The 207,848-nt window shown below is 65.6% G+C and carries 190 protein-coding genes, 1 tRNA gene, 2 rRNA genes and 2 pseudogenes (1 of these 195 only partly in view); 71 read left to right on the forward strand and 124 right to left on the reverse strand.

The annotated features are described in order from the left end of the window. From RIA72_RS13785 to RIA72_RS13860, 16 genes are all read right to left on the reverse strand, one after another. Positions 1-1,637, reverse strand: the 5' portion of a protein-coding gene (locus tag RIA72_RS13785) for an FdhF/YdeP family oxidoreductase (RefSeq protein ID WP_350032630.1). Its footprint begins 634 nt before the window's first position; 1,637 of the gene's 2,271 nt are visible here — the first part of the coding sequence; its start codon is at positions 1,635-1,637; its stop codon lies off the left edge, out of view. 190 nt (positions 1,638-1,827) lie between these two features. After that, positions 1,828-3,870, reverse strand: a complete 2,043-nt coding sequence (locus tag RIA72_RS13790) for a glycoside hydrolase family 97 protein (RefSeq protein WP_350032631.1) — start codon at positions 3,868-3,870, stop codon at positions 1,828-1,830. Positions 3,871-3,872: 2 nt separating this feature from the next. Further along, positions 3,873-5,519, reverse strand: coding sequence for an alpha-amylase family glycosyl hydrolase (locus RIA72_RS13795; RefSeq protein ID WP_350032632.1), 1,647 nt, complete (start codon positions 5,517-5,519; stop codon positions 3,873-3,875). 11 nt (positions 5,520-5,530) lie between these two features. Then, positions 5,531-7,336 (reverse strand): alpha-amylase family glycosyl hydrolase, encoded by a 1,806-nt coding sequence (locus tag RIA72_RS13800; protein ID WP_350032633.1) that lies wholly within the window; start codon positions 7,334-7,336, stop codon positions 5,531-5,533. Then, on the reverse strand, positions 7,333-8,841 hold the full coding sequence (locus RIA72_RS13805; RefSeq protein WP_350032634.1) for a tryptophan halogenase family protein: 1,509 nt from the start codon (positions 8,839-8,841) through the stop codon (positions 7,333-7,335). Before RIA72_RS13805 ends, RIA72_RS13800 begins: the two co-directional genes overlap by 4 nt. A gap of 103 nt (positions 8,842-8,944) precedes the next feature. Then, positions 8,945-11,686, reverse strand: a complete 2,742-nt coding sequence (locus RIA72_RS13810; protein ID WP_350032635.1) for a TonB-dependent receptor — start codon at positions 11,684-11,686, stop codon at positions 8,945-8,947. A gap of 198 nt (positions 11,687-11,884) precedes the next feature. Next, a complete protein-coding gene (locus tag RIA72_RS13815) occupies positions 11,885-13,255 on the reverse strand; it encodes a DUF389 domain-containing protein (protein WP_350032636.1) in 1,371 nt (456 codons plus the stop codon). An 11-nt stretch (positions 13,256-13,266) separates the two neighbouring features. Beyond that, the gene (locus tag RIA72_RS13820; RefSeq protein WP_350032637.1) at positions 13,267-14,196 is read right to left on the reverse strand and encodes an electron transfer flavoprotein subunit alpha/FixB family protein; all 930 of its coding nucleotides are present in this window, start codon (positions 14,194-14,196) and stop codon (positions 13,267-13,269) included. A gap of 116 nt (positions 14,197-14,312) precedes the next feature. Then, positions 14,313-15,062: an electron transfer flavoprotein subunit beta/FixA family protein gene (locus RIA72_RS13825; RefSeq protein WP_350032638.1), complete on the reverse strand. Its 750-nt coding sequence runs from the start codon at positions 15,060-15,062 to the stop codon at positions 14,313-14,315. A 232-nt stretch (positions 15,063-15,294) separates the two neighbouring features. After that, entirely contained in the window at positions 15,295-16,503 is a 1,209-nt protein-coding gene (sucC, locus tag RIA72_RS13830; RefSeq protein WP_350032639.1) for an ADP-forming succinate--CoA ligase subunit beta, read from the reverse strand. A 216-nt stretch (positions 16,504-16,719) separates the two neighbouring features. After that, on the reverse strand, positions 16,720-17,031 hold the full coding sequence (locus RIA72_RS13835) for a hypothetical protein (protein WP_350032640.1): 312 nt from the start codon (positions 17,029-17,031) through the stop codon (positions 16,720-16,722). Positions 17,032-17,038: 7 nt separating this feature from the next. After that, positions 17,039-18,211, reverse strand: coding sequence for a class A beta-lactamase (gene bla / locus RIA72_RS13840; RefSeq protein WP_350032641.1), 1,173 nt, complete (start codon positions 18,209-18,211; stop codon positions 17,039-17,041). 143 nt (positions 18,212-18,354) lie between these two features. Further along, complete coding sequence (gene msrA, locus RIA72_RS13845; RefSeq protein ID WP_350032642.1) at positions 18,355-19,041, reverse strand: peptide-methionine (S)-S-oxide reductase MsrA; 687 nt, start codon at positions 19,039-19,041, stop codon at positions 18,355-18,357. 434 nt (positions 19,042-19,475) lie between these two features. Further along, positions 19,476-20,687 carry a pyridoxal phosphate-dependent aminotransferase gene (locus RIA72_RS13850; protein WP_350032643.1) on the reverse strand — a complete coding sequence of 404 codons (1,212 nt, stop codon included), beginning with the start codon at positions 20,685-20,687 and terminating at the stop codon, positions 19,476-19,478. Positions 20,688-20,801: 114 nt separating this feature from the next. Then, on the reverse strand, positions 20,802-22,640 hold the full coding sequence (gene pabB / locus RIA72_RS13855; protein ID WP_350032644.1) for an aminodeoxychorismate synthase component I: 1,839 nt from the start codon (positions 22,638-22,640) through the stop codon (positions 20,802-20,804). Between the two features lie 26 nt (positions 22,641-22,666). Further along, on the reverse strand, positions 22,667-23,197 hold the full coding sequence (locus RIA72_RS13860) for a hypothetical protein (protein WP_350032645.1): 531 nt from the start codon (positions 23,195-23,197) through the stop codon (positions 22,667-22,669). 398 nt (positions 23,198-23,595) lie between these two features. Here RIA72_RS13860 and RIA72_RS13865 point away from each other — a divergent pair, with 398 nt between their 5' ends. After that, complete coding sequence (locus RIA72_RS13865) at positions 23,596-25,260, forward strand: AMP-binding protein (protein ID WP_350032646.1); 1,665 nt, start codon at positions 23,596-23,598, stop codon at positions 25,258-25,260. 157 nt (positions 25,261-25,417) lie between these two features. Here the strand turns inward: RIA72_RS13865 and clpA are convergent, their stop codons facing one another. From clpA to RIA72_RS13880, 3 genes are all read right to left on the reverse strand, one after another. Further along, complete coding sequence (gene clpA / locus RIA72_RS13870; RefSeq protein ID WP_350032647.1) at positions 25,418-27,754, reverse strand: ATP-dependent Clp protease ATP-binding subunit ClpA; 2,337 nt, start codon at positions 27,752-27,754, stop codon at positions 25,418-25,420. A gap of 165 nt (positions 27,755-27,919) precedes the next feature. Further along, positions 27,920-29,401 (reverse strand): AMP nucleosidase, encoded by a 1,482-nt coding sequence (locus tag RIA72_RS13875; protein ID WP_350032648.1) that lies wholly within the window; start codon positions 29,399-29,401, stop codon positions 27,920-27,922. 185 nt (positions 29,402-29,586) lie between these two features. Further along, on the reverse strand, positions 29,587-30,069 hold the full coding sequence (locus RIA72_RS13880; protein WP_350032649.1) for a peroxiredoxin: 483 nt from the start codon (positions 30,067-30,069) through the stop codon (positions 29,587-29,589). Positions 30,070-30,379: 310 nt separating this feature from the next. Here RIA72_RS13880 and RIA72_RS13885 point away from each other — a divergent pair, with 310 nt between their 5' ends. The 4 genes from RIA72_RS13885 to RIA72_RS13900 all read left to right on the forward strand — a co-directional run bounded on the left by RIA72_RS13885 (position 30,380) and on the right by RIA72_RS13900 (position 34,140). Next, positions 30,380-31,534 (forward strand): acyl-CoA dehydrogenase family protein, encoded by a 1,155-nt coding sequence (locus tag RIA72_RS13885; RefSeq protein WP_350032650.1) that lies wholly within the window; start codon positions 30,380-30,382, stop codon positions 31,532-31,534. Between the two features lie 52 nt (positions 31,535-31,586). Beyond that, complete coding sequence (locus tag RIA72_RS13890; RefSeq protein WP_350032651.1) at positions 31,587-32,756, forward strand: acetyl-CoA C-acetyltransferase; 1,170 nt, start codon at positions 31,587-31,589, stop codon at positions 32,754-32,756. 162 nt (positions 32,757-32,918) lie between these two features. Then, on the forward strand, positions 32,919-33,701 hold the full coding sequence (locus RIA72_RS13895; protein ID WP_350032652.1) for an SDR family NAD(P)-dependent oxidoreductase: 783 nt from the start codon (positions 32,919-32,921) through the stop codon (positions 33,699-33,701). Position 33,702: 1 nt separating this feature from the next. Further along, a complete protein-coding gene (locus RIA72_RS13900) occupies positions 33,703-34,140 on the forward strand; it encodes an acyl-CoA thioesterase (protein WP_350032653.1) in 438 nt (145 codons plus the stop codon). 120 nt (positions 34,141-34,260) lie between these two features. Here RIA72_RS13900 and gmk read toward each other — a convergent pair whose 3' ends face one another. After that, the gene (gene gmk, locus RIA72_RS13905) at positions 34,261-34,923 is read right to left on the reverse strand and encodes a guanylate kinase (protein ID WP_350032654.1); all 663 of its coding nucleotides are present in this window, start codon (positions 34,921-34,923) and stop codon (positions 34,261-34,263) included. 44 nt (positions 34,924-34,967) lie between these two features. Here gmk and RIA72_RS13910 point away from each other — a divergent pair, with 44 nt between their 5' ends. Continuing rightward, entirely contained in the window at positions 34,968-35,531 is a 564-nt protein-coding gene (locus tag RIA72_RS13910) for a DUF2585 domain-containing protein (protein WP_350032655.1), read from the forward strand. Positions 35,532-35,657: 126 nt separating this feature from the next. On the opposite strand, the gene RIA72_RS13915 is transcribed toward RIA72_RS13910, so the two are convergent. From RIA72_RS13915 to RIA72_RS13930, 4 genes are read right to left on the reverse strand one after another with little or no spacing between them, the layout of a single operon-like run. Next, a complete protein-coding gene (locus tag RIA72_RS13915) occupies positions 35,658-36,026 on the reverse strand; it encodes a hypothetical protein (protein ID WP_350032656.1) in 369 nt (122 codons plus the stop codon). Between the two features lie 20 nt (positions 36,027-36,046). Then, the gene (gene fumC, locus RIA72_RS13920) at positions 36,047-37,462 is read right to left on the reverse strand and encodes a class II fumarate hydratase (protein WP_350032657.1); all 1,416 of its coding nucleotides are present in this window, start codon (positions 37,460-37,462) and stop codon (positions 36,047-36,049) included. Further along, entirely contained in the window at positions 37,459-37,770 is a 312-nt protein-coding gene (locus RIA72_RS13925) for a hypothetical protein (RefSeq protein ID WP_350032658.1), read from the reverse strand. The genes fumC and RIA72_RS13925 overlap by 4 nt, the downstream gene beginning before the upstream one ends. 4 nt (positions 37,771-37,774) lie before the next feature. Continuing rightward, positions 37,775-38,257: an SspB family protein gene (locus tag RIA72_RS13930; RefSeq protein ID WP_350032659.1), complete on the reverse strand. Its 483-nt coding sequence runs from the start codon at positions 38,255-38,257 to the stop codon at positions 37,775-37,777. Positions 38,258-38,344: 87 nt separating this feature from the next. Here RIA72_RS13930 and hisB point away from each other — a divergent pair, with 87 nt between their 5' ends. The 5 genes from hisB to RIA72_RS13955 all read left to right on the forward strand — a co-directional run bounded on the left by hisB (position 38,345) and on the right by RIA72_RS13955 (position 42,298). Then, entirely contained in the window at positions 38,345-38,932 is a 588-nt protein-coding gene (hisB, locus tag RIA72_RS13935; RefSeq protein WP_350032660.1) for an imidazoleglycerol-phosphate dehydratase HisB, read from the forward strand. Positions 38,933-38,941: 9 nt separating this feature from the next. Further along, complete coding sequence (gene hisH, locus RIA72_RS13940) at positions 38,942-39,550, forward strand: imidazole glycerol phosphate synthase subunit HisH (protein WP_350032661.1); 609 nt, start codon at positions 38,942-38,944, stop codon at positions 39,548-39,550. Beyond that, a complete protein-coding gene (hisA, locus tag RIA72_RS13945; RefSeq protein WP_350032662.1) occupies positions 39,538-40,284 on the forward strand; it encodes a 1-(5-phosphoribosyl)-5-[(5-phosphoribosylamino)methylideneamino]imidazole-4-carboxamide isomerase in 747 nt (248 codons plus the stop codon). The genes hisH and hisA overlap by 13 nt, the downstream gene beginning before the upstream one ends. Positions 40,285-40,399: 115 nt before the next feature. Beyond that, positions 40,400-41,164, forward strand: a complete 765-nt coding sequence (gene hisF, locus RIA72_RS13950) for an imidazole glycerol phosphate synthase subunit HisF (protein WP_350032663.1) — start codon at positions 40,400-40,402, stop codon at positions 41,162-41,164. Positions 41,165-41,188: 24 nt separating this feature from the next. Then, complete coding sequence (locus tag RIA72_RS13955; RefSeq protein ID WP_350032664.1) at positions 41,189-42,298, forward strand: calcium:cation antiporter; 1,110 nt, start codon at positions 41,189-41,191, stop codon at positions 42,296-42,298. Positions 42,299-42,325: 27 nt separating this feature from the next. On the opposite strand, the gene RIA72_RS13960 is transcribed toward RIA72_RS13955, so the two are convergent. Beyond that, positions 42,326-43,462, reverse strand: coding sequence for a beta-ketoacyl-ACP synthase III (locus RIA72_RS13960; protein ID WP_350032665.1), 1,137 nt, complete (start codon positions 43,460-43,462; stop codon positions 42,326-42,328). A gap of 190 nt (positions 43,463-43,652) precedes the next feature. Here RIA72_RS13960 and RIA72_RS13965 point away from each other — a divergent pair, with 190 nt between their 5' ends. Then, positions 43,653-44,204 carry a hypothetical protein gene (locus RIA72_RS13965; protein WP_350032666.1) on the forward strand — a complete coding sequence of 184 codons (552 nt, stop codon included), beginning with the start codon at positions 43,653-43,655 and terminating at the stop codon, positions 44,202-44,204. Positions 44,205-44,245: 41 nt separating this feature from the next. Here the strand turns inward: RIA72_RS13965 and RIA72_RS13970 are convergent, their stop codons facing one another. From RIA72_RS13970 to crtY, 6 genes are read right to left on the reverse strand one after another with little or no spacing between them, the layout of a single operon-like run. After that, the gene (locus RIA72_RS13970) at positions 44,246-44,764 is read right to left on the reverse strand and encodes an AAA family ATPase (RefSeq protein WP_350032667.1); all 519 of its coding nucleotides are present in this window, start codon (positions 44,762-44,764) and stop codon (positions 44,246-44,248) included. Continuing rightward, on the reverse strand, positions 44,761-45,330 hold the full coding sequence (pnuC, locus tag RIA72_RS13975; RefSeq protein ID WP_350032668.1) for a nicotinamide riboside transporter PnuC: 570 nt from the start codon (positions 45,328-45,330) through the stop codon (positions 44,761-44,763). Before pnuC ends, RIA72_RS13970 begins: the two co-directional genes overlap by 4 nt. Then, entirely contained in the window at positions 45,327-46,295 is a 969-nt protein-coding gene (locus RIA72_RS13980; RefSeq protein WP_350032669.1) for a phytoene/squalene synthase family protein, read from the reverse strand. Before RIA72_RS13980 ends, pnuC begins: the two co-directional genes overlap by 4 nt. Then, positions 46,295-46,876, reverse strand: a complete 582-nt coding sequence (locus RIA72_RS13985) for an LOG family protein (protein WP_350032670.1) — start codon at positions 46,874-46,876, stop codon at positions 46,295-46,297. Before RIA72_RS13985 ends, RIA72_RS13980 begins: the two co-directional genes overlap by 1 nt. After that, positions 46,873-48,354 (reverse strand): phytoene desaturase, encoded by a 1,482-nt coding sequence (locus tag RIA72_RS13990; RefSeq protein ID WP_350032671.1) that lies wholly within the window; start codon positions 48,352-48,354, stop codon positions 46,873-46,875. Before RIA72_RS13990 ends, RIA72_RS13985 begins: the two co-directional genes overlap by 4 nt. After that, on the reverse strand, positions 48,351-49,508 hold the full coding sequence (gene crtY, locus RIA72_RS13995) for a lycopene beta-cyclase CrtY (RefSeq protein WP_350032672.1): 1,158 nt from the start codon (positions 49,506-49,508) through the stop codon (positions 48,351-48,353). Before crtY ends, RIA72_RS13990 begins: the two co-directional genes overlap by 4 nt. 74 nt (positions 49,509-49,582) lie before the next feature. Between crtY and RIA72_RS14000 the strand changes: the two genes are divergently transcribed. Next, on the forward strand, positions 49,583-50,344 hold the full coding sequence (locus RIA72_RS14000; protein ID WP_350032673.1) for a sterol desaturase family protein: 762 nt from the start codon (positions 49,583-49,585) through the stop codon (positions 50,342-50,344). Further along, a complete protein-coding gene (locus RIA72_RS14005) occupies positions 50,298-50,699 on the forward strand; it encodes a DUF2141 domain-containing protein (protein ID WP_350032674.1) in 402 nt (133 codons plus the stop codon). Before RIA72_RS14000 ends, RIA72_RS14005 begins: the two co-directional genes overlap by 47 nt. 29 nt (positions 50,700-50,728) lie before the next feature. On the opposite strand, the gene recQ is transcribed toward RIA72_RS14005, so the two are convergent. The 11 genes from recQ to RIA72_RS14060 form a co-directional block, all read right to left on the reverse strand. Further along, a complete protein-coding gene (gene recQ, locus RIA72_RS14010) occupies positions 50,729-52,510 on the reverse strand; it encodes a DNA helicase RecQ (RefSeq protein WP_350032675.1) in 1,782 nt (593 codons plus the stop codon). Positions 52,511-52,558: 48 nt separating this feature from the next. Next, positions 52,559-53,626, reverse strand: coding sequence for an ACR3 family arsenite efflux transporter (gene arsB / locus RIA72_RS14015; protein ID WP_350032676.1), 1,068 nt, complete (start codon positions 53,624-53,626; stop codon positions 52,559-52,561). 25 nt (positions 53,627-53,651) lie between these two features. Next, the gene (locus RIA72_RS14020; protein ID WP_350032677.1) at positions 53,652-54,137 is read right to left on the reverse strand and encodes an arsenate reductase ArsC; all 486 of its coding nucleotides are present in this window, start codon (positions 54,135-54,137) and stop codon (positions 53,652-53,654) included. A gap of 22 nt (positions 54,138-54,159) precedes the next feature. Next, on the reverse strand, positions 54,160-54,648 hold the full coding sequence (locus RIA72_RS14025) for an ArsI/CadI family heavy metal resistance metalloenzyme (RefSeq protein WP_350032678.1): 489 nt from the start codon (positions 54,646-54,648) through the stop codon (positions 54,160-54,162). Further along, on the reverse strand, positions 54,645-54,989 hold the full coding sequence (locus RIA72_RS14030; RefSeq protein WP_350032679.1) for an ArsR/SmtB family transcription factor: 345 nt from the start codon (positions 54,987-54,989) through the stop codon (positions 54,645-54,647). Before RIA72_RS14030 ends, RIA72_RS14025 begins: the two co-directional genes overlap by 4 nt. A 150-nt stretch (positions 54,990-55,139) precedes the next feature. Continuing rightward, positions 55,140-57,176 (reverse strand): putative bifunctional diguanylate cyclase/phosphodiesterase, encoded by a 2,037-nt coding sequence (locus RIA72_RS14035; protein WP_350032680.1) that lies wholly within the window; start codon positions 57,174-57,176, stop codon positions 55,140-55,142. Positions 57,177-57,290: 114 nt separating this feature from the next. Further along, positions 57,291-59,111 (reverse strand): ABCB family ABC transporter ATP-binding protein/permease, encoded by a 1,821-nt coding sequence (locus RIA72_RS14040; protein WP_350032681.1) that lies wholly within the window; start codon positions 59,109-59,111, stop codon positions 57,291-57,293. Between the two features lie 147 nt (positions 59,112-59,258). Next, positions 59,259-59,408, reverse strand: coding sequence for a hypothetical protein (locus RIA72_RS14045; protein ID WP_350032682.1), 150 nt, complete (start codon positions 59,406-59,408; stop codon positions 59,259-59,261). A 106-nt stretch (positions 59,409-59,514) separates the two neighbouring features. Beyond that, positions 59,515-60,090 carry an LptA/OstA family protein gene (locus RIA72_RS14050; protein ID WP_350032683.1) on the reverse strand — a complete coding sequence of 192 codons (576 nt, stop codon included), beginning with the start codon at positions 60,088-60,090 and terminating at the stop codon, positions 59,515-59,517. Next, on the reverse strand, positions 60,087-60,725 hold the full coding sequence (gene lptC / locus RIA72_RS14055) for an LPS export ABC transporter periplasmic protein LptC (RefSeq protein ID WP_350032684.1): 639 nt from the start codon (positions 60,723-60,725) through the stop codon (positions 60,087-60,089). The genes RIA72_RS14050 and lptC overlap by 4 nt, the downstream gene beginning before the upstream one ends. A gap of 25 nt (positions 60,726-60,750) precedes the next feature. Next, a complete protein-coding gene (locus tag RIA72_RS14060) occupies positions 60,751-61,368 on the reverse strand; it encodes a ribonuclease D (protein WP_350032685.1) in 618 nt (205 codons plus the stop codon). A gap of 261 nt (positions 61,369-61,629) precedes the next feature. On the opposite strand from RIA72_RS14060, the gene RIA72_RS14065 reads away from it, so the two are divergent. Further along, on the forward strand, positions 61,630-62,394 hold the full coding sequence (locus tag RIA72_RS14065; protein ID WP_350032686.1) for a cold-shock protein: 765 nt from the start codon (positions 61,630-61,632) through the stop codon (positions 62,392-62,394). A 100-nt stretch (positions 62,395-62,494) separates the two neighbouring features. Here the strand turns inward: RIA72_RS14065 and RIA72_RS14070 are convergent, their stop codons facing one another. Genes RIA72_RS14070 through RIA72_RS14085 form a run of 4 tightly spaced genes read right to left on the reverse strand, consistent with a single transcriptional unit; the run spans position 62,495 to position 64,429 of the window. Continuing rightward, positions 62,495-62,950, reverse strand: a complete 456-nt coding sequence (locus RIA72_RS14070; RefSeq protein ID WP_350032687.1) for a DMT family transporter — start codon at positions 62,948-62,950, stop codon at positions 62,495-62,497. Beyond that, positions 62,947-63,168, reverse strand: coding sequence for a tautomerase family protein (locus RIA72_RS14075; RefSeq protein ID WP_350032688.1), 222 nt, complete (start codon positions 63,166-63,168; stop codon positions 62,947-62,949). Before RIA72_RS14075 ends, RIA72_RS14070 begins: the two co-directional genes overlap by 4 nt. A 32-nt stretch (positions 63,169-63,200) precedes the next feature. Beyond that, positions 63,201-63,800 carry a glutathione S-transferase family protein gene (locus RIA72_RS14080; RefSeq protein ID WP_350032689.1) on the reverse strand — a complete coding sequence of 200 codons (600 nt, stop codon included), beginning with the start codon at positions 63,798-63,800 and terminating at the stop codon, positions 63,201-63,203. Beyond that, positions 63,797-64,429, reverse strand: a complete 633-nt coding sequence (locus RIA72_RS14085) for a pyridoxamine 5'-phosphate oxidase family protein (RefSeq protein WP_350032690.1) — start codon at positions 64,427-64,429, stop codon at positions 63,797-63,799. Before RIA72_RS14085 ends, RIA72_RS14080 begins: the two co-directional genes overlap by 4 nt. A gap of 137 nt (positions 64,430-64,566) precedes the next feature. Here RIA72_RS14085 and RIA72_RS14090 point away from each other — a divergent pair, with 137 nt between their 5' ends. From RIA72_RS14090 to RIA72_RS14125, 8 genes and pseudogenes are all read left to right on the forward strand, one after another. Then, positions 64,567-65,457 carry a LysR family transcriptional regulator gene (locus RIA72_RS14090; RefSeq protein ID WP_350032691.1) on the forward strand — a complete coding sequence of 297 codons (891 nt, stop codon included), beginning with the start codon at positions 64,567-64,569 and terminating at the stop codon, positions 65,455-65,457. 181 nt (positions 65,458-65,638) lie between these two features. Then, complete coding sequence (locus RIA72_RS14095) at positions 65,639-67,126, forward strand: SulP family inorganic anion transporter (RefSeq protein ID WP_350032692.1); 1,488 nt, start codon at positions 65,639-65,641, stop codon at positions 67,124-67,126. A gap of 44 nt (positions 67,127-67,170) precedes the next feature. Next, the gene (locus RIA72_RS14100; protein ID WP_350032693.1) at positions 67,171-67,416 is read left to right on the forward strand and encodes a type II toxin-antitoxin system CcdA family antitoxin; all 246 of its coding nucleotides are present in this window, start codon (positions 67,171-67,173) and stop codon (positions 67,414-67,416) included. Further along, positions 67,416-67,712: a CcdB family protein gene (locus tag RIA72_RS14105; protein WP_350032694.1), complete on the forward strand. Its 297-nt coding sequence runs from the start codon at positions 67,416-67,418 to the stop codon at positions 67,710-67,712. Before RIA72_RS14100 ends, RIA72_RS14105 begins: the two co-directional genes overlap by 1 nt. 2 nt (positions 67,713-67,714) lie before the next feature. Next, positions 67,715-68,977: a bifunctional phosphopantothenoylcysteine decarboxylase/phosphopantothenate--cysteine ligase CoaBC gene (coaBC, locus tag RIA72_RS14110; protein ID WP_350032695.1), complete on the forward strand. Its 1,263-nt coding sequence runs from the start codon at positions 67,715-67,717 to the stop codon at positions 68,975-68,977. After that, positions 68,940-69,401: pseudogene (dut, locus tag RIA72_RS14115) on the forward strand (dUTP diphosphatase); the annotation flags it as partial. The gene coaBC and the pseudogene dut, both read left to right, overlap by 38 nt. A gap of 101 nt (positions 69,402-69,502) precedes the next feature. Continuing rightward, positions 69,503-70,252, forward strand: a complete 750-nt coding sequence (locus tag RIA72_RS14120) for a HesA/MoeB/ThiF family protein (RefSeq protein ID WP_350032696.1) — start codon at positions 69,503-69,505, stop codon at positions 70,250-70,252. After that, positions 70,240-70,605 carry a DsrE family protein gene (locus RIA72_RS14125; protein ID WP_350032828.1) on the forward strand — a complete coding sequence of 122 codons (366 nt, stop codon included), beginning with the start codon at positions 70,240-70,242 and terminating at the stop codon, positions 70,603-70,605. The genes RIA72_RS14120 and RIA72_RS14125 overlap by 13 nt, the downstream gene beginning before the upstream one ends. Before the next feature lie 4 nt (positions 70,606-70,609). Here the strand turns inward: RIA72_RS14125 and RIA72_RS14130 are convergent, their stop codons facing one another. From RIA72_RS14130 to RIA72_RS14155, 6 genes are all read right to left on the reverse strand, one after another. Beyond that, positions 70,610-71,323, reverse strand: a complete 714-nt coding sequence (locus tag RIA72_RS14130; RefSeq protein ID WP_350032697.1) for a class I SAM-dependent methyltransferase — start codon at positions 71,321-71,323, stop codon at positions 70,610-70,612. After that, positions 71,323-72,450 carry a peptide chain release factor 2 gene (gene prfB, locus RIA72_RS14135; protein WP_350032698.1) on the reverse strand — a complete coding sequence of 376 codons (1,128 nt, stop codon included), beginning with the start codon at positions 72,448-72,450 and terminating at the stop codon, positions 71,323-71,325. Before prfB ends, RIA72_RS14130 begins: the two co-directional genes overlap by 1 nt. A gap of 84 nt (positions 72,451-72,534) precedes the next feature. Beyond that, the gene (locus tag RIA72_RS14140) at positions 72,535-75,051 is read right to left on the reverse strand and encodes a penicillin-binding protein 1A (protein ID WP_350032699.1); all 2,517 of its coding nucleotides are present in this window, start codon (positions 75,049-75,051) and stop codon (positions 72,535-72,537) included. Positions 75,052-75,119: 68 nt separating this feature from the next. Then, positions 75,120-76,265, reverse strand: coding sequence for a DSD1 family PLP-dependent enzyme (locus tag RIA72_RS14145; protein WP_350032700.1), 1,146 nt, complete (start codon positions 76,263-76,265; stop codon positions 75,120-75,122). Beyond that, entirely contained in the window at positions 76,262-77,515 is a 1,254-nt protein-coding gene (locus tag RIA72_RS14150; RefSeq protein ID WP_350032701.1) for a D-arabinono-1,4-lactone oxidase, read from the reverse strand. Before RIA72_RS14150 ends, RIA72_RS14145 begins: the two co-directional genes overlap by 4 nt. A gap of 58 nt (positions 77,516-77,573) precedes the next feature. Continuing rightward, entirely contained in the window at positions 77,574-78,071 is a 498-nt protein-coding gene (locus RIA72_RS14155) for a winged helix-turn-helix transcriptional regulator (protein ID WP_350032702.1), read from the reverse strand. A 100-nt stretch (positions 78,072-78,171) separates the two neighbouring features. Here RIA72_RS14155 and RIA72_RS14160 point away from each other — a divergent pair, with 100 nt between their 5' ends. Then, positions 78,172-78,816, forward strand: coding sequence for a dihydrofolate reductase family protein (locus tag RIA72_RS14160; protein WP_350032703.1), 645 nt, complete (start codon positions 78,172-78,174; stop codon positions 78,814-78,816). Between the two features lie 14 nt (positions 78,817-78,830). Here the strand turns inward: RIA72_RS14160 and RIA72_RS14165 are convergent. Continuing rightward, a pseudogene (locus RIA72_RS14165) lies at positions 78,831-79,619 on the reverse strand (N-acetylmuramoyl-L-alanine amidase family protein); the annotation flags it as partial. 769 nt (positions 79,620-80,388) lie between these two features. On the opposite strand from RIA72_RS14165, the gene RIA72_RS14170 reads away from it, so the two are divergent. From RIA72_RS14170 to RIA72_RS14195, 6 genes are all read left to right on the forward strand, one after another. Next, positions 80,389-83,037, forward strand: a complete 2,649-nt coding sequence (locus RIA72_RS14170) for an Rne/Rng family ribonuclease (RefSeq protein ID WP_350032705.1) — start codon at positions 80,389-80,391, stop codon at positions 83,035-83,037. 244 nt (positions 83,038-83,281) lie between these two features. Then, positions 83,282-84,685, forward strand: a complete 1,404-nt coding sequence (locus RIA72_RS14175; protein WP_350032706.1) for a M48 family metalloprotease — start codon at positions 83,282-83,284, stop codon at positions 84,683-84,685. Positions 84,686-84,740: 55 nt separating this feature from the next. Next, a complete protein-coding gene (locus RIA72_RS14180; RefSeq protein ID WP_350032707.1) occupies positions 84,741-86,351 on the forward strand; it encodes a thioredoxin domain-containing protein in 1,611 nt (536 codons plus the stop codon). 9 nt (positions 86,352-86,360) lie between these two features. After that, positions 86,361-88,187 carry a tetratricopeptide repeat-containing sulfotransferase family protein gene (locus RIA72_RS14185; RefSeq protein WP_350032708.1) on the forward strand — a complete coding sequence of 609 codons (1,827 nt, stop codon included), beginning with the start codon at positions 86,361-86,363 and terminating at the stop codon, positions 88,185-88,187. A 126-nt stretch (positions 88,188-88,313) separates the two neighbouring features. After that, on the forward strand, positions 88,314-90,731 hold the full coding sequence (locus RIA72_RS14190; RefSeq protein ID WP_350032709.1) for a TonB-dependent receptor: 2,418 nt from the start codon (positions 88,314-88,316) through the stop codon (positions 90,729-90,731). 4 nt (positions 90,732-90,735) lie between these two features. Then, positions 90,736-92,046, forward strand: a complete 1,311-nt coding sequence (locus RIA72_RS14195; protein ID WP_350032710.1) for an amino acid permease — start codon at positions 90,736-90,738, stop codon at positions 92,044-92,046. On the opposite strand, the gene RIA72_RS14200 is transcribed toward RIA72_RS14195, so the two are convergent. Together RIA72_RS14200 and RIA72_RS14205 are read right to left on the reverse strand one after the other, a co-directional pair. Further along, a complete protein-coding gene (locus RIA72_RS14200; RefSeq protein ID WP_350032711.1) occupies positions 92,008-93,624 on the reverse strand; it encodes a phytoene desaturase family protein in 1,617 nt (538 codons plus the stop codon). The genes RIA72_RS14195 and RIA72_RS14200 overlap by 39 nt on opposite strands. Continuing rightward, positions 93,621-94,787 (reverse strand): aromatic ring-hydroxylating oxygenase subunit alpha, encoded by a 1,167-nt coding sequence (locus RIA72_RS14205; protein ID WP_350032712.1) that lies wholly within the window; start codon positions 94,785-94,787, stop codon positions 93,621-93,623. The genes RIA72_RS14200 and RIA72_RS14205 overlap by 4 nt, the downstream gene beginning before the upstream one ends. Before the next feature lie 33 nt (positions 94,788-94,820). Between RIA72_RS14205 and RIA72_RS14210 the strand changes: the two genes are divergently transcribed. After that, complete coding sequence (locus tag RIA72_RS14210) at positions 94,821-95,423, forward strand: TetR family transcriptional regulator C-terminal domain-containing protein (RefSeq protein ID WP_350032713.1); 603 nt, start codon at positions 94,821-94,823, stop codon at positions 95,421-95,423. Positions 95,424-95,619: 196 nt separating this feature from the next. Here RIA72_RS14210 and RIA72_RS14215 read toward each other — a convergent pair whose 3' ends face one another. The 4 genes from RIA72_RS14215 to RIA72_RS14230 all read right to left on the reverse strand — a co-directional run bounded on the left by RIA72_RS14215 (position 95,620) and on the right by RIA72_RS14230 (position 98,231). Then, positions 95,620-96,045: an ExbD/TolR family protein gene (locus RIA72_RS14215; RefSeq protein ID WP_350032714.1), complete on the reverse strand. Its 426-nt coding sequence runs from the start codon at positions 96,043-96,045 to the stop codon at positions 95,620-95,622. A gap of 32 nt (positions 96,046-96,077) precedes the next feature. Continuing rightward, entirely contained in the window at positions 96,078-96,599 is a 522-nt protein-coding gene (locus RIA72_RS14220) for an ExbD/TolR family protein (protein WP_350032715.1), read from the reverse strand. 102 nt (positions 96,600-96,701) lie between these two features. After that, the gene (locus RIA72_RS14225) at positions 96,702-97,511 is read right to left on the reverse strand and encodes a MotA/TolQ/ExbB proton channel family protein (RefSeq protein ID WP_502957959.1); all 810 of its coding nucleotides are present in this window, start codon (positions 97,509-97,511) and stop codon (positions 96,702-96,704) included. A 66-nt stretch (positions 97,512-97,577) separates the two neighbouring features. Next, positions 97,578-98,231, reverse strand: a complete 654-nt coding sequence (locus RIA72_RS14230) for an energy transducer TonB (protein ID WP_350032716.1) — start codon at positions 98,229-98,231, stop codon at positions 97,578-97,580. 371 nt (positions 98,232-98,602) lie between these two features. Between RIA72_RS14230 and RIA72_RS14235 the strand changes: the two genes are divergently transcribed. After that, positions 98,603-99,391, forward strand: a complete 789-nt coding sequence (locus tag RIA72_RS14235) for a hypothetical protein (RefSeq protein WP_350032717.1) — start codon at positions 98,603-98,605, stop codon at positions 99,389-99,391. Positions 99,392-99,504: 113 nt separating this feature from the next. Continuing rightward, on the forward strand, positions 99,505-100,824 hold the full coding sequence (locus tag RIA72_RS14240) for a homoserine dehydrogenase (RefSeq protein ID WP_350032718.1): 1,320 nt from the start codon (positions 99,505-99,507) through the stop codon (positions 100,822-100,824). 65 nt (positions 100,825-100,889) lie between these two features. Here the strand turns inward: RIA72_RS14240 and RIA72_RS14245 are convergent, their stop codons facing one another. Continuing rightward, positions 100,890-101,282, reverse strand: a complete 393-nt coding sequence (locus tag RIA72_RS14245) for a hypothetical protein (protein ID WP_350032719.1) — start codon at positions 101,280-101,282, stop codon at positions 100,890-100,892. A gap of 129 nt (positions 101,283-101,411) precedes the next feature. Between RIA72_RS14245 and glpX the strand changes: the two genes are divergently transcribed. The 3 genes from glpX to RIA72_RS14260 all read left to right on the forward strand — a co-directional run bounded on the left by glpX (position 101,412) and on the right by RIA72_RS14260 (position 106,529). Further along, positions 101,412-102,383, forward strand: a complete 972-nt coding sequence (gene glpX, locus RIA72_RS14250; RefSeq protein ID WP_350032830.1) for a class II fructose-bisphosphatase — start codon at positions 101,412-101,414, stop codon at positions 102,381-102,383. A gap of 73 nt (positions 102,384-102,456) precedes the next feature. Next, on the forward strand, positions 102,457-104,757 hold the full coding sequence (gene parC / locus RIA72_RS14255) for a DNA topoisomerase IV subunit A (protein ID WP_350032720.1): 2,301 nt from the start codon (positions 102,457-102,459) through the stop codon (positions 104,755-104,757). Between the two features lie 122 nt (positions 104,758-104,879). After that, complete coding sequence (locus tag RIA72_RS14260) at positions 104,880-106,529, forward strand: putative bifunctional diguanylate cyclase/phosphodiesterase (protein ID WP_350032721.1); 1,650 nt, start codon at positions 104,880-104,882, stop codon at positions 106,527-106,529. Here RIA72_RS14260 and RIA72_RS14265 read toward each other — a convergent pair. From RIA72_RS14265 to RIA72_RS14280, 4 genes are read right to left on the reverse strand one after another with little or no spacing between them, the layout of a single operon-like run. Next, on the reverse strand, positions 106,502-107,695 hold the full coding sequence (locus RIA72_RS14265; protein WP_350032722.1) for a CCA tRNA nucleotidyltransferase: 1,194 nt from the start codon (positions 107,693-107,695) through the stop codon (positions 106,502-106,504). The genes RIA72_RS14260 and RIA72_RS14265 overlap by 28 nt on opposite strands. Continuing rightward, the gene (locus RIA72_RS14270; protein WP_350032723.1) at positions 107,695-108,279 is read right to left on the reverse strand and encodes a CoA pyrophosphatase; all 585 of its coding nucleotides are present in this window, start codon (positions 108,277-108,279) and stop codon (positions 107,695-107,697) included. Before RIA72_RS14270 ends, RIA72_RS14265 begins: the two co-directional genes overlap by 1 nt. Beyond that, a complete protein-coding gene (locus RIA72_RS14275) occupies positions 108,279-108,863 on the reverse strand; it encodes a DUF1285 domain-containing protein (protein WP_350032724.1) in 585 nt (194 codons plus the stop codon). Before RIA72_RS14275 ends, RIA72_RS14270 begins: the two co-directional genes overlap by 1 nt. A gap of 45 nt (positions 108,864-108,908) precedes the next feature. Further along, complete coding sequence (locus tag RIA72_RS14280; protein WP_350032725.1) at positions 108,909-109,412, reverse strand: GNAT family N-acetyltransferase; 504 nt, start codon at positions 109,410-109,412, stop codon at positions 108,909-108,911. Between the two features lie 90 nt (positions 109,413-109,502). On the opposite strand from RIA72_RS14280, the gene RIA72_RS14285 reads away from it, so the two are divergent. Together RIA72_RS14285 and RIA72_RS14290 are read left to right on the forward strand one after the other, a co-directional pair. Further along, positions 109,503-109,874 carry a dihydroneopterin aldolase gene (locus RIA72_RS14285; RefSeq protein ID WP_350032726.1) on the forward strand — a complete coding sequence of 124 codons (372 nt, stop codon included), beginning with the start codon at positions 109,503-109,505 and terminating at the stop codon, positions 109,872-109,874. After that, positions 109,871-110,632, forward strand: coding sequence for an SDR family oxidoreductase (locus RIA72_RS14290; protein WP_350032727.1), 762 nt, complete (start codon positions 109,871-109,873; stop codon positions 110,630-110,632). The genes RIA72_RS14285 and RIA72_RS14290 overlap by 4 nt, the downstream gene beginning before the upstream one ends. Positions 110,633-110,830: 198 nt before the next feature. Here RIA72_RS14290 and RIA72_RS14295 read toward each other — a convergent pair whose 3' ends face one another. Beyond that, on the reverse strand, positions 110,831-112,264 hold the full coding sequence (locus RIA72_RS14295; protein WP_350032728.1) for an NAD-dependent succinate-semialdehyde dehydrogenase: 1,434 nt from the start codon (positions 112,262-112,264) through the stop codon (positions 110,831-110,833). 141 nt (positions 112,265-112,405) lie between these two features. Next, on the reverse strand, positions 112,406-113,005 hold the full coding sequence (locus RIA72_RS14300; protein ID WP_350032729.1) for a TIGR02466 family protein: 600 nt from the start codon (positions 113,003-113,005) through the stop codon (positions 112,406-112,408). A 46-nt stretch (positions 113,006-113,051) separates the two neighbouring features. Here RIA72_RS14300 and RIA72_RS14305 point away from each other — a divergent pair, with 46 nt between their 5' ends. Both RIA72_RS14305 and RIA72_RS14310 read left to right on the forward strand, forming a co-directional pair. After that, entirely contained in the window at positions 113,052-113,972 is a 921-nt protein-coding gene (locus RIA72_RS14305; RefSeq protein ID WP_350032730.1) for an SMP-30/gluconolactonase/LRE family protein, read from the forward strand. Positions 113,973-113,982: 10 nt separating this feature from the next. Next, a complete protein-coding gene (locus RIA72_RS14310) occupies positions 113,983-114,672 on the forward strand; it encodes a VIT1/CCC1 transporter family protein (protein ID WP_350032731.1) in 690 nt (229 codons plus the stop codon). Positions 114,673-114,712: 40 nt separating this feature from the next. On the opposite strand, the gene RIA72_RS14315 is transcribed toward RIA72_RS14310, so the two are convergent. Further along, entirely contained in the window at positions 114,713-115,102 is a 390-nt protein-coding gene (locus RIA72_RS14315; RefSeq protein ID WP_350032732.1) for a DUF488 domain-containing protein, read from the reverse strand. 57 nt (positions 115,103-115,159) lie between these two features. Here RIA72_RS14315 and RIA72_RS14320 point away from each other — a divergent pair, with 57 nt between their 5' ends. Next, a complete protein-coding gene (locus RIA72_RS14320; RefSeq protein ID WP_350032733.1) occupies positions 115,160-116,266 on the forward strand; it encodes a DUF2855 family protein in 1,107 nt (368 codons plus the stop codon). Positions 116,267-116,310: 44 nt separating this feature from the next. Further along, the gene (locus tag RIA72_RS14325) at positions 116,311-116,961 is read left to right on the forward strand and encodes an HAD-IA family hydrolase (RefSeq protein WP_350032734.1); all 651 of its coding nucleotides are present in this window, start codon (positions 116,311-116,313) and stop codon (positions 116,959-116,961) included. A gap of 82 nt (positions 116,962-117,043) precedes the next feature. On the opposite strand, the gene RIA72_RS14330 is transcribed toward RIA72_RS14325, so the two are convergent. The 11 genes from RIA72_RS14330 to RIA72_RS14385 form a co-directional block, all read right to left on the reverse strand. Continuing rightward, positions 117,044-117,820 (reverse strand): alpha/beta hydrolase, encoded by a 777-nt coding sequence (locus tag RIA72_RS14330; RefSeq protein WP_350032735.1) that lies wholly within the window; start codon positions 117,818-117,820, stop codon positions 117,044-117,046. Between the two features lie 126 nt (positions 117,821-117,946). Next, a complete protein-coding gene (locus RIA72_RS14335) occupies positions 117,947-118,438 on the reverse strand; it encodes a VOC family protein (protein WP_350032736.1) in 492 nt (163 codons plus the stop codon). A 40-nt stretch (positions 118,439-118,478) separates the two neighbouring features. Then, on the reverse strand, positions 118,479-119,282 hold the full coding sequence (locus RIA72_RS14340) for a VOC family protein (RefSeq protein WP_350032737.1): 804 nt from the start codon (positions 119,280-119,282) through the stop codon (positions 118,479-118,481). A 2-nt stretch (positions 119,283-119,284) separates the two neighbouring features. Then, entirely contained in the window at positions 119,285-119,959 is a 675-nt protein-coding gene (locus tag RIA72_RS14345; RefSeq protein WP_350032738.1) for a glutathione S-transferase family protein, read from the reverse strand. A 162-nt stretch (positions 119,960-120,121) separates the two neighbouring features. Beyond that, complete coding sequence (locus RIA72_RS17490) at positions 120,122-120,844, reverse strand: DUF1428 domain-containing protein (protein ID WP_502957960.1); 723 nt, start codon at positions 120,842-120,844, stop codon at positions 120,122-120,124. A 30-nt stretch (positions 120,845-120,874) separates the two neighbouring features. Next, positions 120,875-121,546, reverse strand: coding sequence for a glutathione S-transferase family protein (locus RIA72_RS14360; RefSeq protein ID WP_350032739.1), 672 nt, complete (start codon positions 121,544-121,546; stop codon positions 120,875-120,877). 32 nt (positions 121,547-121,578) lie between these two features. Further along, entirely contained in the window at positions 121,579-122,538 is a 960-nt protein-coding gene (locus tag RIA72_RS14365) for an alpha/beta fold hydrolase (RefSeq protein WP_350032740.1), read from the reverse strand. A gap of 33 nt (positions 122,539-122,571) precedes the next feature. Then, the gene (locus RIA72_RS14370; RefSeq protein ID WP_350032741.1) at positions 122,572-122,790 is read right to left on the reverse strand and encodes a DUF4287 domain-containing protein; all 219 of its coding nucleotides are present in this window, start codon (positions 122,788-122,790) and stop codon (positions 122,572-122,574) included. Then, positions 122,787-123,200: a DoxX family protein gene (locus tag RIA72_RS14375; RefSeq protein ID WP_350032742.1), complete on the reverse strand. Its 414-nt coding sequence runs from the start codon at positions 123,198-123,200 to the stop codon at positions 122,787-122,789. The genes RIA72_RS14370 and RIA72_RS14375 overlap by 4 nt, the downstream gene beginning before the upstream one ends. 26 nt (positions 123,201-123,226) lie before the next feature. Next, complete coding sequence (locus RIA72_RS14380) at positions 123,227-123,661, reverse strand: VOC family protein (protein WP_350032743.1); 435 nt, start codon at positions 123,659-123,661, stop codon at positions 123,227-123,229. A gap of 63 nt (positions 123,662-123,724) precedes the next feature. Beyond that, positions 123,725-124,426 carry a TetR/AcrR family transcriptional regulator gene (locus RIA72_RS14385; protein ID WP_350032744.1) on the reverse strand — a complete coding sequence of 234 codons (702 nt, stop codon included), beginning with the start codon at positions 124,424-124,426 and terminating at the stop codon, positions 123,725-123,727. Between the two features lie 184 nt (positions 124,427-124,610). Here RIA72_RS14385 and RIA72_RS14390 point away from each other — a divergent pair, with 184 nt between their 5' ends. Both RIA72_RS14390 and RIA72_RS14395 read left to right on the forward strand, forming a co-directional pair. Next, the gene (locus tag RIA72_RS14390) at positions 124,611-126,119 is read left to right on the forward strand and encodes a YifB family Mg chelatase-like AAA ATPase (RefSeq protein ID WP_350032745.1); all 1,509 of its coding nucleotides are present in this window, start codon (positions 124,611-124,613) and stop codon (positions 126,117-126,119) included. A 156-nt stretch (positions 126,120-126,275) separates the two neighbouring features. Continuing rightward, positions 126,276-128,030, forward strand: a complete 1,755-nt coding sequence (locus RIA72_RS14395) for a GGDEF domain-containing protein (RefSeq protein ID WP_350032746.1) — start codon at positions 126,276-126,278, stop codon at positions 128,028-128,030. Between the two features lie 20 nt (positions 128,031-128,050). Here the strand turns inward: RIA72_RS14395 and RIA72_RS14400 are convergent, their stop codons facing one another. Then, positions 128,051-128,518 carry a bactofilin family protein gene (locus RIA72_RS14400; protein ID WP_502957961.1) on the reverse strand — a complete coding sequence of 156 codons (468 nt, stop codon included), beginning with the start codon at positions 128,516-128,518 and terminating at the stop codon, positions 128,051-128,053. Continuing rightward, positions 128,448-129,656: a M23 family metallopeptidase gene (locus RIA72_RS14405; protein ID WP_350032748.1), complete on the reverse strand. Its 1,209-nt coding sequence runs from the start codon at positions 129,654-129,656 to the stop codon at positions 128,448-128,450. Before RIA72_RS14405 ends, RIA72_RS14400 begins: the two co-directional genes overlap by 71 nt. A 230-nt stretch (positions 129,657-129,886) precedes the next feature. Between RIA72_RS14405 and RIA72_RS14410 the strand changes: the two genes are divergently transcribed. After that, on the forward strand, positions 129,887-131,293 hold the full coding sequence (locus RIA72_RS14410) for a methyltransferase family protein (protein ID WP_350032749.1): 1,407 nt from the start codon (positions 129,887-129,889) through the stop codon (positions 131,291-131,293). 12 nt (positions 131,294-131,305) lie between these two features. On the opposite strand, the gene RIA72_RS14415 is transcribed toward RIA72_RS14410, so the two are convergent. The 7 genes from RIA72_RS14415 to mutM all read right to left on the reverse strand — a co-directional run bounded on the left by RIA72_RS14415 (position 131,306) and on the right by mutM (position 141,272). After that, complete coding sequence (locus RIA72_RS14415) at positions 131,306-131,617, reverse strand: hypothetical protein (RefSeq protein WP_350032750.1); 312 nt, start codon at positions 131,615-131,617, stop codon at positions 131,306-131,308. A gap of 107 nt (positions 131,618-131,724) precedes the next feature. Next, positions 131,725-133,995 (reverse strand): TonB-dependent receptor, encoded by a 2,271-nt coding sequence (locus RIA72_RS14420; protein ID WP_350032751.1) that lies wholly within the window; start codon positions 133,993-133,995, stop codon positions 131,725-131,727. Positions 133,996-134,568: 573 nt separating this feature from the next. Continuing rightward, complete coding sequence (locus tag RIA72_RS14425) at positions 134,569-135,942, reverse strand: glutamate--cysteine ligase (protein WP_350032832.1); 1,374 nt, start codon at positions 135,940-135,942, stop codon at positions 134,569-134,571. Positions 135,943-135,991: 49 nt separating this feature from the next. After that, positions 135,992-137,908: a proprotein convertase P-domain-containing protein gene (locus tag RIA72_RS14430; RefSeq protein WP_350032752.1), complete on the reverse strand. Its 1,917-nt coding sequence runs from the start codon at positions 137,906-137,908 to the stop codon at positions 135,992-135,994. Between the two features lie 232 nt (positions 137,909-138,140). Beyond that, positions 138,141-139,508, reverse strand: a complete 1,368-nt coding sequence (gene dnaA / locus RIA72_RS14435; RefSeq protein ID WP_350032753.1) for a chromosomal replication initiator protein DnaA — start codon at positions 139,506-139,508, stop codon at positions 138,141-138,143. A gap of 498 nt (positions 139,509-140,006) precedes the next feature. Continuing rightward, the gene (gene rpsT, locus RIA72_RS14440) at positions 140,007-140,270 is read right to left on the reverse strand and encodes a 30S ribosomal protein S20 (protein WP_350032754.1); all 264 of its coding nucleotides are present in this window, start codon (positions 140,268-140,270) and stop codon (positions 140,007-140,009) included. A gap of 189 nt (positions 140,271-140,459) precedes the next feature. Next, positions 140,460-141,272: a bifunctional DNA-formamidopyrimidine glycosylase/DNA-(apurinic or apyrimidinic site) lyase gene (gene mutM / locus RIA72_RS14445; protein WP_350032833.1), complete on the reverse strand. Its 813-nt coding sequence runs from the start codon at positions 141,270-141,272 to the stop codon at positions 140,460-140,462. Between the two features lie 94 nt (positions 141,273-141,366). Here mutM and RIA72_RS14450 point away from each other — a divergent pair, with 94 nt between their 5' ends. Beyond that, positions 141,367-142,104, forward strand: coding sequence for a class I SAM-dependent methyltransferase (locus tag RIA72_RS14450; protein WP_350032755.1), 738 nt, complete (start codon positions 141,367-141,369; stop codon positions 142,102-142,104). Then, positions 142,101-143,654: a 2-polyprenylphenol 6-hydroxylase gene (gene ubiB / locus RIA72_RS14455; protein WP_350032756.1), complete on the forward strand. Its 1,554-nt coding sequence runs from the start codon at positions 142,101-142,103 to the stop codon at positions 143,652-143,654. Before RIA72_RS14450 ends, ubiB begins: the two co-directional genes overlap by 4 nt. Positions 143,655-143,825: 171 nt before the next feature. Here the strand turns inward: ubiB and RIA72_RS14460 are convergent, their stop codons facing one another. Both RIA72_RS14460 and RIA72_RS14465 read right to left on the reverse strand, forming a co-directional pair. After that, a complete protein-coding gene (locus tag RIA72_RS14460) occupies positions 143,826-144,593 on the reverse strand; it encodes a sulfite exporter TauE/SafE family protein (protein WP_350032757.1) in 768 nt (255 codons plus the stop codon). A gap of 167 nt (positions 144,594-144,760) precedes the next feature. Further along, entirely contained in the window at positions 144,761-145,687 is a 927-nt protein-coding gene (locus tag RIA72_RS14465) for a LysR family transcriptional regulator (protein WP_350032758.1), read from the reverse strand. A gap of 84 nt (positions 145,688-145,771) precedes the next feature. Between RIA72_RS14465 and RIA72_RS14470 the strand changes: the two genes are divergently transcribed. Continuing rightward, the gene (locus RIA72_RS14470; RefSeq protein WP_350032759.1) at positions 145,772-146,107 is read left to right on the forward strand and encodes a hypothetical protein; all 336 of its coding nucleotides are present in this window, start codon (positions 145,772-145,774) and stop codon (positions 146,105-146,107) included. Positions 146,108-146,268: 161 nt separating this feature from the next. Here the strand turns inward: RIA72_RS14470 and trmB are convergent, their stop codons facing one another. From trmB to lnt, 3 genes are read right to left on the reverse strand one after another with little or no spacing between them, the layout of a single operon-like run. Continuing rightward, entirely contained in the window at positions 146,269-147,000 is a 732-nt protein-coding gene (gene trmB, locus RIA72_RS14475; RefSeq protein WP_350032760.1) for a tRNA (guanine(46)-N(7))-methyltransferase TrmB, read from the reverse strand. A gap of 40 nt (positions 147,001-147,040) precedes the next feature. Beyond that, on the reverse strand, positions 147,041-148,261 hold the full coding sequence (metK, locus tag RIA72_RS14480; protein WP_350032761.1) for a methionine adenosyltransferase: 1,221 nt from the start codon (positions 148,259-148,261) through the stop codon (positions 147,041-147,043). A gap of 52 nt (positions 148,262-148,313) precedes the next feature. Next, positions 148,314-149,921, reverse strand: a complete 1,608-nt coding sequence (lnt, locus tag RIA72_RS14485; protein WP_350032762.1) for an apolipoprotein N-acyltransferase — start codon at positions 149,919-149,921, stop codon at positions 148,314-148,316. Positions 149,922-150,094: 173 nt separating this feature from the next. Between lnt and RIA72_RS14490 the strand changes: the two genes are divergently transcribed. The 4 genes from RIA72_RS14490 (at position 150,095) to RIA72_RS14505 (ending at position 153,599) form a co-directional block, all read left to right on the forward strand. Beyond that, positions 150,095-150,529 (forward strand): protein tyrosine phosphatase family protein, encoded by a 435-nt coding sequence (locus tag RIA72_RS14490; RefSeq protein WP_350032763.1) that lies wholly within the window; start codon positions 150,095-150,097, stop codon positions 150,527-150,529. Beyond that, the gene (locus RIA72_RS14495) at positions 150,526-150,930 is read left to right on the forward strand and encodes a hypothetical protein (protein ID WP_350032764.1); all 405 of its coding nucleotides are present in this window, start codon (positions 150,526-150,528) and stop codon (positions 150,928-150,930) included. The genes RIA72_RS14490 and RIA72_RS14495 overlap by 4 nt, the downstream gene beginning before the upstream one ends. After that, positions 150,923-151,837 (forward strand): sterol desaturase family protein, encoded by a 915-nt coding sequence (locus RIA72_RS14500; protein ID WP_350032765.1) that lies wholly within the window; start codon positions 150,923-150,925, stop codon positions 151,835-151,837. The genes RIA72_RS14495 and RIA72_RS14500 overlap by 8 nt, the downstream gene beginning before the upstream one ends. 175 nt (positions 151,838-152,012) lie before the next feature. Continuing rightward, entirely contained in the window at positions 152,013-153,599 is a 1,587-nt protein-coding gene (locus RIA72_RS14505) for a GMC family oxidoreductase (protein WP_350032834.1), read from the forward strand. An 89-nt stretch (positions 153,600-153,688) separates the two neighbouring features. Here RIA72_RS14505 and RIA72_RS14510 read toward each other — a convergent pair whose 3' ends face one another. Further along, entirely contained in the window at positions 153,689-154,228 is a 540-nt protein-coding gene (locus tag RIA72_RS14510) for a winged helix-turn-helix transcriptional regulator (RefSeq protein ID WP_350032766.1), read from the reverse strand. Positions 154,229-154,417: 189 nt separating this feature from the next. On the opposite strand from RIA72_RS14510, the gene RIA72_RS14515 reads away from it, so the two are divergent. Further along, positions 154,418-154,792 carry a VOC family protein gene (locus RIA72_RS14515; protein ID WP_350032767.1) on the forward strand — a complete coding sequence of 125 codons (375 nt, stop codon included), beginning with the start codon at positions 154,418-154,420 and terminating at the stop codon, positions 154,790-154,792. Between the two features lie 377 nt (positions 154,793-155,169). On the opposite strand, the gene RIA72_RS14520 is transcribed toward RIA72_RS14515, so the two are convergent. From RIA72_RS14520 to RIA72_RS14565, 10 genes are all read right to left on the reverse strand, one after another. Next, positions 155,170-157,536, reverse strand: coding sequence for a TonB-dependent receptor (locus RIA72_RS14520; protein WP_350032768.1), 2,367 nt, complete (start codon positions 157,534-157,536; stop codon positions 155,170-155,172). Positions 157,537-157,844: 308 nt separating this feature from the next. Beyond that, complete coding sequence (locus tag RIA72_RS14525) at positions 157,845-159,209, reverse strand: ammonium transporter (RefSeq protein WP_350032769.1); 1,365 nt, start codon at positions 159,207-159,209, stop codon at positions 157,845-157,847. A gap of 18 nt (positions 159,210-159,227) precedes the next feature. Continuing rightward, positions 159,228-159,566 carry a P-II family nitrogen regulator gene (locus RIA72_RS14530; protein ID WP_003043080.1) on the reverse strand — a complete coding sequence of 113 codons (339 nt, stop codon included), beginning with the start codon at positions 159,564-159,566 and terminating at the stop codon, positions 159,228-159,230. A 362-nt stretch (positions 159,567-159,928) separates the two neighbouring features. Further along, a complete protein-coding gene (locus tag RIA72_RS14535; protein WP_350032770.1) occupies positions 159,929-160,624 on the reverse strand; it encodes an endonuclease/exonuclease/phosphatase family protein in 696 nt (231 codons plus the stop codon). 18 nt (positions 160,625-160,642) lie between these two features. Further along, a complete protein-coding gene (locus tag RIA72_RS14540; RefSeq protein ID WP_350032771.1) occupies positions 160,643-160,873 on the reverse strand; it encodes a putative signal transducing protein in 231 nt (76 codons plus the stop codon). After that, on the reverse strand, positions 160,873-161,439 hold the full coding sequence (locus tag RIA72_RS14545) for a pyridoxamine 5'-phosphate oxidase family protein (RefSeq protein ID WP_350032772.1): 567 nt from the start codon (positions 161,437-161,439) through the stop codon (positions 160,873-160,875). Before RIA72_RS14545 ends, RIA72_RS14540 begins: the two co-directional genes overlap by 1 nt. 29 nt (positions 161,440-161,468) lie before the next feature. Next, positions 161,469-162,041, reverse strand: a complete 573-nt coding sequence (locus tag RIA72_RS14550; protein WP_350032773.1) for a DUF924 family protein — start codon at positions 162,039-162,041, stop codon at positions 161,469-161,471. Between the two features lie 123 nt (positions 162,042-162,164). After that, complete coding sequence (locus tag RIA72_RS14555; RefSeq protein WP_350032774.1) at positions 162,165-162,563, reverse strand: hypothetical protein; 399 nt, start codon at positions 162,561-162,563, stop codon at positions 162,165-162,167. 79 nt (positions 162,564-162,642) lie between these two features. Then, the gene (locus RIA72_RS14560; protein ID WP_350032775.1) at positions 162,643-163,878 is read right to left on the reverse strand and encodes a hypothetical protein; all 1,236 of its coding nucleotides are present in this window, start codon (positions 163,876-163,878) and stop codon (positions 162,643-162,645) included. Positions 163,879-164,059: 181 nt separating this feature from the next. Then, positions 164,060-164,989 (reverse strand): glutaminase, encoded by a 930-nt coding sequence (locus RIA72_RS14565; protein ID WP_350032776.1) that lies wholly within the window; start codon positions 164,987-164,989, stop codon positions 164,060-164,062. A gap of 100 nt (positions 164,990-165,089) precedes the next feature. Between RIA72_RS14565 and RIA72_RS14570 the strand changes: the two genes are divergently transcribed. From RIA72_RS14570 to sdhA, 11 genes are all read left to right on the forward strand, one after another. Continuing rightward, a complete protein-coding gene (locus RIA72_RS14570; protein WP_350032777.1) occupies positions 165,090-165,563 on the forward strand; it encodes a VOC family protein in 474 nt (157 codons plus the stop codon). Then, positions 165,560-165,886 carry an ArsR/SmtB family transcription factor gene (locus RIA72_RS14575; RefSeq protein ID WP_350032778.1) on the forward strand — a complete coding sequence of 109 codons (327 nt, stop codon included), beginning with the start codon at positions 165,560-165,562 and terminating at the stop codon, positions 165,884-165,886. The genes RIA72_RS14570 and RIA72_RS14575 overlap by 4 nt, the downstream gene beginning before the upstream one ends. Further along, the gene (locus tag RIA72_RS14580; RefSeq protein ID WP_350032779.1) at positions 165,883-166,353 is read left to right on the forward strand and encodes an SRPBCC domain-containing protein; all 471 of its coding nucleotides are present in this window, start codon (positions 165,883-165,885) and stop codon (positions 166,351-166,353) included. The genes RIA72_RS14575 and RIA72_RS14580 overlap by 4 nt, the downstream gene beginning before the upstream one ends. A 152-nt stretch (positions 166,354-166,505) precedes the next feature. Next, positions 166,506-168,914 carry a ligase-associated DNA damage response DEXH box helicase gene (locus RIA72_RS14585; protein WP_350032780.1) on the forward strand — a complete coding sequence of 803 codons (2,409 nt, stop codon included), beginning with the start codon at positions 166,506-166,508 and terminating at the stop codon, positions 168,912-168,914. Positions 168,915-168,999: 85 nt separating this feature from the next. After that, positions 169,000-170,040, forward strand: coding sequence for a retroviral-like aspartic protease family protein (locus tag RIA72_RS14590; protein ID WP_350032781.1), 1,041 nt, complete (start codon positions 169,000-169,002; stop codon positions 170,038-170,040). 39 nt (positions 170,041-170,079) lie between these two features. Next, positions 170,080-170,796, forward strand: a complete 717-nt coding sequence (gene pdeM, locus RIA72_RS14595; RefSeq protein WP_502957968.1) for a ligase-associated DNA damage response endonuclease PdeM — start codon at positions 170,080-170,082, stop codon at positions 170,794-170,796. A 147-nt stretch (positions 170,797-170,943) separates the two neighbouring features. Next, positions 170,944-173,688, forward strand: coding sequence for a TonB-dependent receptor (locus RIA72_RS14600; protein ID WP_350032783.1), 2,745 nt, complete (start codon positions 170,944-170,946; stop codon positions 173,686-173,688). Positions 173,689-173,923: 235 nt separating this feature from the next. Further along, a complete protein-coding gene (locus tag RIA72_RS14605; protein WP_350032784.1) occupies positions 173,924-176,653 on the forward strand; it encodes a TonB-dependent receptor in 2,730 nt (909 codons plus the stop codon). Positions 176,654-176,926: 273 nt separating this feature from the next. Further along, entirely contained in the window at positions 176,927-177,301 is a 375-nt protein-coding gene (sdhC, locus tag RIA72_RS14610; RefSeq protein ID WP_502957962.1) for a succinate dehydrogenase, cytochrome b556 subunit, read from the forward strand. Then, positions 177,294-177,701, forward strand: a complete 408-nt coding sequence (gene sdhD / locus RIA72_RS14615; RefSeq protein ID WP_350032786.1) for a succinate dehydrogenase, hydrophobic membrane anchor protein — start codon at positions 177,294-177,296, stop codon at positions 177,699-177,701. The genes sdhC and sdhD overlap by 8 nt, the downstream gene beginning before the upstream one ends. 1 nt (position 177,702) lies before the next feature. Further along, positions 177,703-179,517, forward strand: a complete 1,815-nt coding sequence (sdhA, locus tag RIA72_RS14620; protein WP_350032787.1) for a succinate dehydrogenase flavoprotein subunit — start codon at positions 177,703-177,705, stop codon at positions 179,515-179,517. A 24-nt stretch (positions 179,518-179,541) separates the two neighbouring features. On the opposite strand, the gene RIA72_RS14625 is transcribed toward sdhA, so the two are convergent. From RIA72_RS14625 to leuC, 6 genes are all read right to left on the reverse strand, one after another. Next, complete coding sequence (locus RIA72_RS14625) at positions 179,542-179,835, reverse strand: hypothetical protein (RefSeq protein ID WP_350032788.1); 294 nt, start codon at positions 179,833-179,835, stop codon at positions 179,542-179,544. Positions 179,836-179,917: 82 nt separating this feature from the next. After that, the gene (locus RIA72_RS14630; RefSeq protein WP_350032789.1) at positions 179,918-180,127 is read right to left on the reverse strand and encodes a DUF167 domain-containing protein; all 210 of its coding nucleotides are present in this window, start codon (positions 180,125-180,127) and stop codon (positions 179,918-179,920) included. Positions 180,128-180,192: 65 nt separating this feature from the next. Beyond that, positions 180,193-181,188, reverse strand: a complete 996-nt coding sequence (locus RIA72_RS14635; RefSeq protein ID WP_350032790.1) for an NADPH:quinone oxidoreductase family protein — start codon at positions 181,186-181,188, stop codon at positions 180,193-180,195. An 18-nt stretch (positions 181,189-181,206) separates the two neighbouring features. Further along, on the reverse strand, positions 181,207-181,800 hold the full coding sequence (gene leuD, locus RIA72_RS14640) for a 3-isopropylmalate dehydratase small subunit (RefSeq protein WP_350032791.1): 594 nt from the start codon (positions 181,798-181,800) through the stop codon (positions 181,207-181,209). A 1-nt stretch (position 181,801) separates the two neighbouring features. Further along, entirely contained in the window at positions 181,802-182,650 is an 849-nt protein-coding gene (locus tag RIA72_RS14645) for an N-acyl homoserine lactonase family protein (RefSeq protein WP_350032792.1), read from the reverse strand. Positions 182,651-182,675: 25 nt separating this feature from the next. After that, positions 182,676-184,106, reverse strand: coding sequence for a 3-isopropylmalate dehydratase large subunit (leuC, locus tag RIA72_RS14650; protein ID WP_350032793.1), 1,431 nt, complete (start codon positions 184,104-184,106; stop codon positions 182,676-182,678). Positions 184,107-184,280: 174 nt separating this feature from the next. Here leuC and RIA72_RS14655 point away from each other — a divergent pair, with 174 nt between their 5' ends. After that, positions 184,281-184,799, forward strand: coding sequence for a sterol desaturase family protein (locus RIA72_RS14655; RefSeq protein WP_350032794.1), 519 nt, complete (start codon positions 184,281-184,283; stop codon positions 184,797-184,799). Positions 184,800-184,912: 113 nt separating this feature from the next. Here the strand turns inward: RIA72_RS14655 and RIA72_RS14660 are convergent, their stop codons facing one another. The 5 genes from RIA72_RS14660 to RIA72_RS14680 are packed head-to-tail and all read right to left on the reverse strand — an operon-like array spanning position 184,913 to position 188,392. Then, the gene (locus RIA72_RS14660) at positions 184,913-185,593 is read right to left on the reverse strand and encodes a glutathione S-transferase family protein (protein WP_350032795.1); all 681 of its coding nucleotides are present in this window, start codon (positions 185,591-185,593) and stop codon (positions 184,913-184,915) included. Beyond that, the gene (locus tag RIA72_RS14665) at positions 185,581-186,558 is read right to left on the reverse strand and encodes an NAD-dependent epimerase/dehydratase family protein (RefSeq protein WP_350032835.1); all 978 of its coding nucleotides are present in this window, start codon (positions 186,556-186,558) and stop codon (positions 185,581-185,583) included. Before RIA72_RS14665 ends, RIA72_RS14660 begins: the two co-directional genes overlap by 13 nt. A 46-nt stretch (positions 186,559-186,604) precedes the next feature. Beyond that, positions 186,605-187,054 carry a hypothetical protein gene (locus tag RIA72_RS14670; protein ID WP_350032796.1) on the reverse strand — a complete coding sequence of 150 codons (450 nt, stop codon included), beginning with the start codon at positions 187,052-187,054 and terminating at the stop codon, positions 186,605-186,607. Further along, on the reverse strand, positions 187,047-187,682 hold the full coding sequence (locus tag RIA72_RS14675; RefSeq protein ID WP_350032797.1) for a CoA transferase subunit B: 636 nt from the start codon (positions 187,680-187,682) through the stop codon (positions 187,047-187,049). Before RIA72_RS14675 ends, RIA72_RS14670 begins: the two co-directional genes overlap by 8 nt. Continuing rightward, the gene (locus tag RIA72_RS14680) at positions 187,679-188,392 is read right to left on the reverse strand and encodes a CoA transferase subunit A (RefSeq protein ID WP_350032798.1); all 714 of its coding nucleotides are present in this window, start codon (positions 188,390-188,392) and stop codon (positions 187,679-187,681) included. The genes RIA72_RS14675 and RIA72_RS14680 overlap by 4 nt, the downstream gene beginning before the upstream one ends. A gap of 88 nt (positions 188,393-188,480) precedes the next feature. On the opposite strand from RIA72_RS14680, the gene RIA72_RS14685 reads away from it, so the two are divergent. After that, entirely contained in the window at positions 188,481-189,374 is an 894-nt protein-coding gene (locus tag RIA72_RS14685) for a LysR family transcriptional regulator (protein ID WP_350032799.1), read from the forward strand. A 410-nt stretch (positions 189,375-189,784) separates the two neighbouring features. On the opposite strand, the gene RIA72_RS14690 is transcribed toward RIA72_RS14685, so the two are convergent. Then, positions 189,785-192,133, reverse strand: a complete 2,349-nt coding sequence (locus tag RIA72_RS14690; RefSeq protein ID WP_350032800.1) for a TonB-dependent receptor plug domain-containing protein — start codon at positions 192,131-192,133, stop codon at positions 189,785-189,787. Positions 192,134-192,329: 196 nt separating this feature from the next. Between RIA72_RS14690 and RIA72_RS14695 the strand changes: the two genes are divergently transcribed. Beyond that, entirely contained in the window at positions 192,330-193,358 is a 1,029-nt protein-coding gene (locus RIA72_RS14695) for a phytase (protein ID WP_350032801.1), read from the forward strand. 201 nt (positions 193,359-193,559) lie between these two features. Beyond that, positions 193,560-195,152: a bifunctional phosphoribosylaminoimidazolecarboxamide formyltransferase/IMP cyclohydrolase gene (gene purH, locus RIA72_RS14700; protein ID WP_350032802.1), complete on the forward strand. Its 1,593-nt coding sequence runs from the start codon at positions 193,560-193,562 to the stop codon at positions 195,150-195,152. Between the two features lie 102 nt (positions 195,153-195,254). Here the strand turns inward: purH and RIA72_RS14705 are convergent, their stop codons facing one another. From RIA72_RS14705 to RIA72_RS14730, 6 genes are all read right to left on the reverse strand, one after another. After that, positions 195,255-195,800: a VOC family protein gene (locus RIA72_RS14705; RefSeq protein ID WP_350032803.1), complete on the reverse strand. Its 546-nt coding sequence runs from the start codon at positions 195,798-195,800 to the stop codon at positions 195,255-195,257. Beyond that, positions 195,797-196,885 carry a 4-hydroxyphenylpyruvate dioxygenase gene (gene hppD, locus RIA72_RS14710; RefSeq protein WP_350032804.1) on the reverse strand — a complete coding sequence of 363 codons (1,089 nt, stop codon included), beginning with the start codon at positions 196,883-196,885 and terminating at the stop codon, positions 195,797-195,799. The genes RIA72_RS14705 and hppD overlap by 4 nt, the downstream gene beginning before the upstream one ends. A gap of 166 nt (positions 196,886-197,051) precedes the next feature. Then, complete coding sequence (locus tag RIA72_RS14715) at positions 197,052-198,935, reverse strand: ABC-F family ATP-binding cassette domain-containing protein (protein ID WP_350032805.1); 1,884 nt, start codon at positions 198,933-198,935, stop codon at positions 197,052-197,054. Between the two features lie 52 nt (positions 198,936-198,987). After that, positions 198,988-200,538 (reverse strand): DHA2 family efflux MFS transporter permease subunit, encoded by a 1,551-nt coding sequence (locus RIA72_RS14720; protein WP_350032806.1) that lies wholly within the window; start codon positions 200,536-200,538, stop codon positions 198,988-198,990. A 4-nt stretch (positions 200,539-200,542) separates the two neighbouring features. Beyond that, on the reverse strand, positions 200,543-201,691 hold the full coding sequence (locus tag RIA72_RS14725) for an HlyD family secretion protein (protein WP_350032807.1): 1,149 nt from the start codon (positions 201,689-201,691) through the stop codon (positions 200,543-200,545). Then, positions 201,691-203,118, reverse strand: coding sequence for an efflux transporter outer membrane subunit (locus RIA72_RS14730; RefSeq protein ID WP_350032808.1), 1,428 nt, complete (start codon positions 203,116-203,118; stop codon positions 201,691-201,693). Before RIA72_RS14730 ends, RIA72_RS14725 begins: the two co-directional genes overlap by 1 nt. Before the next feature lie 65 nt (positions 203,119-203,183). On the opposite strand from RIA72_RS14730, the gene RIA72_RS14735 reads away from it, so the two are divergent. The 3 genes from RIA72_RS14735 (at position 203,184) to RIA72_RS14745 (ending at position 206,388) form a co-directional block, all read left to right on the forward strand. Further along, positions 203,184-203,828: a TetR/AcrR family transcriptional regulator gene (locus RIA72_RS14735; RefSeq protein WP_350032809.1), complete on the forward strand. Its 645-nt coding sequence runs from the start codon at positions 203,184-203,186 to the stop codon at positions 203,826-203,828. 106 nt (positions 203,829-203,934) lie between these two features. Further along, complete coding sequence (gene rpe / locus RIA72_RS14740) at positions 203,935-204,606, forward strand: ribulose-phosphate 3-epimerase (protein ID WP_350032810.1); 672 nt, start codon at positions 203,935-203,937, stop codon at positions 204,604-204,606. A 3-nt stretch (positions 204,607-204,609) separates the two neighbouring features. Then, on the forward strand, positions 204,610-206,388 hold the full coding sequence (locus RIA72_RS14745; protein WP_350032811.1) for a heparinase II/III family protein: 1,779 nt from the start codon (positions 204,610-204,612) through the stop codon (positions 206,386-206,388). 483 nt (positions 206,389-206,871) lie between these two features. Here RIA72_RS14745 and RIA72_RS14750 read toward each other — a convergent pair. The 3 genes from RIA72_RS14750 to RIA72_RS14760 all read right to left on the reverse strand — a co-directional run. After that, a tRNA-Met gene (locus RIA72_RS14750) sits at positions 206,872-206,948 on the reverse strand. A gap of 107 nt (positions 206,949-207,055) precedes the next feature. Continuing rightward, positions 207,056-207,170, reverse strand: a 5S ribosomal RNA gene (gene rrf, locus RIA72_RS14755). 115 nt (positions 207,171-207,285) lie between these two features. Next, positions 207,286-207,848 (reverse strand): 23S ribosomal RNA (locus RIA72_RS14760); the annotation flags it as partial.

Here is a 207,848-nt window from a genome sequence, read left to right on the forward strand (position 1 = left end):
AGATGTTCGCTCGCGGGGTCGAGCACACCGCGCGAGGCGGTGACGTTCGACATCGAATCCTCGATCGTGACGAATTGTTCGCCCTTCGCGGTTTCGATCCGTTCGGAACGCGCAATCACCGGCAGGATCAGCGCGTCACGGCCGTGGACCAGGTGCCCGCGGTTGAGCTTGGTCGCGATACCGACGGTCAGGTCGAGCCGCCGCATCGCGGCATAGGCGCGGTCCGTATCGGGCACCGCGCGGACAAAATTGCCGCCGAGGCCGATGAAGACCTTGGCCTCGCCCGCGAGCATCGCCTCGACCGCCTCGACGCTGTGGTGGCCATGGCCGCGCGGCGGATCGAAGCCGAAGACGTCGCGGACGCGGTCGAGATAGGCTTGGCTGGGGCGCTCGTCGATGCCGACGGTGCGGTCGCCCTGCACGTTCGAATGGCCGCGGATCGGCGAGATGCCCGCGCCCGGTTTCCCGAAATTGCCGCGAAGGAGGAGCAGGTTCGCAACCTGCTGCACCAGTTCGGACCCGCGCTGGTGCTGGGTCACGCCCATGCCATAGCAGATGATCGTCGCGTTCGAGCGGATATAGATGTCGGCGCAGCGGCGGATCTGTGCCTCGTCGATCCCCGCCGCAGCGGCGATCGCATCCCAGGATTGCGCCTCGACATCGGCGCGCAGCGCCGCGAGCCCGTCGGTATGTTCGGCGATGAAGCCATGGTCGAGAATCGCCTCGCCCGCGGCGTCGCGCTCGAACAGCACCTTCATCATCCCCTTCAGCAGCGCGAGGTCGCCGCCGATGCGAATATGCACAAACTCGCTGCTGATCTCGATCGAGCCGAAGGTCGCCATCTGCACGATGTCCTGCGGCTCGGTGAATTTGATCAGCGCGCGTTCGGGCATCGGGTTGACCGCGACGATCGGTACCCCGCGTTTGCGCGCCTCGACCAGCGGGGTCATCATCCGCGGCGCGTTGGTCCCGGCATTGTGGCCGATCAGGAAAATCGCCTCGGCATGCTCGAAATCCTCGAGGATCACCGTGCCCTTGCCGATGCCGATCGACGGCGGCAGGCCGCGGCTCGTCGGTTCGTGGCACATGTTCGAACAATCGGGAAAATTGTTGGTGCCGAACGCGCGCACGAAGATCGAATAGAGGAAGGCCGCCTCGTTCGGGGTGCGGCCCGAGGTGTAAAATTCGGCGCGATGCGGGCTGTCGAGCGCGCGGAGATGGTCGCCGATCAGCGCAAAGGCGTCATCCCATGCGACCGGCACATAATGGTCGGTCGCGGCGTCGTAGCGCATCGGTTCGGTGAGTCGGCCCTGCATTTCGAGCCAATAATCGGACTGCGCCATCAGCTCGGTCACACTATGCCGCGCGAAAAATTCGCGCGTGACGCGAAACTTCGTCGCTTCATGCGCGAGCGCCTTGGCCCCATTTTCACAGAATTCGAGCTTTTTGGTGCAAGTCGCGTCGGGGAAGGCACAGCTGGGGCATTTGAACCCGCCCGGCTGATTCATCGACAATAGCGCGCGCGACCCCTTGGTAACGACGCTCTGTTCGAGCAGCACCTTTGCGGTCGCCGCCGCAGCACCCCAGCCGCCGGCGGGGCTGTCATAGCGTTTATAGCGGGGGCGGTGGTCGGCCATGGGCGCATTCAAGCAGATCGCGCGGCGGCTGACCACCGCTCTTTGGAAGCAATGAGCCGTCTATCGTGAACCCATGTCGTCATTCCGGCGAAGGCCGGAATCTCGCCCTCTCGCTCCAAGGCAACGGCGGGATTCCGGCCTTCGCCGGAATGACGAGAAAGGGCTTGGTCCGGCCGAGCCCGCGCCGGCCCTACCGGCCGGGCGCGAGCCGCATCGCCGCGCCGCCGCCGGGGGCGAGCCAGAGCGTGTAGGTGTCGCCCTTTTTCACCTTGACCGTGTCATAGGCGATGTTGCGCCGCGCCTCGGTCAGATAGGTCGCGCCCGCGCCATCCTTCCACACCGTTGCGGTATAGGTCTTGCCGGGTTCGAGGAAATCGAACGACAGCGTCAGCGTGCGCTGCGTGCCGTCGTTGACGCCGCCGACATACCAGTCGGCGCTCGCGCGGTCCTTGCGCGCGAAGATCGCATAGTCGCCGACCGCGCCCGCGATCAGGCGGCTTTCGGCCCAGTCGGTCGGCACCTGCTTCACAAAAGCGAGCTCGCGCGGGTGCGCCTCCAGATTCTCGATGAAGTCGGCCGCCATCTGGATCGGCGAATAGATGGCAAGATAAAGGCCGAGCTGCTTGGCGAGCGTCGAGGTCATCGGCACATCCTCTGCCCCCTTCAGGCTGAACACCCCCGGCGTATAGTCCATCGGACCCGACAGCATCCGCGTGTAAACGAGCGTCGGTTCATGGTCGGGATTGTTGGCGAAGGCGCCCCAGGCATTATATTCCATGCCGCGGGCGCCTTCGCGTGCGACCCAGTTGGGGTATGTGCGGCGCAGGCCCGTGTCCTTCACCGGTTCGTGCGGATTGACCGCGACCTTATATTTCGCGGCGGTTTCGACGACTTTTTGATGATGCTGCACCTGGCGCTGGCCGTCGTGCCATTCCATGACCCTGCTGCCCGGCGCCGCGCCCGGCGCGATGATACCGCCCGCGTCGGCGACATAGCCGGTCTTGACCGCCTTGACCCCCAGCTTGCCGTACAGCTTCATCGCCTCTTCAAGCTGCGCTTCATAAACCGCGATGTTGCCGCCGGTTTCGTGGTGGCCGATCAAGGTCACGCCCTTTTTGCGCGCATAATCGGTGACGGCTTTCAAATCGAAGTCGGGATAGGCTTCGGTAAAGCTGTATGCGTCGCCATGGCCGAACCAGTTGCTGTTCCAGCCCTTGTTCCAGCCCTCTACCAGCACGCCGCCGAACCCGTGCTTGGCGGCAAAGTCGATATATTGCTTGGTGCGCTCGGTCGTCGCGCCATGGTTCGGCCCCTCGGCCCAGCTCCACGGGCCGCGGATCATGCCCCACCAGATGCCGATATATTTCATCGGCTTGACCCAGCTGACATCGCCCAGCTTGTTGGGTTCGTTGAGGTTGAGTTCGAGGTCGCTTTCGACCAGCCCCGCCGCATCGTCCGTAATGCGGATCGTGCGCCACGGCGTCGCGAAGGGCAGGTCGCGCACGACGCGCGCGCCGCGCGACGAGGGCGCGAGCGTCGCGCGGAACTTGCGCCCCTCGACGCGCTTCAGCCACATGCCGGCATAGTCGACGAGCGCGGCTTCGTGGAATGCCAGATGGGTGCCGTCCTCCAGCCGCATCGTGATCGGCGTGTGCGCGGTCGACACCGCGCCGATCGGCGTTTGCTGATAGACTTGTTCATAGCGGTTCCACTCGCCGCCCGCGATCCACCAGGCGGTGCCTTCGGGCGCGATGTCGAATTCGGTGATCTCGTCGGTGATGCGCGCGGTCTTCAGCCCCTCCTGTTCGGGCAGCTCGTACCGAAAGCCGATGCCATCGTCGAACAGGCGGAAGCGCACGTTCATCGCATGGCCGCCCCAGCTTTCGTGCTGGCGGAAACGGACGAGCAGCTCGTTATGATGGTCGCGCACAAAGCGGCGCTCGCCCCACGGCTGTTCCCAGCGGCTGTCGGCGCGCGCCATTTCGCTGCCCTCGATCCTGAAACCGCGCTGGAGGCCGACGCGATCGGCCATCAGGAACCCCAGTTTCGACGGCGCGATGAGCAGCTTGCCCTTACGCGAGAGCGACCAGGTCGGGCGCGCGTCATTGTCGGTCGCGACGGTCAGCGTGATGCTGCCGTCGGGCGAGGTCGCGGTGACGGGGGCGGGTGGCTGCTGCGCCGCGGCGGGAGCCGCTGCGGCGGCGAGGAGTGCGAGGGGGGCGAGACGGAACATGTTTATCCTTCCATGATGAGCCAGAGCGCGCCGCACGGCGGCAGCTGCGCGGGGTCGGCGCCGTTCAGCTGCGCGAGCGGCGTGCCGCCGTCCGCGAGCGCCGATAGGTCGATCGTGCCGCCGCCAAGGTTGAAGAGGCAGCGAATGCGCTGCTCCCCGGCGATTCGGTCGAAGGCGAGGAGGTCGCCTTCGGCCACCCAGTTCGCGTCGCGGCCGAGCCGCAGCGCGGGGTGTTCGGCGCGCAGCGCGACGAGGCGGCGTGTCAGGTTGAGCAGCGAGCCGGGGTCGTCCTGTTGCCGGTCGACCGCAAGGTCGCGGTGCGCGGGGCCGAGCGGCAGCCACGGGTCGGCATCCGAAAAGCCGGCGTTCGCCGCCGCCGCCGCCCATGGCAGCGGGGTTCGCGCTCCATCGCGCGCGAGGGTGAGCGGCCAGTTCTTGCGCGCTTCGGGGTCCTTGACCTGGTCGAAGGGAATATCGACCTGGTCGAGCCCCAGCTCCTCGCCATTATAAAGGATGATATTGCCGCGCAGCGCGCAGAGCAGCGCCATCTTCATGCGCGCAAAGGCATCGCGGTCGACGCCTTCGGGCGTCCAGCGCGACACGGCACGCGGCGCGTCGTGATTCTCGAACGCCCAGCTCGGCCAGCCGACGCCGGGCGCGTCGGGCCACGCTTCGGCCGCTTCGCGCACGAGCTGCGGCGTCAGCCGGTCGGCGTAGAGAAAGTCGAAGCCATAGGCGCTGTTGAGCCGCCGGTCGCCCGCGGTGAACAACTTCATTTCGCGCAGCGCATCGTCGCCGCCGACTTCGGCGACGGTGAAGCGGCCGTCGCGTTCGTCGGTGAGCGCGCGGATGCGTTCGAGGAACAGCGCGATGTCGGGGTGCGACTGGTTATAGATTTTCTGCTGGAAATCGAACGGGCGCGTGCGCACCTTGTTTGACGGCGCGGCCGGCGGATTGTCGCGCAATTCGGGATCGTGCATCGAAAAATTGATCGCGTCGATGCGAAAGCCGTCGACGCCGCGATCGAGCCAGAAGCGCACGACATCGAGCAGCGCGTCCTGCACGTCGCGATTGTGGACGTTGAGCTGCGGCTGCGAGCTTAGGAAATTGTGCATATAATATTGGCCGCGCCGCGCGTCCCACGTCCACGCCGGGCCTCCGAACACCGACTGCCAGTTGGTCGGCGGCGATCCGTCAGGCCGCGCGTCGGCCCAGACATACCAGTCGGCGCGCTTGTTATCCCGGCTCGCGCGGCTGGCCGCGAACCAGCCGTGCTGGTCGGATGTGTGGGCAAAGACGAGGTCGGTCGTCACCTTCAGCCCAAGAGCGTGCGCGCGCGCGACGAGTGCGTCAAAGTCGGCGAGCGTGCCGAAGATCGGGTCGACACCGCAATAGTCCGAAATATCGTAGCCGAAATCGTCCATCGGCGAGGGGTAGAAGGGCGACAGCCAGATCGCATCGACGCCGAGGCTGGCGATATGGTCGAGCCGCGCGGTGATGCCGGCAAGGTCGCCGACCCCGTCGCCGTTCGAATCGGCAAAGCTGCGCGGATAGACCTGATAGATCGCCGCGCCCTTCCACCATGGCGTGTCGGCGGCATCGGCGCGCGCCGCTGGCTGATGCTGAACGAGGGGCTGGTTGGATGTCACGCTAGCGTCGCTTATTCGCTGGCCCGGCAGACGAGCGTGCCGAAGGCGGGGATGGAAAGGCGGAGGCTTCCGGGTGCCGCTGCGCGGGCCGGACAATCGCCGTGGAGCGCGGTAAAGCCCGCGCTTTTCATATCGATGGCAATGGTCGCCGACAATGGCGCTGCAGACGTATTATAGGCGAGCACGACCTCGCGCCCCGTGTCGGGGTCGAAACGCGAAACCGCGAGCAGGCCGGGCTTGTCCGAAAAGGCGCGCAGCGTCGTCGCGCCGCGGGTCAGCGCCGGCGTGCTCCGACGGATCGCTGCGAACGCCGCGATATGGCGATAGAGCGGGTGCGCCGGGTCGAAATTGGCGTCGGCGGTGGTCGCGTCGGTGCCGATGAGGTCATTGTCGTTATAGACGGCAACCTTCGAGGCGAACATATCCTCGCGCGCGAGCTGGTCGTGGCCGTCGGAGACGAACCCCTGCTCGTCGCCATAATAGAGGGTCGGCACGCCGCGCAGCGTCAGCAGCATCGCATGGCCGAGCTTGGTCCGCGCGAGCATCTCGTCCGCGCTGGCATCGGGGTTCGCCTGCTTCACGAACATCGCAAAGCGGCCCATGTCGTGATTGCCGAGAAAGGTCGGCAGCTGGAGCGCGGCGTCGGCGCCGCCCTTGTACAGCACATCGCCGTCGAACAGCCGCGCAAAGACATCGGTGCCCCTCGTGCCGCTGACGCTGTCGATCACCGCGCGCGCAAAGCTGAAGTCGAGCACCGATGGCAAGCCCGCGCTGTGCGTATAGGCGGCAAGCGACCCCGGATCGACGCCGTCGATATAGACTTCACCGAAGATGTGGAAATTGGGAATGCCGCGTGCCTTCGCCCGCGCCTGCATCGCGGGGACGAAGGCGCGCCAGAATTCGGGGTTCACATGCTTGGCGGTGTCGATGCGGAAGCCGTCGACGCCGAATTCGTCGATCCAGCGGCCGAAGATGTCGATGAAGCCCTGCACCACGCGCGGATTTTCGGTCGCCAGATCGTCGAGCCCGGCAAAATCGCCATAGAGCGCCGATTCGCCCACCCAGTCGCTGTTGCCGCGATTATGATAATAAATGGGATCGTTGAGCCACGCGGGCACCTTCACCCGTTCCTCGCCCTTCGGTACCACGGGGGTATAGGCGAAGGCGGGATCGGTCAGTTTCGCCCAATTATCGGCACTCGCAACGCCGTCGCCCGCAAAGCCGGGGTTGATCGGCGCACCGTTAACGCCGCCGCGCCGCGAATAAGGATAATCGGCAAGGCTGCGATAGCGGAACCCCTCCGCAGCGCCCTCCTTATAGGTGATGACGTCGGCGGTGTGGTTGGCGATGATGTCCATATAGACTTTCATCCCCCGCGCATGCGCGGCGTCGACGAAAGCCTTGAACTCCGCATTGGTGCCGAAATGCGGGTCGACCTGGGTGAAATCAGTCACCCAATAACCGTGATAACCCGCGCTTTCCTCGCCCTTTGCGCCCTGCACCGGCTTGTTCTTGAAAATCGGAGCGAACCAGATCGCCGTCGCGCCGAGCCCCTGGATATAGTCCAGCCGCTTCGTCAGGCCCGCAAGGTCGCCGCCGTGGAAAAAGCCCTTGGCCGCGGGATCATATCCGGTCGCAAGACGGCCGCCCTTCAAACCGCCGCGATCGTTCGCCGGATCGCCATTTTCGAAGCGGTCGGGGAGGACGAAATAGATGATCTCCTCCTCCGGCGGCCGCTGCCGAAGATCTGCGGCCGGCGCAGTGACGGGCGCGGCGCTCGCGAGACCGAGCGCGAGGAATGATGCGAACAGGCTCATGCGAATACCCCTGCCGCGCAATGCTGCGCGATGAAATCCTGATGTGCGGGAAGCCGGGACGCGGCGCCCGCAACGATCGTTTCGATGTCGCGGAAAAATCCCGCCAGTTCATCGCGCGTCAACGCGTCGGCCATCGGATGATGGCCGTGCGGGACGATATTCTGACCCGTCAGCACCTGAAACCAGCCGATGTCGATGAACAGTTCGTCGCCGTCGCGGAAAAGCTGTCCGTGGCTGCGGAACAGATCGATTTTCCGGGCCAGCGTATCGGGAATCGCCATGTCGCGGCAACGGGCCCAGAAGGGCGAATCGCTGCGCTGATTGGCGTGATAATGGAGGATGACGAAATCGCGGATGCGTTCATAATCGAAGCGGATACGGCGATTATAAGCGTCGATATTGGCGGCATCGAAATCGCGTCCGGGGAAATGCGCGAGCAGCCGCGCGATGCCATTCTGGATCAGGTGGATACTGGTCGATTCGAGCGGTTCGAGAAATCCCGAGGCCAGGCCGAGCGCGACGACATTGCCGGTCCAGCCGCGCTTTCGCATTCCCGTCGTAAAGCGCAGTGTTCGCGGTTCGGCGAGCGCGCGTCCTTCGATATTGGCGAGCAGGATCGCGGCGGCTTCATCCTCGCTCAGATAATCGCTGCAAAAGACATGGCCGTTGCCCGTGCGGTGCTGGAGCGGAATGCGCCACTGCCAGCCGCTGCGATGCGCGATCGCTTGCGTGTAAGGCCGCGCCGGACCCGCATTTTCACTCGGCACCGCGATCGCCCGGTCGCAGGGCAGCCAGTGCGACCAATCCTCGAACCCGGTCTCCAGCGCCTCTTCGATCAGCAAGCCGCGAAAACCCGAGCAATCGATAAAGAGTTCGCCCGATATTTCCTCGCCATTTTCCAGCACGACCGCCGCGACATGCCCGTTCGCGCCGTTCCGCCGGACGCCGACGATCCGCCCTTCGTGCCGTTCGACGCCGCGCCCCTGCGCAATCTTGCGGAGATAGGCGGCATAGAGGGCCGCGTCGAAATGAAAGGCATAGGCCATGCCGTCGAGCCCCGTATCGGCGACGCGGGGCAAGCGGCCAAAGCGGTATCGACGCGCCGCCGTTTCGCCCAGCGAATAATGGCCGAGCGGCGCGGCCACACCCTCCGCCCGGCCGCGAAGCCAATATTGCGAAAAGGGCAACATGCCGAGACTGCGGCCGATCTGGCCAAAGGCGTGCATATAGCTGTCGCCGATCCGGCCCCAGTCGCGAAACTCGATCCCCAGCTTGAATGTGCTCCCCGTTTCGCGGACAAATTCATTCTCGTCGGCGCCGATCATCGCGTTGAACAGGCGGATCGCTGGAATGGTCGCCTCGCCCACGCCGACGGTGCCGATCGCGTCGCTTTCGACCAGCCGGATGGATAGCTCGCCCATCGTGCTGGAAAGCGCCGCCGCGGCCATCCAGCCCGCCGTGCCGCCCCCGACGATCACGACCTTCGTGATGCGACTGTCATCCACCCTGCCTATTTCCTCCCATGCCCAAGCGTGCGGCGACGCCAGGGATCATCGGCACCGTCCGAACGAGGGGCGGACCGGAGGATTCCGGCCCGCCCGCGTCCGGTCAGAATTTATATGTGATGCCCGCCATGAAATTGCGGCCATAATTTTGATAATCGCGAATCTGGCGGGGGTCGTTGTTGTAATAGGTGACGAACGGTTCGTTCGTCAGGTTCGACGCCTGAAGCAGAATGCCCAGCCCTTCGAGCGTTCCGCTCTGGAACGTGTATCCGATCTGGGCATCGACCACCAATTCGCTCTTCGCCATGACGAGGTCGCGCTTCAGGCTGAGACCCGACACTTCGGCAAGGAACTCGGAGCGGTAGCGGCCCGATATGCGGGCCTGGAAGCCGGCCTTCTCGAAATAGGCGGTCCCGTTCACGACCCAGCGCGACAGGCCGGGCATCGAGATCGGCTCGGCGCCGCCTTCGCGGACGCGGCTCTTGGTATAGGAGCCGCTCGCCAGCACGCCGAACCCGTCGAGCGCCTCGGCAAAGGTCGCGAAAGGCAGCGACAGCGATGCTTCGGCACCATAAACATGGCCGCCATTGCCGTTGCGCCACTGGTTGGCCATGCCCTGATAGGTCGCGACCGATCCGCCGTCGGGAACCTCAAAGCCGGAGAAGTCGAACGCGTCGCTCTGCCGGTAGATATAATTTTCGAGATATTTGTAGAAACCGCCGGCCGAAATATAGGCGCCCTGGCCGAAATATTTCTCGAGCGCGATGTCGACCGTATCGGCCATCAGCGGCCGCAGCTTCGCATTGCCGAGTTCGAGCGACCAGGGCGAGGCATTGATGTCGGTATTGTTGCGCTTGGAGGCGTCGAAATTGACCCCGCCGCCCGGCTTCAACTGATCCATACGAGCACGCGCCAACATACGCGCCGCGCCGAAGCGGAGGAAGCTGTTGTCGCCAATTTCGACCGTCAGGTTCAGGCTGGGCAGAATGTCGGTATAGGTCGCGCCGTCGGTAACGGGCGTCGACTGGGTCTGCCCATTCACGACCTGCGCATAAAAGCTCGCTCCCGTCTGGTCCGAATGCACGATCTGGACGCCGACATTGCCGCGCACCGGCGTATCGCCCCGGCCGCCGAAATTGGCTTGCACAAAGCCCGTCAGCACCTTTTCGCGAACGCTATAGTCGTTGAATATGCGCCCCGGGGTCCACGCCGCTTCGTCGGTCAGCGTGTAGTTGCCATCATTGTAATAGCGCCAGCTGTCGAACGCCACCATGCCGGGAACGCCGATAAAATCCAGCGAGACCGGGTCGTAAAGATAATCCGCAGGCACGGCGATATCGGCCGGATAGGCTTTGCTGGTGAGCACGAAGCCGCGATCGTCGAGGCTTTTTTCGCGATCCGAATAATTGACCCCGACGCGCAAGCTGCTGACCGGCCCGTCAAATTCCTGCGTCGCCTGAAGGCGCAGCGATTTGAGCTCGTCCTTGATCTTGGGCGTGTTGACGAAACCGTCCTGGCAATTGGGCACCGCGCCGCCGCAGCTGTTCCAGCCCTGCGGATCAGTGATCACGAACAGATTGGGATCGGCATAGTCGAGCGACGGGTCGAACATGATGCCGCCTTTGCGGCGCATTTCGAAACCGAGTGCCGTCTCGCGGGCTCCAACGCCCTGCCCGCGCCCGGTACCGAGATAGATTTCCAGATTTTCTTCGGTTTTCCGAAGCCGCGAATAGCCGAGGTCGAGTTCGAGCGTCAGCGTTTCATTGGGCTTGAACTGGCTGTTCCAGCCGCCGGCGAAAATGGTCGCGGTGCGGTGGACGACGTCGTTGCGCATCACCGCCTCGGTGCCCGCCCATGTGCCCTGCGTCACCATGCCGTCTTCGATGGTGAAACCAGGGAGCAGGGTCGAATTGCCCCAGGCGAGCGGGAATTCGATGCCGCGCAGGCGCTGATCGTCCTTGAAGCGCGACCAATAGCCGTCGATCGTGGTGTGGAACCGGTCGCTGGGTTCCCATTCGACGACGCCCATCACGCCGTCGCGCTTCAGCTCGTTCGACTTCACATAGGGCTTGGCACCGCCGATGATGAAGGCGGTGTTGGTGCCGTCGGTCGCTTCGGGATAGCCCCAGGCGTTGAAGCGTTCTTCTGCGGTCGGCGACTGCATCCGCGCATAGCCAAAGGCCCAGCCGAGCGTACCGTCGGCATTCTGGTCGATATAGGAGATGTTGGCGCGATAGCCCTTGTCCGAAATATCGGGGTTGAGCTTGCCCAGATCGTTGATCTCGAACCGCGCGCCGGCGGCTATCGCGCGCCGGCCATAGGCGAGCGGGCGCACCGTCCGCATGTCGATCGTGCCGCCCAGCGCCTGGCCGATCAGCGACGCGTCGGGCGTTTTGTAAACAACCGCGCCGTTCAGCAGTTCGGAGGGATATTGATCGAGCTCGACGCCGCGATTGTTGCTCGCCGAAACCTGTTCGCGGCCGTTCAGCAGCGTCGTCGTGAAATCGGGGGCAAGGCCGCGGATCGACACGACATTGGCGCGGCCGTCGAGCCGCTGCGTCGCGAGGCCCGGCAGGCGCGACAGCGATTCGGCGATCGACAGGTCGGGCAGCTTGCCGATATCCTCCGCCGACACCACCTCGACGATCGAGGTGCTGGTCTTTTTGGCCTGCACCGAATTGTTGATGGCGCTGCGGATGCCGGTGACGACGATGGCGTCGTCCGCGCCCGCTTCGGCTGCGGTATCATTATCCTGCGCCATGGCTGCGACGGGCAGGATGGCGGTCAAGGCAAGGCCCATCGCGATGGCGCTGGCGCCGCGACGAAGGCTGGTCGGCATGGTCATAATTGGCTCCCCTGGCGCAGATGGGTCGCAATGACCGCGCATCGGACCGGGGACGCGAATGTCCGTCAGGCTCCTCTCCGATACGTGGGCTTTCCCCATCTGGAGCCTCGCAATTGAAACCAAATGCGCCGCATCGCCATAGGGTATACGTATACGCATGAAATCCTGCGGTGCCGCCGCAGGATTATGCCGGGCGGATTACGGTGTTGCCGCGACGGGTTCCGCGGCGGATTCTGGGGGCTCCTCGGCCGCCGTCAGCGCCCCGTTTTGGATGAGCCAGCGTGGATAGGCGGTCTGCACCGCGGCCATGATCCGGTCGACCGCGGCGGCGACCTGTTCGCCCTCCGCTTCGCGGTCGCGCTGGACGATGACGCGGCGCGCCTGCGCATCGATCAGCACGCGGTCGCGGCGAACAAGCTCGCCGACGGTGATCCCCGCCAGAATCGCGCGCGCATCCTCTTCGCGCTGCTCAAGCGTCGCGAGGCGGCGGTTGAGCTGTTCCTCCACCTGTACCGCGGCGTTCGTCTGCTGCCTCAACTGAACGATGCTGACGCGGGCCTCGCGGTCGAGCGCCTTGCGGATACGCGCCGCAAGTTCGGTGTCGAGCTTGGCAGCGTAGCGGTCGACGAGCACGACGCCGTCGACCGCGACGGCGTCGCGTTCCATGCGGACATTCATGCTGTCGACGCGGTCGGTTTCGCCAAGCAGCCCCCGCAGTTCGGCCTGCACCACCGACCGGGCGCGCACTTCGCCCGCCAGGCTGTTCAGCGTGAGCGCGAGCGGGATCGACAAAATGCCGAGCGTGAAGAGGATTCCCGTCACCTGCATCGCCGTATGCTGCGGCGTGAGCGATGGCCCGAAACGGTTGAACCGCGCGATGATCGTCGCGGCAAAGGCAATCGCGAGCGTATTCGTCAAAAAGAGCAGCGCGGCGCCAATCGCAAAGTCGAAGCGCCCCGTCGCCAGACCGAAGCCGATCGTCGAGAGCGGCGGCACCAGCGCCGTCGCGATCGCGACACCGACCATCACCCCCGACAGCTTGCGCATGATCGCGTAAACGCCAGCGATGCCGCCGACGACCGCAACGCCGAGGTCGAGCAGGGTCGGCTGCGTTCGCGCGCGAACCTCTGGCGTGACGTCGCGGATCGGCGACAGCCAGATGATGAGCACCGCGACAAGGATCGCGACCCCCATCCCCGCCGCCATCGTAACCAGCGAACGTTTGATCAGATTGGTTTCGAGCGTCGCGAGGCCGAAACCGATGCCCATGATCGGACCGAGCAGCGGCGAGACAAGCATCGCGCCGATGACGACGGATGCCGAGCTTTGCAGCAATCCCAGCGTCGCGATCGCCGCCGACAGCGTGATCAGCAGCAGGAATTTCTTGTTGAGCCGCGCGTCGCGCGCCACGCTTGCGAGCACAAGCGCGCGGCCGTGAAAATCCTCGTCGCCGATGCCGTCGTCATCGTCGTCGACCTCGCGCCGGGCGCCGGGGCGCGCCGAGCGGCGGCCACCGGCATTGAACGGTGCATCGCCGAGGCCCGGCACTCCCGGATGATGGCCGGCCATGGCGCGGCGGGTCAGATCTTGCCGGTCAGCTCGGGCACCGCGCTGAACAGGTCAGCGACGAGGCCGAGGTCGGCGACCTGAAAGATCGGCGCGTCCTCATCCTTGTTGATCGCGACGATGGTTTTCGAGTCCTTCATGCCCGCAAGATGCTGAATCGCGCCCGAAATGCCAATGGCAAAATAAACCTCGGGCGCGACGATCTTGCCGGTCTGTCCGACCTGGTAATCGTTGGGGACATAACCCGCATCCACCGCGGCGCGGCTGGCACCGAGCGCCGCACCGAGCTTGTCGGCGAGCGGCGTGATAACCTCTTCATATTTCTCGCTCGAACCGAGCGCCCGGCCGCCCGACACGATGATCTTGGCCGAGGTGAGTTCGGGACGCTCCGACTTTGCGATTTCGGCACCGACAAAGCTCGAGATACCGGCGTCGCTGCCCGCCGAAACGGCTTCGATCGCAGCCGAACCACCCGATGCGGCGGCCTTTTCAAAGGCGGTGCCGCGCACCGTCAGCACCAGCTTCGCATCGCTCGATTCGACGGTGGCAATTGCGTTGCCGGCATAGATCGGGCGGGTGAAGCTCTTTTCGCTTTCGACCGAAAGAATGTCCGAAATCTGCATGACGTCGAGCAGCGCGGCAACGCGCGGCGCGATATTCTTGCCGGTCGTCGTCGCGGGCGCGACGAAGGCATCGTGGCTCGCCATCAGTTCGGCGACGAGCGGTGCGATATTTTCGGGCAAATTGTGCGCGAAAGCCGCGTTGTCGGCGACATGGACCTTTTGAGCGCCGGCGATTTCGGCGGCGGCCTTGGCGACGCCATCGACGCCCTCGCCCGCGACGAGCAGGTGGACTTCGCCGAGCTTCGACGCAGCGGTCACTGCGGCGAGCGTGGCATCCTTGACGGCGCTGCCGTCATGTTCGACCCAAACCAGAGTTTTCATAACTTTGTTCCTTCAACCCTTCCCGTTCGCATCGAGCGTAGTCGAGATGCCCCTCGACGTTGCGCTGTCCCGATGGGTGTCTCGACTTCATTCGACACAAACGGGGGTGGAATATCTCAGCTGTGGACGCCCATCGCCTTCAGCTTGGCGACCAGTTCATCGACGTCGGCGACCTTGATCCCGGCCTGGCGGACCGGCGGTTCGGAAACCTTGATCGTCTTCACGCGCGGGCTCGTATCGACGCCATAATCGGCGGGCGCCTTGGTATCGAGCGGCTTCGACTTCGCTTTCATGATGTTCGGCAGCGACGCATAGCGCGGCTCGTTCAAACGAAGGTCGGTGGTGACGATCGCCGGAAGTTTGAGCTTCACCGTTTCGAGGCCGCCATCGACTTCGCGGGTGACGCTGACATGCTCGCCCTCGACATTCACCGCGCTGGCGAAGGTGCCCTGCGCCCAGCCGGTCAGCGCAGCGAGCATCTGGCCGGTCTGGTTGTTGTCGCCGTCGATCGCCTGCTTGCCCAGGATGACAAGACCGGGCGTTTCAGCATCGGCGATATTTTTGAGGATCTTTGCGACCGCCAGCGGTTCGACGTCATCGTCGGTCTGTACCAGGATCGCGCGGTCGGCGCCCATGGCGAGCGCGGTGCGCAGCGTTTCCTGCGCCTTCGCCGGGCCGATCGAGACCGCGACGATCTCGGTCGCGACGCCCTTTTCCTTGAGGCGGATCGCTTCTTCGACGGCGATTTCGTCGAACGGGTTCATCGACATCTTGACGTTGGCCAGGTCGACGCCCGTGCCGTCGGCCTTCACCCGCGGCTTGACGTTGTAATCGAGCACCCGCTTCACGGGGACGAGGATTTTCATGGGCTCAAAGCTCCTCTCAAGCAAATTGTGCACTGCGCCATAATTGGCGTTTACGTAAACGTCAACCAGCAGTCCCTCATTCCTCTCCCCTTGTAGGAGAGGATAGGAAGACTTGGTCCGAAGGACCTAGTCGGACTTGGTGAGGGTCTGGACGTCGCCGCCCTCACCGCTGCGACTAGGCGGCAAGCCGCCAAATCTCGCTGCCTCTCACCAAGGGGAGAGGCAATTTCTATCACGCCGCCTTCGCAACCTCGGCGACGATCTTCTTCGCCGCATCGCCCAGATCGTTGGCCGCAACGATCGGCAGGCCCGAGTTCGCAAGGATGTCCTTGCCCTGCTGGACGTTCGTGCCTTCCAGGCGGACGACGAGCGGCACCGACAGATTCACTTCCTTTGCCGCCGCGACGATGCCGTCGGCGATGATGTCGCACTTCATGATGCCGCCGAAGATGTTGACGAGGATGCCCTCAACCGCCGGGTCTTTCAGGATGATCTTGAACGCCGCCGTCACCTTTTCCTTCGAGGCGCCGCCGCCGACGTCGAGGAAGTTGGCGGGGAAGGCGCCATTGAGCTTGATGATGTCCATCGTCGCCATCGCGAGGCCCGCGCCATTGACCATGCAGCCGATGTTGCAGTCGAGCTTGATGTAAGCGAGGTCATATTCCGATGCCTCGACCTCGGCCGGGTCTTCTTCGGTCAGGTCGCGCAGCTCGGCGATGTCCTTGTGACGGAACATCGCATTGCCGTCGAAGCCGAGCTTCGCATCGAGCACCAGCAGTTCGTCGCCGTTCGCGCCTTCACAGACGGCAAGCGGGTTGATTTCGATCTGCTCGGCATCGGTCGCGAGGAAGGCGTTATAGAGGCCGGTCAGCACCTTCGCCGCCTGCTTGGCAAGGTCGCCGGTGAGTTCGAGCGCCGCGGCGACGCTGCGGCCATGGTGCGGCTGCAGCCCCGTCGCGGGGTCGATCGTGATCGTGTGGATCTTGTCGGGCGTGTTGTGCGCGACGGTTTCGATGTCCATCCCGCCTTCGGTCGAGGCAACCACCGCGATGCGGCTGGTGGCGCGATCGACGAGCAGCGCGAGATAATATTCCTTTTTGATGTCGGCGCCGTCGGTGACGTACAGGCGGTTGACCTGCTTGCCCGCCTCGCCCGTCTGGATCGTCACCAGCGTGTTGCCCAGCATTTCCCTGGCGTGGCTTTCGACTTCCTCAAGCGTCTTGGCAAGGCGGACGCCGCCCTTGGCGTCGGGGCCCAGTTCCTTGAACTTGCCCTTGCCGCGGCCGCCGGCGTGGATCTGCGACTTCACGACATAAAGCGGCCCGGGAAGCTGCTTCGCCGCCGCGACAGCCTCCTCGACGCTCATCGCCGCAATACCCTTCGGCACGGCGACGCCGAATTTCGCGAGCAGTTCTTTAGCCTGATATTCGTGAATGTTCATGGGATCTGCCGGGCCTTTCGACTCTTCAAGAGGGAGAAGTTTGGCGCCGCATAAGCACAAGTTGCCCGGCAAGGCTACCCCTGCCGCGTCAAGAGATTCTTTCCGGCGAGGCTTGCCAACTTTCCATTCCCTCATCCCGGCGAAGGCCGGGTTCTCACCCTTGGCGAACGGAAGAGAGGTCGAGATTCCGGCCTTCGCCGGGATGACGATAAGGGATCACCGCAGCGCGCAGACCGCCGCCGAGCTTGTCGACACCGCTAAAATCTCCGCATCCTTGAGCGCGCGCACCTTGTGCAGAAACTGCGACATCGACAGGTCGGCGATATGCTTGTCCTTGAGGCTGCCGAGCGACGCCAGGCGGCGGAGCTGGAGCAGCGAAAGGCGGTCGACCATCCGTTCGGCCATGCACGCCGACATCGGCTTGGAAAGGCCGGCATTGTTGAGTCCGGTGCGCAGCCGCGTTTCGGGCGTCGCGCATGCCGACAGGAGCAGCGCCAGCGCGGCGACCGGCAGGAGGACATGCCTCATATTATCGTCATTTCCCGTGAAATTCGGCAACCGCGCCCGACACCGCCTGCATCAAATCCATCCGCGCGGGGACCGGCGCACTGGTATCGCCGAGCAGCACCACAATGGCATAGCGTGTGCCGTCGGGGGCAGTCGCGATCCCGATGTCGTTATAGCCGGCAGTCGACCCCCTGTAATCCTGCCCTGTTCCGGTCTTGTGCAGAAATTTCCAGTCGGCGGGCAGCCCCGCCTTCAATCGCCGGGGCCCGCTCTTGGTCCGGCTCATCACGTCGAGCAGATATTCGGTCGATTCGGGCGAGAGCAGCGCGCCGCGCGCGAGCCGCGTCAGCGCGCTGGCGATCGCCGCGGGGCTGGCACCGTCGGGCGGATTGGCGAGATAGGCGTTGCGCGCCGCAAGCCGCGTCGCGTCGGGCAGCGCCGCGCGCGCCTGTTCGAAATTGCGCCCGACCGAATAGGCCTGCTGCCATTTCAGGCCCGCGGTTCCCGCCTGGAGCAGCCGTTCGCCGGGGCCGAAACGGATCGCCCCCAGATCCTTCTTGTCGATGAAACGCCGCACGGCGTCGGGACCGCCGACGGTGCGCAGCAGGCTGTCATTCGCGGTATTGTCGCTGCGCGTGATCGCGGTTTCGATCAGTTCGCGCACGCTCATCGTCACCGAACCCTCGGCGCGGACGCGCGCGGCGAGCGGCTGATAGAAGAGCGTCAGGTCTTCAGGACCGATGCGGACGCGCTGGTCGAGGGTGAGCCGCCCCTGATCGACAGCATCGAGCACGGTCATCGCGACCCATAGCTTGGAGACGCTCTGCTGCGGAAACAACTCGCCGCCGCGCTGCGAAAGCGCCCATTCGCCGTCGATCCGCTGGACGGCGATCCCCGTCTTGCCGGGGAAAGCGCGCCACAGCGCATAGATGCGGTCCTGCAACCCGCCGGGCGCGCGGCGAAAACCCGGATCGATCGGCCCCGCGGGCCGCGGCATCGCCGACGGGACCGGCTGGCCGATCGGCACCGTCACCGATCCCGATGGCCCGCGAACCGCTTGCGGCTGGGGTTGCGGCTGTTGCTGGGCGGGGGCCTGTGCGCGCGGGTGCGGGATGATGGCGGCGCTGCTGACACAGCCGGCGAGCACCGCGGCGCTCATCGTGATCGCGAGGAGCGGCCGACCGGAAAACTCAAACTTCATTCAAACCCCGCACGTGCGACTTATCTCTTTCCCCGACCCCATCGGTTGCCTCGAATCGTCGCGCAGCCGCCTCTTTCCGGCCAGCGAATTGCGACGAACGATTCTTTCGCCGCGACCAATTGTGGAACCCCGCCGAATTCGGGTCAAGGTGCGGGGGTGGCGCGCACCTTGTCGGGGAAAAGCCGCTTCAACGCCGCGAGCTTCGGCGCGTCCCACCGGACGATATAGGGGTTGCGCGGATTGCGGCGCATGAAGTCCTGGTGGTTTGCTTCGGCGGGGTAGAAGCGCTTGTAGTGCTCGATCGGCACCATGATCGGTTTGGCGAAATATCCGCCGCGCCCGATCTGCGTGAGGTAAGCGGTCGCAACCTGGCGCTGCGTCGCGTCGAGCGGGACGATCGCGGCGCGATATTGCGATCCGACGTCGGGGCCCTGCCGATCCTTCAGCGTCGGATCGGCGATCACCGAAAAAAGGATGCGAAGCAAGGTGCCATAGCTGACCTGCGAGGGGTCATAAACGATACGGACCGCCTCGGCATGGCCCGATGTGCCATCGTGCGTCAGTTCGTATCGCGCGGTCGCCGCGCTGCCGCCGTGATAGCCCGATTCGACCGAAATCACGCCTTTGACATGCGCGAAAACGCCCTCGACGCCCCAGAAGCATCCGCCCGCGAGCACCGCGGTGGCGCGCTTCGCAGGCACCGCGGGGTCGGTGAGCGCCGCAGGGAGCTTGACGACATTTTCGGCCTGCGCGGGCGCGCATTGCGCGAGCAGCGCCGCCGAAGCCAGCGCCGCAAGCGCCCGCAGCGCCGGGCGGCCGCGCCCTTCCACTAAGCGGGGATCGGCAACGCCGGCTGGCTGAGCACGATATAGGTCGCGCCGATCGCAAAGCCGGCAAGCATGGTCAGAAACCAGTCGGAGCGGAGCAGGGAGAGCATAGGGGCCTCGTGTCATTATATCTGTTTCGCGGCCGCGGCCGCCAAGGTTACACCGACGATATGACGCGCCCCGGCCATCCGTTCAGTGATGGCGGTCACTGTATCCGAATTGGCTTACCATCCCGTGAACCGGGCGCTTAACCGTCGTTCAGGTCCAGATAGGGCCTGCCAACCCTATTTCAAGACCGGTCGGTATAAAATTATTGCTCCCCGTCACCCCGGCGAAGGCCGGGGTCTCGCCGCAAGCGGTGCGAAACTGGCAAGGCGAGATCGTGTTTCAGAGTCACCTGCCTCTGAACACCCTTCGCCGGGATGACCAAAAGGGCGTCAGCTAAGCGCGGCGCACGCCTGCTGGATACGCACGCACGCTTCCTTCAGCACCGCTTCGGAGGTCGCATAGGAAACGCGAAACGCCGGCGAAAGGCCGAAGGCCGCGCCATGCACCGCAGCGACGCGCGCCGAATCGAGGAAATAGTCGATCAGCGCCTCGTCGCTGTCGATCAGCTGACCCGATGGCGTTTTTTTGCCGATGCAGCCCGACGCGTCGGGATAGACATAGAAGGCGCCATCGGGAACCGGACAGTTGAGGCCCGGCGCATCGTTGAGCATCGCGACGACCATGTCGCGGCGCTTGCGGAACGCCGCATTGCGGTCGTCGAGGAACTGCTGCGGCCCGCCGAGCGCCGCGGTGGCGGCGGCCTGCGCGATCGAACAGGGGTTCGAGGTGGACTGCGACTGGAGCTTGCCCATCGCCTTGATCAGCCACGCCGGACCACCCGCATAGCCGATGCGCCAGCCCGTCATCGCATAGGCCTTGGAACAGCCGTTCACGGTGAGGATACGGTCGATGAGGTCGGGGCAGCGCTGCGCCAGCGTCGCAAAGGCGAAATCGGCGTACCAGACATGCTCGTACATGTCGTCGGTCATCACCATGACATGCGGGTGGCGGCGGATTACTTCGCCGATCGCGTCGAGTTCCTCCGGCGAATAGGCGGCGCCCGAAGGATTCGAGGGCGAGTTGAAGATTACCCAGCGCGTCTTGGGCGTGATCGCCGCATCGAGCTGCGCCGGCGTGATCTTGTAATGCTGCGCCGCCGACGCCTCGATGACGACCGGCGTGCCGCCTGCAAAAGCGACAATGTCGGGATAGCTCACCCAATAGGGTGCGGGGATGATGACCTCGTCGCCCTTGTCCACCGTCGCGACAAGCGCGTTGAACAAGGTGTGCTTGCCGCCGACGTTGACCGTGATCTGGTCGAGGCCGAAGTCGAGGCCGTTGTCGCGGCGGAATTTGCCGCGGATCGCTTCCTTGAGCGCGACGGTGCCGTCGACGAGCGTATATTTGGTCTGCCCGGCGCGGATCGCCTCGATCGCCGCTTCCTTCACGAAATCGGGCGTGTCGAAATCGGGTTCGCCCGCCGACAGGCCGATGACATCGACGCCCTCGGCCTTCAGCTTGGCGACGCGCGCGGTCATCGCGAGCGTGGCGGAGGGCTGGATGCGCCCGAGGGCGGCAGAGATATGCGGCTTCAGCGACATGGAGAGGTCTTCCTTCGCGAGCGGATTGACAGGAAATTGCGCGCGGCTGCGCCTAAAGCCTCCGTCCGCGAATCGCAAGGCGGCGGCGCGATAATTTCCTATGCGATGCGCAAATCAGTCCGCCGAAACGGCCGTATCATGGGCAAAACGCGCCGGGATCAACCCGCGCAGGCTGTTGCCGATGAAAAAACCGCTGGCCAGATCGGCGAGGCGCAGATGCGATTCGACGGCGCGCCCCTTCTCGATCAATTCGCCGCGCAGCACGCCTGGAAGCAGCCCGAGCGCGAGCGGCGGGGTCAACAATACTCCGTCGCGTTCGACAAAAACATTGCTCCAGCTTCCCTCGGTCACAAAGCCCGGCCCGTCGACGAACACGACCTCGGCGGCGCCGCTTTCGTGCCGCGCCGCATCATAGGCGGCGCGCAGGCTGGTCTTGTGCGCAAGACGGAAATCGCCCGCCGCCATCGGCGCGGGCGAGACGGCGACGGGGACCGGCAGTTCGGCGAGCCGCGGCAGCGGCGACACCTCGACCGCGAGCGCCCCCGACGGCGCGAGGCGCATCCGCACCCGCGCGGCGTGGCGCAGGCGAAAGGTCGCCGATTGCAGGCTGTTGCGCGCGCCGTGCCGGTCGAAAGCGAAACCCAGCGCCGCCGCGCTCGCCTTCATGCGCGCCAGATGACCTTCGAGGCGCTGAAGTCCGTCCACAGGGTCGAAAAACATGGTTTCAATCAGGTCGAAGCTTTCGCCCGCTGCGTCCACAAATTCCCCCTTGGCCAGACATTCGCGCCATTCCTCGTCCGGCGCGCTGTCGGCGACGATTCCCGATCCCAGTCCCAGCGTGGCGCATGACGGCGCGTCCTGCAACCCGCCTTGGTCGGCGGCGCGGGGAAAGACGAGCGTGCGGATCGCGACGTTGAACGCGGCGTCGCCCTTTGCGTCGATAAATCCGATCGACCCCGTGTAAAGCCCGCGCGCATCGCCCTCCAGCGCGTCGATGATCTCCATCGCGCGCACCTTGGGCGCGCCGGTGATCGAGCCGCAGGGAAAGGCCGCGCGCAACAGGTCGGTGGCGCCCGTCCCTGTGGGCAGCGCCGCGGTGACGTCGGAAACGAGCTGGTGGATCGTCGGATAGCTTTCGACCCGGAACAGGTCGGGCACCGCGACCGATCCCGGCACGGCGACGCGCGACAGGTCGTTGCGGATCAGGTCGACGATCATCAGATTTTCGGCGCGCTGCTTGGGGTCTTCGGCCAGCTCGCGCGCCGCTGCCGCGTCGGCTGCGGCATCACCGCGCCGCGCCGCCGTCCCCTTCATCGGCCGCGCCATCACCTCGCGCCCACGCAGCGCAAAGAAGAGTTCGGGCGACAGCGACGCGATCGCTTGCTCGCCCGTCCAGATAAAACCGCCATATCCCGCGCGCGCCGTCTGGCGCAGCCGCGCATAAACCGCGAGCGGATCGCCCGCGACGGGCACATCGGCGCGGAAGGTCAAATTCGCCTGATAAATGTCGCCCGCACGGATGAACGCCAGCACCTTCTCCACCGCGGCGATATAGTTGGCGCGCGCGATCCGCGGCGCGACGCGCCCGATCCAGGCCGACGCCGGGTCGGGCAGCCGCTCGGCGACGCGATCGGGCGCGATCCGCTCGACATCGGCGAACAGGCCGAACCAGCCCAGCGGCACCGTGTTGGCCGCGGCGCCGGCCGCGCCGCGCCACGCCGATGCCAGCCCCTGCCCCGCCTCATAGGCAAGGAAGCCCGCCGCGTGGAGGCCGCGCGCCTTGGCCGCCTGCAACGCGTCGAGCAGCGCCGGAACATCGGCCGCCGCGTGCGCCGTCAGCACCTCGATCGGCCGGGCGAACAACCTCGCCGGCGCAGCCCCGTCGGCGCGCGCGTCGTCGAGCAGCACGAACGGCGGGCTGTCCGGCCCCGACACCGATAGAGGATCCGCCATCTTTTCCGCGACGGTCGCGACCGCGATCAGCGGTCGCGCTTCATGCGGATCGTGCGCCCGCCGTCGATCGTCGCGAAATAGCTGCCCATCGTTGCGGTCTTGATCTTCACCTTCTGTCCCGGTTTGGGCTGGCGCGGCAGCCGCGTGGTGTCGATCTGGCTCCACACCGCGTCATCCTCCATCACCAGCGTATAGTGGCCCGACCGGTCCATGCTGACGGCGCGGATGGTCGTCTCGATCTCCCTGATCTCGTCTTCATCGCCGCCGAAGATGCCGCCGAGCTTTGGGAAAGAAAAACCAAACAGGCCGCGCCGCGCCTTTCTGGCGGTTTCGCGGTCGGTGAAGGTGATTTCGCGCGCCGCGTCGGCCGCCGACAACTCGCCGACCGCCCGGTCGAAGCACGCAAGCCGCGCCGCCGCGTCGGCGATGTCGCGACAAGCGTAAAGCGCGCGGATTTGGGCGGGCGGCAAGGGAGCGTCCTTGTCCTTCGCCGAAGCCGGGACGGCCGCGGCACAGGCGATGATCAAAGTCGGAACGATGAAACGCGATAGCAGCATGGCAAGCCCCTTGGCGACGACGACATATTCTGCCTAGCCGCCCCGGCGGCGCGCCGCAAGCAAGGCCGGTTGCCAATCACGCCTTGCTGACCTTAGGGTCAGGGCCCATTAATTCCGCGATCGAGGTTTGAAGCGATTTTGTTCAGTGCGAGGCGGAAAGGCGAAGGGATATGTCGATATTTCAAGACTTTCCAACGAAGCAATGGACAAAATCGATCAAATCCCGAAGGGACGTCGAAATGGCTTCGATCTCGAACCTTCGCGGCCTTGCGGGTAGCGATGCTACCCGCTGCACCCGCAAAGGCCCGATATCTTCGCCATTTCGACGCCTCGATCGCGGAATTAATGGGTCCTGACCCTGATGTAAGGAAATCATTGCGAGAGGATCCCCGCCCCAAATGCCCAACCATTTTTCCTGGTCGCGCGATTATCATCACCCGACCGAATGGGACCAGTCCTTTGCCCCACTGTCGCTGCCCGACATGTTCGCGGCGAGCGTCGCGCGCAAGGGCGACGCACCGATGCTCGATTTCATGGGGCGGCAGTTCGGATATGCCGAGGTCGCGGGCGGCGTCGCGCGCGTCGCGCGCGGGCTCCAGCAATTGGGGCTGGGCAAGGGCAGCCGCATCGGCCTCTTCCTTCCCAACGTCCCCCATTATGTCGCGGCTTATTATGGAGCGCTCGCCGCGGGGGCAACCGTCGTCAATTTCTCGCCGCTCTACACCGTCGCCGAGCTGGAAGCGCAGGTCGAGGATTCGGGGACCGACACCCTGTTCACGCTGAGCGCCGCGGCCTTGTTTCCGACCGCGCTCAAGGTACTCGACGGATCGAGCCTCAAGCGCCTCGTCGTCGGGTCGGTCGCGGGCGGGCTGCCGACAGCGAAATCCTTTCTCTATCGCCTGTTCAGGCGCCGCGAGGTCGCCTCGCTTCCCGACGATCCGCGCGTCATCCGCTTTTCGGCGCTCACCGACAATGACGGGCGGCCCGACCCGGTCGCGATCGACCCCGAACGCGACGTCGCGCTGATCCAATATACCGGCGGCACGACGGGAACGCCCAAGGGCGCGAAGCTGACGCACCAGAATCTCACCGCCAACGCGCGGCAGGTGAATGCAATCGACCCCGACACGCAAGCGGACGACCGCATCCTCGGTGTCCTCCCCTTCTTTCATGTCTTTGCCAATACCTGCGTCCTCAACCGCACGGTGCTCAACGGCGGATCGATCACCATGCTGCCGCGTTTCGACGCCAAACAGGCGCTGGCGGCGATCGGCCGGACACGGACGACCGCGCTTCCCGGCGTGCCGACCATGTACCAGGCCCTCCTCGACCACCCCGACCTTGCCCGTACCGACTTTTCCTCGCTGCGTGTCTGCATCTCGGGCGGCGCGCCAATGCCGGCGGAGCTGCGCGAAAAATTCGTCGCGGCGACCGGCGCCTCGCTCGTCGAAGGCTATGGCCTCACCGAAAGCTCGGGCGTCGTCGCGACCAACCCCTATGAAGGCCCGGTGCGCCCCGGCACGATCGGCCAGCCGATCCCGGCGACGCACATCCGCCTGCTCGACAAGGAAGACCCGACAAGGGACGCCCCCGATGGCGAACCTGGCGAGCTCGCCGTCAAGGGACCGCAGATCATGCAGGGTTATTGGAACCGCCCCGACGCCGACACGGACAGCTTCACCGCCGACGGCTGGCTGCGCACCGGCGACGTCGCGGTGGTCGAGGAGGGCGGCTATATCCGCATCGTCGACCGGCTGAAGGACATGATCGCGGTCGGCGGCTTCAAAGTCTATCCCAGCGTGATCGAGGCGCATCTTTACGAGCATCCCGCGGTCAGGGAAGCCATCGTGCTCGGCGTGCCCGACGCGTATCGCGGGGAGGTTCCCAAGGCCTTTGTGACGTTGGAAGAGGGCTTCGATGTCGGCGGCGAGGCGCTTGCCGCCTGGCTCAACCCAAAGCTCGGCAAGCATGAGCGCGTGATCGCGGTCGAGGTGCGCGGCGCGCTGCCCAAGACGATGATCGGGAAGCTCGACCGCAAGGCCTTGAGGGCCGAGACGGGATAAGCGCCCTACTCGCGAACATCGCCCGTCGACAATAGCGTGCGCACCCGCGAAGGCGGGTGCCCATCTCCTGCCGGTGCAAGTTTCAACCGGCCGACGATGGGTCCCCGCCTGCGCGGGGACACACGGATTGTTTTCGATCCTCTCGAAAAGGCGCGCGCTATTCGGCGGTCTTTTCAGGCTTCGACTTCGCCTTGCCCTTGGCCCCCTTCGGCGCGGCGGGGGTGATTTCAAAGGCCAGCGGGTTGCCGACATGGGCGTCCTCGCCGGTCTTCATCTTCACCTTGACCTCGCCGCCATGGACCAGCTTGCCGAAGAGCAGTTCCTCGGCGAGCGGCTGCTTGATCTTTTCCTGGATCAACCGGCCCATCGGACGCGCGCCGTAAAGCTTGTCATACCCCTTGCCGGTCAGCCATTCGCGCGCGGCATCGTCGAGCTGGATGTGGACGTTGCGGTCGGCGAGTTGCAGTTCGAGTTCGAGGATGAATTTGTCGACGACGCGCGCGACAACCTCGGGCGGCAGATAGCCGAAGGGCACGATCGCATCGAGTCGATTGCGGAATTCGGGGGTGAACATGCGCTTCACCGCCTCTTCCTGCGCATCCTCGCGCGTCTGCTGGCCAAAGCCGATCGACTCGCGCGCCATGTCGCTCGCGCCCGCATTCGTCGTCATGATCAGGATGACGTTGCGGAAATCGACCGTCTTGCCGTGGTGGTCGGTCAGGCGGCCGTTATCCATCACCTGCAACAAGATGTTGAACAGGTCGGGATGCGCCTTTTCGATCTCGTCGAGCAACAGCACGCAATGCGGGTTCTGGTCGATCGCATCGGTGAGCAGCCCGCCCTGATCATAGCCGACATAGCCCGGCGGCGCCCCGATCAGGCGGCTGACCGAATGCCGCTCCATATATTCGGACATGTCGAAACGCTGGAGCGGGATGCCCATGATCGACGCGAGTTGCTTCGCCACCTCGGTCTTGCCGACCCCCGTAGGCCCGCTGAACAGATAATTGCCGATCGGCTTCTCGGGATCGCGCAGCCCCGCGCGGCTGAGCTTGATCGCCGACGACAGCACCTCGATCGCGGTATTCTGGCCGAATACGACGCGCTTCAGATCGGTCTCGAGGCTGGCGAGCGTCGCCTTGTCGTCGGTCGAGACCGATTTGGGCGGAATACGCGCCATCGTCGCGATCACCGCCTCGATCTCCTTGGCCGTGATCGTCTTCTTGCGCTTCGACGGGGCGACGAGCATCTGCATCGCGCCGACCTCGTCGATCACGTCGATCGCCTTGTCGGGCAATTTGCGGTCGTTGATATAACGCGCCGACAGGTCGACCGCGGCATTGATCGCATCGGGCGTGTAGCGCACCTGGTGGTGCGCCTCGAACGCGCTGCGCAGCCCCGCGAGAATCTTCTTCGTATCCTCGAGGCTCGGCTCGATCACGTCGATCTTCTGGAAGCGGCGGAGCAGCGCACGATCCTTTTCGAAGTGGTTGCGGAACTCCTTGTACGTCGTCGATCCGATGCAGCGGATCACGCCGCCCGACAAAGCGGGCTTCAAAAGGTTCGATGCGTCCATCGCGCCGCCCGACGTCGCACCCGCACCGATGACGGTGTGGATCTCGTCGATGAACAATATCGCGTGCGGCAGCCCTTCGAGCTCGGTCACGACCTGTTTCAGCCGCTCCTCGAAATCGCCGCGATAGCGGGTGCCCGCGAGCAGCGCGCCCATGTCGAGCGAATAGATGACCGCGGGCAACAGCACCTCGGGCACATCGCCCTCGACAATCTTGCGCGCGAGACCCTCGGCGATTGCGGTCTTGCCGACGCCGGGATCGCCGACATAGAGCGGATTGTTCTTGGACCGGCGGCAGAGGATCTGGATCGTGCGGTCAACCTCGGCGACGCGGCCGATCAGCGGATCGACCTTCCCGCCCTTCGCCTTTTCGTTCAAATTGACGGTGAACTGGTCGAGCGCGGTTTCTTTCTTGTTCTTCGCGCTGTCCTTGTCCTTCGTCTCTTCCTTTTCCTCGGGCTCGGCCTGCGCCGCGGGCTTGCCGCCCTTGCCGACGCCGTGGCTCAGATAGGAGACCGCGTCGAGCCGCGTCAGATCCTGTTGCTGAAGGAAATAGACGGCATAGCTTTCGCGCTCGGAGAAAAGCGCAACGAGGACGTTCGCGCCCGTCACCTCGTCCTTCCCCGACGACTGGACGTGCAGGATCGCGCGCTGGACGACGCGCTGGAAACCGCTGGTGGGCGACGGATCGCTGTGCCCCTCGACCTTCAGACTGTCGAGTTCGGTGTCGAGATAATGCACGACCGCCGATTGCAGATCGCCGAGCGCGACGCCGCACGCGCGCATCACTTCGGCGGCATGGTCGTCGTCGATCAGCGCGGAAAGCAGATGTTCGAGCGTCGCATATTCGTGATGGCGCTCCGAAGCGGCCTTCAAAGCATTATGTAGTGTCTTTTCGAGGCTTTCCGAAAAGGACGGCATGGGTCTGTCTCCTTGCGGGGACCAGGCCGGGGAGAGGACGGCCCCCTTAGGATCATAAGGTGGCGATGCCGCCGCCCCACCGCAAGGGAAAAGCGGCGGCACATGTGAAATTACGATGACAGGCTTGTTTTATGGTTAACGAATGGGCGTCTCGGTGCCCCCGGTTCATCTGAACGGCGGCTCGTTGAACGCGCGCAATTTGCGGCTGTGGAGCTTCGCGCCTTCGTCGCGCATCGTCTCGCACGCGCGGATGCCGATCTGGAGATGCGCGGCGATTGCCTCTTCGTAAAAGCGGTTCGCCTGTCCGGGCAGCTTCAGCTCGCCGTGCAACGGCTTGTCGCTGACGCAAAGCAGCGTGCCATAGGGTACGCGGAAACGATAGCCCTGCGCCGCGATGGTGGCGCTTTCCATGTCGATGCCGATCGCGCGCGACTGCGAAAAGCGCAGCGCGCTGTCGGTGTAGCGCAATTCCCAATTGCGGTCATCGGTGGTGACGACGGTGCCCGTGCGCATCCGTTTCTTAAGGTCGGCACCGCTCGTTCCCGACACGCTCTCGGCCGCGCTCGCCAATGCCTGTTGCACTTCGGCGATCGGCGGGATGGGGATTTCCGGGGGCAGCACGCCATCGAGGATATGGTCGTCGCGCAGATAGGCGTGCGCGAGCACATAATCGCCGATCCGCTGGCTGGGGCGAAGACCGCCGCAGTGGCCGATCATCAGCCACGCCTCGGGGCGCAGCACCGCGAGATGGTCGCAGATCGTCTTGGCGTTCGACGGCCCGACGCCGATGTTGACGAGCGTGATGCCGCCCCCGCCCTCTGCGATCAGGTGATAGGCGGGCATCTGGTGCCGCCGCCACGCGCTGTCGGCGACGAGCGCGCTCGCATTCACCCCCGGCTGGTCGACATAGAGCCCCGCAGCGCCGGCGAGCGCGGTATAACGCCCCTGCCCGACTTGCGATCCCGCCCAGGCAACGAATTCGTCGACATAGCGGTGATAGTTGGTGAACAGGATATAGCGCTGAAAATGCTCGGGCGCGGTGCCCGTATAGTGACGCAGGCGCGCGAGGCTGAAATCGGTGCGCAGCGCGTCGAACAGCGCCAGCGGCTGCTCTTCGGACGGATCGAGCCCGAAGAGACCGTCGGCCAGCTCGTCGCCGATGTCGGCGAGTTCGGTGGTCGGAAAATGGCGCGCGAGCTCGAGCGGCGTCACCCCGCCCATGTCCGACCCGTCGCTCGCGTCGAGCACATAGGGAAAGGGGATCTGCTGCCCCGTGCGCGTCACCTCCAGCCCGACGTCGTAATGCCGCGCGAGGAGGAGGAGTTGTTCGCGCAGATAATCGGCGAACAAATCGGGGCGCGTCACGGTGGTGATAAAGGTTCCCGCGCGCTCGAAACGGCCGAACGACAGATTATGCCCCGCCTGCCCCTGGCGCTGTTCGCCCGTGGTGGTGAGGCGGATCGCCGGATAGTCGAACAGGCCGGTTGCGGCGGCATCGGCCGGCGGCAGCGTGCGGTCGCGGACATAGGCGGCGATGGCGGATTTAAGGTTGGAAACCGACGCGCGGAACCTGTCCTGAAGCTCGGCGATAATGGCTTCGACAAGCGCGGCGGGGTCGGTGGTTTCTTGCGATGATCTGGATGTCATCGCGTCGCTGTTGCACGAAATTGTGACAAAAGGGAAGAGGGGGGACGCTGCGGCCCCCAACACTCGTCATCCCGGACTTGATCCGGGATCCATTGGCTCTACGCGGGCTGGAATGGACCCCGGATCAAGTCCGGGGTGATGAGGAAAGGGAAGGCGGCGCGGTGATGCGCGCCCTCCCCCTATCCTTACAGCTGTTCGAGCATATGGTCGGCGCTCGACACCTTGAACTCGCCAGGCGCTTCGACGTTGAGCTGCTCGACGACGCCGTCGTTGACGATCATCGAGAAACGCTGGCCGCGCTTGCCCATGCCAAAGGCGGTACCGTCCATGGTGAGGCCGACCGCTTCGGCAAAGGCGCCATTGCCGTCGGCGAGCATCGTCACGCTGTCGCTCGCGTTCGCGCTCTTGCCCCACGCGCCCATCACAAAAGCGTCGTTGACCGCAGTGCAGGCGATTTCGTCGACGCCCTTGGCCTTGAGCTCGGCGGCCTTGTCGACGAAGCCCGGCAGATGCTTGGCCGAACAGGTCGGGGTAAAGGCGCCGGGAACCGAAAAGAGCGCGACCTTGCGCCCCTTGAAATAATCGGCGGTCGTGACCTGCTCGGGCCCGTTTTCCGTTACCTTCACAAAGGTCGCATCGGGGAGCTTGTCTCCGGTCTGGATCGTCATCGTCGGCATCCTTTTCACTCGAGGGGATTTTGGTGCGCGACACATTGGGTGGGCCGGCGCGCGAGTCAAGGACGGCGGGAGCGGATGCACAGGAATTTGGACGGAATGGCAGATTGCGAGCGAAACCCGCCCCTTACTCATTCGTCATCCCAGCGAAGGCCGGGATGACGAATGAGAAGATGGACGACGGATAAACTTTCATGCCGTAGCGTCTTTCTGCTTGACGTGGACGTAAACGTAAGGTCTTTTGACCTCCAATGATGCGGCCGACTCCCCGGCCCCGTTCGGCCGCAAAAGGGAAAGGAACCAGATGTCGCTCGATAGCCTCTCGCGCACCGCCTATAATGAGGACCATGAAGCGTTCCGCGCGACGGTGCGCCAGTTTCTTGAAAAGGAAGTCGCCCCCAACCAGGCACAATGGGCCGAGGAGGGCATCGTGCCCAAGGGGCTCTGGCCGAAGGCCGGCGAGCTTGGCCTGCTGTGCCCCACGGTCCCGGAAGAATATGGCGGGCTCGGCCTCGACTTCGGCTATAATGCGATCGTCGACGAGGAGAGCGCCTATTACGGCCGCGTCACCACGGGCTTCTCGCTCCAGTCGGACATCGTGACCAATTACATCGTCCGCTATGGCAGCGAGGAGCAGAAGAAGCACTGGCTGCCCAAGATGGTGTCGGGCGAGGTTATCACCGCGATCGCGATGACCGAACCGGGGACGGGCAGCGACCTTCAGGGGATGCGCACAACCGCGAAGAAAGATGGCAATCATTATGTCATCAACGGGTCGAAAACCTATATCACCAACGGCCAGAACGCCGACCTGATCCTGGTGTGCGTCAAGACCGATCCCGATGCGGAGCCCGCATGGAAAGGCGTGTCGATCGTGCTGGTCGAAGCCGATCGCGAAGGCTTTGAGCGCGGCCGCAACCTCGACAAGATCGGGCAGGACGAGGCCGATACGTCGGAGCTGTTCTTCAACGACGTGCGCGTGCCGATCACCAACTGTCTCGGCGAAGAGGGACAGGGTTTCATCTATCTGATGAGCGAATTGCCGCAGGAACGCCTGTCGATCGCGGTCAGCGCGCAGGCGTCGGCGCAGCGCGCGTTCGACGACACGGTCGAATATACGCGCGAGCGCAAGGCGTTCGGCAAGCCGATCCTCGATTTCCAGAACAGCCGCTTCGTGCTCGCCGATTTGAAGGCCAAGCTGCAGGTGGGCTGGGCCCATCTCGACTGGGCGCTCGCGCGCCATCTGAAAAAGGAACTGACCCCCGAAGAGGGCGCGGCGGCGAAGCTGTGGCACACCGACCTGCAATGGGAAGTCATGGACAAATGCCTCCAGCTGTTCGGCGGCGCAGGTTATATGAACGAATATCCGATCGCCCGCGCGTGGCGCGCGGCGCGCGTCACGCGCATTTTCGGCGGCACCAACGAGATTATGAAGGAACTGATCGGACGCAAGCTCTGATAACTAATCCCTCCCCTGAAGGGGAGGGTCTTAGGAAGAAAGGAACTCCCCAATGGCTACTGCTTATATCGTCGATGCCGTGCGCACCGCCGGCGGCCGCCGCGGCGGGCGGCTTGCGGGGGTTCACCCCGTCGACCTCGGCGCCGCGGTCTATGACGCGATCGCCGACCGCAACGATTTCGACCCTTCGGCGATCGACGACGTCATCACCGGCTGCGTCAGCCAGGGCGGCGAACAGACGATGGACCTCGGCCGTAACGCCGTTCTGGCGTCGAAGCTCCCCGATTCGATCCCTGCGGTGACGATCGACCGCCAGTGCGGTTCGTCGCAGCAGGCGATGATGTTCGCCGCGCAGGCGGTGATGTCGGGCACGCAGGATATCGTGCTCGCCAGCGGCATCGAAAGCATGACGCGCGTGCCGATGGGCAGCGTCGCGACGCTGTTCATGAAGGAAGGGCTCGGCAATTACAAATCGCCGCGGCTTGAGGAAAAATATCCCGGCATCATGTTCAGCCAGTTCATGGGCGCCGAGATGATCGTCAAGAAGCACGGCTTCACCAAGGACGACCTCGACGCCTTTGCCCTCGAAAGCCACAGCCGGGCGAAGGCGGCGACCGAAAGCGGCAAGTTCGAGCGCGAGATCGTGCCGGTCGCGATCGAAACCCCCGAAGGCACCGAGATGCACAAGGTCGACGAAGGCATCCGCTTCGACGCGACGCTCGAGGGCATCGCGGGGGTGAAGCTGCTTCAGGAAGGCGGCTCGATCACCGCCGCGTCGAGCTCGCAGATCTGCGATGGCGCCTCGGCGGCGCTGATCGTGTCCGAACAGGCGCTGAAGGATCACGGCCTGACCCCGCGCGCGCGCATCCATCATATTTCGGTGACGGCGGGCGATCCGGTGATCATGCTCGAAGAACCGCTGTTCGCGACCGAAAAGGCGCTCAAAAAGGCGGGAATGACGATCGGCGACATCGACGCCTATGAAGTCAACGAAGCCTTCGCGCCCGTTCCGCTCGCGTGGATGAAATATCTCGGCGCCGACCATGCGCGGCTCAACGTCCACGGCGGCGCGATCGCGCTCGGCCATCCGCTCGGCGCCAGCGGCACCAAGCTGATGGCGACTTTGCTCGGCGTGCTCGACGCGACCGGCGGCAAATATGGCCTGCAAACGATGTGCGAAGGCGGCGGCCAGGCCAACGTCACGATCATCGAGCGGATGTAGGAATCCAGACCCCTCCCCTTCAGGGGAGGGGCAGCGAGACTTGGTTCGGCGTTAGCCGGGCCTTTAGTCGAGCGGGGTGGGGGTCAGCGGCCTTGCACAACGCCGACAGCCCCCACCCCAACCCCTCCCCTGAAGGGGAGGGGCTTTAAGCAGGAGAAACCCATGAAACTCGATTCCACCGTATCCGCGGTCGTCACCGGCGGTGCCTCCGGCCTCGGCGCCGCGACTGCGCGGGCGCTTGCCGCAAAAGGCGTCAAGGTCGCGATCTTCGACCTGCAGGAAGAAAAGGGCAAGGCGATCGCCGAGGAACTCGGCGGCGTTTTCTGCGAATGCAACGTCACCGACGACGCCAGCGTCGACGCCGCCTTTGAAAAGGCACGCGCCGCGATCGGGCAGGAACGCATCCTCGTCAACTGCGCGGGCACCGGCAATGCGATCAAGACCGCGAGCCGGTCGAAGGAAGACGGCAGCATCAAGCATTTCCCGCTCGACGCCTTCAACTGGATCATCCAGATCAACCTCGTCGGCACCTTCCGCTGCATCGCCAAATCGGCGGCCGGGATGCTGACGCTCGATCCGATGGAGGATGGCGAACGCGGCGCGATCGTCAACACCGCGAGCGTGGCCGCCGAGGATGGCCAGATCGGCCAGGCCGCCTATTCGGCGTCGAAGGGCGGCGTCGTTGGCATGACCCTCCCCATCGCGCGCGATCTCGGCAACGAGAATATCCGCGTCAACACGATCCTGCCCGGCATCTTCGACACGCCGCTGCTCGCGGGTGCGCCGCAGAATGTGCGCGACGCTCTGGGCGCCTCGGTGCTCAACCCGAAGCGCCTCGGCAATCCGCAAGAATATGCCAATCTCGCGCTCTGCATGATCGAGAATGGATATTTCAACGGCGAGGACGTCCGCCTCGATGGCGGGATTCGCATGGCGCCGCGCTGACATGCCGAAACCCGAAAGCTGGCGGCTCGATGCCGCCAGCTACCCCGTCTGCATCGAATTGCAGACGCGCTTTCAGGACATGGACATCAACGGCCACCTCAACAATGTGGCCTATGCCGCGCTGTTCGAAAGCGGCCGCGTACTGCTGAACCGCGAAACGCGCCCACTCGACGCGCGCCCGGCGAACGAGCGCACGATGGTCGCGGCGGTCGAGATCAACTATCTGGCCGAAGGCAATTTTCCCGATCCGGTGCAGATCGCGACGGGCATCGGCCGGCTCGGCACGTCGAGCTGGACGATCGTGCAGGCGATGTTTCAGAACGGCCGCTGCATCGCGACCTGCGACACGGTGGTGGTGTGCCGCACCGACGGACAGGCGAAACCGCTGCGCGCGGAGACGGTGGCGGAGCTCGAAGCGAAGCTGGCGCGGGCGGTTTAGCCAATCCTGATTTCGTCATCCCGGACTTGATCCGGGATCCATTATTCCGACGCTGCGTGAATGGATCCCGGATCAAGTCCGGGATGACGATTAGAATAAAAGCCAGGGCGTGCAGGTCTTCTATAATTTCCGTTCCGCATCGGGCACCGACCGGATCAGGTCGCGCGCAAAGCCGATCAGCCCGATCTGCCGCCGCCGCTTCAATCGCTCGGCGCGCAGGATCGCGCGCACTTCGTCGAAACAGCCTTCGACATTGTCGTTGATCAGCACATAGTCATAGCCGTCCCAGTGGCTGATCTCGTTCGCCGCGCGCTCCATCCGCGCCGCGATCACCTCGTCGCTGTCGGTGTTGCGCGACCGCAGCCGTCGCTCCAGCTCCTCCATCGTCGGCGGCAGCACGAACACCCGCACGACGTCGGGGCCGGCCTCCTGATACAGCTGCTGCGCGCCCTGCCAGTCGATGTCGAAGAGCACGTCCTTGCCCGCCGCGAGCAATTGTTCGACCGGCGCGCGCGGCGTGCCGTAGCGGTGGCCGAAGACATGCGCCCATTCGAGGAACTCACCGTCGGCCGCCATCTTCTTGAAGGTTTCGGTATCGACGAAATGATAATGCACCCCGTCGACCTCGCCCGGCCGCGGCGGGCGCGTCGTTGCCGAGATCGAGAGGGCGATGTCGCTGTCCGCCTCCAGCATCATGCGCGAAATGGTGGTCTTGCCCGCGCCCGACGGCGAGGAAAGGACGAACAACACGCCGCGGCGGTTCAGATGGACGCTATCAGCCATGCGCGCTATTCGCCTGACGAGGAGCGGCGGTCAAGGGGGCGCGGATGGCTGGGATTTCACGGACAGGAGGGCTGGTCGCCGCCGCGCTGGTGGCGCTTCTTGCCGCCATATTGATCGGAATGGGCCGCCCGCCGATCTGCCCGTGCGGAACGGTCAGCCTGTGGCACGGCATCGTGCAATCGGACCAGAACAGCCAGCAGATTTCGGACTGGTACAGTTTCAGCCACGTCATCCACGGCTTCCTCTTTTACGGCGTGCTGCGGTGGATCATGCCCGATCGGCCGCTGTGGGTGCCGCTCGCCATCGCGATCGGAGTCGAGGGGGCGTGGGAAATCCTGGAAAATTCGCCGCTGATCATCGACCGCTATCGCGAAGTGACGATGGCGTTCGGCTATTCCGGCGATTCGGTGCTCAATTCGGTAAGCGACACGCTGTTCATGGTCGCGGGGTTTCTTGCCGCGAGCCGGATGCGCTGGTGGGCGACGGCGGCTCTCGCGGTGGCGTTCGAGCTTTTCACGCTGTGGACGATCCGCGACAATCTGACGCTCAACATACTGATGCTCGTCGCGCCGGTCGAGGCGGTGAAGGAATGGCAGGCAGCGGGTTGAAACGCCCACCCCCTGAAAAGCTCATTCCGGCGGAGGCCGAAATCTCTCCGGCGCGTCCGGCTGCGATGGCGAGATCCCGGCGTTCGCCGGGATGACCGAAGAAAAGTCAGACCGCGCTTTCGCCCTTCAATGGATCGCCGGCCGTTTTCCGTTCGCCTCGACCGGGATCGACGGCGGCAGCGCGTCGCCGATTTCCTGGCCGTCGGTTGGCGTTTCCGCGGTGCCGGCATAGCCATCGACCACGCCCGCTTCGACCAGCGCAGGATCGGCGGCATGGGCGGCCTCTGCCGCGCGGCGCGCTTCGGCGCGTTCGGCCCATTTTTTCGTGAGATAGGCGCCCGCGACGGTCGCCGCGAGCACGGCGTAGCGCTGCGGGAAGAGCCGCCGCGCCGCCATGAGCGTCCCCGCGCCGATAATCGTCCCGGCAATGGGGTGGTTGCCATGTTTGCGGCCGATCGACCGGCCTACCATTCCGCCCAAGATCCGACCTATCATCTTATCTCTCCTTCCCCATCCTAATTCCCGGAGGGGCCGCCGGGTTCCGGACCGAGCATCGTGCGCGGATCGACGAGGCGGTCGAAGGTCGCGGCATCGACATAGCCGAGGTCCAGCGCAGCCTCGCGAAGCGTACCGCCCGTGTCATGCGCGTGCTTCGCAATCTTTGCCGCCTTGTCATAGCCGATTGCGGGCGCGAGCGCCGTCACCAGCATCAGCGAACGGTTCATCAATTCGTCGATGCGCGCCCGATTGGGCTCGATCCCGATAACGCAATGCGCGGTGAACCCCGCCATGCCGACGCTGAGCAAGTCGATCGAGCGCAGCACATTGGCGCCGATCAGCGGTTTGAAGACGTTGAGTTCGAGATGGCCCTGCAGGCCCCCTACCGTCACCGCCTGATGGTTGCCGATGACCTGCGCCGCCACCATCGTCAGCATTTCGCACTGGGTCGGATTGACTTTGCCCGGCATGATCGAGCTGCCGGGTTCATTCGCGGGCAGGTCGAGCTCGCCAAGCCCCGCGCGCGGGCCCGATCCCAGAAGGCGGATGTCGTTGGCGATCTTGGTCAGTGCGACCGCGAGCGTGTTCAGCGCGCCGGAAAAGAAGACGAGTCCGTCGTTCGACGCGAGCGCCTCGAACTTGTTTCGCGCCGGCTCGAACGCGATGCCCGTCGCTTTCGACAACTCCGCCGCCATCGCGGCGTCAAACCCCGCGGGGGCATTGAGCCCGGTACCGACCGCGGTGCCGCCCTGCGCCAGCTTGCAGATATTGTGCGCGAGCGCCCCCTCGATCCGCGCGCGGCACGCGATCAGCTGCGCCACATAGCCCGAAAACTCCTGCCCCAGCGTCAGCGGCGTCGCATCCTGAAGGTGGGTGCGCCCGATCTTGACGATGTCGTTCCATGCCGCTGCCTTGGCGGCGAGCGCATCGGTGAGGTCGGCCAGCGAGGGCAGCAGCCGTGCAGTCGTCTCGACCGCGACCGCGACGTGCAGCGCGGTCGGAAAGCTGTCGTTCGACGATTGGCCCATGTTGACATGATCGTTGGGGTGAACCGGCGCCTTGCCGCCGCGCGTCCCCGTCAGCGCCTCATTCGCGATCCCGGCGATCACCTCATTGGCGTTCATGTTCGACTGGGTGCCGCTTCCCGTCTGCCAGATCGCGAGCGGGAACTGGTCGTCATATCGTCCCGCGGCGACGGCGTCGGCGGCCTCGGCGATCGCGTCGGCAAGCCGTCCATCGAGTCCATGGTCGCGGTTGACGCGCGCCGCGGCGCCCTTGATCCGCGCAAGGGCACGGACGATCGGCAAGGGCATCCGTTCGTGCGCGGGGAAAGCGAAATTATGCCGGCTGCGTTCGGTCTGCGCACCCCAATAGGCGTCGGCCGCAACCTCGATATCGCCGATCGAGTCGCTTTCGGTCCGCTTTGCATTCATACCGCCAGCATCCTTGTCACCAGAATCGCACCCGCCCAGATCATCGCGACGAGCCCCAGCAATTGCCAATATCCGCCCTCCCCGATGCGCCGGCGCAGCCATGCAGCAGTCAGCCAGACCAGGACGAGCGCGGGGGTGAGGACGGCGAGGCTGAAACGCAGCAGCCCATCGGCAATCGGTCCGCGCGCCCGATCGCCCGCGAACAAAGCAAGGCCCTCGACACTCCACCAGAAAGCCGCGGTCAGCACGACCATGCCCGCAAGGGCCCAATATTGCCAGAAGCGCGTTGGCGGCCAAAGTTTGGCCACGACGCTATCTCTTCTTGCCGAAATCCACGGTCACGACGTTCGATCCGTCCTCGCTCGTGACTTCGGGGCGGTCATTCTCCGCTTCGTCATGCGGCTCGGGCTGCGCGGCTTCGTCGTCGCTGACCTGGAATTGCAGTCCGAAATCGACCGAGGGATCGACGAAAGCCGTGATCGACGCATAGGGGATCGTCAGCATCGACGGCGTCTGGTTGAACGACAGGCCGACGCAGAAATGATCGTCCTCGACGCGGAGGTCCCAAAAGCGATTTTGCAGAACAATCGTCATTTCGTCGGGGAATTTGGCGACCAGATGCGCGGGAATATCGACGCCCGGCGCCTGCGTCTTGAACGTGATATAGAAATGATGTTCGCCGGGCAGACTATCGCTTCCCTCGACCTGCGACAGCACGCGGCCGACCACCGCGCGCAGTGCATCCTGCACGATTTCGTCATAGGGAATCAGGCTGTCGCGGACGTCGTCATTCATGGCCGAGGGGGATGGACGGGCGGCGTTCGCGGGTCAAGGGGGGAGAGTCGCCTTGCAACGCGAAAAATAGCGTCTAAGGGGCATCTCATGCGAACCGCCACCGTCCAGCGCACGACCAAGGAAACGGATATCGCGATCACCGTCAATCTTGACGGGACGGGCGATTATTCGGTGTCCACCGGCATCGGCTTCCTCGACCATATGGTCGAGCAATTGTCGCGCCATTCGCTGATCGACATTTCGATGGCGGTGAAGGGGGACCTTCACATCGACCAGCATCACACCGTCGAGGATTCGGCGCTCGCGCTCGGCGAAGCGGTGGCAAAGGCGCTCGGCGACAAGCGCGGCATCGCGCGCTATGGCGAAGCGCATGCGCCGATGGACGAAACGCTGACGCGCTGCGTGCTCGACATTTCGGGGCGCCCGCACTGCGTCTATAAATCGACCTTCTCGCAGCCGCGGCTGGGGGAGATGGACACCGAAATGTTCCCGCACTGGTTCCACAGCTTTGCGCAGGCGGCGGGGATCACGCTGCACATCGAAATGCTCTATGGCGAGAACAACCACCATATCGCCGAAAGCATGTACAAGGCGCTCGCGCGCGCGCTGCGCCAGGCGGTCGAGATCGACCCGCGCAAGGGCGACGCCATCCCTTCGACCAAGGGCGTTCTCTAGAGGCCGTCCATGAGCGTCATTGCCCTGATCGACTATGGCGCGGGCAATCTTCGCTCGGTGCATAATGCGCTCGTCGCGGCGGGCGCGGATCATGTCGCCGTCACCGCCGATCCGGGCGTCGTCGCCAAAGCCGACCGCATCGTGCTGCCCGGCGTCGGCGCCTTCGCGGCGTGCATGAACGGCCTGTCGGCGATTCCGGGCCTTGTCGATGCGATGGAGCGGCGTGCGCGCGGCGAAGGCGCGCCCTTCCTCGGCATCTGCGTCGGGATGCAATTGCTCGCCGACGCGGGCGAGGAGCATGGGACGCACAGGGGACTCGGCTGGATCGGCGGGACCGTGCGCGCGTTCGATCCCGCGCCCGGTCTCCGCATCCCGCATATGGGCTGGAACGACGTGGTGCCCACCTTCGCGCATCCGGTGATCGCCGCAGGCGAGGCCTATTATCTCCACGGCTATCATTTCGCCGACGCCGCGCATGTCGCTGCGACGAGCAGCCACGGGGCGACCTTTACCGCCGCCGTGGCGAAGGACAATATCGTCGGCGTCCAGTTCCACCCCGAAAAAAGCCAGGCCTATGGCCTCGCGACGCTTGAAAGATTCCTCGCATGGCATCCGTAGATTCTGGCCTGACCATCTTCCCCGCAATCGACCTCAAGGGCGGGCAGGTGGTGCGGCTTGCCGAGGGCGATATGGCGCGCGCGACCGTCTATGGCGACGATCCGGCGGCGCAGGCACGGCTGTTCGCGGGCGCGGGCGCAACGCATCTGCATGTCGTCGATCTCGACGGCGCCTTTGCGGGGGAAAGCGTCAACGGCGCGGCGGTCGAAAGCATCATCGCGGCCTTTCCCGGCAAGGTACAGGTCGGCGGCGGCATCCGTAATCGGGAAGGCGTCGACCGCTGGCTCGCGCTCGGCGTCGATCGCGTGATCATCGGCACCGCCGCGCTGAAAGACCCCGACTTCGTCAAATCGGCAGCGCGCGATCTTCCCGGCCGCATCGTCGTCGGCGTCGACGCGCGCGATGGCATGGTGGCGACCGAGGGCTGGGCCGATGTGTCCGACGTGCGCGTCGGGGACTTGGCGCGCCGGTTCGAGGATGCGGGCGTCGCCGCCCTGCTCTTCACCGACGTCGGCCGCGACGGGCTGCTCAGGGGCTGCAATGTCGAAGCAACGGTGGCGCTGGCCAAGGGTGTCGCGATTCCGGTGATCGCGAGCGGCGGCGTGGCCGGGATCGAGGACGTCCATGCGCTGCGCCCGCATGTGGCGGATGGGATCGAGGGGGTGATCACCGGCCGCGCGCTCTACGACGGCCGGCTCGATCTGGCCGAAGCAATTGCTGCGGGGCGGGCGTGAACCGACGTCTCAATCCCGTTCGCATCGAGCGAAGTCGAGATGCCCATCGGTATGGCGCCGACCTGAAGGGGGTCTCGACTTCGCTCGACACGAACGGAATTGAGAGATTGGCTCAATGACCGTCCGCGTCCGCGTCATCCCCTGCCTCGACGTTGCCGATGGCCGTGTCGTCAAGGGCGTCAATTTTGTCGATCTGCGCGATGCGGGCGACCCGGTCGAGGCTGCGCGCGCCTATGATGCCGCGGGCGCCGACGAGCTTTGCTTTCTGGACATTAGCGCGAGCCATCAGGGCCGCGGAACCCTGATCGATATGGTCGCGCGCACCGCCGAGGTCTGTTTCATGCCGCTGACCGTCGGCGGCGGGGTGCGCAGCGCCGAGGACGCGCGCGCGTTGCTGCTCGCCGGCGCCGACAAGGTCGCGGTGAACAGCGCGGCGGTCGCGCGGCCCGAACTTGTCGCCGACATCGCCGATCGCTTCGGCAGCCAGTGCGCGGTGGGCAGCATCGATGCGCGGCGGGTCGAAGACGGACGGTGGGAGATTTTCACGCACGGCGGGCGCAATCCGACGGGGATCGACGCGCTCGATCACGCCGTGCGCCTTGCGGATCTGGGCGCGGGCGAACTGCTCGTCACCAGCATGGACCGCGACGGCACCAAGGATGGCTACGACCTCACGCTCACGCGCGCGATCGCCGATGCGGTGTCGGTGCCGGTGATCGCGAGCGGAGGCGTCGGCACCCTCGACCATCTGGTCGCGGGCGTGCTCGAGGGCGGCGCGAGCGCGGTGCTCGCGGCGAGCATCTTTCACTTCGGCGAAGCAACCATTGCCGACGCCCACGCCCGGCTCGCCGCGGCGGGATTGCCCGTGCGTTCGAGCTGACGCATCATTTTTGCATCGCGGGGCATGGCATTTCGCAAAGCGCGCCGCCATAGTCGGACCATGGTGAAAGCCCGCATCCGAACGACCGATATTCTGCCGCTTCTTGGCCTTCTGATCGCGCTGGCCAGCCTGGCCGTCCCGCTTCCCGCGCTGCTGCTGGGGGTCGCGCTGATCGCGTCGGTGTTGGCGGCGGTCCATCATGCAGAGGTCGTCGCGCACCGCGTCGGCGAACCCTTTGGCACGCTGATCCTCGCGCTGGCGGTCACGGTGATCGAGGTCGGACTGATCCTGACGCTGATGCAGGCCGACCCCGAAAAGTCGGTGACGCTTGCGCGCGATACGGTGTTCGCGGCGGTCATGGTGATCCTCAACCTGCTGATGGGGCTGTGCCTGATGGTCGGCGCGATCGAACATCACGAGCAACGGTTTCAGCGCACCGGCATGGGCGCGGCGCTTGCGACGCTCACCGTGCTAACGGTCGTCGCACTGGTGCTGCCCAACTATACATCGAGCGCCCCGGGGCCGCATTATTCGCCCGAACAGCTCGGTTTCGTCGCGGTCGTCTCGCTCTGGCTCTACGCGACCTTCGCGCTGGTCCAGACGGTGCGCCACCGCGGCTATTTCCTTCCCGACGGCGACGACCAGGCCGAGCCCGAGGTTCACGCCGCACCGCCCAGCGGCGCGCGGACCGCGCTGTCGGGCGGGCTGCTGCTCGCCAGCCTGATCGCGGTGGTGCTGCTTGCCAAGCAATTGTCGCCGACGATCGGAACGCTGCTCGCCAGCGCGGGCGCGCCCGCTGCCGTGCTGGGCGTGGTGATCGCGGCGATGGTGCTGGCGCCCGAAAGTCTCGCGGCGATCCGCGCCGCGCGCGCCAATCGGTTGCAGACCAGCCTCAACCTCGCACTGGGCTCCGCGCTCGCGACGATCGGGCTGACGATCCCGGCGGTCGCGCTGCTTTCGGTCATCACCGACATGCCGATCGCGCTCGGGCTCAGCGACAAGTCCGCGGTGCTCTTGTTCCTTTCGCTGATCGTCGCGTCGCAGACGCTGGCGAACGGCCGCACGACGGTGCTCCAAGGTGCGATCCACCTGACGATTTTTGCGGTTTATCTGTTCACAACCTTTGTGCCGTGACGCATCGGCCCTTTTTGGCCGTGCGGTTTATGTCTTGCGAACGAACACCGTCCCCGCGCTATACCCCGCGCCGAACGAACAGATGAGGCCAGTGTCGCCCGCGACCATATCCTCGTGATGCAAATGAAAGGCGATGATCGACCCCGCGCTTGACGTATTGCCATAGGTATCGAGCACGGTCGGGCTTTCATCGTCACTGGCTTCATGGCCCAGTACGCGCTGCGCGATCAGCCGGTTCATGTTGGTGTTCGCCTGATGCAGCCAGAGGCGGCGCATGTCGGTTCCCGCCAGCCCCAGCTTTTCCATCTCCGCGACGATCATGCTTGCAACCATCGGCACGACCTCTTTGAACACCTTGCGCCCTTCCTGAACGAACAATTTGTCGGTCCGGGGCCCCGACTGGTCGATGCCGCCGTGCGCGCGGTTCAAAAACCCGAAATTGTTGCGGATATTGTTCGAAAAGACCGTCTTCAGCCTGGTGCCCAATATGTCCCAATGCCCCGCGGGAGCCATGTCCTTGGCCTCGATCAGGATCGCCGTCGCCACGTCGCCGAAGATGAAATGGCTGTCGCGGTCGCGCCAGTTCAAATGGCCCGAGCAGATTTCGGGGTTTACGACGAGCACGCTTTTCGCATGACCCGCGCGGATATAGTCGGCCGCGGTCTGGATGCCGAAGGTCGCCGACGAGCAGGCGACGTTCATGTCGAAACCAAAGCCGTCGATGCCGAGTGCGTCCTGAATCTCGACCGCCATCGCCGGATAGGGACGCTGCATGTTCGACGCCGCGCACAGCACGGCATCGACGTCCGCCGCATCGCGGCCCGCGCGCGCAAGCGCATCCTTTGCCGCCGCGACGCCGATTTCGGCGAGGATCGACAGTTCATCATTGCTGCGCTGGGGCAGGCGCGGCGCCATGTGGCGGGGATCGAGAATCCCCGCCTTGTCGACGACGAAACGCGACCCGATGCCGCTCGCCTTCTCGATAAACTCGACGCTCGATTCGGTCAGTTCGGGCGCCTCACCCGCCGCAATAGCCCCTGCATTTTCTCTATTGTGCAGCGCAACATACTCGTTAAAACTTGCAACAAGTTCTTCGTTGGAGATGCTTTCGGCGGGGGTAAACAGGCCGGTGGCGGAAAGGACCGGCTGCGGAACATGCGACATGGCGTTTCTCGTGTCTTTTGGTTTCAGGGCATGAGGATTAGGCCCGGTTGCAGCGCCGCGCAACGCCCCAGCAGCGGCTGAACGCTCTCCGACATCATGGTTAACCTGCCGCTAACGATTTTGGTGGCAGACTACAAAGTTGCAGGCCTCCGGGGGGATGGCTCCCCGGGCGCCGAGCGGGAGCATGACCATGGCGACGCGATCCGGACCGGCCGCAGGCGACCTGTCCCTTTCGGAAATCAAGGAATTTGCGGGCTTTCCCGCGGGAACCCAGCGCTATATCCGCCGCTCGCTCGACATCGGGCTCGAACGCGACGATGCGATCGCGCGCTGGTCGCGCGACATGGTGGAGGAAACCGCGATCCGCGTGCAGGCCAAAGTCTATCAGCGGCTCGGGGATATTCGCGCGCACATCCCCGACGACAGCGGGCTCGACGCCCTCGAAGGCTTCATGGCTCCGCTCGTCGCCGTATCGGCGTTCGATCTGGGACAGGACCGTCTGCCGGGTTTTTCAGCCTATCGCTTCCTTTACGAACGCCTGCTCGGCGCTCATGCGCGGCCGTGGCTGCCCGGCGCCTTTTGCGCCGCGGCTTCGCTTCCGCACCTGCATCCCGACAAGCGCAAGACGCTGCTCCAGTCGATCAGCGAAGCCGCCGCGACCGCCCCCGGCTGGTCGGCGCGCGAGCCGAGCTTCTATCCCGAATGGGTCAACAAGATCGACGAGACCCGGCCGGCGAACTGACGGCCGCCGCGTCGCGGAGACAGCGAAGCCTTGCCGCCCCCTCACCCCAGCTTCGCCGCCTCGATCGCGGCGAGGGCATTGTCGATCCGCGCGTCGCCCTCACCCTCGACCCACGCCCATTTGAGCCGTCGCCTTTCCAGTTCGCCGATTGCGACATCCATGAACTGACGCCGCGCCAGATCGCTTCCGAAAAGGCGCGTACCATCCTCGCGCCATGGCAGATCCATGGCGGGGACCAGATAGAGGTCGGCCACATCGGTCCACGCGTCGATTTCGGGCAGGCGCTGTCCCAGCAGCATGATCGCCCACGCCTGCGTCATCAGCGGGTCGGTGTCGGATATCAGCCACTCGGGGCGCTCGGTCAGCCCCGCGGCGGTCGCGGCGCGGTGGCCGTCGAAAATGGCGAGCAAGTCAACCGCGTCGAACTCGGTGCCGTGCGCTTCGGCATAGGTGCGCCCATATTCGGGGATCACCAGCCCGCCGAGCCGCAGCGCCAGCCGCGGGGCAAGCGTCGACTTGCCGGTACTTTCGGCCCCGTGCAGGCAGATGCGCCGCGTCATATCGCGTCGCGCCCCGTCGCCGCGGCGCGGCGCCACTGGATCAGCCCGTCGATCGACAGGCCGAGCAGCACGACATAGACCGCGCTGGTCGCATAAAGCCCGCGCGAGGCAAAGAGCGGGATCGCGATCAGATCGACGACGATCCACAGGAACCAGCTTTCGACGCGGCGCCGCGCCAGCAGCCATTGCGCCGTGACGCTGATCATCGCGATGGCGCCGTCGATCCACGGCGCGGCGGCGTCAGTGTGGCGGTCCATGGCATAGCTCCACCCCGCCCAGGCCGCGAGCGTGCCGAGCCCCCAGCCCCAGCGTGCGCCGCGGCCCATCCAGCCGACGGGTATGCCGCTGTCGTTCCGCGCGCGCGTCCACGCCGCCCAGCCATAAAGGTTGAGCGCAAAGAAAAAGCCCTGGAGCAGCATGTCGCTGTACAGCTTCGCCTCGAAAAAGACGAAGGCGTAGAGCGTCACGGCGACGAGCGCGAAGGGATAGTTCCAGATGCTGCGCAGCGCGACGAGCGCGACATTCGTGAGCACGAAGGCGGCGGCCATCCACTCGATCGGGTTCATGCGCCGGTGCGCTCCTCACCGGGTCGCGGCCGGGTCCACAAACCCTCGCGGCTGATCCGCCGCTGCGGCGGGCGGCGGAGAACCGACCAGCCGGCGCGGGCTACCCAGCCGAGTTTGGCGGCAAGCGAGCTTGCGGCGCGGTGATCCCACGCATGGTCGCCGCGCCGCCGCACCTCGCGCGCAATGTCGCCATAAATGCCCGCCGCGGCGAGCACCGCCCAGCGGCTGCGCGGCGGCAGTTTGCGCGCACCCCAGCGCGCCGACGCTTCATATTCCGCGGCCATTTCGGCGAGCCACTTCGCCATCACCGACAGGCGCGGGCGGAAAGCCGGGTGCATATGCTGCCCCGGCGGAATGTCGAGTTCGACCATCCATTCGACGGGCAGGTAGCAGCGGTCGGCCGCGGCATCCTCCGCGACGTCGCGCGCGATATTGGCGAGCTGGAACGCGATGCCGAGGTCGGCCGCGCGGTCGAGCGTGCGATCATCGTCGGGGTCGATCCCCATCACCAGCGCCATCGCGACGCCGACCGCACCCGCGACATGATAGCAATAGCGGAGCAGGTCCGCCTCGCTGCGCGGCCGCCAGTCCTTTGCATCGAGTTCGAACCCCGCGATGATGTCGTCGATCACTGCGCGCGGAATCGGGGTCTCGGTGAGCAGGAAGCCGAGGGCGTCGAAGGCGGGCTTCCCCGTCGGTTCACCCGCAAAGGCGCTGTCGGTCAGCGCGCGGATCGCGGCAACCGCAGCGGCGGGATCGTGCCCCGGCGCCATCGCGCCGCCATGATCCTGTCCGTCGGTCAAATCATCGGCGGCGCGGCACCAGGCGTAGAGCAGCCAGACGCGCTCGCGCACCGTGCGGTCGAAGAGCTGGCTGGCGAGCGCAAAGCTTTTCGATCCGCGCGCGATGCTGTCGTGCGCGAAACCGTGGAGGGCGTCGGCGTCATAGGCCCCCGCCGCATCCATCAGAGATTTTCGGCCTTCATCGCAAAAATCGGCTGGTGCGGCCGGTAATTCGCCATCTTGTCGAGAAGCTCGTCCAGCCCGGCATCGACGATCATGATCCCCGCGTGCGCAGGCCGGATGAAGCCGACCTCGATCATGCGGCGGTTGAAGGCGATAAGGTCGTTGTAGAAACCCGCGGCATTGAGCAGCCCGACGGGCTTGCTGTGATAACCAAGCTGCGCCCAGCTGATCGCTTCCCACAGCTCGTCCATCGTCCCGACCCCGCCGGGGATGGTCAGAAAGCCATCGGACAGGTCGGTGAACATCTTCTTGCGCTCGTGCATCCCCGACACGACGTGCAGTTCGGTGCAGCCGCGGTGGGCAACCTCGGTGCCGACGAGCGCATCGGGGATCACGCCGATGACCTCGCCCCCCGCCTCCAGCGCGCTGTCGGCGATAGCGCCCATCAGCCCCAGCCGCCCGCCGCCGTAAACGACACCGATGCCACGTTCAGCCAGCGAGCGCCCGACATGGCGTGCGGTTTCGATATAGATCGGATCTTCGGGGGTCGCGGACCCGCAATAGACGGCAAGGCGTTTCATAACTTTTCCAACATCAAACGGGCCGTCGCCTTCGCGCTGCCGACGACACCGGGGATCCCCGCGCCCGGATGCGTCCCCGCGCCGACGAAGTAAAGATTGGAAATCACATCGTCGCGATTGTGCGCGCGAAACCAGGCCGACTGCCACAGCACGGGTTCGAGGCTGAACGCGCTGCCGAGGTGCGCCGACAGGTCGCGGCCGAAATCGGCCGGGGTATAATGAAAGCGCGTGACGATATTGGCGCTGAGATCGGGGGCGACGCGCCGTTCGACCTCCTCGACGATCGCATCGGCGAAGCGCGCGCCGAAATCGCCGTCCCAGTCGGCCGCCGCCTTGCCGAGATGCGCGACGGGGGCGAGCGCATAGAAGGTCGAATGGCCGGGCGGCGCCATGCCGGGATCGGTGATGCTCGGATGGTGAAGGTAGAGCGAGAAATCGTCCGGCACGACGCCGTTCTTGTAGATGTCGTCGAGCAGCCCCTTGTAGCGCGGGCCGAACAAGATGCTGTGATGCGCGACCTCCGGATAGTCGCCCTTCGCGCCGAAATGGACGACGAACAGCGACGGCGACCAGCGCTTGCGCGCGAGGCGACGCGCGACTTTCGGCCCGCGCGGATGCCCGGCGAGCAGATCCTTGTAGCTGTGCATCAGGTCGCCGTTGCACGCGACCATATCGGCCTCGCCCTGCCAGCCGCTCGCGGTGGTGACGCCGGTGGCGCGGTCGCCCGCCGCATGAATCTCCGTCACCGCATCGCCGAGCCGCAGCGTGCCGCCCAGCCGCTCGAACAATCGCACGAGTCCCGCGACCAACTGGTTGGTGCCGCCGCGCGCGAACCAGACGCCGCCATCCTTCTCGATCGTGTGAATCAGCGCATAGATGGCGCTGGTCGTCATCGGATTGCCGCCGACCAGCAAAGTGTGGAACGACAGCGCCTGCCGCAGCCTTTCGTCCTTCACATAGGACGAAACGATCGAATAGACGCTGCGCCACGCCTGATATTTCATCAGCGCGGGCGCGGCCTTGATCATCGCCCGAAAGTCGAGAAAGGCCGTCGCGCCGAGCTTGACATAACCCTGTTCGTAAACGCCCTTCGAATAATCGAGGAAACGCTCATATCCCGCGACGTCGGCGGGGTTCAGCCGCGCGATTTCGGCAAGGAGCGCGGCCTCGTCGTTCGAATAGTCGAAGTTGGTGCCGTCGGGCCAGTTGAGCCGGTAAAAGGGGCGGACGGGCATCAGTTCGACATCGGCGGCCATATCCTGCCCGCTCAGCGCCCAGAGTTCGGCAAGACACGGCGGGTCGGTGATGACGGTTGGCCCGGCGTCGAAGGTGAAACCGTCTCTTTGCCAGTGATAGGCGCGCCCGCCAGGCTTGTCGCGCGCCTCGACGATCACTGTCGCGATCCCCGCCGATTGCAGCCGGATCGCGAGCGCCAGGCCGCCGAACCCCGCGCCGATGACGATTGCGCGGCGGCTCACCGCCAATCGAACCCGGCGAGCGCGGCGAGCGCGCGGCCGACGGGCACCGGCGGCTTGCCCGCGAGCAGGCGGAGCCGGTCCGCCGCGGACGAGCGCCCGGCGTAAAAGCGCGCGATCAGCCGCGGCGAGAGGCGGTAGAAGCGCTCGAAGATGCGATAGCGCGCGTCGGGATCGGCGGCGCGGAACAGCATGGCATCCAGCATCCGGTAGAAGCGCTGGCGCCGCCACGACGCCGCGGCGCGCGCGCGAAGCTGTTCGGGCAGGTCAGCGCGCCCCGCCAGCGCGGGCAATGCCGCGGCGGTGCGCACCGCGTACGGCAGCGAATAGCCCGTCGTCGCGTGAAACATCCCCGCGCGCACGCCAATGCGCGCGGTGCGATCGGACGCCGGCCACAGCCGGTCGAAATCGCCGGCGATCACCACCGGCAGCACGCCGCTCTCCTCGCGGGTGGTCGCCGTTACCGTCCACCCCTGCGCCGCAGCATAGGCGGCGAGCCTATCGCGCACCAACGCTTCGTCGAGTTCGGCGTCGTTGCTGTAATAAGTATCCTCGACGAACAGGGTTTCCGCATCGAAGGGCAGAAGATAGACAAAGCGATAACCGTCCAATTGCTCGACGCTCGCGTCCATCACCACCGGATGTTCGACGCCGTGCCCGCCCGCGATCGTCAGCGCCTGCCCGACAAATTTCTGCCAACCGCAGTCGAGGGTCGGAAACTTCCCCGCGCCGCGCGCGTCGATGACATGCTTGGCCGAGAGGCGGCCGCCGCGCGCGAGCAGCAGATGATCGGGCGCGACATGCTTCGCGCGGTCGGCAATGATGCGCGCTTCGGGCAGCGCCGCCGCGACCGCTTCGGCCAGCGCCTCGCCGGTGATGCTTTTATATCCCATGCGCAGCGTGCGGTCGTGCGCCGGAAAGCGCACATCGTAACGCGGCCAGTGATGGCGCACGAGCGGCGCGACGAGCCAGCGATCCGCCTTCGCGATGTCGCTGTCGAAAAAGGACCAGATATGATTGCCGCCGACCGGCCCCGGTTCGACCAGCCGGACGTCGAGATCGGGGCGCCTGGCGGCAAGCGCGAGCGCCGCGAGTCCGCCGGCGAGCCCGCCGCCGACGATCGCAATGTCGCATCGATCATCAATCTGCCCCGCCATGGTTCCGCCCTAGCCGGGCATCGCGCCCCTTGCAAAGCCATTGCAACGCGTGGCCGAACGGCTAGCCTCCCGCCATGACCGGCTGGGCGATCCTTTTGTCCGCGCTTGCGATGACCGCGATCGTCGGCGTGCGCTATCTCGTGACCAGCGGGGCCTTTGCCTTCGCCACGCGAATCCGGCATCCCGGCCTCTATCGCGGCCTCGAACCACAGATGCGCCGCGAAATCGGCTGGAGTCTCGCGAGCGCCGCCATTTACGGCCTTCCCGCCGGGGTGGTCGCCTGGGGGTGGCAGACGCATGGATGGACGCGCATCTACACCGACGTAAGCGCCTTTCCGCTCTGGTATCTGCCGATGAGTCTGCTGCTCTATCTGCTGCTCCACGACAGCTGGTTCTATTGGACGCACCGCTGGATGCACCGCCCGCGGCTCTTTCGCCTCGCGCACGCGGTCCATCATGCCAGCCGTCCGCCGACCGCGTGGGCGGCGATGAGTTTTCACCCGGTCGAGGCGGTCACCGGCGCGGTCGTCATTCCTGCGCTCGTCTTTCTCATCCCCATCCATGTCGCGGTGCTGGGACTTGTTCTGGCGATCATGACGATCATGGGCGTCGGCAATCATATGGGGTGGGAGATGTTCCCGCGCGCGCTTGTTCATGGACCAGCGGGACGCTGGCTGATAACCGCGACGCATCATCAGGCGCATCACGCCGCCTACCGGGGGAATTATGGACTCTATTTCCGTTTCTGGGATCGCGCGTGCGGCACGGACATCGGGCTTGGCCGCTTTGATGCTGAGCATCCTTCCGGCGAACGCCCTGCCGCCGCCGACGGTTGAGGTCAGCGTTACCGGGCTGCGCAGCGCCAAGGGCCAGTTGCTCGTCTGCCTGACGACCAAGGCCACCGCCTTCCCCGATTGCAGCAAGGACAAGGGGTCGGTACGCATGGCGGTCAAGGCCGCCGACGCAGGCGATTTCGCCATCCACGCGCCCGCAGCGGGCACCTATGCCATCGCGGTGGTCCATGACGAGAATGGCAACAACAAGATGGACAAGGCGATCTTCCTGCCCAAAGAAGGCTTCGGCTTTTCGCGCAACCCCACGATCACCGTCGGCCCGCCGAGCTTCAAATCGGCGAGTTTCGCGGTCGTGGGCGACGTGCGCCAGTCAATCCGTATGAAATATATGCTGTAAGAAGCGGGTCGCCGGACGAATACAGCCGGTCAGAATTGCCGGATTACATTCAGAAAGGCGTCGCCCCACGCCTCCAGCTTTTTCGCCCCGACGCCCGGAATCGCGGCCAGGTCGCTGCGCGTCGCCGGGCGCTCGCTCGCCATCGCGCGCAGCACCGCATCGTGGAAAACGACATAGGGTGGCACCCCCGCTTCGGCGGCGAGGTCGCGCCGAACGCTGCGCAGCGCGTCGAACAGCGGGTCGCCCACCGGATTCGCCGCCGCGCGATCTGCCCGCAAGCCCCGCCGCGTTCGCTTCGTCGGCGGCTCCGCAATCAGTACCGGCGCTTCGCCCTTCATCACGGCGCGACCCGTCGGACCGAACATCAGCCCGCCATGCTCGGTCGCCTGCAAGGCTTCGCGCGCGACGAGCGTGCGCACCAGCGGTTTGATAAGCCGCGCCTCCTCGCCCTCGACAATCCCGAATACCGACAGCTGGTCGTGCCCCCGGCTGGCGATCCGCGCGTCGCTCCGGCCCGTCAGCACCGCTTCGACATGCCCCGCGCCGAAACTCTGCCCGGTGCGATAGACCGCGCTCATCAGCTTCTGCGCAAGCACGGTCGCATCGACCTGCTTCGGGGGGTCGAGGCAGGTGTCGCAATTGCCGCAGCGTTCGGGCGGATCTTCACCGAAATGGCGGAGCAGCAGCGCGCGGCGGCACTCCACCGTCTCGACCAGCGCAGCGAGCGCGTTGAGCCGCGCCCGTTCGCCCGCCACGCGCGCCGCGGACAGTTCGGACAGGCGGACACGCGCGCGCGCAAAATCGTCGGCGCCCCACAGCATCAACGCCTCGGCAGGATCACCGTCGCGCCCCGCGCGGCCGGTTTCCTGATAATAGCTTTCGATCGACTTCGGCAGCCCGGCATGTGCGACAAAGCGCACGTCGGGCTTGTCGATCCCCATGCCGAAGGCGACGGTCGCGGTGACGATCCCGTCCTCCGACGCCACAAAATCATGCTGCACCGCCGCGCGCCGCTCGGGGTCGAGCCCGGCGTGATAGGCCGCGACGCTGCGCCCCGTGGCGCCCGCAAGCCGCGCCGCCATCCGCTCGGTCCCGTCGCGCGTCGGGCAATAGACGATCCCCGGCCCCGGATTGGCGGCGATGAAATCGGCAAGCTGTTTTGCCGGGCTCACCCGCGGGGTCACCCGGTAACGGATGTTCGGCCGGTCAAAGCCCGCGAGCACCAGCCCCTCGGCCGGAATGCCGAGCTGGAGAAGAATATCCTCGCGCGTGTGCTTGTCGGCGGTCGCGGTCAGGGCCAGCCGCGGCACCTCCGGAAAGGCGTCGAGCAGCGGGCGGAGCAGGCGATAGTCGGGGCGGAAATCATGCCCCCATTCGCTGACGCAATGCGCTTCGTCGATCGCGAACAGCGCGGGCGCGCGCGCTTCCATCAGCGACCGGAAACCCTCCCCCGTCGCGCGCTCGGGCGCGATGTAGAGAAGGTCGAGCTGGCCGTCGCGATACGCCTGGCGCGTATCGGCAAAATCGGCGTCGACGCTGGTGAGCGACGCGGCCCTTATCCCCGCCGCGCGCGCGCCGCGCAGCTGATCGTGCATCAGCGCGATCAGCGGCGACACGACGACGACGCAGCCGTCCAGCGCCACCGCGGGCAATTGATAGGTCAGCGACTTGCCCGCCCCCGTCGGCATCACCGCCAGCGTGCGCTCGCCCGCCATCACGCGCGCGACAACCTCGCCCTGCCGGCCCCGGAAATGATCGAAACCGAAGGTGGATTTTAAGAGCGGAAGCAGCGCGTCGGCGGAACAAGACATAGGCCGCCGTAGCAATTGCGACCCTGCGCCGGTAGGGGGTAAGGGGCATCAGCCCGACTGCGCGGATGCCCCAGGCACATTTTCCGGAAACCAGCGCCGACCCAGCCAGAGCGCAAGGTTCACCAGCAGGATCAGAACGGGCACTTCGACCAGCGGCCCAATCACCGCCGCAAAAGCCACCGGAGACCCCAGGCCGAACGCCGCAATGGCCACCGCAATCGCCAGTTCGAAATTATTGCCCGCGGCGGTGAATGCGATCGCCGTCGTGCGCGGATAATCGGCGGCGATCAGCTTGCCCATCGCAAAGCTCAGCACGAACTGGGCGACGAAATAGAGGGTGAGCGGGACCGCGATACGGGCGGCGTCGAACGGCAGCGTCAGGATTTCTCCGCCCTTCAAGCTGAACATGGCAACGATCGTGAACAGCAGCGCAAAAAGCGTGACGGGCGCGATGCGCGGCAGGAAGCGATCTTCATACCATTGTACGCCGCGGGTCCGGGTGAGCCACGTGCGCGTCAGAAAGCCCGCCGCGAACGGCACACCCAGATAGAGCAGCACCGCCTCCGCAATCATCAAGGGGCTGATGTCGACCATCTGCCCCGCGAGCCCGAGCAGCGGCGGAAGAAAAGTGAGAAAAAACCACGCATAGATGCTGAAGAAAAGAATCTGGAACAGCGAGTTGAAGGCAACCAGCGCCGCGACATATTGATTGTCGCCCTTGGCAAGCTGGTTCCAGACGAGCACCATGGCGATGCACCGCGCGAGCCCGATCAGGATAACCCCGGTCATATAGGCGGGCTCGTCGCGAAGGAATACGACCGCCAGCACGAACATGAGTACGGGCCCGATCAGCCAGTTTTGGACGAGCGACAGCAGCAGGACGCGCTTGTCTTCGAATACGCGCGGCAGGGCGCCGTAGCGGACGCGCGCCAGCGGCGGGTACATCATCAGGATCAGTCCGATCGCAATCGGGATGTTGGTACTGCCGACGCTCAGCGCATCGATATGGTCCGGCAATTGCGGAAAGACGCTTCCCAATGCAACGCCCAGCGCCATCGCTAGAAAAATCCACAACGTCAGATACCGGTCGAGAAACCCCAGCCGCTCGCGATCCATCAGCCTTGTCCCTTGTGAAAACCGTTCACGCCGCGCCCGCCATCCTGCCGATGCGTCCCAGCGCCTCGCGCAGCTCGTGGCGCCCCATCTCCTCGATCGGCAGAGCAAGCATCGCCGCCGAGCGCGCTTCGAGCAGGCGCCAGGTTTCGGCGAAGGCGGCGTCCTCAGCCGCTTCGCCGCCGGGTGTGTCGGCCGGGTCGGCAAGGCCCCAGTGCGCTCGCACCGGCGCTCCCGCGAACAGCGGACAGGTCTCGCCCGCCGCATTGCCACAGACGGTGATCGCGATGTCGATGCGCGGCGCGCCGGGAACCGCGAACTCTTCCCAGCTCTTCGAGCGAAACGCCGCGACGTCGAAGCCCTTGGCCGCGAGCAGCCGCAGCGCGGCCGGATGCGGCACACCCCTCGGCTGGCTTCCGGCGCTATAGGCGCGCACGCGCCCTTCGCCCATGCGCGCGATCAGCGCTTCGCCCAAAATGCTGCGCGCCGAATTGCCAGTGCACAGCACCAGCACGCCAAGCTCCCCGGCCACGGTGTCAGCAACAGACGTTGGGGATAGGCGCCGGGCGCACCTCGACCGCGGCGGCGGGGACGCAGCACGCGCCTTCGGCGGCATTTTCCGACGCCAGCGGCGCGAAATCGGGACTCTCGCCGTACACCGTCGCTTCGCCATTGGTCAGGAAGGCCTCCCATACGACGCCGTCAGGATCGGCGATCCAGCTCTTTTCCGATTTGGCGTAGCAACAGGTCGTCGCGCCCTCTTCGAGCACCGGCGCCCCGGCGGCCTTCAACCGGCCATAGACCGCCTTCAGCTCATCGGCATCCTCGACCTGCAACCCGACATGCTCGATGCCGCGATGCGCGCCGTCGCGCACCGAAATCGCGAAATTGATCCGCGGATCGTCGAGCATCCACTTGGCGTAATCGGGCTTGGTCACGCTGGGCGCGGCGCCGAACAGCCCGCTGTAAAAGGCGATCGATTTGTCCAGGTCGGCGACGCCGACGTGCATGTGAAAACGACTCATGCGCTTTTCCTTTCGCGGTTGGTTTCGGTGATGCATTCCGCCGCGGGCGCACATGCCGCCCCGCCGCAGCAATTTGCCATGAGAAAGCCGACCAGCGCGTTCATTGCAGCATAGTCGGCCGAATAGATGAGCGAGCGCCCGTCGCGCCGCTGCACGATCAGCCCGGCGTTGGAGAGCTGCGCGAGGTGGAAGGAGAGCGACGATGCGGGCACGCCCAGCGCCCCGGCGATCGCGCCGGCAGCCAGCCCATCGGGACCGGCCTGGACAAGAAGCCGGAACAGCGCCAGCCGATGATCCTGCGCGAGCGCCGCGAGCGCGCGAACGACATGCTCCGATTCCATCGCCATCTCCATAATTCGATAATCGTGGAAATATGGAAACGGAAGCGGGTCGTCAAGAGATATTTCGATGATGCTCGAAATAACTCCGAAGGCGCGTCAGGCGCGATGATGGATACGGTCTGGATCGGGTCTGCGCCGCGCGATCCCCCGTCAGGCGGCGTGGCCGCGCTGCTTTTCGCGATCGGCATTCGGCACGCTGCAACCCGGCCGTCCGATCAGAAAGCCCTGCACCTCGTCGCAACCTTCGCGGCGCAGCACGTCGAGTTGTTCGGGCGTCTCGATCCCTTCGGCCAGGATCGGGATCGACAGGCTTTTGCCAAGCGCGAGCACGGCGCGCAGGATCGCGGTCGACTGGATATTGCCTTCCAGTTCGGCAGCGAAGAAGCGGTCGAGCTTGATCTTGTCGAAGGGAAAGGCGCGCAGCGTCTCGAGCGACGAATAACCGGTTCCGAAATCGTCCAGCGCCACGCCGACGCCCAGCGCCTTGATCTGGCGCAGCACATGCAGCGCGCGTTCGCGGTCGGCGATGATCGCGGTTTCAGTGAGCTCGATCTCCAGCCGCCGCGGTGGCAGGCCGGTGTCGAGCAGGATCTGGTGGAACAGACGCGGCAGGTCGACGTGCGCGAGTTGGAGCGGCGACACATTGACCGCGACTTTCGATGCGTGCGGCCAGGTCGCGGCGTCGGCGCAGGCGCGCCGCATCACCCATTCGCCCAGCGCAAGGATAAAGCCGTTGGCCTCCGCCAGCGGAATGAAGACCGTGGGCGGAATGGCACCGCGAAGGGGATGGTGCCAGCGCAGCAACGCCTCATAGCCGGTGACTTCGCCCGTCGTAACCGAGGTCTGGACCTGATAGTGGACGTCGAGTTCGTCGCGGTCGATTGCGCCGCGCAGATCGGCGGCCAGTTCGCGCTGGTCGCGGATCGCCTCGTCCAGCTTCCAGTCGTAAAAGCAGGGCGCGGTCGCGGCATCGGCCTTGGCGCGGTACATCGCAAGATCGGCATTGCTCGCCAGAAGGTCGGCGGACGCGGCGTCGTCGGGAAAGATCGCGACGCCGATGCTCGCGCCCAGCCGCGCCTCGAAATCCTCGAACAGCAGTGGCGCCTTGAGTTCGGCCTCGATCCGCGCGGCAAATGCGACCAGTTGGTCGCGTTCAGTAAAGCGCGTCAGCGCAACGAACTCGTCGCCGCCGAGGCGCGCGACAAATTCATTCGGACCCAGCGCGTCGCGCATCCGCTGCGCGATGCGGACCAGCACATCGTCGCCGGCCTTGTGGCCGTGAACATCGTTGATTTCCTTGAATCGGTCGAGGTCGATCGCGCACAGCCCGACACGATTGCCGCTTACCCGCGCCGCGCCGATCAGACGCGAAAGCTCGGCGCGATAGGCCGCGCGATTGGGAAGCCCCGTCAGCGCATCGTTCATCGCCATGCGCGTCAGTTCGCGCAAGGCTTCCGACCGCGTCTGGCGGTCGAGCATCGCGGCAAAAACGCCCGCCGCGATCACGATACCGCCCACCAGCACAGTGGCCAGCGCCAGCGCGTGAAATTCCGCCGGACGCAGCGGCGTCTCGTCGAGCGCCATCGGGGTGATCCGCATCGCGGTCATCGCGAGGAAGTGGAGCGACGCGATCGCCAGCACGATCAGTCCGGTCGCAATCGGCACCTGATAGCGTATCGTCTTGCGGCTGCGCAGCACGGCCAACGCCGCCGCGGCGAACGCCATGCCGCACATCACCGCTGCAGCGACATAGTTCCCGTCCCAGTCGACCAAGCCGTCGACGCGATAGGCGGTCATCCCCGTGAAATGCATCGCGGCGATCGCGCCGCCGAACAACGCGCCGCCCAGCGCGCCGGAAATTTCGCCGCGCCCCCACGCGGCGACCGCAAAACCGATGAAGGAGCCGACCATCGCGACCATCAAGGACGCGATCGTGAGCACGGGATCGAGCGTGACCGGCGCCTTCGCTTCATAGGCAAGCATCGCAACGAAATGGGTGCACCAGATCGTCGCGCTGGCGGCGACCGCGACGAGGAACGCCCAGGCAACCCCCTGCTTGCGTTCGGCGCTGCCTATGCGTTCGAACATCTGAACGATTGCAAAGGCACCGATTCCGCAGATCGCAACCGCCAGCGCGACGAGCCACGGATCGTGCTCGATCGCGATACACATAGCCAGCCTGATCAAAATCCCACCTTTCGCAGCTGGTCCGCCGCGGGCGGACTGGTCCCGCGGCCGCAATGGCCGGGAAGGGCTTACGATTTTGTAAATAGGCAAGAAAGCGACGACCAAAAAAGCCGTTCAGGCGTCGGTCGTCCCCTCTTCGCGTTCGGCCTGCTGCCGCGCCCACATGTCGGCATAAAGCCCGCGCATCGCCAGCAGTTCATCGTGCGTTCCCGTCTCCGCGACACGTCCCTTGTCGAGCACAATGATCCGGTCGGCGTTCGTCACCGTCGACAGGCGGTGTGCGATCACCAGCGTCGTGCGCCGCGCGGCGATGCGGTCGAGCGTTGCCTGAATCGCCGCCTCCGTCCGGCTGTCGAGCGCGCTCGTCGCTTCGTCGAGGATCAGCACCGGCGGATTTTTGAGCAGGGTCCGCGCGATGGCGACGCGCTGTTTCTCGCCGCCCGACAGCTTCAGTCCGCGTTCGCCGACTTCGGTGTCATAGCCTTGCGGCAACAGCGCGATAAAGCCGTCGATCGCCGCGCCCTCGGCCGCCGCGGCAATCTCTGCGGCGCCCGCCCCTTCGCAGCCATAGGCGATGTTATAGCCGATCGAATCGTTGAACAGGACGGTGTCCTGCGGGACGATGCCGATGTTCGCGCGCAGGCTCTGCTGCGTCACGCGCGATATATCCTGCCCGTCGATCAGGATGCGCCCGCGCTGCGGGTCATAGAAGCGAAAGAGCAGCCGCGCGATCGTCGACTTGCCCGCCCCCGACGGTCCGACGATCGCCAGCGTCTCGCCCGCGCCGACGGCAAAGCTGACGCCGTTCAGGATCGTGCGGTCGGCCTCGTAACCGAATGCCACATTCTCGAATGTCACCGCGCCGCCGTTCACGACCAGCGGCCCGGCGTCCGGTGCATCGGAAATTTCGGGCGGCGTGTCGATCAGGCGGAACATCGCCTCCATGTCGATCAGCCCCTGGCGAATGACGCGATACACCATGCCGAGCATGTCGAGCGGGCGGAACAGCTGCGCCAGCAGCGTGTTCACCAGCACGACGTCGCCGACCTTATAGGCGCCGACCGACCAGCCCCAGACCGTATAGGCCATTGCCCCCGCGAGCGCTGCGTTGGTGATCAGGCTCTGCCCGATGTTGAGCCACGCGAGGCTGTTCTCGCTCTTCACCGCCGCGCGCGCATATTGGTCGGCGACGTCGCGGTAGCGCGCCTCCTCGCGCGCCTCGGCGCCGAAATATTTGACCGTCTCGTAATTCAAAAGGCTGTCGACGCTGCGCCCGATCGTCAGCGTGTCGAGGTCGTTCATCCGCGTGCGGAGCGCGTTGCGCCAGTCGGTCACTTTCCGCGTGAAGATGATATAGACGACGACCATCAGCGCGGTCGCGCTGGCGAGGCCAAAGCTGAACTTGGTCCAGAAGATGATGAGCACCGCCGCCAGTTCGATCACCGTCGGCGCGATGTTGAACAGCAGGAAATAGAGCATCGTATCGATACTCTTTGTGCCCCGCTCGATCACCTTGGTGACTTCGCCCGTCCGCCGCGCGAGGTGGAAACGCAGGCTCAGCGCGTGCAAATGGCTGAAGGTCGCGATCGCCAGCTCGCGCGTCGCATCCTGTCCGACCCGCTCGAACACGACGTTGCGCAGATTGTCAAACAGCACACCCGCGAAACGCGCGCCGGCATAGGCGAGGACCAGCCCGATCGCGAGCGCGACGCCTTCCTCCATCCCCGGCGCCATCCGGTCGATCGCAGCGCCATAGAGAAAGCCCATCGACAGCTGCACGCCCTTCGACGCGAGCACGATGAGCCCGGCCAGGACGATGCGCGCCTTCGCCTGCCGCTGCCCCGCGGGCCACAGATAGGGCAGAAAGCGCCGAAGCGTGGCAAGGACGGGCGGCTCGCGGCCGGCATCGGCGGAGGTGGCGGTATCGGGAGGCATGAACGCCCCATGTAGGGGGGCGGAAGCGCGACGCCAAGCGGTTCGGTTACACCGCCCGTCATCCCGGCGAAGGTCGGGATCGCGGCGCTACGCCGGATCGCTGCGGTGAGATCCCGGCCTTCGCCGGGATGACGAACAAGTGGGAGACTACCGCTCCGCGCGTTGCCCCACATGGCGGATGATGCGTTCGATCAGGCGGCGCTCATCGGGCGTCGGCGTCGGCACGGCGGTCTCGATGGGTTGCTGCCGACGGCCGAACAGCGGGCGCCGCGGCGGAACGAGGGGGGAGAAGCGCATGGGGGCTTGCCTTCGATCTTGCGGCGTCGCCCCCCGGCGCCGCTGGTGAATCTGGTCCCGCGCCGAAGGTGAAGGCCCATGGTTGCAGGTTGGTGAAGAAGGCTGGTTACTGCTTTCTTTCCGGCACGGTGAAGGTGCCGGTAACGCGCCCGCCGGTTCCGCCCGCGACCGGATTGCCGTCGGGGCCGCGCGCGGCGCCGCGCCCGTCGACCGTCGCGCGCCCCGAATTGAGGTCGATCACCAGCCGTCCGCCGCGCAGATTGTTGCCGCGCTGGCGCAACTCGACATTGCCCACCATCGTGATCAACCGCCGGTCGAGGTCATAGATGGCAACATTGCCCTTTGCCGTCTCGTCGCCCTTCACCACTGTCACGCCGCCGGTCGCGTCGAGCCTGTTGACGTCGGTGCCCCCGGCGCGCGTATAGGCGACGGTCATTCGCGGCGCCGTGACCGTCAGCCCGGCCTGCGTGACCCGGACGCCGCCTGCCAGCACGACGCGGTCGGCGCGGTCCTGCACCTCGATGCTGCCCGCGGCGAAATCGACCGGGGCGTTGCTGTTGTGATTGGCGAGCGCCTGGGCCGCCGCGGGGTCGCCGCCGCCCGCCGACAGGATCGCCAGGCTGGTCAGCGTGAATCCCGCGCCCGCGAGCAACAGGCTCTTGCGCGTCCAAAGGCGGTTCATTTGATCGCTCCCTGATTGATCCGCAGCCGGGCATTGCCTTCCAGCCGGACGACGCGCCGGTCGAGGTCGGCGGACAGGCTGTTGGCCGAAAATTGCCCAATGTTCAACGCACCGTCGACTCCGCCCGTTCCGACAAGGCTGCGCGTCTTCAGGTCGACTGCGACGTTGCTCGCGTCGAGCCGGTATCCGTTCGCGCTGCGCACCTGTACCTTGCCCGGCACCGCGACCTTTTCGGTTTCCATATTATAGGCGCCGCTCCGCGCCACGATCGTCGCAGGGCCGTCGGCCAGCTTGATCGCGCCTGACAGGTCGGTCATCCGCACAACGGGTTCGGCCGAGCTTTTCTGGACCGCGCTGCCCGCGAGCAGCGCAAAGGGCTGGCCCTTCGCATCCTGTCCGCGATATTCGGCGCGCGTCACTTTCATCCGCTCGCTCGCCATGTCGACCTTGTCCTTGGCGAGCAGGAAACTGATCTCGGCGCGCTGGGTGAAGGGCGAAAAGACGAGCACCGCGGCGACGACGCCGATCACCAGCGGCAGGCCGTAACGCAGGATGCGCACGACCCGATCGTGGCTCGACCCGCTGCGCGCCCACATCTGGCGCATCGTGCGGTCAAGGTCGGCGCGTTCGGACATTCATCGGCCTCGTACGGATGGCGCGTCAGCTATGCGCGAAAATATCGACCTCGGGCCAGCCCGCAAGGTCGAGTGCCGCGCGCGTCGGAAGGAAATCGAAACAGGCCTGCGCCAGTTCGGTTCGCCCCTCGCGCGCCAGTCGCGCGTCCAGAATTTCCTTCATCGCGTGCAGGAAACGCACGTCGCTCGCGGCATAGTCGCGCTGCGCGTCGGTCAGTTCGGCAGCGCCCCAGTCGCTCGACTGCTGCTGCTTCGACACTTCCTGGCCCAGCAGCTCGCGCACCAGCTCTTTAAGGCCATGGCGGTCGGTATAGGTGCGCACCAGTTTCGAGGCGATCTTGGTGCAATAGACGGGCGTGGTGACAACGCCGAGCGCCTGTTGCAACGCGGCGATGTCGAAACGCGCGAAATGAAAAAGTTTCAGCCGCCCCGGATCGGCCAGAATCGCTTTCAGCACCGGCGCGTCATAGCGGCTGCCGGGCTTGAAGCGGACAAGATGCTCGTCGCCCGTGCCATCGCTGATCTGGACGAGGCACAGCCGGTCGCGCAGCGGGTTGAGCCCCATCGTTTCGGTATCGACGGCGACCGCACCGGGGCCGAGTGCGCCTTCGGGCAGATCTTCTTCGTGGAAATATACGCTCATCCCGCCGCCTTAGGCGAAGCGGCCGCGCTGCTCAATGACTGGTTTCCCTTGTCGGGCCGCACGGCGGAAACACCGCGGCAATTCGGGCGATCTTCGACAATGCGTGCCCGAAATTTTCTGTTCGCAGCCTGTGGATAATTAGGCTATATCTTTCATTCTTGGTGGCATGGGGCGAGTCTGTGCCCGTGGTGAACTGCGTCCCCGTCCGGCGCAAGGAGCCGGTTGAATGGGGTATGGACGACCGAAAGCGACTACTAAGCAATGAGTTTCAACAAGGATCGCCGTGGCCATCGGGGACGCGGCAAGCGCGATGATTTCGGCAATTTCGACAGCTTCGAACCGGCACCCTATGGCGGCGATTCCTATGGCGGCGGGCGCGGCGGCTTTGGCGATCGGGACCGCGGCGGTTTCGGCGGCGGCGACCGCGGCGGCTATGGTGATCGCGGCGGTTTCGGCGGCGGCGACCGGGGCGGCGGCTTCGGCGGCGGGCGCGGCGGCGGGATGCCGGCGCAGGTCGTCGGAGAAGGCCAGGGCACGGTCAAATTCTTCAACCCGTCCAAGGGTTTCGGCTTCATCGCCCGCGATGACGGCGGCGAGGATGTGTTCGTTCACATCAGCGCGGTCGAACAGGCGGGGCTCCAGGGCCTCGCATCGGGCCAGCCGCTCGGCTTCACGCTCGTCGAGCGGAACGGCAAGGTGTCGGCCATCGACCTCAAGATCGATGGCGAACCGATGCCGGTCGAGGAATTTGCCCCGCGCCAGCGTGAGGAGCGTCCGGGCGGCGCGCGCGGGCGGCGTCAGCTGACCGGTGAGCGTACCTCGGGCACAGTGAAATTCTTCAACACGACCAAGGGCTTCGGCTTCATCGCCCGCGATGACGGACAGGCCGACGCCTTTGTCCATATCAGTGCGGTACAGCGCGCGGGCATGGCCGGGCTCGAGGAAGGCGACCGTGTCGCCTTCGACATCGAAGTCGACGACCGCGGCAAGTTCGCCGCCGTGAACCTGCAGCCGCATCAGGACTGACCGGCGGCACGACCAAAAATGAAAAGGGCGGCCCAGGGCCGCCCTTTTTTTGCTGACGATAGGCCGGTGCGCGAACGACCGGGAGCATCCCATGCGGCGCTCAGCCCGTGCGGCGCGCCAGATATACGCCCGCGATCATCAGCGTGATTCCCGCGGCGCGCTTTACATCGAACGCCGACCGCAGCGATCCGAAAAGGCCGAAATGGTCGATCGTCGCCGCGCTGATGAGCTGGCCCACAAGCACGAAAAAGATCGCATTGCCCACGCCGAACCGCGGCGCGATGAAGGTCACGGCAATCACATAGAAAGCGACGAACACCCCGCCGAAATAGAAATGCGCGGGAATGTCGCCGGTAAAGCGCACCGCGCCGAGCGATCCGGTCATCAGCGCGCCCGCGGTCGCGATCAGAAAGGCAAGGCCGAACAAGATCATCGACGCCGCCATCGGGCTGCCCAGCCGCGCCCCCAGCCCACCGTTGAGCGCGGCGAGAATGGGGATGCCGATCCCGGTGAGCAACATGATGATCGCAAAGGCCACGGCGTTGTTGGCGGTCATCGCGGCGGCGCCTTTGCGGCTTGCGCTGCGCGATAATCGGCAACCGGCAGGCCGCCGATGCCCCAATTGGCCATGTCGACCTCGTCGATCGTCACGACGGTGGTGGCGGGATTCTTTCCGAGGACGCGCTGAAGCAATTCGGTGACGCCGCCGATCAGTTCGGCCTTTTGTTCGGCGGTCGCCCCTTCGCGGGTTATTTTGATATTCACATAGGGCATCGGTACATTCCCCTGCTTGGCGTTGATTCTGCCTATGAACCGGGCCAGCCGGGCATCGCCGGAAAGCCGGGCAGCGCAGCGATCCGCCGGGTCCATTCGCCGATTGCCGGCCAGTCGGCAAGGTCGATGTCGGCTTCGCCCGCAAGCGCGAGATAGGGGCTTGCCGCAAGGTCGGCGATCGTCATCCGGTCGCCGACCAGCCAGCGATGCTGCGCGAGATGCGCCTCGATGACGGGAAGGAAGCGCGCGGTGACGGCTTGCGCCTGATCCTCCGCGATCGCCGCGCCAAACCGCCGCGCAAGGCGGAGCGCGGCAGGGCCGTTGGCGATTTCGTTCGCCGCGTGCGACAGCCAGAGCGCGATGGCGCCGCGTTCCTCGGCGCCCTCTCCGTCCCATTCGCCGGGACGGTGCCGCGCGGCAAGATAGGCAAGGATCGCCTGGCTGTCGCGCAGGCACAGTGCGCCTTCGGCGTAAACCGGGATCTGGCGCATCGGATTGATCGCCGCAAAGGCATCGCTGCCGCGTGCCGCGGCGTCGGTCGGCTGTTCGGTCCACGGCAGCCCCAGGAGGGCGAGCGCCATGCGGACCTTGTGCGCGTTGCCCGACAGCGGGGTGGCGTAAAGCAGGATCATCGGCTGTCTCCGGATATTTGGGCATGAAGAGCGGCATTTTCGGCGCGCAGCTGGTTGAGTTCGGCCGCCATCGGCCGGATCGCAGCGGAAATTTCGGCTTCGGTGAAGCGCGGGGTGATGTGCTGCGAGCAGTTCCACTCCCACCCGATGACGTCGATCAGAAAGGCGCGTTCGGGAACGGCGCGATAGCCCTCGGGCATCAGCGACGCGACGAGCGCGGGATCGTCGGCCAGCTCGACACCGATCGCGTGACCCACAAGCTTCAGCCGGTCCCTGTTCGGATAATCCATCAGGAACAGCGAGACGCGGTCGTTACCCGCCAGATTCGCGGTGCTGATATATTGCCGGTTGCCGCGATAATCGGCGAAACCGATACGGTTTCCCGCGATATGGCTCAGGAAACCGGCGGGACCGCCGCGGTGCTGCATATAGGGCCAGCCATCGGCCGTGACGCTGGCGATGTAAAAGCTGTCGCGAAGCGCGATATAATCCAGTTCCTTCGCGGTCAGCGCGTCGGGCGTGCCATCGGCGCCGGCGTCCATCTTCAGATAGGGGGCGCGCGACCCGTGGCGTTCCTGCATCGCCTTGATCGCATCATCGAACAGCGTATGCCGGTAATTTCGTGCCATCAGCCGGGCCTCCGTCAAGGGGGCGAACAAAGGCAGAGGGGACATGCCTTTACTCGCCCGCCGCGATGTAGGTTGTTGCGTATGATGTGATAATAGCCGAAGATTGCACGACACTGTTCCAGAAAACGGAATAATCGATGGACCGGTTGCTGACGATGGAAATGTTTGTCGCGGTCGCGAGCGAGGGGGGTTTTGCCGCCGCGGCGCGCAAACTCGGCAGCTCGCCGCCCGCGGTGACGCGCGGGATCGCGGCGCTCGAGGCGCGGCTCGGAACGCTGCTCTTTCATCGATCGACGCGCGCGGTCGCGCTGACCGACGCGGGCGCGGCGTTTCTGGAACAGGCGCAGCGCATATTGGCCGATCTGGCGGGGGCGGAGCGCGAGATACGGGGCGCGGCGGCCGAACCGCGCGGGCAGCTCTATGTCACCGCGCCGGTGATGTTCGGGCGCCTCCATGTGCTGCCGGTCGTGGCGGGCCTGATGACCGAACATCGCGACCTTGCGGTGCGGATGATGCTGATCGACCGCAATGTGCGGATCGTCGAGGAAGGGATCGACGTCGCGGTGCGGATCGGCGCGCTGGCCGATTCGGGGCTGAAAGCGGTGCGGATCGGCGAAGTCCGGCAGATGCTCGTCGCCAGCCCCGCCTATCTGGCGCGCCGCGGAGCTCCGCGGTCAATCGGCGACCTCGCCGGACACGAGCTGATCGGGACGACGGGACCGCGCACCGTGGGGGAGTGGCAACTGGCGAGCGGCCGCTGGCGGCTCGATCCGCGCCCGCGCCTTGTACTCAACACGGTCGACAGCGCGCTCGCCGCCGCCGAGGCGGGATTGGGAATCGCCAACCTGCTGAGCTACCAGATCGCCGACGCACTTGCCGCGGGCCGCGTGATCGCGCTGCTCGCCGACGAACAGCCGCCCGCGCTGCCGGTGCACCTCCTGTTCGAACCCTCCCGCGCGGGATTGCCCGCCGTACGCGCGTTCATCGCTGCGATGAAAACGCGGATGCGAAGGGCGGTGCTGGGGTGAAGGAGGACGGCGGTTTTGGGGTGGGGAGCGGACATCTTCAGTTCCGTCATCCCGGCGAAGGCCGCCTCCTCGGCCAACGCTGGATTTCGGGGCCGTCAGCCCCTAAAGGCCGCGCATTCCCGATTCCCAGCGCAGGTCAGCGGCCCCATGCCCCTCTGCGCGCATCCGTACCGGAGCAAACATGCCCCTCAAAAACGACTTTCGGCGCGACTGGCTGACGAACCCGCGCGCCGAATTTCTGTCCGGCCTGGTCGTTGCGCTAGCGCTGATCCCCGAGGCGATCGGCTTTTCGATCATCGCGGGTGTCGATCCGCGCGTCGGTCTGTATGCCAGCTTCTCGATCGCCGTGATCATCGCGGTGGTCGGCGGGCGGCCGGGGATGATCAGCGCGGCGACCGCGGCGGTGGCGGTGCTGGTGGTGCCGCTGGTGCGCGATCACGGGGTCGAGTATCTGTTCGCGGCGACGATATTGATGGGGGTTTTTCAGGGCATTGCGGCGCTGCTGCGGCTCGACCTGCTTATGCGCTTCGTGTCGCGCTCGGTCATCACGGGCTTTGTCAACGCGCTCGCGATCCTGATCTTCATGGCGCAATTGCCGCAACTGACCGGCGAGGCGATGACGCTGACCACCTATGCGATGGTCGCGGCGGGGTTGCTCATCATCTATGGCCTGCCGCGCCTGACCACCGCCATTCCTTCGCCGCTGGTCGCAATCGTCCTCCTGGCCGCGGTGTCGATCTATTTCCGCGCCGACGTCTTTACCGTCGGCGACATGGGCAAGCTGCCCGACAGCGTGCCATGGTTTCATTTGCCGCAAGTGCCGCTGACGTGGGAGACGCTGCGGATCATCGCACCCTATTCGCTCGCGATGGCGGCGGTCGGCCTGCTCGAAAGCCTGCTCACCGCCTCGATCGTCGACGACATGACCGAAACGCGCAGCGACAAGCGCCGCGAAACCTGGGGCCAGGGCCTTGCCAATTTCGTCACCGGTTTCATCGGCGGCATGGGCGGCTGTGCGATGATCGGTCAGTCGGTGATCAACATCAAATCGGGCGGGCGGCGGCGCCTCTCTACCTTTGTCGCCGGCGTGATGCTGCTTATCCTGATCGTTGCGCTGGGGCCGTGGGTCGCGCAAATCCCGATGCCTGCGCTGGTCGCGGTGATGATCTTTGTCTCCATCTCGACCTTTCGCTGGAAAAGCTTTGCCGAAACATTGCACCATCCCTGGCCATCCAATGTCGTGATGATCGCGACCGTGGTGATGGTCGTTGCCACCCACGATCTGTCGATCGGCGTGCTGACCGGCGTACTTTTGTCGGGCATCTTCTTTGCGTGGAAGGTGCGCCAGCTGCTGACGATCGACACGAGCGTCGAGGGCGGCACGCGGCGCTATATCGTCGGCGGCCAGATTTTCTTCGCCTCGGTCGACATGCTCTATGACGCGATGGAGTTTAACGAGGCGACGGTGGACACGGTGGTCATCGACGTTCACGAGGCGCATTTCTGGGACATTTCGGCGACGGGGATGCTCGACAAGATCGTCCTTCGCCTGCGCGGCGAAGGCAAGACGGTCGAGGTCATCGGCCTCAACGAAGCGAGCGCCACGATGGTCGACAAATATGGCGAGCATCAAAAGCCCTTCGCCAGCCTGGGGATGGTCGGCCATTGATCCTGGCCCCGTATGCGCATATCTTATGCGCAAGGAGAATGGCGATGAACCGTCCGGCGCGATTCGAGGGGCCCAAAAAGGCGACCAATGTGTCCTTGAGTGCCGAGCTTGTTGATGAGGCCCGGGCCTTTGGCATCAATGTCAGCGAAGCCTGCCAGAGCGGCCTTGCGACCGAGGTGAAGAAGGCGCGCTGGGCGAAGTGGAAGGAAGAAAATCGCGCGGCGATCGATGCGTCGAACGATTATGTCCGCAAACATGGCCTGCCGCTCGCCAAATATCGGTTGTTCTGATGGCGCAATTCGACGTGTGGCGCACGCCCGACGGCGATCTGGTCGTCGACTGCCAGTCGGACCTGCTCGACCATCTTGAGACGCGCTTCGTCGTGCCCTTGCTGCCCGCCAACCAGTTCGAGGTCGTCGCACGGCGCCTTAATCCGCTTTTCACGATCGAATACATCGAGCATGTCATGTACACGCAGTTCGCGACGGCCGTTCCGGCGTATCAGCTGGACGACTTCGTCGTGAGCCTTGGCGATCACGGCTTTGTCATTATCGACGCGCTCGACGTACTGCTGACAGGGGTTTGACGATGGCTGCCAAACGCATCCTGCTCATCATCGGCGGCGGCATCGCCGCGTACAAGAGCATCGAGCTCGTCCGGCTGCTGCGCAAGGCGGGCATGACAGTGCGCTGCGTGCTGACGCGCGCGGGCGAGCAGTTTGTGACGCCGCTGACGCTCGCGGCGCTTTCGGAGAACAAGGTTTACACCAGCCTTTTCGACCTGAAGGACGAGGTCGAGATGGGGCATATCCAGCTGAGCCGCGAGGCCGATCTGGTCGTCGTCGCGCCCGCGACCGCCGACCTGATGGCGAAGATGACGGCGGGGCTCGCCGACGATCTGGCGACGACCTTGCTGCTCGCGACCGACAAGCCGGTGCTCGCAGCGCCCGCGATGAATGTGCGCATGTGGCTGCACGCCGCGACGCAGCGCAATGTCGCGACCTTGCGCAGCGACGGCGTGACGGTGATGACGCCCGACGAGGGCGAGATGGCGTGCGGCGAATTTGGGCCGGGGCGCCTGCCAGAACCCGACGCGATCTTTGCCGCGATCGAGGGTGCGCTCGCGAACGCGCCCGCACCGTCGATTCTGTCGGGACAGCCCGATTTTGCGCCTGCGAACCACCGCCCGCTCCACGGACGCCGCATCCTGATCACCGCGGGGCCGACGCACGAACCGATCGACCCGGTGCGCTATATCGCCAACCGGTCGAGCGGGAAGCAGGGCTTTGCGATCGCCGCCGCCGCCGCCGAAGCGGGCGCCGAAGTGTTGCTGATCGCCGGTCCCGTGCCGCTGCCGACCCCGCCGGGCGTGATCCGTGTCGATGTCGAAACCGCGCGCGAAATGGCGGCCGAGGTTGCGGCGGGCCTGCCCGTCGATGCCGCGATCATGGTCGCGGCGGTCGCCGACTGGCGCGCCGCCGATACCGCGGCGCAAAAGATCAAGAAGGACGGCAGCGGGCAGGTTCCGCCGCTCGCGCTCGCCGAAAATCCCGACATTCTTGCGAGCGTTGCCAAAAGCCCCGACCGACCGCCGCTGCTCGTCGGCTTTGCTGCCGAAACCAACGATGTCATCGCCCATGCCGAGGCGAAGCTGATGCGCAAGGGATGCGACTGGATCGTCGCCAATGATGTTTCCGCCGACCCGATGGGCGGCGAAAGCAACCGCGTGCATATCGTGACGCCCGCTGGCGTCGACAGTTGGGACCGGCTGCCCAAGGAAGCCGTCGCCCGCCACTTGATGGAAAAGATCGCCGATGAACTCGACCGACGCGCACCCTTTGAATCCGATTGAGATCGCCATTCGGCGCCTGCCCAATGGCGGCGGCCTGCCCCTGCCCGCCTATGCGTCCGATGGCGCGGCGGGGATGGATGTCGTCGCGGCCGAAAGCCTGACGATCCGCCCCGGTACGCGCCACGCGGTCGCGACGGGCTTCGCTATGGCGATCCCGCCGGGATATGAGGTACAGGTGCGCCCGCGATCGGGACTGGCGCTGAAGCATGGCATCACCTGCCTCAACACCCCCGGCACGATCGACAGCGATTATCGCGGCGAAGTGAAGGTGATCCTCGCCAATCTGGGCGACGAAAGTTTCGAGGTGAGGCGCGGCGACCGCATCGCGCAGCTGGTTCCCGCACCGGTCCAGCGCGCGACCTTTGCCGAGGTCGCGGCGCTCGGCGATACCACGCGCGGCGCGGGCGGGTTCGGGTCGACCGGCGTGGCAAGCGGCGGGGCCGAGGATGAGGAAGAAGAGGCTGCGGCGCCCGCGGGGCTCGCCTCGCTCTCCGCGCTCAAGATGCGGCGGCCGGGCGAATAGGCTTGCTGTCGGACGCCGAACTCGACCGTTATGCGCGCCAGATCATCCTGCCGCAGTTCGGGGGCGCAGGACAGGCGAAGCTGAAGGCGGCGCATGTCGCGATCGTCGGCGCGGGCGGGATCGGCTGCCCCGCGATCACCTATCTGGCGGCGGCGGGGGTCGGGCGACTGACGATCATCGACCATGATTATGTCGAGCTGAGCAACCTCCAGCGCCAGCCGCTGTTCACCGATGCCGACATTGGCGCCCCCAAGGCCGAGATCGCGGCGGCGGCGGCGCGGCGGATCAACTCCCATGTGATCGCCGAAGCGCGTGTCGCGCGGATCGACGCGGGCAATGCCGAAGCGATGCTGGCGGGGGCGAGCCTGATCCTCGACGGATGCGATAATTTTGCGACGCGGCTGGCGGTCAACCGCGCCGCCGTGGCGCTGCACATCCCGCTGTTGTCGGCGGCGATCGGCGCGTTCGAGGGGCAGGTCGCACTTTATGAGGGATGGCGCGCCGACAGTCCCTGCTATGCCTGCCTGGTCGGCGACGATCCCGACCGGCCGGGGATCAATTGCGCCGAAGCGGGCGTGATGGGCGCGCTTGCCGGGATGATCGGCACCACGGCGGCGTTGGAGGCGGTGCGCGCGCTGACCGGGTGGGGCGCTCCCCTGGCGGGGCGCCTCGCAATCATCGACATGTTCGAGCGGCGCTGGCGCGAAGTGGCGGTCGCCAAGGAACCGGAGTGCCCGATATGCCGGGGCTGAACATCATCGTTGCCGCGGCGGAGGGGCGGCGTTTCTGCGCGGCGCTGGAGACCGCCATTGCGGCGGTGGCGCTGGGGCAATCGGCGCGCTTGTTCGTGCAGGGCGATGCCGCAGCGATGCTGCGTGCACCCGCGGGCTTTGCCGGCGACGGCGCGCGCCGCGCCGTGGGGCTGCCGGGCCTTGGCGAATTGATCGACGAGGCGCTGGCGAGCGGGGTCGAGATCATCGTGTGCCAATCGGGGCTGGCGCTCGCCGATCTGATCGCGGACCGCATCGTCGGCGGTATCAAGGCGGGCGGGGTCGTCAGCTTTCTTGCCGCGGTCGCGGCAGAGGACCGGCTGATCGTTTATTGATCGCTCACGGGTTGTCGCACACCTTGATCGCAGCGGGCGCGGGGCGGCCGCCTTCGGGGACGAAGCGCGCGAGATACCCTCCGGCGTGCTGCTTGTCGTTATAGGACAGCAGCTTGTACCCCACCGCCTCGAACTCGCAGACGAGCAGGCGAAAGGGCGTGCCATGCTGTGCGATCGGGCGATCGCCGTCGACAACGATGACCTGCCCGCCCTCACTCAACGCCGGCCGCAGACGCCAGAGGAAGGCATAGGGTTCACCGATCTCGTGATACATATGCACCATGAACACGCGGTCGAAGCTGGCGGCGGGCAGGCGCGGGTCGTCGACCGCGCCAAGTTTCAGCGAGACATTGTCGAGCCGTTCGCGCGCCACGCGGTCGGCAAGCCGTTCGATCACCTCGGGCATGATATCCTGCGCGAGCACGCGCCCGCCCGCGCCGACACGCTGGGCGAGGCGCACTGTATAATAGCCGTCGCCCGCACCGATGTCGGCGACCGTCATGCCGGGGCGGACGTCGGCCGAATCCATGACGTCCTCGGCCTCGTTGACCCGGTCGCGCGCCTCTTCGGTCGACCATTTGGTCGAAACGGTCGGCGCGACCGGCCGGTCGGCGGGCGGAAATTCGCGCGCGGTTTCGATGCGGTCGCCATCCTCGCTCCACGGACCGTCGCAGCCGCCAAGCAGCAGCGCCAGCGCAGCGAGGGCGCCGCGCCCCATCAGTCGATGTCCTCCACCTCGACCTTTTCGCCCGTCACCTTCTGCGACAGCGCCGCCGCCATGAAGGGATCGAGCGCGCCGTCGAGCACGTCGCCCGGCGCGGTCGATGTCACGCCGGTACGCAAATCCTTGACCAACTGATAGGGCTGGAGAACATAGGAGCGAATCTGGTGCCCCCAGCCGATTTCGGTCTTCGCCTGATATTCGCCCGACGCCGCGGCCTCGCGCTTTTGCAGCTCGGCCTCGTACATCCGCGCTTTCAGCATCCCCATCGCGGTCGCGCGGTTCTTGTGCTGCGACCGGTCGTTCTGGCTGGCGACGACGATGCCCGTCGGGATGTGCGTGATGCGCACTGCCGAATCGGTCGTGTTGACGTGCTGCCCGCCCGCGCCCGAAGCGCGATAAGTGTCGATCTTCAGGTCGCTTTCGTTGATCTCGATCTCGATATTGTCGTCGATCACCGGATAGACCCAGACGCTTGAAAAGCTGGTGTGACGCCGCGCAGAGCTGTCATAGGGCGAGATGCGGACCAGCCGGTGAACCCCGCTTTCGGTCTTGGCATAGCCATAGGCATTTTCGCCCTTCACCAGCATCGTCGCCGATTTGATGCCCGCCTGCTCGCCTGCCTGATATTCGATCAGTTCGACCTTCAGCCCGCGTTTTTCGGCCCAGCGCATATACATGCGCTGGAGCATTTCAGCCCAGTCCTGGCTTTCGGTGCCGCCGGCGCCGGCGTGCACCTCGATATAGCAATCATTGCCGTCGGCCTCGCCCGCCAGCAACGCCTTTACCTTATCCTCTTCGGCGCGCACGGCGAGTGCGGCGAGGCTGGCGACAGCTTCGTCGACCATCGCCTCGTCGCCTTCCATCTCAGCGAGCTCGATCAGTTCGGCGGTGTCGGCCGATTCCTGCTCGATCGCGCGCGTCGCGGTGATCGCTTCGTCGAGCCGGCGGCGTTCGCGCATCACCTCCTGCGCGGCCTTGGGATTGTCCCAGAGCGTCGGGTCCTCGACCTTGGCATTGAGTTCGTCGAGGCGGCGCACCGCGCGATCCCAGTCAAGAAAGCGGCGCAGCAGCGCGGTGGCAGCGGCGATCTTGTCGATATGATCCTGCGCTTCGGCGCGCATGTCGTTGCTCCTGAAAAATGTTGACCCCGCCCTTAGGCCTTCGCGGCGCGCAAGGAAAGGCAGGGCGAAAGACGGGGTGCGACGTCAGATGATGCCGCCGCGGTCCTCCAGAAACTCGCTGTCACTCCGCCGTCCGGGGGTTTGCTGCACGGGTGCGTCCTGTCGCTGCGGCGTTTTCGCCGGCTTGATTTCGTCTTCGCGGATCGTCCGCCTGGGTTCGCTCTCGGGCTTGAACGCTTCCCAGATGATCCCCGCGAGCGGGTCGGTCCCCGGCCAGCTGCCGTAAACGCGGCGTCCCGAACGGCGGTCGATGCGCACCATTCGCACACCCTTGGGCGCGATGAAGGGAATCGGCTGGCGATCGGCAAGCGCCTCGAGCGCAAAATCCTTGAAGATCGGCGCTGCATAGCTGCCGCCCTGCGCATAGCCGCCCATGCTGCGCGGCTGATCGAATCCGATATACATGCCCGCGACGACGTCGGGTGTGCCGCCGACGAACCAGACGTCGTTCGGGCCGGTGGTCGTACCCGTCTTGCCGAACAGCGGCACGCCGAGGTCGCGCAGCCGCACCGCCGTGCCGCGCTGGACGACGCCCTCAAGCATATGGACGACCTGATAGGCGGTGATCGGGTCCATCAGCTGCTTGCCCGACCGGGCAAAGCGCGGCATCGGCCGGCCGTCCCAATCCTTCATGTTGCAGCCTTCGCACGGTTTCCAGTTCTTGGGAAAGATCACCTTGCCGCGGCGGTCCTGCGCATAATCGATCACGCGCGGCTTCAGCGCGCGGCCGTGGTTGACAAGCATGGCAAAGGCATTGGTCATCTTCTCGACCGTCGTGGATCCGGCGCCGAGCGCGGTCGACAGATAGGGTTCGTGCTTGCCGATTCCCATGGTGGCGATCGTTTCGACCACCGGCTCCATGCCGACCTGGCTCGCGGCGCGCACCGTCATCAGGTTCCGTGACTGTTCGAGGCCCCAGCGCATCGTATGTTCGCCCGACCCGCCCGCGCCGCCGAAGTTGCGGAAGCATTTGTTGCCGAGACGCGCGCCCTGATAGACGCAGAAAGGCCCGTCGACGATCATCGTCGCCGGAGTCATGCCATTGTCGAGCGCGGCGGCATAAACGAACGGCTTGATCGTCGAGCCCGGCTGGCGTTCGGCCTGCGTCGCCCGATTGAAGGGCGAAAGGCGGACGTCAAAGCCGCCCTGCATCGCATAGATGCGGCCCGAGTGCGGGCTTTCGACAACCATGCCGCCCGACACTTCGGGGATGTTGCGCAGCGCATAATTGCTGCCGCCCGTCGACTTGACGACGATGAGGTCGCCGGGGCGCATCGCCGCAAAGGCACTGCCGCCCGTCCTGCGATAACCCATCGTCGCGGCGCTGGCGGGAAGCGTTCCCGTTTCGCCATTGGCAAAACCGATTTGTGCGCCACCCCCGGTCTTCGACAGCACGGCGGCAACGCGCCAATTGTCATAGTCGATGCCGATGAAGCTCGACGCGAGCCGACTTTGCCACTGGTCGTCGGCCTCGATCGTCGCGATCGGCCCCGACCAGCCCTTGCCGGCGTCATAGCGCTGAAGCCCCTTGCGGAGCGCGCGCGTTGCCGCCACCTGCATCTTGCCGTCATAGGGCGTACGCACCCACAGGCCGCCGGCATAGACGCTGAGCGGACCGTCCTCCGCGGTTTCGCCGAACTCGGCGATCAGCTGGCGCCGCACCTCTTCCATATAATAACCGCCGACCTGCGCGACCGCACGGTTGCCGCTGGACGTCAGGCCGAGCGGCATGGCACGCGCGGCGTCGCGCTGTGCGGGGGTGATCCAGCCATTGTCCTGCATCGCGCCGAGCACGAAATTGCGCCGCGCGATCGCATCGCTTTCAAAGCGGGCGCGACCATAGCGTTCGGGCGCCTTGGGCAGGATGGCGAGGAAGGCCATTTCGTGCAGCGCCAGTTCGTCGACATCCTTGTCGAAATATGCGCGGCTCGCCGCCTGAACGCCGAAGCTGCGCCGACCAAGCGGAATTTCGTTCAGATAAAGCTCGAGAATCTGTTCCTTGGTCAGCGCATTTTCGATCCGCATCGCAAGGATCGCCTCGCGAATCTTGCGGCGATAGCTGAGCTCGTTGGTGAGCAGCAGATTTTTCGCGACCTGCTGGGTGATCGTCGAGGCACCGACCGGGCGGCCGCTGTTGGTCAGGTTGGTGATGATCGCCGACGCGATGCCCGGATAGTCGATCCCGCCATGGCTGAAAAAGGTCTTGTCCTCCGCGGCGAGGAAGGACCGCACGAGGAGCGGCGGATATTCGCTGTATTCCAGCTGGACGCGGCGCTCGCGCGCATAGCTGTGCACGGGCCTGCCCTCGGCATCGCGCACCATCGTCGGCAGCGGCGGTTCATAGGTGCGCAGCTGGTCGACCGACGGCAGGTCGCGCGCAAAAATCGCCCAGATGAGCGCGATGGCCAGGAGGCCCGCGGCGGCGAGATAGCCGAGCCAGCGGAACCAGCGCCGCGTCCACATCTGGCGAACCCAGGCGATGACGGCGTTGCTGTCGCGGCGCAGGCGCAGGCGGAAATCGGTCGGACTGTCGGCGGCCATAGGCACCCGCCTCTAAAGCGTGGAACGCCGAAAGGGAAGCGTGGTTGCGGCGGAGCGCGCGCCCGCCGTCATCGCGAGCGGCCGCGCGCGCTGACCGGCCAGATATCGACCAGCGTGTCGCCCGCGACGACATGGTAATGATCGTAGAGATTCACCGTCGGATCGCAGTGTGGCACGATCAGGCTGACCGGGTCGCCGGGGGACAGATCGTCGCCGATGCCGGGGGCGACCAGCGCGGCATGTTCGTCCCCCATGAAGGCGAAAACCGCCGATTCGGGGGCTCCCCGCTGGACGACCGCGACGCCGCCGTCGGTCGACAGCGCCTTGAAGCCGGCGTCGATCGTCACCAGGCCGCTGTGATTCGCGCTGACGACGCGCGCGTCGACCGCCAGCGTAGCCTCGAACGGCGGCGGTTCGCCGCCAGCAAGGTCGCAGTCGAGATATTGCTTGTCCATGAAAACATAGCTGCCCGCCTGCAATTCGGTGAAAACACCAAGCTCGATGTCGATTCGGTGGGTGCCGGTGCCCGACCCCGTGACGATGCGGGGGGCAAAACCCGCTTCGGCGAGCGCCGCGATCACCTCGCGCAAATAGTCGGTGCGCTCGATGATCGCGGCGCGGCGTTCGACGTAATTTTCGATATGCTGCTGCGACCCGCAATAATATTGCACGCCGCAGTAGGCGAGGTGCGGCAGGGCGTCGATCGTTCGGGCCAGCGCAACCGCCGACCCGGCCGATGCAACGCCGGTGCGCGCGATACCGGGGTCGATGTCGATGATCATATCGAGCCGCGCGTCCTCGGCGGCGAGCGCCGCGTTCAGGCGCTCGGCCACCGCGGGATGATCGACGACCGCCATCACCCCCTCGGCGCGCGCGGCCAGTTTTGCGAGGCGCGCGACCGCCGCCGGCGCAGCGACGGGCGAGGTAATGAGGATGCCGGCGATGCCGCCATCCGCGAGCACCTCCGCCTCGCCGATCTTGGCGCAGCAGACGCCAACCGCACCGGCTTCGAGTTGGCGGCGCGCGATATCGACGCTCTTGTGTGTCTTGGCGTGCGGGCGGAGCGCGACCCCGGCAGCAGTGGCGCACGCTGCCATCGTCGCGATATTGCGGTCCAGCGCATCGCGGTCGATCACCAGTACCGGCGTGTTGAGATCGGCGCGGCTTCCCTGCCGGCCGATCAGCGCGTCGTGCAGAATGCGGTCGCTCGTCATGCAAAGAGGCTTTCCAGATGGGGGTTGAGGAACTTGCCCGCGGGGTCCGCGGCGCGGCGCACGGCGATGTAGCGCGCCGTCATCGGATAAAGGGCGGCGACGTCGGCGCGGGTCAGGCTGTGGCGCTTCGCCCAATGCGGGCGGCCACCCGCGCCGCGAAAGATCGTTTCCGCCTCCTCGAACAGCGTTTGCCAGGGCATATTTGCATATTGGTGCATCGAGATCGCGGCGACCGGCCCGGCGTTCATCGGGCTCATCCAGATGTCATCGGCAGCGACCACCCGATATTCGAAGGGAAAGGCGACCGGAAGGCGCCGTTTGCGGATCCAGCCGACGACCTCCTCCAGCGTTTCCAGCCCGGCGGCGCGCGGCATTTCATATTCCATCTCCTCGAACCGGATCGTCCGGTCCGATGGAAAGATGCTGTGCGCGGGGCCGCGGCGTCGGCCCGAAATGCCGCTTTTCATCATCAGGCGCTGGAGCAGCGGCGTAAGGAAAGGCAGGCGCGCCGAGAGGTCGAGGATCCGGCGAAAGCGCGCCTCGTCCATGTCGGTCGTGCTCGGCGGCGGATCGCAGGGATCGCACGGATCGAGCGTCTTCAAAATCACATCGTCGCTGTGCGGAAAGAACCAGAATTCGACATGGCGGTGCTGCTGTGTCAGCGCGTCATAGCTTTCGCGGATTTCGACCCAACGGCGCTTTTCGATACGTTCGGCAAGATGAAAGGCGGGGACCACCGCGACCTCGATTTCGGTCGCCACGCCGAACAGGCCGAGCGACAGGCGCTGCGCCTGGTACAGGTCGGGATGCGTATCGGCGTCGCACCAATGCGCCTCGCCATCGGCATCGATAAAACGGAACCCGCGCGCAAAAGTCGCGAGCGAGCCAAGGTCCGCGCCGGTACCATGCGTGCCCGTCGCCATCGCGCCTGCCAGCGACTGCGGATTGACATCGCCTTGATTGGCGAGCGCAAGGCCGTGATCGCAAAGCACCGAGGTCAGCTTGCGGATGCTCCAGCCCGCGGGCACGCGCACGGTCCGGCGGTCGGATGCGACGCTGATTTCGCCCGGCATGTCATCCAGGCTGACGATCAATTCGTCCGATTCGCACAGCGGCATAAAGCTGTGCCCCGCCCCGGTGACTCGCAGCCGATGTGCATCGCGGACCAGCGCGGCGAGTTCGTCCTCGCTCTGCGGGCGGGCAAGCGCGGCGCGCGCACTGACGCTGCCCGACCAGTTGTTCCACACCATCTCATCCTCCTCGCCCGCCGCGAACAGGCTGGCGTCTAGCGAGCGCCAGTCAAGATTATTATCCGGGGGATCCGCCCTCGACGGCGCGGCGATAGGCTTCGTTCAGCCGCTCGAGTACGCTGTTACCGCCGCACGAGGGCGCGCCCAGATGCAGGGCGCGCAACTCGTCCATAAATGCGTCCCAGAGTGGCGGCCCGCCTTCTTCGAGCAATTGCTGGCGCACCACCATTTCGCGTGTGGCCGAACGGTGCCGCCGACCCCACGCGCCCATGTGGACGAGCAACGGCACCAGCTCGATCGCGCTTGCCGTGAGGCTGTAAACGGCCTTCTGCCGATGGCTCGGATCGTCGGCCTTCGTCAGCAATCCGGCTTCCACCAGCCGCTTCAGCCGGTCGGCGAGAATGTTCGACGCGATTCCTTCGTCCGAGCGCGTCAGCAATTCGCGAAAATGGCGGCGGTTGCCGAACATGATGTCGCGGATGACGATCAGGCTCCAGCGGTCGCCGAGCGTTTCGAGCGTCAGGTTGATCGGGCATCCGGAACGGTGGTCGGTCACACGGCTTTTATAGGCGCGACCAAAACTGCTTGCAACATGCAATCAAGTAAACTAGCAAATCGCAACCGGTTGTTAATTGCAATTACTTAGGAGAAGGCCGATGTCCAAGGTTCGTGTCGCCGCATACAGCGTTTCGCTCGATGGCTATGGGGCCGGCCCCGCGCAAAGCCTGGAGGCTCCGCTCGGCTGGAATGGTGAGCGGCTGCATGACTGGTTCGCCGAGACGCGCTCGTTCCGGGACATGCTCGGCGTCGACAATGGCACCACGGGTGTCGACGATCGTTTCGGCGAACGGAGCATGGCGAATCTGGGCGCGTGGATCATGGGGCGCAACATGTTCGGCCCGGTGCGCGGCGACTGGCCGGACCATGAATGGACGGGCTGGTGGGGCGACAATCCGCCCTATCATGTGCCGGTGTTCGTCCTGACCCATCATCCGCGGCCGCCGGTCACGATGGCGGGCGGAACGGTCTTTCATTTCGTCACCGACGGGATTGCGGCGGCGCTCCACCTCGCGCGCGAAGCCGCGGGCGAGAAGGACATCCGCATCGGCGGCGGCGCGTCGACGGTCCGGCAATATCTGGAGGCCGGCGCGATCGACGAAATGCACCTTGCGGTCGTACCCGTCCTGCTCGGCAGCGGCGAAAGCCTGCTCGCGGGCCTCGACCTGCCCGCCCTCGGCTACCACGTGACCGGCTATACCGCGGGCGAAGGCGCGGCGCACATGATCGTCAACCGGGCCTGAGGTTCGCGCTGCCTCTAACGCCCCGGCGCAGCGATGCGCCGCGCAAAGTGGATCTGCACCGCCTCGCGTACGCCGCGCGCGACCTTTTTCCGGCCCGCGGCCGAGGCGAGGAAGGCCGCGTCGCCCTTGTTGGAAAGGAAACCCGTTTCGAACAGCACCGAAGGCGTGTCGGGCGCCTTGAGCACGACGAAGGAGGCAAAGCGGTGCCCGGTGGTACGAAATTTCACCTCGTCCGACGCTTCGCGCTGGAGCAGGCGGGCAAATTCGGCCGAAGCATTCATCGTTTCGCGCTGCGTGAGGTCGATCAGGATCGACGAAATATCGTCGCCATGCGCGCCCAGATCCACGCCGTTGATGATATTCGCCTTGTTCTCGCGCGCCGCGAGCCGCGCCGCTTCGCGGTCGGAGGCGACTTCGGACAAGGTATAGACCGACGCGCCGCCGGCCTCTTGATTTTCCGCCGCGTCGGCATGGATCGAAATGAACAGGTCGGCCTTCAGCCGCCGCGCGATGCCAAAGCGTTCCTCGAGCACAAGGAAGCGGTCGTCGGCGCGCGTCAGCGCGACGCGAACGCGGCGCGAGGCGACCAGTTCGTCGCGGATCGCGCGCGCGATCGCGAGCGTCACATCCTTTTCGCGGCGTCCATTGTGCGGAGAGATCGCGCCCGGATCATGCCCGCCGTGCCCCGCATCGAGGACCACCAGCGGCAGGCGATCATCGGCCGGCCCCTCGATGCGCGGCAACGGCACCGCAGGCTTCGGCTTACCGATCGGGACGGTGACGCTATAGCGCTTCGTCGGCCGCTGCGCACGAAAGGCAAGCGCAGTCCGCGGCGCGGCCCACAGGCTATCGGCCGCCGCCCCGGTCGCGGGCGGCATTGCCATCAGGCCAAGCAGGACGAGCAGGCTCATGGCGCGTCTATGCCGCCCGCCCCGCCCCGTGGTCCAGCGCTTATTCTAAAAAAACGGACAGGCTTTCGGCACCGGACGAGGATGAATCGCCCGTTAGCAACCGCATGCCCGCCGCACCCGGAGCCGGCCCTCTGCGCGCCGAGGTCGACCCGAACCCTCCATGACATTCTTGCAACAGTTGGCTGCGATCCCCATTTTGACAGCGGTTGTGGTTGCCGTTGGCTCGCGCCGATGCTAGCACCCTTTCACTGACGGCGTTCTTTCCGGTGCCGTCCGGCCTTTTGAGGGGAAGGCCTGGTCCGCGAGATTCGCGGAACATGGCCGCCTTGGCGCCGGACATGCGGGGAAGGGCACGCCTGCCGTCAATCCATCCGGTTGACCGGACAGTCGGGGCGATCGCGAGACGCCCGCCCTGCCCGCCCGCTCACCCGCTAACCAGGTTGATGCCGCATGAGGCTTGCCATGCCCTCTTCTTATCCCGACACGGGCGCGTTTGCCCCGGTCACGGGACGGGAAGACCGCATGCGCGTCCACGACCGGACGCAGGCCGCCTTCGGCAATAACGATTTCTTTCATTTCACCCTTATCCGCCGCGGCCTTCCTTCGGGCAGGTCAGCGGGATTTTTTGATGGCGCGCCGCGGCGCGCTTGGAGTGTTACCAATGACCACGCGCATGTTGATCGACGCGCGGCACCGGGAAGAAACCCGGGTCGCCGTCACCAAGGGAAACCGCATCGAGGAGTTTGATTTCGAGTCCGCCGAGCACAAGCAGCTCAAGGGCAATATCTATCTGGCCAAGGTCACTCGCGTCGAACCGTCGTTGCAGGCGGCGTTCGTCGAATATGGCGGCAATCGCCACGGCTTCCTGGCATTCAGCGAAATCCACCCCGATTATTACCAGATTCCGAAGGAAGACCGCGAAGCGCTGCTCCGCGAGGAGGCCGAGCACGCCGCCGCCGCGGCGCAGCGCGCCGAGGACGACCTCGACGAGCTGGAAGGCGATGTCGCCGATGTCGACGAGCATGACGACGAAAATGGCGACGCCCCCGCACCCGAAACCATCGGCGAAGAAAGCGACGGCGACGAGGATGGCGAAGCCGAGAACGGCGACGACAGCGAAGCCGAAGAGGGCGCAGAGGAAGGCAAGGACAATCGCGGCGACCGCAAGCGCCGTGGCCGCGACGGCCGCAAGGGCCGCGGGCGCGGGCGCGGGCGCCGGGGCGACGACGAGGATGGCGAAAGCCGCATGTCGCTCCGCCGCCGCTACAAGATTCAGGACGTCATCCGCCGCCGCCAGGTGATGCTGGTCCAGGTCGTCAAGGAAGAGCGCGGCAACAAGGGCGCGGCGCTGACCACCTATTTGTCGCTCGCCGGCCGTTATTGCGTGCTGATGCCGAACACGATGCACGGCGGTGGGATCAGCCGCAAGATTTCGAACGGCGCCGATCGCCGCAAGCTGAAGGCGATGATCGACGAGATGAACCTGCCGCCGACGATGGGATGCATCGTCCGCACCGCGGGGATGAGCCGCACCAAGGTCGAGATCAAGCGCGACTTCGACTATCTCGCGCGGCTGTGGGACGAAATCCGCGAAAAGACGCTGGGATCGAGCGCCCCCGCACTGATCCATTCGGACAGCGACCTCGTCAAGCGCGCGATCCGCGACATCTATCACAAAGACATCGAGGAAGTACTCGTCGAGGGCGACGATGGCTATAAGGCCGCCAAGCAGTTTATGAAGCTGCTGATGCCCAGCCACGCGCGGCGCGTGAAACAATATGCCGATCCCGTCTCGCTCTATCAGCGCTACGGTGTCGAGGACCAGCTCGCGGGGATGCTCAATCCCGTCGTCCAGCTGAAATCGGGCGGCTATCTGGTCATCAATCCGACCGAGGCGCTGGTCTCGATCGACATCAACTCGGGCCGGTCGACGCGCGAACATAATATCGAGCAGACCGCGCTCAGCACCAACCTGGAGGCCGCGCACGAAATCGCGCGCCAGCTGCGGCTGCGCGACATGGCCGGGCTGATCGTGATCGACTTTATCGACATGGATCATGGCTCGAACGTCCGCAAGGTCGAGCGCGCGATGAAGGAAGCGCTGAAGAACGATCGCGCGCGCATCCAGGTCGGCCGCATTTCGGGCTTTGGCCTGATGGAAATGAGCCGCCAGCGGCTGCGCACCGGCGTACTCGAAGCCTCGACGCGCCCCTGCCCGCATTGCGAAGGAACCGGCCTTGTCCGAACCGCGAGCTCGGCGGGGCTCAGCGCACTGCGCCTGATCGAAGAGGAGGCCGCCCGCGGCAAAGGCAGCAAGATCACGCTGCGCGCGAGCCAGGAAGCGACTTTCTACCTGCTCAACGAAAAGCGCCGCGAACTCCACGACATCGAGGAACTCTACGGCGTCAGCGTGGAAATCCTGCCCGACGGCGAGACCGAGGGCGCGCGCATGGCGATCGAGGTCGGCGGCCCGCCGCCCACCCAGCGCCGCAGCTTTGCCCCGATCGAACCCATTGAGGACGAGGACGACGACATCCCCGAAGAGGCGGATGAAGACGAAGAGGAAGCGGCCGAAGAGCGTCCGCGTTCGCGCGATCGCGAAGAAAGCGAAGGCGATGGCGAAGGCCGCAAGCGCCGCCGCCGCCGTCGGCGTGGCCGTCGCGGCCGCCGTGACGAGGAAGGCGCCGAGGTCGGTGACAGCGACGCCGCGGAGGATGGCGAGACCGGCGCGGTTGCCGACGCCGGTACCGCCGAAGACGCCGCACCGGCCGAAGCCGAAGCGCCCGCTCCGGCAGAGGATGACGCCGAAGCCCCCGTCAAGAAGCCGCGCCGCCGCGGCGGGCGCGGGCGCAAAAAGGCCGACGAGGCAGACGGCGGAACCGAGGCCGAAGCACCGGCAACCGAACCGGCACCCGAACCCGCGTCGGTCGAGGAAGCCGAGGCACCCGTGGCCGAGGAAAAGCCGAAGCGCAAACGCGCGCCGCGCAAGACCAAGGCTACGCTGGCGGCTGAAGCCGAGACCGCTGCTGCGGCCGAAGCCCCGGCCACCGATGCTCCCGTCGCTGATGCACCGGCCGAAGCCCCTGCACCCGATGCTCCCGCCGCCGATGCACCGGCCGAAGCCGAAACGCCCAAGCCCGCACCGAAAAAGCGCGCGAGCCGCGCAAAGAAGGCCGTGGCTGCCGAAGCGAGTAGCGCCCCGGCAACCGAGAGCGAGGCACAGCCCGTGGCTGCCGACGCGGGCGACGGCAGCGAAGGCGCGGACAGCGAACCGCGCCGCGGCTGGTGGCAGCGTACTTTCGGCAATTGATGCGCCGCACCGGGTAAAATTCCGTGTGTCCCCGCGAAGGCGGGGACACATTTCCGATGGTTTGATTTTGGACCCGCCGGGGATGGCCCCCCGCCTGCACGGGGGTACACGGCGTACGGCAACAGCCAGGCACGGCGGCCCATCGCGGAAATCGCACGCCGACCTTGCGCCGCCGCGCGCGCAGTCCCAATAAGCCTCTATGGCTTCACTCGGGGTTCAGACGCACGGCGCAAGATGGGCGGCGATGACCGTATCTCCGCCGCGACCCGCATCGGGGACGCAAAAGCTGCGTCCCTTTTTCCGTATCCTGCTGACCCTGTTCGCGATGATGCTGGTCGCGGTGCGGCCGGCGGCGGCGCAGTCGATCCTGCGCGATGCCGAGACCGAGGCACTGTTCCAGGACATGATGGACCCGCTCACCGTCGCGGCGGGGCTTCAGCCGGGGCAGGTGCGCGTGCACCTGCTCGGCGACCGCAGCATCAACGCCTTTGTCGCGGGGAGCCAGGATATTTACGTGTTCAGCGGGCTGATCGAGGCCGCCGACAGCGCCGAAGAGGTCCAGGGCGTGCTCGCGCACGAACTGGGGCATGTGATGGGCGGCCACGCCATCCGCATCAACGACGGCGCGAGCGCTGCATCGAGCATTTCGCTGCTCAGCCTGCTGCTTGGCGCCGCAGCGATTGCGGCGGGCGGCGGCGAGGCCGGCATGGGCATTATGATGGCGGGGCAGCAGGCGGCGCTCGGAAAATTCCTGGCGTTCAGCCGTGTGCAGGAATCGACCGCCGACGCGGCTGGCGCGCAATATCTGTCGACGGCGGGAATCAGCGGGCGGGGCAGTCTCGCCTTTTTCAAGAAGCTCCAGAATCTGGAGTTCCGCTACGGGATCAAGCAGGACGACGATCAAGCCTATGGCCGCACGCACCCGATGTCGGGCGACCGCATTCAGACATTGCGCGAAGTCTATGTCGTCGATCCCGCGTGGGACAAGCCCGCCGACCCGGCGATCGAAAAGCGGTTTCAGCGCATCAAGGCGAAATTATCGGGCTATATGGCCGAACCCGAGCGGACGCTGCGCAAATTTCCCGAAAGCGATCGCAGCATCCCGGCGCGCTATGCCCGCGCCTATGCCTGGCACAAGAGCGCCTATCCGCAAAAAGCATTGGCAGAGGTCGAAGGCCTGCTCGCGGCCGATCCCGACGATCCCTATTTCCTTGAGCTCGAAGGACAGATCCTGCTCGAATCGGGGCGCCCCGGCGAAGCCATTCCGGCGCTGCGCAAGGCGGTCGCCCAATCGCGCTCGCAACCGCTGATCGCTGCCACGCTGGGCCATGCGCTGATCGCAACCGAGGATCCGGCCAATTATGCCGAGGCCGAAAAGGTTCTGAAAACCGCGGTCGCGCTCGACAACCGAAATCCCTTTGCCTGGTACCAGCTCGGCATCGTCTACGCGAACAAGGGCGATCAGGCACGCGCCGCGCTCGCTTCGGCCGAGCGCTATAATCTCGAGGGTAGACAGCCGGCGCTGGCACTGCGTAATGCCGAAATGGCGATGCAGGGCCTGCCCCAGGGATCGCCCGACTGGATCCGTGCACAGGATATTTCGCTCGTGGCCCGTGCCGAGGTGGAACGGACACGCAAACGGCGCTAGATTCAAGGCAACAAGGCGGGACCGCATCGCCAATACCGATGCGCAAGGGCAACAAGTGACAGAGAATAAAGACGAATATTATCAGCCGTGGTTGCGCGACCCGACGCCGACGCCCGGTATGGGCAGCCCGCAGCCGGGCGAAGGATTGGCGAAGCCCGCGGAAGAACCGCCGGTCGGTATCGACCTGACACGATACAGCCGCCCCGAAAAGCCGCGCGGCGAACCGCTGATGAAGCCCGAAGCGATCCGGGCGGGCGCGGCGCGGCTATGGGACGGCGCTAGAAGCGCCGCGGAAGCCTTTGCCGACTGGACGATCCGCGTCGGCGAACGCGCCGACATCCCCGCGCGGGTCGAGGCGATGGAAATCCCGCGCCGTTTGCGCGAAGCGACTGCGCGCGCGGGCGCCGCGACCGCAAGCGCCGGGCGCGCGGCGGGGCGTGGATCGGCGCGCGCGGGTCGCGCCGCCGCACAGGCCGGCTCGGCCGCCTGGGCGAAGCTGGCGCTCGCCGACAAGGCACGAAAGCTTTCGAATGACGCGGGGCGCGGGCTTGGTGCGGTCGCCGGAAAGACCAGGGCGGGGGTTGCCGACATCGCCAAGGCGGGCAGCGACAGCCTGCGCGAACAATTGGGCGAAGCCGCAACGAAGCTGCGCCCGGCGCCGCGCGAGGAATTGGTGCCGCCGCCATCGGGACTCGATCAATTGCTGGCGCGCGAGAAAGCCGAAGTCGAAGCGAGGGCGCCGGCCGCGCCCGACCTGCCGCTGTTTGCCGCCGAAGCCGCCTTGCCTCCGGTTGCAGAACCGGAGCCCAAAGCCGCCGATCGCGCGGCGGCGGGCATAATGGACGGGGATGACCGTTCGCCATTGCCGGGAAAACCAGCGACACGTAACAAAGCCACGACGACGGGTCGGCTACCCGAATGGAAGGGGACAGACATGGGGGGTGGCTCGATGCGTCTCTGGGCGTTCGTGGGGGGCGGCGTCCTGCTGCTCGCGCTGGCCTTCTGGCTCGGCGGGCGCCTGGGCGGCGGGCTGAGCAAGAGCGAGGTCGAAACCGTCGTCGCCGATTATATCAAGGCAAATCCGCAGATCATTCCCGAAGCCTTGGAAGCGCAGCGCGGCCGCGAAATTGCGAGAGCCATCGACGCCGTGCGCCCTGCGCTCGAAAAACCCTATGCCGGCGCGTGGGCGGGCAACGCCGACGGCGACGTCACGATGGTGGTGTTCACCGACTATGCCTGCGGTTTCTGCCGCGCGAGCGTGCCCGACGTCGACCGGCTGCTGCGCGAGGACAAGCGGCTGAAGGTCGTGTTCCGCGAATTGCCGATCATCGCGCCGCAAAGCCGCGACGCCGCGATCATGGCGCTCGCCGCCGCGCGGCAGGGCAAATATGACGCCTTCCACCACGCGATGTTCGCCGCCAGCTCGCTCGGCCCCGACGCGATTGCCGCCGCGGCCGCGCGCGCCGGCGTCGTCACCGACGGCAGCGCCGACGCGACCGCGAACGAGGCATTGTTCCAACGCGAGATCGACAGCAATATGGCGATCGCGACCCAGCTCCAGCTCAACGCCACGCCGACCTGGATCGTCGGCGATCAGTTGCTGCAAGGGCAGGTCGGCTATGACGTTTTGCGGCAGGCCGTCGCCAAAGCCCGAAGCGCGAGCTGAGGCACGGCATTGGCGACGGTCACGCATGACGCGGCACTCGCCAACGCCCGCCGGCTGCTGAATGGCGAGCCCGCTGCCGCGCTCGAACAGGCGCGCGCGATCGTCGCCGCGGTGCCGACATCGGCGGCGGCGCACCGGATCGCGGCCGAAGCGCTGCGGCGGCTCGGCCGCAAAGGCGAAGCCGCCGACGCCGCGCTCGCCGCGGTCGGCGCCGCCGTCCATGACGAAGCGATGATCGATGCAGCGCTGGCGCTCGCCGAAAACCGCCTGCCCGATGCCGAAGCGGCGCTGCGCGCGCGGCTGAGGGACGATCCGACCGACATCGCGGCGATCCGTATGCTCGCCGAAGTCGCGGGGCGGATCGGCCGCTATGGCGATGCCGAAAAGCTGCTGTCACGGGCGCTGGACCTCGCACCGGGTTTCGGCGCGGCGCGCGCCAATCTGGCGACCGCGCTGTATAAGCAGAATCGTTATGCCGAAGCGGTCGAAGCGCTCGACGCGGTAATGGCGGGCGATCCCGACAACCCGGCGCACGCGAACCTCAAGGCCGCCGCGCTCGGGCGGATCGGCGGTTATGACGAAGCGATCGCGCTCTATGCCGCGCTCGTCGAGCGCTTTCCCGGCCATGCAAAGCTCTGGATGAGCTACGGCCATATGCTGAAAACCGTCGGGCGACAGGACGACAGCATCGCCGCCTATCGCCGCGGGCTTGATGCCGAGCCGGGCTTGGGCGAAATCTGGTGGAGCCTCGCCAATCTCAAGACGGTTCGTTTCGCGGAAGCGGACCGGCAGGCAATGGAGGCGGCGCTCACCGCGGCCGACCCAGCCGATGCCGCGCGCGAGGACGACCGGCTGCACCTGCATTTCGCGCTCGGCAAGGCCTATGACGATGCGCGCGACCATGGGGCGGCGTTTCGCCATTATGAAGCGGGCAACGCGATCCGCGCGGGCCAACTTGGCTATGATACCGCCGACACACGCGCGGTGGTGGATGCCGCAATCGCGACCTGCACCGCCGGTTTTTTTGCCGAACGCGCAGGACAGGGCGACCCCAGCCCCGATCCCGTGTTCATCCTGGGTATGCCGCGCGCGGGATCGACGCTGATCGAACAGATCTTGGCGAGCCATTCGGCGATCGAGGGGACGATGGAGCTGCCCGACATCCCCGCGATCGCGCTCGGCCTTGGCCGCGAGGCGAAAGGCGAAGGCCGTCATTGGGTCGCCGCGCTCGCCGAAGCGCCCCCCGACGCGCTCGCCGAAATGGGCGCCGCCTTTCTGCGCCGCACCGCGGTGCAGCGCAAAACCGCCAAGCCCTTCTATATCGACAAGCTGCCGAACAACTGGCTGTACGTGCCGTTGATCCGGCTGATCCTGCCCAACGCGAAAATCATCGACGCCCGGCGCCACCCGCTCGATTGCTGCTGGTCGAACTTTCGGCAGCATTTCGCCAAGGGACAGGCGTTCAGCTATCGCCTGTCCGACATGGGCGCCTATTACCGCGACTATGTGCGGTTGATGGCGCATCTCGATGACGTGCAGCCGGGGCGCGTGCACCGCGTGATTCACGAGGCGCTGCTGGACGATCCCGAAGCCGAAGTGCGCGCGATGCTCGCTTTCCTCGGCCAGCCGTTCGAGGAGGAGTGCATGGCGTTCCACGCCAATGCGCGCGCGGTGCGCACCGCGTCGAGCGAGCAGGTCCGCCGCCCGATCAACCGCGACGGCGTCGGCCAATGGCAACCCTATGCCGAATGGCTGGGGCCGCTTGAGGACGCGCTGGGCCCGGTTCTGAGCGCCTATCCGGCAATTCCCGACGCGTATCGCGGCATCGCAAGCTGAATTCGTTGCCTTTGGGCAACATCTCGCGACATTTTCGACCAGCGGGCAAGCGCACCGACGAACTGGACTTGCGCTGGGACGGCGCGGCGTCATTCTCCGTCATATAAATGTCAATAGGGGGCCATTATGCGGAACATGAAAGCATTGCTGACGCGGAACGGCGCCATGCTGCTCGGCACCACCATGATTTGTACGTCGGGAACGGCGCTGGCACAGCAGGCCGTCAATACCGGCGGCGACAGCGATATTGTCGTCACGGCATCGAAGCGCGCGGAAAATCTGCAGGACGTCCCGCTGGCGATCACCGCGATCGGCAACGAACGGCTGGGCGAATTGCAGGTCAAGGAATTTCAGGACGTCGTCAAATTCCTGCCGTCGGTGACGATCCAGACGCTCGCGCCGGGGTTCAGTCAGATCTATTTCCGCGGCGTTGCGTCGGGGGAGAATGCCAACCATTCGGCATCGCTGCCGACGGTCGGCACTTATTTGGACGAAATGCCGATCACGACGATTCAGGGCGCGCTCGACATCCACGCCTATGACCTTGCGCGCGTCGAGGCGCTCGCGGGGCCGCAGGGCACGCTCTATGGCGCGAGCTCGATGGCGGGCACGATCAAGCTCGTCACCAACCAGCCCGACACCAGCGGCACCTATGGCTCGCTGGGGCTCGAACTCAACAGTGTGACGCGCGGCGGCATCGGCGGCGTCGCCGAAGGTTTCGTCAACGCCCCGCTCGGCGAGCGCGCCGCGCTGCGCCTCGTCGGCTGGTATCGCCACGATGCGGGTTATATCGACAATATCGCGGGCAGCCGCACCTATCCGTCGAGCGGGATCACGCAGGACAATGCCGCATTCGTCGAAAAGGATTATAACGACGTCGACACCTATGGCGCGCGCCTTGCGCTCGGCATCGACCTCGACGACGACTGGACGGTGCGCCCGACACTGATGGGACAGGTGCAGAAGGCGAATGGCAGCTTTGCACAGGAGCGCTCGACCGCGGTGACGCGCAAGTTGCAGACGGTGCAATATAACCCGGAACGCAGCGACGACAAATGGATCCAGGCGGCGCTGACGATCGAGGGCAAGATCGGCAGCTGGGATCTGACCGCGACCGGCGGGCATCTGCGGCGCAAGACAACGACCGAGAGCGACTATTCGGACTATGCCTATTTCTATGACGCACTCTATGGCTATGGCGCCTATTTTTATGACAACAACGGCGACCTGGTAAATCCGAACCAATATATCCAGGGTGTCGACCGCTATAAGCGCAGCTTTGCCGAACTGCGCATCGCCTCCCCCGCCGACGCGCGCATCCGCTTTATCGGCGGGCTGTTCTGGCAGCGTCAGTCGCACAATATCGAACAGAATTACATTATCGACGATATTGCCGATTCGATCACCGTTACCGGGACCGACAGCAATATCTGGCTGACCAAGCAGCTGCGCATCGACCGCGACTATGCGGCGTTCGGCGAAATCAGTTTCGACATCACCGACAAGCTGACGCTGACGGGCGGCGGGCGCGTGTACAAATTCGACAACAGCCTGGTCGGATTTTTCGGCTATTCGGCGGGCTTTTCGAGCCGCACGGGCGAGGCGGCCTGTTTTGCGGGGCCGGTCGTTTCGGGATCGCCGTGCACCAACCTCGACAAGAGCACGAGCGACACCGATTTCATCCACAAGCTGAACCTGACCTACAAGATCACCGACGATGTCATGGTCTATGGCACCTGGTCGCGCGGCTTCCGCCCCGGCGGCATCAACCGACGCGGTAACTTGCCGCCCTATGGTCCCGACACGCTCGACAATTATGAATTCGGCTGGAAAACCAGCTTTGGTCCGGTGCGCTTCAACGGCGCCATTTATCAGGAGGATTGGAACAATATCCAGCTGTCCTTCCTCGGCGCGAACGGGCTGACCGAAATCCGCAACGCGGGCATCGCGCGCATTCGCGGGATCGAGGCGGACCTGAGCTACCGTCAGGGCGGCTTCACGCTCAGCCTCGGCGGCAGCTACAATGATGCAACGATCCGCCGCGATTTCTGCCGCATCGCCAACGCCGATTTTGACTGCTCGATCGACGTCGATTTCGACGACAGCGGCGCGATCGATCAGCCGAACGAGATGAACGACACACTCGCGCCGCGCGGATCGCGCCTGCCCGTCACCGCGAAGTTCAAGGGCAATGCCGTCGCACGCTACGAATGGCCGATGGGCGACATGAACGCGCACGTCCAGTTCGCGGTGAACCATGTCGGCAAGCGGCGGTCCGACCTCAGGCCGTTCGAGAACGGCATCGTCGGCAATTTCAAGGCCTATACCACCGCCGACCTCAGCATCGGGGTCAAGGGCGAGGGATGGAGCGCCGAGGCCTTTGCGACCAACTTGTTCAACAGCAACGGCGTCATCAACAGCGCGGTCCAGTGCGGCGAATCGATCTGCGGCGACCCCGACGGGATCAGCAACACGGGCGGCGTCTTTTACGACAATGTCATCCGCCCGCGACTGATCGGGATCAAGGTAGCCAAGGACTTCTGACCGGGTGACTGCGCCCGCCAATCGCGACGAAGGGCCGCGCCGCAAGCTCGGCCTTTCGATGGCGATCGCGCTCGTCATGGGCAATATGATCGGATCGGGGGTCTTCCTGCTCCCGGCCAGCCTCGCGCCCTTCGGCTGGAACGGCGTCGCCGGCTGGGCGATCACGATCGGGGGCGCGCTCGCGCTCGCCTTCGTTCTCGCGCGGCTGACCGTCGCCCACCCCGACGCGGGCGGGCCGACCGGGTTCGTCGAGCGCGCCTTTGGCCGCATCCCCAGCTTTATGATCGGTTGGGCCTATTGGGTGTCGGTGTGGACTGCGAACGTCACGCTGGCGGTCGCGGCGGTGAGCTTCCTCAGCCTGTTCGTCCCCGTGCTGGGACAGCATATGGCGCTGTCGACGATCGCGCTGATCTGGATCGTGACCGCGATCAACTGGCGCGGCGCGCGCGCGGCGGGGCAGTTCCAGATCGCGACGATGCTGATCAAGCTGATCCCGCTCGTCACCGTCATCGTCCTGATCCCCGTCGCCTTCGGCCGCAGCGAGCCGGTCGCGCTCACCCCCTTTCCCGCCGAAGGGCTGTCGCTCGCGGCGGTGAGCGGGTCGGCGATCCTGACCCTGTGGGCGCTGCTCGGCTTTGAATCGGCGAGTGTCGCCGCCGACAAGGTCGACAATCCGGCGGTCACTATCCCGCGCGCGACGATCATCGGCACGCTCGCGACGGGCATATTATATCTCATCGTCTGTTCGGCGATCGCGCTGATGCTGCCCGCGGCCGAGGTTGCCCGGTCACAGGCGCCCTTCTCGCTGTTTGTCGAAACCTGGTGGGCGCGCGAGCCGGCACTGTTCATCGCCGCCTTTGCCGCGGTGAGCGCGCTCGGTACGCTGAACGGCTGGACGCTGATCCAGGCCGAACTGCCCGCGACGCTGGCGCGGCAGGGTCTGCTGCCCGCCTGGTGGGCGCGCCAGAATCGTCACGGCACACCCGCCGCGGCGCTGCTGCTGTCGAGCGCGATCGCCACCGGCTGCGTGATCCTCAACAACAATAAGTCGACGAGCGAGATGTTCACCTTCATGGCGGTGCTCTCGACCTCGGTGACGCTCTGGCTCTACCTCGCTTGCGCCGCCGCCGCGCTCCGGCTGCGCGTCGCGGTCCCGGTGGCGCTGGTCGGCCTTGCCTATGCGCTGTGGACGCTGTGGGGTGCAGGGCTGGGCGTGAGCGCGCTCAGTATCGTGCTGATGGCGGCGGGGTTGCCGCTTTACGTCTGGACCCGCCTGTCAGCGCCAGCGCGGCGCGAAGAGCCCCCGGTCGCGTAGAATCACCTGCGCAGCATTATGCCCCGGCGCGCCGGTGACGCCGCCGCCGGGATGCGTGCCTGCGCCGCACATATAAAGCCCCTTCACCGGCCCGCGGTAGCCGCCGTTGCCGAGCACGGGGCGCGCGGCCCACAGCTGGTCGAGGCTCATATTGCCGTGCATGATGTCGCCGCCGACGAGGCCGAATTTGCGTTCGAGCCCTTTGGGCGACAGGCGCGTCTGGGCGATGATGCTCGCGCGGAAACCCGGCGCATATTTTTCAACCGTGTCGATGATGCAGTCGGCCGCCGCTTCTTCTTCATCGTCCCAGTCGCGTCCGTCGGGGAGTTCGGGGGCGAATTGCTGGCAGAAGAGGCTGGCGACGTGGGCGCCCGCGGGCGCCAGGCTGTCGTCGACGGTCGAGGGGATCAGCATCTCGACGATCGGTGCCTTCGACCAGCCGTGCGCCTTTGCGTCGAGGAAGGCGCGGTCCATATAATCGAGCGTCGGCGCGAGGATGATCCCCGACTGGTGATGCTCGCCGGGTTCCGGAAGGCAGCTGAATTTTGGCAGTTCGCTCAGCGCGACATTCATGCGGAAAGTGCCGCTTCCTGCCTTGAAGCCCTTGATCCGGCGTACGAAGTCGGCGGGCAGATCGCTCGCATCCATCAAGCGTTCGTAAAGCAGCTTGGGGCCGACATTGGCGATCACGCGCGCCGCGGCGATCTCTTCTCCGCCGGCGAGCTTGACGCCGACCGCCTTGCCGCCGTCGACGAGCACTTTCGCCACCGGGCTCTCAAGACGGATATCGACGCCATGATCGCGGCAGACTTTCGCCATGATCTCGGTGATCCGGCCCATGCCGCCGACGCTGTGGCCCCACGCGCCCTTCTTGCCGTTTACCTCGCCAAAGACATGGTGGAGGAGGACATAGGCGCTGCCCGGCGTGTCGGGGCTCGCATAATTGCCGACGACCGCATCGAAACCGAAGGCCGCCTTGACCGCCTCGCTTTCGAACCAGCTATCCAGCATCGTGCGCGCCGATTTGGTGAACAGGTCGAGGACGTCGCGCTGCTGTTCGAGGCTGAGACCCGCGAAGCGCCGCCCCTGCCGCGCGCCATCCACAAGCGTGCGCAGCCCCTCGCCGACATTGGGCGGGACACGCAGCGCCAGGTCGCGGAGAAGTTCGGCGACATTTTCGAGCGCGTCATAATAGCCGGGCAGCGTCTCGGCATCGCGCGCGCTGAATTTGCGGAATTCGGCCTGCGTGCGATCGAGCCCGCCGCCGAGCTTCAGATAACCTGCCCCAGAATCGTTGGCGTCCTGCGGCAGGAAATTGCTGATCGGCCGCTCGATCACGCGATAGCCATGGCCGGCGAGCTTCATGTCCGCGATCACCTTCGGCTGGAGCAGGCTGACGGTGTAGCTCGCGACCGAATTGCGGAAGCCCGGCGCGAACTCCTCGGTCACGGCGGCGCCGCCGACGACGTCGCGCGCCTCGACGATGCAGACCTTCAGTCCCGCTTTCGCAAGATAGAAGGCGCAGACGAGGCCGTTGTGGCCGGCGCCGATAATCAGCGCATCATATGCTTTGGTCATACTTTGCTCCAACCGGCGGCGGGCGCATGTTCCAGCCGGGCTTCGGGGATGATCTCGCGCATCCGCGCGCAGAAATGCTTGAGGCAGACTTCCTTGTCGCTGAGCGGGCCCGTCGAAAAGCTCTTCGACGCCATGCCCTGCTGCACGCGGGTGATCAGCGCGGTGTCCTCGGCATTGACCTGGCGATTGATGCGCCAGTTGAGATAGCGCGCGGCGCGCATCTCCCGCCGGTCGTCGGGGAGGACATAGCTGATTTCGCGGATCAGACAGCTTGTCGGACCCATCGGCAGCCACTGCATGAAATCGACCTGATCGGGATAGATGTCGAAGGCGACATTGGGCCACAGCTTGAAATAGAGCCAGTGTCGCTGCCGGTTGGCGGGAAGGTGCGGGACGGGTGGCAACAACCGCTGATACAGACGCTCGGACCAGTTCGCCGACGGACGATCGACCAGGTCGCCCCACATGCGATCGACACGGTCCTCCGCCTCGACACCATAGCTTTTGCCGAACAGGCGGGTGAGGCCGGGGTGGGCTACGGGGATATGCAGCCCGTCCGAATAATTGTCGCCGACATTCTTCCAGTTGACCTCGCGCGGGCGGAGCGTGACACGGCCGAGCGCGCCGAGTTCGTCGAAGCGATAGGGTTCGACCATCGCTTCATAGGGGGCCATCATATGCGCGACCGACGGGCCGTCGTCGTCGTCGAGGCGGACGAACCAGAAGCCGCGCCATTGCTCGGCCTCGACCGCCACCAGCCCCGCCCGGCTCTTGTCGAGCGTCGGATAGCTCGCCGAATCGGGCACCCCCGTCAACCGGCCATCGAGTTCGTACGTCCAGGCATGATAGGGGCAGACAAGCTTCTTCGCGCACCCCGCCGCGCCGTCGACCAGGCGCGAGCCGCGGTGGCGGCAGACGTTGGTAAAGGCACGAACGGCGCGGTCGGTTCCGCGCACCAGGATGACGCTTTCACCACAATAATCGATGCTGTGCCAGTCACCGGCGTTCGCAATGTCGCTGTCGTGGCAGACGACCTGCCAGCTGGGGCGAAAGATGCGCGCCATTTCGGCCGCATAAAAATCCGGGTCGCTATAGGTCCATGCCGGGAGCGACCAGCCGTCGAGCGGGTCGATGTTGTCGAAGGTGTCGCGCAGCGTTGCCATGAGCCCATCCTTGTTGTACATTTGTATAACAATATGACTGCCGTTCGCCAAGCCTTTACGCGCGAGAGCGCCGATGCCCGCCGCGCGGCCCTGATCGATGCGACCGCGGCGTGTCTGGCCCAAACGGGGCTCGCCGGGACCAATGTTCGCGCGATCTGCAAAAAGGCGGGGGTCTCGCCTGGGCTGCTGCGCCATTATTTCGACGGCATCGACGATCTGGTCGCCGCGACCTATCAGGCAACGAGCGACCGGATGGACAGGGTTTTCGCGGACGCGGTGGCAGCGGCGGGCCGCGATCCCCGCACACGGCTGTCGGCATATCTGACCGCAAGCTTTCGACCGCCGGTGACGGACCCCGAACTGCTCGGTGCATGGACGGCCTTCTGGGCGCTGGCGCGGAGCGACGCGCGCATGGCCGACATTCACGCGAACAGTTATGCCGGTTATCGCGCGCGGCTGACCGATCTGCTGACCGCGTGCGACGCGGCCGACGCGGGGCGGCTGGCGATCCTGCTCACCGCGATGGTCGACGGGCTGTGGCTCGAACTGTCGCTCGATGCGACGAGTTTCGGTGCCGATGCGGCAGCCGAGATGATCGAGCGCGCATTGACGGCGCTGCTGCCACCGCAAAGATGAGCGAGTGTCGCCCGCGCCGTCGGCGCAAGAGGCCCCTCCACAACCGCTCGCGGCGGCGGCCCCCGTCCCCATGCCTGCGGCACGGGAAGGCGCATCGCCGCAATCGGAGGGTTTCAGACCTTGTTCCGAGCCAAAGCAAAGGGGCCGCGAATTGCTTCGCGGCCCCCTGTCTTGCCTGACGGCTTCCGATCAGCGATCAGAAGACGCGGGCATATTGTTCGTTGCCGACGAAGCCGAGCTTGCCGACGCCGCTGCGCTTGATCACCGCCATGACATTGTCGACGACGATGTAGCGTGCGAAGGGATCGGGTTGGACCTGCAGTTCGGGTTCGACCGGCAGCGCCTTGGTCTGTTCCAGATATTGCGCAAGCTGCGCAAGGTCGACCGGCGTTCCGTTCCAGGTGATCGTCCCGGCGGGATCGATCATCACCTTGTTCTTTTCCGGGTCGACGTTGCTCGCGTCGTTGTTCGGAATCGGAAGGTCGATCTTCACCGCGTGGGTCTGGACCGGGATGGTGATGATGAACATGATGAGAAGCACGAGCATGACGTCGATGAGCGGCGTCGTGTTCATGTCCATCATCGGTTCATTATCGTCCCGATCTCCAACAGCCATGGACATAGGCTTATTCCTTCATATCTGGGCGAGCCGCCTTAGAGGCGGCCCACCGTAGCCGAGCCAGCAGCCGGTTCCGAAATGAACCCGATCTTCTGGAAGCCGGCATATTGCATCGTATAGATCACGCCGCCGATGCACTGGTACGGCGTGTTGACGTCGCCGCGGATATGCACTTCGGGGAAGTTTTCTTCGGTGATGTTCTGGGGACCGCCGATATCTTCGAGCAGCTTTTCCAGCTTCGCCTGACCGCGTTCGAGCAGTTGCCGCGAATCAACCGGGGTCTGGCCCCAATAGACTTCGCACGCCGCGCTGTCGGCGTTGGGCTTTCCATCACCGTCGGTGTCGGCCGAACGGATCGACAGCAGGACATTTTCCGGCTTCGTCGTCGTCGGCTCAAAGACCACGTCGGGCAGCTCGAGGTCCACCGTCTCCAACACCACGGGAACCGTGATGAGGAAGATGATGAGCAACACAAGCATGATGTCCACGAGCGGGGTCGTGTTGATTTCGGACATCGGGGCGTCTTCGCCGCCCTTGTCGCCTACACTCATCGCCATAGGATTAGCATCCTGTCACAAAATTATCTGTCATGGACGGCGAATAGAGGCCGTCCAGCGGACCCCGCCCACCGCGCGGCGGGCGGGGGTCCGAAAGCCGGATCAGGCCTTCTTCGGAGCCGCGGCCGGAGCAGCAGCCTTCACCACGGTCGTCGACGCCGGCTTCACCTGGCCGTTCGACATGATCGAGCCGAGAACGTCGTTCGAGAAGATCGACAGACGGCGGGCGATCATCTTGTTGCGGCTCTGGAGCCAGTTGAACGCGAGCACCGCGGGAACCGCGACGATCAGACCGATGGCGGTCATGATGAGCGCTTCACCAACCGGACCGGCAACGGTGTCGATCGACGCCTGGCCCGATGCACCGATCTTCACCAGCGCGCGGAGAATACCGATAACCGTACCGAACAGACCGATGAACGGCGCGGTCGACCCCACGGTCGCGAGGAAGGCGAGGCCCGAGTTGAGCTTCGAGTTGATGTGGTTCTGCGAGCGTTCGAGCGTGCCGTGCATCCAGTCGTGCGCTTCGACGGGGTCGGTCAGCTTGTTATGCTCTTCGTTGGCGCGCAGACCGTCTTCGACGACCTGGCGATAGGCGCTGTTCTTTTCAAGCTTTGCAGCACCATCGGCGAGCGTGGGCGCGCGCCAGAAATTGGCATCGACGGTCTTGCCCTGGCTGATCACCTTGTTCTGCTCAAAGAGCTTGGTGAACAGGATATAGAGCGTGCCGACGAACATGATCAGCAGCACAAGGAAGGTAAGCTGCGAGACGATGCCGCCTTCGCACAGCGCCGGAATCATGCCGTAGGGGTTTGTGCCTTCTTCCTTGACGCACATCGACGCGGGCATCAGCGACATGCCGACATCGTGGCTTTCCGCCGCTGCAGCGGCACTTGCGATCAGATTAAACATGCTGGTTATTCCCTCTCAAGATACTCATAAATCAGGTTAAACTGGGTCGTTGGCTCCAAGCGCCGATCAGCGCGGAATCTGCCAACGGATACGGTTGCTGTAGGTGCCGCCTGTCGGGTTGCCCGCGCGATCCTTGCCCGGGTTGAACCGCGCGCGGCGCGTAATCAGCTTGCAGGTTTCGGCATCGAGATCCGAATGCCCGCTCGACGAGGTGACGTCGCATGAGGTGACGCGGCCATCGGCGCCATAGGTCACGCGGAAACCCGTCGTTCCTTCGCGTTCCTCACGCATCGCGCGTGCCGGATAATCGTCGTTCGTCGCCCAGCGACCGGGGTTGCCACGCGGCGAACCGTCCTGGCTGAGGTCGGGGGCCGGCGGCGCAGGAGGCGCAGGCGGCGTAAAGACGGGCGGCGGCGGCGTCGGCGGTGCCTTCGGAACCGACTGGACCGTGTTGGTCGTCACCGGCGGCGGAATCGGCGACGGCGGTGTCACCACCGGCGGCGGCGGCGGCAGCTTGTTGTCCGGCGGCGGCGGCGGCGGCGGCTCCTCCGGCGGCGGCGGCTCTTCCACGTCCACCACGTCCAATTTTTCGGCGATCTTCTTGACGATACTGATATTCAGGCCGTTCACCAGGCCGTAACCCAGAACTGCCGTAAACAGACCAACCAAGACAATCGCCACTACCCTGTTTTTAGGGTCGACACTATCACCATAAGCCATTCAGGGACGACGCTCCTTGCTAGATCATCCTGACACCAATTCCCAACCGTCGGTACGGTTGCTAAATGCCCGGATGATTTCCGATGCGCATCCACAGACCCGACAGCCCTGCATCCGGCATATTATGTTCTGGCCGGACACTTCGCGCCCGTCCTATCGCGGTGGCGGCACATTCGCAAACCCTTTATCAGCGGTTAATCTGCCCTGCCCCATGATGGGGTTTCCGGCGCCGACAACGGTGCCATCATTGATGGAAAATCACGGAAAGAGGATCGATCATGCGCCTCCCCCACTTGGCCCTCGTTGCCGGCGCCTTGACTTTAACCTTTGGAATTTCAACCGTTTCTGCGATGCAGGCGCCACAGGACGCCGTGGCCGCCACCCCCTATAGCTACGCCGACATCGCCGACCTCGCCACCGCGGCCCCGATGGTGCTGCACGCACGCGTCCACCGCGCGACGCCGCTGAAAGCCGAACGCGCGCCCGGAGTCGCGCCGGCCCACACCCGACTCTATGTCGAAGCCGACGTCGTCAGCCTGATTCGCGGGGCCGGGCCGCTCGCCGCGCGAATCTCCTATCTGGTCGACCTCCCCGACGATGCGCGCGGCAAGGCGGCGAAGCTCAAAAGGAAGCAGCCGGTCCTGCTCTTTGCCCGCCCCGTCGCGAGCGCGGCGGCCGGAACGAACAGCACGGGCAGCGTCCAGCTGATCGCGCCCGACGCACAGCTGCCCTGGGACGCCGCGACCGAAGCCCAGTTGCGCGGCATCCTGACCGAACTGGTCAAGCCCGGCGCCCCGCCCGCGATCACGGGCATCGCCAATGGATTTCACGTCCCCGGCACGCTGCCCGGCGAGGGCGAGACGCAATTGTTCCTGAACACCGCCACGGGAGAGCCCGTGTCGCTGACCGTCCTCACCGCCCGCGACGGGTCGCGCCGCTGGGCCGCCGCGTTCGGCGAGATCGTCGACGGATCGGCAGCGGTGCCGGCGCGCGATACGCTGGCGTGGTACCGCCTTGCCTGCGGCCTGCCGCGCCAGTTGCCGCTGGGCAAGCTGGCCGGCACCGCGCCCGCCGACCGGCGCAAGGCCGCGGCCGACTATGCGGTGATCCTGGGCGCGCTCGGCGAATGCACACGGACCCGCAAGCCTCCGGCAGAATAAAGATCAGCTTCGCCAGGGATAAGACGCAGCGGGCTTGTATCGGACGCAAAAGCCGATAGGGCGGCCGCAACCGCGCGGGATGCGTCCCGCCGCTTTTTTTGTGGAGTCCCATCATGTCGCCTTATTCCGCCCCGACCGCCCCCCGCCCGCCGCTGCGCGTCGCGCTCGCGGGGATCGGCGTGGTCGGGGGCGGGGTCGTGCGGCTGCTCGAGGCGAACCGCGAGCTGATCGCGCGGCGTGCCGGACGGCCGATCGACATCGTCGCGGTGTCGGCACGCGACCGGCACAAGGACCGCGGGGTCGACCTGTCGCCCTATCGCTGGGAAGACGATATGGAAGCGCTGGTCTCAGCGGATGACATCGATGTCGTCGTCGAGATGATCGGCGGTGCCGACGGTTCGGCGCTGACGCTTGCCCGGCGCGCGCTCGGCGCGGGCAAGGCGCTCGTTACCGCAAACAAGGCGATGATCGCGCATCACGGCCTGGCGCTTGCCGCGATCGCCGAAGAGAAAGATACGCCGCTGAAATATGAAGCCGCGGTCGCGGGGGGCATCCCCGTGATCAAGGCGATCCGCGAAGGCGCGTCGGCGAATGAAATCGCGCGCGTCTATGGGATTCTCAACGGCACCTGCAATTATATCCTGACGCAAATGGAGCGGAACGGCGCGAGCTTTGCCGACGCGCTCAGCGCCGCGCAGGCCGAGGGTTATGCCGAAGCCGACCCGACCTTCGACGTCGACGGGATCGACGCCGCGCATAAATTGTCGATTCTCGCCGCGCTTTGCTTCGGGACGCGACTCGACATCGGCGCAGTGACCGCCGACGGGATTCGCGGCCTGATCGCCGCCGATATCCGCGAGGCCGAAGCGCTGGGCCACCGCGTCCGCCTGATCGGCATGGCCGAGCGCGACGAAAACGGCCTGTACCAGCATGTGCAGCCGTGCCTGGTCCCCGCCGACCATCCGCTCGCTTATGTCCCCGGCGCCCTGAACGCCGTCGTCGCCGAGGGCAATTTTGTCGGCCGCCTCTTTTTCGAGGGCGCCGGCGCGGGCGCGGGGCCGACCGCCTCCGCGATCGTCGCCGACATCATCGACATCGCGCGCGACGAATATGGTCCCGCCTTTGCCATGCCCGTCGACGCGCTCGACGCTGCGCCCGCCGCCGATGTCGGCGCGCGCGTCGGCAAACATTATGTCCGCCTGATCGTCGAGGACCGGATCGGCGTGCTCGCCGAGATCACGGCGGCGATGCGCGATGCCGGTGTATCGATCGAAAGCTTTATCCAGCGCGGCGACGACGAAGGCAGCGACGTCGTCATCGCGCTCGTCACCCACGAAAGCCCCGCCAGCGCCATTCATGCCGCGCTCGCGGTGCTCGGTGCCTCGGACCATGTCGTCGGCGCGCCGATGCACATGCCGATATTGGCGCTCTGACCCGCACTCTCTTACCGTCATCCCGGCGACGACCGGGAGCGGTGAGATGAGTTGGGGTCAGGCCCCTAAGGCTGGGGCGCGTCCGGCGCCGGGGGTTCACCTGTTTCGGGGTCGGTGCGCTCCTTCGCCATTTCATAAAGCGCATTATATTCGGGGCCGGGTTTCGTGCCGCCGCCGATCGACCCCCAATTATAGGGCAGCTTGTCGAGGCTCATCGCCCGCGCCTCGGCGCGCGGCAGCTTGGGCGGCGCCTCGCGGCCCTCGCGCGCGATCGCGCGCAGTTCGGGCGACAGGCGGTGGCGTTCGGTGTCGCTGCCGCAGACGGTGATCGTCCCGTCCTCGGCAGGCTTGCAGCGCCGGATGGGGTCGACAAGTTCCCTGGCATTCGCGGCCGCGCCTTCGGCATCGCGCGGCGGCGGCGGCGCGGGCGGCCCCTGCGGCTGTGCACTCGCCGTCATGGGAATGACGCACAGGGACGCGAAAGCCGCGGCGAATCGTACGAAGCATTCTCGACAAGCGGAGCGGCGGGCCATATGGCGCCCACCATGCCCGCTGGGCGCAGCAAGTAAAGACGGAGAATGGCGGACATGACGAACGGCAGCAGCAACCTCGACCGGGTGCTCGTGCTCGAAATGGTGCGCGTCACCGAAGCCGCGGCGATCGCCGCCGCCAGGCTGATCGGCCGCGGCGACGAAAAAGCCGCCGACGCCGCCGCCGTCGAAGCGATGCGCGACGCCTTCAACACGCTGTACATGGACGGCACGATCGTCATCGGCGAAGGCGAGCGCGACGAAGCCCCGATGCTCTATATCGGCGAAAAGGTCGGCAATGCGCCGGACAAGGGCCCGAAGATCGACATCGCGGTCGACCCGCTGGAAGGCACGACGATCACCGCCAAGGCCGGCCCCAACGCGCTCGCGGTGCTCGCGATCGCCGAAGAGGGCTGCCTGCTCAACGCGCCCGACGTCTATATGGACAAGCTGGCGGTCGGCCCCGGCTATTCGCCCGACGTCATCGGATTCGACAAGAGCGTGCGCGAAAATGTCGAGGCGGTCGCCCGCGAAAAGGGCGTGGCGCCCGAAGAGATCATCGTGTGCGTGCTCGACCGTCCGCGCCACGAAGCGACCATCGCCGAGCTGCGCGCGATCGGCTGCGGCGTCGCGCTGATCCCCGACGGCGATGTCGCGGGGGTGATTGCGACGACCAATCCCGAAACCAATATCGACATCTATATGGGATCGGGCGGCGCCCCCGAAGGCGTGCTCGCCGCGGCGGCGCTCCGCTGCGTCGGCGGCCAGTTCAAGGGCCGGCTGCTGTTCCGCAACGACGACGAGCGGCTGCGCGCGAAAAAATGGGGGATCGAGGACCTCGACCGCGTTTACGACCTCAACGATCTGGCGAAGGGTGACGTCATCTTTGCCGCCACCGGGGTGACGGACGGGTCGCTGCTGCGCGGCGTCAAGCATCGCCGCGGCGGCGTGCTGACGACCGAAAGCGTCGTGATGCGCGCGTCGTCGGGGACGGTGCGCTGGGTGCGCGGCGAGCATCGCGCAGGCTGATCCGCGTCGGGCATGAGCGGCGGCGACGCAAGGCTTTGCCTTGGCGCCCCAGCCTTGCTATCGGCGGCGGATAATGGCGAGCACAACCGACGACCTTCCTCCATCCGACCCCGGTAACAGCATTGATACCCCGTTCGACAGCGCACTGTCCGAACGCTATCTGGTCTATGCGCTGTCGACGATCACCGCGCGTTCGCTGCCCGACCTTCGCGACGGGTTGAAGCCCGTCCACCGCCGCCTGCTGTGGGCGATGCGCGCGATGCGGCTCGACCCCAGCCAAGGCTACAAGAAGTCGGCGCGCGTCGTCGGCGACGTGATCGGCAAATTCCACCCGCACGGCGACACCGCCGTGTATGACGCGATGGTCCGGCTCGCGCAGGATTTCTCGCTCCGCTACCCGCTCGTCGACGGCCAGGGCAATTTCGGCAATATCGACGGCGATAATGCCGCCGCCTATCGCTATACCGAGGCGCGGCTGACGCGCGTGGCGATCGACCTGATGGCAGGGCTCGACGAAGGCACGGTCGATTTTCGCCCCACCTATAATGGCGAGGATGAAGAGCCCGAGATCATGCCGGGGCTTTTCCCGAACCTGCTCGCCAATGGCGCGAGCGGGATCGCAGTGGGCATGGCGACGAATATCCCGCCGCATAACGCCGCCGAGGTGATCGGCGCCGCGCTGCTGCTGATCGAGAATCCGCACGCCGAGCTTGCCGAGCTGCTCGACCATGTGAAGGGGCCCGATTTTCCGACCGGCGGCATCCTCGCCGACAGCGCCGAAACGATCGCGCAGGCCTATGAAACCGGGCGCGGGAGCTTTCGCATCCGCGCGCGCTTTTCGACCGGCAGGGACACGGGCGGCCAATGGGAAGCCGATGGCATCGAAAAATTGTCGGGCGGCACCTGGCAGCTCGTCATCAGCGAAATCCCCTATGGCGTCGCCAAGGGCAAGCTGATCGAACAGGTCGCGCAGCTGATCGCCGACAAGAAACTGCCGATCCTGGACGACATCCGCGACGAAAGCGCCGAGGATCTGCGCATCGTGCTGGTTCCCAAGAGCCGCAACGTCGACCCCGACGTCCTGAAGGAAAGCCTCTACCGGCTGACCGACCTCGAAAGCCGCTTCGCGCTTAACCTCAACGTGCTCGACGCGACGCGCACGCCCAAGGTGATGGGGCTGAAACAGCTGCTCGCCGAGTGGCTTCAGCACCAGATCATCGTCCTCGTCCGCCGCGCGCAGCATCGCATCGCAAAGATCGACGACCGGCTCGAGCTGGTCGCCGGCTATATCATCGCCTTTCTGAACCTCGACCGGATCATCGAGATTATCCGTACCGAGGACGAACCCAAGCCGGTGATGATCGCCGAATTTACGCTGACCGACCGGCAGGCCGAAGCGATCCTCAACATGCGGCTCCGCAGCCTGCGCAAGCTTGAAGAAATGGAGCTGAAGCGCGAACAGGCCGATCTGACCGCCGAGCGCGAAGAGCTGGCGAAGCTGGTCGAAAGCCCCGCGCGCCAGCGCACGCGGCTGCGCAAGGATCTGGAGAAGCTGCGCGATGTTTACGGGCTCGACACGCCGCTCGGCGCGCGGCGCATGACGATCGCCGAGGCTGCGCCCGCGCGCGACATCCCGCTCGATGCGATGATCGAGAAGGAGCCGGTAACGGTGATCCTGTCCAAGCGCGGCTGGATTCGTGCGCAGCGCGGGCATGTTGCCGCCGACCAGTGGGGCGAGTTCAAGTTCAAGGAAGGCGACGAGCTGCTGTTCGCCGCGCACGCACAGACGACCGACAAGCTGCTGATCGCCGCGAGCGACGGACGCTTTTTCACCGTCGGCGCCGACAAATTGCCCGGCGGGCGCGGTTTTGGCGAGCCGCTGCGGTTGATGGTCGACATCGACCCCGAAGCCCATATCGTCGCGCTGACTCCCGCGAACGCCGAGGGCCGGCTGTTGCTTGCCTCGACCAGCGGCCACGGCTTTGTCGTGCAGATAGGCGACGTGATCGCCGAGACGCGCAAGGGCCGCAACGTCGTCAATCTGAAACCCAAGGCGGCGCTGGCGGTGGTGCGCGCACTCGCGCCCGATGACGACAGCGTCGCGGTGATCGGCGAGAACCGCAAGCTCGTCGTCTTCCCCCTCGCCGAAGTGCCCGTGATGGCGCGCGGTCAGGGCGTGATGCTGCAACGTTATCGCGACGGCGGCTTGTCCGACGCGGTAAGCTTTGTCTTTGCCGAAGGCTTGAGCTGGGCGATGGGCGGCGACAGCGGCCGCACGCGCACCGAGAGCGATCTTGCGCCCTGGCGGGTAGCGCGCGGCGCGGCGGGGCGAATGCCGCCCACCGGTTTTCCGCGCAACAATCGGTTCGGCTGACCCAAAAAGCGCGTAGCCGTAAATCCCTTCTTTACCCCCCGGGCCCTAGGCAGTGGGCAATGGGGAAAGGTCGCACGAAACCCGCTGTTATGCCTATTGATAGAACCGGCGAAGACCGGCCCTTGCTGTTTGTCGGTTGGATCGACGCCCTTCCTGTGCCGGCGGCGCTGGTCAGGCCGATGGAGCGCGGCAATTTCCGCCTCCATGCCAGTAACGCCGCGTTCGACCGGCTGGCCCTGTCCCCCGTCGGCGCCGACGCCCCGATCGAACTGATGCGCGCGATCGAGCGCGCATCGCAGCACCCCGACGACGCGCAGGAATTTTCGTGCCAGCTGGGCGAGGGGCCTGCGGCGCGCGACCTGCGCGGCTATATCGGGCCGCTCCCGACCGAATCGGACGATGACGGGCTGTTCCTGCTGACCCTGATCGACCGGACGCAGGAAATGATGACCGAGCGCAACCTGCGCCGCGAGCTGGTCTCCGACAGCCTGACCGGCCTGCCCAACCGCGCGGGGTTCGAGGAGCTGGTCGAACAGCGCGCGCATGGCGAAGCGCCGAGCGCCGATCACGCCGTGCTCTTGCTCGACCTCGCACGCTTTTCGCGCATCAACGAACATATCGGCCCGATGGCGGGCGACGAGTTGATCATCACCGTCGCGCGGCGGTTGAAATCGAGCTTGCGCACCGGCGACATATTGGCGCGCACCGGCGGCGACGAATTCGCCATTTCGACCCGAATCGTCGGCGGACGCGCCGACGTGCGCGAAATGGCGCGGCGCATCCGCGGCTGTTTCGACCATCCCTTTCGGATCGGCGAACTCAAGGTCAGCGTCGATTGCGCGCTCGGCTGTTCGATCCTGCCCGCGGCCGAAATCGACGTCGCGAACCAGATTCGCCACGCCCAGATCGCGCTCAAGCGGGCAAAACAGACCGATCGCATCGAAATCTATGAACCCGAAGCGGCGATGCTGTCGGACAATCGCTTCGGGCTCGAAACCGAATTGCGCAACGCGATCGAGGAAGACCGGCTGCATCTGGCCTTTCAGCCGCTCATCGAAATGGCGAGCGGGCGCGTCGCGGGGTTCGAGGCGCTGGCACGCTGGGACAATGGCGGCGGCGTCCCGGTGTCGCCGACCGAATTTATCCCGATAGCCGAGGATTCGGGGCTGATCGTCCCGCTCGGCCAATGGGCCATCGGCAAGGCCGCCGAAGTGCTGGCCGAATGGGATCGCCAGAACGGCGGCCAGATCGTCAACGCCTATTTCTCGGTCAACGTCTCTGCGATCCAGCTGGTGCGCGACGATGTTGCCGGGGTGGTCCGCCAGGCGCTCGAAAAGCATGGCATTGGCGGCGAACGGCTGATGATCGAGCTTACGGAAAGCGCGATTATCGGCGATCCCGATCTGGCGCTGTCGGTCCTGAGCGAATTGAAAGGGCTCGACGCCCGCGTCGCGATGGATGATTTCGGGACCGGCTATTCCAATCTCGCCTATCTTCAGCGCCTGCCGATCGACGTGCTCAAAATCGATCGCAGTTTCGTCGAACATATGGTCGACGACCGTGACAAGGTTGCGATCGTCCGCACGATCCAGAGCCTGGCCGAAGTGCTGGGGATGAAAACCACCGCCGAAGGCGTCGAGACGACCGACCAGGCGCGGCTGCTGTCGGCGCTCGGTTGCGACTTTGGCCAGGGTTTCCTCTTCGCGCGGCCGATGGACGGCAAGGCCGCGCTCGATTATTGGCGTCAGTCGCTCACGCGTCCGATCTTCTGATCGACAAGTTCGGCAACGCGCGCAGCGTCCGGGAAATCCTCCGCGACCCACGCGGCCTCGACCGCTTTCAGGATGCGCGCAACGTCCGGGCCCGCCGCAATTCCGCGCGCGACGATATCGCCGCCCTTCACGGGCAGCGCGGGAACCTGCCAATCCGCCAGCATGGCAAGCACCGCGGGATCGCCCGCCAGCAGATGCACGTCGCGCGCTGCGGCGATCCCGATCGCGTGGGCAAGCTGACGCACCGGACGCGCCACATCGTGACGGTGCCCGCCCAGCGCCGCGAGATGCCTGCGTTGCCGCGTCGACAGGCGCAGCCGGCTCGCCACCTGTTCGGCCACGGCGGCATCGGGGGGAAGCAGCGCGGCGAGGCGGCGGAGCGGCGCGGGCGCCGCGCCCGCCAACGCTTCATTCGCGAGCAACCGGTCGAACGCCGCCGCAAAGCCGGGGTCGAGTTCGGGCAGCAGCACGGCAAAAATGCCATCGGCGTGCATTTGCGCGACGATCGTGCGCGGGTCGGGCAGGGACAAAATCTTGGTCAGTTCGTCGGCAATGCGTTCGCGCGACAGGCTTTTGAGCGACTGCCGGGCGGCAACGACCGCCGCGTGGCTCGCCGGATCGAGCGCGCCGCGCCCGAAGCGTGCGGCGAAACGATAAAAGCGCAGGATACGCAGATGATCCTCGGCGATACGCGTCGCGGCGTCGCCGATGAACGCGACGCGCCCATTTTCGAGGTCGGCAAGGCCGCCGAACCAGTCGTCGATCGCGCCGGTGACGGGGTCGGCATAAAGCGCGTTGATCGTGAAATCGCGCCGCGCCGCATCCTCGCGCCAATCGTCGGCGAACGCCACCGTCGCGCGGCGGCCGTCGGTTTCGACGTCGCGGCGCAGCGTCGTGATCTCGTGATGATCGCCGCTGGCGATCGCGGTGACGGTCCCGTGCGCGATGCCCGTCGGAATGACCTTGATACCCGCCGCCGCGAGCCGCCGCGTCACTTCGTCCGGCAGCAATGGGGTCGCGAGATCGATGTCGGCAACGGGCAGGCCGAGCAGCGTGTCGCGCACCGCGCCGCCGACAGCCTTGACCGCACCGCCATCGGCGCTGAGCGCAGCGACGATCCGGCGCAGCCCCGGGCGTTCGCGCCATTCGGCGGCGGCAAGGCGCATCACCGGTGCCACCCGGCGGGCAGGCGCCGCGCCAGATTGACGATGATGCCCGCCGTCACGCCCCAGATCCGTCGTCCCTTCCAGTCCATGTCGTAATAATAGCGGTCCTGCCCCTGCCAATGCGCCTGCTGGCGCGCATAATTGTCGGGGTCGAACAATATGTCGAGCGGCACCTCGAACCACTCCTCGACCTCGTCGGGATTGGGATCGAAGGCGAGGTCGGGCGGGATGACGCCGAGCACCGGGGTGATATGGTAGCCGCTGCCCGACCGATAGGGTTCGGTCACCCCCGCGACCGCCACGTCGCGGCGGTTGAGGCCGATTTCCTCCTCGGCCTCGCGCAGCGCGGCGTCGATCGCGTCGCGGTCGCCGGGATCGATCTTCCCTCCCGGAAAGGCCACCTGCCCCGCGTGGCTGCGCAACCATTGGGGGCGCTGCGTCAGGATGACGCCGGGGTCGGGCCGGTCGGTGAAGGCGATCAGCACCGCGGCGTCGCGCAGCGTCGGTGTCCCGAGATAGGCTTCGTCCTCGCCCGGTCCGGGAAGCAGATTGGCGAGCGCATCGCGCAATTTCGCGGACAGCATCAGGCATCCACCAGCGGAAAACGGGCGCCGTTCGACCAGATCGCGGGCGGGTCGGCGCCCTCGGCCAGTGCGATGTCGACGATTTCATAATAAAGCGCCCGGTCGATCCGCGCGTCGAGGCCGTTCCCGATCGCGCCGCGAACATGCAGCCGCGGGTCGGGATTGTCGGGGTCGCCGCCAAAGCTTAGCGGATGGTCCGCGCCCGCGATGACGAGGTCGTCGGTGTCGAGGCGGAAGACGAGTTTACGCGTCGCCCCCTCCCCCTCGCTCTTCATCTCGACCGCGCGAAAGGGCATGTCCTCGACCGCAATCGCCAGCTTTTCGCCGGGGGTGACGAGGACATGGCTGCCGTCGGCTTCGCGGCGCAGGATCGTCGAGAAAAGCCGGACCATCGCGGGCCGGTTGATGCGCCCGCCCTCATGGTACCAGCTGCCGTCGGCGCGGATCTCCATCGCACTGTCGCCCTCGCGGACCGGATTCCAGTCGTCGACGGGCGGCAGCTTGCGCGCCGCGAGCAGTTCGGCCGCCTCGGTCAGCGAAAGCTGGGCAAAGTCCTTCGGAAGCGAGGGGGCGGGGCTGACCATCCATCCGACATAGGGGGACAGCCGCGCCGCGCAACCCCATCGCGATCAACGCGGCCCGATCATCCCTGCGCCGGTCGGCGGGACGTGCCCGTTCACGGCCCGCGCGAGCAGGCGGCGCCTCTCGAACGGTCCCGGCAAATCCCACGCGCCCGTCGCATCGGCGGTGAAGCCGAAAAAGCGGCCGTAATATTCGGGGTCGCCGATCATCATCAACGCGCCGTCGGCCTTGGTTTCGGCGGCCTCCAGCATATGCGCCATCAGCGTGCGGCCATGGCCGCCGCGCTGGACATCGGGACGCACCGCGACCGGGCCGACCATGACGAGCCGTGCGACGGTGCCGTCTGCCGCGCGGTGCACGACCGGCCAGCATTGGATCGTCCCGATCAGCGCGCCGCCTTCGACCGCCGCGAAACTCAAGGCCGGAACCGCATCCATGCCTTTGCGGATGCGGTAGGCGGTTCGTCCGAATCGGTCCGATCCGAAAGCGTCGTCGAGGAGAGTCTCGATCGCTTGCGGCTCGATACCCGACAATGGAAGTAACTCGACCAACGCACACCCTTTCGCTAATGCGGCGGCGCTTTAGGGTCCGGCGTCGGCGTTGCAAAGCCGAATGTCGCGCCCGCTCGACAGGAATTTCTTGTGACCGATACATTGTGGCTGGAAGTGACGGGCCTGACCGTCGATGTTTTGACCGGCATCTATTCCGAAGAGACGCACCTGCCGCAGCCGCTGCGCATATCGGTGCGCGCCAGGCTCGCCATGGCCGATCATTATGACCCGACGACGCCGCTCAGCCACTCCAAAAACTACATGCACCTCAAATTCGCGGCGACCGAAGCCATTCCCAAGGATGTGCATTTCGTGCTGATCGAAAGCGTCGCCGATCATATCATCGACACGCTGTTCCTGCAGGACGAAAAGGTCGAGGAGGTCGAAGTGAAGATCGTCAAGCTCGCGATCGCCGAGGAAGGCGAAGAGATCGGCATCACCATGCGGCGTGCGCGTAAATGACGCAAAAGCTGGCGCTGGTAACGGGCGGCCTCCACCGCGTCGGCGCCGCGATCGCGGCGCGGCTGGCGCGCGAGGGCTATGCGCTGGCGATCCACAAACGCCGTCCGGGCGAAGCCGATCCGGTGCTGGCCGACGCGCTCGCCGAAACCGGAGCGATCGCCCATCGCTTTGCCGCCGACCTCGCCGACCCCGCGGCGGTCGACGCGCTGCTGCCCGCGGTGATCGACAAATTCGGCCGCGCCCCCGATCTGCTCGTCAACAATGCCGCGCTCTTTGCCGAGGGGGGGTGGCAGGATGTGTCCGCCGCCACGCTCGCCGAAATGATGCAGGTCAATCTGTCGGCGCCGGTGATGCTCGCAAAGGCGCTCGTCGCGGCCAGCGAAGGGCGGCGCCCCGCGATCGTCAACATCGTCGACCAGCGCGTGCGCAATCCGGTGCCCGACCAGATTGCCTACAGCCTGTCCAAATCGGCGCTGTGGCAGGCGACGGCGACGCTGGCGGTGGCGTTCGGCGGCCGCGCGCGCGTCAACGCCGTCGCACCGGGGCTGACGATGGCGACCGACGATTATTCGGCCGCGCAGGTCGAGCGGCTGGGCGCGCGGATGCCGCTGGGCGCGCTGCCCGCACCGGCCGAAATCGCCGACGCGGTGGCCTATCTGGCACGCGCCGAAGCGGTGACGGGGCAGACGATCTTCGTCGACGGCGGCGCGCACCTGGCGCCGATGGGCCGCGATTTTGTCGCGCTGGAAAGGGATTGATCGCGGCGGGGTGATGATCGCCGGTTTCGACCGGAATACGACATGCTTTCCCTTGTCATCCCGGCGAAGGCCGGGATCTCGTCGGCGCGGTAAACCGTTAGGGCGAGATCCCGGCTGTCGCCGGGATGACGATTAAGGGGATTAAGGGACGGGCAGCTCACAGCCCCAAATTTCCCGTTTCTCCGCCTCCTGCGGCGCTCAATAAATATGCACCGCCTTGGGCACCAGATAGCTTTCGAGCCCCTCGGGTCCGCTTTCGCTGCCAAAGCCCGATTCCTTGATCCCGCCGAACGGCATGTCGGGCGTCGAAATGACAAAGCTGTTGATGCCGACCATCCCGCTTTCGATGCTATCGGCGATGCGATTGATGCGGCGCCCATTTTCGGTGAAAGCAAAGGCCGCCAGGCCATAGGGCAGCCGGTTCGCCTGTTCGATCGCCTCTTCCTCCGAACCGAACGGGCGCATGAGCGCCATCGGGCCAAAGGGTTCGTAGTTCATCGCGTCGGCGTCGAGCGGCACATCGGCGATCGCGGTCGGCTGGAAAAAATAGCCGTCGCCCGTCGCCTCGCCGCCCGCGACCACGCGCGCGCCCTTGGCCTTGGCGTCGGCGACCAAGGCTTCGAGCGCGGGTACGCGGCGCGCATTGGCGAGCGGCCCCATTTGCGTGTCGGCATCGAGACCGCTGCCGATCTTCACCTTTTGCGTGCGCTCCGCAAAGCCTTTGACGAAGGCGTCATAGACACCCTCCTGAACATAGAAGCGCGTCGGCGAGATGCAGACTTGCCCCGCGTTGCGGAACTTCTGCCACACCACGCGGTCGAGCGTCGCGTCGAGGTCGCAATCGTCGAAAATCAGCACCGGAGCGTGGCCGCCGAGCTCCATCGTGATGCGCTTTACCCCATCGGCGGCGAGTTTCATCAGATGCTTGCCCACCGCGGTCGATCCGGTGAAGCTGACCTTGCGGATCACCGGGCTGGCGAGCAGATGGCGGCTGATCATATCGGGGTCGCCATAGACGAGCTGAACGACGTCGCCGGGAATGCCCGCATCGACGATGCAGCGCATGACCGCGCTGGTGCAGCCCGGGGTTTCTTCGGGCGCCTTGGCGATCACGACGCAGCCCGCGGCGAGCGCCGGAGCGATTTTCTTTACCATCAGATTGACCGGGAAGTTCCACGGGCTGAAACCCGCGACCGGGCCGACCGGATGTTTCGTCACCATCGCGCGCTGGCCGAGCGGGCGCTGGAGCACACGGCCCTCGATCCGTTTGCCTGCTTCCGCAAAATAGTCGAACAGCCCGGCGGCCGAGAGCACCTCGCCGCGCGCCTCGCCGATCGGCTTGCCCTGTTCGAGCGTCAAAAGGGTGGCGATATGGTCGACGCGCTCGCGGATCAGCCCCGCGGCCTTGCGCATCAGTGCGGCGCGCTCGTCGGGGGTTTTCGCGCGCCATGCGGGCCAGCCGCGCGCTGCGGCGGCAAGCGCTTCGTCGAGGTCGGCGGCGGTCGCGACCGGCAGCTCGGCGATCGTGCCGGCGGTCGCAGGATTATAGACCGGCCGCGCCTCGCGCCCTTCGCCGCTTCGCCACGCGCCGGCGATGAAAAGCTGGAGGTCGGCGTCGTAGGTCGCGGTCATGTGGCTTAATCCTGTCTGATCCGTTCGCATCGAGCGAAGTCGAGATGCCGCTCGACCTTGCTCCACGCCGATGGGTGTCTCGACTTCGCTCGACACGAACGGAAATGGGGGATGGTCAGATCGCGCCCATATAGGATCGGCTCAGCGATAGTTAAAGCTGATGCTGATGCGTTCGCCCTTGCCCGCATTGGGCATCACCTCGTGCCGCAACCAGCTTTCCCACAGGAAAACGCGGCCCGCCGCCGGTTCGGCGTATACGAACGGCCGCAGATGCTCCGGCGCGTCGTCGGTGCGGCCAGGCGCAGCCATCAACATCGCAAGGCGCGGGTCTTCGAGTTTCAACGCCCCCGACCCCGGCGGAACGGCGACATAAAAGGTGCCCGACACGATGCTGTGCGGGTGGATATGGCCGCTGTGGGTGCCGCCGGGTTTCAAGATGTTGACCCACAGGCTGTCGAGCTTGAGCGGCTTGGCGAGGTCGAAGTGGCACGCCTTGGCAAAGGCCTTCACCTGCTTGTCGAGCAGCTTCTTGAGATCGTAGAAGGCCGGGTCGCGTTCGGGCAGGTCGCCGAGGCTCGCATAGCTGGTGTAGCCTTTATAGCCATGCTCGCGGCTCCACGCCTTCCCCGCGCCGTCCTCCGCGGCGAACAGCCGGCAGCTGTCCTCCAATTCGTCGAGCAGATCGGGCGTGCCGATGTCGGCCTCATAGAAATTGGTGGCGAAGAGCGTGCGAACGGGCATGATGGGCGGGAAAGCATAGGACGCCCGCAAGAGCAAGGGAGAGGATATGGCCGAATTTGAACTGATCGCCGACGGATTGCGCTTTCCCGAGGCACCGGTCGTGATGGACGACGGCAGCGTCATCGTCACCGAAATCGCCGAAGGGCGCATCACGCGCTGCTGGCCGGGCGGCAAGAAGGAGGTCGTCGCGGCGCCCGGCGGCGGCCCCAACGGCCTCGCGATCGGTCCCGACGGCAAGCTTTATTGCTGCAACAATGGCGGGTTCAATTATGTCGAATCGAACGGCTATCTGGCGCCCCACGGCATCGCCGACGATTATTCGGGCGGACGGATCGAGCGGATCGACATGGAAACGGGCGCGGTCGAAATCCTATACGAATCGGGCGACCATGGCGTCACGCTGCGCGGCCCGAACGACCTGATGTTCGATGGTCATGGCGGCTTCTGGTTCACCGATCATGGCAAGGTCGATTATGCCAAGCGCTGTCACGACATCGTCGGCATCTTCTACGCCAAAGCCGACGGCAGTTTCATCGAGGAGGTCATCTTCCCGAGCCATAACCCCAATGGCATCGGCCTCTCTCCCGACGGGAGCAAGCTCTATGCTGCGGAGACCTATACCTGCCGTCTGACCCAGTTCAACATCGTCGCGCCGGGCAAGGTCGACGACAGCGCGGGGCCGGGCGGCCCCGGCATCCCGCTCTATCGTCCCGCGGGCTATAAATTCTTCGACAGCCTGGCGATGGAAGCAAACGGCAATATCGCCGTCGCAACGATCGGCGAGTGCGGGATCAGCGTCGTGTCGCCGCAGGGCGAGCTGGTCGAGTTCGTCGCGACCGACGATATCTTCACCACCAACATCGCCTTTGGCGGGCCCGACCGGCAGGATGCCTATATCACGCTGTCGGGGACGGGACGGCTGGTGAAAACGCGCTGGGCGCGGCCGGGGCTGCAACTGCCATATTGAGGGAGCCGCGATGCACGAGGAAACCCACGCGGTCACGCGGATCGGCTGGCTGCGCGCGGCCATCCTTGGCGCCAACGACGGGATCGTGTCGACGGCCAGCCTGATCGCGGGCGTCGCCGCAGCGGGCGCGTCGGAGGCATCGATCCTGATCACCGGCAGCGCGGGCCTTGTCGCGGGGGCGATGTCGATGGCGGCGGGCGAATATGTGTCGGTGAGTTCGCAGGGCGATGCGGAAAAAGCCGACGTCGAGCTTGAAAAGCGCCACCTCGCCGCCGACCCCGCGTTCGAGTTGGAGGAATTGACACAGATTTACCAGGCGCGCGGGCTCGATCGCGCGCTTGCCGAAAAGGTCGCGGCGCAGCTGACCGCGCATGACGCGCTCGACACGCATCTGCGCGACGAACTGGGCATGACCGAGATGATGGCGGCGCGGCCGGTACAGGCGGCGGCCGCTTCGGCAGCAAGCTTTTCGGTCGGCGCCGCGCTCCCGCTTGCGACGGTTCTGGTCGATCGGGGCGACAGCCTGCCCTTCACCGTCGCGGCGGCGTCGCTCGTCTTTCTCGCGATTCTGGGCGCGCTCGGCGCCTGGGCGGGCAATGCGCCCATGCTGCGCCCCGTCGTGCGCGTGACCTTCTGGGGTGCCTTGGCGATGGCGGCGACAATCGCGATCGGCTCGCTGCTCGGAACGACGGTGGGTTGATCGGCCTATTTCGTCATCCCGGCGAAGGCCGGGATGACGATCAAAGAGAGCCCCGCTCCAGCCATTCGCGGAGCGCCACCGCATTGTTCCGTTTTTCGTCCTTCGCGGCATAAAGCAAGGTCACCGGGCCCGCCCGCGCCGCCGCATCGAGCGTGAAAAGCGCCGTCTTTACCTCTTCGCCGCCTGCATCGAGCTCGGCGAAATAGTCGCGGCGGAACATATCCCACGCCACGTCCGAAGCGGCGGTTTCGCCGTGGAACTGCTTGCGCAGGCGATCGCTCGGCGCCAATGGCTTGAGCCACGCGGCAAGCGCCGCCTTCTCCTTCGATACGCCGCGCGGCCACAGCCGGTCGACGAGGAAGCGCGCGCCGTCATCGGGACCAGCCGGTTCGTGGATGCGTTTGACCGCGATTGTCAGGGACGGCGCCATCTGTATGACTATCGGCCATCCCGCGGCCGCGGGCAAGCCAATCGGAGGGGTCCGAACATGAGCAGAGCCGGCTGGGCGATCGACATCGATCGCAACGATATCACACAAGCCGAATTGGTCGCCGAAACCGCCGCGCCGCTTGCCCCCGGCCAGGTCCGCGTCGGCCTCGACAGCTTTGCGATGACCGCGAACAACATCACCTATGCCGTGTTCGGCCAGCCCGCGGGGCTGTTTGGCGACAATCAGGGTTATTGGGACTTTTTCTCCGAACCGGGCGCGCCGGGGCGGCTGCCCGTGTGGGGTTTTGCGACCGTCGCGGAAAGCGCCGCCGAGGGCGTCGCACCGGGCGAGCGCTTCTACGGCTATTATCCGATGGCGGCCGAAGCGGTGCTGACCGTGGGCAAAGCGGGGCCGGGCGGCTTTACCGATGCCACGCCGCGGCGCACCACCCTGCCCCCCATCTACAACCAGTATCAGCGCGTCGAAACGCTGGAGGGCTATCGCGCAGCCGACCATGATTATTGGCCGATCTTTCGCCCGCTGTTCCTGACCGGCTGGCTGATCGCCGATCAGTTCGAGGATGAGGGCGATTATGGCGCGGACCAGATATTGATCGCGAGCGCGTCGAGCAAGACCGCCATCGGGCTCGGCTTTTCGATCGCGCGGCGCGAAGGGCCCCGGCCCGAAACCGTCGGAATGACGAGCAAGGCGCATGTCGCGGACCTCGGCACCCAGGGCATCTATGACCGCGTGATCGCCTATGACGACATTATGACGCTGAACGCCGGCGCGGCGACGGCGTTGGTCGACATGGCGGGCAATGGCGCCGTGATCCGCGCGGTCCACAGCCATTTCGGGGGCAATCTCAAGGCATCGATCGCGGTCGGCAAGTCGCATTGGAACGCCCATGGCGGCGAGGGAGCACTGCCGGGCCCCGATCGCCAGTGGTTCTTTGCCCCCGGCCGCAGTCAGAAGCGGATCGCCGACTGGGGCGCTGCCGCGTTCGGGCAGGAGGTGGCCGCGGCATGGCGCGCCTTCATGGACGTCGCCCCGCGGCTGACGTCGATCGACAGACGCCGCGGAGCGGAGGCGGCGCTGGCCGCCTATCGGGAAATGCTTTCGGGCCGCGCCGATCCCAAGGCCGGGATCGTCGTCGAACCCTGACCGCCGGAGTTGACGTTAACGTCAATCTGCGCTCTAGCCGCGGCATGTCCCAATACACGCATGTCATCTTCGACTTCGGCGGCGTCATCACCGCCTCGCCCTTCGAAGCCTTCAACCGGCTCGAAGAAGCGCGCGGGTTGCCGCGCGACTTCGTGCGCCGCGTCAATGCCGCCAACCCCGACACCAATGCCTGGGCCCGCTTTGAACGCGCCGAGATCGACGCCGCGGCGTTCGATGCGCTGTTCGCCGCCGAGGCAAAGGCGATGGGGCACCCCCTGGAGGGCGAAGCCGTGCTCGCGGTGCTCGCGGGCGCGGTGCGTCCCGCTATGGTCGCTGCGCTCGACACGCTGAAGGCAAAGGGCTTCGGCATCGCGTGCATCACCAACAATGTCCCCAGCGGCAAGGGCGCGGGGATGGCGCGGAGCGACGAACTGGCGGCCGAGGTCGCGGCGATCATGGCGCGCTTCGACCATGTGATCGAATCGAGCAGGGTCGGGGTGCGCAAGCCCGACCCGCGGATTTACGAAATGATGTGCGAGGCGCTCGGCGCCCGCCCCGCGAGCTGCATCTATCTCGACGACCTCGGCATCAACTGCAAACCCGCGAGCCAGCTGGGGATGCACGCGATCAAGGTGACGAGCGGCGAACAGGCGCTCGCCGACCTGTCGGCGGCGCTGGGGATAGAGCTGCCCTGACGATCGCCCGGTTCAGTCGCGCGATGACGGCGGCTTTGAGGCGGGAAGCGGTCATCGGCCCTGCGCGAAACGGCGAAGACCGTCAGTGGATCGTCACGAACCGCGCCATATCGTCGCGTGTCAGGTAACGCACATCGTCGAACGGGGTCGCGTTGGTCATCGCGTAAAAGGCGCGCGCCTTGGCCGCGTCCATGCCCATCTCGCGGTAAAGCCCCAGATATTCGGCGTGGACCGGGTCGTTTGCGGGATAGTCGTTCGCTTCGCGGCCATATTCGTCGGCCCAGCTGTGCACACCGAATTCGGCGTCGGGCGCCGCGCGGCGAGTTAAGCCCGCGAGCCACAGCTCGACCGCGCCCGACCGGATCGACCCGCCTGCGGGGACCACCGTTTCCATGCCGGCGCGGCGGATCGCGCGCGCCAGAATCAGATTGGCCTCTTCGTCAAGGCTGCCGGGGCAATCGATCATCTCGATCCGCTTCAGCCCCGGATGCGCGGCGAGCATCGCCGCGAACTGGCGCGGCGTCGCCGAGGTGACGTCGCCCGCCATGCGCACCGTCGCGCCATCGATCACCGAAAAAGGACCATATTTCGCCCGAGCATGACCGAGCGTGGCGAGCGCCGGAGCGGGCGCATAACGCCGCGAGGCGGCGAAGTCGGCATCCTCGGCCAGCGTCTCGTCACCCAGCAGCGCGGCGTCCTCGTCGATATAGCGGCCCCCGTCATCGCCTGCATCGTCATAGGTCCAGCTTATCGTCGTCGTGATCGTCATCACCTGCTGCGCCTGCGCCGGCGCAAAGGCCAGCACCGCTGCCAGCGCGGCGGCGATCAGTGTGCGAAAGAAGGGGATCGGCAAACCCATGCCGCCGCCTTCGCGCGGGCGCGATGATCAACCGGCAAACAGGCGTTGTCAGCGCGCCATTAACCCCGTTTCGGGACGCGCCGCGGTCTGGCGCGCCCGCAGAGCAGCCGGAGCGCAAGCGCAGCGTTACGCCGCGTCCCCCCGGATTGCCGCCTCAATCGCGGCAATGTCGATCTTTTTCATCGTCATCATCGCGTCAAACGCGCGCTTCGCCGCTGCCTTGTCGCTGCCCGTCGTCGCGTCGAGCAGGACGCGCGGGGTGATCTGCCAGCTTACGCCCCATTTGTCCTTGCACCATCCGCACACGCTTTCCTGGCCGCCATTGCCGGTGATCGCATTCCACAGCCGGTCGGTTTCTTCCTGCGTGTCGGTGTGGACGACGAACGAAAAGGCCTCGCTATGCTTGAAGATCGGCGGGCCGTTGAGGCCGAGGCATGGGGTGCCGAGCAGCGTGAACTCGACCGTCAGCACATCGCCTTCCTTGCCGCCGGGCGAGTCGCCCGGCGCCAGGTGAACCGCGTCGACATGGCTGTCGGCAAAGGTTTTCGCGTAAAAATTCGCCGCTTCCTCGGCGTCGCCTTCGTACCAGAGGCACATCGTCAGGGGGGGCCTTGCCATCGTCTCTCTCCTTGGTTCTTCTTGGGGGGATTCGTTGAAATCAGCCTTTGCGCGGGCCGACGAGGCCGAAAGCCGCACCCTGCGGGTCAACGCCGTTCGCCGAAAACTCGCCGCCGGGAATCTCGTGGGGGCCGCTCGCCACCCGGCCGCCGTTCGCCGTAACCGCGGCGACGGCGCGGTCGATGTCGTCGACGCCGATATAGAAGGTCCACGCCGGCACCGGATAGCCTTCCATCAGCGGCATCACCGCACCGATCATCGCGCCGCCGTGCTGCAGGAAGCGATATTGGCCGAGCGCGCCCATATCCATCGCGCCCTCCTGCCCCCAGCCGAAATGCTTTTGATAAAAGCCGATCGCGGCGTCGGGGTCGCTTGTCGCAAGCTCGTTCCAGCGGACATGCTGCGCCTCGGTTGTCGAAAAAACATCGGCAGGCGCGTCTCCCGCGCCTTCGGGCGGGATCGGGTTCATCACGTAAAAGGGCGCGCCCTGCGGATCGGCGAGCATCGCGATGCGCCCGACGGGCAGGTCGCTTGCCGACATGTGCACCGTTCCGCCGTCGGCGGTGATCGCCGCGATCGCGCCATCGACGTCGGGGGTATAGAGATAGCCGAGCCAGCCCGGCCGCGCTCCCCCCGCGATCATGTCGGCATCCAGCGCCAGCACGCCGCCCGCATGGCCGCCGTCTGAGCGGCCGATCAGCCGATAATCGACCCCGCCGGGGGCGCCCGCGTCGCCATGCGCCGCCACCGTCCAGCCGACGACGGCGCCGTAAAACCGCGCCGCGCCATCGGGATCGCTCGTCATCAGTTCGTACCAGATAAAGCTGCCGTGGGGATTGGTCATCGTCAGTTCCTTGCTTCAGCGGGTTCAGAGGGGGTGGCAGAGGCTTGCAGCGCCGCGAAACCCTCCGCGATCGTCACCGGCGCCTTGGGGCGCGCGTACATCGCGGCGAGCCAGGCGCGAAGCGCGGGCGCATCGTCCAGCAAGGCTTCCTCGCGCGCCCAGTCGAGCGTGAAGGCGGCGTTGAAATCGGCCACCGTCAGCCCCTCGCCGACCAGATGATCGCGCCCCTGCATATGCTGTTCGAGCACCGCGATCATGCGCGCGGCGTCACGCCTTGCCAGCACCACCTCGGCGGGCGACTGCTCTTCGGGGGCATAAATGAAATTGTGCAGCGCGATGCGCCACAGCGGCGCTTCGATCTCGGTCATCAGGAAGAACAGCCAGTGATACATCCGGCCGCGATCCTCGGGCGTGTCGGGGATCAGGCGGCCGCCCACGAAGCGATCGCCATATTTGTCGGCCAGGTAAAGCTGGATCGCCGCAGACTCGCTGATGACGGTATCGCCGTCGACCAGCACCGGCAATTTCGCCGCGGGGTTGAGGGCGAGAAACTGGGGCGTCCGTTGCTCGCCCGCGCCGAGGTCGATCGGGACGATCTCGTGCGGCAGGTCCAGTTCATTGAGCAGCCATATGGCGCGCAGCGCGCGGGTGGGGGGAGTGCCATAAAGTCTCATCATTTTCCGGGCCTTCCTTTCCAATCCTCCCTGTGGCGAAGCCATGGGGAGGGGGACCGTTCGCAAAGCGAATGGTGGAGGGGCCGCGACGTCGCGTCCTTGCCCCTCCGTCAGCGCTTCGCGCTGCCACCTCCCCATCGCTACGCGACAGGGAGGAGCCGAATGTTACGCCTCGACGATGGGAGCGAAGCCGCCGTAAATCATGCGCTTGGCGTCAAAGGGACGCTCCTCTTCGGGGCCGGGGTTCATCCGTTCGTCGGCCATCACTTTTTCCCAACCGCGGTCACGCGCGTCCTTGCTCGGCCATTCGACCCAGCTGAACACGACCGTCTCGCCATCCTTTTTATGCGCCGCGCGGGCATAGTCCGTGACCTCGCCGTCGGGCACATCGTCACCCCAATTTTCGACGACGCGCGTGGCGCCATGCTCGATGAAAACATCCGACGCCATTTTCGCCAACGCGCGATAGCGTTCCTTGTTGGCATCGGGCACGGGGGCAACAAAGCCATCGACATATCCCATCGCACCGGTGCCGCGATCGTCGAGGATCGACGCGAAACCGCCGACCAGCATCCGCTTGCCGTCGAACGGCATGGTGGCGCCCATTTCCTTCATCCGGGGATCGGACATGATCTTTTCGTTCGCCGCGTCGCGCGTCGCCCGGTCGGGATATTCGAACCAGCTGAACACGACGGTTTCGTCGGGTTTGGCCTGCACCGCGCCCTTGAAATCATTGACCTTGCCGTCGGGCACGTCGTCGCCCCACGCCTCGACCATGCGCGTTGCCCCGAATTCCCTGAACAGCGGCGCCGCGTCGGCAGCGTGCTGGCGATAGGCGTCCCTGTTGGCGGTCGGCACCGCGACCACAAATCCTTCCACATAAGTCATCGTTTCTCTCCTTCGGGGGGTAGGCTATTTTCAGGCGGGCGGGCCCGCCTCTTCGCCGAACGCGGCAAGCTGCGCGTCGAGCGCCCGCTGGAAGGCGGGCCGTGCAAGGCATCGGTCGAGATAGGCGGCGAGCCGCGGCTGTTCGGCGACCAGCCCTGCCTCGACCGCTTCGCGCAGCACCGTCGCCATCGCGATGTCGGCAACGCTGAACGCGCCCGTCAGATAGTCTTTATCGCCCATCGCGTCGTTCAGGCGGCCAAGCCGTCCGCGGATGAAGTCGATCAGGCCGGGACGGCGGAGCTTCGCCCACTCCTCGTCCTTGGCGAAAATATCGACATTGCCGAGTTCGAACAGCATCGGCTCGACGCTGTTATAGGCCGCGAACAGCCAGGCGAGCGTGTTGGCGCGGCCTTGCGCATCGCGCGGCATCAGCCGTTCGTCCTTTTCGGCAAGATGAAGCAGGATCGCGCCGCTCTCGAACAGGCGGATACCGCCATCGTTGAGCACGGGGACCTGTCCCCACGGCTGGAAGAGAAAATGATCGGCGGGACGATTGACCGCGCTGATCAGATGTTCGGCATAATCGAGCCCCATTTCCTCGCACGCCCAGCGCGGGCGCAGGTCGCGGACAAAGCCGCGCGCGAAATCGGGCACCCAGTCGAACGCGGTCAGCTCGAGGCGGCTGTCGGGATTGATCGGCATGGGGGAAGTCCTCTCGCTTCGCTTTTGAAGGATCAAAAAGACGGCGGCGGCGGCGCCTTGTCGTCGAGGAAGGGTACGACCATCGCGGCGATCGCGGGCGTTTCGGCCATGATCCCGATGTGCGAGGTCGCGGGCAGGATCGCGAGCCGTGCTCTCGGCGATTCGGTCAGGAAACCCTGCGTCGCCGCCGCGACGTCGCCGCCGCCGCGCAGCTTGAACAGCGCGATCGCATGGTCGAGCGTGACCCCGTCGGCGTCGCCGATGATCACCATTGTCTTGCCCGGGATCGCGCGGATCGCGGCGTCCGACCAGCCGAAGGGCGTCGCGTCGAGCGCCTTGATATTTTCGACCAGCACCGGGAATTTTTCGGGCGCGGGCGACAGGCGCTTATATTCGCTGTCGATCGGGCTCCCGGCAAAGACGTCGGGGGTCAGATGGGCGATACCGGCGAGCACTTCGGGATACCAGCCGTCGAGCCGCGAGGTCGCCGACAGGATCACCTGCTTGCCCACCCTGCCCGGATGCTTGATCGCGAGCGCCACCGCGGTCGAACCACCCATCGAATAGCCGAGCACATCGGCCTTTTCGACGCCCAGCTTATCGAGCACCGCGGCGGCATCGTCGGCCATACGGTCATAGCTCAGCGGGCCGTCGACCCCGCCCGATCGGCCGTGGCCGCGCGCGTCGATCGCGATCACGGGGCGCGACCCGGCGAACGGGGTGATCAGCGGCTTCATCGCATCGGCATTCATAAAGGCGCCGTGCAGGACGAGCAGCGGGGTACCGCCGACCTTGGGGTCGCCATAAAGCTGGTAATGGATGGCCGCACCGGCAACCTCCACATGGCCATGCGCGGACGCGTTGGCAGACGCCGCGGCAGCGGCGGGCGCTTCGGCGGACGCGGCCTGTGGTACCGCGGCGAAGGCCAGCGCCGCGATGATTTTGGCGAAGGCGACGCCCACGGCCAATGCGGAAAGGGGAGAATGGGTCATCATCGAACGATCCTCTTGTTCTAAGGACGGAGGTTAACTGCGTTTGCCTTTGATCCAGGCGACGATCGACATGGCGTGGCCATGCCCCAGGCCATAATCGGCCTTCAGCCAGTCGATCACCGCGCCCGCCTTGACACCGGGGGCGAGCCCCTTGTCGTCGGCAAGGCCTTTCTGGACCGCCTGCGCAGCGAGCGCATCGGGCGATTGGCCCGTTTTGGTCTGGATATTGTCGAGATAGGCTTGGAAGCTCATGCGCCTGCTCCTGCCCGCAGCGGGATAAGGGCGCGCAGGCGGGGATCGCGCAGCCAGAGGCCGCCCCACAACATCAGCCCCAGGTAGACGCCGAACAGGCTGTGGCTGAACAGCGGGTTGCCGACGCGAACCTGCGTCGCGATCGCGCCGCCGAGATAGGCGGTGATCAGGATCGCGCCGAGGATCGCGGTCCGCGGCCAGATGTACAGCAAGGTCGGAACCAGCAGCAGAATCGCGAGCAGGTACATTGTCCCGACTTCGAGCGGCCAGCCGAGGTTCGGCGGGCTGTATTTGATCGCGGTCTCGGGCGACACCAGCTTCAGCCCGGCGTCGAAGAGCAGGAAGAGGATCACAAGGCCGCTCAAAACGCGGCCGGCGATCACCTGGCCCGTGGGAATCATATCGGTCATCCTCTTCCTCCTCGTCCGGGTTCGGGTCAGGCGGCGACTTCGGCGGGGTCGCCGGTGGGAATCGCGGCGGGGTCCATCCACATCACTTCCCAGATATGGCCGTCGGGATCTTCGAAGCTGCGGCCGTACATGAAGCCGAAATCCTGCGTCGGGGTCGGGTCGGCCTTGCCGCCCGCCTTGACCGCCTTCTCGACCTGCCCATCGACATCGTCGCGGCTGTCCGCCGACACGCAGAGCAGGACCTGCGCGTGGGTGTGCGCGTCGGGGATCGCCTTCGAGGTGAAGCTCGCCCATTTTTCATGGCTGAGCAGCATGACGTGGATCGATCCTTCCTCGACGACCATGCACGCAGCGGTATCGTCGGTGAAGGCGGGGTTGTTCACCGCGCCGACCGCTTCGTAAAAGGCCTTCGAGCGGTCGAGGTCGGTGACCGGCAGGTTCACGAAAATCATCTGGGGCATCGTCTTTCTCCTTCGGGGGTGTCAGTCAGCGCGTGCCGCGCGCGGGGGCAATTACCTTCGGGGTCATGGCGCGCCGCGCGGTGCAAACAGCATGGCGACATAGCGCTTCAGATGGGTGACGCTTTCGCGTGCGATTGCCGGGTCGTTCGCCGATTTGGCGAGGATGAACGATCCTTGCAGCACCGCCTGGACGTGACGCGCGAGGCCGATGGCGCTGATGCCGTCGGGCGCGCCGTGGCGCGCGAACGCCGCCTCGATGTCGGGGACGAGCGCTTCGCAATAGGCATTGAGACTGGCCGCGCACGCTTCGCGGATCGCGTCGCTCGTCGCATAGGCCTCCTGCACCATCGTGCCGACGAAGCAGGTATAATCCTCGGTCGGGCCCTCAAGCATCGACAGGCGGAAATCGATATGGCCGAGCAGGCGATCGAGCGGATCGTCGAGCCTTGTATAGGGCGGCAGCTCGAACAGCGGCCGCGCGCGGTCGGTCCAGCCCTCGGCGGCGGCGACCGCCAGCGCCTCCTTCGATGCGAAATGGTGGAAAAAGGCGCCCTTCGTCACGCCCGCGGCGGCGCATATCTGATCGACGGTCGTTGCCGCATAACCCTGCTTGCGCACCAGCTGATGCGCCGCGGCGATCAGCGCGCTGCGCGCCGCACCGCGCGGCGCCCGCCCGCGCGGGGTGCCGCCGCCCGCCTGGGGGACGGTGCGGGCGGCGGCGTCGGGGAGCGCGGGAGAAGTCGAGGGCGGCTGATTCGTCGTCATGCGAATCTACATACCGACTGGTTGGTATGTTGTCAAATCAGCAACGCGCCTGCCGCTCCGCGCCACGCCGCCTTCGCCGCGACATCGGTTCGCCAACCGCCCGAAAAAGACTCGACCTTCCCGCCGCTTCGCTTAAAGAAGATGTCGGAACAAAGGGGGCACATCGTGCTGTTCCGGGGGAGCCATGGTCGCAATCGTCTCAACTGCCGCCTATCTCGGCATCGAGGCCCGCGGGGTCGAGGTGCAGTGCCAGATCACGCCGGGCGTCCCGCGTTTCGTCGTCGTCGGCCTGCCCGACAAGGCGGTCGGCGAAAGCCGCGAGCGCGTCCGCGCCGCGATCGCTGCGATCGGCCTGTCGCTCCCGCCCAAGGTCATCACGGTCAACCTGTCGCCCGCCGACCTGCCCAAGGAAGGGTCGCACTACGATCTGCCGATCGCGCTCGCGCTGCTGGGCGCCATGGGGGTGATCGATGCCGAGACGCTCGCCTCTTACGTGGTCGTCGGCGAGCTCGGGCTCGACGGCCGCGTCGCCGCGTCGCCGGGCGTGCTGCTCGCCGCGATCCATGCGGGCAGCATCGAACGGGGCCTCATCTGCCCCGCCGCGCAGGGGCCCGAGGCCGCGTGGGCGGGCAATGTCGAAGTGATCGGCGCGCCCGACCTGTTGTCGCTGCTCAACCATTTCAAGCGCCACGCGCTGCTGCCGCCGCCGGAGCCGGGCGAGATCGCAACCCCGGTGCGCGCCGCCGATCTGTCGCAGGTCAAGGGGCAGGAAACGGCCAAGCGCGCGCTGGAAATCGCGGCGGCGGGCGGGCACAATTTGCTTATGTCGGGACCGCCAGGGGCAGGCAAATCGCTGATGGCGGCCTGCTTGCCGGGCATATTGCCCGAACTGACACCTGCCGAGGCGCTCGAAGTGTCGATGATCGCGTCGGTCGCGGGACTGCTTGAGGGCGGGCGCCTCGTCCGCGCCCGCCCGTTTCGCAGCCCCCACCATTCGGCGTCGATGCCTGCGCTCGTCGGCGGGGGGCTGCGCGTGCGGCCGGGCGAGGTCAGCCTCGCGCATCTGGGCGTGCTGTTTCTCGACGAACTGCCCGAGTTTCAACGCGGCGTACTCGATTCGCTCCGCCAGCCGCTCGAAACGGGCGAAGTCAGCGTCGCGCGCGCCAACGCGCATGTCACCTTCCCCGCGCGCGTTCAGCTGGTCGCGGCGATGAACCCGTGCCGCTGCGGCCACCTTGGCGATCCGGCGCTTGCATGCAGCCGCGCGCCGCGCTGCGCCGCCGATTATCAGGCGAAGCTGTCGGGGCCTTTGCTCGACCGCATCGACCTGCACGTCGAGGTGCAGGCGGTGAGCGCCGCCGACCTCGTCCTGCCGCCGCCCGCCGAAGGCAGCGCCGAGGTCGCGGCGCGCGTCGCCGCGGCGCGCGATGCGCAGACGGCCCGTTATGCGGAACACAAGGCCCGCACCAATGCCGAAATCGACGGCGACCTGCTCGAAAGGGTCGCGACCCCCGACGAAGCGGGGCGGGGGCTACTGGCGCAAGCGGCCGAGGCGATGCGACTGTCGGCGCGCGGCTATACGCGGATCTTGCGCGTGGCGCGGACGATCGCCGACCTTGCCGGGGTCGAAACGGTCGGGCGCATCCATATCGCCGAGGCGCTGAGCTATCGCCGCCCGCCGCCGCGGAATTGAGGGCTCGCCGATGGACGCAATCGACTTCGACACGACGATCATCGAATGGCGCGGCCCGGCCCTTCCTCTTCGCCGCCGTTCCCGACGAGCATGTCGGCGGGATGCGCCATGCCGCATGGTAAAGATTTCCCAACGATTTGATGGGATAGCGCAGCGATGACTGCGGGAGGCTCTCTTCTGGTGACGCCGGGCGGTCGGCTCTGGCTTGGGCTGCTGTTCCTGCTCGCGGCGGTGCTGCCGGCACCGGCGACGGCGCGCGCGCTCGATGTCGACCGCGACTTCTGCCACGCGGTCAGCGCCACGTCGCTGAGCGATGCCGCGCTGCCCCGCCTGCACTTTTCCTGCGCCGGACCGCCGCACGATTATCAGCGGCGAAGCCTGTGGCTGCGCACCACGCTCGATCCCAAGGCGCCGCAAGGCCGATTGGCGCTCATGCTTCACAATTCGCGTTTCGACCGCCTTGCCGTCGGCTTTTCGCACACAGACGGGACGACGCATTGGCAACGCGTCCATGCCGGCGATTTCGGACCGCACTGGCGCGCCGGGGGACAGATAGTGTTCGAGGCCTCCGATCACCACAGTCCCGTGGTGGCTGTCACGCTGCGCTTGGACGGCCTCGCCGGGCACCGTTTCCTCCGCGCGCGCCTCCTCTCCGTCGAGGAGGCGGGAAAGCAGGCGGCCGGGATGGCGGCGGCGACGGGCGCCGCGCTGATGCTGCTGCTGGTGAGCGGCATTTACAGCCTGTCGCTCGCGATAGCGGTGCGCCGCCAATATCTCGCGTGGCAGGCGGCGTGGTCGGGGACCATGCTGCTGTGGGGTGCGCTCTGGTCGCAGGCGCATCTCATGTTCGTGCCGGGACTGGCCGGCGTCGTGACGGCGCAGATATGCACATTTCTGGCCTGTCTTGCCGTTGCCACCGCGACTGCGAGCGCCGTAACGGCGGTCGATCGCGCGCGGGGCGCTCGCGGGCTGGGGGTGGCCGCGCTGCTGCTCGGTTCGGGCGTCGGGGTCGCGGGCATTCCGCTGGCGCTGATGCGCAGCGGCGATCTTGGCCTGTTTGCCGACCTGCTGGGCGCGGCGATTCTGGCCGACCTGCTTGTTGTTGCCCTCTATCTCGGGCTCGCCTGGCGTCGCGGATCGGTCGAGGCACGCGATTTTCTGGGCGCATGGGGCATGCCGATGGCCGTGCTGGCGCTCGTCCAGGTCATCGATGTCGACGCCGGGCTTTGGGGTGGCGGATCGCAGCTTCTGATGCTGGTCGCCGCGACCTGGCAGGCGCTCTGGCTCGCGGCGGCGGCGACCCGCCGACTGGCGCAGTTGCGGGTCGAGCGCGACCATGCGCGCGATGGCGAGGCGCGCGCGCAGGCGCTCGCACGGCGCGATCCGCTGACCGGCCTGCCCAATCGCCGCGGCTTCATCGACAGCATAACGCCGCTGCTCGACCGCGCCCGCGCCGACAATCTGCCGGCCGCGCTGCTGCTGGTCGACATCGACCGGTTCAAGTCGGTCAATGACATCTATGGGCACGAGGCGGGCGACGCGGTTCTGTGTACGATCGGGCAGCGAATCGAGCGTTGGGAAGGGCCGATGTGCACCGTCGCGCGGATGGGCGGCGAAGAGTTCGGGCTGCTGACGATCGGGATGGACGGCATCATCCTCAGCCGCTTTGCCGAGAGCGTCCGGCGCGGTATCGCTGCCTGCGACCAGAGCGCGATTGTCGGCGACCGCGCGATCACGGCGAGTGTCGGGGTCGCCGAGGTGCATCCGGCCTGCGATTTCAAACAGCTCTATCGCATCGCCGACGAGGCGCTTTACGACGCCAAGCGCGGCGGCCGGAACCGGGTTGCGATCCAGCGGCATCGCGACGGGCCGTCCAATGCCCCCGATCGCGAGATCGCCCTGTTGAAATAGCGCCGACCCGGCGCGAAGGGTCAGAGCGTGGCGGACCGGTTTTCGACCACCTCGAGCGGCGGAGGAGCCTTGGCCGCCATCGCCCCATGACGGCGATGCGACAATTTGCCGTCGACCTTGCCGCCATTTTCGATCGTGATCGTTTCATAGGTCACGTCGCCGGTGATCCGCGCGGTCGCGTGGACGATCAGCGTCTTCGCCTCGATCGATCCGTCGAGCAGACCGGCGATCTTCGCCGTCTCGGCGATCACCGCGCCCTTGATCTCGCTCGCCTCGCCTTGAACGAGGTTGGCGCATTTGAGGTCGCCCTCGATCTTCCCGTCGACGTGCAGATCGACGCTCGCCGAAACATTGCCGGTGACGACGACGTCCGATCCCAGGATCGAAAAGGTCGTATGGCGCGCGCCCGTCGCCATCTTAGCGGCCGCCGCGGGCGGCAGCGACGGAACCGACTCGCTGTCGGGCGTCGTTTTTGACTTCGAGAACATCGGCTTTGGCCTCCAGGAAGCGGCGCGGGTTGACCGCGACGCCGTTTAAACGGACTTCGAAATGCAGGTGGCTGCCGGTCGATCGGCCGGTCGAACCCATTTTGGCGATCTGCTGCCCGGCGGTGACCTGCGCCCCGACCTTGGACGCGAATCCCGACAAGTGCGCGTAGCGGGTCATAATGCCCTGGCCATGGTCGATCTCCACGACTTTGCCATAGCCCGATTTGACGCCGACAAAGCTGACGCGCCCCGGTGCGGCGGCCAGGATCGGCGTGCCGACCGGGCCACGAAAATCGACGCCGGCGTGCATCGCGCCCGCACCCGTGAAAGGGTCGCGGCGATAGCCGAAGCCCGACGACATCATCAGCACATCGGCGGGGTTGCCCGAGGGGACCGCAACGAGCGTGCGTTCGAGCACTTCCATGCGGAACAGCGCGCCGTCGAGCGCCGCGAAGCTGGCGCCGAGCGCCTTCGCCTGACCCGCGCGGCCGCGATAGGGAATGAAGGGACCACCGCGTCCGGCCGCGGCATTGCGGACAAGCGCATCGGGGTTCAGGCCAAGCGCCGCAACCGCGGTTTCGGCCTTGGCCACCCGCCCCCTCACGGCCCCCAGCAGGCGCGCCGCAAAAGCCTCCTGCCGGGCTGCAAGTTTCGCCAGGATCTGCGCTTCGGGCGGCAGGTCGGGATCGATCGCGCTGGTTTTGACGGGTTCGGCAGGAACGACGGCAGCCGCGTTCGGGGTCGCGGCGGCGTCCGGCGCATCCGCCGGGTCGATTCCGAAATGGGTTTCGGCGACGCTTTCGAGCAACGCCTGGCGCTCCTCCAGATCGGCGGCGGTTTCGGCGACGCGGTTGCGATATTTGGCGATGCGCGCTTCCGATGCCGCCGCAGCCGCCTTCTGCTGCGCGACCGCCGCACGTTCGTCGGCAGTGAGCAGTTGATTGACAAGCACGGCAAGCGTCGCGCCGGCCCATGCGAGCAGGACCAGCGAGGCGATCAGCGCGACACGTTTTTGCCAGAGGGCGCTGACACGCAGGAACCGGACATGGCCGTGCGTGCGAACGAAGATTTCATGGTCCTGAAACAGCGCAGAAATACGCTGGCGCAAATTGCGCAGGCCCGTAGCTTTCGAAGACAAGTGGCGACCCCATCTTGTTGTTATTGGAGCCCTCCGCCCCGTTGGGAGCGCGCTTTAACAGGGGGGACCCAGGCAAGCGAATCTTTGCGCCCCGAGTCGGGTTGAATCGAAATCAATGCGCGGTGAACGGTGTCAACACATGGGAACGCTACCAATATGGCAGGAAATCGCGCGCGAATCGGCAAATTATATTGACGGCTTGCTTACCAATTTTGGCTAGGGATAAGCCCGTGAACATCATGGCCGAATCCGTTCGATCCAGTGCCGCCGAATCGGTGAGCGCACCCGCCGCGGCGGCGTCCGCGCGACCGGGCTCGGCAGTCAGCGCGGGGGTCGGGCTGGTCGGGCTGGCCGGCCTCTTTTCCTATCTGCTGCTGGCGCGCTTCGCCCCTCACCTCGCGGCGTGGGCGGGGATCGACTGGGGCGACCGCGGACCGCTGAGCGGCCCCAATTCTGCGATCGCGAGCGTCCTCGCGTGCGGCGTTCCGATGGTGCTTTGGTCGGTTTTCGTCGACAAGGTGCACCGCAATCCGTCGACCGGGATCGACTGGTCGATGCGGCGTCCGTGGCGCGAGACGCTCGACATCAGCCTGACCAAGCTCGCCGGGCTATGGGCGACCTGGGCGCTGATCGCGCTGATCTATTGGGCGATGCGCTATTATTGGCAGGGCAATTATGCCTTTTCGATGAACCTGCTCGAGCGCGTGGCGCCGTGGCTGCTACTGGTGTCGGCGCCCTATATGCTGTGGCTCGACCGCCGCATGGTCGAGCCGCGCGACGGTTGCTGGCAATTCGGCCGCTGGCTGATTGCGCCCGGCCAGCCCGTCGATGGCCGGGCGATCGGGCATCATCTGCGCGCCTGGGCGGTGAAAGGGTTCTTCACCGCCTTCATGCTGTCGATCGTGCCGGGCAATTTTTCGGCGCTCGTTTCCGTGCCGATGCACGAGCTGTTCGCCAATCCTTATGCGACGGCCATCTGGACGATCAATCTTCTCTATCTGGTCGATGTCCATATCGCGACGGTCGGCTATATCCTGACCTTGAAGCCGCTCGACGCGCATATTCGCACCGCCAATCCCTATGGCATGGCGTGGGTCGCGGCGCTCGTCTGCTATCCGCCCTTCATTCTGATGAGCGGGGGGCCGCTCGATTATCAATTATACGGCGCCGACTGGGGCCATTGGCTTGCGGGACACGACGCTTTGCTGATCATCTGGGGTATCGCGCTGGTGCTGCTCACCGCGGTCTACAGCTGGGCGACGATGGCGTTCGGCATTCGCTTTTCCAATCTGACGCATCGCGGCATCATCACCCACGGCCCCTATGCGCTGACCCGGCACCCCGCCTATGTCGCCAAGAATCTGACGTGGTGGATCGGTTCGCTGCCTTTCCTCGTCACCGCGGGCGGCTGGGTCGAAGGCGCGCGCAACGTCGTGCTGCTCGGCCTTGTCAGCGGCATCTATTACTGGCGCGCCAAGACCGAGGAAAAGCACCTGCTCGGCGATCCCGCCTATGTCGCCTATTGGAACTGGGCCCAGGCGCATGCGCCGCTGCCGCGCCTGCTGGCGAGGCTGACGGGGCGGGAAGCCCCGCTCGTCCGCCTCGAACCCGATCCGGCGGTCGGCCCGGTCGCCTAGCGTTCGTTCGCGCTAGTTGGTGATACCGTCGCCTGCAGCGGTTTCGGCCGCGCGGCGCGCTTGCAGTTCGGCATGCGCCTGATTGATCATGCGCCACGCCTTTTCGCAGCGCTTCTGGTCGGAAGGCCGATCGCTGACGCAAAGCCGGTTGAGTCGGTCGAGGACGGCCTTGGGGCTGTTGTCGGGCACGCCGGGGAACGCCCCCAGATGTTCTTTCAACGCACCCGAGCCGATGCTGGCGGCCGAATTGACGCTGATGCCCTGTGCGGCGGCGGCGGTGGAAAGCAAGGCAAGCGCGGTCAGGCTGGCGGTCAAACGGATCATCATCGACTCCCCAAATTGGCTGGATTGCAAGCCCATGATAACATGGAAAGATCGCGACGCAAATTGCGGCCCGCGCGGCGTTGGAACCGCGCGGGCCGGTATCCTTGTCAGAACTTCACGCCCGCCTCGACGCCCCAGATGCGGGGTTCGTTGACGTAGCTCGTCAGATTGTTGAAATCGATGCCGCCGGTCGGCGATTCATCATTGGTGATGTTGCGCACGAAGGCGGCGATGTCGAACCGGTCGGTGCGGTAGCCGACGCGCAGCCCGCCCTCGACCAGCTTGTCGTCCGAAAACTCGACCGAGCGATAGAGGAAGAACTGCACCTTCGACCGGTAATACCAGTCGGTGAAGGCATAGATGGCGCCGTCGCCGACGGGAATTTCATAGCCCGCGGTCGCGTTGAGCGTCCACTTCGGCGATTGCGGCAACTGGTTGCCGTCGATCGAGAAGATGCCGGGGCTGCCCGGACGCTGCGGATCGAGCACGGTGCATGGCGTCGCCGAGCCGCAGCCGGCGACAAAGGCATTGGCGTCGTCGATTTCGGCGACGTTCCACGCGCCGCCGACGCTGAAGGTCAGCCCGCGCGCGGGCGCCGCCTGCAACTCGGCCTCGATCCCATGACCCTTGGCATCGACGTTGAGCAGGCTGGCGACATTCGCCGTGCCGCCCACCGCGGTCAGTTGAAGATCCTTGGTATCGAAATAATAGCCCGTAAGGTTGAAGCGCACGCGGTCGTTCAGGAAGGCGGTCTTGATCCCCGCCTCATATGACATCGTCTCTTCCTGGTCGGCGGTCGAAATCACGCGCGAGAAGGTGAGGCGGCCCTGCACCGACGGCGCACGATAGCCGCGCGCGACGCGGGCATAGAGGGTGACGGCGTCCGACGCTTCATAGGTCGCGCTGGCATCCCACGTCAGCAGCTTGCCCTTGACGCGCGCCGCCTGCGGCGGGACCGGCGTGTTCGGGTTGACGACGAAATCGGGGCGCGTTTCAACGGGGCGCGCGGCGACGAAGTCGCGCGTGTCGTGGTTGTAGCGCGCGCCGGCCTGCAAGGTCAGCCCGCCCTCGAACGCATAGTTGACCGAGCCGAAGATGCCGTAAGCTTCGCTGTCCTGCCGCTGCACCGCGATTGCCGAGGGGGTCGCGGCGGTCGGGCTGCCGAATTCGAAACTGGTGATGTCGAGCCCTTCATCGAAATAGAAGGCGCCGAACTGGTAGCCAAGCCCGCCGCTGTTGTTCGAGGCGATGCGGATCTCCTGCGTGAACTGGTCGAGGCTGGGCACATTATCCTGGCTCTGCGCCTGAAAGGGGATCAGCCCCGGCCCCGATTCGGGCAGGAACACCGCGCCGAAACCACCGTCGATGTCGCCGCGGCTCTTGAAATTGCCATTCCAGTAAGAGGTGATCGAATAAGCGGTCACCGCGCCGAAATCATATTCGAGATTCAGCGCGGCATTATAGGTGTTGAGCTTCTGGAAATTGATTCCGTCCTGCCACACCTTGTCGCGCTCGAATTCGGTGCCCGCGCCGCCAAGACCGACGAGGCTGTTGCTGCCGGGCACCTGCGTGTTGGCGCGGAAGATGATCGCCGAACCGTCATAGACGCGGACCTGCCCGGTCACGCGGCCGGTGAAGGGGCCGCTTTCATACTGGAGCTGGAGCCGCGCGGCGATGTCGTCATAGCCGCCAAGATCCTTGGACTTGCTCGTCGCGATATTGTCGACCCAATTGTCGCGATGCTGATACAGGCCCGAGAGGCGCACCGAAAAGCCGCTGTCGTCGGCGGCGCCCGCCGCGACCTCGACCTGACGGGTGCCATAGCGGCCATAGCTGGCGCGCGCATAGCCGCCCGTCTTGCCGGGCTTGACGGTGTCGAACTTGACGATGCCCGCGGGCGTATTGCGGCCGAAGAGCGTCCCCTGCGGCCCGCGCAGCACCTCGACGCGGTCGAGGTCGAAGATCGGGAAGCCCTTGAGGATCGGGTTTTCGAGCACGACCTCGTCATAGACGAGGCTGACCGGCTGCGAGGCGTTGAGGTCGAAGTCGGTATTGCCGAGACCGCGGATATAAAAGCGCGGGAAGGAGCGGCCGTAGGAGCTTTCGATGTTGAGGCTGGGGACGCGGCCCGCGAGCGCGCGGATGTCGGACCCGGTCGAGGTGATCGCGCCGAGCGTATCGCCCGACAGCACGCTGACCGAGACCGGCACATCCTGCAGGCTTTCTTCGCGGCGCTGCGCGGTGACGACGATGTCGCCAAGGCCGCTGTCCGATCCGGCGGCGGGGGCGACCGGTGCCTCCTGCGCGGCGGCGGGGACGGCCGCAGCGGCTGCGGCGAGAGCAAAGCTCATGGCAAGGGCGGAAGGAAGATGGCGCATGACCTGTCCTTTTTGAAAGTGAAGCTGGCGGGTAGAGAATATCCGCCGCCGTTGCCGCGCGCGAGGCCGACGGTCAACGCCCGAGCGCCGCGCCGCGAATGTTCGTGTCAGCAGTGTTGCGCAATTGCTGCACTTTCAAGGCGGATTCGAGGTCCGCTTTCGACCGAAAGCCGCCCTCAACTCTATCGTCATCCCGGCGCAGGCCGGGATCTCGCCGGTGCGGCAAATCGTTAGGGTGAGATCCCGGCCTTCGCCGGGATGACGGACCTGAAGATGTCCGCTTCCCACCCCAAAGCCGACGTCCGCTGCGCAAAAACCCTTTCCTACATCACCCGGCTGTGCCAGCCTTCGTCGTGGTTCTTTCAATCTAAGGATAAGGGTTCCTGCCCCGCGTGCGGATGCGGGCCCCCAGCCGCGCATTCTATCCGCCAGACGCGGCGAATTGGGGCTGCACAAGGCTGACCTTTCCTGACCTTTGGAATGGCGGGCCACGCCGCGCCGACCAGATCATGGGCGCCGTTCAGTATGAGCGAAGACGGTCATGGCCATCTTTCGCCCCATCGCGAAGTCTCGTCAAAAGCTCAGTTCGTCATAGATTTTCGACAGATCATGGCCCCACGCATCCTCGTAACGGTCGAGCAGATCGTGCGCAGGCGACTTGCCGCTCTTGGCGATGCGACGGAGCGGTTCGAGGAAGCCGACTTCATTATCGCCCATCGAATTGACCTCGCCGCGCGCGGCAAGACCCGCCGCTGCAATGTCGAGCACATGATGCGCCAATTGCCCCACGGTGCCGCCGCCCGGCGCGGGTGCATCGAGCCCTTCGCTCGGCACCGCATCGCGCAGCGCCTGCTGCTCGGCGATGCTCCAGCCCTTGACCAGATCCCACGCGGCATCGAGCGCGCCCTGGTCGTAGAGAAGGCCGACCCAGAGCGCCGGCAGCGCGCAGATGCGGTTCCACGGGCCGCCGTCGGCGCCGCGCATCTCGAGGAAGCTTTTGAGCCGGACTTCGGGGAAGGCGGTCGAGAGATGATCGGTCCAGTCGGAAAGGCGCGGCAGCTCGCCGGGAAGCGCGGGCAGCTCGCCCTTCAGGAAATCGCGGAAGCTCTGCCCGGCTGCGTCGATATAGCGGCCATCGCGAAAGACGAAATACATCGGCACGTCGAGCATATAGTCGACATAGCGGTCATAGCCGAACCCGTCCTCGAACACGAAGGGCAACATGCCCGTACGCGCGGGATCGGTGTCGGTCCAGATATGGCTGCGGTACGACATATAGCCGTTCGGCCGCCCCTCGGTGAAGGGCGATGAAGCGAACAGCGCGGTCGCGAGCGGCTGGAGGGCGAGGCTGACGCGGAATTTCTGCACCATGTCGGCCTCGCTCGCATAGTCGAGGTTGGTCTGGATCGTGCAGGTGCGCAGCATCATGTCGAGCCCGAGGCCGCCGACGCGCGGCATATGGTCGAGCATGATCTTGTACCGCCCCTTGGGCATGATCGGCAGTTCGTCGCGCGGCTTGTCCGGCCACATGCCGAGCCCGAGGAAGCCAAGGCCCAGCTCGGCGCCGACTTCCTTCACCTGTTTCAGATGGCGGCCCGTTTCGGCGCAGGTCTGGTGCAGATTTTCGAGCGGCGCGCCAGACAGTTCCAGCTGCCCTGCAGGCTCCAGGCTGACGGTGCCGTCGCTGCCCGCCAGCGCAATGACCTTGCCGCCCTCGACCACCGGTTCCCAACCGAACCGCGTGAGCGCCATCAACAGATCGTGGATACCGCCGGGCTCGTCATAGGACGGCGCGCGGTGATCGCTCACGCGATAGACGAATTTTTCATGCTCGGTGCCGATCCGCCAACGCTCTTTCGGTTTTTCGCCGCCGGCCATGGGGGCCGCAAGCTGGTCGCGATGTTCGATGACGGGATCGTGGCGATCCGAAGCGGTGCGCGTGCTCATGCCCGGCATTTAGACTATCCGGTATAGAATGCAATCGGGGCCTTGCGGGTCAGTCGATCGTGACGGTGAAAGCGATCGCCATCGCGCTGCCGGGCGGGAGCGTGGCAGTGCTTGCGGACACGGAATTGCCCGCGAAGGCGGCGCCGTGAGGGTCGCTTTCGTCGCCGCCGCTGGCATTGTCGTCCTCGATCGTCGCGGCCGCAGCGCAGCTCGTTCCGCTGCGCAGCGAGCCTGAAACGAAGGTCGTGCCGCCGGGCAGCGCGTCGGCAACGGCGATTCCGGTCGCGGTGCCGCTGCCATTGTTGGTGACAAGGATGCAGTAACGCATCGTTGCGCCGGGGATCGCCTTTGGATTGGCGGTGCCATTCACCGGATCGCTCACGATGCTGCTTGTCTTGGCGATCGTGAGATTGGCCGTCGGACGGCAGAAGACAATATCGTGGAGCGCCATGCCCTGCTGCCCCGGATTAGCGGGGGCGAGCGCGTGACTGCCATAATCGATGACAATCGTGTCGACCGGAGCGGCGAAGGTGACGGTGACATTGCCATTGTCGCTCGCATCGGCCGACAGCGCGTCGCCATAGGCGCTGTTTCCGATCACATAATTGGCGGTGCCGTTGGTGAGCACGGGTGAGACGGGCGCGCCGTTATAGCTGCCGGTGACGGTCACGCGATCGGCGAACTGCCCCGCGGCATGGTCGAGGTCGAAGAGACGGAACTGGGCGCCGGGCACTGCGGTCGGCAGGCTGATTGTCGTCGTGACGCTGCCCGACTGGCTGGTGAAATCGACGAGCTGGAAGATCGAAAACTGCGCCGGGGACAGTCCGCCGGTGATGACATTCTGCCGCGTCGGCGACTGACCGCCATAGGTCGCATTACTGAGGAAGGCGCCGCCGCTGAGCGCCATGCCGATGTTGACGGTGCCGACCGCCGTGAGCGGTTCGCTGGCGCTCGTCGTGCCCGCGGTCCAGCCGATCGCGTCCCAGTCGAGCGTCGTGGTGCCGACCGGGCAGACAAGCGCCGGCGGCGTCCCCGCGACGCGCGTACCCGATACGGTGAAGGTCGCGCTGCTGCTATCGTCCTCGCCCGCCGCGCCATTGCCGGGGGTCGAATCGGGATCGAAGGCGGAGGAGGCGCTGATCTCGGCATTGTTGGTAATGCTGGCGCCTGCGGTCGCAGCAACGGTTCCGCTGATGGTCAGCGTGCGTGTCACGCCCGGCGGGACGCTGCCGACGCTCCAGACGCCGGTGCCGCTGTTATAGCTGCCAAAGCCCGATGCCGAGGTGAAGGTGAAGCCCGCGGGAAGCGTGTCCTGAACGGTCACGCCCGTCGCGGTCAGCGTCGAACTGGCCGCGTTGGTGACGCTGAGCACATAATTGATGCTGGCGCCGGCCGCCGGTGCCGCATTGCTGACCGTTTTGGCAAGCGACAGGTCGGCATGGTTCGCGGGCAGGCTGGTGAGATAAAGGTCGGCGCGCACGAAATTTCCGTTGTCCGCCGAGGGATATTGGTCGCAGATTTCGAGACGCCAGGTTCCGGCCGCATTCTGGCCGTTGAACGCCGACAGCGCGGCATCGGGGCGGAAGCGATTTTGATAGGGCGGCGCGCTCGTCGAATGATTGGCGGTGTTGCCGTCGGTGTTCACCAGCTGCGCTGCGTCATCGTCGAGGCGGACATTGAAATTGTCGCCCGACAGATTGCTGGTATCGCCATTGACGAGTTGAACGCGTGTTCCCGCCGGCGACTGAAGCGTGATGCGCAGGTCGCCCCGCCAGCTGTGCGTCGCGAGTACGCCGAGATCGACGTCGCCGACCGTAAAGCTGGTTCCGACGGAGAAGTTGCGGACGAGCGGCGTGGTGCAGGGGGTGGCGTTGCTGATCGTGCCGGTCGTGGTGTTGCTGTAGCTGGTGGTCGTCTGTGCGGCGACGGGAGGACTGGCAAGCGTCAACGCCAGCCAGACGAGCATGATACAGGCTCGCACAGACTGCAAACACTGGCCCCCACGCCAGCGGTATCGGCTCTGGTCCCGCCGTTGCATGGCGCGCTTATGGCGGCCGCATGGCTAATGACCGGTTAACATTGCCGAACGACGGGCAATCTTGTCCGATTTCGGGACATCTCACCCTGGCCACACCCCTCCCCGAGGCGGAAGGGCGCTGTGGACAACCCCGTCGATAAGCCGGGGGCGAAGCTGTGGATCAGCTGTTGAGACTGCGACGGATCGCCGCGATTTCGGCATCGAGTTCGCTGTCGGCGACGCGCAGCGCCTCGACCGTGCGCACCGCATGAATCACCGTCGAATGATCGCGGCCGCCGAAACGGCGCCCGATTTCGGGATAGGAACGCGGCGTCAACTCTTTCGCCAGATACATGGCGACCTGGCGCGGCCGCGCGACCGCGCGAACGCGGCGCTTCGAGCTCATTTCGGACTTGTCGAGCCGATAGTGCGCGCACACCGCGCGCTGGATTTCGTCGATCGTGATGCGCGGACGCGCCGAGCGGACATTTTCGGCAAGCCGGTCCTCGGCCAGCGCCAGGTCGATATGGACCCCGGTGAGCGCAGCGTAGGCGAGCAGCTTGTTGAGCGCGCCTTCGAGCTCACGAATGTTGCGCGTGAAATGCTTGACCAGATAGGCGACGACATTATCCGGCACCTCGACCATCGGCATCGCGGCGAGCCGCTGGCGGATGATGCGTTCGCGCAAATCGTCCTCGGGCGCCTCAATGTCGGCGACGAGCCCGCCCGACAGGCGCGACAGGAGCCGCGCCTCGACCCCGTCGAGCATCGCGGGCGGGCGGTCGGCGGTGACGACGAGGCGCTTGCCCGCGGTCATCAGGTCGTCGATCGTGTGAAGCAATTCCTCCTGCGTCGAATTTTTGCCGATCACGAACTGAAGATCGTCGAGCAGCAGCAGATCGGCGGCGCGCAAGCGCGCCTTGAACGCCATCATGTCGCCGCCGCGCATCGCGCCGACAAATTCGAGCATGAATTTTTCGGCCGACATCAGGATGATGTTCGCGGTCGGGTGCGCCGCGGCATAGTCCTGCGCAATCGCCTGCAACAGATGCGTCTTGCCCTGCCCGGTCCCCGAGCAGAGGTAGAGCGGGTTGAACTGCGGCGCTTCGATCATCGCCATCCGGCGCGCGGCATTGGCGGCGAGAATGTTCGAGCGCGCGACGACGAAACGATCGAAATTGAGGCGGGGATCGAAGCCGAGCAGCGCGGGGTTTGCGGCGGGCCCCGGTGAAGGGGGCGTATCGAACGACGGCAGGGGCGCCGCAGCGAGCGTCGCGGCACGCTCGGCCGCGGCGGCGCCGCCGCGCACCATGACGCTGCGCACCGAAGGCAAATGCTGGCGCCATGCGAGTTCGAGCCGGTCGCCAAAACGTTCGTTGATCCAATTGGCCGAAAAGCGGCTGGCCGTCTCCAGCGTCACCACGCCCGACAGCGTGCAAAAATCGGCAAAGCGCACGGGCTTCAGCCAATGGTCGAAGGTGCGGGCCCCCAGGTCGCGGCGCAGCCCTTCGGCGACGCGCGACCAGAGCGTCGCGGCATCGCCGCTCACTGCCCTGCCCCTTGCGTCTTGTTCATGCCGATTGCCGCTTTCTGTCACGCCGTGTTGCCCCCTGTGCCCCTTGTCCCGACCGATCGGATGGCCGCCACGCGCCGACCCGCCGCCCGCGCCGGGCGCAGGCGAACCGTCCGGGACAAGCGGCCCGAGAGGATGTGAATCATGTCGATGTAGCGGCCGCCGACGACGGCCGACGACGCACCTGTCTAGGCAAGGCGCGCCGAGTCGATCAAGGGGCGCCCATGTAAAAATACTGAAATAAAAATCTTGACTCGCCCCTCCCCTCGGAAACGCGTGAGAAGTCAATTTTTCTTCATATTTTCAGTATTTTATCGACGAGCATCAGAGGGTCGCATAACGAATCGCAATAAATCCGCCACTTACCGCGGTGCAACAGTTTTGCCATCGCGGTGTCACAATGCCGAACGCAAAAAAGAACCCGCGGGCAAATTGCCCGCGGGTTCTTTTTGCTCCCTTTCGGGACAGGCGAAATCAGCCGATGGCGTTCACGCTCTTGGTCAGGCGCGAATATTTGCGCGCGACCGTATTCTTGTGAAGGACGCCCTTGGCAACGCCGCGCGCCATTTCGGGCTGCGCCGCCTTCAGCGCGGTCGCGGCGGCGTCCTTGTCGCCAGCAGCGACAGCGGCTTCGACCTTCTTCACCAGCGTGCGGATGCGCGAAACGCGATTCTTGTTCACGACGGCACGCGCCTGGTTGCGGCGGATGCGCTTCTTTGCCTGCGGCGTATTGGCCATAAATTCCTCTAGTCTTTCAAACGGTCTACATGGTCGGAGCACAGCCGTAGCGGAGCAGCCGAATCGCGCACGGAGCAGCGAATCAATGTCCGGATGCGGCCGGTTCCGGACGACCGGACCCTGCTCGAAGGGTGCGCGCATAGCGGTGACGGGCGATTTGGTCAATGGCCTTGCGGTAAATATCCGGCCTCAACGCTGGCATTTGCGGCAATAGAAGGTCGACCGCCCGCTCTGCACGACGCGCGCGATCCTTCCTCCGCATTCACACGCCGCGCCCTCGCGGCCATAAACGCGCCAGTCCTTGGCAAAATAGCCGAGGTCGCCTTCGGGGCTGAGGAAATCGCGCAGCGTCGACCCGCCCGCGGCGATCGCGGCGGCCAGCACATCCTTGATCGCGGGCACCAGCGCGGCGAGCTTCGCCTTCGATACATCGGCGGCGGGCTTCAGCGGCGAAATGCGCGCCATGTTGAGCGCCTCGCAGACATAGATGTTGCCCAGCCCCGCGACGACAGCCTGATCGAGCAGCATCGCCTTGACCGGCGCGCGCCGCCCGGCGAGCGCTTGCCCGAGATAGGCCGCGTCGAAAGCGTCCGACAGCGGCTCGGGGCCGAGCGCCACAAAGGCGGGAAAGCGCGTGAACGGGTCGCCCGACACAAGGTCGACCGAACCGAATCGCCGCGGATCGTGCAGGAAAAGCCGGTGCCCCGCCGCGGTTTCGAGCAACAGATGATCGTGCTTTCCCGCGTCGCCACCCTCGGTCCGCCAGCGCCCCGACATGCCGAGGTGGAAGATCAAATGATCGTCGCGGTCGGTCGAGATGACACCATATTTGGCGCGCCGTGACAGGACCGTGACCCTGGCACCCGTCATCCGCTGCGCCAGGTGGGCGGGAAAAGGGCGGCGAAGGTCGGGACGAAAGGTCGTGACCGCAGCAAGCCGCTGGCCTTCGAGAAAGGGAGCAAGACCGCGGACGGTCGTTTCGACTTCGGGCAGCTCGGGCATATCGCGCATGGGGCTACGCGCCATTTGCGCGCGCGGCAAGGCCCGGCTAAAGGCCGACGCAACGCATCACCTCCCCGTAAAAGGCGCACCCCGCATGGCCACTCCCGACACCGTCAGCTTCGGCTATGAACAGGTTCCCGCGGGCGAAAAGACCGCAAAGGTCGGCGAGGTGTTCAGCCGCGTCGCGCGCAAATATGACATTATGAACGATGCGATGTCGGGCGGGCTCCACCGCTTGTGGAAGGACCGTTTCGTGCGCCGCGTGAAACCGCGCGCGGGCGAGGCGATCCTCGACATGGCGGGCGGCACCGGCGACATCGCCTTTCGCATGGAACCGTCGGGCGCCAGCATCACCGTCGCCGACATCAACCCCGACATGCTGGGCGTCGGGATGGAACGCGCGGCCGGGCGTGGCGTCGACAGCCTCGTCTGGTCCGAGCAGAATGCGGAAAAGCTGACCTTCCCCGACCGCTTTTTCGATGCCTATACGATCGCCTTCGGCATCCGCAACGTCACCGACATTCCCGCGGCGCTGGCCGAAGCGCATCGCGTGCTGCGTTACGGCGGACGCTTCTTCTGCCTCGAATTTTCGACGAACGAATGGCCGGGTTTCGCGCAGGCCTATGACGCCTATTCGCACCACCTTGTCCCCCGGCTCGGCAAGCTGATCGCCGACGATGCCGACAGCTATCGTTACCTGATCGAATCGATCCGCCGCTTTCCGCCCATGCCCGAATTTGCACAGATGATCCGCGAGGCGGGTTTCACGGCGGTAAAGGTCGAACCCATTTTGGGCGGACTGGTCGCAATCCACAGCGGGTGGAAAGCTTGACCCGACCGATCACCCATATCGCCCGCCTGCTGAAGTGGGGCCGCATCCTCGCTCGCCACGGCGCGCTGCGCGGGATCGAGACGGCGCCGCAGACGCCGCCGGGTGTCAAGCGGCTGTGCCGGATCGCGCGGTTCGGCACGATTCAGCCGAATACCCCCGATTATGCCGCCGCCTTTCAGGCGATCGGCCCCGCGGCGGTCAAGCTGGGCCAGACGCTGGCGACGCGCCCCGACCTGGTCGGCGAAGACGCCGCGCGCAACCTGCTGACGCTGCAGGACGCGCTGCCGCCGGTCAGTTTCGACCGCATCCGGCAGGAGGTCGAGCAGGTGTTCGAAGCAACGCTCGACAGCCTTTATGCCGAATTTGACCCCGAACCCGTCGGCTCGGCATCGATCGCACAGGTCCACCGCGCGGTGACCACCGACGGGCGCCAGGTTGCGGTCAAGATCCGCCGCCCCGGCATCGACAAGCAATTTGCCCGCGACATCGAAACCTATGAATGGGCGGCCGCGCATCTGGAGGCGCTCGGCGGCGAAGCGACGCGGCTGCGCCCGCGCCAGGTGATCGCCAATTTCCGCCGCTGGACGCTGCGCGAGCTGGATCTGCGTCGCGAAGCGGCGTCGGCGTCGGAACTGTCCGACGCCATGGCGGCGGTGCCCGAATATGAAGTGCCCGCAATCGACTGGGACCGCACCGCCAGCCGCGTGATGACGATGAGCTGGATCGACGGCATCAAGATTTCGCACCGCGACCAGCTGATCGCCGCCGGGCACGACATGGAAAAATTGTCGGCGAACCTCGTCCACGCCTTTTTGCGGCAGGCGATCGCCGAGGGGTTTTTCCACGCCGACATGCACCAGGGCAATTTGTTCGTGAAAGCCGACGGGACGATCGCAGCGGTCGATTTCGGCATCATGGGGCGGATCAACCGGCAGGCGCGCTATTGGCTTGCCGAAATCCTCTACGGCCTCACCACCGGCAATTACCGCCGCGTCGCCGAGATCCATTTCGAGGCGCAATATGTGCCCGATTACCACAATGTCGACGAATTCGCGACGGCGCTGCGCGCGGTGGGCGAACCGATGCGCGGCAAGCCGGTGAGCGAGCTCAGCGTCGGCCAGATGCTCGACGGGCTGTTCGCGATCACGCGCGATTTCGACATGCAGACGCAGCCGCACCTGCTGCTGCTTCAGAAAACGATGGTGATGGTCGAAGGCGTCGCGACGATGCTCAATCCCAAAATCAACATGTGGGACGTCTCGGGGCCGTTCGTGAAAAACTGGATCCGCGACGAACTCGGCCCCGAAGCCGCGCTCGCCGACGGGATTCGCGAACAGGGCAAGACGCTGGCGCTGATCCCTGACATCATCCGCCGCCTCGACGAACAACTCCCCCGCAAGGGCGCCGCCCCGCCCAGCCCCCCCCTGCCCGATATTCCGTTGATGTGGGACCGCGGCGAACGGCGCGTCTGGTGGCGCTATGCCCTCACCGCAGCGGCCGGCGCGGCCGTCGGCGTCGCCGCGATACTTTGGGGCGGGCTAGCGGGCTGAACGGACGCGACGGCGATCGGTGAGAGGTCGGCTTTGGAGTGGTAACTGTCGTTAGATCCTCCCCATCGCTTTGCGACAGGGAGGAGCAATGGCAACTGCCGATCGTTGGTTGCTATTCGGTCCAGCTCGCCGCAAACCCGCGGTTCCGGCCGGATAATCCTGTCGCCCCGGTTACAGCAGCGCCCGGTAAAGCCCGAACGCGCTCGTCGCGGTGAGCACGACGCCGACCATGACCAGCATCAGCTTGGGCGAGAAGCGCTTGGCCATCATCGCGCCGATGGGGGCCGCCGCGACGCCGCCGACGATCAGGCCCAGCGTCGGGCCGAGAATGTCTTCAAAACCGAGCTGCCAGATGAAGGCCAGCGACACCGACAGCGCGAGGAAAAATTCGACACTGTTTACCGTGCCGACGATCTTGCGCGGTTCGCCCCCCTGAACCAGCAGGTTGGAGGTGACGACCGGGCCCCAGCCGCCACCGCCAGCCGCGTCGAGAAAACCGCCGACCACCGCGAGCGGTGCCACCACCTTCGGCTTCTTGATCTTTGGCGGATACAGAAGGCCGCGGATGAGCAGCCAGATGCCGATGAACACAAGATAGCCGAGCACAAAGGGCTTCACGACCTCGGCGTGGAGCGACGTCAGCACATAGGCGCCCGCCACGCCGCCGATCACGCCGGGGATGAGCAGGCGCAGGAAGAGCGGCCAGTCGATGTTGCGATGGAATAAATGGCTGAGCCCCGACGCGCCGGTGGTGAAAATCTCGACGACATGGATGCGCGCCGAGGCGGTCGCGGGCGGGACGCCGAGCACCGCGACAAGCAAGGTGTTGCAGATGACGCCGAAGGCCATGCCGAGCGCGCCATCGACGAGCTGCGCGGCAAAGCCGATCAGGATGAACGGAATAAGGGCGCCAAGGTCGATAGTGGCAGGATCGATCATAATTTTCCCAACCCATTAAGTTGAGAAAATGCTGCCGCGATTCCTTGCATCGCGCCAGCCCAATTTTTCTGCTGGCGATGAAGGGAATTATTTGTGCGCTCAGACGAAGCCACGCCCCGCCGCCCTCAACACGCCGAACCCTGGATCCGGGGCCTCGAGTCGTGACCCTAGGCGATCAGGTCGTCGGGCAGATGGTCGCGGGCATAATCGATGAAGGCGCGCAGCTTGGGCATCATCTGCTTGCGGCTGGGATAATAAAGGAAGAGACCGGCGGTCGATGTCGCATGGTCGGCGAGCACCACCTCCAGCTCGCCGCGCTCGACATGCTCCTTCAGCACCGGTTCGGCGGCCATGCCCAGCGCAACGCCGCTGCGCACCGCCATCACCATCGCCGCCTGTTCGTTGACGATCACCGGCCCGGTGACGCCGACTTCGACTTCGCGATTGCCCTCCATGAACCACCAGGGCATCAGCCCGCCGCTGGCGAGGCGCAGGCGGACGCAGCGGTGATTGCGCAGGTCCGCGGGCGTTTGCGGACGGCCATGGCGCTCGAAATAGGCGGGGGAGCCGAAAACGGTGAAGCGGAACGCGCTCGACAGGCGCACCGCGACCATGTCGGCCTCCAGCATCTCGCCCATCCGTACCCCGGCGTCGAAACCGCCCGCGCTCAGATCCGACAGCCCGTCGTCGCCGAAAATCTCCAGCTCGATGTCGGGATAGGTCTCGCAGAATCCTGCCAGGATCGGCTCGAACAACGGCTGCACCGCGCCGCGCATCAGGTTGATCCGCAATCGCCCCGCGGGCCGGTTGCCAAGGTTGCGCGCCGCCTCATAAGCGTCGGCCAGCCCCGAATAGGCGGGCGCCGCGCGCTCGAGGAACATCTCGCCCGCCTGGGTAAGCCCGACGCTGCGCGTCGTGCGCATGAAAAGCGGCGCGCCGACGCGCGCTTCGAGCGACTTGATCGTCTGGCTGATCGCCGAGGGCGAGACGCCGAGGTCGGCCGCGGCAGCGGAAAAGCTCCGCCTCTCCGCAACGCGCAGGAAAGCTTCGATCCCGTCGAGGGCCCCATGGGGGATTGTTAAATCCTGCTTCAAGGCACTTGCAGATTATAGGCGATTATCTAAGTGCGCAAGCGCAGCTATAAAGGTTGCACAAAGCAACGAAAGGAAATCTCTCCCATGTCCTATCAGCTCTCCTCTTTCCGCCACTTTCCCTCCGCTTTCGCCATTGTCGCCGCGTCGGCCCTCGCCTTCACCGGACTGATGGCGTCGGCCACGCCCGCCTATGCCCAGTCGGGTGGCGATTATCGCTGCGCGGGCCTTGCCGAACAGGCGCATGTCGCCGCGAACGGTATGGAAGGCACCAAGCAGTCGAGCGCCAAGCGCTTTGTTTCGACCGGCAAGAAGCTGTGCGAAGCAGGCAATGAACGCGCCGCCGCGAAGCAGTTCCGCGCCGCGCTCAAGATCGCGGGTGTTGCCGAAGTCGAAGCCGACAGCCAGCTGGCCGCGCGCTGAGACCCGGCGACGTCACGATAGCAATCTCCGGACCGTCCTCTCCCTCTCCCGGGCGGGTCCACACAACTGGGGCGGCACTCGATACGGGGCCGCCCCATTTGTTTATGTCTCCTTCGGGAGCATAATCGCCGCGTGCGGCGCGATGTTCGGAACGGCGGAACTCAGCGGCGCCGATAACGGAAATACCAGACCTCGTGCCCCTGCGCGCGCGCCTTGGCCTCATAGCGCGTTTCGGGCCAGCCGCCGGGGCGACGCTGGAAATCGCGCGCATCCTTCGCCAGCCATTCGAACTGGTCGCGATGGCGCCGCATCACCATGAGCGCGTGAGCCAGATAGATCGGATGGTCGGTGCCGAAGCGGAACTCGCCGCCGGGCTTCAGCTTGGCCGCGATCAGATCAATCGGACCGTCGTTCATCATCCGCCGCTTCGCGTGGCGCGCCTTCGGCCACGGGTCGGGGTGGAGCAGATAGACGAAGCTCAAAGCGCCGTCGGGGATACGCCGCAGCACCTCGAGCGCGTCGCCATGATGGATGCGGACGTTGGCGAGGGGCGGATGCTGCCCCCCCTTATTGGCGAGATGGGGATCGCCCGCGACATGGACCAGCGCCTGCGCGACCCCGTTGATGAAGGGTTCGGCGCCGATGAAGCCATGGTCGGGCAGCATGTCGGCGCGCGCCGCCATATGCTCGCCGCCACCGAAGCCGATTTCGAAATGCAGCGGACGATCGAAATCGAACAGCCGCCGCGCGGTGACGTCGCCATCGAGGGGCACGGCGATCTGCGGCAGCAGCGTGTCGACCAGATCCTGCTGGCCTGCGCGCAGCGGCTTCCCCTTCGATCGGCCATAAAGGCGGTTGAGGGTCGTCGGGTCGCCGGGCTTGTACGCAGTCATGCCGCGCGCCCTAGCGGCGCCGCCGGGCGCGGGCAAGCGGTCAGCGCGCCAGCGCAGCCTTCAGCTTGTCGACCAGGTCGGTGCGTTCCCACGGAAACGCCTCGCCGTTCGCCTGGCGGCCGAAATGGCCATAGGCCGCGGTCTGGCGATAGATCGGCTTGTTGAGGCCGAGGTGGGTACGGATGCCCTTGGGCGTCAGGCGGACGAGCTGCGGGATCGCGGCTTCGATGCGGCCTTCCTCGACCGTGCCGGTACCGTGCAGGTCGACATAGATCGACAGCGGCTCGGCGACGCCGATCGCATAGCTCAATTGGATCGTGCAGCGGCGCGCCAAGCCCGCCGCGACGATATTCTTCGCCAGATAGCGGGTGATATAGGCCGCCGAGCGGTCAACCTTGGTCGGGTCCTTGCCGCTGAAGGCGCCGCCGCCGTGCGGCGATGCGCCGCCATAGGTGTCGACGATGATCTTGCGGCCCGTGAGCCCCGCGTCGCCGTCGGGTCCCCCGATCTCGAAGCGCCCCGTGGGATTGATATGATAAACGGTGTTCGCGGTGAGCAATTCGGCGGGCAACACCTCGGCGATCACGCCGAGGACATATTTCCTGAGCTCGGTATATTTGGCTTCGTCGCCCTGGCCTTCGTGGAAATAATAGCCGGGCGCGTGCTGCGTCGACACGACAATCGCGGTCGCCTCGACCGGCCGCTCGTTGGCGTAGCGCAGCGTGACCTGGCTTTTGGCATCGGGTTCGAGGAAGGGCGCCACACCCGCCTTGCGGTCGGCGGCCATGCGTTCGAGGATCTTGTGGCTGTAATCGAGCGTCGCGGGCATCAGGTCGGGGGTTTCGTCGGACGCATAGCCGAACATGATTCCCTGGTCGCCCGCGCCCTCATCCTTGTTGGCGGCTTCGTCGACGCCCTGCGCGATATGCGCCGACTGGGCGTGCAGATTATTTTCGAAGCGAAACTCGTTCCAGTGGAAGCCCGACTGTTCATAGCCGATGTCCTTGACCGTCCGGCGCACCGTCGCCTCGATCTCGTCGAGCGCGCCGGGCGCCCATTCGCCATCCTCGAACACGCCCTTGCAGCGGATTTCGCCTGCCAGCACGACAAGCTGCGTCGTCGTCAGCGTTTCGCACGCCACGCGGGCTTCCGGGTCTTTCGACAGGAACAGGTCGACGATCGAATCGCTGATCTGGTCGGCCACCTTGTCGGGATGCCCTTCGGACACGCTTTCGGAGGTGAAGAGGAAGCTGTTGCGCATGGGGAGCCTTTTCGAGCGACGGATATAAAGAAAAGTTTATGTTGGGTGGCTGTTAGCGTCCGCGGCGGCGAAAGGCAATGGCCAGCGCGAGCAGCGCAAGCGCAAAGCCGACCGGCAGCGCATTGCCGAAACGCGCAAAGAGTGTCGGTTCGTGCGCGGGCGGCACGACTGTGTCGATGCGCCCGGCGGCGTGCATCGGCAGCGATTCGACGATGCGGCCGTCGGCATCAATCACCGCGCTGATCCCCGTCGGCGTGGCGCGCACGACGGGCAGCCCTTCCTCGATCGCGCGCAGCCGCGCCTGCGCCAGATGTTGCGGCGGGCCCCACGATCCGAACCAGGCGTCGTTCGACGGGTTGAAGATGAAATCGGGGCGATGGGCGCGGTCGACGATCTGGCCCGAAAAGATGATCTCGTAACAGATTTGCAGGCCGATGCGGCCAAAGGCGCCGAGGTCGATCGTGCGCGGCCCCGGTCCGGGCCAGAAATCGATGTCGCCGGGCGCAAGCCGCGACAGGCCGATCGCCGAGAGGATCGGCCGCATCGGCAGATATTCGCCATAGGGAACGAGATGCGCCTTGTCATAGCGCGGCCCCAACGTGCCGTCGGCGTGGAGCGTCATCACCGCATTGCGTGCGCCGACGACCTCACCCCCCTTGTCCATTTCGAGCTTGAGCGCGCCGAGCAGCATGGCATCGCCCGCGTTCATCAGCGCGGCGATCCGCCGCCGCGCCTCGGCGGGCGAGCGGTCGTAATAGATGGCGGGATAACCCCATTCGAGATAGTCGGGCACCGCCGCCTCGGGCCAGAGGATGAGGCGTGGCGTGTCGTCCTTCGGCGTTGTCAGCCGCGCGAGCTTGGCGAAATTGGCGTCGGCCTTGTCGCCCTCCCATTTGTCCTGCTGGCCGACATTGGGCTGGACGACGGTGATGGGGACGGGCGTGCCTTTTCCTTCGCTGTCGCGTGCAACAGCGGCTTGAAAACCCTTATGATCGATCAGCAGGCTCGCCGCGATGATGGGCAGCGCAACGCCGACGGTTACGATCGTGGCGCTTCGCACGTGACGACCGGCGGCGAGGAGCAGGATTCCGGCGGCCATGACGACCAGCGCGGACGCCCCGTAGGTGCCGATCCAGATCGTCGGCGCGCTGGCGTCCATCTGGATCGCGATCAGCGGATTCCACGCAAACCCTGTAAAAATCCAGCTCCGCAGCCATTCGGTGAGCGTCCACAGTGCGGCAAAGGCGAGGACGAAGGATAGCGTCGCCCCCCCTCCACCCTTCGCAGGGGCGACGAATTTTCCGAACGACCACGCCCCCCACGCGGCGAGCGCGGGATAGATCGCCAGATACAGCGCCAACAGCACGACCGCGACCCACCCCAGCCACGCCGGCATCGCCGCCTGATAGGTAAAGGCGGTCGCGATCCAGCCCAGCCCGACGACGAAATGCCCAAATCCGAATGCCCAGCCCGCTCCGAACGCCCTGCGACCGCGCGGGCTGCGCGCGACCAGCGCCATCCACCCCGCCAGTGCGAGCAAGGTCAGCGGCCACAGGTTCAGCGGCGCGAACCCTGTCGCCGAAACGGCGCCCAGCAACAGGGCAAGGGACTTTGGCCAGCGGTCGGCGAAAGCGGCGATGCGGGGGCGTGTCGCGGTCACGCGCGACCTCTTAGCCGCGCCGATGCGCGGCGACAATGCGGCTTGCACGCATCGGCGAAGGAAGGGCCGCGGCTGTTTTCGGCCCAAAGCCACCCTTCTGCTTTTTTCATACGTCGATCATGTTTGCACCTTCATGCTTGTCAGTAGCCCCGCGGCGGGAGTAGGTCGCAGGCATGAGCGATTTTCGTCCCCTGTCCGCCCAGTTCAGCGTCGCGCCGCAAATCGGCATCGACGATGTCGCCGAAGCGAAAGCGCAAGGCTTTGCGATGGTGATCAACAACCGCCCCGACGGCGAGGAACCGGCCGCGCCGCAAGGCGACGCGATCGGTCACGCCTGCGCCGCCGAGGGCTTGGCCTATGCGGCGATCCCGATCGGCCATGCGGGGTTCAGCCATGCGCAGATCGACGCGCTCGACAAATTGCTCCGCGATGCGACGGGGCCGATCCTTGCCTATTGCCGATCGGGGACGCGCTCGACGCATTTGTGGGCGCTCGCTCGCGCGCGCGCCGGGGACGATGTCGGCGGCATCGTCGATGCGGCGGCGAAGGCGGGCTATGATCTTTCGGGGCTGCGGCCGATGCTGGACGCGCTTTCGGGGGAAAAATGACGGCCATGGCCATTCAGGCGGGGGCGTCGCTTCTGGCGGTGCTGTTCGTCGCCTGGCTGGTCGGCAAGATGGGGCTCGGCGCCGACCCGCGGATCGAGGATGCGGCCCATGCGATCCGCCTCGCCGAAGAGGCCGAGGTGGGATTTGGCGGGATCGAGGTCGGGCGCGACCGCGCCGGCTTTGCCGCGATCGTGCGCAACGCCGAAGGCCGGATGATGCTGGTGCGCGCGCATGGCAATTTTTTTGCGGCGCGGCCGGTCGACGCGCAGGTGATCGGCCGGCTCGACAAGGATTTCCTGACGCTCACGATGCCCGAGCGGACATTCGGCGCGGTCACGCTGCAATTGGGGAGGGATGCCGGGATGTGGGCAAGCCGGATGCGGGAGATCGTGCGTGGCTGAGCTGCCCGATCCGGTCGTTTATGCGGTCCCTGCCTTCATCCTGCTGCTGATCGTCGAGATGATCGTGGCGCTGCGCGCCGACAGGAGCCGGTATGAAGCGCGCGATACGCTCACTTCGCTGATGCTCGGCACGGGAAGCCAGGTCGCGGGCGCGCTCGTCGGCGCGGCGGTCGTCGGCATGGCCGTGTGGGTGCACCAGTTCCGGCTTTTCGACATCGGGATCGCGTTCGAGACCTGGTGGTGGGCCTGGGTCCTCTGCTTCATCCTCGACGACCTGGCCTATTATGTCTTTCACCGGAGCGCGCACCGCGTCCGCTGGTTCTGGGCGAGCCATGTCATCCATCATTCGAGCCAGCATTATAATCTGTCGACCGCGCTGCGGCAGACGTGGACGGGCTTTTTCAGCTTGGGCTTCATCTTTCGCCTGCCGCTGTTCCTGATCGGCTTTCCGCCCGCGATGGTGTTCTTCTGCGCAGGGCTCAACCTCATCTACCAATTCTGGATTCATACCGAGGCGATCAAGCGGATGCCGCGATGGTTCGAGGCGGTGATGAACACGCCGTCGCACCACCGCGTCCACCACGGCGTCAATCCGCGCTACCTCGACGCCAATTATGCGGGCGTTTTCATCGTCTGGGACAAGATGTTCGGCAGCTTCGTGGCCGAACGCGGCGACGATCCGGTGCGCTATGGCATCGTCAAGCAGCTCGGCAGCTTCAACATATTGTGGGCCGCGGTGCACGAATGGGTCGGGATCGCGAAGGATGTGTGGGCCGCGCCGTGGCGGCATAAGCTGTCCTACATCTGGCGCGAACCGGGCTGGAGCCACGATGGCAGCCGCGCGACGAGCGCCATGATCAAGGAGCAGTGGCAAAAGGGGCAGCCGGTCGAGGAAGCGGCGGAGTAATGGCCGTCGCCCCCGCGCAGGCGGGGGCCGCTGCTGGCCTTACTCCACGGCGAATGCGTAAACCCCCAGCGGCCCCCGCCTTCGCGGGGGCGACGTATGGGCTTGCCACGCCCCCTAATGACATTCATGTAAGTCGCGATTGACCACCGAAACGGTGGCGGCGGGAGCGGCGGATATGGATCAGTTCGACATCATCGTCATCGGCGGCGGCAGCGCGGGGAGCGCGGCGGCGGGGCGGCTCGCCGAGGACGGGAAGCGGACGGTCTGCCTCGTCGAGGCGGGGGGCAGCAACGATGTCGTGCGCGTGAAGACACCGGGGCTGATGCCCTTTATTCCCAAAGCGTCGAACTATCGATACGAAACGCTGCCGCAAAAGGGGCTGGGCGGCCGCACGGGATACCAGCCGCGCGGGCGCGGGCTCGGCGGGTCGAGCGCGATCAACGCGATGGTCTATATCCGCGGGCACGCCTTCGATTACGATCAGTGGGCGGCGCTCGGCGCGACGGGGTGGAGCTATGCCGATGTGCTGCCCTGGTTCAAACGCAGCGAGGGCAATGAGCGCGGCGGCGACGAATGGCATGGCGGCGATGGACCGCTCAATGTCATGGACCAGCGCTGGCCCAACGTCACGAGCAAGCGCTTCGTCGAGAGCGCAGCGGCGCTGCAACTGCCGCGCACCGACGATTTCAACCGCGCCGACAATGAAGGGTTCGGGCTGTATCAAGTGACGCAGAAGGGCGGCGAACGCTGGTCGGCGGCGCGCGCCTATGTCGAACCGCTGCGCGGGCGCGCCAATTTCGACATCCGCACCGGCACGCTGGTCGAGAAGATTCTGATCGAGCATGGGCGCGCCGTTGGGGTCGTCATCCGGCGCGGGCGCCATCGCGAGACGCTGCGTGCGCGCGGCGGGGTGGTGCTGTCGGCGGGGGCGTTCGGATCGCCCCAGATCTTGATGCTGTCGGGTATCGGGCCAGCGGCGCATTTGCACGCCATGGGCATCGAGGTGACGCGCGATCGCGCCGCGGTCGGCGCCGATTTGCAGGACCATATCGACTATGTGTCGAGCTGGGAAACGCGCTCGACCGATCCGTTCGGCGACAGCCCCGGCGGAACCTGGCGGATGGTCAAGGCGCTTTTCGAGCATCGGCGCAAACGCACCGGGATCATGACGACCTGTTTTGCCGAAGCGGGCGGCTTCTGGAAATCGCGGCCCGACCTGCCCGCGCCCGACATCCAATATCATTTCGTCCCCGCGATGCTCGAGGATCATGGGCGGACAAAGGTAAAGGGGCACGGCTTTTCGTGCCACGCCTGCGTACTGCGTCCCGAAAGCCGCGGGTCGGTGACGCTTGCCTCGCGCGATGCCGCCGCCGCGCCGCTGATCGACCCGGGCTTTTTGACCGACGACCGCGACATCGCAACGCTTCGCGCGGGGGTACGGATGATGCACCGCATCGCTGCGGCACCGCCGCTCAGCGACTATGCCGGCGTCGACCGCCACCCGGTCGATCTGGATGACGATGCCGCGCTCGACGCGCTGATCCGCAGCCGCGCCGACACCGTCTATCACCCCGTCGGGACCTGCCGGATGGGAAGCGACGCCGACGCGGTGGTCGACCCGACCTTGAAGCTGGGCGGCGTTGAGGGGCTGTGGGTCGCCGATGCGAGCATCATGCCGCGGCTGGTGTCGGGGAATACCAACGCACCGAGCATCATGATCGGCGAGCGTGCGGCAGATTTCGTGAAGGCGGCTTTGGGCTGAATTTCTCCGTCATCCCGGCGCAGGCCGGGATCTCACCGGTGCGGAATGATGCGAGGTCGAAATCCCGGCCTGCGCCGGGATGACGATGGTTATAAGCACGCCTTCGCCAGCACGCGCCCGCGTCGCGTCAGATCGTATCGGCTCGCCGGCGGGCGCATATCGATCACCTCGCGCCGTACCAACCCATGCTCACCCAGCGCGCTCAGCCCCTGTGACAGCGCGCGCGGCGTGGCGGGGGCGAGCAGCCGCGATAGCGCGTTGAAGCGGTCATGCCCGGCGCCGATGCCCGCGACCAGCGGCAATCCCCAGCGCGTCGCCGCGCCGGGGGCGAGGCCAAGCGCGCGCTGCGCGTCGGCGATCGTCGCGGCGCGCGCAGCGGCGGCCCGTCCGGTCTCGGTCAGAATATATTCAGGGCGCAGCGGATGGCCGTGGCCGGGATTGCGCCGGACCCAGCCCGCCGCCTGCGCGGCGTCCAGCGTACGCGCAAGGCTGTCGCGGGGCAGGCCGAGTCGGTGAACCAGCTCGACGAAACGCGCGCCCTTATGCGCGGCGAGGTCGGCGAGCAGCGGCACCAGCCAGCGATGGCTGCCCAGCTGGAGCAGCAGCGGATCGGATGCTGTTGACGGCATTTGCAACTAACTATACAAATCAGACTATCGAAGCAAGGACGTTGGAGTGCGCGCTACGGTTCCTGCGCACCGTCATTGCGAGGAGCGGAGCGACGGAGCAATCCAAGGGTGGTTACGCTCACTCCGGATTGCCGCGTCGCCTTCGGCTCCTCGCAATGACGGCGTCAGTCGGCGAAAGGGAATGATGACATGGCATTGAAAATCGGATCCGAACTCACCTGTTCGATGGGCGTGAAGGATATGACGGCGTCGATCGCCTGGTATGAGCGCGTGATGTTGTGCGAGCTGCTCTACCGCGCCGACGAGATTGGCTGGTGCGAATTGAAAACGCCGATGGCGGGGGTGAATATCGGGCTCAGTCAGGTCGAGGAGGTCGCGCAGGGCGGCGGCGCGACCAATGTGTTCGAGGTTGCCGACATCGATGCGGCCAAGGCGCATCTCGACGCCGAAGGCGTGCGGCAGGATGGCGGTATCCAGCACATTCCCGGGCTGGTTAAGCTGCTCACCTTTTACGACCCCGACGGCAACGCCTTCATGTTCTCGCAGTCCGAAATGGCAGCATAGCCCGCGCTGCGGTTCTGCGAACGCGGCCGGGGCACCCGCCGCGCCGTCGCTCGGCGAAAGGGCGGATGAGCGTCAGCGATTCGGCGCTGCGCGGCGACCGCCGCTGGCGCGTCTTTGCTATGCTGCACTATCGTCGCAACACGCCCTGAAAAGCGCCAATTCCGGCTGGAATCCTTGCTGCGCAAAAAAAGAGGGCCGGGATTTTCATCCCGGCCCAGCCTTTCAGGCTCTCCCCTCCTGAAACTGTTGACCCAATGAATGCCACATTAATGTCATGTTGGAAAGGCCAAATTTGAGGCGATGCTGCACAAAAATTGTGCAGCATTTCAGTTGAGAAAGGGGGCGGCCGACGAGGAGGCCGCCCCCTTTCCGGCAGCTCAAAATGTCTTGCGCGCGGTGATGCCAAAGGTGCGCGGCTGGCCGACCGTGTAGCCAAGGCGCGCGCGGCCGCCACGTTCGCGGTCGAACGACAGCAGGGCATTCTCGTCGAAGACATTGTTGACATAGGCGATCAGCGACAGGCCGTTGTCGAAATCGACCCCGGCGCTGAGGTTCACGAGCTGATAGTCGGGAAGCTGAAGGTCGACTGTCGTGGATGCCCCCGCCGGCGCGCCGCCGAACGGCAGGCCGTGCACGAAGGTGCGCGGGTTGTTTTCCTGGTCCGCCGGCTGCGTATAGCGCGTGCCGACATGCTGGACCGACGCCGCGACATACATGCTCGCGGTATCGCCGATCGGCCATTCATAGCTGCCCGACGCCGTCAGCTGGAATTTGGGCACCGAAGGCAGCCGATTGCCGTCGCGGATGCCCGTTGCCGCCGTCAGCGCGCCCGGGAGCGTCGAATCGAACTCGGCCTCGATAAGGCTGCCCGACAGGTTGAGGTCGAGCCCGCGCGTGGGCGACAGCCCCAGTTCGAACTCGACGCCCATCGAATGCGCCTTGGGTACGTTGAAGACGATGCGCGACGAACAGGTGCCGGCATCGAGCGTGACCTGCAGATTCTTGATGTCGTTGTAAAAACCCGCGGCGTTGAAGGTGAAACCGCGGCCCTGCGTCTTGATGCCAAGCTCGTAGTTCCACAGGGTTTCGTCGTCATAGTCCTGGAAGGCGCCGAACAGCGCCTCGTCCTCGTCCGAACAGAGCGGCAGGTTCAGGGGATCGTTGACCCCGCCGAGGCGGAAACCCTTCGACGCCTGCGCATTGACCGTGACATTGTCGCTGACATCGTAGGACAGAAGGAAACGCGGGGTGAAACCGCTCGACTTGGTGCTGTCGGTGCGGTTGTCGCCATTGGCGAACAGCCCGCCCGAAACAAAGCTGCGCGTTTCCTTGAAGTCGTAATAGCGCCCGCCCGCGGTCGCGGTGAAAGCATCGGTGATGTCGTAGCTGACCTCGCCGAAAATCGCGAACTGCTTGATGTCATAGGGCAGGAAGGCGTTGTAGGGCGAATCAGTACCGAACCCGTTGCGCACCGCGTCCGATGTGCCCGCGCCCAGCGTTGCATCGGTAAAACCGTCATAGCCCGGCGTCGGCAGCGTCTGCGTATAGACGCGGTCGATCTTGGAATAGAAACCGCCGACGAGCCACTGGAACGGCCCGTCATTGTCCGAGGCGAGCCGAACCTCCTGCGTCCAGGTTTCGAGGTCGGTCGTGTCGAGCAGATTCGAGGGCAGGAGCACGCCCGCGTCGGGGAAGCCGAGGTCGACCGACACCGATCCGGTGAGCGCGCTCGCGTCGCGGCTGACGAGGATGTCGCGGTTGATATAGCTCGTCACCGACGTCAGCGTCGCACCGCCGAGCCCGACGTCGATCTTGAGGTCGGCGATCAGCGTTTCGTCCTCGAACGCTTCGCGCAGCATCAGATATTGCTCGCGCTCGTCGAACGTCACCGCGGGGCGCGTCGTCGTGAACTCATTGGCATAGAGATTGTAAATCTCCTGCCGGTTGAAGCCATCGGCCTTGACCTTCTGATAGACGACACGCGGCGTGATCGACAGATTGTCGCTCGGTTCAAAGGTCAGCGCGAGGCGTCCGCCATAGCGTTCGCCGCTGTTGACATCGTCCTTGCCCGCCGGGCCGATCGCGTTGATGAAACCGCCGTAGCGCGTGTAATAGCCGACCGCGCGGATCGCCGCATTGTCGCCCATCGGCACATTGACCGCACCTTTCAGATGGCCGCCAAGATCGTCGCCATCGACGAGGTTCAGATTCGCCTCGACGCTGCCTTCCATCACCCCGATCTTGGGCTGGTTGGTGATATAGCGGATCGTGCCGCCGACCGATCCCGATCCGAACAAAGTGCCTTGCGGCCCGCGCAGCGTTTCGACGCGGTTCAAATCATAAAGGTCGATGTCGGGGGTGAAGAGCGAGAGCGAGATGACGCTTTCGTCGAGATAGACGCCGACCTGCTCCTTGACCCCCGGCTGGTCGCGCACAACCTGCCCCGCCGAGACGCCGCGCACCGACACCTGGCTTTGCCCCGGCCCGAGGTTCTGCACCGACAGGCCCGCGACGTTGCGCGACAGATCTTCCAGCGTCACCGCGCCCGATTTCTGGATGTCTTCGGCGGTCTGCGCGTTGATCGAAAAGGGAATGTCCTGAAGATTGGCGTCGCGCTTCGTCGCGGTGACGATGATGATATTGCCGTCATCCTCGGCGCTTGGGGCGGTGTTCTGCGCCAGGGCCGGGGCGCTGAAAAGCGCAAGCGGCGACAAGCCCGCGAGCAAATATGCCCGTGCATTCATGATAATCCTCCTCCTGGTGGCCGATCTGGCGTCGGTCCGGCGGCGAAGGTGCGCCTCTTCGCGTCATTGCGCAATGGCGCACGAATCTTTCGCGGCCGATTGCTCGCGGCCTGTTGCATCCGGGCCACGGTCGGCGAAGGGCGCGAAAAGGCCGGGGTGAAACCCCGGCCCGCTGCCGTTCCGGCCGCAGATAAAAAAAGGCCGGGGTGAAACCCCGGCCAGTGGTTCGCAGGAGGAACCTGGGGAGGATCCCGCCGCCGTCGGTTGAAAGGAGAGAGACGTGCGGCGACGGGTATCCTGTCTCGTTGTCAGTAGTTGTAGGCGCGCTCCCCATGCTCGCCGAGGTCGAGGCCTTCGCGCTCGACTTCGGCCGAAACGCGCCCGCCCGTGACCAGCTTCGCGATGTAGAAAGCGACCGCCGAACCGATGCCCGACCAGAGGATCGCGACGAGGACCGACTTGATCTGCACCCAGAGCTGGCTGCCGAGGACATAATCGTCGCCTGCCGGGCCGCCGAGCGCGGCGAGCATCGTCACCGCGGTGCCGACCGATCCGATGATGCCGCCGAGCCCGTGGATGCCGAAGACGTCGAGCGAGTCGTCGAAGCCGAGCTTCGGCTTCACCTTCATCACGAACCAGCAGCAAACCATGCCCGCGACCGCGCCGAGCAGGATCGCGCCGAACGGACCCGAATTGCCCGCCGCCGGGGTGACGGCGACAAGGCCGGCGATCGCGCCCGAACAGGCGCCGAGCAGCGACCCCTTGTGACCGAGCGCGCGTTCGGCGAGCATCCAGAAGAGGACGCCGGCGGCGGTGGCGGTGAAAGTGTTGATCAGCGCCAGGCCCGCCGAACCATTGGCTTCGAGCGCCGAGCCGGCGTTGAAACCGAACCAGCCCACCCAGAGGAGCCCGGTGCCCACCAGCGTCATGGTCAGCGAGTGCGGCGCCATGATTTCCTTTTGATAGCCCGTGCGCTTGCCGATGATCAGGCAGCCGACGAGCGCCGCGATACCCGCATTGATGTGGACGACGGTGCCGCCCGCGAAGTCGAGCGCGCCCCAGCCGAAGATCAGCCCGGTCGAGGCATCGTCACCGCCGAGATACCAGACCATGTGCGCGATCGGATAATAGACGATGGTGAGCCAGACGATCGCGAACACCATGATCGCCGAAAATTTCATGCGCTCGACGAGCCCGCCGAGCACCAGCGCGACGGTGATCGCCGAGAAGGTCATCTGAAAGGCGATGAACACAAATTCGGGGATCACGACGCCGTCGGTGAAGGTCGCGACGGTCGAATCGGCGGTGACGCCGGCAAGAAAGGCCTTGCCCGACGAGACGAACTGATTGGCATCGCCGCCGAAGGCGAGGCTGTAACCGAACATCACCCACATGATCATCGCGAGCGCGGCGACCGCCAGGATCTGCGTCAGCACCGACGCCATATTCTTGGTACGGACAAGACCGCCATAAAAGAGCGCGAGGCCGGGCACGATCATCGCCATGACGAGCACGGTCGAGATCATCATCCAGGCGGTATCGCCCTTGTCGGGCGTCGGCGCGGCAGCCTCGGCGACGGCAGGCGCCGCGTCCTGCGCCCAGGCGGGCAGCGCGGCGAACAGCGAAAGGCCCACGGCCCCCGCGCCCGCCGCAATCTTGTTTGCGAACGTCATAATTTCCCCCTTCGTCATTTAGAGAGCCGCCTCGCCCGTCTCGCCGGTGCGGATGCGAACCGCCTGGCCGACGTCGAGCACGAAAATCTTGCCATCGCCGATCGATCCGGTGCCCGCGCTTTGCTGGAGCGTTTCGACGACTCTCGGTGCAAGCGCGTCGTCGCAGACGAGCTCGATCTTCACCTTGGGCACCATGTTGGTGGCATATTCGGCGCCGCGATAGATTTCGGTCTGCCCCTTTTGCCGCCCGAACCCCTTGACCTCGGTGACGGTCATGCCGGCAATGCCCAGCCCGGTGAGGGCTTCGCGCACCTCGTCGAGCTTGAACGGTTTAATGATGGCCAGGATCAGCTTCATGATGCCCCCTTTTGCTAATGGCACGATGTTGCGGTGCAACAGCCGTGCCAAATTGCGCGGGAGCCTTGAAAGTTAACATTTTGTGACGGTTTTGGAGTCGCTGGCGTGCCGGATCGTGCGCTCTGTGGGCAGGAGAGGCGGGGAGTTGCCTAAAATTTAGGCATTGCTGTCGTTGACCGTTGTGGGCCGGGTGGAGATGTGGAGATATTGTCGGCTATCAACCGAAATACGACATCCCTTCCCTCGTCATCCCGGCGCAGGGTGTTCAGAGTCACGTGCCTCTGAACACCCCGCGCCGGGATGACGGATAAAGGAAGGTCGGGAAACCACCCCGAAGCCGACGGCCAGTTTCACCCAAGCTATCAAATCGCCCGAAACCGCGCCCAGATGGGCAAATGGTCCGAAGCGCGCGCGGCGAGCGCGCTGCGGTGGACGCCTGCCTCGATGGCTTCGAGGTCGGGGGTCGCAAAAATCCGGTCGAGCTTGGCGACCGGGCGGCGGCTGTGAAAGCTGTGGCCGGTATCGACCAGCCGGTGTTCGGCACCGAAGTCGGCGAGGCAGCCGCCGGTGGGGCGCCATTCGTTGCAGTCGCCCATCAGGATCGTCGGCAGCTTTTCGCCCGCGGCGACATGGTGCAGGATCGCGCGCGCCTGCTGGCGGCGGCGCAGCCCCGAAATGTCGAGGTGCATCCCGACGACGCGCAGCCGCGTGTCGCCGATGCGCACCGTCGCGGCAACCGCGCCCCTCGGTTCGAGCGTCGGCAGGTGCAGCGCGTGGCTTTCCTCGACCTCGGCCCCCTTGCGCACGAGCAGCGCATTGCCGTGCCAGCCGATCGCATAGGGCCGCCCGCCGAGCAGGTCGACGGGGACATAGTCGCTATGCTCCTCGAACATATGCGGCGGGATCGCGCTCGCGCGGGTACCGAAACGGCGGTCGGCCTCCTGTAGCGCGACGATGTCGGCGTCGAGTTCGCGCAGCACCGCGAGCACGCGGCCGGGGTCGCGGCGGCGGTCGAGCCCGATACCTTTGCGCATATTGTAGCTGGCGACCTTGATCATGACCTTCGGTTCAAGCGCTCAGCCGGCGTTTCCGTTCCCGCCGCACTCGAACTCGGCCATCAGCGCCTGCGCCTCGCCCAGATCCTCGTCGAGCACCATGATCCGCACGGGAATCATCAGGCCGACGCTTTCGGCGATGTTCATCCCGGCGTCGAAGCACACCGCATGGACCCCCGCACTTTCGAGGCGCCCGCGCAGCAACTCGGCCTCGGCGCCGTTGGGCAGGCGGACGAGCTCGACGAGCGGCATCAGGCGGTGTCCCCCGCGATGAAGCGGTCGGTGGCGCGTGTCGGCAGGCCGTCGATGCTTTTTGTGCGTTCCTTGAACTTTTCGACCCATAGCAGGGGGTCGGCCTGGCGATGATATTTCTGCAGCGTATCGCGTTCGTGTTGCAATTCCATCATCGGCACGCCCCAGCCGCAGCTCGTCTGCACGCTTTCGATGTCGATGACGAAGATCTGGCGGGTGCCGGGAAGCAGGGTGAAATGCGTGGCGAGCGCGTGCCATTCGGCGTCCTGCGGAAGCACCGCCCGCCCGCGGCCGTAGATACGCAGGATCAGCGCACTGCGGTCGAACGCGCAGAACATGATCGTGATCCGCCCGTCGGCGGCAAGATGCGCGTGCGTCTCGTTGCCCGATCCGCCGAGGTCGAGATAGGCGACCTGGCTTTCCGAAAGCACGCGGAAGCTGTCGGCATAGCCTTTGGGCGACAGGTTGATGCGCGCGCCCTCGGCGGCGGTCGCGGTGAAAAAGACCGGCTGTTTTTCGATAAAGGCGATATGCTTGTCGGTCAGCGTATCGGTGAATTCGGCCATCGCTCGTCTCCGTCAGAGCGCCCGCCCTATCACCAATTCTTGCCCTCTTCTATCGCGGCCTCCTCGTCGGCGCGCGTCGCGCGGCCGAGCGCGTCGTTGCGATGCGGGAAGCGGCCGAAACGGTCGACGATGTCGAAGTGTTTTTGCGCATAATCCATGAACATGGGGTCGTCGAACCCCGCGAACAGCCGCAGCGATTCGCGCTGGTCGTCGATGTCCTCGCTATGCTGGAAGGGCAGGCAGGCAAACTGGCGCCGTTCGTCGGGCCAGCGTTCGTGCCAGCCGCGCGCGACGACCTCGCGCGCGATCGCCCGCGCAAGGCTGTCGGTGGCAAAGGCGTCGGCGTGGCCGCGATAGATGTTGCGCGGCACCTGATCGAACAGGATCGTCGCGGCGAGCGCGGTGTCGGGGTCGGTCAGGAAGGCTTCGGCGGGCTTCGAGCGAAGCGCCCGGTGCCAGTCCGCGGCGAGGTCGCGGACCTCGGCGTCGAAATCGGGGCCGCCACCGTACCAGTCGTCCATCGTATGATCGTCGAACCAGAAGGCAAGCAATTGCCGCGCCCAATCGGCGGGGGGAGGCGTGGTTTCAGAATCGTTCGTCATTGCGAGCCCTTCGACTGCCTTGCAGGCGCTCAGGATAAACTCGCGCCCTGTGCGAGCGAAGCAATCCAGGGCGGTTTACGCAACCCTGGATTGCTTCGCTGCGCTCGCAATGACCGAATCAGGCTAATCCGTCTTGGCGCGCCGATAGGGGACGAAATCCCCGAGCGAGACAAAGCCGGCGTACATCCGGCTGCTGCGGTCGCGCAGCTCGACCGTGTCGATATTGCACAGCTGGCTGCCGGTCGTCCGGGTGACGAGAATATCGTCGTCGTCGAGCGACCGGGCGCCGCCTTCGGGACGGTTGACCCACAGCGTATTGCCGATGCGATAAACGATCGCGGTTTCATCAATGATCTGCGAGCTGCTGACGCTCGACAGCGCGATGCATTTTTGCGGTTCGCCGGCAACGCGGCCTTCCAGCATCTTGGCAAGCTGCGCTTCGGGATCGCTTTTGTCGCGCGCAGCGGCGGGGGTGGCCGCGAGCGCGGCGGCGGCGATCAGCGCCGGGATCAGATGACGCATGGCTTGAACTCCTGTCTTCCAATATCCCTACCGCCGACTCGTTTACCCCAGAGCGTGTGAACCGGCGCTGACTGCGCGGTCAGCAGGCGCCGTCGGGGAGCGGGATGCCAAGGGGCCCCTTGCACTTTTTCTTCTTCGGCTTTTCGGCCGGAGCGTCCCCGTCGCCGCCCATGCCGCCCATGCCGCCGAAATCGGCGCCGATCATCAGCATGGTGTGCGAACGAAAGCGCACCTTCGCCGTCCAGTCGATGTTCCAGACGGCATTGCCCGCGGGCTTGGTCGGATAGGCGAAATTCGCCTCGGGCCCAAAGGCGTTCAAATTGCCGAACATCATCTCGCCCGACGCCTTCTTGACCTCGGCCGGGATCTGGCAGCTCGTCTGCGCGGGCGGCATCACGATCTTTTGCGTGACGAGCCGAGCGACGGTCGCGGGCGGCAGCCAGTCCCAGAGGCCGCCGCCGAACTGCTGCGACGCGCTGCTCGTCCACCACACCATGTCGCCGCCCCCGCCGCCGCGATCCATGCCGCCGAACGCCCAAGCGACATAGCCCGTCGCGGGAGCAAGCTGGTTCCAGCGGATCATCACCGACCCGTCGCCCTGCATCGCGGTCGAGGCGTTCAGCGCGGGCATATAATCCTGCGCCAGCGTGAAATTGATCTCCGGCCCGACATTGCCGGCGACGCGGTGCGCGCCGAGCAGCGAGCTGTCCTTCGGCACCACTTTCGACGATTTGGCGTTCGGCCAGTCGGCGTAGGAGGCGCTGTTCGACAGCATCACCTCGCGGATACGCGGGACGGTCGAGGTAAAGAGGTTCGGGGGCACCTGTCCCGCGGCGACCTTTGCGAAATCGATGACGACGGGCTGGCCGGGGCCCGCTTTCGCGCCGCAGCCCCAGAAGAGCAGCAGGCGGCCCTTCGGGCGCTCGAAATTGTCGGGCATCTCGTTGCCATCCTCGCGCGGGCGCGGCTTTCCGGGTTCGGGGCCCCACAGCGGCAGCGAGGCGCCGAGCTTTGCCTGCGGCTCGAAAAAATGGTCGGCGCGGACGGGCGGCTTCGCCGGCGACTGGTTCGACCCCAGGCGGAGCTCGATCGTGCGCGCGACCTGGTTGTCGGGGCCGCCGCCGAACATCATCCCCATCATCCCGCCGACGCCGGGCTTGCGTCCCCCCGCGGCCATCGCGGCAAAACCCGACGCCGTGGCGACGTCCATTTCATAACGCTCCTTGGGACCGGTGGTCTTTTGCGCCGAGCCGGGAACGGCGGCGAGCATCGCGGCGACAGCGGCGACGGAAACGAAACGCAGACTCGAACGCATGCAAACCTCCCTGTTGCGGGACGGCGCCCGCGGATGATGCGACCGGAATCTGTTCTTGTTCGCGTTTTTATATGCTGCGGGCGGGCGATCGCCAAGTGAGGACGATCACATGGGCCGTGGGGACGCCCATTGTCATCCCCGACCCATCCGGCGACCATCCCGACACCCTTTCGCATCGCGCTCAATCGAACACCGACCACCCCGCCGCATAGGCGAAATGTTCGAGCGCCGCGGCACCTGCAAGCGAGGTTCCCGCATCGTTGAGCGCGGGCGACCAGACCGCGATCGATCCCTGCCCCGGCGCGATGCACAATATGCCGCCGCCGACGCCGCTCTTGCCCGGCAGGCCGACGCGAAAGGCGAATTCGCCCGAATTGTCATAATGGCCGCAGAGCATCATGATCGCGTTGATGCGCCGCGCGCGGTGCGCGTCGAGCACCTGCTCGCCGGTCCGCGGGTCGCGCCCCTCCATCGCCAGGAACAGCCCCGCGCGCGCCAGCTGGCGGCACGACATCGCAATCGCGCACTGGCGGAAATAGACGCCGACGACGCTTTCGACCGGATGCCGCAGATTGCCGAACGCATCCATGAAATGGGCGAGGCTGCGGTTGCGCGCGCCGGTTTCGGATTCCGACGACGCCACCTCCTCGTCAATCACGATCCTATCGTCGCCCGCGCGGGCGCGCATGAAGGCGACGATTTCTTCGGCCACCGCGTCGCCGTTCCGCCCATCGATCAGCCGGTCGGTGGTCGCGATGGCACCGGCGTTGATCAGCGGGTTGCGCGGGATACCCGCTTCGCTTTCCAGCTGGACGATCGAATTGAACGCGCTGCCCGACGGCTCGCGTCCGACGCTGTCCCACAACTCGCTGCCGACCCGGCGCAGTGCGAGCGCGAGGGTGAAGACCTTGGACACCGACTGGATCGAAAAGGGCTCGTCGGCATCGCCGGCGGCATGGACCGTCCCGTCGGGCAGCGCGAGCGCGAAGCCCAGCTTTGCTGGATCGACCTTGGCAAGCGCGGGGATATAGTCGGCGACGCGGCCTTTGCCGCGTTGCGCTCGGGCGAGCGTCATCGCCTCTTCGATATGCTGGTAGAGATCGTCGCTCATCGTCGAGCCTTAGCATCTTCGCGCCTGCGGACGACTATTTTCATTTTTCTACAAATATTCTATAGATGAGAAATCAATTCATCGAATCGGGAGGCAGAACATGGCCGATCATGTGCGTTCCAAAGGGTTTTCGAGCGCCGTCACCTATCGCGACCCCAAGGCGGCGTTCCGCTGGCTGGAGCAGGCCTTTGGTTTCGATCCGCTGTTCGTGCTGCTCGACGCGGCGGGCAACCTTGCGCATTCGGAAATGGGTTTCGGCGATTCGGTGGTGATGGTCGGTAACGAATGGTCCGACGACCATCGCAGTCCGGCGAATCTGGGCGGCAGGAATACGCAGTCGGTGCACGTCCATCTGGCGGCGGGCGAGGACATTGATGCGCATTGCGAACAGGCACGCGCGGCGGGCGCCGTCATTGTCGCCGAACCCCAAACGCAATTCTACGGCGACCGCACCTACCGCGCCAAGGACATCGAGGGGCATATCTGGACCTTCGGCGTCACGGTCGAGGCCAAGACCGCGGCCGAATGGGACGCCGCAGGCGGTTTCACCACCCTGACGCGGCTCGACGCTTGAGTGCCGCGCTCGACCGGACGCTCGGCGCGCTCGCCGACCCGGTGCGGCGACGCGCGGTCGAGCTGATCGGCCAGCGGCCGCGCAGCGCGGGCGAACTGGCGCGCGAACTCGGTCTCGCGCCGCCCGCGATGAGCCGCCACCTGCGCGTGCTGAAAGAGGGCGGGCTGGTCGAGGATGGGCACCCGGCGTTCGATGCGCGCGTGCGCATCTATTCGCTGAAGGACGGCGCGACCGCTGAACTCAGGCAATGGCTCGCCGATACCGAGGCGCTGTGGACGCGCCAGCTCGCCGCGTTCAAGCGCCACATCGAGCACGGGAAATGAGCGGCGCCGCGGTGATCGTGGCGCTGCGCGTCGCGGCGTCGCCGGAGGCGGCGTTCGCGGCCTTTACCCGCGACATCGGCCTGTGGTGGCAGAGCCATCCCTTGTTCCAGCTCAGCCGGCGCGGCGATGGCACGCTGCGCTTCGACCCCGCGGGTCCGAACGGACGGCTCGTCACGCGCTTCGCCGATGGCGAGGAATGGGAAATCGGGCGGGTGCGCCATTGGCTGCCGGGCGAGCGGCTTGCCTTCGGCTGGCGCCTGCCCAGCTTCGCGGCCGATCAGGCCACCGAAGTCGATGTCCGCTTCGAACCGGTCGGCGCCGAAACACGCGTGACGGTCGAGCACCGCGGCTGGGACGCCATCCCGCAACGCCATGTCGCGCGGCATGGCTTTGAGCTGGTTCTGTTCCAGCGACGGCTGGGAGAGCATTGGCGGGGTTTGCTGAAGGCAATGGCGGCGGGGCTTTGAAGGAAGGCCGATTTTGGGGTGGGGAGCGGACTTTTTCAATTCCGTCATCCCGGCGAAGGCCGGGATGACGATGAAAGGAACGCCAGCCTCCGGTCGATTCAGACCATCAGACAAGCATTGCGCCTATCCCCCGCGCGCCCCAAATTGACGGGATGCACCTCCCCGCCCCCTTTGCCGACTGGTTTGCCGCGCGCGGCTGGCGGCTCAGGCAGCATCAGGCCGATATGCTTGCGGCGGGGCGGCGCGGCGAGCATGCGTTGCTCGTTGCCGCGACGGGTGCGGGCAAGACGCTGGCGGGATTTCTGCCCAGCCTTGTCGATCTGGCCGCGGAGCCCTCCGACCGCCTGCACACCCTCTATGTATCGCCGCTGAAAGCGCTGGCGGCCGACGTCGAACGCAATCTGCTGGGGCCGATCGCCGACATGGGGTTGGGCATCAGCGTCGAGAGCCGCAGCGGCGATACGAGTTCGGACAAAAAGGCGCGCCAGCGCGCAAAGCCGCCCAACATCCTGTTGACCACGCCCGAATCGCTGTCGCTTTTGCTCTCCTACCCCGACAGCTTCACGATGTTCGCGGATCTCAAGACCGTGGTGATCGACGAGATTCACGCCTTTGCGCCCGGCAAGCGCGGCGATCTGCTCAGCCTTTCGCTGTCGCGGCTTCACGCGATTTCGCCCGGCCTTCGCCGCGTCGGCCTGTCGGCGACGATCGCCGATCCCGATCAATATCGCGCCTGGCTGGCGCCCGGCGCCGACGCGAGCGCGGTGACGCTCATCGAAGGCGAGGCGGGCGCCGACCCCGATATTTCCATCCTTTTGCCCGAAGGGGCGGTGCCCTGGGCGGGCCATTCGGGGCGCTGGGCGGTGCATCAGGTTATGGAGGTCGTGGCGGCGAATCGCACGACGATCATCTTTTGCAACACGCGCGGCCTCGCCGAACTGACCTTTCAGGAGCTGTGGAAGGTCAATGACGCCTCGCTGCCGATTGCGATCCACCACGGCAGCCTCGACCGCGAGGCGCGCCAGCGCGCCGAACAGGCCATGGCCGAGGGACGCCTTCGCGCGCTGGTCGCGACGTCGAGCCTCGACCTCGGGCTCGACTGGGGCGATGTCGATTGCGTGATCCAGATGGGCGCGCCCAAGGGTTCGTCGCGGCTGCTCCAGCGGATCGGCCGCGCGAACCACCGGCTCGACGAGCCGAGCAAGGCGCTGATCGTCCCGGGCAATCGTTTTGAATATCTGGAGGCGCGCGCGGCGCTGGACGCGGTCGAGGCCGGGGAGCGCGACGCCGACCGCTTCCGCCCCGGCGCGCTCGACGTGCTCGCACAGCATGTGATGGCGCTCGCCTGCGCCGCGCCTTTCGATACGGAGCGGCTGCTCGCGGAAATCCGCGGCGCCGCGCCTTATCGGTGGATCGACGCCGAAACCTTTGACCGTCTGCTCGGATTCGTGCGCGACGGCGGCTATGCGCTCAAAAGCTATGACCGTTTCCGGCGCCTCGCGCCCGACGGAAAGGGCGGCTGGCGCATTGCCCATCCCCGGCTCGCGGCGCAGCACCGGCTCAACGCCGGGATCATCGTCGACGCGCCGACGCTCGACGTGCGGTTCAGGAACGGAAGGCGCCTCGGCACCGTCGAGGAATATTTCGCGAGCACGCTTGTCCCAGGCGACACTTTTGCCTTTGCGGGCTTGAGCCTCGAGGTCGAGTCGATCCGCGATACCGACCTCATTGTCCGTGCGACGACGCGGCCGGCGCGCATTCCCTCCTATGTCGGTGCGCGCATGGCGCTTTCGACGCGGCTCGCCGATCGCGTGCGCGCCTTCCTCGCCGATCCCGAAAGCTGGGCGCGTTTTCCGGACGATGTGCGTTTCTGGCTGGAGATGCAGCAACTGCGCTCGGTCCTGCCGCGCGCGGGCGAATTGCTCGTCGAAACCTTCCCCCGCGACGAGCTTCACTATCTCGTCGCCTATCCGTTCGAGGGGTGGAACGCGCACCAGTCGCTCGGAATGCTGATCACCAAGCGGATGGACCGCGCGGGGTTGCAGCCGATGGGCTTCGTTGCGTCCGACTATGCGCTTGCCGTCTGGTCGCTGCGTCCGGTGACGCACCCCGAAACCCTTTTCGATGCCGAAATCCTGTCGGACGAATTTGTCGAATGGGTGGAAAACTCGCACCTCCTGAAGCGCGCCTTTCGCGAGGTGGCGGTGATCGGCGGGCTGATCGAGCGCCAGCATCCGGGCAAGCGCAAGACGGGCAAGCAGGTGACTTTTTCGACCGACCTCATCTTCGACGTGCTCCGCAAATATGAACCCGATCATCTGCTGATCGAGGCGGCGTGGGCCGATGCGCGCGAGCGGCTTACCGATGTCGCCCGGCTCGGCGATCTGCTGGACCGCGCCGCAGGAACGATGCGCCATGTGACGCTCGACCGGATCAGCCCGCTCGCCATTCCGGTGCTGGTACTGATCGGGCGCGAGAGCGTCGCGGCGGCCGATCTCGACGACGCCTTGCTCGGCGAACTCGCCGATTCGCTCGCCGAAACCGCGATGTACGCGGACTGACCCGCTGGCGCCGCGCGGGGTGTTTCGCTTGCCGGATACGCCGACGAGGCGTAGACTGTGCGCGATAAAGGAGAGGATGTCCGCGATGGCCTCCACGATCAGACGGTTCGGCCTTGCGGCGCTGTTCGCGGCCGCCGCACCCCTGTTGCTCGGCGCGACACCCGCGCCCGCGGGGCCGCCGCCGACGCCCGCTGCCACGCCTGCACCCACGGGGCAGGCCGTGACGCCGCCGGTCGGCGTCGTGCCGTTCATCGAACCCTTCGACCTCGACGCGACGCGGCGGATGGCGGTGCAGGTGATGGTGGGGGGCGAGGGGCCCTTTTCCTTCCTGGTCGATACCGGCGCCGAACGGACGGTGATCGCGCGCGAACTCGCCGACCGGCTCGGGCTGGTGCCGGGCGAAAAGCTTCGGATGGCGACCATCGGCGGCTCGGCGACGGTGCCGAGCTATCATGTCGCGGCGCTGCAAATGGCCAAGCTCCATTTGGCCAAGGTCAATGCTCCGGCCTTTCACGGCCGCCACATCGGCGCTGCCGGGTTGATCGGCGTCGACATGCTCGAGGAACGGCGCGTCCTCATCGATTTCCGCAACGAACGGATGGAGATATTGGAGACCCGCAAGCGCGCGCGGCCGGTGATCCGCGACGATGATGCCATCGTCGTCACGGCGCGCAACTCGGCTGGACGGTTGATCCTGTCCGACGCGCGGATCGACGGAAAGCGTATCGATGTCATCGTCGACACGGGCGCCCAAACCAGCGTCGGCAACCTCGCGCTGCAACGGCTGGTCGCGAAACGGCGCGCCAATAGCGTGCCCTTCTTTCCGACCGTCCTGGCCGCGGTGACGGGTGAGGATGTGCGCGCGACGCGCACCGCGATCAAACGCATCGTCGTCGCCGGCATGGACATCAACGACCTGCCGGTCAGCTTTGCCGACGGTCAGGCGTTCCGCGCGCTCGGCCTTCACGAGCGGCCGGCGCTGCTGCTCGGCATGGACAGCCTGTCGCTGTTCGACCGGATCGAGATCGATTTTCCCAACAAGCGCGTTGTGTTCGACCTGCCCGAGCGCGCGCATCGCAGCGCGGGGCAGCGCTTTGCGGCAAGCCGGGGTGCGCTCGGCGGATAGCCGCTTGCGGCGGTGCAGCGCTGCCGCCATAGCCGCACGATGCCCGCCGACGCGCCTTTCGACTTTGCAGGCCAGCCTTTTCGCATGCTGGCCGACAATGCCTTGTTCTGGCCGCGCCACGGCGCGCTGATCGTCGCCGACCTGCATCTGGAAAAGGCAAGCTGGTACGCGGCGCTCGGCCAGCCGCTACCACCCTATGACAGCCACGATACGCTCGACCGCCTCGCGGCGCTTGCGGGGCGCACCGGTGCGCGTGCGATATGGTGTCTCGGCGACAGCTTCCACGACCGCGATGCCGCGGGCCGCGTCGTTCCCGCCGTCGCCGCGCGCCTGGCCGCGCAGGCGCAATCGGCCGCATTCGTCTGGATCGCCGGCAATCACGACGGGCTCAGCGCCGGGGCTTGGGGCGGGACGATCGCCGACGAGATGGTGGTCGACGGCATCGTTTTTCGTCACCAGGCCGCACGCGACGAGGTGCGGCCCGAAATATCGGGGCATTTCCATCCCAAGCTGCGGACGCATGTGCGCGGCCGCCATGTCGCGCGGGCCTGCTTCGTCGCCGATGACCGGCGGCTGATTCTGCCTGCCTTCGGCAGCCTGACCGGGGGACTGGCGGCGCAAGAACCGGCGATCGCTGAAAATTTTCCCGGTCCTTATCGGGCGATGCTCGTCGCGGGCGGGCGGCGGCTTGTTTTCCCCTGCTCGGGCAGGCCGGCCGATGACGCTACGGCACGCTCGGCTGCCGTCATGCGCTAGGCCGTGAAGGCCCGAATCGGGCTGTGGCCAAAAAACATCACCCTGTCAAAAATGACGCAAATGCGGGCGTTCGGCTGGATCGGGAACACAATTGCGTTATGTTCCGCGCGCAACAAAAAAAATGAAATGTCGAGAGGAGTGCCCACCATGAAATCATCTTCCCTTCTTGCTGCCCGCTTGCTGCGTACCACCGCGATGGGCGTATCGATCGCCGTCGCGAGCATCGCGGCGCCGGCCGTCGCACAGGACAGCGCAGCTGCAACCGACGACAGCGACGACACGCCGATCATCGTCACCGCGCAGGGGCGTTCGCAGCTTCTGTCCGACGTTCCCGTCGCCATTTCGGCGGTCAACGCCGAAACGCTGCAGAACAGCGGCGCGAACGACATTCGCCAGCTCAATCAGGTCGCGCCGTCGCTGCTCGTCTCCTCGACCGGCTCGGAAGCCAATGGTTCGGCTCGTATCCGCGGGATCGGCACCGTCGGCGACAACCCCGGTCTTGAAAGCTCGGTCCCGGTGTTCATCGACGGCGTCTATCGCTCGCGTTCGGGCATCGGCCTCAACGAACTCGGCGAGATCGACCGTATCGAGGTCCAGCGCGGCCCGCAGGGCACGCTCGGCGGCCGTAACTCGTCGGCGGGTCTCATCAGCATCTATTCGAAAAAGCCCGATTTCCAGTTCGGCGCCACGGGGGAAGTCACCTACGGCAATTACGACTATTGGCGCCTTGGCGGCAGCGTGACCGGCCCGATCACCGACACGCTCGCGGCGCGCCTCGATGGCATCTGGGTCAAGCGCGACGGCTTCTACAACGACGCAGCGAACGACCGCGACGTCAACAACCGCGACCGCTATTTCCTGCGCGGTCAGCTCTTGTTCGAACCGACCGACGCGCTGTCGGTCCGCCTGATCGCCGACTATACCTATCGCGACGAGGAATGCTGCGCCGCGACCTATATCGACAACAGCGTCAATCCGTATATCGGCAACCTCAACAATCCGGGCGTCCCGGCGACCGGCACGACGAACAATATCGTGCGCGTCCTTGCCGACCTCGGCCAGTCGCTCGATGCGTTCCGCCAGGGCTATGGCCGCGACATTTCGGTAACGCCCGGCCGCAGCTTCGCGGGCAAGACCAAGGACTACGGATTTTCGGGCCAGATCGACTATGATTTCGGCGGCGCAACGCTGACCTCGATCACCGCCTACCGCGAATATCGGTCGAGCCAGGCGTCGGATACCGACTATGGCACGGTCGACATTCTCTATCGCGCGCCGAGCGACGACGCCTATCGCCAGTTCCACACCTTCACGCAGGAACTGCGCCTCAACGGCGAAGCGTTCGACGGCAAGCTCGACTGGCTCGTCGGTGGCTTCTTCGCCAATGAGAAGCTGACCGTGCGCGACAATCTGCGCTTCGGCGAAGATTACGGCCGCTTCGCCACCTGCCGCATCATCTCGGGCGGCGGGCTGGCCGGCCTCTATTCACCGACGTCGCCGCTCTGCGTCGTCCCCGGCGTCGGACCGGCGACCATCGCGGGCGCCAGCGGCGCGTCGGGCCCCGACATCGTCGCGGCGTTCACCGCGCTCGACGGCCTCAACGACCGCGGCACGATCAACGATCGCTATCGTCAGAACGGCACCAACTGGGCGTTGTTCACGCACAATATCTTCCACATCACCGACCAGCTCGATTTCACCTTCGGCGTGCGCTACACCCACGACAAGAAGAAATTCTCGGCGGCCTTCACCAACGACAACACCGCCTGCACGACGATCCAGGGCCTCGTTCTCGATGATCTGCAAACCGGCAACGCTACGGCTCGCGCGCTTGCGGGCGCGTTGATCGGCCTTGGCTGCCAGGGCAATTCGACTGCCGAACTCAACGGCGTGTCGATCCGCGACAGCCGCAGCGAGGACGAATGGACCGGCACCGGTATCCTGTCGTACAAGCCGGTCGACGACCTGCTGGTCTATGCGAGCTATTCGCGCGGTTACAAGGCGGGCGGCTTCAACCTCGACCGTTCGGCGCTCAAATCGCCGATCGTGCCCTTCGGCGGACAGGCCGGGGCGCAGTCGCTTGTCGGCAACCTCCAGTTTGATCCCGAACTGGTCGACGCTTATGAAATCGGCGCCAAATATTCGACCGGGCCGTTCAGCCTGGGCCTGTCGCTGTTCCGTTCGGATTTCAGCAACTTCCAGCTCAACACCTTCAACGGCAGCGTTTTCATCGTGCAGACGATCAACGGGTGTTCGGCCGACCTTGGCGGTGCCGACCGCGACACGAGCAACGCGACCGGGGCTTGCGCCAGCGACGATATCAGCTGGGGCGTGCGTGCGCAGGGCGTCGAGCTCGAAGCCTCGCTCGTGCCCGCACGCAACTTTCGCATGAGCGCGGGCCTCACCTATTCGCGGACCAAGTTCCGCGGCAATCTGGTGGGCAACAAGGATGGCGATCCGCTCGATGCGGCGCTGCGCAAGCTGCCGGGCGACAATCTGTCGAACGCGCCCGAACTGGTCGCGACCGGCAGCATCGCCTGGACGCCCGACATCGGCAGCAGCGGGCTCACCGGCCTTGTCTATATCGATGGCCGCATGACCAGCGACTACAACACCGGGTCCGATCTGTTCCCGCAAAAGGAACAGGACGGTTATGCGCTGTTCAACGCACGCCTTGGCGTGCGCGGCCCCGACGAGAAATGGGCGATCGAACTCTGGGCGCAGAATCTGTTCAACAAGCAATATGCCCAAGTCGCGTTCAACTCGCCTTTCCAGGCGGGTGCGTCGTCGGCGCCCTTCACCGACCCGCAATATCCGGGCGGGCGTCAGATTTTCTCGCAGTTCCTGGCCGAACCCAGGACCTATGGCGTGACGCTGCGCGGCAAATTCTGATCGCATCAAGGTCGCGATTTTCGGGGCGGAGCCGGTGGTTCCGCCCCTTTTTCTTTGGCTGAGCCCGTCAACCCGTCACATCTGACAGCTGTGGCGCAAAAGCCGCGCGTGGTGAAGAATGACGTTACGGCCGCCGCGCCGCGCTGGCCTGATACCGGCAAGTCGTGATACGCCTGCGCCATAACAAATATGGCTCTCCCCGCCCTGATGAACGACCATGAGAGGAGGGCTATTTATGAAAAACCATCGTCGCCGCGCCGCCGGCCTGCTGCGAACCAGCGCCGCCGGATTGTCGCTATCACTGGGCCTCGTGGCCGCACCCGCCATGGCACAGGACGCCGCGGGCGCCCAAAGCGACGACAGCACGATCATCGTCACTGCAACGCGGCGCAGCGAGGCACTGTCCGACGTGCCCATCGCCGTATCGGCGGTGACTGGCGACACGCTGGAAAAATCGGGCGCGACCGACGTGCGCGCGCTGGGGCAGGTCGCGCCGTCGCTGCTCGTGTCGGGCGCGACGAGCGAGGTCAATTTCACCGCGCGCATCCGCGGCATCGGGACCGTCGGCGAAAACCCCGGCCTTGAATCCTCGGTCGGGCTGTTCATCGACGGCGTGTATCGCAGCCGCACCGGGGTCGGCCTGTCGGAACTCGGCGATGTCGAGCGCGTCGAGGTGCTGCGCGGGCCGCAGGGCACGCTGTTCGGACGCAACTCGACCGCGGGGCTGATCAATATCGTCACCAAGGGACCCGATCTGAATGGCTTCGGCGCCAAGGGGTCGGTGTCCTACGGCAATTATGATTATTGGCGCGTCGACGGCATGATCAACGCCCCGCTCGGCGACAAGGCCGCGGTGCGCGTCGACGGCGTCTGGCAACAGCGCGACGGGTTCATCAAAAATGTGACGCCGGGCGAGCCCGACATCAACGACCGCGACCGCTGGCTGGTAAAGGGACAATTGCTGCTCGAACCAACCGAAAATGTAACGCTGCGCCTGATCGCCGATTATTCGAAGCGTAACGAAAATTGCTGCGGCGGCGTGCTGCTGAACCCGGTGCGCAGTCTGACGCGCGGGCCCGACGGCCATCCGGTCGCATCGCCCAACACGCTGTTGCCGCTGCTCCAGTTCCTCGGCGCCAATCATCAGGTTCCACCCGCCGGAACGAGCTTCATCCGCCAGCAGGCCACGACCCCCGGCGTTCCCTATCGCTCGGACACAAAGGATCGGGGCGTGTCGGGCGAGCTCAACTGGGACTTCGGCGGCGCGACGCTCACCTCGATTACCGCCTATCGCGATTACAAGAATGCGCAGGGGCAGGACTCCGATTTCAGCGCGCTCGACATATTGCGGCGCACCGACCTCGACCGCCGCTTCCGCCTGTTCACGCAGGAGCTCAGGCTGCAGGGCGAGGCATTCGACGGCCGGCTCGACTGGCTCGTCGGCGGCTATTACGCCAATGAAAAACTCGATGTCGACGACGACATCAAATATGGCGCCGATTACCAGCGTTACGCCAATTGTCTTGCCGCGGCGGCGCTGTCGCCAGCGAACCTCAATCCGGCGTCGGCAACCTGTTCGAACCTTCCGGCCGCCGCTTTCCCCGGCTTCCAGGGCATCGCCGCACTGCTCGGCGCCACGCCGCTGAATGGCACGGGCAACAATGGGTCGACCTTTGCCCAGCGCAGCACCAACTATGCGCTGTTCACGCACAACAGCTTCGACATTGTCGAGGATGCGCTGACGCTCACGATCGGCGCGCGCTACACGCATGAGAAAAAAACGCTGGCGGGCGACGCCAATTTCACCAACAATTTGTGCCCCGCGATCGTCAACTCGCCGCTTCAGGCGCTGGCGAGCCTCGCCTGCGTCATCAACGGCACCGCGCCCGACATTGTTCGCGGCGCGGAAGGAACCAAGTTCAGCGAAGGGCAATGGACAGGCACCGCGGTGCTCAGCTGGAAACCGGGGCCCGAATGGCTGATCTATGGTTCGGCGTCGAAGGGGTACAAGGCGGGCGGCTTCAACCTCGACTATTCGGCGCTCGACCGACCGTGCAGCACCACCGCAGGCTCGCCGGCACAAAATGCCGCCTGCACCGCATTGCTCGCCCGGCCGGCGAACACGCCCGGCAACGCGCGGCCCGAGGCAAGCGACCTGCAATTCGCGAGCGAAAAGGTCGATGCCTACGAGCTGGGCGTCAAATGGGACGGGCCCGGCATCGACGTCAATCTGGCGGCCTTTTACCAGGAATATAGCAATTACCAGCTCAACACCTTCAACGGCGTCAATTTCGAGGTCACCAATATCCAGGCGTGCAAGGACGACCTCGGCACCGGTCCCATCGACAACAGCGCCGCGACCGGCGCCTGCGCGTCCGACCGGCTGAAGCCCGGCGTCGTCGCCAAGGGGTTCGAGATCGAGGCGTTTCTGCGTCCCGCGCGCTATCTGTCGGTCAATATGGGCCTCACCTATGTCGACACCCTCTATCGCCGCAACCTCGTCGGGACCGGCGGGCGGCCGCTGTCGCCGGTGCTGTTCCAGCTGCCGGGGCGCGGTGTGTCGAACGCCGCCAAATATGTCGCGACCGCGGGGATCAGCTGGACGCCGCCGATCGGATCGTCGGGCATGAGCGCGCTCGTCTATCTCGACACGCGCCTGCAAAGCGACACCAACACCGGATCCGACCTCGACGTCGAAAAGATCCAGGACGGCTTTGCGGTCTTCAACGGCCGGGTCGGCCTCTACGGCCGCGATCGCCGCTGGGGCATCGAGCTGTGGGGCCAGAATCTTTTCAACCGCAAATATTACCAGATCGGCGCCGACATGCCGCTTCAGGGATCGGGGTCGTTCCGCACCGTCGCCGCGCCCGCATCGCTGGGCTTTCCGGCAACCGCAAACCAGCTCTTCGTCGGTTTCCCCGGCGAACCGCGCACCTATGGCGTGACCCTGCGCGGTCAGTTCTGACCAGTCTCCCGCCCTCCCCGGTTTCGGGGAGGGATGACCGGGAGGCTGCCGCGGCCGGGCACTGCCGCGGCAGGCTCCCTTTTGTGCCGTCCCGCGCGCAGCGACGCAAAATCTTGGGTCCGTCGCCCCCTAAGCAATTGCATATCGCCGCGGGAAGGCTTAACCGGCACCGCATCGACCGTTCAGAGTCAAGACAGGGCTGATATGGCTGGAAACCAACCGGGCGCGCGTCCGCGCTCTCCGCATCTACAGGTGTATAAATGGGGGCCCGCCATGGCGGTCTCGATCCTCCACCGCGCGAGCGGCGACGGGCTCGCGATTGTCGGCGCGCTTCTGTTCCTCTGGTGGCTCGGCGCGCTTGCCGCGGGTCCCGATGCTTATGCCGCCTTTATCGCCTGCGTGTGGCATGATCCCGATGCAGGGACTTTCCACCAGATCACCAATATCCTCGGCAAGATCGTGCTGATCGGGCTGACCTGGGCTTTTTTCCAGCATCTGTTTTCGGGGCTGCGCCACTTCGTGCTCGACGCGGGCGCGGGCTATGAACTCAGGACCAACAAGCTCTGGTCGACGCTCGTGATCGTCGGCGCGCTTCTCGCGACCGCCGCGACCTGGCTTTATATCTTTGCGGAGGCGCTCAATGGGTAACGGAACGCACCTTGGCAAGGTTCGCGGGCTTGGCTCCTCGGGGCATGGCTCGCACCACTGGCTGCAACAGCGACTGACCGCGCTCGGCAATATCCTGCTCATCGGTTTCCTCTTCATCTCGTTCCTGCGCCTGCCGATGACCGACCATGGCGCGGTGCTGCGCTGGGCGTCGAACCCGATGGTCGCGCTCGCGCTCATCCTGATGGTGGTCAGCGTCTTCTGGCACCTGCGGCTCGGTCTCACCGTGCTGATCGAGGATTATGTCCATGGCGAAGCGACGCGCCTGTTCGCGCTCGTCCTTTTGAACTTCTACGCGATCGGCGGCGCTGCCTATGGCATCTTCACCATCGTCCGCATCGCGCTTGCGCCCGCCGCCGGGCTCGCACCGGGGGGCATGTAAGATGACCGACGCCTACAAGATCATCGACCATATCTATGACACCGTCGTCGTCGGCGCCGGCGGATCGGGCCTGCGCGCCACGATGGGCAGCGCCGAAGCGGGGCTCAAGACCGCGTGCATCACCAAGGTGTTCCCGACGCGCAGCCACACCGTCGCAGCGCAGGGCGGCATCGCCGCCTCGCTCGGCAACAATTCGCCCGACCATTGGCAGTGGCATATGTACGACACCGTCAAGGGCTCCGACTGGCTCGGCGACCAGGACGCGATCGAATATATGGTGCGCGAGGCGCCGAACGCGGTCTACGAACTCGAACATGCGGGCGTGCCGTTCAGCCGCAACGCCGACGGCACCATCTACCAGCGCCCGTTCGGCGGCCATATGCAGAATATGGGCGAAGGCCCGCCGGTTCAGCGTACCTGCGCTGCGGCCGACCGCACCGGCCACGCGATGCTGCACGCGCTGTATCAGCAGTCGCTGAAATATGACGCGGACTTCTTCATCGAATATTTCGCGCTCGACCTGATCATGGAGGATGGCCCCGACGGCAAGGTGTGCCGCGGCGTCATCGCGCTGTGCATGGAGGATGGCAGCATCCACCGTTTCCGCAGCCAGGCGGTCGTGCTCGCGACGGGTGGCTATGGCCGCTGCTATTTCACCGCGACCTCGGCGCATACCTGCACCGGCGACGGCGGCGGCATGGTGCTGCGCGCCGGGCTGCCGCTACAGGATATGGAATTCGTCCAGTTCCACCCGACCGGCATCTATGGTGCCGGCGTGCTCATCACCGAGGGCGCGCGCGGCGAGGGCGGCTATCTCACCAACAGCGAAGGCGAGCGTTTCATGGAACGCTATGCTCCGTCGGCCAAGGATTTGGCGTCGCGCGATGTCGTCTCGCGCTCGATGGCGCTTGAAATTCGCGAAGGTCGCGGCGTCGGCCCGCACGCCGATCATATCTATCTGCACCTCGACCATATCGACCCCGCGGTACTCGCCGAGCGCCTGCCGGGGATTACCGAGAGCGGCAAGATTTTTGCGGGCGTCGATCTCACGCGCCAGCCGCTCCCCGTCGTGCCGACGGTGCATTACAATATGGGCGGCATCCCGTGTAACTATCATGGCGAAGTCGTGACCTTGGGCAAGGACGGCCCCGACACCGTCGTCCCCGGCCTGTTCGCGGTTGGCGAAGCGGCGTGCGTGTCGGTCCACGGCGCGAACCGCCTCGGCTCGAACAGCCTCATCGACCTCGTGGTGTTCGGCCGCGCGACCGGCCACCGGCTGAAGGAACTGCTCCAGCCCGGCGCCGCCCAGCCCGCGCTGCCCAAGGACAGCGCCGATCTGGCGCTCGCCCGGCTCGACCATTTCCGCAATGCCAGCGGGGGTTCGCCGACCGCCGAGGTGCGCACCGAGATGCAGCGCGCCATGTCGGCGCACGCCGCGGTGTTCCGCACCGACGAACTGATGGCAGAGGGCAAGGAAAAGCTCGCGAAGACTTATGCGCGGATGCAGGACGTTCAGGTCAGCGATCGCAGCCTGATCTGGAACACCGACCTCGTCGAAACGCTCGAGCTCGACAATCTCATCGCGCAGGCGACGGTGACGATGCATTCGGCGCATAATCGCAAGGAAAGCCGCGGGGCCCACGCGCACGAGGACTTCCCCGATCGCGACGATGCGAACTGGATGAAGCACAGCGTAGCCTGGTTCGACGGCTGGGGCGGCAAGGGCGGCGGCGTGCGCCTCGATTACCGCCCGGTCCACGAATATACGCTGTCGGACGACGCCGAATATATCAAGCCAAAGGCGCGGGTCTATTGATCCGCGCCCACCGGCGAGCAGGCTTTAATCCCCGATCAGGCTGCGCACAGGGTTGATGTCAGAAAAGGGCACGTCGACGTCCTTGCCCATGACCCACAATTTCTGGCACGCGATGGCAAAGAACATCAGCGCGATCGTCCAGACGATGAATGTCTTGCGCGCAACCCAGCGGCGCTCGGCTTCCTCAGCTTCGGCGCGCGCCTTGTAATCGATACCAAGCTCGCCTTCAAACTCGGCGACCAGGCGCGCGCGGCGGGTGCGCGATATGTTCGCGATGCCTGCGTCTCCCTGCGCACTTTTGGGGCGGCCTTTCGCCATGCTCCACCTTGGTCCAGCCAGTCCTGCTGCCGACTATAGGGCGCGGGCCCTGCCAAAGAGTTAACCGGCGGATCGTGATAGTTCAGTCGAACGTGACGGCGAACAGCTTGACGCGGGCGGTCGCGCCGCGGATCAGCGTCAGCTTGCTCGGCGGAATCGCCAGCGCACTGGCAAGCAGGCGCAGCACGGCCGCGTTCGCGGCGCCATCGGCGGGCGGGGCGGTGACGCGCAGGCGCACCGTGCCCCCCTCGATCCGCACCGTTTCGTTGCGCGCACCGGGGGTTACTTGCACGGCGATCCGCCCGCCCGCTGCAAGTGCGCGAAGAGCCGCGGTCAATGCAGGGTCGGGGCGGTATTTCAGATAGTGATCACCAGCTTGCCGACCGCGCTGCGATCACCAAGCTTGGCGATCGCCTTGCCCCCGTCGGCAAGGCTGTAGGTGCCGGTAACGCGGGGCTTGATCTTGCCTTGCTCCCACAGCTGGAACAGCCGCGCGATATTGGCGCGATTGCGCGCAGGCTCGCGCATCACGAAGGCGCCCCAGAAAACGCCCGCGACGTCGCAGCTCTTTAGCAGCGTCAGGTTCAGCGGCAGCCGCGGAATGCCCGCGGGAAAGCCGACGACCAGATAGCGACCTTCCCAAGCGATCGAGCGCAGCGCGGGCTCGGCATAATCGCCTCCGACCGCGTCATAGATGACATTGGCCCCGTTCGGGCCCACGGCGTCCTTGAACCTGTTCGCGAGCGCTTTCGACTGGTCCTTGTCGAACGGCTGGCGGCCATAGATCACGATTTCGTCGGCGCCCGCATCGCGTGCGATTGCGGCCTTCTCCTCGCTCGACACGCCGGCAACGACGCGCGCCCCCAGCGCCTTGCCCAGTTCGACGGCGGCGATGCCGACGCCGCCCGATGCGCCGAGCACGAGCAGGGTGTCGCCTTCCTCGATATGCCCGCGATCGACGAGCGCGTGGATGCTGGTGCCATAGGTCATCAGCAATGATGCCCCTTCGGCAAAATCATATCCGTCGGGCAGGTGATAGACATTGTGGACGCCGACCGCGACCGCTTCGGCCATGCCGCCGTTGCCGCATCCCGCGATGACCCGGTCGCCGGGCTTGAACTCGGTCACGCCTTCGCCGACTTCGGCGACCAGCCCCGCCACCTCGCCACCGGGAGCGAAGGGGCGTTCGGGCTTGAACTGATATTTATCCTCGATGATCAGCGTGTCGGGAAAATTGACCGCACAGGCCTTCACGTCGATCACGATCTGCCCCTTGCCCGCGCTCGGGCGCTCGATCTCGCCAAGGGTCAGCGTTTCGGGACCGCCGGTTGCGGTCGACAAGAGAGCCTTCATCATCTTCTCCTCTGTTCGTTATGCCGCCGCCGGCCGCATCCATGGCCGCTCTGCGTCCAGCTTCTGCTCATAGGCTGCAATGGCTGCGGCGCTCTTTTCGGTCAGCGAAATTTCGTCGAGCCCTTCAAGCAGGCACATCTTGCGAAAGGGATCGATTTCGAATGTGAATCGGTCCTGAAATTGCGTCGTGACCGACTGATGTTCAAGGTCGACGTGGATCGGATCGGTTGCCGCGACTTCCAGCAACCGGTCGATCGCAGCCTGTGGCAAGACGACGGGCAGGATGCCGTTTTTGACCGCATTGCCCGAAAAAATGTCCGAATAGCTGGGAGCGATGACGACGCGGATGCCAAGGTCGCCAAGCGCCCAGGCGGCATGTTCGCGGCTCGACCCGCAGCCGAAATTGTCGCCCGCGATCAGGATCGGCGCGCCCTTATATTCGGGGCGGTCGAACAGGTTTTCGGGGTCGGCACGCAGGCTTTCGAACGCGCCGCGTCCCATGCCCTCGCGGCTCACCGTCTTCAGCCAATGCGCTGGAATGATGACGTCGGTGTCGACATTTTTCAGCCCTAGCGGAATCGCGCGGCCTTCGACCTGGTGGAGCGGCGTCATGTCATTCGGCCGCCTTGGGGAAAGCGGGCAGTTTGCCCACGTCGCGCGGTTCGTGCTGGATAATGACCCTCGCCCCCAGATTTTTCGCCAATCGCTTGAAGCGGTCGAACGATGCCAGCGTATCGGCGCGGTCGGTGTTGAAGGTCGGCACGCCCTCGCTGTCGTAATTTTCCTGGAAATGCGCCTGATCGCCGCTCAGCAGCACCGGCCCCATGCCGGCAAGCCGCACGAGCAGCGTATGGTGCCCCGGCGTATGCCCCGGCATGGCCAGCATCACAACGCGGCCGTCGCCGAAAATATCCTTGTCGTGCGCCACGGGTTCGACCGCCCCGCCGCCGTCGATCCAGCGCGCAAAGGGTTTGGAATTGTCCGAACCCGCGCGTTCGGTCGCCGTCAACCAATCCCAATCCCCCTTGCCGATATAGAGCTTGGCGCCGGGAAAGTCGGGGAGCTGCCCGATATGGTCAAAGTGGAAATGGCTGATGGCCACGACATCGATGTCGTCGGGCTTGATCCCCAGTTCGGCAAGCTGTTCGATCAGGGTTTTGTGCACGGTGGCCGACATGTCGCCCTTTGTCTCGAACGCCGCACCCTTCAGCGCCGTCGGCAGGCCAAGATCCCACAGCATCAGCTGGTCGCCGTGGCGGATCAAATAGCAGCCGACGGTCAGGTCGCGGCTTTGTCCCGGATAGGCCTCGGTATCCGAAAAGGCGTTCAACCGGTTGACGCGGACGGTCCCGCAATCGAGCCGGGTCAGGCTCAGCTTCGCGTCGGCCGGCGTGGTTTCGGCGGCGGCAGACGCGGCCAGAGATATTGCTGCGGCGACCGATACGAGAGCTTTTCCGATCATATCCTATATTCCCCTTCGTTGCAGTTCACGCCATCAAGTCGCGCACGTCGGTCAGCTTGCCGGTCACTGCGGCTGCGGCGGCCATCGCGGGGCTGACGAGGTGGGTGCGTGCGCCCGGCCCCTGGCGGCCGACGAAATTGCGATTGCTGGTCGAGGCGCAGCGTTCGCCCGCGGGCACCTTGTCGGGGTTCATCGCAAGGCACGCCGAACAGCCGGGTTCGCGCCATTCAAGCCCGGCGTCGATAAAGATGCGGTCGAGCCCTTCGGCCTCCGCCTGGCGTTTCACCAGCCCCGATCCGGGGACGACGATCGCCCATTTGACGTTATCGGCTTTCTTGCGCCCCTTGATGACTGCCGCTGCGGCGCGCATGTCCTCGATCCGGCTGTTGGTGCAGCTGCCGATGAAGATATTTTCGATCGGCACATCCTGCATCCGCGTGCCGGGCTCGAGCCCCATATAGGCCAGGCTTTTCGCCGCCGCCGCCTGCTTCGACGGATCGGCAAAGCTCGCAGGGTCGGGCACCACGCCGGTGATCGGCACGACATCCTCGGGGCTGGTGCCCCACGTCACGCTGGGTGCGATGTCGGCGGCGTCGATGACGACGACCTTGTCATAGGTCGCGCCCGCATCGGTGGCGAGGCTCCTCCAATAGTCCACCGCCGCATCCCAGTCGGCGCCCCTTGGCGCATAGGGGCGGTCTTTGAGGTAAGCGAAGGTCACGTCATCGGGCGCGATCAGGCCGGCGCGCGCGCCGCCCTCGATCGCCATATTGCTGATGGTCAGCCGGCCTTCGATGCTGAGCGCACGGATCGTGCTGCCCGTATATTCGATGACATGGCCGGTGCCGCCCGCCGCGCCGATCGTGCCCGTGATGTGCAGGATGATGTCCTTGGCGCTGACGCCGGGCCCGACCTCGCCCTCGACGCGCACCTCCATCGTTTTGGCGGGCTGCAGCAGCAACGTCTGCGTCGCCAGCACATGCTCGACTTCGCTGGTGCCGATGCCGAAGGCCAGTGCGCCGATGCCGCCGTGGCACGCGGTATGGCTGTCGCCGCAGACGATGGTGGTGCCGGGCAGCGAGAAACCCTGTTCGGGTCCGACGACGTGAACGATGCCCTGTTCGGGTGCGATCGCGTCGATGTAGCGGATACCGAACTCGGGCGCGTTCTTCTCCAGCGCCGCGAGTTGCGCCGCGCTTTCGGGGTCGGCGATCGGCAGGCGGTTGCCCTCGGCATCCTTGCGCGCGGTCGTCGGCACATTGTGATCGGGGACCGCAAGCGTCAGGTCGGGGCGGCGCACCGTGCGGCCGCTGGCGCGAAGCCCCGCAAAGGCTTGCGGACTGGTGACTTCATGGACGAGGTGGCGGTCGATGAAAATCAGGCAGGTGCCGTCAGTGCGCCGTTCGACAACGTGCGCGTCCCAGATTTTCTCATAAAGCGTGCGGGGCCGAGTCATGCGCGTTCACTTACGCCGCCTGCACAACTTTGCAAGCGAGTGGCGAAGAAAAACGCAATTTTCGGTCGCAATCGTCCGCGCGCCGGGCACGGCGCCATATCCTCGTCATCCCGGCCTTCGCCGGGATGACGAGGATATGGTGCATTGCTTGCTGAACAAGCCTATAATCCCCCCATGTCGCTGCCCACCATCCTTGCGCTCATTCTCGCCACCGTCGCGGCGATGGAGGGCGTCGCCTGGGCCAGCCACAAATATATCATGCACGGATTCGGCTGGGCGTGGCACCGCGACCATCACGAACCGCATGGGAATCGCCTCGAAAAGAACGACCTTTTCGCAATCGTCGGCGCGGCGATGAGCATTTCGATGTTCGCGCTCGGCAGCCCGATGATCATGGGCGCCGCGGCGTGGGAGCCGGGGACATGGATCGGGCTCGGCATCCTCCTTTATGGCGTCATCTACACGCTGGTGCACGACGGGCTCGTCCACCAGCGCTATTTCCGCTGGGTGCCGCGGCGCGGCTATGCCAAGCGACTGGTGCAGGCGCACAAGCTCCATCACGCCACAATCGGCAAGGAGGGCGGGGTCAGCTTCGGCTTCGTGCTCGCGCGCGACCCCGCAAAGCTCAAGTCCGAACTCAAGGCGCAGCGCGAGGCAGGTATCGCCGTGGTGCGCGACGCTTTGGCGGAATAACGATCGTCATTGCGACACCGGCGAATGCCCGGGCGAAGCAATTCAGAGCGGACTTGCGCAAGCTCTGGATTGCCGCGTCGCCTTCGGTTCCTCGCAGTGACAGAGAAGGTAGCCTAGATTTGCCGATAATCGGCGGTAATCACGCCCGCTTCCGCCAGCTCGGCCTCATGCCCCTCCTCGCGCCAGCATTCGGCGAGGGCCTGGTTTTCCCAATCGCGCATCGCGGGGTGGGCGAGCATATGGTCGACCCACGCCTGGCCCGCGCCGACGTCGAGGCCATAGGTGCGAATGCGGAAAGCTACGGGCGCGAAAAAGGCGTCGACGGCCGAGAAATCTGCGCCTGCAAGCCAGGGGCCGCCGAACTTTGTCAGCCCCTCCTCGAACAGTTCGCGTAGCCGCGTGACGTTGCGGGCCAGCGCCTCCGACATCGGTTTCGGCGTCACGCGCACGCCGACGTTCATCGTGCAATCGTTCCGCAGCGCCGCAAAGCCGCTGTGCATTTCGGCCGCGGCGCATTGCGCCCAGGCGCGCGCATCGGGATCGGCGGGCCACACACGCTGATGCCGGTCGGCGAGGTAGAGGGTGATGCCGAGCGAATCATACACCGTCCGCCCTTCATGCAGCAGCGCGGGCACTTGGCCCGTCGGCGAAAAACTGCGGAAATCCACGTAATTGCTCGGCTTGGTAAAGGGCTCGATCCGGTCGGTGAAGGCGATGCCCAATCCCTTCATCAAGATCCAGGGGCGCAGCGACCAGCTCGAATAATTGCGGTTGGCGGTGATCAGCTCGTACATGCTTCGCGCTCCTGACGGACGATGGGGGAGGTGTAATCGGGATCGTGCGCGACGGGCGACGCGGTGCCGTTACGGAGCGCCGTCAGCACGCTGGCGAAGTCGGTTTGCGCGCGCCAGCCAAAGCGGCGCGCGGCGCGCGACGGATCGTAAACGCGATCGATCGTTTGGGGGAGCGTCCAGCCGGCAGCAGCGTAGAGCTCGGCAGCGTCGGGGTAATAGCGCGCGATCACCGCGCGCGCGTCGTGCGCCAGTTCCTCGGCGTCGGCGCGCGCGAAGGGCGGCGGCGCCGAGAGGATGAAGCTGTCGCAGCCGATCGCCGGCGCCGCTTCGAGCGCCGCGAGATGTGCCGCCGCAGCATCCTCGACCGTCAGGCGGCGGTGGAGCAGCTCATTGGCTTTCAAATTCGGCCCGCTCGGGACGGCGTGTGTATCGTCGTCTTCTGGAAAGAAGCGGCCCGTGCGCAGGATCGCGACGTTGATGCCATGTTCGCGGTGGATCAGCTTCACCGCCTGCTCCGCTGCAAGCTTGGTGATGCCATAGATGTTGCGCGGTTCTACGGGCGAGAAATCCTCGTCCATCCACCACGCACCCTTGTCGCCCGCGCCTGCGCGGACATCGGCACGCACCATCAAGGAGGTGGTCGAGGTAAAGAGAAAGCGGTCGTTGCCCGCCGCCACCGCCGCCTCGATCAGGTTCAGCGTTCCCGTGACATTGACGTCGATAAAGGCCTGCCGCGGATAGCGCACGATGTCGGGCTTGTGCAGCGCGCCGCCATGGATGATGGCGTCGATGCCATGCTCACCCATCGCCCGTTCGACCAGCGCGCGGTCGGCGACAGTGCCCACGATCTGCGTGTACGCGCCGGGCACGACGTCGAGCCCGGTGACATCATGGCCATTTTGCGCCAGCAAGGGCGCAAGATAGCGTCCGAGCCACCCCGACGACCCGGTCAGCAGCACGCGCATCATTTTTCTCCGCCTGAATATGCGCGCCTCTTATCCGTGGAGCGCGTCAGCGCGCAAGATGCTCCCACGCTTTTGCTGTACCGATGGCGTAAACAACCCCGTAAATCAGCACGATAAGCGACGAGATGACCGCGAATCCGTCCGAATATTGACGCGTCACGAGGTTCACCGGAACAAAGACGAGCCCGCGCAGCAAATAGATGGCGGCGATGACGACCAGGCCCGTTCGCAGCAACGGCAGGCGCGGCAGCACTCCGGCGCCCGAAAGCGCATAGGCGCCCCAGATGAACAGCGTCGCCGCGATGCCCAGCGTCACCAGCGTCGGCGTCCATTCGCCGCGCCCCGCCGCGCGCGCCATCGCCTCGCCCGCGCCGAAAAAGCGATACCATTCGGGTCCGCCGACGATGCAGGCAAGATGCGCGAGCGCGGCAAGGATCGACAGGCACGCCCCGGTTAACAGCCAGGGCGAACCCGGATGCACTGCGGCGTCAACCAATATAATGCGCCGTCGTCTTGGCGGCGACTTCCTCCGCCGTCACCCCCGGCGCCAGCTCGATGAGCTTGAACGGGCTCGAATGGTCGTCGCGCCTGAAGACCGCGAGGTCGGTGATGATCATGTCGACGACATTCTGGCCGGTCAGCGGCAGCGTGCATTGGGGGATGAACTTCGGGCTGCCGTCCTTGGCATTATGCTCCATCACCACGATGATCTTCTTGACCCCGGCGACGAGGTCCATCGCGCCGCCCATGCCCTTGATCATCTTGCCGGGAATCATCCAGTTGGCGATGTCGCCATTTTCGGCGACTTCCATCGCGCCGAGCACGGTCAGGTCGATATGCCCGCCGCGGATCATCGCGAAACTGTCGGCAGAGGAGAAATAGACCGACTGCGGCAGCTCGCTGATCGTCTGCTTGCCCGCGTTGATCAGGTCGGGGTCTTCCTCGCCCGCATAGGGAAAGGGCCCGATGCCGAGCATGCCGTTCTCGCTCTGGAGCGTCACCGTCATCCCCTCGGGGATATGGTTCGCCACCAGCGTCGGGATGCCGATGCCCAGATTGACATAATAGCCGTCCTGCAGCTCCTTCGCGGCGCGCGCCGCCATATCGTCACGGGTCCAGCTCATTGTGCATTCTCCCGCTCGCGGACGGTTCGAAACTCGATCTTCTTGTCATAGGGCGCGCCGACGATCATGCGCTTCACATAAATGCCGGGCAGGTGGATGCAGTCGGGATCGAGGCTGCCGGTCGGCACGATTTCCTCGACCTCGGCAACGCAGATTTTCGCCGCGGTCGCCATCGGCTGATTGAAATTGCGCGCGGTCTTGCGGAAGATCAGATTGCCGCTTTCGTCGGCCTTCCACCCCTTGATGATCGCGAGGTCGGCAAAGATGCCGCGTTCGAGGATATAATCCTCGCCGTCGAAGCTCTTCACTTCCTTGCCCTCGGCAACCAGCGTACCAACGCCGGTCTTGGTGTAAAAGCCGGGGATGCCCGCCCCGCCCGCGCGGCAGCGTTCGGCGAGCGTGCCCTGCGGACAAAATTCGACCTCAAGCTCGCCCGCCAGATATTGCCGCTCGAACTCCTTGTTTTCGCCGACATAGGAGGAGATCATCTTCCTGACCTGCCGCGTGCGGAGCAGCTTGCCCAGCCCTTCGCCGTCGATCCCGGCGTTGTTGCTCGCGATGGTCAGGTCCTTGACGCCCGCGTCGCGGATCGCGTCGATCAGCCGTTCGGGGATGCCGCACAGGCCGAATCCGCCCGCGCAGATGTGCATGCCGTCGAACAAAAGCCCGTCGAGCGCCGCCGCCGCGTCGGGATATCGCTTATTCGCCATGGGGTCGGTCTCCTCTCGTGTCGCCCGCGACATTGGCGTAAATAAATCATCAATTCTAATTGTTCTAATTTTCGATTATTCATAAATAATGTCGATCAATCGTATCTCGATCTATCATCTCGAAACCTTGCTGTGGATCGAACGGCTCGGGACCTTCTCCGCGGCGGCGGAGCGGCTCAACACGACGCAGCCTGCGGTGTCGGCGCGGATGCGTGAACTCGAGCAGCGCATCGGCGCGACGCTGTTCCGCCGCGACGGGCGCGGCATGGCGCTCACCCCCGCGGGACGCAAGCTGGTGCGCGACTGCGCGCCGTTGCTCCGCGACATGGAGCAGGCGCTGCTCGGCAGCGGCGGCTTCGGCGAGGCGAGCGGGGTGGTGCGGATCGGCGCGGGCGAGATTGCGGCGGCGAGCTGCCTTCCGTCCTTCGTCGCCGAGCTCAAGGCCGACATGCCGAATGTCGGGTTGGAGATAGAGATCGACCTCACAGCCAACCTCATCCAGCAATTGCTCACCGGGCGCACCGACCTTGCCTTCGCCGCGGGACCGATCGCGCACCCCGCGCTCAAGACCAGCCCGATCGGCGAGGTCGAGCTGGTCTGGCTTGCAAGTCCCGCGGTGGCTACGGCCTTTGCGGGCGGCACGGCGATGCTGCCGGTCTGGTCGCTTGCCAGCCACTCGCCGATCCACGGCCGGATGCGCGAGGCGATCGCGGCGTCGCGCATCGCGCAAAAATCGCTCAACCTCTGTAACAATGCGCGCACGATGATCGACATTGCGCGCGCGGGCGGCGGCATCGGCATCTTCCCGCGACCGATGGTGCGCCACGAGGTCGAAAGCGGCGCGCTCGTCGAAATCGCCGCCATGCCCGCGCTCGCGCCCGTCGAGTTCAACGTCGCGATGCGCGTCGCGGACACCGAACCGGTGCTGACGCAGATCTTCGACCGCGCGGCGCAGCTCGATCTCGCCGAGCCGCCAGGCTGAAGCGAATGGCGGTTTTCGGCCGGAAAACGACATCCCTTCCACCGTCATCCCGGCGAAGGCCGGGATGACGGAACTGAGGATGTCCGCTCGCCACCTCAAACCCGACATCCGCTGCGCAAAAATGCTGTCCTACATCGTTCGGCTGTGCCAGCCTTTGCCTCGGCTCTTCAATATGTGGACGAATGGGGTCGGGCCCGGCGTCGATGCAGTCATCAGGTGCGCGCGGCCTACGCGCCCGGCGCAGCCTTACGGGGACTGCACAAGGCTGACCTTTCCTGAACTTTGGACGGATTGCGCCGGGGCGCGCGCCGCCCACGCCCTACCCCGCAGCGGCCGCTCGCCGCCCCTCTGATCGGCGGCCGTTGCCCCAGGGACTGAGCGACGGCCGCCGAAACCTTGGGGTCAGGACCCTAAAAGGCATAGCGCGCCATCAGCTGAAACACCGGGCCCGCCTTTTCGCTTTCGAGTTCATATTCGTCGAAATCGCGATCCATCTGGTCTTCGAGATTGTCGAACTTGTTGAACACCTCGCGCTTGGCGCCGTTCAAGAGGTTCGATCCGACTGCGCGGATCGTGAAATTGCTGCCGATCCGCTTTTCGACGAAGATCTCGAGGTCGGCGCCATAGGTGGTGCGGACTTCCTCGCTGATCACGCGGTCATAGGCCGCGCCCTGCTTGCGGTGCGTCGCCCCAAAGGCGACGCCCCAGTTCGGAATGTCCTGGATGAAGCCGATATTATAGACATAGTCCGACTGGCCGTTGAACCGGCGCTTACCCGCAAAATCGGTGATTTCGCTGTCGAGCCACGAGACATTGCCGAAAATGCCGGTGTTGGGCAGGCCGATGAAACCCAGGTCGGTCGACAGGTCGAATTCGACGCCCCACACCTTGCCGTCGCCGACATTCTGCGGCTGGTAGACGAACGTGCCTTCGCCTTCCGAACCTTCAAGCCCGGTATTGGTCAGCTCGATCAGGTCGGTCACATCGCGGTAAAAGGCATTGATCCCGACGACGCCGGAGCGCCCGATGCGGCGCTCATAACCAAGATCGAAACCCCAGGCGGTTTCGGGACCGAGCTGCGGATTGCCGAGCAGGTCGCTGTCCCCGACCTCTTCTTCGAGCAGCGCGGGCGAGATGAAGTTGAAATCGGGGCGGCGATTAGTGCGCGCGACCGACGCGGTGATGCGGTCGCGCGGCGTCAGGTCGAGCTTGATCGACGCCGACGGCAGCCATTTTTCATATTTGTTGCGCTGCGTCGGGACGGCAGCCGCTTCGGTGAAGTCGGCGATGTCGAAACGGGTGGTTTCGTAACGGACGCCCGCTTCCCACGTCAGCCCGCCCGATTTGCCCTGCACCAGCGCAAAAGCGTCGAGGCGGCGTTCCTCGATGCTGTTGACCCCGCCATCGGCGGGTTCGAGCGCGCCGAAGGGAATGGCGAGCCTCGCTGGATTATCTGAAAACGGGTCGTAGCTTCCTTCAAGCCCCGGGAATTCGGCATCGTCGTCGGCCTCGAGGATCGCAGTGCGGCGATCCTTGTCCTGATAGAGGCCGCCGATGACAAGCTGTGTGCCGCCGCCGAGTTCGAAGGCATGATCGAGCTTCACCGAAAATTCCTTGTCGGCGATGTCGGTGGTGAAAATTTCCTGCTCGAACTCGGGATCGTCGCCTTCGTCGTTGAACTCGATCTGATATTCGGTTTCGCTCTGTTCATCGTCGAACCGCGCGAAGCCGACACGCAGCGTCGTCTTGCCCAGCGACCATTCGTGCGACAGCTTGGCATCGATGCTGTAATTCTGCTGGTCGATGTCATTGTCGTTGGCGTTGTCGCTGATCAGGTTGCCCGTCGGCAGCGGGCCGTTCACGGCCACCGGATCGTCATATTCGAAGCTGCGCTCGCTTTCGAAGCGATCGGTGCGCACAAAGAAACCGCTGATCCGGAAATCGGTCGTTTCGCCGTCGATTTCATAGCTCGCGTTGGCCGAATAATCCTTGCCGTCGCGCGTATCGATCTGGTCCTCGCGATTGTCGAACTCGTTGGTGGCGAAATCGGGATCATTCTCCGGCGAATCCTTGTATCGCAGCGAGAATTTCCTTTTGGGGTTGTGGCGCCCCTGGAAATTGAGGCCGACCAGCAGGCGTCCCGGCCCGACCTGGCCGCCGTAAACGAGGCCGAGGCTCGGTTCGAGTTCCTCATCGTCGAAATAGAGCGCGCCCGCGCGGACATAGCCGCCGTCGAGCTCAAAGCCGTCGCGCAGTTCGATGTTGATCGTGCCTGCAACCGCGTCGCCGGTGCGGCGCGCCGACGACGAGCGGACGATTTCGACGCGTTCGATCAGCTCGGCCGGAATACGGTCGAGGAAGAAGCTGCGATCCGAGGCGTTGCCCGGCACCCTCTCGCCGTTGATCAGGATTTGCGTATAGCCCGGCGGCAGGCCGCGCAGCCGCGCACCATCGCTTTCGATGACGTCCGAGAGGAACGTCACCGACGGCACACGCTTCAACGCATCGCCCGCGGTCAGCGGTTCGAAACGCTGAAAAAATTCGCTGTCATAGGACAGGACCGGCTCGGCCTCGTCGCTGCGATTGCGGTAGCCGACGCTGCCCAGCACCACAATCTCTTCCGACCGGGTGATCGGGCCGTCGCCGCGATCCTCTTCGGCCACCGGGATCGGTGCGTGCTGCGCCGCGGCGGGAACGGCGGCAAGCGCAGCGGCGATGGCGAGAGCGGCGGTGGAACGCAGGCTGAAAGTTCGAATCATTATGGTGAGGCCCCCTTTGTGGTTGCCGCGCCTCTAGGGATGGGGTGTGACAGTTTGCGGCGAGTCGAATGACACTTCGATGACCATTAAGTGACAGAAATATTGGGCAATTGACGTGGGAACGCTTTGCTGAAAAGGGGCGCTGCGAAGCGCGGGGCTGCGCTGTTTTCGACGCGACGTCACAAGGGGAATTGCCATGACCGCCATCCGCCAGGCAAAGCTGTGGACTTCGCTTGCCTTTGCATCGCTGCTTGCCGGCTGCGCCGCGAGCGGGCCCGTGATCACCGGCCTGCCGCCGGTGCGGGTGACGGCAAGCGCCGAGACGGCACCCGTCGGAACCGGCCGCGCCGATGCCGCCGACGATCCGGCGGTTTGGGTCGACCCCGCCAATCCGAACCGCGTGCTGATCGTCGCGACCGACAAGAAGGCGGGGCTGCACCTTTACGACCTCAGCGGCAAGGACATCGCCTTTACGCGCGCCGGCCTTGTCAACAATGTCGATGTCGCGGGCAATATCATCGTCGCGAGCGACCGCAACGACGGGGTGAACGCGCATCTCGCGGTGTTCCATCTCGACCCCGGCAAACCGGCGATCGCGGCGCTCGGCCGCGCGAGCGCAGGAACCGGCGAAGCCTATGGCCTGTGCCTCAAAAAGAGCGCAGCGGGAGAGCCGATCACCGCCGCGCTGATCGTCAAGGACGGGACGGTGCGCGTCGGAACGCTGACGCTCGCCGAGGGCGCCGAACCGAATTTTGCGGTGGCGTGGGAGCACAAGATCCCGACCCAGTCCGAAGGCTGCGTCTTCGACGGCGACACGCTCTATGTCGGCGAGGAGGATGCGGGCATCTGGCGGCTGGTGCCGGGTGCCGCAGGTGTGACCGCCAGCCTCGTCGCGCCGGTCGACAACCAGCGACTTGTGGCCGATGTCGAGGGACTTGCGACGATCGACCACAAGGGCCAGCGCTATCTGATCGCGTCGAGCCAGGGCGACAATGCCTTTGCGGTCTTCAGGCTGCCGGCGATGGACTATGTCGGGCGCTTTGCGATTGCCGCGGGCACTTTCGGTGCGGTGAGCGAGACCGACGGGATCGAGGCCGTCGCGGGCAATTTCGGCAGCGCCTTTCCCGACGGCATCTTCCTGGCGCAGGACGGCGAAAACGCGCCAGAGGCGCAGAATTTCAAACTGGTGCGCTGGGACCAGATTGCGGCGGCGCTGGGGCTGTAATCTTCGCAGCTGGGGAAAAACTCCGTGTCCCCGCGAAGGCGGGGACCCCCTTTCCGGCCGGCTCAAGGTCGCACGAGCAGATGATGGGCTCGCGCCTTCGCGGGAGCATGCGGTGTCTTCACGGAGGCTCACCCTTGCCCTTACGGCCCTTCGCGCCTAGGGGAGCCGCGTCTTTCCCGTCACCAAAAGGCCGCCTTCCCCATGACCGACTTCATCCCCGTCCGCCGCGCGCTCCTGTCCGTCAGTGACAAGGCCGGACTCGCCGAGCTGGCCGCCGCGCTGGTACGCCACGGTGTCGAGCTGGTTTCGACCGGCGGCACCGCGAAGGCGTTGCGCGAGGCGGGGCATGAGGTGCTCGACGTCGCGGACCTTACCGGCTTTCCCGAAATGATGGACGGCCGCGTCAAGACGCTGCACCCCACCGTCCACGGCGGCATCCTCGCGGTGCGCGACGATGCGGCGCATGTCGCTGCGATGGAGGAGCATGGCATCGGCGGTATCGATCTGGTGGTCGTCAACCTCTATCCCTTTGCCGCGACCGTTGCGAAGGGCGCGGCGCGCGATGACATCATCGAGAATATCGACATCGGCGGCCCCGCGATGGTGCGCTCGGCGGCCAAAAACCACGCTTTCGTCGGCATCGTCACCGAGCCCGAAGATTATGCGGCGGTGATCGAAGAAATGGACGCCAACGGCGGCGCGACCACGCTCGCCTTGCGCAAGCGCCTCGCCGCGACCGCCTTTGCCCACACGGCAACCTATGACGGGATGATCGCGAGCTGGTTCGCCTTTGCCGACCAGGGCAAGCTTTTCCCCGACACGCTGCCGCTCACCGCCAAGCTCGCGAGCGAACTGCGCTATGGCGAGAATCCGCATCAGAAGGCCGCGCTCTACCTCCCCGTCGGCCCTGCCGCGCGCGGCATCGCGCAGGCAAGCCAAGTGCAGGGCAAGGAGCTCAGCTACAACAATATCAACGACGCCGACGCGGCGCTCGAGCTGGTTGCCGAATTTCGCGACGCGGAGCCGACCTGCGTGATCGTCAAGCACGCCAATCCGTGCGGCGTCGCGAGCGCGGCGACGATTGCCGAGGCCTATGATGCGGCGCTGAAGTGCGACGATGTGTCGGCGTTCGGCGGGATCATCGCGGTCAACCGGCCGCTCGACGGCGCGACGGCCGAGCTGATCAGCGCCATCTTCACCGAGGTCGTCTGCGCCCCTGACGCCGACGCCGACGCACGCGCGGTGTTCGCGAAGAAGAAAAACCTCCGCCTTCTCCTGACCGGCGAACTGCCCGATCCGGCGCGCGGCGGGCTGATGATGAAAACGATCGCGGGCGGTTGGCTCGCGCAGAGCCGCGACAATGGCCGGATTACGCGCGATGACCTCAAAGTCGTCACCGATCGCGCGCCGACCGAGGACGAGCTGATCGACGCGCTCTTCGCCTGGACGGTCGCCAAGCATGTGAAATCGAACGCGATCGTTTATGCCAAGGGCGGCGCGACCGCGGGTATCGGCGCGGGGCAGATGAACCGCCGCGACAGCGCGCGCATCGCCGCGGCGAAAGCGCGCGAGGCGGCGGAAAGCCACGGCTGGGCCGAGCCGCGCACCGTCGGCAGCGCGGTCGCAAGCGACGCCTTCTTCCCCTTCGCCGACGGACTGCTCGCCGCGGTCGAGGCGGGCGCGAGCTGCGTAATCCAGCCCGGCGGGTCGATCCGCGACGATGAGGTGATTGCGGCCGCGAACGAAGCGGGCCTCGCGATGGTGTTCACCGGGATGCGGCATTTCCGGCACTGAGGCACGCCGCAAGCCCATGTCATTGCGAGCGTAGCGAAGCAATCCAGAGTGGCTTGTCCCGTTCTGGATTGCTTCGCTACGCTCGCAATGACGATATATAGATTACTCGTTCGCCGCGGCGTGCAGCCAGTCGGCGTGGCGCGGCGCCTTCTTCGTCTGGCTCCATTCCTCGAGCATCAGCGGCGCGACCCGCTTCAGTTCGGCATATTGCTCGTCGGTGCCGATGTCGCACGCGAGTTCGATGCGATGCCCGTTGGGATCGAAGAAATAAATCGACTTGAAGATGCCATGGTGCGTCGGGCCGAGCACTTCGACGCCATTCGCTTCGAGATGCGCCTTCGCGGCGACCAGCTCGTCATAGCTGCCGACCTTGAACGCGAGGTGCTGCACCCAGGCCGGCGTATTCGCGTCGCGCCCCATGTCGGGCTGGTTGGGCAGCTCGAAGAACGCCAGCACATTGCCGCCGCCCGCGTCGAGAAAGACGTGCATATAGGGATCATATTCGCCGGTCGACGGCACATGATCCTCGGCAAAGGCGGTCGTATAGGTCATGCCGAGCATCCGGCTGTACCATTCGACCGTTTCCTTCGCGTCGCGGCATCGATAGGCGGCGTGATGGACGCCGCCCAATTTGATCGGGCTCGTCATTCGGCCGGTTCCTCGACGTTGAGCGCGCCGCGGCGGATCTGGTCGAGTTCCATCGACTTGAACAGCGCGGTGAAATTGCCCTCGCCGAACCCCTCGTCCTTTTTGCGCTGGATGAATTCGAAGAAGACCGGGCCGATCACCGTCTGCCCGAAAATCTGGAGCAGCAGGCGCGGGTCGCCTTCGGTCGTCGATCCGTCGAGCAGGATGCCGCGCGACTGCAATTCCTCGACCGGCTCGCCATGGCCCGGAAGGCGCTCGGCAAGCATCTCGTAATAGGTCGCGGGCGGCGACGGCGCGAAGGGATTGCCCAGCGCCTTCAATTTGTCCCACGCGGCGTAAAGGTCGTCGCAGGCAAAGGCGATATGCTGGATGCCCTCGCCATTATAGGCGCGGAGATATTCCTCGATCTGCCCGCCGCCGCCGGCGCCTTCCTCGTTCAGCGGAATGCGGATCTTGCCATCGGGCGCGGTCATCGCCTTTGACGTGAGGCCGGTATATTCGCCCTTGATGTCGAAATAGCGGATTTCGCGGAAGCCCGCGATACGCTCGTAAAACGCCGCCCAATGCGCCATGCGCCCGCCATAGACATTGTGGGTGAGGTGATCGATCAGCTTCAGCCCCGCCCCGACCGGGTGGCGATCAACGCCCTCTTCATAGACAAAGTCGATGTCATAGATGCTGAGGTCGTCGCCATAGCGGTCGATGAGATAGATGATCGAGCCGCCAATGCCGCGGATCGCGGGGAGGCGCAGTTCCATCGGCCCCGTCTTGACCTCGACCGGCTCGGCGCCGCGCGCAATGGCTTCTTCATAGGCCTTGGCCGCATCGCGGCAGCGCCAGCCCATGCCGCACGCCGAAGGGCCATGTTCGGCGGCGAAATAGGCGGCGGGCGATTTGGGCTCGTAATTGGCAATCAGGTTGATGTCGCCCTGGCGCCACAGTTCGACGTCCTTCGACCGGTGGCGCGCGATGCGGGTAAAGCCCATGCGCTCGAAGACCGGCTCGAGAATGCCCTTTTCGGGCGCGGAGAATTCGACAAATTCGAATCCGTCGAGGCCCAGCGGGTTTTCGAACAGGTCGGCCATGGCTATTCCCTCATATGGTTTCAATTGAAACTATTATGGTGAAATGAGGCGAGCGAGTCAATGGAAAGCACACTCGTCACCCCGGCGGAGGCCGGGGTCTCGCCCTCGCTACCTCATTCGCCGGCGAGATCCCGGCCTCCGCCGGGATGACGCATCGACAGGATTGCTACGCCGCCGCCGTCTCGATCGCCTCGAGCGCGTCCATCCACGCCGCCTCGACGCTCTCCAGCTCCGTCGCCAGCTTGCCGCGCCGCTGCGCAAGGTCGCCCATCGTCAGCTTCGCAAGCGCAGGCTCGGCGCTCGCGGGGTCGAACATCGCGCGGTCGATCGCGCTGATCTGCGCGGCGAGCTTTACGGCGCGCGCCTCATGCTCCTTGGCGCTCTTGCGCAGCGCCGCCTGCGCCTCGCGCGCCCTGGCGGCTTCCTGCCGCGCGAGCTTGGCGTCCTTCGGCTTGGCGGGCGCCGACTTCGCCTCGCCATTGTCGCTCTTGCCAAGGATATAGGCGACATAATCGTCGATGCTGCCGTCAAAATCGCGTGCCGTGCCGTCGTCGACGAGCACGAGCCGGTCGGCGCTGAGTTCGAGCATGTGGCGGTCGTGGCTGACAATGATCACTGCGCCGTCGAAGCCGCTGAGCGCCTGCACCAGCGCCTCGCGCGCATCGACGTCGAGGTGGTTCGTCGGCTCGTCGAGGATCAGGAGGTGCGGCGCCTCGCGCGTGATCAGCGCGAGCGCGAGCCGCGCGCGTTCGCCGCCCGACAGCTTGCCAACCTCGGTCGTCGCCTTGTTGCCCGAAAAGCCGAACCGCCCGAGCTGCGCGCGCACCGCGCCGGGCGTCTTGCCCGCCATCACGCGCGTCATATGGCCCAGCGGCGTATCGCTGCCGTCGAGTTCCTCGACCTGATATTGGGTGAAATAGCCGACGCGCATCTTGCCCGACGCCGCCATCGCGCCCTCCTCGGGTCGAAGCTGCGCGGCGAGCAGGCGCGCGAGCGTCGTCTTGCCGTTGCCGTTGCGGCCGAGCAGCGCAATGCGGTCGTCAGGGTCGATCCGCAGGTTGAGGCGGCTCAGCACCGGCTTGCCCGGCGCATAGCCGACGCTCGCCAGGTCGAGCGTGATCAGCGGCGGGCGCAGTTCGTCGGCGGGACTCGGGAAATCGAACACCAGGCTGGGGTCTTCGGCCAGCGCGGCAATCGGCTGCATGCGTGCAAGCTGTTTCGCGCGCGACTGCGCCTGTTTCGCGGTCGAGGCGCGCGCGCTGTTGCGCGCGATATAATCCTGCAGCTTCGCGCGCTGCGCGTCCTGCGCCGCCTTCGCCGCGGCGAGCTGCGCCGCCCGTTCGGCGCGCTGGCGCTCGAACGCGTCATAGCCGCCGGGGTAGAGCGTCACCTTCCCACCCTCGAGGTGCAGGATATGGTCGACGACATTGTTGAGCAGGTCGCGCTCGTGGCTGATCACGACAAGCTGGCCCGGATAGGCGCGCAAAAAGCTTTCGAGCCACATCGTCGCTTCGAGGTCGAGGTGGTTCGACGGCTCGTCGAGCAGCAAAAGGTCGGGGTTCGAAAAGAGCAAGGCGGCGAGCGCGACGCGCATCTTCCACCCGCCCGAAAAACTGTCGAGCGGCCGCCCCTGCATCTCCTCGTCAAAGCCAAGGCCGGTGAGGATGCGCGCGGCGCGCGCGGGCGCGGTATAGGCGTCGATGGCGATCAGCCGCTCGTGAATATCGCCGAGCTTGTGCGCGTCCTGCTCGACCTCCGACGCCGCGAGCAGGTCGGCGCGTTCGGTGTCGGCGGCAAGCACCGTGTCGAACGGCGTCGCGCTGCCGCTCGGCGCTTCCTGCGCGATATAGCCGATGCGCGTCTTGCGCGGCATTTCGATGCCGCCCTCGTCGGCTTCGATGCTGCCGATCATCGCCTTCATCAAGGTCGACTTGCCCGCGCCGTTGCGCCCGATCAGCCCGGTGCGGCTTTTCGCCGGCAGGCTCGCACTCGCGCGGTCGAGGATGGTGCGCCCGCCAAGGCGCACGGTAAGGCCGTTGATCGTCAGCATGGCGCGCGCCTAGCATGGCGCGCGGCAAAGCCCAAGCCGCTGTGTGTCCGACCTAATGTCCGGTCGCCATCGCGACCTTCTTCGGAAGCGGAGCGCACCACACAGCGAGCGCCGCGATCACGAACACCGCGCCCGACGCCAGAAAGATGTGAAGCACGCCGATCGTCGCCGCCTGAACCTCGACCAGCCGGTCGATCGCCGCGCGCGCCTGTTCGATCGTCAGGCCCGCGCGCTCGATCATCGCCATCGTCCCGGCGGGGTCGTTGAGCGCGGGGACAAGCTCCGATCTCGCGACGCGCGTTTCGGAATCCCACACGGTTGTCGCGATCGCGGTCGCGATCGCCCCGCTCAGCGTGCGGAGGAAGTTCATCAGCCCCGCCGCCATCGTCTGATCCTTTTCGGGCACCGAACTCAGCGCCAGCGCGGTCAGCCCGACAAAGAAGAAGGGCATTCCCATCCCCTGAAGCAGGTGCGGCGTCACGAGCGTCCAATAATCGGTGTCGGCGGTCCAGCCCGCGCGCAGCAGCGACATCAGTGCCATCCACAAAATGCCCGCGCAGATCGAAATGCGAATGTCGATCCGCCCGATCAGCGCGGCGGCAATCGGCGAGAAAAGCACCGCGAATACGCCGATCCACGCGACGATCAGCCCTGTGTCGGTCGCGGTATAGCCCGCGACCTGCTGGAGCCAGAGCGGGGTCAGCACGACCTGCGCGAAAAAGGCCCCGAAGCCGAGCGAAATGGCGAGCGTCGAAAAGCTGAATCCCTGGAAGCGGAAGATGCGCAGGTCGACGACGGGATTGGCGTCGGTCAGTTCCCAGATGACAAAGGCGGCGAAGCTGATCGCCGCAACAATCGCGAGCCCGATGATCCAGGTCGAACCGAACCAGTCATGCTCACGCCCGGTGTCGAGCATGATCTGGAACGCGCCGACCGAAAGCACGAGCAGTGCCATGCCGATCATGTCGATCGGCGCCCTGGCGCGCGGCGTTTCAAAGCGCGCCAGCAGAGTGCCGACACCGAAGGCACAGATCGCAACCACCGGCAGATTGATGAAGAAAATCCACGGCCAACCCCAATTGTCGCTGAGCTGCCCACCGAGAATTGGACCGAGAATCGGCGCGGTCGTTGTCGTCATCGCCCAGATAGCCAGCCCAATCCCGGCTTTTTCCTTCGGGAATATCCGCAGCAACAATATCTGCGAGAGCGGCATCAGCGGCCCGCCCGACAGCCCCTGCAACACGCGGAACAGAACGAGCGCATCGAGCGTGCGCGACACGCCGCAAAGAAAGGAAAAGACGCCGAAACCGACGATCGAGATCAGGAACCACCGCACGGTGCCGAAGCGGGCGGCCAGCCATCCGGTGAGCGGGACGACGATCGCGTCGGCGACGGCATAGCTGGTGATCACCCATGTTCCCTGCGTCGGCGACACGGCCAGCCCGCCCGCGATATGCGGCACCGACACATTGGCGATCGTCATGTCGAGCACGACAACAAAATTCGCGAGCGCGAGCGCGAAGGCCGCGGCGAACAGTCGGATACCCGACAGGGGCTGCGGCTCGGCGGCGATGGCGATCGCGGGCGCGGCGGCGCTGGCCATGATGTCAGTCCCCGCGCGTGTCGATCGTGACGTCCATCGACAGCCCGACGCGCAGCGGATGCGCTTTCAGCTGCCCCGGATCGAGCGCGATGCGCACCGGCAGCCGCTGCACCACCTTGACCCAATTGCCCGTCGCATTCTGCGCCGGGATCAGCGAAAAGGCGGCGCCGGTCCCCCCGGCGATGCCGACAACCTTGCCGCGATATACGACATCGCCGCCATAATAGTCGGACGTCAGTTGGGCCGGCTGGCCGATGCGAATGTCCGCGAACTGGCTTTCCTTGAAATTGGCGTCGACATAGGCGGCGGTGATCGGAACGATCACCATGATCGGGACGCCCGCCGCGATCCGCTGCCCCACCTGAACCTGCCGGTTGGTCACGATTCCATCGACGGGCGCACGGATCACCGTGCGCGCAAGGTCGAGCCGGGCCTTTTCCAGCCGGGCGGCCGCCGCGGCCACTTCGGGCGCGCTCGTCACGGTCGTCCCGCGCACCACGGCTTCGGCCGCGCCCAGATCGCCGCTGGCCGATCGGCGCGTCGCCTCGGCCGTGGCGATCGCCGCCGCGGCTAGATCGCGCGCAGCCTGCGCCTGTTTGAGCGAGGCACGCGCGGCGGTCAGTTCCTCCCCCGACACGGCACCCGTCGCCGCGATGCTTTCGCGGCGCGCCAGTTCGGCGCGGGCGCGCTCGACGCTGGCGTCGGCATCGCGCAGGCGCGCGCGCGCCTGTGCGACATCGGCACCGCGCGCCGCGACCCGCGCGCGCGCGGCATCGGCGTTCGCATCGGCCTGTCCATAGCGCTGACGCGCGAGGCGGAGCGCCGCCTCCGCATCGGCGACCGCGATGCGTTGATCGGCATCGTCCAGAATGACAAGAATGTCGCCCTTTTTGACCGCCTGCGTCCCGCTGACGCGCACCTCCTTGACCGGCCCCGCGACGAGCGCGGTGACTTGGGCTGAATCGGCGCCGACATAGGCATTGTCGGTGTGGACGCGCCCCGCTTGCGTCAGAAAATACCAGAGCCCCCACAAAAGCGCGGCGGCAAGGACCACAAGCCCCAGAATATGGAGCCATTTCCTGCGCCGGGCGCCATTGCCTTCGCCGACGGATTCGGGAGCGTCGGGCGTGGGGGCAGCCGTTTCGTCGGCCATCATTCGTCTCCTGTTGGGCGGGATGCGCTATAGCCGCCGCCGAGCGCGCGGATCAGCGCGATGTCGAGCGATAGTTCGCGCGCTTCGAGTTCGGCGACGGCGCGGCTCAGGGCAATCATGCCGTCTTCGGCGGTGAGCTGCTCGATCTGATTGGCCAGACCGGCGCGATAGCGAAGCCCGGCCAGCGTCGAGGCCGCCTCCGCCGCCGCCAGCGCGTCGCGGCGCGCGGCAAGCTGGCGGATCGTCGCGGCGCGCGACTGGACGACATCGGCAACGTCGCGCAAGGCGCCGATCAGCGTGCGGTTATAGGTCGCAACCGACGCGTCATATTCGGCGCGCGCGCCGCGATAACGGCCTTGCAGCCGCCCGCCCGAAAAGACCGGAAGGCTGATCGCGGCGCCGCCATTGCCATATTCGGACCCCGCGCTGAACAGGTTGGACAGGCCGAGCGACTGGAGCCCGACGAGCGCCGACAGGCTGATATTGGGATAAAAATCGGCGCGCGCGACGTCGATGCGCTTCGCTGCCGCTTCGCTCCGCAGCCGCGCCGCGGCAATGTCCGGCCGCCGGCCGACCAGGTCGATCCCGGCATCGTCCGGAAGCGAGAGGTCGGCGCGGACGATTTGCGGCCGCCCGATCGCCCGTCCGCGATCGGGGCCGGCGCCGACGAGCGCGGCGATACGGTGGCGCGTCGCCATGACCGCTTCGTCGAGCGCGGCGACATCGGCGCGCGCCGCGGCAGCGCGGCTTTCGGCCTGATGCGCACTCGCCTGATTGTCGAGACCCGCGCGCACGCGGTCGCGGGCCAATGCGGCGCTTGCACCGCGCACACGCACCGCCTCGTTCGCGACATCGAGCGCGCGATAATAGCCAGCAAGGTCAACATAGGCCGCCGCGATGCCGGTAGTGAGCATCAGCCGCGCCTCTGCCGCATCGATACGCGCGGCTTCGGCCTCGGACGTCGCGGCGGCAAGCGCGGCGCGGTTCCTGCCCCAGAGGTCGAGATCGAAACCAAAGGTCGCAGCGACATGGCCGCTATCCTGGATGCCATCGGGTACGAACTGGGGCGGGATACCCATATTTGCGCTTTGCTGCACGCCCCCCGCGGCGGCTTCGGCGCCGATGCGCGGCAACAGGGCAGCACCCGCCTGCTGCGCCATGGCCTCGGCAGCGCGAACGCGTGCAGCAGCGATCGCAACGTCGGGTGAGCCCGCCAGCCCCTCGGCGATCAGCGCGTCGAGTTGCGCGTCGCCAAAGCGATGCCACCAGCCCTCGGCCGGCCAAATCCCCTGTTCCCCGGCAAGCGCGACGCGCGAATCAAACGTGCCGGGCGCTGCCACAACGGGCGTCGGACCCAGATCCGGAAGGCTTGCACAGCCCGCCAGCAGTCCGGAAACGGCAATGGTAACAAAATGTGATCGGGGCATGGCTTCCAACGATACTAGCTGGTATCATGCGCTGATGGACGTTGGAGGATGCGTTGTCAATCGAAATGATACCAGATAGTACGCCGAACGACGGGGCGCCACCGGACAACCCCGCCGCGATGCGCCGCAAGGCATTTGTCGACGCCGCCCGCGACCTTTTTTTCGCCAATGGTTATGCGGGGACGACGATGTCGTCGATCGCCAGCAAGGTCGGTGGATCGAAAACGACGCTTTGGACCTATTTCCCCTCGAAGGAGGAGCTGTTCGCTGCGGTGGTCGACGATATCGTCGAGCAATATGGCGACATGCTCTCGATGGACCTTCCGTTCGACGAACCGGTGCCCGATGTCCTGCGCCTGTTCGGAAATCGACTGATGACCAAATTGACGACGACGCCGATCCTGTCGCTCTATCGCCTCGTCGTCGGCGAGGCCGAGCGTTTCCCGCACCTGGCCGAAACCTTTTACGAACGCGGGCCGCGCCGTGGCAAGGCCCGCGTTGCGCTGTGGATCGCGGAAAAAATGGCACGCGGCGAGCTGAGGGCGGGCGACCCCATGCGTGCGGTGCATCAGTTTGCGGGGCTTTGCCAATCGGGCCTGTATCAATTTGCCCTGCTCAACCTGCCCGACAACCATCCGTTCGATAGCCTCCGGAACGATGTCGATGCCGCGGTAGAGGCCTTCTGCCGCGCCTGGCGACCGGACGATTGACCAGCCGCGACGATCGCCATCGCGCGTGGCGACACCAAGCCGCTTTTCCACCATCGCCGACCCGCGCCCGCTTGCTCCCGACTCGCTAGATGGTTAAGGCCGGTGCATGACCGCCACGCCGCCCGCCGTCCGCATTGCCCCGTCGATCCTGAGCGCCGACTTCGCCAAGTTGGGCGAGGAAGTGCGCGCGATCGAGGCCGCGGGGGCCGACTGGGTGCATATCGACGTCATGGACGGCCATTATGTGCCCAACCTGACGATCGGCCCGATGGTGGTGAAAGCGCTGCGGCCGCATTCGGCCCTGCCCTTCGACGTTCATTTGATGATTTCACCCGTCGACCATTTCCTCGACGCCTTCGCCGCCGCGGGCGCCGACATCATTACGGTGCATCCCGAGGCGGGGCCGCATATCCATCGCACCGTCCAGCACATCAAGTCGCTGGGCAAGCAGGCAGGCGTGTCGCTGAACCCCGCGACGCCGGCGAAGATGCTCGATTATCTCATCGACGAGATCGACCTGGTGCTCATCATGAGCGTCAATCCGGGCTTTGGCGGTCAAAGCTTCATTTCGAGCCAGCTTCGCAAGATCGAGGCGGTGAAAAAGATGATCGAGAAATCGGGCCGCGACATCCGCATCGAGGTCGATGGCGGGATCGACGCGACCACCGCGCCGCTCGCCATATCGGCGGGCGCCGATGTGCTTGTCGCCGGGACCGCGACGTTCAAGGGCGGGCCCGATGCCTATGCCGGCAATATTCGGGCGCTGCGCGGGGCCTGATCGATGGAGGGGAGACCGTTGACCGCCGCCCCCGCCGACCCGCCGCTTGCTCCCGGTGACGACGCCGTACCGATCGACGATACGATCGAACCCGGCAAACGCCTGATCCGCCTGCCGGCCGACAAGGGACTCTCGCTCGGCGACCGTGTCGCCAACGCGATCACGCGTCTGACCTGGCGCACGCCGCTCCACGCCTTTCGGCTTAAAGGGCGCTTTCCGCTCAAGCTTCTGGGTGTGCCGGTCGATCCTGTTCCGGGCGACCCGCGCGCGGGCACCGCAATCCGCGCCGGCCATTTTCTGCACCGCGGGTTGAAGCTCCCGCTCGGCGAGCTCGACTTTGCCACGCTCGGCGTCGCGCCCGCCTTTGCCGATTATCTCCACAGCTTTGCCTGGCTGCGCGACCTTGCCGCCACCGGAACGCGCGCCAATGGCGCGCCGATCGCCGAAGCGGTGGTGCGCCACTGGCTCGGCACGCATGGCGAGACGGTGAGCGAACCCGCGTGGCGCGCCGACAATACCGGCTGGCGCATCCTGTTCTGGGCAGCCCACGCACCACTGATCCTGTCATCGAGCGACCTGGTCTACCGTTCGGCGGTGCTCAACCATCTGGCGCGTGCGGCGCGCCATCTCGACCGCGTCGCCGACAAGACGCGGCCGGGCACCGGACAGATGGTCGCGTGGGTCGGCATCGTCGCCGCGTCGCTGTTGATGCCCGGCGGCGAACCGCGGCAGGTGTTCGGCGAGGCCGGGCTGCGCAAGGTGCTGGAAACCAGCTTCTACGCCGACGGCGGCAATATCTCGCGCTCGCCGCAGGCACAGCTCGACGCGATCATGGCGCTGTCGATGCTCGCCCGGATTTATGACATGCGCCGCATGGAGGTGCCGCCCTTCGTCCAGGAAGTGTTCGCGCGCGCGGTGCCCGCCCTGCTTGGCCTGCTCCATGCCGACGGCGGCATGGGCAGCTGGCAGGGCAGCGGCGCGACATCGGCAGCGCGCATCCAGGCGATCGTCGCCGCAAGCGGTGTACGCGCACGGCCTTTGAAACAGGCGCGCGACTGGGGGTATCAGCGGCTCGTTGCCAACAAGGCCGTGCTGCTCGCCGACGCCGCGCCGCCGCCGATCGCCCGCGTGACCGAGGCCGGCTGCGCCTCGACGCTCGCCTTCGAACTTAGCGACGGCGACGAGCGCATCGTCGTCAATTGCGGAGGTGCCGCGCTCACCGGCGCAACGATTCCCGCTGAGCTTGCACGCGGGCTTCGAACGACGGCGGCGCATTCGACGCTGACGATCGGCGACAGCAATTCGACCGCGATCCTGCCGGGCGGCGCGCTGGGCAAGGGAGTCACCGAGGTCGAACTGGACCGCCGCGAAACGGCGCAGGGCAGCCGGCTCGAGATGAGCCACGACGGCTATGCGCGGCGCCATGGCCTGATTCACCGCCGACTGTTGATTCTGTCCCCCAACGGCCGCGAATTGCGCGGCGAGGACATGCTCCTTCCGGCGCCGCGGACGCGGCGCAAGGGCGACAAGGGCTTCACGATGCGCTTTCACCTTGGCGCCAACATCTCCGCCAGCCTGACCGCCGACAAACTGGGCGCCCTGTTGCGCATCGGCGGCGGCGCGCTGTGGCAGTTCCGCACCTCCGAAGGCACGCTGGAGATCGAGGAAAGCCTGTGGGTCGACGGCGAGGGCCGCCCGCACCCCGCCGAACAGCTTGTCGTCACCGGCACGGCGCCGGCGGGCGGCGTCAGCGTCGGGTGGATATTCAAACATATCGGGTAGGAAAGCACGGTGGTTGCCGCCGTGGATCCGCGATCCGATCGGTGCAAGGGTCCCTGACCAATCCAAAGGTCAGTAAAGGTCAGCCTTATGCAACTCCCCGATTGACCTACCCGATGGATAGGCCGCGCACGGTGGCGGCTCGCGTTAAATCGCGACAGCGACCTTCTATCGACAGATTGAAAGAACCCGGACGCGAAGGCTGGCACAGGGGGATTATGTAGGACAGCTTTTTTCTCGCGGGCGTTCAGATTGGAGTGCCGAGTTGCAGTTAAATCTTCCCCCATCGCATCGCGACCGGGAGGAGTGAAAAGGCGGCTTCCTCCCGATCTGCCGTTGCGCATCACGCTCCGCGCGAAGATGGAAGCGGACATGAATGCAACCCGCCCAGGAAAAGTCGGAACTCCAACCTCGGAATAGTGGGAATGGGCGCCCAAGCCAGATACGAAAAAGCCCGCCATCTCATTGAGAAAGCGGGCTAAATACTGGTTGCGGGAGCAGGATTTGAACCTGCGACCTTCAGGTTATGAGCCTGACGAGCTACCGGGCTGCTCCATCCCGCGTCAACCAATTGCGCGAATCCCGGCCGGGATCGCGGAAACAGCAAAGGGCGGCCAACGCCGCCCCGACTTTGTGAATGGGTTTCTTTCGACCTTACGCCGGCCACAATGCCTGGCGACGTCCTACTCTTCCGGGGCTTGAGCCACAGTACCATCGGCGCTGTCAGGTTTCACGGCCGAGTTCGAGATGGGATCGGGTGGGTCACTGACGCCATGGTCACCAAGCAATGAAGCCGGCGTAGGTCAAAAGGGTTTCAATCGATATCCGTGCAATACTGTCTGATCAATCATCCGTCATTCGCGGACAAACCTGTCAGGCTTGTCGTTGATGGCGGGACTCTTAAGTGCGAATAGAGCAATTAGTATCGGTTAGCTCCACGCGTTACCGCGCTTCTACATCCGATCTATCAACGTGGTGGTCTTCCACGGCTCTGTGAAATCTTATCTTGAGGGAGGCTTCCCGCTTAGATGCTTTCAGCGGTTATCCCGTCCATACATAGCTACCCTGCTGCGCGGCTGGCGCCACGACAGGTACACCAGAGGTATGTTCAACCCGGTCCTCTCGTACTAGGGTCAACTCCTCTCAAATTTCGACGCCCACGGCAGATAGGGACCAAACTGTCTCACGACGTTCTGAACCCAGCTCACGTACCACTTTAATTGGCGAACAGCCAAACCCTTGGGACCTGCTCCAGCCCCAGGATGTGATGAGCCGACATCGAGGTGCCAAACGATTCCGTCGATATGAGCTCTTGGGAATCATCAGCCTGTTATCCCCGGCGTACCTTTTATCCGTTGAGCGATGGCCCTTCCATGCGGTGCCACCGGATCACTAAACCCCACTTTCGTGCCTGCTCGACCTGTATGTCTCGCAGTCAAGCACCCTTATGCTTTTACACTCTA

Source organism: Sphingopyxis sp., assembly GCF_040216815.1.
Lineage (GTDB): Bacteria > Pseudomonadota > Alphaproteobacteria > Sphingomonadales > Sphingomonadaceae > Sphingopyxis.

Coding starts and splice junctions, on each gene's coding strand:
- RIA72_RS14550 (WP_350032773.1), bottom strand. CDS start 162,041: ATGACGAACGATTCTGAAACCACGCCTCCCCCCGCCGATTGGGCGCGG.
- RIA72_RS14000 (WP_350032673.1), top strand. CDS start 49,583: ATGACCGGCTGGGCGATCCTTTTGTCCGCGCTTGCGATGACCGCGATC.
- RIA72_RS13825 (WP_350032638.1), bottom strand. CDS start 15,062: ATGAAAATCCTCGTCCCCGTGAAGCGGGTGCTCGATTACAACGTCAAG.
- RIA72_RS14140 (WP_350032699.1), bottom strand. CDS start 75,051: ATGGCCGCCGACAGTCCGACCGATTTCCGCCTGCGCCTGCGCCGCGAC.
- RIA72_RS13965 (WP_350032666.1), top strand. CDS start 43,653: ATGGCGACGCGATCCGGACCGGCCGCAGGCGACCTGTCCCTTTCGGAA.
- RIA72_RS14530 (WP_003043080.1), bottom strand. CDS start 159,566: ATGAAGCTGATCCTGGCCATCATTAAACCGTTCAAGCTCGACGAGGTG.
- RIA72_RS14170 (WP_350032705.1), top strand. CDS start 80,389: ATGACCACGCGCATGTTGATCGACGCGCGGCACCGGGAAGAAACCCGG.
- RIA72_RS13875 (WP_350032648.1), bottom strand. CDS start 29,401: ATGACATCCAGATCATCGCAAGAAACCACCGACCCCGCCGCGCTTGTC.
- RIA72_RS14090 (WP_350032691.1), top strand. CDS start 64,567: ATGGACCGGTTGCTGACGATGGAAATGTTTGTCGCGGTCGCGAGCGAG.
- pabB (WP_350032644.1), bottom strand. CDS start 22,640: ATGGCGGATCCTCTATCGGTGTCGGGGCCGGACAGCCCGCCGTTCGTG.
- RIA72_RS14655 (WP_350032794.1), top strand. CDS start 184,281: ATGTCGCTGCCCACCATCCTTGCGCTCATTCTCGCCACCGTCGCGGCG.
- RIA72_RS14690 (WP_350032800.1), bottom strand. CDS start 192,133: ATGATTCGAACTTTCAGCCTGCGTTCCACCGCCGCTCTCGCCATCGCC.
- RIA72_RS13930 (WP_350032659.1), bottom strand. CDS start 38,257: ATGAATGACGACGTCCGCGACAGCCTGATTCCCTATGACGAAATCGTG.
- RIA72_RS13790 (WP_350032631.1), bottom strand. CDS start 3,870: ATGTTCCGTCTCGCCCCCCTCGCACTCCTCGCCGCCGCAGCGGCTCCC.
- RIA72_RS14230 (WP_350032716.1), bottom strand. CDS start 98,231: ATGGCTTATGGTGATAGTGTCGACCCTAAAAACAGGGTAGTGGCGATT.
- RIA72_RS14560 (WP_350032775.1), bottom strand. CDS start 163,878: ATGCGTTCGAGTCTGCGTTTCGTTTCCGTCGCCGCTGTCGCCGCGATG.
- RIA72_RS14345 (WP_350032738.1), bottom strand. CDS start 119,959: ATGATGAGACTTTATGGCACTCCCCCCACCCGCGCGCTGCGCGCCATA.
- RIA72_RS14040 (WP_350032681.1), bottom strand. CDS start 59,111: ATGCCTCCCGATACCGCCACCTCCGCCGATGCCGGCCGCGAGCCGCCC.
- crtY (WP_350032672.1), bottom strand. CDS start 49,508: ATGGCGGGGCAGATTGATGATCGATGCGACATTGCGATCGTCGGCGGC.
- RIA72_RS13910 (WP_350032655.1), top strand. CDS start 34,968: ATGGCTGGGATTTCACGGACAGGAGGGCTGGTCGCCGCCGCGCTGGTG.
- fumC (WP_350032657.1), bottom strand. CDS start 37,462: ATGAATGCAAAGCGGACCGAAAGCGACTCGATCGGCGATATCGAGGTT.
- RIA72_RS14695 (WP_350032801.1), top strand. CDS start 192,330: ATGACCGCCATCCGCCAGGCAAAGCTGTGGACTTCGCTTGCCTTTGCA.
- hisF (WP_350032663.1), top strand. CDS start 40,400: ATGACCGTCCGCGTCCGCGTCATCCCCTGCCTCGACGTTGCCGATGGC.
- RIA72_RS14400 (WP_502957961.1), bottom strand. CDS start 128,518: ATGTTCTCGAAGTCAAAAACGACGCCCGACAGCGAGTCGGTTCCGTCG.
- RIA72_RS13915 (WP_350032656.1), bottom strand. CDS start 36,026: ATGATAGGTCGGATCTTGGGCGGAATGGTAGGCCGGTCGATCGGCCGC.
- RIA72_RS14425 (WP_350032832.1), bottom strand. CDS start 135,942: ATGAGCACGCGCACCGCTTCGGATCGCCACGATCCCGTCATCGAACAT.
- RIA72_RS14270 (WP_350032723.1), bottom strand. CDS start 108,279: ATGCTGTCCGCGAAATTGCGCGATGCGCTCGCCAATCTGCTTCCCGGA.
- RIA72_RS14715 (WP_350032805.1), bottom strand. CDS start 198,935: ATGCTGACGATCAACGGCCTTACCGTGCGCCTTGGCGGGCGCACCATC.
- sucC (WP_350032639.1), bottom strand. CDS start 16,503: ATGAACATTCACGAATATCAGGCTAAAGAACTGCTCGCGAAATTCGGC.
- RIA72_RS14745 (WP_350032811.1), top strand. CDS start 204,610: ATGGAGGGGAGACCGTTGACCGCCGCCCCCGCCGACCCGCCGCTTGCT.
- RIA72_RS14415 (WP_350032750.1), bottom strand. CDS start 131,617: ATGATCCGTTTGACCGCCAGCCTGACCGCGCTTGCCTTGCTTTCCACC.
- RIA72_RS13900 (WP_350032653.1), top strand. CDS start 33,703: ATGCCGAAACCCGAAAGCTGGCGGCTCGATGCCGCCAGCTACCCCGTC.
- RIA72_RS14535 (WP_350032770.1), bottom strand. CDS start 160,624: ATGATCAAGGTCGCCAGCTACAATATGCGCAAAGGTATCGGGCTCGAC.
- RIA72_RS14150 (WP_350032701.1), bottom strand. CDS start 77,515: ATGGTGTGGAACAACTGGTCGGGCAGCGTCAGTGCGCGCGCCGCGCTT.
- RIA72_RS14385 (WP_350032744.1), bottom strand. CDS start 124,426: ATGACGACGAATCAGCCGCCCTCGACTTCTCCCGCGCTCCCCGACGCC.
- RIA72_RS14145 (WP_350032700.1), bottom strand. CDS start 76,265: ATGACGAGCGACCGCATTCTGCACGACGCGCTGATCGGCCGGCAGGGA.
- clpA (WP_350032647.1), bottom strand. CDS start 27,754: ATGCCGTCCTTTTCGGAAAGCCTCGAAAAGACACTACATAATGCTTTG.
- RIA72_RS14460 (WP_350032757.1), bottom strand. CDS start 144,593: ATGATCGATCCTGCCACTATCGACCTTGGCGCCCTTATTCCGTTCATC.
- RIA72_RS13890 (WP_350032651.1), top strand. CDS start 31,587: ATGGCTACTGCTTATATCGTCGATGCCGTGCGCACCGCCGGCGGCCGC.
- RIA72_RS14335 (WP_350032736.1), bottom strand. CDS start 118,438: ATGGCAAGGCCCCCCCTGACGATGTGCCTCTGGTACGAAGGCGACGCC.
- RIA72_RS14395 (WP_350032746.1), top strand. CDS start 126,276: ATGACTGCGGGAGGCTCTCTTCTGGTGACGCCGGGCGGTCGGCTCTGG.
- RIA72_RS14085 (WP_350032690.1), bottom strand. CDS start 64,429: ATGGCACGAAATTACCGGCATACGCTGTTCGATGATGCGATCAAGGCG.
- RIA72_RS14705 (WP_350032803.1), bottom strand. CDS start 195,800: ATGACGAGCCCGATCAAATTGGGCGGCGTCCATCACGCCGCCTATCGA.
- RIA72_RS13815 (WP_350032636.1), bottom strand. CDS start 13,255: ATGGCCGGCCATCATCCGGGAGTGCCGGGCCTCGGCGATGCACCGTTC.
- RIA72_RS14030 (WP_350032679.1), bottom strand. CDS start 54,989: ATGGAATCGGAGCATGTCGTTCGCGCGCTCGCGGCGCTCGCGCAGGAT.
- RIA72_RS14730 (WP_350032808.1), bottom strand. CDS start 203,118: ATGCCCCGATCACATTTTGTTACCATTGCCGTTTCCGGACTGCTGGCG.
- RIA72_RS14100 (WP_350032693.1), top strand. CDS start 67,171: ATGAACCGTCCGGCGCGATTCGAGGGGCCCAAAAAGGCGACCAATGTG.
- leuD (WP_350032791.1), bottom strand. CDS start 181,800: ATGACGCCGCTCCACCAGGTCGAAGGCCGCGCGATTCCGCTAGGGCTG.
- RIA72_RS14300 (WP_350032729.1), bottom strand. CDS start 113,005: ATGCCCGTTCGCACGCTCTTCGCCACCAATTTCTATGAGGCCGACATC.
- RIA72_RS14660 (WP_350032795.1), bottom strand. CDS start 185,593: ATGTACGAGCTGATCACCGCCAACCGCAATTATTCGAGCTGGTCGCTG.
- RIA72_RS14580 (WP_350032779.1), top strand. CDS start 165,883: ATGAGCGGCGCCGCGGTGATCGTGGCGCTGCGCGTCGCGGCGTCGCCG.
- RIA72_RS14720 (WP_350032806.1), bottom strand. CDS start 200,538: ATGGCCAGCGCCGCCGCGCCCGCGATCGCCATCGCCGCCGAGCCGCAG.
- RIA72_RS14570 (WP_350032777.1), top strand. CDS start 165,090: ATGGCCGATCATGTGCGTTCCAAAGGGTTTTCGAGCGCCGTCACCTAT.
- hisA (WP_350032662.1), top strand. CDS start 39,538: ATGGCATCCGTAGATTCTGGCCTGACCATCTTCCCCGCAATCGACCTC.
- RIA72_RS14470 (WP_350032759.1), top strand. CDS start 145,772: ATGTCCTATCAGCTCTCCTCTTTCCGCCACTTTCCCTCCGCTTTCGCC.
- RIA72_RS14240 (WP_350032718.1), top strand. CDS start 99,505: ATGTCGCCTTATTCCGCCCCGACCGCCCCCCGCCCGCCGCTGCGCGTC.
- RIA72_RS14645 (WP_350032792.1), bottom strand. CDS start 182,650: ATGATCGGAAAAGCTCTCGTATCGGTCGCCGCAGCAATATCTCTGGCC.
- RIA72_RS14205 (WP_350032712.1), bottom strand. CDS start 94,787: ATGGCAACGCTGCGCGACACCTTCGACAACATCGACCCGCTCGACGGC.
- RIA72_RS13880 (WP_350032649.1), bottom strand. CDS start 30,069: ATGACGATCCAGACCGGAGACAAGCTCCCCGATGCGACCTTTGTGAAG.
- RIA72_RS14045 (WP_350032682.1), bottom strand. CDS start 59,408: ATGCGCTTCTCCCCCCTCGTTCCGCCGCGGCGCCCGCTGTTCGGCCGT.
- arsB (WP_350032676.1), bottom strand. CDS start 53,626: ATGGATCGCGAGCGGCTGGGGTTTCTCGACCGGTATCTGACGTTGTGG.
- RIA72_RS14315 (WP_350032732.1), bottom strand. CDS start 115,102: ATGGCGCCGTCCCTGACAATCGCGGTCAAACGCATCCACGAACCGGCT.
- sdhC (WP_502957962.1), top strand. CDS start 176,927: ATGGCGGTCTCGATCCTCCACCGCGCGAGCGGCGACGGGCTCGCGATT.
- RIA72_RS14450 (WP_350032755.1), top strand. CDS start 141,367: ATGGCCACTCCCGACACCGTCAGCTTCGGCTATGAACAGGTTCCCGCG.
- RIA72_RS13810 (WP_350032635.1), bottom strand. CDS start 11,686: ATGACCATGCCGACCAGCCTTCGTCGCGGCGCCAGCGCCATCGCGATG.
- RIA72_RS14635 (WP_350032790.1), bottom strand. CDS start 181,188: ATGAAGGCTCTCTTGTCGACCGCAACCGGCGGTCCCGAAACGCTGACC.
- RIA72_RS14420 (WP_350032751.1), bottom strand. CDS start 133,995: ATGCGCCATCTTCCTTCCGCCCTTGCCATGAGCTTTGCTCTCGCCGCA.
- purH (WP_350032802.1), top strand. CDS start 193,560: ATGACCGACTTCATCCCCGTCCGCCGCGCGCTCCTGTCCGTCAGTGAC.
- RIA72_RS14130 (WP_350032697.1), bottom strand. CDS start 71,323: ATGGGGCGCGGCGCCCTCGCTGCGCTGGCGCTGCTGCTTGGCGGCTGC.
- RIA72_RS13860 (WP_350032645.1), bottom strand. CDS start 23,197: ATGCTGCTATCGCGTTTCATCGTTCCGACTTTGATCATCGCCTGTGCC.
- RIA72_RS14105 (WP_350032694.1), top strand. CDS start 67,416: ATGGCGCAATTCGACGTGTGGCGCACGCCCGACGGCGATCTGGTCGTC.
- hisH (WP_350032661.1), top strand. CDS start 38,942: ATGAGCGTCATTGCCCTGATCGACTATGGCGCGGGCAATCTTCGCTCG.
- leuC (WP_350032793.1), bottom strand. CDS start 184,106: ATGACTCGGCCCCGCACGCTTTATGAGAAAATCTGGGACGCGCACGTT.
- bla (WP_350032641.1), bottom strand. CDS start 18,211: ATGAAGTTTGAGTTTTCCGGTCGGCCGCTCCTCGCGATCACGATGAGC.
- pnuC (WP_350032668.1), bottom strand. CDS start 45,330: ATGAACCCGATCGAGTGGATGGCCGCCGCCTTCGTGCTCACGAATGTC.
- rpe (WP_350032810.1), top strand. CDS start 203,935: ATGACCGCCACGCCGCCCGCCGTCCGCATTGCCCCGTCGATCCTGAGC.
- RIA72_RS14505 (WP_350032834.1), top strand. CDS start 152,013: ATGGATCAGTTCGACATCATCGTCATCGGCGGCGGCAGCGCGGGGAGC.
- RIA72_RS14545 (WP_350032772.1), bottom strand. CDS start 161,439: ATGGCCGAATTCACCGATACGCTGACCGACAAGCATATCGCCTTTATC.
- RIA72_RS14075 (WP_350032688.1), bottom strand. CDS start 63,168: ATGCCCTATGTGAATATCAAAATAACCCGCGAAGGGGCGACCGCCGAA.
- RIA72_RS14675 (WP_350032797.1), bottom strand. CDS start 187,682: ATGAGCTGGACCCGTGACGATATGGCGGCGCGCGCCGCGAAGGAGCTG.
- recQ (WP_350032675.1), bottom strand. CDS start 52,510: ATGTCTTGTTCCGCCGACGCGCTGCTTCCGCTCTTAAAATCCACCTTC.
- RIA72_RS13865 (WP_350032646.1), top strand. CDS start 23,596: ATGCCCAACCATTTTTCCTGGTCGCGCGATTATCATCACCCGACCGAA.
- pdeM (WP_502957968.1), top strand. CDS start 170,080: ATGCCCGCCGACGCGCCTTTCGACTTTGCAGGCCAGCCTTTTCGCATG.
- RIA72_RS14220 (WP_350032715.1), bottom strand. CDS start 96,599: ATGGCGATGAGTGTAGGCGACAAGGGCGGCGAAGACGCCCCGATGTCC.
- metK (WP_350032761.1), bottom strand. CDS start 148,261: ATGCGCAACAGCTTCCTCTTCACCTCCGAAAGCGTGTCCGAAGGGCAT.
- RIA72_RS14210 (WP_350032713.1), top strand. CDS start 94,821: ATGACTGCCGTTCGCCAAGCCTTTACGCGCGAGAGCGCCGATGCCCGC.
- RIA72_RS14375 (WP_350032742.1), bottom strand. CDS start 123,200: ATGACCGATATGATTCCCACGGGCCAGGTGATCGCCGGCCGCGTTTTG.
- RIA72_RS14265 (WP_350032722.1), bottom strand. CDS start 107,695: ATGCGCCTTGCCGCCGCCGAATGGCGCGAACGCCCGGGGCTGCGCCGG.
- RIA72_RS14005 (WP_350032674.1), top strand. CDS start 50,298: ATGCTGAGCATCCTTCCGGCGAACGCCCTGCCGCCGCCGACGGTTGAG.
- RIA72_RS14590 (WP_350032781.1), top strand. CDS start 169,000: ATGGCCTCCACGATCAGACGGTTCGGCCTTGCGGCGCTGTTCGCGGCC.
- RIA72_RS14245 (WP_350032719.1), bottom strand. CDS start 101,282: ATGACGGCGAGTGCACAGCCGCAGGGGCCGCCCGCGCCGCCGCCGCCG.
- RIA72_RS13980 (WP_350032669.1), bottom strand. CDS start 46,295: ATGGATGCGGCGGGGGCCTATGACGCCGACGCCCTCCACGGTTTCGCG.
- RIA72_RS14510 (WP_350032766.1), bottom strand. CDS start 154,228: ATGCCGTCAACAGCATCCGATCCGCTGCTGCTCCAGCTGGGCAGCCAT.
- RIA72_RS14725 (WP_350032807.1), bottom strand. CDS start 201,691: ATGGCCGACGAAACGGCTGCCCCCACGCCCGACGCTCCCGAATCCGTC.
- sdhD (WP_350032786.1), top strand. CDS start 177,294: ATGGGTAACGGAACGCACCTTGGCAAGGTTCGCGGGCTTGGCTCCTCG.
- RIA72_RS14600 (WP_350032783.1), top strand. CDS start 170,944: ATGAAATCATCTTCCCTTCTTGCTGCCCGCTTGCTGCGTACCACCGCG.
- mutM (WP_350032833.1), bottom strand. CDS start 141,272: ATGCCCGAGCTGCCCGAAGTCGAAACGACCGTCCGCGGTCTTGCTCCC.
- RIA72_RS14605 (WP_350032784.1), top strand. CDS start 173,924: ATGAAAAACCATCGTCGCCGCGCCGCCGGCCTGCTGCGAACCAGCGCC.
- RIA72_RS13955 (WP_350032664.1), top strand. CDS start 41,189: ATGGCATTTCGCAAAGCGCGCCGCCATAGTCGGACCATGGTGAAAGCC.
- RIA72_RS13800 (WP_350032633.1), bottom strand. CDS start 7,336: ATGAGCCTGTTCGCATCATTCCTCGCGCTCGGTCTCGCGAGCGCCGCG.
- RIA72_RS14735 (WP_350032809.1), top strand. CDS start 203,184: ATGATACCAGATAGTACGCCGAACGACGGGGCGCCACCGGACAACCCC.
- RIA72_RS14050 (WP_350032683.1), bottom strand. CDS start 60,090: ATGAACCGCCTTTGGACGCGCAAGAGCCTGTTGCTCGCGGGCGCGGGA.
- RIA72_RS14225 (WP_502957959.1), bottom strand. CDS start 97,511: ATGTTTAATCTGATCGCAAGTGCCGCTGCAGCGGCGGAAAGCCACGAT.
- RIA72_RS14200 (WP_350032711.1), bottom strand. CDS start 93,624: ATGACCAAAGCATATGATGCGCTGATTATCGGCGCCGGCCACAACGGC.
- RIA72_RS14325 (WP_350032734.1), top strand. CDS start 116,311: ATGTCCCAATACACGCATGTCATCTTCGACTTCGGCGGCGTCATCACC.
- RIA72_RS14555 (WP_350032774.1), bottom strand. CDS start 162,563: ATGCGTCATCTGATCCCGGCGCTGATCGCCGCCGCCGCGCTCGCGGCC.
- RIA72_RS14215 (WP_350032714.1), bottom strand. CDS start 96,045: ATGTCCATGGCTGTTGGAGATCGGGACGATAATGAACCGATGATGGAC.
- RIA72_RS13970 (WP_350032667.1), bottom strand. CDS start 44,764: ATGACGCGGCGCATCTGCCTGCACGGGGCCGAAAGTACCGGCAAGTCG.
- RIA72_RS13895 (WP_350032652.1), top strand. CDS start 32,919: ATGAAACTCGATTCCACCGTATCCGCGGTCGTCACCGGCGGTGCCTCC.
- RIA72_RS14290 (WP_350032727.1), top strand. CDS start 109,871: ATGACGCAAAAGCTGGCGCTGGTAACGGGCGGCCTCCACCGCGTCGGC.
- RIA72_RS14295 (WP_350032728.1), bottom strand. CDS start 112,264: ATGACCGCGACCTACGACGCCGACCTCCAGCTTTTCATCGCCGGCGCG.
- RIA72_RS14370 (WP_350032741.1), bottom strand. CDS start 122,790: ATGAGCTTCCAAGCCTATCTCGACAATATCCAGACCAAAACGGGCCAA.
- RIA72_RS14070 (WP_350032687.1), bottom strand. CDS start 62,950: ATGACCGCCAACAACGCCGTGGCCTTTGCGATCATCATGTTGCTCACC.
- RIA72_RS14680 (WP_350032798.1), bottom strand. CDS start 188,392: ATGGCGAATAAGCGATATCCCGACGCGGCGGCGGCGCTCGACGGGCTT.
- RIA72_RS14330 (WP_350032735.1), bottom strand. CDS start 117,820: ATGGGTTTGCCGATCCCCTTCTTTCGCACACTGATCGCCGCCGCGCTG.
- trmB (WP_350032760.1), bottom strand. CDS start 147,000: ATGACTGCGTACAAGCCCGGCGACCCGACGACCCTCAACCGCCTTTAT.
- parC (WP_350032720.1), top strand. CDS start 102,457: ATGGCGAGCACAACCGACGACCTTCCTCCATCCGACCCCGGTAACAGC.
- RIA72_RS13835 (WP_350032640.1), bottom strand. CDS start 17,031: ATGAGGCATGTCCTCCTGCCGGTCGCCGCGCTGGCGCTGCTCCTGTCG.
- RIA72_RS17490 (WP_502957960.1), bottom strand. CDS start 120,844: ATGACTTATGTGGAAGGATTTGTGGTCGCGGTGCCGACCGCCAACAGG.
- sdhA (WP_350032787.1), top strand. CDS start 177,703: ATGACCGACGCCTACAAGATCATCGACCATATCTATGACACCGTCGTC.
- RIA72_RS14390 (WP_350032745.1), top strand. CDS start 124,611: ATGGTCGCAATCGTCTCAACTGCCGCCTATCTCGGCATCGAGGCCCGC.
- RIA72_RS13985 (WP_350032670.1), bottom strand. CDS start 46,876: ATGAAACGCCTTGCCGTCTATTGCGGGTCCGCGACCCCCGAAGATCCG.
- RIA72_RS14520 (WP_350032768.1), bottom strand. CDS start 157,536: ATGAATGCACGGGCATATTTGCTCGCGGGCTTGTCGCCGCTTGCGCTT.
- gmk (WP_350032654.1), bottom strand. CDS start 34,923: ATGGCTGATAGCGTCCATCTGAACCGCCGCGGCGTGTTGTTCGTCCTT.
- RIA72_RS14365 (WP_350032740.1), bottom strand. CDS start 122,538: ATGACCCATTCTCCCCTTTCCGCATTGGCCGTGGGCGTCGCCTTCGCC.
- RIA72_RS14305 (WP_350032730.1), top strand. CDS start 113,052: ATGGCCGAATTTGAACTGATCGCCGACGGATTGCGCTTTCCCGAGGCA.
- RIA72_RS14190 (WP_350032709.1), top strand. CDS start 88,314: ATGCGGAACATGAAAGCATTGCTGACGCGGAACGGCGCCATGCTGCTC.
- RIA72_RS14495 (WP_350032764.1), top strand. CDS start 150,526: ATGACGGCCATGGCCATTCAGGCGGGGGCGTCGCTTCTGGCGGTGCTG.
- RIA72_RS14340 (WP_350032737.1), bottom strand. CDS start 119,282: ATGACCAATCCCCACGGCAGCTTTATCTGGTACGAACTGATGACGAGC.
- lptC (WP_350032684.1), bottom strand. CDS start 60,725: ATGTCCGAACGCGCCGACCTTGACCGCACGATGCGCCAGATGTGGGCG.
- RIA72_RS14080 (WP_350032689.1), bottom strand. CDS start 63,800: ATGATCCTGCTTTACGCCACCCCGCTGTCGGGCAACGCGCACAAGGTC.
- RIA72_RS13885 (WP_350032650.1), top strand. CDS start 30,380: ATGTCGCTCGATAGCCTCTCGCGCACCGCCTATAATGAGGACCATGAA.
- RIA72_RS14095 (WP_350032692.1), top strand. CDS start 65,639: ATGCCCCTCAAAAACGACTTTCGGCGCGACTGGCTGACGAACCCGCGC.
- RIA72_RS13850 (WP_350032643.1), bottom strand. CDS start 20,687: ATGTCGCTGAAGCCGCATATCTCTGCCGCCCTCGGGCGCATCCAGCCC.
- RIA72_RS14565 (WP_350032776.1), bottom strand. CDS start 164,989: ATGAGCGACGATCTCTACCAGCATATCGAAGAGGCGATGACGCTCGCC.
- hisB (WP_350032660.1), top strand. CDS start 38,345: ATGCGAACCGCCACCGTCCAGCGCACGACCAAGGAAACGGATATCGCG.
- RIA72_RS14540 (WP_350032771.1), bottom strand. CDS start 160,873: ATGCCGCTCGTCGAGCTCGTCCGCCTGCCCAACGGCGCCGAGGCCGAG.
- RIA72_RS14275 (WP_350032724.1), bottom strand. CDS start 108,863: ATGGTCAGCCCCGCCCCCTCGCTTCCGAAGGACTTTGCCCAGCTTTCG.
- RIA72_RS14065 (WP_350032686.1), top strand. CDS start 61,630: ATGAGTTTCAACAAGGATCGCCGTGGCCATCGGGGACGCGGCAAGCGC.
- RIA72_RS14175 (WP_350032706.1), top strand. CDS start 83,282: ATGACCGTATCTCCGCCGCGACCCGCATCGGGGACGCAAAAGCTGCGT.
- RIA72_RS14310 (WP_350032731.1), top strand. CDS start 113,983: ATGCACGAGGAAACCCACGCGGTCACGCGGATCGGCTGGCTGCGCGCG.
- rpsT (WP_350032754.1), bottom strand. CDS start 140,270: ATGGCCAATACGCCGCAGGCAAAGAAGCGCATCCGCCGCAACCAGGCG.
- RIA72_RS14665 (WP_350032835.1), bottom strand. CDS start 186,558: ATGCGCGTGCTGCTGACCGGGTCGTCGGGGTGGCTCGGACGCTATCTT.
- RIA72_RS14585 (WP_350032780.1), top strand. CDS start 166,506: ATGCACCTCCCCGCCCCCTTTGCCGACTGGTTTGCCGCGCGCGGCTGG.
- RIA72_RS14125 (WP_350032828.1), top strand. CDS start 70,240: ATGCCGGGGCTGAACATCATCGTTGCCGCGGCGGAGGGGCGGCGTTTC.
- glpX (WP_350032830.1), top strand. CDS start 101,412: ATGACGAACGGCAGCAGCAACCTCGACCGGGTGCTCGTGCTCGAAATG.
- prfB (WP_350032698.1), bottom strand. CDS start 72,450: ATGCGCGCCGAAGCGCAGGATCATATCGACAAGATCGCCGCTGCCACC.
- RIA72_RS14160 (WP_350032703.1), top strand. CDS start 78,172: ATGTCCAAGGTTCGTGTCGCCGCATACAGCGTTTCGCTCGATGGCTAT.
- RIA72_RS14380 (WP_350032743.1), bottom strand. CDS start 123,661: ATGCCCCAGATGATTTTCGTGAACCTGCCGGTCACCGACCTCGACCGC.
- RIA72_RS14490 (WP_350032763.1), top strand. CDS start 150,095: ATGAGCGATTTTCGTCCCCTGTCCGCCCAGTTCAGCGTCGCGCCGCAA.
- RIA72_RS13960 (WP_350032665.1), bottom strand. CDS start 43,462: ATGTCGCATGTTCCGCAGCCGGTCCTTTCCGCCACCGGCCTGTTTACC.
- RIA72_RS14525 (WP_350032769.1), bottom strand. CDS start 159,209: ATGACGTTCGCAAACAAGATTGCGGCGGGCGCGGGGGCCGTGGGCCTT.
- RIA72_RS13820 (WP_350032637.1), bottom strand. CDS start 14,196: ATGAAAACTCTGGTTTGGGTCGAACATGACGGCAGCGCCGTCAAGGAT.
- RIA72_RS14360 (WP_350032739.1), bottom strand. CDS start 121,546: ATGCCGATCAATCCCGACAGCCGCCTCGAGCTGACCGCGTTCGACTGG.
- RIA72_RS14320 (WP_350032733.1), top strand. CDS start 115,160: ATGAGCAGAGCCGGCTGGGCGATCGACATCGATCGCAACGATATCACA.
- RIA72_RS14430 (WP_350032752.1), bottom strand. CDS start 137,908: ATGCTCGTCTGGCTGGCGTTGACGCTTGCCAGTCCTCCCGTCGCCGCA.
- coaBC (WP_350032695.1), top strand. CDS start 67,715: ATGGCTGCCAAACGCATCCTGCTCATCATCGGCGGCGGCATCGCCGCG.
- RIA72_RS14025 (WP_350032678.1), bottom strand. CDS start 54,648: ATGAGTCGTTTTCACATGCACGTCGGCGTCGCCGACCTGGACAAATCG.
- RIA72_RS14515 (WP_350032767.1), top strand. CDS start 154,418: ATGGCATTGAAAATCGGATCCGAACTCACCTGTTCGATGGGCGTGAAG.
- RIA72_RS14685 (WP_350032799.1), top strand. CDS start 188,481: ATGTCGATCAATCGTATCTCGATCTATCATCTCGAAACCTTGCTGTGG.
- hppD (WP_350032804.1), bottom strand. CDS start 196,885: ATGGCCGACCTGTTCGAAAACCCGCTGGGCCTCGACGGATTCGAATTT.
- RIA72_RS14625 (WP_350032788.1), bottom strand. CDS start 179,835: ATGGCGAAAGGCCGCCCCAAAAGTGCGCAGGGAGACGCAGGCATCGCG.
- RIA72_RS14060 (WP_350032685.1), bottom strand. CDS start 61,368: ATGAGCGTATATTTCCACGAAGAAGATCTGCCCGAAGGCGCACTCGGC.